This is a genomic window from Euzebyella marina, from assembly GCF_014855515.1.
GTDB lineage: Bacteria > Bacteroidota > Bacteroidia > Flavobacteriales > Flavobacteriaceae > Euzebyella > Euzebyella marina.
Genome location: NZ_JACYFK010000006.1, coordinates 57,672 through 243,410, shown reverse-complemented (window position 1 = coordinate 243,410; position 185,739 = coordinate 57,672). Strand labels below are relative to the sequence as shown.

171 protein-coding genes, 3 tRNA genes, 1 rRNA gene and 2 riboswitches (1 of these 177 cut by a window edge) are annotated in these 185,739 nt (G+C 41.1%); of the genes, 105 read left to right on the top strand and 70 right to left on the bottom strand.

Features of this window, described 5'->3' with window-relative positions:
- Positions 1 to 16 precede the first annotated feature (16 nt).
- From rrf to IL356_RS19540, 6 genes are all read left to right on the top strand, one after another.
- Positions 17 to 128: ribosomal RNA gene (gene rrf / locus IL356_RS19565) — 5S ribosomal RNA — on the top strand.
- A 157-nt stretch (positions 129 to 285) separates the two neighbouring features.
- Positions 286 to 1,671, top strand: a complete 1,386-nt coding sequence (locus tag IL356_RS19560; protein ID WP_121847823.1) for a glycoside hydrolase family 88 protein — start codon at positions 286 to 288, stop codon at positions 1,669 to 1,671.
- A complete protein-coding gene (locus IL356_RS19555) occupies positions 1,671 to 3,113 on the top strand; it encodes an NADH:flavin oxidoreductase (RefSeq protein WP_121847824.1) in 1,443 nt (480 codons plus the stop codon). Before IL356_RS19560 ends, IL356_RS19555 begins: the two co-directional genes overlap by 1 nt.
- Positions 3,110 to 3,880, top strand: a complete 771-nt coding sequence (locus IL356_RS19550; protein WP_121847825.1) for a 3-ketoacyl-ACP reductase — start codon at positions 3,110 to 3,112, stop codon at positions 3,878 to 3,880. Before IL356_RS19555 ends, IL356_RS19550 begins: the two co-directional genes overlap by 4 nt.
- A 12-nt stretch (positions 3,881 to 3,892) precedes the next feature.
- Positions 3,893 to 4,111 carry a hypothetical protein gene (locus IL356_RS19545; protein ID WP_121850605.1) on the top strand — a complete coding sequence of 73 codons (219 nt, stop codon included), beginning with the start codon at positions 3,893 to 3,895 and terminating at the stop codon, positions 4,109 to 4,111.
- Positions 4,101 to 5,504: a sodium:solute symporter family protein gene (locus IL356_RS19540; protein WP_121847826.1), complete on the top strand. Its 1,404-nt coding sequence runs from the start codon at positions 4,101 to 4,103 to the stop codon at positions 5,502 to 5,504. Before IL356_RS19545 ends, IL356_RS19540 begins: the two co-directional genes overlap by 11 nt.
- 87 nt (positions 5,505 to 5,591) lie before the next feature.
- Here IL356_RS19540 and IL356_RS19535 read toward each other — a convergent pair whose 3' ends face one another.
- From IL356_RS19535 to IL356_RS19525, 3 genes are all read right to left on the bottom strand, one after another.
- Entirely contained in the window at positions 5,592 to 7,100 is a 1,509-nt protein-coding gene (locus IL356_RS19535; RefSeq protein ID WP_121847827.1) for a RagB/SusD family nutrient uptake outer membrane protein, read from the bottom strand.
- A gap of 20 nt (positions 7,101 to 7,120) precedes the next feature.
- Positions 7,121 to 10,267: a SusC/RagA family TonB-linked outer membrane protein gene (locus IL356_RS19530; protein WP_121847828.1), complete on the bottom strand. Its 3,147-nt coding sequence runs from the start codon at positions 10,265 to 10,267 to the stop codon at positions 7,121 to 7,123.
- Between the two features lie 192 nt (positions 10,268 to 10,459).
- Entirely contained in the window at positions 10,460 to 13,636 is a 3,177-nt protein-coding gene (locus IL356_RS19525; protein ID WP_121847829.1) for a PVC-type heme-binding CxxCH protein, read from the bottom strand.
- A gap of 338 nt (positions 13,637 to 13,974) precedes the next feature.
- Between IL356_RS19525 and IL356_RS19520 the strand changes: the two genes are divergently transcribed.
- From IL356_RS19520 to IL356_RS19500, 5 genes are all read left to right on the top strand, one after another.
- Positions 13,975 to 14,862, top strand: coding sequence for an AraC family transcriptional regulator (locus tag IL356_RS19520; RefSeq protein WP_121847830.1), 888 nt, complete (start codon positions 13,975 to 13,977; stop codon positions 14,860 to 14,862).
- 175 nt (positions 14,863 to 15,037) lie between these two features.
- Positions 15,038 to 15,889 (top strand): sugar phosphate isomerase/epimerase family protein, encoded by an 852-nt coding sequence (locus IL356_RS19515; RefSeq protein WP_121847831.1) that lies wholly within the window; start codon positions 15,038 to 15,040, stop codon positions 15,887 to 15,889.
- Between the two features lie 9 nt (positions 15,890 to 15,898).
- A complete protein-coding gene (locus IL356_RS19510) occupies positions 15,899 to 17,017 on the top strand; it encodes a ThuA domain-containing protein (RefSeq protein ID WP_121847832.1) in 1,119 nt (372 codons plus the stop codon).
- Positions 17,018 to 17,031: 14 nt separating this feature from the next.
- Entirely contained in the window at positions 17,032 to 18,627 is a 1,596-nt protein-coding gene (locus IL356_RS19505; RefSeq protein ID WP_121850606.1) for a sulfatase, read from the top strand.
- Positions 18,628 to 18,681: 54 nt separating this feature from the next.
- The gene (locus tag IL356_RS19500) at positions 18,682 to 20,217 is read left to right on the top strand and encodes a sulfatase-like hydrolase/transferase (protein WP_121847833.1); all 1,536 of its coding nucleotides are present in this window, start codon (positions 18,682 to 18,684) and stop codon (positions 20,215 to 20,217) included.
- 11 nt (positions 20,218 to 20,228) lie between these two features.
- Here IL356_RS19500 and IL356_RS19495 read toward each other — a convergent pair whose 3' ends face one another.
- The 4 genes from IL356_RS19495 to IL356_RS19480 form a co-directional block, all read right to left on the bottom strand.
- Positions 20,229 to 21,083 (bottom strand): DMT family transporter, encoded by an 855-nt coding sequence (locus IL356_RS19495; RefSeq protein WP_121847834.1) that lies wholly within the window; start codon positions 21,081 to 21,083, stop codon positions 20,229 to 20,231.
- 105 nt (positions 21,084 to 21,188) lie between these two features.
- On the bottom strand, positions 21,189 to 22,655 hold the full coding sequence (locus IL356_RS19490; protein WP_121847835.1) for a glutamate synthase subunit beta: 1,467 nt from the start codon (positions 22,653 to 22,655) through the stop codon (positions 21,189 to 21,191).
- A 9-nt stretch (positions 22,656 to 22,664) separates the two neighbouring features.
- Complete coding sequence (gene gltB, locus IL356_RS19485) at positions 22,665 to 27,173, bottom strand: glutamate synthase large subunit (protein ID WP_121847836.1); 4,509 nt, start codon at positions 27,171 to 27,173, stop codon at positions 22,665 to 22,667.
- A gap of 326 nt (positions 27,174 to 27,499) precedes the next feature.
- Entirely contained in the window at positions 27,500 to 28,642 is a 1,143-nt protein-coding gene (locus tag IL356_RS19480; protein WP_121847837.1) for an acyl-CoA dehydrogenase, read from the bottom strand.
- A 273-nt stretch (positions 28,643 to 28,915) separates the two neighbouring features.
- Between IL356_RS19480 and IL356_RS19475 the strand changes: the two genes are divergently transcribed.
- The 7 genes from IL356_RS19475 (at position 28,916) to IL356_RS19445 (ending at position 34,961) form a co-directional block, all read left to right on the top strand.
- Entirely contained in the window at positions 28,916 to 30,148 is a 1,233-nt protein-coding gene (locus IL356_RS19475) for a Glu/Leu/Phe/Val dehydrogenase dimerization domain-containing protein (RefSeq protein WP_121847838.1), read from the top strand.
- A 12-nt stretch (positions 30,149 to 30,160) separates the two neighbouring features.
- The gene (gene nhaD / locus IL356_RS19470; RefSeq protein ID WP_121847839.1) at positions 30,161 to 31,528 is read left to right on the top strand and encodes a sodium:proton antiporter NhaD; all 1,368 of its coding nucleotides are present in this window, start codon (positions 30,161 to 30,163) and stop codon (positions 31,526 to 31,528) included.
- A 51-nt stretch (positions 31,529 to 31,579) separates the two neighbouring features.
- Positions 31,580 to 32,272: a MotA/TolQ/ExbB proton channel family protein gene (locus IL356_RS19465; RefSeq protein ID WP_121847840.1), complete on the top strand. Its 693-nt coding sequence runs from the start codon at positions 31,580 to 31,582 to the stop codon at positions 32,270 to 32,272.
- A 9-nt stretch (positions 32,273 to 32,281) separates the two neighbouring features.
- The gene (locus IL356_RS19460) at positions 32,282 to 32,668 is read left to right on the top strand and encodes an ExbD/TolR family protein (RefSeq protein WP_013992279.1); all 387 of its coding nucleotides are present in this window, start codon (positions 32,282 to 32,284) and stop codon (positions 32,666 to 32,668) included.
- A complete protein-coding gene (locus IL356_RS19455) occupies positions 32,668 to 33,618 on the top strand; it encodes an energy transducer TonB (protein WP_121847841.1) in 951 nt (316 codons plus the stop codon). Before IL356_RS19460 ends, IL356_RS19455 begins: the two co-directional genes overlap by 1 nt.
- Positions 33,615 to 34,826: a bifunctional folylpolyglutamate synthase/dihydrofolate synthase gene (locus IL356_RS19450; protein WP_121847842.1), complete on the top strand. Its 1,212-nt coding sequence runs from the start codon at positions 33,615 to 33,617 to the stop codon at positions 34,824 to 34,826. The genes IL356_RS19455 and IL356_RS19450 overlap by 4 nt, the downstream gene beginning before the upstream one ends.
- Before the next feature lie 60 nt (positions 34,827 to 34,886).
- Positions 34,887 to 34,961: transfer RNA gene (locus IL356_RS19445), tRNA-Val, on the top strand.
- Between the two features lie 100 nt (positions 34,962 to 35,061).
- Here IL356_RS19445 and IL356_RS19440 read toward each other — a convergent pair.
- Positions 35,062 to 36,120: an NHL repeat-containing protein gene (locus IL356_RS19440; RefSeq protein WP_121847843.1), complete on the bottom strand. Its 1,059-nt coding sequence runs from the start codon at positions 36,118 to 36,120 to the stop codon at positions 35,062 to 35,064.
- A 205-nt stretch (positions 36,121 to 36,325) separates the two neighbouring features.
- Here IL356_RS19440 and IL356_RS19435 point away from each other — a divergent pair.
- Positions 36,326 to 36,400, top strand: a tRNA-Val gene (locus IL356_RS19435).
- A 9-nt stretch (positions 36,401 to 36,409) separates the two neighbouring features.
- Here IL356_RS19435 and IL356_RS19430 read toward each other — a convergent pair.
- Positions 36,410 to 37,687, bottom strand: a complete 1,278-nt coding sequence (locus IL356_RS19430) for a UDP-N-acetylmuramoyl-tripeptide--D-alanyl-D-alanine ligase (protein WP_121847844.1) — start codon at positions 37,685 to 37,687, stop codon at positions 36,410 to 36,412.
- Between the two features lie 71 nt (positions 37,688 to 37,758).
- Positions 37,759 to 39,426, bottom strand: a complete 1,668-nt coding sequence (gene gldJ / locus IL356_RS19425; protein ID WP_121847845.1) for a gliding motility lipoprotein GldJ — start codon at positions 39,424 to 39,426, stop codon at positions 37,759 to 37,761.
- A 478-nt stretch (positions 39,427 to 39,904) separates the two neighbouring features.
- Between gldJ and porV the strand changes: the two genes are divergently transcribed.
- From porV to IL356_RS19395, 6 genes are all read left to right on the top strand, one after another.
- The gene (gene porV, locus IL356_RS19420) at positions 39,905 to 41,056 is read left to right on the top strand and encodes a type IX secretion system outer membrane channel protein PorV (protein WP_121847846.1); all 1,152 of its coding nucleotides are present in this window, start codon (positions 39,905 to 39,907) and stop codon (positions 41,054 to 41,056) included.
- Between the two features lie 66 nt (positions 41,057 to 41,122).
- Positions 41,123 to 41,608, top strand: a complete 486-nt coding sequence (locus IL356_RS19415; protein ID WP_121847847.1) for a cytidine deaminase — start codon at positions 41,123 to 41,125, stop codon at positions 41,606 to 41,608.
- Between the two features lie 212 nt (positions 41,609 to 41,820).
- Positions 41,821 to 42,816, top strand: a complete 996-nt coding sequence (gene pdhA / locus IL356_RS19410; RefSeq protein ID WP_121847848.1) for a pyruvate dehydrogenase (acetyl-transferring) E1 component subunit alpha — start codon at positions 41,821 to 41,823, stop codon at positions 42,814 to 42,816.
- A 10-nt stretch (positions 42,817 to 42,826) separates the two neighbouring features.
- Positions 42,827 to 44,464, top strand: coding sequence for a pyruvate dehydrogenase complex dihydrolipoamide acetyltransferase (locus IL356_RS19405; RefSeq protein WP_121847849.1), 1,638 nt, complete (start codon positions 42,827 to 42,829; stop codon positions 44,462 to 44,464).
- Positions 44,465 to 44,550: 86 nt separating this feature from the next.
- Entirely contained in the window at positions 44,551 to 45,597 is a 1,047-nt protein-coding gene (locus IL356_RS19400) for a M28 family metallopeptidase (protein ID WP_121847850.1), read from the top strand.
- Positions 45,597 to 46,277 (top strand): SDR family NAD(P)-dependent oxidoreductase, encoded by a 681-nt coding sequence (locus tag IL356_RS19395; protein ID WP_121847851.1) that lies wholly within the window; start codon positions 45,597 to 45,599, stop codon positions 46,275 to 46,277. The genes IL356_RS19400 and IL356_RS19395 overlap by 1 nt, the downstream gene beginning before the upstream one ends.
- A gap of 8 nt (positions 46,278 to 46,285) precedes the next feature.
- Here IL356_RS19395 and eutB read toward each other — a convergent pair whose 3' ends face one another.
- On the bottom strand, positions 46,286 to 48,604 hold the full coding sequence (gene eutB, locus IL356_RS19390) for an ethanolamine ammonia-lyase subunit EutB (RefSeq protein WP_121847852.1): 2,319 nt from the start codon (positions 48,602 to 48,604) through the stop codon (positions 46,286 to 46,288).
- Between the two features lie 118 nt (positions 48,605 to 48,722).
- On the opposite strand from eutB, the gene IL356_RS19385 reads away from it, so the two are divergent.
- The 3 genes from IL356_RS19385 (at position 48,723) to IL356_RS19375 (ending at position 51,980) form a co-directional block, all read left to right on the top strand.
- Positions 48,723 to 49,325, top strand: a complete 603-nt coding sequence (locus IL356_RS19385; RefSeq protein WP_121847853.1) for a SprT-like domain-containing protein — start codon at positions 48,723 to 48,725, stop codon at positions 49,323 to 49,325.
- Positions 49,326 to 49,424: 99 nt separating this feature from the next.
- A complete protein-coding gene (locus IL356_RS19380; RefSeq protein WP_121850607.1) occupies positions 49,425 to 50,504 on the top strand; it encodes a mannose-1-phosphate guanylyltransferase in 1,080 nt (359 codons plus the stop codon).
- A 3-nt stretch (positions 50,505 to 50,507) separates the two neighbouring features.
- Positions 50,508 to 51,980 carry a DUF389 domain-containing protein gene (locus tag IL356_RS19375; RefSeq protein WP_121847854.1) on the top strand — a complete coding sequence of 491 codons (1,473 nt, stop codon included), beginning with the start codon at positions 50,508 to 50,510 and terminating at the stop codon, positions 51,978 to 51,980.
- On the opposite strand, the gene IL356_RS19370 is transcribed toward IL356_RS19375, so the two are convergent.
- Positions 51,977 to 52,744 carry an ABC transporter ATP-binding protein gene (locus tag IL356_RS19370; RefSeq protein WP_121847855.1) on the bottom strand — a complete coding sequence of 256 codons (768 nt, stop codon included), beginning with the start codon at positions 52,742 to 52,744 and terminating at the stop codon, positions 51,977 to 51,979. The genes IL356_RS19375 and IL356_RS19370 overlap by 4 nt on opposite strands.
- Positions 52,744 to 53,481, bottom strand: coding sequence for an MlaE family ABC transporter permease (locus tag IL356_RS19365; protein WP_121847856.1), 738 nt, complete (start codon positions 53,479 to 53,481; stop codon positions 52,744 to 52,746). Before IL356_RS19365 ends, IL356_RS19370 begins: the two co-directional genes overlap by 1 nt.
- A 109-nt stretch (positions 53,482 to 53,590) precedes the next feature.
- Between IL356_RS19365 and pafA the strand changes: the two genes are divergently transcribed.
- On the top strand, positions 53,591 to 55,249 hold the full coding sequence (gene pafA / locus IL356_RS19360) for an alkaline phosphatase PafA (RefSeq protein WP_121847857.1): 1,659 nt from the start codon (positions 53,591 to 53,593) through the stop codon (positions 55,247 to 55,249).
- An 8-nt stretch (positions 55,250 to 55,257) separates the two neighbouring features.
- A complete protein-coding gene (gene murI / locus IL356_RS19355) occupies positions 55,258 to 56,046 on the top strand; it encodes a glutamate racemase (protein WP_121847858.1) in 789 nt (262 codons plus the stop codon).
- On the opposite strand, the gene IL356_RS19350 is transcribed toward murI, so the two are convergent.
- Positions 56,043 to 56,540, bottom strand: a complete 498-nt coding sequence (locus IL356_RS19350) for a dihydrofolate reductase (RefSeq protein ID WP_121847859.1) — start codon at positions 56,538 to 56,540, stop codon at positions 56,043 to 56,045. The two genes, murI and IL356_RS19350, sit on opposite strands and share 4 nt — an antisense overlap.
- 59 nt (positions 56,541 to 56,599) lie before the next feature.
- Positions 56,600 to 56,992, bottom strand: a complete 393-nt coding sequence (locus IL356_RS19345; RefSeq protein WP_121847860.1) for a 2TM domain-containing protein — start codon at positions 56,990 to 56,992, stop codon at positions 56,600 to 56,602.
- 67 nt (positions 56,993 to 57,059) lie between these two features.
- Here IL356_RS19345 and IL356_RS19340 point away from each other — a divergent pair, with 67 nt between their 5' ends.
- Together IL356_RS19340 and IL356_RS19335 are read left to right on the top strand one after the other, a co-directional pair.
- Positions 57,060 to 58,148, top strand: a complete 1,089-nt coding sequence (locus IL356_RS19340) for an aminotransferase class V-fold PLP-dependent enzyme (protein ID WP_121847861.1) — start codon at positions 57,060 to 57,062, stop codon at positions 58,146 to 58,148.
- A 171-nt stretch (positions 58,149 to 58,319) separates the two neighbouring features.
- Entirely contained in the window at positions 58,320 to 58,619 is a 300-nt protein-coding gene (locus tag IL356_RS19335; protein ID WP_121850608.1) for an isoamylase early set domain-containing protein, read from the top strand.
- A gap of 228 nt (positions 58,620 to 58,847) precedes the next feature.
- Here the strand turns inward: IL356_RS19335 and IL356_RS19330 are convergent, their stop codons facing one another.
- The gene (locus IL356_RS19330; RefSeq protein WP_121847862.1) at positions 58,848 to 59,819 is read right to left on the bottom strand and encodes an L-histidine N(alpha)-methyltransferase; all 972 of its coding nucleotides are present in this window, start codon (positions 59,817 to 59,819) and stop codon (positions 58,848 to 58,850) included.
- Positions 59,820 to 59,854: 35 nt separating this feature from the next.
- Positions 59,855 to 61,015 (bottom strand): ergothioneine biosynthesis protein EgtB, encoded by a 1,161-nt coding sequence (gene egtB / locus IL356_RS19325; protein WP_121847863.1) that lies wholly within the window; start codon positions 61,013 to 61,015, stop codon positions 59,855 to 59,857.
- A gap of 153 nt (positions 61,016 to 61,168) precedes the next feature.
- Between egtB and IL356_RS19320 the strand changes: the two genes are divergently transcribed.
- Both IL356_RS19320 and IL356_RS19315 read left to right on the top strand, forming a co-directional pair.
- A complete protein-coding gene (locus tag IL356_RS19320; protein ID WP_205601276.1) occupies positions 61,169 to 61,768 on the top strand; it encodes a 3-keto-disaccharide hydrolase in 600 nt (199 codons plus the stop codon).
- 55 nt (positions 61,769 to 61,823) lie between these two features.
- Positions 61,824 to 62,912 (top strand): DUF6807 domain-containing protein, encoded by a 1,089-nt coding sequence (locus tag IL356_RS19315; protein WP_205601277.1) that lies wholly within the window; start codon positions 61,824 to 61,826, stop codon positions 62,910 to 62,912.
- Between the two features lie 78 nt (positions 62,913 to 62,990).
- On the opposite strand, the gene IL356_RS19310 is transcribed toward IL356_RS19315, so the two are convergent.
- The 5 genes from IL356_RS19310 to IL356_RS19290 form a co-directional block, all read right to left on the bottom strand.
- The gene (locus IL356_RS19310) at positions 62,991 to 63,815 is read right to left on the bottom strand and encodes a thymidylate synthase (RefSeq protein ID WP_121850611.1); all 825 of its coding nucleotides are present in this window, start codon (positions 63,813 to 63,815) and stop codon (positions 62,991 to 62,993) included.
- 98 nt (positions 63,816 to 63,913) lie between these two features.
- Positions 63,914 to 64,408 (bottom strand): GNAT family N-acetyltransferase, encoded by a 495-nt coding sequence (locus IL356_RS19305; protein ID WP_192466578.1) that lies wholly within the window; start codon positions 64,406 to 64,408, stop codon positions 63,914 to 63,916.
- A 60-nt stretch (positions 64,409 to 64,468) separates the two neighbouring features.
- Entirely contained in the window at positions 64,469 to 65,071 is a 603-nt protein-coding gene (locus IL356_RS19300; protein ID WP_121847864.1) for a class I SAM-dependent methyltransferase, read from the bottom strand.
- The gene (locus IL356_RS19295; protein WP_121847865.1) at positions 65,068 to 65,328 is read right to left on the bottom strand and encodes a hypothetical protein; all 261 of its coding nucleotides are present in this window, start codon (positions 65,326 to 65,328) and stop codon (positions 65,068 to 65,070) included. Before IL356_RS19295 ends, IL356_RS19300 begins: the two co-directional genes overlap by 4 nt.
- Positions 65,325 to 66,248 carry an NAD(P)/FAD-dependent oxidoreductase gene (locus tag IL356_RS19290; protein ID WP_121847866.1) on the bottom strand — a complete coding sequence of 308 codons (924 nt, stop codon included), beginning with the start codon at positions 66,246 to 66,248 and terminating at the stop codon, positions 65,325 to 65,327. The genes IL356_RS19295 and IL356_RS19290 overlap by 4 nt, the downstream gene beginning before the upstream one ends.
- A 91-nt stretch (positions 66,249 to 66,339) precedes the next feature.
- Between IL356_RS19290 and IL356_RS19285 the strand changes: the two genes are divergently transcribed.
- Both IL356_RS19285 and IL356_RS19280 read left to right on the top strand, forming a co-directional pair.
- A complete protein-coding gene (locus tag IL356_RS19285; protein WP_121847867.1) occupies positions 66,340 to 66,717 on the top strand; it encodes a Fur family transcriptional regulator in 378 nt (125 codons plus the stop codon).
- A 9-nt stretch (positions 66,718 to 66,726) separates the two neighbouring features.
- On the top strand, positions 66,727 to 67,395 hold the full coding sequence (locus tag IL356_RS19280) for a class I SAM-dependent methyltransferase (protein ID WP_225621567.1): 669 nt from the start codon (positions 66,727 to 66,729) through the stop codon (positions 67,393 to 67,395).
- Between the two features lie 25 nt (positions 67,396 to 67,420).
- On the opposite strand, the gene IL356_RS19275 is transcribed toward IL356_RS19280, so the two are convergent.
- From IL356_RS19275 to IL356_RS19260, 4 genes are all read right to left on the bottom strand, one after another.
- Positions 67,421 to 68,863, bottom strand: coding sequence for a NupC/NupG family nucleoside CNT transporter (locus IL356_RS19275; RefSeq protein WP_121847868.1), 1,443 nt, complete (start codon positions 68,861 to 68,863; stop codon positions 67,421 to 67,423).
- 33 nt (positions 68,864 to 68,896) lie between these two features.
- On the bottom strand, positions 68,897 to 69,526 hold the full coding sequence (locus IL356_RS19270; protein ID WP_121847869.1) for a bifunctional nuclease family protein: 630 nt from the start codon (positions 69,524 to 69,526) through the stop codon (positions 68,897 to 68,899).
- A gap of 86 nt (positions 69,527 to 69,612) precedes the next feature.
- On the bottom strand, positions 69,613 to 70,581 hold the full coding sequence (locus IL356_RS19265; protein WP_121847870.1) for an electron transfer flavoprotein subunit alpha/FixB family protein: 969 nt from the start codon (positions 70,579 to 70,581) through the stop codon (positions 69,613 to 69,615).
- A gap of 44 nt (positions 70,582 to 70,625) precedes the next feature.
- Positions 70,626 to 71,366: an electron transfer flavoprotein subunit beta/FixA family protein gene (locus IL356_RS19260; protein WP_121847871.1), complete on the bottom strand. Its 741-nt coding sequence runs from the start codon at positions 71,364 to 71,366 to the stop codon at positions 70,626 to 70,628.
- 176 nt (positions 71,367 to 71,542) lie between these two features.
- On the opposite strand from IL356_RS19260, the gene IL356_RS19255 reads away from it, so the two are divergent.
- The 5 genes from IL356_RS19255 (at position 71,543) to IL356_RS19235 (ending at position 79,702) form a co-directional block, all read left to right on the top strand.
- Positions 71,543 to 72,520 carry a pyruvate dehydrogenase complex E1 component subunit beta gene (locus IL356_RS19255; RefSeq protein ID WP_121847872.1) on the top strand — a complete coding sequence of 326 codons (978 nt, stop codon included), beginning with the start codon at positions 71,543 to 71,545 and terminating at the stop codon, positions 72,518 to 72,520.
- 106 nt (positions 72,521 to 72,626) lie between these two features.
- Complete coding sequence (locus IL356_RS19250) at positions 72,627 to 75,128, top strand: DUF5686 and carboxypeptidase-like regulatory domain-containing protein (protein ID WP_121847873.1); 2,502 nt, start codon at positions 72,627 to 72,629, stop codon at positions 75,126 to 75,128.
- Positions 75,129 to 75,330: 202 nt separating this feature from the next.
- On the top strand, positions 75,331 to 75,858 hold the full coding sequence (locus IL356_RS19245; protein ID WP_121850614.1) for an inorganic diphosphatase: 528 nt from the start codon (positions 75,331 to 75,333) through the stop codon (positions 75,856 to 75,858).
- A 109-nt stretch (positions 75,859 to 75,967) separates the two neighbouring features.
- Complete coding sequence (locus tag IL356_RS19240) at positions 75,968 to 78,358, top strand: sodium-translocating pyrophosphatase (protein ID WP_121847874.1); 2,391 nt, start codon at positions 75,968 to 75,970, stop codon at positions 78,356 to 78,358.
- Positions 78,359 to 78,598: 240 nt separating this feature from the next.
- On the top strand, positions 78,599 to 79,702 hold the full coding sequence (locus IL356_RS19235; protein ID WP_121847875.1) for a glycoside hydrolase family 10 protein: 1,104 nt from the start codon (positions 78,599 to 78,601) through the stop codon (positions 79,700 to 79,702).
- 78 nt (positions 79,703 to 79,780) lie between these two features.
- On the opposite strand, the gene IL356_RS19230 is transcribed toward IL356_RS19235, so the two are convergent.
- The gene (locus IL356_RS19230; RefSeq protein ID WP_121847876.1) at positions 79,781 to 80,722 is read right to left on the bottom strand and encodes an alpha/beta fold hydrolase; all 942 of its coding nucleotides are present in this window, start codon (positions 80,720 to 80,722) and stop codon (positions 79,781 to 79,783) included.
- 275 nt (positions 80,723 to 80,997) lie between these two features.
- Positions 80,998 to 81,702 carry an energy transducer TonB gene (locus IL356_RS19225; RefSeq protein WP_121847877.1) on the bottom strand — a complete coding sequence of 235 codons (705 nt, stop codon included), beginning with the start codon at positions 81,700 to 81,702 and terminating at the stop codon, positions 80,998 to 81,000.
- Positions 81,703 to 81,891: 189 nt separating this feature from the next.
- Here IL356_RS19225 and IL356_RS19220 point away from each other — a divergent pair, with 189 nt between their 5' ends.
- A complete protein-coding gene (locus IL356_RS19220) occupies positions 81,892 to 82,896 on the top strand; it encodes an App1 family protein (protein ID WP_121847878.1) in 1,005 nt (334 codons plus the stop codon).
- A gap of 2 nt (positions 82,897 to 82,898) precedes the next feature.
- On the opposite strand, the gene IL356_RS19215 is transcribed toward IL356_RS19220, so the two are convergent.
- Entirely contained in the window at positions 82,899 to 83,513 is a 615-nt protein-coding gene (locus tag IL356_RS19215; protein WP_121847879.1) for a deoxynucleoside kinase, read from the bottom strand.
- 340 nt (positions 83,514 to 83,853) lie between these two features.
- Between IL356_RS19215 and metK the strand changes: the two genes are divergently transcribed.
- The 4 genes from metK (at position 83,854) to IL356_RS19195 (ending at position 91,404) form a co-directional block, all read left to right on the top strand.
- Positions 83,854 to 85,110: a methionine adenosyltransferase gene (metK, locus tag IL356_RS19210; RefSeq protein ID WP_121847880.1), complete on the top strand. Its 1,257-nt coding sequence runs from the start codon at positions 83,854 to 83,856 to the stop codon at positions 85,108 to 85,110.
- Positions 85,111 to 85,187: 77 nt separating this feature from the next.
- A riboswitch (SAM riboswitch) is annotated at positions 85,188 to 85,302 on the top strand.
- A gap of 115 nt (positions 85,303 to 85,417) precedes the next feature.
- Positions 85,418 to 86,692, top strand: coding sequence for an O-acetylhomoserine aminocarboxypropyltransferase/cysteine synthase family protein (locus IL356_RS19205; RefSeq protein ID WP_121847881.1), 1,275 nt, complete (start codon positions 85,418 to 85,420; stop codon positions 86,690 to 86,692).
- 63 nt (positions 86,693 to 86,755) lie between these two features.
- Complete coding sequence (gene thrA / locus IL356_RS19200; protein ID WP_121847882.1) at positions 86,756 to 90,142, top strand: bifunctional aspartate kinase/homoserine dehydrogenase I; 3,387 nt, start codon at positions 86,756 to 86,758, stop codon at positions 90,140 to 90,142.
- Between the two features lie 95 nt (positions 90,143 to 90,237).
- Positions 90,238 to 91,404, top strand: a complete 1,167-nt coding sequence (locus tag IL356_RS19195) for a trans-sulfuration enzyme family protein (protein ID WP_121847883.1) — start codon at positions 90,238 to 90,240, stop codon at positions 91,402 to 91,404.
- 1 nt (position 91,405) lies between these two features.
- Here IL356_RS19195 and IL356_RS19190 read toward each other — a convergent pair whose 3' ends face one another.
- Both IL356_RS19190 and IL356_RS19185 read right to left on the bottom strand, forming a co-directional pair.
- Complete coding sequence (locus IL356_RS19190; RefSeq protein WP_121847884.1) at positions 91,406 to 92,239, bottom strand: class I SAM-dependent methyltransferase; 834 nt, start codon at positions 92,237 to 92,239, stop codon at positions 91,406 to 91,408.
- Between the two features lie 36 nt (positions 92,240 to 92,275).
- Entirely contained in the window at positions 92,276 to 92,920 is a 645-nt protein-coding gene (locus IL356_RS19185; RefSeq protein WP_121847885.1) for a hypothetical protein, read from the bottom strand.
- Between the two features lie 143 nt (positions 92,921 to 93,063).
- On the opposite strand from IL356_RS19185, the gene IL356_RS19180 reads away from it, so the two are divergent.
- The 17 genes from IL356_RS19180 (at position 93,064) to IL356_RS19100 (ending at position 110,435) form a co-directional block, all read left to right on the top strand.
- The gene (locus tag IL356_RS19180) at positions 93,064 to 93,474 is read left to right on the top strand and encodes an RrF2 family transcriptional regulator (RefSeq protein WP_121847886.1); all 411 of its coding nucleotides are present in this window, start codon (positions 93,064 to 93,066) and stop codon (positions 93,472 to 93,474) included.
- A 176-nt stretch (positions 93,475 to 93,650) separates the two neighbouring features.
- Entirely contained in the window at positions 93,651 to 93,914 is a 264-nt protein-coding gene (locus IL356_RS19175) for a DUF2061 domain-containing protein (RefSeq protein WP_121847887.1), read from the top strand.
- 9 nt (positions 93,915 to 93,923) lie between these two features.
- Positions 93,924 to 94,547 carry a phosphoadenosine phosphosulfate reductase domain-containing protein gene (locus IL356_RS19170; RefSeq protein ID WP_121847888.1) on the top strand — a complete coding sequence of 208 codons (624 nt, stop codon included), beginning with the start codon at positions 93,924 to 93,926 and terminating at the stop codon, positions 94,545 to 94,547.
- Between the two features lie 108 nt (positions 94,548 to 94,655).
- On the top strand, positions 94,656 to 95,543 hold the full coding sequence (gene cysD, locus IL356_RS19165) for a sulfate adenylyltransferase subunit CysD (RefSeq protein WP_380085322.1): 888 nt from the start codon (positions 94,656 to 94,658) through the stop codon (positions 95,541 to 95,543).
- Positions 95,544 to 95,632: 89 nt separating this feature from the next.
- Positions 95,633 to 96,880 carry a sulfate adenylyltransferase subunit 1 gene (locus IL356_RS19160; RefSeq protein ID WP_121847889.1) on the top strand — a complete coding sequence of 416 codons (1,248 nt, stop codon included), beginning with the start codon at positions 95,633 to 95,635 and terminating at the stop codon, positions 96,878 to 96,880.
- A gap of 129 nt (positions 96,881 to 97,009) precedes the next feature.
- Positions 97,010 to 99,100, top strand: a complete 2,091-nt coding sequence (locus tag IL356_RS19155) for a HEPN domain-containing protein (RefSeq protein ID WP_121847890.1) — start codon at positions 97,010 to 97,012, stop codon at positions 99,098 to 99,100.
- 5 nt (positions 99,101 to 99,105) lie between these two features.
- Complete coding sequence (gene cobA / locus IL356_RS19150) at positions 99,106 to 99,906, top strand: uroporphyrinogen-III C-methyltransferase (protein ID WP_121847891.1); 801 nt, start codon at positions 99,106 to 99,108, stop codon at positions 99,904 to 99,906.
- 5 nt (positions 99,907 to 99,911) lie between these two features.
- Positions 99,912 to 100,973, top strand: a complete 1,062-nt coding sequence (locus tag IL356_RS19145; RefSeq protein WP_121847892.1) for an NAD(P)/FAD-dependent oxidoreductase — start codon at positions 99,912 to 99,914, stop codon at positions 100,971 to 100,973.
- Between the two features lie 162 nt (positions 100,974 to 101,135).
- Positions 101,136 to 101,240: riboswitch (SAM riboswitch) on the top strand.
- Between the two features lie 114 nt (positions 101,241 to 101,354).
- Positions 101,355 to 102,353, top strand: a complete 999-nt coding sequence (locus tag IL356_RS19140; RefSeq protein WP_121847893.1) for a homocysteine S-methyltransferase family protein — start codon at positions 101,355 to 101,357, stop codon at positions 102,351 to 102,353.
- A 74-nt stretch (positions 102,354 to 102,427) separates the two neighbouring features.
- Positions 102,428 to 102,778, top strand: coding sequence for a four helix bundle protein (locus tag IL356_RS19135; RefSeq protein WP_121847894.1), 351 nt, complete (start codon positions 102,428 to 102,430; stop codon positions 102,776 to 102,778).
- Positions 102,775 to 105,486: a methionine synthase gene (gene metH / locus IL356_RS19130; protein ID WP_121847895.1), complete on the top strand. Its 2,712-nt coding sequence runs from the start codon at positions 102,775 to 102,777 to the stop codon at positions 105,484 to 105,486. The genes IL356_RS19135 and metH overlap by 4 nt, the downstream gene beginning before the upstream one ends.
- Positions 105,479 to 105,730 (top strand): hypothetical protein, encoded by a 252-nt coding sequence (locus tag IL356_RS19125; RefSeq protein WP_225621566.1) that lies wholly within the window; start codon positions 105,479 to 105,481, stop codon positions 105,728 to 105,730. Before metH ends, IL356_RS19125 begins: the two co-directional genes overlap by 8 nt.
- 30 nt (positions 105,731 to 105,760) lie before the next feature.
- The gene (metF, locus tag IL356_RS19120; RefSeq protein ID WP_121847896.1) at positions 105,761 to 106,714 is read left to right on the top strand and encodes a methylenetetrahydrofolate reductase [NAD(P)H]; all 954 of its coding nucleotides are present in this window, start codon (positions 105,761 to 105,763) and stop codon (positions 106,712 to 106,714) included.
- A gap of 83 nt (positions 106,715 to 106,797) precedes the next feature.
- Positions 106,798 to 107,892: an acyloxyacyl hydrolase gene (locus IL356_RS19115; protein ID WP_121847897.1), complete on the top strand. Its 1,095-nt coding sequence runs from the start codon at positions 106,798 to 106,800 to the stop codon at positions 107,890 to 107,892.
- A 148-nt stretch (positions 107,893 to 108,040) separates the two neighbouring features.
- Complete coding sequence (locus IL356_RS19110; RefSeq protein WP_317125493.1) at positions 108,041 to 108,718, top strand: head GIN domain-containing protein; 678 nt, start codon at positions 108,041 to 108,043, stop codon at positions 108,716 to 108,718.
- Positions 108,719 to 108,765: 47 nt separating this feature from the next.
- Entirely contained in the window at positions 108,766 to 109,860 is a 1,095-nt protein-coding gene (locus tag IL356_RS19105; RefSeq protein ID WP_121847898.1) for a serine hydrolase domain-containing protein, read from the top strand.
- A gap of 110 nt (positions 109,861 to 109,970) precedes the next feature.
- Positions 109,971 to 110,435 (top strand): hypothetical protein, encoded by a 465-nt coding sequence (locus tag IL356_RS19100; protein WP_121847899.1) that lies wholly within the window; start codon positions 109,971 to 109,973, stop codon positions 110,433 to 110,435.
- Positions 110,436 to 110,438: 3 nt separating this feature from the next.
- Here the strand turns inward: IL356_RS19100 and gldA are convergent, their stop codons facing one another.
- Positions 110,439 to 111,332 carry a gliding motility-associated ABC transporter ATP-binding subunit GldA gene (gene gldA, locus IL356_RS19095; RefSeq protein WP_121847900.1) on the bottom strand — a complete coding sequence of 298 codons (894 nt, stop codon included), beginning with the start codon at positions 111,330 to 111,332 and terminating at the stop codon, positions 110,439 to 110,441.
- A gap of 353 nt (positions 111,333 to 111,685) precedes the next feature.
- On the opposite strand from gldA, the gene IL356_RS19090 reads away from it, so the two are divergent.
- From IL356_RS19090 to IL356_RS19075, 4 genes are all read left to right on the top strand, one after another.
- A complete protein-coding gene (locus tag IL356_RS19090) occupies positions 111,686 to 112,513 on the top strand; it encodes a prephenate dehydratase (protein ID WP_121847901.1) in 828 nt (275 codons plus the stop codon).
- Positions 112,510 to 113,655: a pyridoxal phosphate-dependent aminotransferase gene (locus tag IL356_RS19085; protein ID WP_121847902.1), complete on the top strand. Its 1,146-nt coding sequence runs from the start codon at positions 112,510 to 112,512 to the stop codon at positions 113,653 to 113,655. The genes IL356_RS19090 and IL356_RS19085 overlap by 4 nt, the downstream gene beginning before the upstream one ends.
- 11 nt (positions 113,656 to 113,666) lie before the next feature.
- Complete coding sequence (locus IL356_RS19080; RefSeq protein ID WP_121847903.1) at positions 113,667 to 114,545, top strand: prephenate dehydrogenase; 879 nt, start codon at positions 113,667 to 113,669, stop codon at positions 114,543 to 114,545.
- 75 nt (positions 114,546 to 114,620) lie between these two features.
- On the top strand, positions 114,621 to 115,703 hold the full coding sequence (locus IL356_RS19075; protein WP_121847904.1) for a bifunctional 3-deoxy-7-phosphoheptulonate synthase/chorismate mutase type II: 1,083 nt from the start codon (positions 114,621 to 114,623) through the stop codon (positions 115,701 to 115,703).
- Between the two features lie 66 nt (positions 115,704 to 115,769).
- Here IL356_RS19075 and IL356_RS19070 read toward each other — a convergent pair whose 3' ends face one another.
- On the bottom strand, positions 115,770 to 116,213 hold the full coding sequence (locus IL356_RS19070; RefSeq protein WP_121847905.1) for a hypothetical protein: 444 nt from the start codon (positions 116,211 to 116,213) through the stop codon (positions 115,770 to 115,772).
- A 131-nt stretch (positions 116,214 to 116,344) separates the two neighbouring features.
- Here IL356_RS19070 and rsgA point away from each other — a divergent pair, with 131 nt between their 5' ends.
- From rsgA to IL356_RS18985, 17 genes are all read left to right on the top strand, one after another.
- Positions 116,345 to 117,298 (top strand): ribosome small subunit-dependent GTPase A, encoded by a 954-nt coding sequence (rsgA, locus tag IL356_RS19065; RefSeq protein WP_121847906.1) that lies wholly within the window; start codon positions 116,345 to 116,347, stop codon positions 117,296 to 117,298.
- A 30-nt stretch (positions 117,299 to 117,328) separates the two neighbouring features.
- Complete coding sequence (dtd, locus tag IL356_RS19060) at positions 117,329 to 117,781, top strand: D-aminoacyl-tRNA deacylase (protein ID WP_121847907.1); 453 nt, start codon at positions 117,329 to 117,331, stop codon at positions 117,779 to 117,781.
- 80 nt (positions 117,782 to 117,861) lie between these two features.
- The gene (locus IL356_RS19055; protein ID WP_121847908.1) at positions 117,862 to 119,772 is read left to right on the top strand and encodes a DUF3857 domain-containing protein; all 1,911 of its coding nucleotides are present in this window, start codon (positions 117,862 to 117,864) and stop codon (positions 119,770 to 119,772) included.
- Complete coding sequence (locus tag IL356_RS19050) at positions 119,769 to 121,754, top strand: DUF3857 domain-containing protein (protein WP_121847909.1); 1,986 nt, start codon at positions 119,769 to 119,771, stop codon at positions 121,752 to 121,754. The genes IL356_RS19055 and IL356_RS19050 overlap by 4 nt, the downstream gene beginning before the upstream one ends.
- On the top strand, positions 121,720 to 122,046 hold the full coding sequence (locus tag IL356_RS19045) for a nucleotide pyrophosphohydrolase (RefSeq protein ID WP_121847910.1): 327 nt from the start codon (positions 121,720 to 121,722) through the stop codon (positions 122,044 to 122,046). Before IL356_RS19050 ends, IL356_RS19045 begins: the two co-directional genes overlap by 35 nt.
- Before the next feature lie 119 nt (positions 122,047 to 122,165).
- Positions 122,166 to 123,398, top strand: a complete 1,233-nt coding sequence (locus IL356_RS19040; RefSeq protein WP_121847911.1) for a 3-phosphoshikimate 1-carboxyvinyltransferase — start codon at positions 122,166 to 122,168, stop codon at positions 123,396 to 123,398.
- A gap of 330 nt (positions 123,399 to 123,728) precedes the next feature.
- Positions 123,729 to 124,055 (top strand): metalloregulator ArsR/SmtB family transcription factor, encoded by a 327-nt coding sequence (locus IL356_RS19035; RefSeq protein WP_121847912.1) that lies wholly within the window; start codon positions 123,729 to 123,731, stop codon positions 124,053 to 124,055.
- On the top strand, positions 124,052 to 124,537 hold the full coding sequence (locus tag IL356_RS19030; RefSeq protein ID WP_121847913.1) for an SRPBCC family protein: 486 nt from the start codon (positions 124,052 to 124,054) through the stop codon (positions 124,535 to 124,537). Before IL356_RS19035 ends, IL356_RS19030 begins: the two co-directional genes overlap by 4 nt.
- 110 nt (positions 124,538 to 124,647) lie before the next feature.
- Positions 124,648 to 125,118 carry a VOC family protein gene (locus IL356_RS19025; RefSeq protein ID WP_192466577.1) on the top strand — a complete coding sequence of 157 codons (471 nt, stop codon included), beginning with the start codon at positions 124,648 to 124,650 and terminating at the stop codon, positions 125,116 to 125,118.
- A 238-nt stretch (positions 125,119 to 125,356) separates the two neighbouring features.
- Complete coding sequence (locus tag IL356_RS19020) at positions 125,357 to 125,725, top strand: DMT family protein (protein ID WP_121847915.1); 369 nt, start codon at positions 125,357 to 125,359, stop codon at positions 125,723 to 125,725.
- 25 nt (positions 125,726 to 125,750) lie between these two features.
- Complete coding sequence (locus IL356_RS19015; protein ID WP_121847916.1) at positions 125,751 to 126,317, top strand: hypothetical protein; 567 nt, start codon at positions 125,751 to 125,753, stop codon at positions 126,315 to 126,317.
- 171 nt (positions 126,318 to 126,488) lie between these two features.
- Positions 126,489 to 127,538, top strand: a complete 1,050-nt coding sequence (queA, locus tag IL356_RS19010) for a tRNA preQ1(34) S-adenosylmethionine ribosyltransferase-isomerase QueA (RefSeq protein ID WP_121847917.1) — start codon at positions 126,489 to 126,491, stop codon at positions 127,536 to 127,538.
- Positions 127,539 to 127,641: 103 nt separating this feature from the next.
- Positions 127,642 to 128,682 carry a 23S rRNA (adenine(2503)-C(2))-methyltransferase RlmN gene (gene rlmN, locus IL356_RS19005; RefSeq protein ID WP_121847918.1) on the top strand — a complete coding sequence of 347 codons (1,041 nt, stop codon included), beginning with the start codon at positions 127,642 to 127,644 and terminating at the stop codon, positions 128,680 to 128,682.
- Between the two features lie 135 nt (positions 128,683 to 128,817).
- Positions 128,818 to 129,795, top strand: coding sequence for a polyprenyl synthetase family protein (locus tag IL356_RS19000; RefSeq protein ID WP_121850618.1), 978 nt, complete (start codon positions 128,818 to 128,820; stop codon positions 129,793 to 129,795).
- 89 nt (positions 129,796 to 129,884) lie between these two features.
- Complete coding sequence (locus IL356_RS18995; RefSeq protein WP_121847919.1) at positions 129,885 to 130,445, top strand: RNA polymerase sigma factor; 561 nt, start codon at positions 129,885 to 129,887, stop codon at positions 130,443 to 130,445.
- Positions 130,432 to 131,181, top strand: coding sequence for a hypothetical protein (locus tag IL356_RS18990; RefSeq protein ID WP_121847920.1), 750 nt, complete (start codon positions 130,432 to 130,434; stop codon positions 131,179 to 131,181). The genes IL356_RS18995 and IL356_RS18990 overlap by 14 nt, the downstream gene beginning before the upstream one ends.
- Positions 131,182 to 131,267: 86 nt before the next feature.
- Positions 131,268 to 132,341 (top strand): porin family protein, encoded by a 1,074-nt coding sequence (locus IL356_RS18985; protein WP_121847921.1) that lies wholly within the window; start codon positions 131,268 to 131,270, stop codon positions 132,339 to 132,341.
- Here IL356_RS18985 and IL356_RS18980 read toward each other — a convergent pair.
- The 3 genes from IL356_RS18980 to IL356_RS18970 form a co-directional block, all read right to left on the bottom strand.
- Positions 132,312 to 132,572 (bottom strand): zinc-ribbon domain-containing protein, encoded by a 261-nt coding sequence (locus IL356_RS18980; RefSeq protein ID WP_121847922.1) that lies wholly within the window; start codon positions 132,570 to 132,572, stop codon positions 132,312 to 132,314. The two genes, IL356_RS18985 and IL356_RS18980, sit on opposite strands and share 30 nt — an antisense overlap.
- A 100-nt stretch (positions 132,573 to 132,672) precedes the next feature.
- Entirely contained in the window at positions 132,673 to 133,281 is a 609-nt protein-coding gene (locus IL356_RS18975) for an SIMPL domain-containing protein (protein ID WP_121847923.1), read from the bottom strand.
- A gap of 78 nt (positions 133,282 to 133,359) precedes the next feature.
- Positions 133,360 to 133,779 (bottom strand): hypothetical protein, encoded by a 420-nt coding sequence (locus IL356_RS18970; RefSeq protein ID WP_121847924.1) that lies wholly within the window; start codon positions 133,777 to 133,779, stop codon positions 133,360 to 133,362.
- A 223-nt stretch (positions 133,780 to 134,002) separates the two neighbouring features.
- Here IL356_RS18970 and IL356_RS18965 point away from each other — a divergent pair, with 223 nt between their 5' ends.
- Positions 134,003 to 135,274, top strand: coding sequence for a PQQ-dependent sugar dehydrogenase (locus IL356_RS18965; RefSeq protein ID WP_121847925.1), 1,272 nt, complete (start codon positions 134,003 to 134,005; stop codon positions 135,272 to 135,274).
- A gap of 72 nt (positions 135,275 to 135,346) precedes the next feature.
- The gene (dnaG, locus tag IL356_RS18960) at positions 135,347 to 137,326 is read left to right on the top strand and encodes a DNA primase (protein WP_121847926.1); all 1,980 of its coding nucleotides are present in this window, start codon (positions 135,347 to 135,349) and stop codon (positions 137,324 to 137,326) included.
- A 53-nt stretch (positions 137,327 to 137,379) separates the two neighbouring features.
- Here dnaG and IL356_RS18955 read toward each other — a convergent pair whose 3' ends face one another.
- Together IL356_RS18955 and nadE are read right to left on the bottom strand one after the other, a co-directional pair.
- Complete coding sequence (locus IL356_RS18955; RefSeq protein WP_121847927.1) at positions 137,380 to 138,009, bottom strand: response regulator; 630 nt, start codon at positions 138,007 to 138,009, stop codon at positions 137,380 to 137,382.
- Between the two features lie 172 nt (positions 138,010 to 138,181).
- Positions 138,182 to 138,970, bottom strand: coding sequence for an NAD(+) synthase (gene nadE / locus IL356_RS18950; RefSeq protein ID WP_121847928.1), 789 nt, complete (start codon positions 138,968 to 138,970; stop codon positions 138,182 to 138,184).
- Positions 138,971 to 139,039: 69 nt separating this feature from the next.
- Between nadE and gldB the strand changes: the two genes are divergently transcribed.
- Both gldB and gldC read left to right on the top strand, forming a co-directional pair.
- Entirely contained in the window at positions 139,040 to 140,023 is a 984-nt protein-coding gene (gene gldB, locus IL356_RS18945; protein ID WP_121847929.1) for a gliding motility lipoprotein GldB, read from the top strand.
- Between the two features lie 2 nt (positions 140,024 to 140,025).
- Positions 140,026 to 140,361 carry a gliding motility protein GldC gene (gldC, locus tag IL356_RS18940; protein ID WP_121847930.1) on the top strand — a complete coding sequence of 112 codons (336 nt, stop codon included), beginning with the start codon at positions 140,026 to 140,028 and terminating at the stop codon, positions 140,359 to 140,361.
- A 63-nt stretch (positions 140,362 to 140,424) separates the two neighbouring features.
- Here gldC and IL356_RS18935 read toward each other — a convergent pair whose 3' ends face one another.
- Both IL356_RS18935 and IL356_RS18930 read right to left on the bottom strand, forming a co-directional pair.
- Entirely contained in the window at positions 140,425 to 141,000 is a 576-nt protein-coding gene (locus tag IL356_RS18935) for a c-type cytochrome (protein ID WP_121847931.1), read from the bottom strand.
- A gap of 160 nt (positions 141,001 to 141,160) precedes the next feature.
- On the bottom strand, positions 141,161 to 141,604 hold the full coding sequence (locus tag IL356_RS18930; RefSeq protein ID WP_121847932.1) for a cupin domain-containing protein: 444 nt from the start codon (positions 141,602 to 141,604) through the stop codon (positions 141,161 to 141,163).
- 72 nt (positions 141,605 to 141,676) lie between these two features.
- Between IL356_RS18930 and IL356_RS18925 the strand changes: the two genes are divergently transcribed.
- On the top strand, positions 141,677 to 142,264 hold the full coding sequence (locus IL356_RS18925) for a TetR/AcrR family transcriptional regulator (RefSeq protein ID WP_121847933.1): 588 nt from the start codon (positions 141,677 to 141,679) through the stop codon (positions 142,262 to 142,264).
- Positions 142,265 to 142,321: 57 nt separating this feature from the next.
- Here IL356_RS18925 and IL356_RS18920 read toward each other — a convergent pair whose 3' ends face one another.
- The 27 genes from IL356_RS18920 to IL356_RS18790 all read right to left on the bottom strand — a co-directional run bounded on the left by IL356_RS18920 (position 142,322) and on the right by IL356_RS18790 (position 165,662).
- Positions 142,322 to 143,035, bottom strand: a complete 714-nt coding sequence (locus tag IL356_RS18920) for a pirin family protein (protein WP_121847934.1) — start codon at positions 143,033 to 143,035, stop codon at positions 142,322 to 142,324.
- Positions 143,036 to 143,064: 29 nt separating this feature from the next.
- Entirely contained in the window at positions 143,065 to 143,346 is a 282-nt protein-coding gene (locus IL356_RS18915; RefSeq protein ID WP_121847935.1) for a GNAT family N-acetyltransferase, read from the bottom strand.
- Between the two features lie 10 nt (positions 143,347 to 143,356).
- Positions 143,357 to 144,235, bottom strand: coding sequence for a pirin family protein (locus IL356_RS18910; protein WP_121847936.1), 879 nt, complete (start codon positions 144,233 to 144,235; stop codon positions 143,357 to 143,359).
- 73 nt (positions 144,236 to 144,308) lie between these two features.
- Positions 144,309 to 144,914, bottom strand: coding sequence for a Crp/Fnr family transcriptional regulator (locus tag IL356_RS18905; RefSeq protein ID WP_121847937.1), 606 nt, complete (start codon positions 144,912 to 144,914; stop codon positions 144,309 to 144,311).
- Complete coding sequence (locus tag IL356_RS18900) at positions 144,914 to 145,882, bottom strand: sugar phosphate isomerase/epimerase family protein (protein WP_121847938.1); 969 nt, start codon at positions 145,880 to 145,882, stop codon at positions 144,914 to 144,916. The genes IL356_RS18905 and IL356_RS18900 overlap by 1 nt, the downstream gene beginning before the upstream one ends.
- A gap of 139 nt (positions 145,883 to 146,021) precedes the next feature.
- Positions 146,022 to 146,594 (bottom strand): sugar O-acetyltransferase, encoded by a 573-nt coding sequence (locus IL356_RS18895; protein ID WP_121847939.1) that lies wholly within the window; start codon positions 146,592 to 146,594, stop codon positions 146,022 to 146,024.
- A 24-nt stretch (positions 146,595 to 146,618) separates the two neighbouring features.
- Positions 146,619 to 147,050, bottom strand: a complete 432-nt coding sequence (locus IL356_RS18890) for a hypothetical protein (protein ID WP_121847940.1) — start codon at positions 147,048 to 147,050, stop codon at positions 146,619 to 146,621.
- A gap of 56 nt (positions 147,051 to 147,106) precedes the next feature.
- The gene (locus IL356_RS18885; RefSeq protein WP_121847941.1) at positions 147,107 to 147,607 is read right to left on the bottom strand and encodes a hypothetical protein; all 501 of its coding nucleotides are present in this window, start codon (positions 147,605 to 147,607) and stop codon (positions 147,107 to 147,109) included.
- 228 nt (positions 147,608 to 147,835) lie between these two features.
- On the bottom strand, positions 147,836 to 148,360 hold the full coding sequence (locus IL356_RS18880; protein ID WP_121847942.1) for a DinB family protein: 525 nt from the start codon (positions 148,358 to 148,360) through the stop codon (positions 147,836 to 147,838).
- A gap of 112 nt (positions 148,361 to 148,472) precedes the next feature.
- Positions 148,473 to 149,966 (bottom strand): carboxypeptidase regulatory-like domain-containing protein, encoded by a 1,494-nt coding sequence (locus tag IL356_RS18875; protein ID WP_192466576.1) that lies wholly within the window; start codon positions 149,964 to 149,966, stop codon positions 148,473 to 148,475.
- A gap of 56 nt (positions 149,967 to 150,022) precedes the next feature.
- Positions 150,023 to 151,405: a CsgG/HfaB family protein gene (locus tag IL356_RS18870; RefSeq protein WP_121847944.1), complete on the bottom strand. Its 1,383-nt coding sequence runs from the start codon at positions 151,403 to 151,405 to the stop codon at positions 150,023 to 150,025.
- A 5-nt stretch (positions 151,406 to 151,410) separates the two neighbouring features.
- On the bottom strand, positions 151,411 to 151,803 hold the full coding sequence (locus tag IL356_RS18865) for a curli production assembly/transport component CsgF (RefSeq protein WP_121847945.1): 393 nt from the start codon (positions 151,801 to 151,803) through the stop codon (positions 151,411 to 151,413).
- Positions 151,804 to 152,568: a CsgE family curli-type amyloid fiber assembly protein gene (locus IL356_RS18860; protein WP_121847946.1), complete on the bottom strand. Its 765-nt coding sequence runs from the start codon at positions 152,566 to 152,568 to the stop codon at positions 151,804 to 151,806. It lies immediately after the preceding gene.
- Between the two features lie 20 nt (positions 152,569 to 152,588).
- Entirely contained in the window at positions 152,589 to 153,116 is a 528-nt protein-coding gene (locus IL356_RS18855; RefSeq protein ID WP_121847947.1) for a hypothetical protein, read from the bottom strand.
- An 82-nt stretch (positions 153,117 to 153,198) separates the two neighbouring features.
- Complete coding sequence (locus IL356_RS18850; protein ID WP_121847948.1) at positions 153,199 to 154,218, bottom strand: hypothetical protein; 1,020 nt, start codon at positions 154,216 to 154,218, stop codon at positions 153,199 to 153,201.
- Positions 154,219 to 154,819: 601 nt separating this feature from the next.
- Positions 154,820 to 155,371 carry a hypothetical protein gene (locus IL356_RS18845; RefSeq protein WP_121850619.1) on the bottom strand — a complete coding sequence of 184 codons (552 nt, stop codon included), beginning with the start codon at positions 155,369 to 155,371 and terminating at the stop codon, positions 154,820 to 154,822.
- Between the two features lie 152 nt (positions 155,372 to 155,523).
- Complete coding sequence (locus IL356_RS18840; protein WP_121847949.1) at positions 155,524 to 155,793, bottom strand: TIGR03643 family protein; 270 nt, start codon at positions 155,791 to 155,793, stop codon at positions 155,524 to 155,526.
- A 99-nt stretch (positions 155,794 to 155,892) separates the two neighbouring features.
- The gene (locus IL356_RS18835) at positions 155,893 to 156,438 is read right to left on the bottom strand and encodes a hypothetical protein (protein WP_121847950.1); all 546 of its coding nucleotides are present in this window, start codon (positions 156,436 to 156,438) and stop codon (positions 155,893 to 155,895) included.
- Positions 156,439 to 156,462: 24 nt separating this feature from the next.
- Complete coding sequence (locus IL356_RS18830) at positions 156,463 to 157,968, bottom strand: alkaline phosphatase D family protein (protein ID WP_205601278.1); 1,506 nt, start codon at positions 157,966 to 157,968, stop codon at positions 156,463 to 156,465.
- 9 nt (positions 157,969 to 157,977) lie between these two features.
- Complete coding sequence (locus tag IL356_RS18825) at positions 157,978 to 159,423, bottom strand: BNR-4 repeat-containing protein (RefSeq protein ID WP_205601279.1); 1,446 nt, start codon at positions 159,421 to 159,423, stop codon at positions 157,978 to 157,980.
- On the bottom strand, positions 159,413 to 160,201 hold the full coding sequence (locus tag IL356_RS18820) for a DUF6090 family protein (protein ID WP_121847951.1): 789 nt from the start codon (positions 160,199 to 160,201) through the stop codon (positions 159,413 to 159,415). The genes IL356_RS18825 and IL356_RS18820 overlap by 11 nt, the downstream gene beginning before the upstream one ends.
- A gap of 156 nt (positions 160,202 to 160,357) precedes the next feature.
- Entirely contained in the window at positions 160,358 to 160,936 is a 579-nt protein-coding gene (locus tag IL356_RS18815) for an NAD(P)H-dependent oxidoreductase (RefSeq protein ID WP_121847952.1), read from the bottom strand.
- A 96-nt stretch (positions 160,937 to 161,032) separates the two neighbouring features.
- Positions 161,033 to 161,614 carry a Crp/Fnr family transcriptional regulator gene (locus IL356_RS18810; protein ID WP_121847953.1) on the bottom strand — a complete coding sequence of 194 codons (582 nt, stop codon included), beginning with the start codon at positions 161,612 to 161,614 and terminating at the stop codon, positions 161,033 to 161,035.
- Positions 161,615 to 161,960: 346 nt separating this feature from the next.
- On the bottom strand, positions 161,961 to 162,950 hold the full coding sequence (locus IL356_RS18805) for a hypothetical protein (protein ID WP_121847954.1): 990 nt from the start codon (positions 162,948 to 162,950) through the stop codon (positions 161,961 to 161,963).
- A gap of 333 nt (positions 162,951 to 163,283) precedes the next feature.
- On the bottom strand, positions 163,284 to 164,024 hold the full coding sequence (gene bla / locus IL356_RS18800; protein ID WP_121847955.1) for a subclass B1 metallo-beta-lactamase: 741 nt from the start codon (positions 164,022 to 164,024) through the stop codon (positions 163,284 to 163,286).
- Positions 164,025 to 164,213: 189 nt separating this feature from the next.
- Positions 164,214 to 164,831 (bottom strand): ribosome biogenesis GTP-binding protein YihA/YsxC, encoded by a 618-nt coding sequence (gene yihA, locus IL356_RS18795; protein WP_240467930.1) that lies wholly within the window; start codon positions 164,829 to 164,831, stop codon positions 164,214 to 164,216.
- 66 nt (positions 164,832 to 164,897) lie between these two features.
- The gene (locus IL356_RS18790; protein ID WP_121847957.1) at positions 164,898 to 165,662 is read right to left on the bottom strand and encodes an alpha/beta fold hydrolase; all 765 of its coding nucleotides are present in this window, start codon (positions 165,660 to 165,662) and stop codon (positions 164,898 to 164,900) included.
- 244 nt (positions 165,663 to 165,906) lie between these two features.
- On the opposite strand from IL356_RS18790, the gene mraZ reads away from it, so the two are divergent.
- The 15 genes from mraZ to IL356_RS18715 all read left to right on the top strand — a co-directional run bounded on the left by mraZ (position 165,907) and on the right by IL356_RS18715 (position 182,020).
- Positions 165,907 to 166,377, top strand: coding sequence for a division/cell wall cluster transcriptional repressor MraZ (gene mraZ, locus IL356_RS18785; protein ID WP_121847958.1), 471 nt, complete (start codon positions 165,907 to 165,909; stop codon positions 166,375 to 166,377).
- On the top strand, positions 166,367 to 167,266 hold the full coding sequence (gene rsmH / locus IL356_RS18780; protein ID WP_121850622.1) for a 16S rRNA (cytosine(1402)-N(4))-methyltransferase RsmH: 900 nt from the start codon (positions 166,367 to 166,369) through the stop codon (positions 167,264 to 167,266). The genes mraZ and rsmH overlap by 11 nt, the downstream gene beginning before the upstream one ends.
- 12 nt (positions 167,267 to 167,278) lie before the next feature.
- A complete protein-coding gene (locus IL356_RS18775) occupies positions 167,279 to 167,605 on the top strand; it encodes an FtsL-like putative cell division protein (RefSeq protein WP_121847959.1) in 327 nt (108 codons plus the stop codon).
- A gap of 2 nt (positions 167,606 to 167,607) precedes the next feature.
- On the top strand, positions 167,608 to 169,614 hold the full coding sequence (locus tag IL356_RS18770) for a penicillin-binding protein (RefSeq protein ID WP_121847960.1): 2,007 nt from the start codon (positions 167,608 to 167,610) through the stop codon (positions 169,612 to 169,614).
- Entirely contained in the window at positions 169,611 to 171,074 is a 1,464-nt protein-coding gene (locus IL356_RS18765) for a UDP-N-acetylmuramoyl-L-alanyl-D-glutamate--2,6-diaminopimelate ligase (protein WP_121847961.1), read from the top strand. Before IL356_RS18770 ends, IL356_RS18765 begins: the two co-directional genes overlap by 4 nt.
- A gap of 49 nt (positions 171,075 to 171,123) precedes the next feature.
- On the top strand, positions 171,124 to 172,344 hold the full coding sequence (gene mraY / locus IL356_RS18760) for a phospho-N-acetylmuramoyl-pentapeptide-transferase (protein ID WP_121847962.1): 1,221 nt from the start codon (positions 171,124 to 171,126) through the stop codon (positions 172,342 to 172,344).
- Between the two features lies 1 nt (position 172,345).
- Entirely contained in the window at positions 172,346 to 173,689 is a 1,344-nt protein-coding gene (murD, locus tag IL356_RS18755) for a UDP-N-acetylmuramoyl-L-alanine--D-glutamate ligase (protein ID WP_121847963.1), read from the top strand.
- Between the two features lie 24 nt (positions 173,690 to 173,713).
- Positions 173,714 to 174,910, top strand: coding sequence for an FtsW/RodA/SpoVE family cell cycle protein (locus IL356_RS18750; protein ID WP_121847964.1), 1,197 nt, complete (start codon positions 173,714 to 173,716; stop codon positions 174,908 to 174,910).
- A complete protein-coding gene (murG, locus tag IL356_RS18745; RefSeq protein ID WP_121847965.1) occupies positions 174,897 to 175,985 on the top strand; it encodes an undecaprenyldiphospho-muramoylpentapeptide beta-N-acetylglucosaminyltransferase in 1,089 nt (362 codons plus the stop codon). Before IL356_RS18750 ends, murG begins: the two co-directional genes overlap by 14 nt.
- Positions 175,986 to 175,988: 3 nt before the next feature.
- Complete coding sequence (gene murC / locus IL356_RS18740; protein ID WP_121847966.1) at positions 175,989 to 177,341, top strand: UDP-N-acetylmuramate--L-alanine ligase; 1,353 nt, start codon at positions 175,989 to 175,991, stop codon at positions 177,339 to 177,341.
- Positions 177,331 to 178,050 carry a cell division protein FtsQ/DivIB gene (locus tag IL356_RS18735; protein ID WP_121850623.1) on the top strand — a complete coding sequence of 240 codons (720 nt, stop codon included), beginning with the start codon at positions 177,331 to 177,333 and terminating at the stop codon, positions 178,048 to 178,050. The genes murC and IL356_RS18735 overlap by 11 nt, the downstream gene beginning before the upstream one ends.
- 3 nt (positions 178,051 to 178,053) lie before the next feature.
- Complete coding sequence (gene ftsA, locus IL356_RS18730; RefSeq protein ID WP_121847967.1) at positions 178,054 to 179,388, top strand: cell division protein FtsA; 1,335 nt, start codon at positions 178,054 to 178,056, stop codon at positions 179,386 to 179,388.
- A gap of 45 nt (positions 179,389 to 179,433) precedes the next feature.
- Positions 179,434 to 181,383, top strand: coding sequence for a cell division protein FtsZ (gene ftsZ / locus IL356_RS18725; protein WP_121847968.1), 1,950 nt, complete (start codon positions 179,434 to 179,436; stop codon positions 181,381 to 181,383).
- A gap of 110 nt (positions 181,384 to 181,493) precedes the next feature.
- Positions 181,494 to 181,940 (top strand): GatB/YqeY domain-containing protein, encoded by a 447-nt coding sequence (locus IL356_RS18720; protein ID WP_121847969.1) that lies wholly within the window; start codon positions 181,494 to 181,496, stop codon positions 181,938 to 181,940.
- A 6-nt stretch (positions 181,941 to 181,946) separates the two neighbouring features.
- A tRNA-Arg gene (locus tag IL356_RS18715) sits at positions 181,947 to 182,020 on the top strand.
- 74 nt (positions 182,021 to 182,094) lie between these two features.
- Here IL356_RS18715 and IL356_RS18710 read toward each other — a convergent pair.
- From IL356_RS18710 to IL356_RS18700, 3 genes are read right to left on the bottom strand one after another with little or no spacing between them, the layout of a single operon-like run.
- Positions 182,095 to 182,985, bottom strand: coding sequence for a dienelactone hydrolase family protein (locus tag IL356_RS18710; protein ID WP_121847970.1), 891 nt, complete (start codon positions 182,983 to 182,985; stop codon positions 182,095 to 182,097).
- 12 nt (positions 182,986 to 182,997) lie between these two features.
- The gene (locus tag IL356_RS18705; RefSeq protein WP_121847971.1) at positions 182,998 to 183,705 is read right to left on the bottom strand and encodes a LytR/AlgR family response regulator transcription factor; all 708 of its coding nucleotides are present in this window, start codon (positions 183,703 to 183,705) and stop codon (positions 182,998 to 183,000) included.
- 3 nt (positions 183,706 to 183,708) lie between these two features.
- The gene (locus tag IL356_RS18700; RefSeq protein WP_121847972.1) at positions 183,709 to 184,716 is read right to left on the bottom strand and encodes a sensor histidine kinase; all 1,008 of its coding nucleotides are present in this window, start codon (positions 184,714 to 184,716) and stop codon (positions 183,709 to 183,711) included.
- 226 nt (positions 184,717 to 184,942) lie between these two features.
- Here IL356_RS18700 and IL356_RS18695 point away from each other — a divergent pair, with 226 nt between their 5' ends.
- Positions 184,943 to 185,739, top strand: partial view of an outer membrane beta-barrel family protein gene (locus IL356_RS18695; RefSeq protein WP_121850624.1) — the start only. It continues 1,573 nt past the right edge of the window; 797 of the gene's 2,370 nt are visible here — the first part of the coding sequence; its start codon is at positions 184,943 to 184,945; its stop codon lies beyond the right edge, outside the window.

Below are 185,739 nucleotides of genomic sequence, written 5' to 3'. Positions count from 1 at the left end.
ATAAGGTATTCAAGACTTAGGTGGCCATGGCGGCGGGGCCCACCCCTTTCCATTCCGAACAGGGAAGTTAAGCCCGCCAGCGCCGATGGTACTGCCACACCAGGTGGGAGAGTAGGTCGCCGCCTTCCTTCGAGGGCCCCTTCACTTTACGTGAAGGGGCCCTTTTTTTATGGGGTATATTCATTCCCTAACAACTTTTCATATTGCTTTTTTGTTAAATTTCTAAGAGAAACTATTGGTATAATTCAATTTTACCTTAGTTTTATTAGGTAACCAATAACACAAATGCAGATAGATTACCAAATTGCCCCTCAAGAACTTTCTGAAAAGCTTACCAATCTCTGGACACATTCCGCCAATAAAATAAAAAGCATGAACGCTCACCTCAAGTCAGGTAAGGGTTCTCCCGTAGTAACGGTCAATGGAATATATGAGCCACGTAGTTGGACCGATTGGACCCAAGGGTTCCAATACGGATCTGAATTATTTCAATTTGATGCAACGGGAGATAGCTTTTTTCTCAATATTGCAATCGATAACATTAAATCAAAAATGACCTCTCATGTGAGTCATTTTGGGGTACATGACCATGGTTTTAATAATCTAAGCACTTATGGAAATTTACTCCGACTTCTTAATGAGGGTAAGATTGAAAACGATAAATGGTTAAAGAGTTATTGTGAGCTCGCTTTAAAGCTTTCCTCATCGGTTCAAGCCCAACGATGGACACAATTATCCAATAAGGGATATATCTATTCTTTTAATGGACCGCACTCTTTATTTGTAGATACTGTACGTACGATTCGCATATTGGGAGTGGGTCACCTATTAGGACACTATTCTTCAGGAGAGAACGATATACGTCTTAATCTTCTAAAAAGGGCCTGTGAGCATGGTCTGACAACCGCGGAATACTCAATTTACTACGGAGAAGGGCGGGACGCTTATGACATAAAGGGCCGCACGGCGCATGAGATAATATTTAATACAAATGATGGAAACTATCGTTCGCCCTCAACACAACAAGGGTATAGTGGTTTCTCAACTTGGACTAGGGGTCTTTCATGGGCCATGCTTGGTTTTGCAGAACAATTGGAATTTTTGAACGAACTTAAGATTGGCGACGATTTAGAGAGTTTAGGAGGCAAGCAATATGTGGAGGAGACCTTTCTGAAAGCCGCAAAGGCAACCTGCGATTTTTATATTGAGAATACGGCATCTGACGGTATTCCTTATTGGGATACAGGCGCACCGGGTCTCTTTTATTTAAAGGATTGGAAGACTACAAAATCAAATCCATTTAACGATTATGAGCCTATTGATAGTTCTGCAGCCGCCATCGGTGCACAAGGACTTTTAAGATTGGGCAATTATTTAAATCGGAAAGGATTAGAAGGCGGGAATACTTATATGTCTGCTGGTCTTACAGTGGCTGATTCACTACTTTCAGAACCTTATTTAAGCCCTGACCCGAACCATCAGGGGCTTCTGCTTCACACCATATACCATCGACCGAACGGATGGGATCACATACCAAAAGGTAGTAAAATACCAAATGGAGAAGCTTGTATGTGGGGTGATTACCACTTACGAGAACTTGCATATTACCTCAAAGGACTAATCAGTGGTGATTATTACTATACATTTTTTAAAGATATCGTTTCAGAATAATGGCCCAACAGAAAATAACACGTGTTGCACAACTAAAAACGTCAAGTGATTTCTTGGGTCATTTGCAAGAGATCAAAGTGTCGATACCCTTTAAGGAAAATCTGAATCAAAAAGGCTCTTCGAAATTAAGCGAACCCTTGTTTCTTCAATCAGGCGAAAAGGTAGGAAACCGTTTTTGTATTCTCCCTATGGAAGGGTGGGATGGTACTACCGATGGTCTGCCAAGTGAACATACAAAAAGGAGATGGCATCATTTTGCTATAAGCGGTGCTAAACTACTTTGGGGTTGCGAAGCTGTGGCTGTTCGTCATGATGGGCGAGCAAACCCTAATCAATTAATGATCAATGAGAAAAACCTCCCGGCTTTCAAAGACCTGTATGAGAACTTACGTAGAGATCATAAGGCCAAATTTGGTAAAGAAGATGATTTGGTTATCGGCCTTCAATTGACCCATTCGGGAAGATTTGCTGTGCCAGACGAGGATAGGCTTAGAAAACCTTTCACACTATATAAGCATTCAGTTCTAGATGAAAAATTTGGCTTACCGGATTCGCACATACCTATGAGCGATGAAGAAATTGATGAATTGGTAAACGATTTTGTACAGGCGGCTAGTTTGGCAAAAGAGGCAGGTTTTCAGTTTGTGGATATAAAGCATTGTCATGGTTATCTTGGCCATGAATTTCTAAGTGCGAAAACTAGAAAAGGTAAATATGGTGGTACCCTTCAAAACAGATTAAGATTTTTAAGGTCGGTTGTAGAGGGAATTAAAAAGACCTCTAAAATAGCTGTGGGTGTACGCTTGAGCGCATTCGATTTTATTCCTTTTGTTAAAGATGAGGAGAATATTGGTATTCCAAAAGCTTTGGGCAGCGACTATAACGAGGCATTCGGTGGCGATGGCACGGGTGTCGGAATTGACATGACAGAAGTTTTCGAATTACTTCGAAGTTTTGAAGAACTGGGTATTGAAATGGTATGTGTTACTGCTGGAAGCCCATACTATACCCCGCATTTAACAAGGCCTGCTATTTTTCCTCCTTCAGACGGATATCTTCCTCCGGAAGATCCATTGGTCGGTGTAGCTCGTCATATCGATATAACCGCACAGATTAAAAAGCGCTTTCCAAATTTAAAAATTGTTGGTTCTGGCTATTCCTATTTGCAAGAATGGCTTCCCCATATTGCGGAGGCGGTGATAGATGAAAATATGGCAGATTTTATCGGGTTGGGCCGAATGGTTCTTAGTTACCCGGAAATGCCTGACGACATTTTACAAGGCCGTAAGCTGGCCAGGGGTAGTATCTGCAGAACTTTTTCCGATTGTACAACGGCTCCCCGAAAAGGAATGCTTTCCGGATGTTTTCCACTAGATTCCTACTACAAAAAAATGCCTGAGGCAGCCGAGCTAAAAGAAATTAAAAAAGCCATTCGGCTATGAGAAAGAATATTTTGATAACGGGTGGCTCCAGAGGTATCGGTTTGGGTATTGCTAATGAGTTGGCAGAAGCAGGCTACAACTTAGCCATTAATGGCATGAGGTCTGAGCAAGAGGTTGACAATGTATTGAGCTCTTTGAGAAGTTATGGCCCGAAGGTGATTTACTGCCAAGGCGATATATCTCAAACGAGTGGGCGGAATGACATACTATCAAAAATAGATAAAGATTTAGGCGTTTTAAACGTGCTTGTCAATAACGCGGGAGTGGCCCCAAAAGAGAGAAACGACCTTTTGGAAATGTCTTTGGAGAGTTATGAAAGGGTCATGGATATCAATTTAAAAGGACCCTTCTTTTTAACACAGCAAGTGGCACGCCAAATGATTGAAAGTAAGACTCAAAACAACGCTTTTGATGGCTGTATAGTCAACATAACATCGGTAAGCGCTGAAACGGTCTCAATTTCAAGAGGGCAATATTGTCTCTCAAAATCGGGCCTACATATGATGAGTAAACTCTTTGCTGTCAGATTGGCTCCACACGGTATACCCGTATATGAAATACAGCCTGGTGTTATTGAAACCGATATGACCGCTACCGTTTTAGAGAAATATAAAAAACTCGTAGAAGAAGGGCTGACCCTTGAACCTCGTTTAGGAACACCTAAAGACGTGGGCATGGCGGTAAGAGCATTGGTAGAAAAAAGAATCTCTTATGCAACGGGGCAAGTGATCAAAATTGACGGGGGAATGTCAATTCCGACCTTATAAATAACTGGAATAGTGAAACCAAAGAAAAAGAATTTATTGGTAATCGACCTATTGGCGATAATCGCATTTGTGGCCACGTTTACGCCCCTGATTATTCCGACAAGTACAAATGAGCCAGAGCTTTTTGGCCTACCGTACACCATGTGGACAAGCTTTTTGTTAAGTGTTTTTTTCGTGGTTCTCACCTATTGTGTCTCATTGCTTCAAAAGAAAGATCAGCATGCTGACTAATTTTATTATAGCAAGTGCCGTCTATCTGGCGATATTGATTTTTTTGGTCAGACGTACCCGAATTAAAGAAAAGACGACGAGTAACTATCTTTTAGGTGGAGGGAATATAGGCTTTGTCATAGGGTTGTTCACTACAGCTGCTACTTTGTTCAGTGCATTTACCGTAGTGGGTATGCCCGATTTTTTTAGAACGCACGGTGTTGGTGCATGGATATTTCTGGCGGTTTCCGATACAATGATGGTATACGGCCTTATACGCGTAGGTGAGGTGTTGAGAAGAAAAGCAAGAAACCTTGATTTCAAGGGGATGTCCGGTTTGATGGCTTCGACCTACCAATCAAAACTTGCCGGATATGTAGCCTTTGGTGGTGCTGTCATTTTTCTCATTCCCTATATTGCCGTTCAAATCAGTGGTATATCCATTTTTTTAAATGCTGCTTTTCCCGAAGCCTTACCCGTATGGGCTTGGAGTTTGGGCATAGTCGCTGTGATGGTCGTCTATAGTGAAACTGGCGGGTTAAGGGCCATTATGTATAATGATACCCTTCAAGGTATTTTACTTTTTTTTACTATTTGGGTAGTAGGTTACAATTGTATTGCCCATTTCGGAAGTGTTGAATCGATGTTCGCAGAAGTTAAGGTGCTTAATGAAAAGTTGTTGTCGGTACCAGGACCAAAGGGTCTTTTTACCGCACAGTTTTTTATCATTTCTGCGATAGCAATTATTTGTCTACCCTTTACTCAACCCCAGATTTCCACACGGGTGGTTATCATGAAAAATAGCGCATCACTCAAAAAAATGGCCGTTGGCCTAGGCGTTGTAGCAATTTTGGTCATTCTACCTACTTTGTTTATGGGTATGTATGGGGCCATACTCTACCCTGATTCTTCCACTCAAGATTTTATAGGGCATGTGTTGCTTTATGATCAAGCTCCTGCCATAGCTACTTTAGGTTTGATAGGGTTAGTGGCGGCGGCCATATCAACTTCAGATTCTCAAATATTTGCTTTAGGTTCCGAACTACGGTCGCTTCTTAATTTGGAGGATGCCAAATCAATTAAGATTACACGTTTTTTTATTGTAGTATTTGGCTTGTTGGCCCTAATTTTTAGCATTGTTAGCACAGAACATTTAGTTCTATTGGCACGAACCAGTTTTACTGGAACGGCTATCATGGCTCCGATGATTTTGACCGGTATTTTAAGCTCGAAAAAGCTAACTTCACTCATGCCATTGGTTACTTTAGGGGGGTTACTCTTTTTTATCCTTTCAAAATTGAGTGTTATGCCGACCCAATTTTTCGGCATACAATCAGAATTAATTCTTTTCGCTACGTTAATTACGGCTTCACTTGTTGAAGTTTTTATATTGGGCGCACGAAAGGCAGAATAAAAAGGTGTTCTAATAAAAAAACAACCCTCAGCCGAAACCGAAGGTTGTTCTCACTATTAACTAACTACTTATCGTGAAATCTAGATTTTAGTAACCCGGGTTCTGTTCTAGATTTGGATTATTTTGCATTTCACCTGTTGGTATCGGAAACAATAGTTCTCTTTCCGTTAAGGCTTTATTTGGAAGATAGCTGAAGGTATGGCCGACAAAATCTTCCAATAGGTTGGTTTCAGGATTATAGGCCTTTCTCCAACGTGCCATATCGTACCAGGTCTTGTTTTCAAAACTGAGCTCATGAACTCTTTCGATTCGAACTGCATTTCTAAATGATTCTTGTGTAAGGCCTTCTAGATCGGCTATTTCAGCTCTTTGCCTTATTAAATTGACCGCTTCGTAAGCGTCGGCACTTGGCCCCGATTCGGCTTCATTTGCTGCTTCCGCATACATTAAAAGCACATCTGCATAGCGATAAAGACTCCAGTTAAGGTCTGACTGGGCCGATTCTTCATTGGCCGCCACATCAAAATGTTTAAAAATATAGGGTGCTCCAAGATTAATGCTATCGTTTCTGTCAGCTTCCAACGAATAGCTTCTAAAATAGAACTGCTTTTCCTCCGCCCTTTTATCGCCCACTTCATAAGATTCGGCAAATTCATTGGTCGAAAAGATACCTCCGGTTTGGGCCGAATAAGCCGAAATACCAAGATTGTAAGGTAAAATGGCGGGTTGCCAGTTACCGGATTGAATACCTGCCGCAAATTGCGTCATGAAAATGTATTCACCGGTATTTTTGGTGGCAGGATTATGGAGATCATCATAGGTATCAAATAGAGTGTATTCATTGGAATCGATTACCTCTTTTGCTTTTGCCGCGGCTAAGGCATAGTTGGCAGTTTGCTGCAATGGAAAACCTGCAGTAGTTAGATAAACATCTGCCAAAAGAGTTTTTACCGCTCCTAACGAAACTCTTCCTGAATCATCTCTCCAAGGTAGACCAGAATTTTCAGCTTCTGTAAGGTCGCTGATAATCAAATCGTAGATAGCATTAGGACTTACTTGTTCGGCGAAAAGCTGTTCCGATCCTAAATCGACCGAAGAAGTGATTAAAGGAATGTTGCCGAACATACGTACCAAACCAAAGTAATAATAGGCCCTGAAAAATTTGGCTTCGCCCAGGTACTTTTGTTTTTCAGTTTCATCCATATTAATGTCGGGTATTTTTTCAATAGCAAGGTTTGCCCTTGAAATTCCCCTGTAATACTCTGTCCAATAACTGCTTCCGTAACCATTATCCGAGTTGTTAATGAGGTCTTTTACCAAATAGATATTGGTAGCTTGGCCTAATGAGGTATTGGCAAGACCTGTAGCAAATTCCAGCATTAACCACGTTCCACCACCAAAACCGCTTTCCGTAATAGGAATCAATGGTTGGTAAATACCGTTGACAGCACTTTCAGCGTGTTCTGCTTTTGTGAAATACGTATCTGTCGTAAAGTTCGACTCATCTTCTTCATCCAAGAAATCACTACATGCGGTTGCTAATGAAATGGAGATGAAGACCGCTATAAATCGTATGGGATTTTTATAGATTTTCATTCTTTTATCTTTTAATATTATTATAATCCTACGTTAAGGCCAAGCATGAATATTCTCGGTCTTGGATAATCATACAGTGAAAAACCTTGATCAAAAGTGCCCCCACCGTTCGAACTTTCTGGGTCGTAACCCGGAAATTTGGTAGACACAAAGAAGTTCTGTACCGAAGTGTACAACCTTAGTCGGCTCAAATGAAGTTTTTGAACCAATTCTGGCTGAAACACATATGATAGCATTAGGTTTCTGCCTCTTAGAAATGAGGCATCTTTCAATTTGCCTGAGTCATTATTAGTATCGTAACCAGCGGCAATCGGCCTAATTTGGGCTATATCGGTGTCTTGGTTGTCAGGTGTCCACGCATTAAGAACTGTCTTAAAGCTATTGGCGATGGTTTGCCTGTCTTCTGCCGAATGTTCGTCTCGGTACATAAGACTATTGCCATATTGAAATTGAAGATCTACCAACAATTCAAGATTTCCGTATCTGAAAGTGTTACTGAAGGTACCAAAGCCATCAGGAATACCTTTGCCGATTATGGCCCTATCATCACTATTTATGGCTCCGTCGTTATTTAGGTCTCTGTATTTGATATCTCCCGGTAATCTGTCGTAAATGGCAGCTTGTTCGGCTTCGTCAGTGTTCCAAGTACCCTCATCAATGTAGCCAAAGAACGTACCCACGGGTTCGCCAACACGAATTAGGGTAGAGCCAAGAAATATGTCAGATCCTCCCGATAGGGCCAATACTTCGTTTTTATTGATGGAAATATTAAAGTTAGAACTCCAACCGAACATCTCATTGTCAAAATTGATGGTATTCAAATTGATTTCAACCCCTTTGTTTTCCATACTACCCACGTTTCTGTACACATTGGTAAAGCCGCTTGCGGAAGGTACCGGGGCATCGAGCAACATGTCAGAAGTAAGTTTGCGGTAAAAATCTAACTCCAATGCTATGCGATTGTTGAACAAACCTATTTCGACACCCGCATCAACCTGTTCGGTTTTTTCCCACCTTAAATCCGGGTTGGCCATTCTTTGTGGTACACTGTAGGCCGCACGGTCGCCACCAAAGATGACCGATCCACTTTGCAGACCTGCCAATGCCCGATATGCTGGAATTTCAGAGTTTCCTGTCGCCCCGTAACTGGCCCTGACCTTAAGGTTAGAAATAGTTTCGTTTTGCTTCAGAAAATCTTCCCCTGAAACTCGCCAAGCCAATGCCGCCGACGGAAAGAATGCAAATTGGTTTTCAGGTCCGAATTTTGAAGAACCGTCGGCCCTACCGGTCAATGTCAATAAGTATTTGTTCTTATAGTCGTAATTGACACGACCGAAATAAGAATTGAGTCCGTAAGCAACTTTACCGGAAGTCGGTGTTTGCGGATTTGATCCTGCCCCCAAGTTATTAAAGCCATAAAAGTCGTCGGCAAAACCTCGGGTAGAGGCCACTGCATTGAATTCGTCTACATGCTGCCATGAAAGACCGAGCATTGCAGTCAAAGAATTGTCTTCATTGAAATCTTTGGAGTACGTTAGATAATTCTCGAATTGCCACGAGTTAAAACGAGAGTTGGTAACAGAGGCTGCACCGTCTGGCATGGCAATGTACCTAAGGTCTCGACCGCCGTAATAATCGTTACGTTGGTTGATGATATTCGCACCGACCGTTGTTCTTAGTTGTAGATTGTCGGTAATTTTAATGTTGCTGTAAAAGTTACCCAATACTGTCTGGGTCTTTAAGAAATAGCGCCTGTCATTGGCTACGGCCACCGGGCTACCGCCACCTTCCATTCCTGGATAGTCAATATTGGATCCCCAGCTACCATCGTCGTATCGAACCGGTATAATAGGCAAAGCTTCTAACACTTGGCGCATGGTGGTGATACCGCCGCCACCTAATTGGTCGATTTGCTTTTCATTTTGGTCGTTATAGCTTAAACTACCTCCTACCTTTAACCAAGGCGTAATCTCAGTGTCTAGAGTAAAGCGACCTGAGAACCTTTTGAGCCATGATTCGACTATTAGACCTTCTTCGTCACGAAAGCCCATAAAAAGCCCGTAATTGGAATCTCTATCGCCTCCTGTGAAAGAGAGTTGGTGGTTTTGCGTAAATGCTGCCCTGATGGCTTCATCTTGCCAATCAGTGTCGTAAAGTGGGTTGCCCTCTGAATCGAATAAACGGGGATCGGTACGCTTTAAGCGGGGGTCGGTATAGCGACCGCCGGCCCAACCATCGGGATCAAACTTTTCTGCGTTCGCATAGGCAATCTCTTCGACCCTTAAGAATTCTTCCGAGTTTAAAAGTGGAATTTTTTTAGGCAAGGTGCCTAAGCTGAAGTCAGCATCGTAATTTAAGTGAGAGCCACCTGTAGTAGTACCTCTTTTTGTAGTTACCAAAATAACACCGTTGGCACCACGGGCCCCGTATATGGCTGTTGCCGAGGCATCTTTCAAAACCTCGATAGATTCAATGTCATTTGGGTTCATGTAGTCAATCGGTGTGCTGCCATTAGGTAGATTGACAGCATTTAAAATAACACCATCGACTACATAGAGTGGGGTATTCGCAATACTGACCGAAGTATTACCTCGAATACGAACAACGGTACGCCCACCTGGCCTACCGGAACCTGATGTTACATTCACCCCGGCGACCCTACCGGCCATCGCTTGGTTAAGCGAAGCAGCAGGCCTTTCGGCAAGTTCTTCCGATTTTACTGAACCGACGGCACCAGTTAAATCACTTTTCTTTTGGGTACCGTAACCGATAACGACTACTTCATCTAGGTTGGCCGCATCTTCTTTTAAAGATACATTAATGGATGTTTCTCCAGCCAATGGAATTTCTTGCGAGGCAAATCCAATATATGATACGACCAATACCGCATCTGGGTTGCTCACATCTAATTGAAAATTACCGTCAAAATCGGTTTGGGTACCGTTAGTCGTACCTTTTTCCACAATACTGGCACCTGCCAGCGGTTGATTGTTACTGTCAAGAATAGTACCGGTAATTGTGGTTTCTTGAAAGTAAGAAAAGCTCTCAAAATTAAAATTGTTGCTTAAGGAAACGTCATCTAATCTCGATGAGTTTCCATAAGAAACGCTACTGAAAGCCATTATCCAAAGGCTTAGGTAGTGTTTTGTTAATAGTAGTTTTTTCATAATGTAATTGGATTGAGTTTAAACGAATGGCTTCTAATCCACCATCAATCCAAAGGTATATTCGCACTAAGCTCGAATCCACCTCTTACATTGCAAATAGTTCTATTTTTTTGTCTTTAAAATATGAAGTTGTTAAATTAAATGCGACAATAAAGTGTTATTGATAAATAAATGTGCGAAAATTTGCACACTCTATTTAAAAGGATGTTCCTTTAACAGCTCTTCTGAAGTATAGAAACCTTGCTTATTCTTCACCTTGTCTCTAACCTGTTTAACCTTTTCGGGGGAAATAGGTACAGCTTCATTACCAAATGAATTTCTCACAAAAGTCAGTACCGAAGCCATTTCTTCATCATTGAGCATACCACCAAACGGTGTCATTGGAACTTGACCTGGGAATTTCTTGCCGTTTACTTCGATGGGCCCGATCATTCCTTTTAAGGTCAATTTAATCAAGCGTTCTTCATCTCCGGTGGCCCATTCAGAGCCTGCCAATGGTGGGAAACCTGAACTCTCTAATCCTTTTCCGTCAGGCTGGTGGCATGTAGCACAAAAGCCTTCCCGCTCATAAATTTCCTGACCGGCGAGAAGTAGTTCAAGGTCACGGCCCTTGAGGCTGGTTTCGATTATTTCCTTCGGTTCTTCACCTAAATTATGTCCATTCAAATGCGCTAGGGCAGCTTCGTAAGGTTTTTGCATCCATTTGTCGAGGCCTTTTTTACCAGCTTCGGTTACAATGGGTATCCCTACTTCCTTATCCATCCAAGAGGCTGCTACCAAAGCAGCCAACCGTACCCTCGGATTATCATCTTTAGCGGCCTGCATAAGCAAATCTCCTTTATCGGCAACTTGATTACCGCTAAAGCGTAAGACGCCAACAGCTGCAGCTCTCGCCTTGTAATCTTTTGCTTTCATTAGACTTTTGAGCAAGTTTTGGTCAATGTCATTCAATCCCCACGAAACCCAAAGGGCTTCTAAAAGGTTATGTTCGTAATTGCTATCGTTCTTATCTAAATTGGAGACCCATGAATTCAATTTGGACAAAACTTCTTCTTTATCCCTAGCACGCAATTCTCTTCTTGTACGGTAACGGGTTCTATATTCTGGCAGCTTTAAGTTTTCAAGCAATTGATCGATAGTTGCACCGTCAACCTTTGCCGGTTCTACCAAGGGTCTTGATGGGTAGGTGATTCTATAGATTCTACCATGTGCGTGGTCTCTAAGTGGATCCCGTGCGTTGTGTTGCATATGCCCGATCAAAACGTTGCTCCAGTCAATTAGGTATAATGATCCGTCAGGGGCAAACTCCATATCTACAGGTCTGAAATTTTTATCGCTCGAAAAGACCAGGTCTTGTCTGTGCTTACTTAGATAGCCTGCTGTATTGGGATCATCGACCATGGTGTGTTGTTTGGTGCCCAAGAAACCAATGGTGTTGTTGATCAATAAATCTCCTTGAATATTATCAGGAAAATGCCTACTTGATACAAATTCAAGCCCTGAAGTGGGGCGAACGCGATGTTTGTCTTCTATTAAATTTTCTGGTAGCGGATTCGCTTGTCCGTACCTAGGAAAAATAGAGCCAGGCATCATCCATGTCATATCGGGCCCCGAAGTGTGTGCAAAGAAATATTGGCCCCAATCATCGAAAGCAATTCCCCATGGGTTTGGTATGGGCAATTGAGCTGTTCTTTCTAAATGATGTTGCTGAGGGCTATAGCGATAAAAGCCGCCGTTGGTGGCGCGAACCGTACCATATGCCGTTTCAACATTGGTATGTAAAAAAACACCTTCACCCATATAAAGGGCGCCTGAAGGGTCTGTGGTAAATGCGCTGATGGCATGGTGGGTATCATGGTCATCAAAACCACTTAAGATAATTTCACGCTCATCGGCGTGGTCATCGCCATCGGTATCTTTTAATAGAATTAAATTGGTACCCTGAGATACATAAACCCCTTCAGGAGCGAATTCAAAACCAATGGTAAGATGCAGGCCATCAGCAAAGATGGTTTGCTTGTCGGCCTTATTGTCTCCATCGGTGTCCTCCAAAATGAGCAGTTTGTCGTTTGGTTTTGAATCTCCCGGTTTGTAGTGTGGGTAGCTGGGCATAACCCCGACCCATAGGCGACCTTTGTTGTCAAAGGAAACCTGAACCGGATTGGCCAAATCGGGAAACTCTTGCTCGGAGGCGAACAATTCGATTTTATAGCCAGGCGCTACATTGATTTCGTTCAAGGCGTCCTCGCCATATAGATATTTTGGGGTTCCGTTTTTGTCGCTTTCTTTGTAATTGGTCTCTACCGGAGGTAATGTTCTGGTTCGGGAATCGGCCATCGCCAGGTCCATTTTCTCGCCGTGTAAAGCTTCCCAAATAGCGGTATCTCTAATTGCCGTCATTTGGCGAATTTTCTCGATTTCGAACGGATAGTTATCTGGCCCAAAAGGATCATATCTTCTACCATATGCATGAACGCCATTCGGTATTTTAAAGTCATTGTGCCAAAACCAGTTTTTTTCATTGACCGCTTCATTGACTAGAAGTCGGTTTGATTCGTTGCCATCTTCACCACCAAAAATTTCTGAAGCTAAAAGGGATGCCAATTTCTTGTATCCGAAATCATTAAGTTGAAAACCATCATTGGTAATGTCTTCACTTTCTTCAGCAATCCATTTTTGACTAGAGGCGAAGGCGTCAACGAAAAGCACACTATCTTGTTGGGCCACTTCTCGCATGGCATCAGTGTACAGTTTTAAATTCTTGTTTTCCTCTTCACCATTCGGTAAATCCATTTTTGAGGATAGGTCTTCATACGCTATCGGAGAAATAAGGGCTAGTTGCGGAGCACTCTTCCCGTTATATTTTTGGTTTTTGGTATGGGCAATAAAAGCTCTTAGCTCGGCCTTGTAATTCTCTAAACCGTCAGGGCCTTCAAACGATTCGTTGTAGCCGAAGAACGCTAAAATAACATCTGCTTTTAGTTCGGTAAGCCATTCATCTTCCGTTGGAAAATGGCCGATACTACCAGAGTCGTTGGCATGTTCGTTTTGATGGAATTTCTCGGCTCCTGGAAAAGCCCATGGGGAGTTTCTCGAAGAATGAGGTCTGAAACCCGGAGTATTACCCCCATCACACATATTTCTTATAAAAAGGGAATCAGCCGGAAAACGCATTTGTAATTCAGTCTCAAAATGACCGAAATTGATCATTCTTGAACAAAGGTTATTGCCAATAAGAACGATGTGCGAATTCGGATTGATTTGTAATCCGGCTTTTTTGTCATCATTGTCACAGCTTTCCAAGAATAAAAGAACGACTGGGAGAACGAGAAAAAGTATTTTGGTAAAAGGTCTTTTAAAAATTTTCATGGTTTAAAAGAAAGTGGTGTGAGGGTTAGGATTGAATTTTTTCGGTTCGGTACGTTTAGTTTGATTTATGTATGAGATTGGTGTTTTCAATAACTATTTCAGAACAAATAATACTTGATTTAGAAAGGGATTTCTCTCCGATTACCAGATTCTTTAAAAAGCCCATTCTGAACACGTTTGCATTGTTAAATTCGTAATTTTTCACATAATAATACACGTATTCCTAATTTAATGTTGTAAAATTAAAACAGATTTTCAATAGAGATTTCCTGTTTCTTGCTAAAGGTTGGTACTTTTTTGTCATATATTTATCCGAATTTGAATTTTAAGAGAAATTTATGAGTACTCCAAGCATCGAAAAAACACTGACGGCAAAAGAGACTTTTATCTTCAAAGATCTCGTAGGGCCGCACTTTAATCCTATTTGGCACTTTCATCCAGAATTTCAAATTTCGTACATCGCCGAAGGTGAAGGTACCCGTTTTGTCGGTGATCATGTTCATAATTTTACAGTCGGTGACCTGGTCATGACGGGACCGAATTTACCTCACTTATGGAGGAGTTACGACCCTTATTTCGAGCCAGACAGTACCCTTCAGACTCGAGGTTTGGTCATTTATTTTGATAATGACCTTTTTAGTAAAACCCTTTTAGAGCACGAAGAGTTTTATGCTATCAACAAGTTGGTCGAGAATTCAAATCGAGGTATCGAATTCTATGGTGATACACCCGCAAAAATTTATGAACTGTTGATGCAAATTTCGCAAGAGCGTGGCTTTAAGCGAATTCTTAAACTGCTTGAAATTCTTGATATTTTGGCCCACACGAACGATTATTCATTATTGACAAGCCCTAGTTATGTCAATTCTTTTAAGGGTGGCGATTCTGAAAAAATGAGTATGGTCTATGACTATGTAATGAGCAATTTTAGAGATAAGATAGCTTTAGATGAGGTGGCCGAAATGTTGAACATGACAACATCATCTTTCTGTCGATATTTCAAGCCTAGAGCCAACAAGACTTTTACCAGATTTGTAAATGAGATCAGAATTGGCCATGCACGAAAATTGTTGTTGGAAGATAATTTTAATATTTCTCAAATTAGTTACGAATGTGGCTTCAACGCATTGTCTAATTTCAACCGCCAATTTAAGACCATTACAGGTTTGAGTCCGCACGAATACCGTCAAATGTTTTTTAATATCCAGTCTAACGAAAACGATTGAGTTGAAAAAAAATGTAGGTCTTTGGCAAAATAAAGGAACTATTGAAATATGTTAAAGTTTAGTTTTGTAACATTTCCCATAAAATAAAAGAAACTAGATTAACCAATAAATAAAGGCATTCAAGTGCAAGCGATGGAATGGAGACCATCTTTCACTTATAAACACACCATTGAATATGAAAATAGGCATGAACATGCTGCTTTGGACCAACCATGTTACGGAGCAACATTTTGATATAATTGACAAATTGAAACGTACCGGTTATGATGGTATAGAACTGTTTTTGGCTGAGGGTAATGAAAAACACTATGCCATGTTAGGTAGACATTTTACTGATATCGGTATGGGCGTCACCGCTGTTGGGGCGCTATCTCCCGAAGAAAACATCACTAGTCCCGATAAAAAGGTTCGTGAAGCGGGGCTTGATAAACTAAAATGGACCATCGATATGTCGGCCGCATCAAATGTTGAGGTCATATGCGGACCATTTCACTCAACCTTTGCCTTCTTTACCAGAAAACCGCCAACCCTCGAAGAGAAAAAATGGAGCGCTGAGATGCTCAGAAAGGCTGCCGAATATGCAGCGGAATCAAACATAATTTTGGCACCTGAAGCGGTTAATAGGTTTGAATGCTATCTCTACAATACCATGGCCGACCTTAAAGAAATGGTAGAAATGGTAGATCACCCCAATTTAGGGGCGATGTACGATACACATCATAGTAACATTGAAGAAAAAAGCCAAGAACAGGCTATAAAGACCATAGCTCCTTATTTGAAACATGTTCACATAAGTGAAAATGATAGGGGAACCCCAGGAAGCGGACAGGTCGATTTTGAATCTGCTTTTAAGGGGTTGCGAGATATTGACTATGACGGTTGGTTGACCATTGAAGCATTTAGTACCATTATTCCCGAATTTGCCAACGCCATTAATGTATGGCGAGATTATTCGCCAGCTGAAGAAATCTACACCAAAGGTTTTCAGTTAATAAAAGAAGGCATGAAAAGCGAACTTAAACTCTAATACCAAATCATGAAAAGAATATTGCCCTTAATCGCCTTTCTGTTGATTTTATCTTGTAAAGAAGAGAAAAAGAAAGAAGAGATTGTCGATGCAAAAGTACAGATGTCCAATGAGCCAAAGCAATGGCTTACGTTTGAAGGTAAGAGCGATGGTAAAAATATTGTCTTGATTGCTGGGGATGAAGAATACCGTTCCGAGGAGGCCCTTCCGCAATTGGCAAAGATTTTATCAAAACATCATGGTTTTAATTGTACGGTATTATTTGCTCAAGAAGAGACAAAACCTGGTATGGTGAATGCCAATTATCTGAAAAATATTCCTGGTCTTGAGGCTTTGGAAAGTGCTGATTTAATGGTGATTTTTACTAGATTTCGCGCCTTGCCTGATAATCAAATGAAATATATTGATGATTATCTGAAATCAGGAAAACCAGTGATGGGCATCAGAACGGCTACCCATGCCTTTAATTTCGACAAAGATTCCGATTCTAAGTATACCCAATATGGTAATTATTATGAAGGCGATATAGAAGAATGGCATGGCGGCTTCGGGCGATTGGTCTTAGGTGAAAAATGGATCAATCACCATGGTCACCATAAACATCAGAGTACAAAGGGAATTATTGCCGAAGGGGCGGAAGCAACCGGTATTGTTAATGGTATTGAAGATGGTGATGTTTGGGGGGCAAGCGATGTATATGGTGTACGGTTGCCTTTGGTAGGCGATGCTCAACCCATAATTCTGGGTAAGGTAATGAAACGAAAAGGTGAGTATGATGAAACGGACATATTTTTTGGTATGAAGCCGACCGATGACGAGCCTGCAACTACCAATAATGACGGACTTAAACTAAACGATCCTATGATGCCGGTCACCTGGGTGAAAAGTTATCAGTTGCCCGAAGGCGATAAGGGTAAAGCCTTTACGACTACCGTAGGGGCAGCTAACGACATGTTGATTGAGGGAACCCGTCGTTTATTGGTCAATGGTATTTTCTGGCTTTTAGACTTTGAGGTGCCTGAGAAAGCCAAGGTTGATTTGGTAGGTGATTACAAGCCTACAAAGTTTGAGTTTCGAAAAGATGAGTATTGGCCCGATAAAAAATTGATGATAGAAAGCCTTCAATAAGAAACATGACAGCTATGAAACTAATTTCAAAAATTCTAGTTTTTATAGCTGTTTTCTACCTTTTTGGCTGTAAAAGAGCAGGCGACTCCAAAAAACAAGATGCCTTAAAACCTAATGTACTTTTTATATTGGTAGATGATTTAGGTCTGTATGACCTCTCATTTACGGGAAGTACATATTATGAAACACCAAATGTTGACCGAATAGCCAAAGAAGGAACGGTCTTCACCCAAGGCTATGCTGCTAGTAGGGTATGCAGTCCGTCTAGGGCCAGCGTCATGACGGGCAGGTTTACGGCTAGGCATGGTATCACCGATTGGATAGGGGCGGCCCATGGTGCTGATTGGCGAAAGCATGATAGACATGACATGCTTTTACCCGCAGATTACGTTCATGCACTGCCTAAATCTGACATTTCCATTGCTGAAGCTTTTAAAACAAATGGGTATACCACTTTTTTCTCGGGTAAATGGCACTTAGGTGATCAGGGAAACTTTCCTGAGGATCACGGCTTCGATATTAATGTAGGCGGATGGGATAAGGGAAGTCCCATAGGGGGATATTTTTCTCCTTGGGAAAACCCAAAACTTTCCAACCAACAGAAAGGTGAGAACTTGAGCATGCGTCTCGCCAAGGAAACCGCAAAGTTTATTGAACAGAATAAGGATACTACTTTTTTCGCCTTCCTTTCCTTTTATGCAGTGCATGGGCCCATTCAAACTACCAAAGATAAATGGGCAAAATACCGCCAAAAAGCCAATGAGAAAGGCCTGACAAACGAAGGGTACAAAATGGAACGCGTTCTACCCATTAGACTGGTACAGGACAATCCCATTTACGCTGGTCTTGTAGAAAGTATGGATGATGCCGTTGGGGTAGTACTTGAGGCCTTAAAGACTTACGGTCTTGATGAAAATACCATTGTTGTGTTTACCTCTGATAACGGGGGCGTGGCCTCCGGAGATTCTTTTTCGACTTCTAATCTTCCTTTGAGAGGTGGTAAGGGCTATCAATGGGAGGGAGGCATTCGGGAGCCTTATTTCATCAAAGTTCCTTGGTTGAGTCAGAAGACTAAAGAAACTGATTTTCCTGTCACTGGCACCGATTTCTATCCCACCCTTTTAGATTTGGCAAATCTTGATTTGTTGCCAAGTCAACACATTGACGGGGTGAGCCTAAAGCCAATTCTTGAAGGAAAGCAAATGAGTGTTGAACGACCTCTTTACTGGCATTATCCCCACTATGGTAATCAAGGAGGGAATCCTTCATCGATAATTCGACTCGGAAATTGGAAGCTCATCCACTATTGGGAAGACGGAAATGATGAGCTCTATAATTTAACTAAAGACCCAAGCGAATCGTCGAACGTGGCCAATCAGAATCCTGTTGTTGCCAAAGAGTTAAGGGGAAAGCTTCTTGCTTGGCTTGAAGAAGTAGGAGCCCGTTACCCAAAACCCGATGAAAATTATAATAAAGATTTGGCTGAACGGAGGCATAAGTATATGATTGAAGAGAAATGGCCCGAACTGGAAAAGCAGCGAATGCTTTTTCTTTCAGAAGATTTTAAACCTAATGAAGATTGGTGGGGAAGCATGTCGACCAATGATTAAACGGTAATAGTATTTCTAACTGACTTCATTCAAAGTTCACTTTTACATAATACCATGAAAACTGTTTTACAAATACTAGTTTTGGCCCTTTTGCTAGTCTCCTGCAAACAAAATTCAAGCTCTGAAGATAATTCCGCTAGTAGTCAACCCAATTTTGTTTTTCTTTTTGCAGATGATCAGACTTATGAAAGTATTGCTGCCCTAGGTTTTGATGAGGTCCATACGCCCAACCTCGACCGCTTGGTCAAAAACGGAACTTCATTCAGCCATGCATATAATATGGGCGGGTGGAACGGTGCCATTTGTGTTGCTTCGCGAGCAATGATAATTTCCGGTACCTCGGTTTGGAATGCGCAAAAGAAAAGCCGGTTATGGGCTGAGGGTGATTCGATAGCTCTTGAACAAACTTGGGGAAAGTTGCTGGAAAAAGAAGGGTACAAAACATTTATGACAGGTAAATGGCATGTTGAAGCGGAGGCAGATTATGTATTTCAAACGGCGCAGCATGTAAGGCCTGGTATGCCTGGCGATAGAAGAAATGAACTGGGTGCGGCCATAAAAAAATGGAGAGAAGAGTCAGGCGATATGAAAGACTGGAACGATTATATGCCATCGGGCTATGGTCGTCCTACAGGTCCTGAGGATACGGATTGGTCACCGACCGATACGCTGATGGGCGGTTTTTGGGAAGGAGGCAAGCATTGGAGTGAAGTAGTAAAAGACGATGCACTACAGTACATTGAATCTGCGACCAAGGGCAATAGCCCATTCTTTATGTATTTGGCTTTCAATGCCACACATGACCCAAGACAGGCCCCGCAACGTTTTTTAGATATGTATCCGTTGGAAAATATTCGCGTACCCGAAAATTTTCTGCCCCAGTATCCGTACAAAGACAGCATAGGAAACGAACCCAGCTTGAGGGATGAGGCTCTGGCTCCCTACCCACGTACGGAATATGCCGTTAAAGTTCATCGACAGGAATATTATGCTCTTTTAAGCCATATGGATGAGCAAATTGGGAAAATTCTAGACAGATTAGAAGCCGAAGGAGCTTTAGAAAATACCTATGTTTTTTTCGGTGCCGACCACGGTCTCTCTGTTGGGCATCACGGATTGATCGGTAAGCAGAGTCTTTTTGATCACAGTATTCGAATTCCCTTAATGGTGATGGGGCCTGGTATTCCTAAAGGTGAAGTTCGCCATCAAGATGTTTATCTTCAAGACATCATGGCGACTACCTTAGAATTGGCGGAAATCGAGAAACCGGAATATGTTCAGTTCAATAGCTTCCATGATATCATTGATGGTACGCGTTCTCAAAGCCATTATAACGGAATTTACGGAGCTTATATGAACCTTCAACGTATGATTCGTAAAGATGGGTTTAAGCTTTTGGTGTATCCTAAAATTAAAAAGGTGCTGTTGTTCGACCTGCAAAATGATCCAAAAGAAATGAACGATTTATCGGAAACATTGGAGTATGCTTCAAAGGTTGAATCTTTATTTTCTGATTTAATCGAGCTTCAGAAAGAAATGGACGACCCACTTTCCCTAAAGGAGCTCTACGACGAAGTTATTCAGAAGTAATTTGAAGAAATTCAGACTTGCTTGGGTTTCATTTTTGATTTATAGACAACATTAGCCACCAAGCCAGAAACAATTAATACAATACCTAACAAACTATAAACGGTGTAAATCTCGCCAAGCCAGACAAACCCTAAAATTCCTGTAAAAAGCACTTCTAGATATTTTAACGGAGCTACGAGGTTGTTCGCTGCGATTTGAAAAGCTTTGGTCATGAAAAATTGGCCTACAAAACCGAATATACCAAGCCCCGAGAAAAGTAGCCAATCTGAACCAATAGGTGTTTTCCAGTAGGGAATAACCATGATACCACCGAAAAGAGTCGCAGCCAACATAAAGTAATTGATTATTACGATGGGGTGGTCCCTTTTACCAATTTTACCAATACAGATATATACAAGGCCACTTAGTACGGCTGCCGACAGAATGAGACCTAAACCAATATTGTTGACATTGGTGTCAAATCCCTTCAATATGATTACTCCGGTAAAAGAGACGATAAAAAAAAGCCATTGTGGGAGTTTAATTTTTTCTTTTAAAAAGTAAATGGCGAATATGGCCGAGAAAATCGGTGCGAGGTACCGCAATGAGACAGCGGTTGCGGCCGATAAATACTTCATTGAGGCAAAGAACAGGGTCATTGATGAGGTGCCAGTAATTGCCCTTAAAACCAATAATTTTTTCTCATTGCCCCAAAAGTTGAGCTTCAATCGGTAAATGATTGCCATGGTGATTACTAAAGAGCCAAGCGCCCTAAAAAAGACAATTTCGTAGACATTGTAACCGGTCAGCTGCTTTACCATGGTATTCATTATGGTAAAGGAAAGTGCCCCCAGGGTCATATAGGTCAGTACTTTTTTTAAATTCATCTAGGCTTTACGATTCTTAACGATTTTTACATCGATTAAAAAAAAATCCAACCCAATGATGGGCTGGATGTCTTTTCTATTCTGAGGATCGCCCTCAAGTATTGACTAAACCCTGGGCAGGTCGCCTTCGCCTTTTAAAGGAAGTTCTGATTCTCCCATGAGATAGGCGTCAACATAGTGAGCTGCTTGCCTACCCTCTGATATGGCCCATACGATAAGCGATTGGCCACGACGTTGGTCACCTGCGGCAAATACGCCAGGCACATTGGTCATGTAATCGTTCTCCGCCGCTTTGATGTTATTTCTGCCATCGGCTTTAAGGCCCAACTGCTCGGCAATTGTCATTTCAGAACCTGTAAAACCTAATGCCAATAAGGCAAGTTCACATTTCCATTCTTTCTCCGTTCCTTCTACTTCTTTTAGAATCATGGCCTTACCGGGCTGTCTTACCCATTCTACTTCGGTAGTAATTAGGCCCTTTAGGTTTCCTTTTTCGTCTCCGATAAACTTTTTGGTCGATATGCTGAAAAACCGCTCGGCACCTTCTTTGTGAGATGAGCTCGTTCTAAGTCGCATTGGCCAAAAAGGCCAAGGTTGACCTTCCGGTCTTTCAGGTGTTGACATTGGCATAATCTCGAAATTAGATACAGAGTTGGCACCGTGACGTATGGAGGTTCCGATACAGTCAGATCCGGTATCACCACCACCGATAACGATTACATCTTTACCGGTAGCCATAATTTCATTCTCGAATTCTTTAACGCCCGAAACACGTCTATTGTTCTGCGGAAGAAAATCCATTGCCTGAACCACGCCTTTAAGGTCTGAGCCTTCAATCGGTAGGTTTCTACGTACGGTAGCACCACCACATAACACAATGGCATCAAAGTCTTTTTTCAATTCATCGGCTTTGACATCTTTGCCCACGTGCACTCCGCAATTGAACTCGATACCCTCTTCTTCCAAAACGGCCAATCTTCGGTCGATGATTGATTTTTCCATTTTAAAATCAGGTATTCCGTATCTCAAAAGGCCTCCAGGTTTTTCATCTCTTTCAAAAACGGTAACCAGATGACCAGCCCTGTTCAATTGCTGTGCGGCGGCAAGACCTGCAGGGCCTGAACCAACCACAGCTACTTTTTTACCGGTACGGGTTTTAGGTGGTTTGGCAGTAATCCATCCTTTTTTAAAGGCGGTTTCCGCAATGTTTTTTTCAATATTCTCTATGGTTACCGGGTCTTCGTTGATACCTAGTACACAAGCTTCTTCACATGGTGCCGGGCATAATCTTCCTGTAAACTCGGGGAAATTATTGGTGGCATGTAAAATTTCGGAGGCCTTATCCCATTTACCACGATATACGGCATCGTTGAAATCGGGAATAAGATTTCCTAATGGGCAACCACTATGGCAAAACGGTATACCGCAATCCATACATCGTGCACCTTGGTTTTTAAGTTCTGTTTCTTCTAAGGGTTTAGTGAATTCGTTATAGTTCTTAATACGCTCCTCGACGGGTGTATATGATTCTATTTTTCTATCGAATTCCAAAAATCCTGTAATCTTTCCCATTTCTCGATTTTATATCGTTTCTAATTTTTCTTTCTCTAATCGAATCAAAGCCTGTTTGTATTCTTCTGGCAATACTTTGATAAATTGTGGCAAACAAGTATCCCACTTTTCAAGTATTCTTTGTGCCAACGGGCTCATGGTCGAGTTGTAATGACTTTCAATCAAATCTTTTAGCTGTTTGATATCATTGTCTTCGGTCACCTCTAAAAGGTTCAATGCCTCGTTATTGCATCTGTTTCTGAAGGTCTTTTTCTCATCGAAAATATAAGCGATACCACCGCTCATACCGGCACCAAAGTTTCTACCTACTTCGCCAAGTATAACGGCAACACCCCCGGTCATATACTCGCAACCGTGGTCTCCGATTCCTTCAACGACAGCTTTAGCCCCAGAATTTCTCACGCAAAAACGCTCTCCAGCTTTACCATTGATGTAGGCTCTACCTGCAGTGGCTCCATAAAGTGTAACGTTACCGGTTATAACGTTGTTTTCCGGAACAATGGTCGAACCATCAGGCACTTTAACCACTAATTTGGCTCCTGAAAGTCCCTTGCCTAAATAATCATTGGTAGTACCGTTGACGGTCATGGTCAAACCTCTGGTAGCGAATGCACCGAAACTTTGACCTGCAGAACCAGTGAAATTGAGTTTCAAGGTATTGATAGGCAGACCTTGCGCCCCGTAAACCTTTGAAATTTCATTACTGATAATAGCACCAACTGCTCTATCGGTATTTTTAATCGGGAAATCTAGGGTTAACTTCTCTTTTCGGAACAAAGAAGGATTGGCCTTCGCAATTATATCGAACTCTATCGACTTATCGATATCGTGATCCTGCTTTTGGGTATTGTAGAACTTCGTTCCTGTTGGAACGTCTACTTGGTATAGAATAGGAGTCAAGTCAATACCGGCAGCTTTATAGTGCTCAATAGCGGCCTTTCTGTCCAATTTATGAACCTGACCTACCATTTCATTTACCGTACGGAAACCAAGCTGGGCCATTATCTCTCTCAATTCTTGGGCTACGAAATACATGTAATTGACAACATGTTCGGGCTTACCTTTAAATTTCTTTCTGAGTTCAGGGTTTTGTGTGGCTATACCAACAGGGCAAGTATTCAAATGGCATACACGCATCATAATACACCCGGAAGCAACTAACGGCGCAGTGGCAAAGCCAAATTCTTCAGCACCTAACAAACAGGCTACTGCTACGTCACGACCTGTCTTTAATTGACCGTCACATTCAAGCACAATCCTGTTTCTTAGGTCGTTCATTACCAATGTTTGCTGAGCTTCGGCAATACCCAGCTCCCAAGGTAGACCGGCGTGTTTAAGTGATGTTAACGGTGAAGCACCGGTGCCTCCATCAAAACCGGAAATAAGAACTACATCTGCTTTTGCTTTTGAAACACCAGCGGCGACGGTACCTACACCCACCTCTGAAACCAGTTTCACGTTGACACGTGCTTCGCGGTTCGCAGATTTAAGGTCGTAAATAAGTTGCGATAAATCTTCAATTGAATAAATATCGTGGTGCGGCGGTGGCGAAATCAATCCTACATAAGGAGTAGAATTTCGGGTCTTAGCAATCGAAGGATTTACTTTTGGTCCTGGTAATTGACCACCTTCGCCTGGCTTGGCACCTTGGGCCATTTTTATTTGAATTTCTTTGGCATTGGTCAGATAATCGGATGTTACGCCGAAACGACCTGAAGCCACCTGCTTAATGGCACTATTTCGCCAATCTCCAGTAGCATTTTTATAGAAACGTTCTGAATCTTCACCACCTTCACCAGAGTTGCTCTTACCTCCGATACGGTTCATGGCTATGGCCAAATTCTCATGGGCCTCTTTACTAATTGAACCGTAAGACATGGCACCTGTCTTAAATCTTTTGACGATTTCAGTCCAAGGTTCGACTTCTTCTAACGGAATTGGGTCAAAATTCGAGAATTCGAACAAACCGCGAATGGTCATCAAGTTTTTTGATTGTTCGTTGACCATTTCAGAGAACTCTTTATAAGTGCCAGGTTCATTTCCTCTAACCGCCTTTTGAAGTTTTGCAACGGTCAAAGGGTTAAACATGTGTTTTTCACCTTCACGTCTCCAACGATATTCACCTCCAATTTCTAAATCAAGCGTAGCTGCTACTTCTTTGGTAGCAAATGCCTTCTTGTGTCTTTTGGCGATTTCTTTCTCGATTTCGTAAAGCCCGATACCTTGAATTCTGGTTGGCGTATTCGGGAAGTATTTGCCTACCACAGTGGTATTGATTCCGATACATTCGAACAATTGAGAACCTCTGTATGAATTAAGGGTAGAGATACCAATTTTGTTCATCACCTTTAAAATACCTTTTCCGATAGCCTTATTGTAATTTTTAACGGCTTCTTCAAAAGTAAATTCGGTTATATCATGCTCCTCAATTTGTTCTCCGATAATCTCGTTGACCAAATACGGGTTGATGGCACTTGCACCGAAACCGAACAATAGACAGAAATGGTGTACCTCTCTTGGTTCGGCCGATTCGATGATGATGCTCATCTTGTTACGTTTGCCCATGCGCTGTAAACCACTGTTTACGAATGAGCAGGCCAATAGGGCAGGTATAGGTGCATCTTTCTCGTTAACATTTCTATCGGAAAGAATTAAAATGTTGGCACCTTCATCTACTGCTTTTGAAGCTTGCTGTAAAATAGATTCAAGAGCATCTTCGAGTCCGTTAAGGCCTCTTTCTATTTCGTAAAGAGTCGGTATAGATACTACCTTGTAGTCAGGACTGGCATCGTAATTTTTTATCTTGTCAAGGTCCTCTTTAGAGATAACCGGGTTCTGTATTTTGAGTTTTCTACAGTGAAGTTCCGAGAAATCAAAAATATTATGGTCACTTCCTAGGGTCAAGCTAATATCTGTAATCAGCTCTTCTCGAATACCGTCTAACGGCGGATTGGTCACCTGTGCGAACAACTGCTTAAAATAATTATATATCAACTGAGGACGCTGTGATAACACGGCAATTGGAGTGTCTGAACCCATAGAACCAATAGGTTCTTTGGCACTTTTACCCATTGGTAGAATGATGGTATTGATATCTTCCAAGGTATAACCGAATGCAGCCTTGCGTTTTTCTAGGGATGCTTCGCCCAAGAAAAGGGGGCAATCATTATAAGGTATATCCCTTAGGTGAACCAGGTTGTTGTCTAACCATTCTTTATAAGGATATTTCTTGGCGATATTTTCTTTGATCTCTTCATCGTTTATGATGCGACCCTCCTCCATATTTACCAAGAACATTTTACCAGGCTCTAATCGACCGTGAAATTCAATGTTTTCCGGAGCGATGTCAAGAACACCGGTTTCAGATGACATTATTACGTAGCCATCTTTAGTAACCGAATATCTTGATGGCCTAAGGCCGTTACGGTCTAATACGGCACCGATATAGTTTCCATCTGTGAACGGAATAGAGGCCGGACCATCCCAAGGCTCCATCATACAAGAATGGTACTCGTAAAAGGCCTTTTTTGCCTCTGACATGTCAGCATTCTTTTCCCAAGCTTCAGGCACTAAGATCATCATTACTTCTGGCAATGACCTTCCGGTCATTAATAGAAGCTCTACCACCATATCCATCGTGGCCGAATCTGACTTACCAGGTAAAATAACAGGAAGAATGTTTTTTATTTCATCGCCAAAAAGGTCGCTTTGAAGTAGCTCTTCGCGCGAACGCATTCTAGTTACGTTACCTCTTAAGGTGTTTATTTCACCATTATGGCACATATATCTAAAGGGTTGTGCCAAATCCCAAGTTGGGAAGGTGTTCGTTGAGAACCTCTGGTGTACCAAAGAAAGTCGGGTAACCACTCGGGGGTCCATCAAATCTTTATAGTAAAGACTAATGTCTTTCGGCATTAGTAGCCCTTTGAAAATAATAATCTTGGTAGATAGACTAGGAAGGTAGAAATACTTGCTTTCAGAAAGTTTAGACTTAATGATGGCATGTTCGGTAACCTTTCTAGCTACATAAAGTTTAAGGTTGAATTGAAAGATGTCTTGGTCGGCATCTTCTTTACCTATAAATACCTGTTTGACGAACGGCTCGGTTTCCATGGCTATTCTACCAGGTATGGAGCGATTTACCGGAACATCACGCCACCCTAGAAGTTTCAGCCCTTGTTTTTTTATGTTTTCTTCAAACAAAGAGATACAGTAATTTCTCTGATTCTCTTTTTGTGGTAAAAACATATTGCTCACGGCATATTCACCAGGTTCCGGAAGCTCAAATTCGCAAACGGCCTTAAAGAAGTCATGCGGTATATCAATAAGTATACCGGCGCCATCACCCGTTTTGCCATCTGCACTCACGGCACCTCTGTGCTCTAATCGGTGCAGAATTTCCAGGGCTTTATGAATGATGTCGTTCGACTTTTTACCTTTAAGACTACAAATGAATCCAGCTCCACAGTTGTCATGTTCAAATTCCGGCAGGTACAATCCTTGTTTCTTCAGCGTCATATATTATGGTATTTCCTCAAAAATAACTTTTTTGATGCATTATATACAGTGTTTTCGGGACAATCGAATAAAAATTCAACGTTTTTAATAAAACGTTAAAATATGTTTAAATATGGATTATCAACCCCTCTAAATTATCAGAATGGTAAATTTAGGCCATTACATTCATGTAATAAAGTTTTTGAAGGGGTCGGCGGTCAATAGATTGTCTTTTGTAACAAATAACCCTATCGATGAAAGGGTTTTGAACAAAATATGGAATTTTTAGTTGGTTGCACCCCTTATTTAAGAGGGGTGTTTGTATTGAATTGCTATAAGGTTGTGGCTTAATCCCGTAAAATCGACCTTGAAATGACTATTTTCTGAATCTCAGAAGTGCCTTCATAGATTTGCGTGATTTTCGCATCCCTCATAAGACGTTCTACGTGATAATCTTTAACAAAACCGTTTCCACCATGTATTTGAACGGCTTCTACAGCCGTATCCATTGCCACCTGAGAAGCATAAAGTTTAGCCATGGCGCCTGATAAATCGTAATTCTTTCCTTCATCTTTATCTCTGGCTGCTTTATAAACCAGTAGTCGCGCGGCTTCAATTTGTGTGTGCATGTCGGCTAACTTAAAGGCTATGGCCTGATGGTTGGCAATTTCGGTGCCGAATGCCTTTCTTTCTTTTGAGTATTTCAAGGCCAATTCATATGCCCCGGCAGCTATGCCTAAAGCTTGGGCGGCAATTCCGATTCTGCCCCCAGATAATGTTTTCATTGCAAACTTGAATCCGAAACCATCTTCGCCTATCCTATTTTCTTTGGGTACCTTGACGTCATTAAAAATGAGCGAGTGTGTATCGCTCCCACGAATGCCTAACTTGTTTTCTTTCGGGCCGATTTCGAATCCCTTCATGTCTTTTTCAACAATTAAGGCGTTGATTCCCTTATGTCCCTTTTCTTTATCGGTTTGGGCGATAACTAGATATACCTCTGCGGTACCACCATTAGTGATCCAGTTTTTGGTGCCGTTTAAAATGTAATGGTCGCCTTGGTCGATTGCAGTGGTTCTTTGAGAGGTGGCGTCGCTACCAGCTTCGGGTTCTGAAAGACAGAACGCACCAATAATTTCACCCGAGGCCAGACGGCTTAGGTATTTTTCTTTTTGTTGCTCGTTTCCAAAAGTTTCCAGCCCCCAGCATACCAATGAATTGTTGACCGAAACAACAACTGAAGTTGAGGCGTCTACCTTTGATAGTTCCTCCATGGCGATGACGTAAGAGAGGGTATCCATACCGCTGCCATTGTATTTTGGGTCTGTCATCATTCCTAAAAAACCGAGTTCTCCCAGTTTTTTGATTTGTTCTTTTGGGAAGGTTTGATTTTCATCTCTTTCGATGACACCGGGCAAAAGTTCATTCTGGGCAAAATCTCTTGCCGCCTGTCGTATCATTTCTTGTTCCTCAGAAAGTGAAAAATCCATAGTAGTTGTTGAGTGTTAGGGGGTTAACATTTTAGCCTTGAGATGGCTGTATAAGTACGTGTTCGATGCGCCGATTTGAAAGATACATTATTTTTAAGAGTAATTGTTAAAAGTATATAATACGGTCGCAAATTTTTATATTTGTCTGGCATCCTTAAAAATTGATTAAAAAATAAAATTATGAGACAGCATTAGCCCCTTTTGGGGTTCTACATAAGCAACTTTCGCATTTTTATTCGCACATCATCTGTCTTTTAATTTTAAATCAATTCAATGAAAGAATTACTTCATACTTACGAAAATAAACCGCCTGAAATTGTCTTTAACTGGAAAGATTCCCTTACGGATGCAGAGGGATGGACGGTAATTAATTCCCTAAGAGGGGGCGCTGCCGGGGGCGGCACCCGAATGCGTCAAGGTCTCGATATGAACGAGGTGCTTTCTTTGGCGAAGACCATGGAAGTCAAGTTTACGGTTTCTGGTCCTCCGATAGGCGGAGCTAAATCGGGAATTAATTTCGACCCCAATGATCCAAGAAAAAAAGGCGTTCTCGAACGCTGGTACCATGCGGTATCGCCATTGCTGAAAAGCTATTATGGTACTGGGGGCGACTTAAATGTTGATGAAATTCACGAAGTGATTCCCATTACCGAAGATGCCGGAGTGTGGCATCCGCAAGAAGGAGTTTTTAATGGTCATTTTAAGCCCACGGAGGCTGATAAGATAAATAGAATCGGACAGCTTCGCTTAGGGGTTATTAAGCCCATCGAAAATCTAAGTTATTCACCTGATACCTCTAGAAAATATACCGTTGCCGATATGATTACAGGCTTTGGTGTTGCCGAGGCGGTCAAACATTTCTACGAAATTTATGGGGGTGACGTAGTTGGTAAAAGGGCTGTTGTTCAAGGTTTTGGTAATGTCGGTGCGGCCGCTGCATATTATTTGGCCCAAATGGGCGCAAAAGTGGTCGGTATTATCGATAGGGCAGGTGGTTTGATCAATGAAGAGGGTTTTACCTACGATGAGATAAGGGCGCTTTTTTTGAAGAAAATGGGTAATACCCTAATTCCTGAATCTGGAAGTTTGATTTCCTTTGAGGAGATAAATGAAAGAATCTGGAAAATGCCGACGGAGATTTTTGCTCCTTGTGCCGCTTCCCGTCTAATAACAAAAAGTCAAATTGAATCAATGATTCAAAGTGGCCTTGAAGTGGTCTCGTGTGGTGCCAACGTTCCGTTCGCTGATAAAGAGATTTTCTTTGGGCCGATTATGGAATATGCCGATGGCAAGGTGAGTTTGATTCCTGATTTTATATCGAACTGTGGTATGGCCCGGGTGTTTGCATACTTTATGGAAAAAAGGGTTGCCATGGATGATGAAATGATATTTAATGATACTTCCCATACTATTAGGAAGGCAATTTTAAATATCTTTAGCCAAAATCCAACACCAAAAAATATCAGTAAAACCGCATTTGAAATTGCACTAAAACAACTAATATAAAACGAAGAGAACATGGAGACAATTATCATCATTGTATTTATTGTAGGTTATCTGGCGATAACCATGGAACATAACCTAAAAATCGACAAGCTTATTCCTGCATTGGCAATGATGGCCATTCTATGGGCAGTAATCGCTTTGGCCCATATGGATGTTTTTGAGGTGAACACGGCTTTAAAAGAGCTGGAACCCACCCATATCGATGAAATTTTACTTCATCATTTAGGTAAAACAGCAGAGATTCTCGTGTTTCTCTTGGGGGCGATGACCATTGTTGAAATCATAGATTATTTCGATGGTTTTGCCACAATTAAAGGCTATATAAAGACCAAAAGCAAGAGAAAACTGTTATGGCTGTTCTCTATTTTGGCATTTATTCTTTCGGCAATTATTGACAACCTGACCGCGACCATCGTTTTGATTACCATCTTGCAAAAAGTGGTCAAAGAAAGAGAAACTCGTTTATGGTTTGCAGGTTTGATTATAATCGCTGCAAACGCTGGTGGTGCCTGGTCACCCATTGGTGATGTTACTACTACCATGTTATGGATCGGTAATAAGGTAACCGCCCCGCTTTTGGTCGAGCACGTATTGGTCCCTTCAATTATTTGTATGGTTTTGCCCGTTTTATTGGCTAGTAGATATAAAGCTTTCAGCGGAACTATAGAAATGGATTCTGAAGCTGATGAAGCACCGAAATCAAAATTTGGTTCTACTATGTTATACCTTGGCTTAGGGGCAATTGTATTTGTGCCATTTTTTAAGACGATTACACATTTGCCTCCTTATGTGGGTATGATGTTGTCTCTTGCCGTGGTAGCGACCTTTGCCGAGATTTACAGTAGCTCTAAATTTAGCTTGTCTACCGTAGATGGTGAAGGCCATGATACGGCAGGTCACCACAGTCCTGTTCACGCTTCCCTTTCTAAGATTGAGATGCCAAGTATACTTTTCTTCCTTGGTATTTTATTGGCTGTTGCCGCCTTAGAATCGTTGGGAATGTTGTTCCATTTTGCTGAAAGCCTTGAAAGTAACCTACCAATGTTGGGTACCGAATCAGCTGGCGAACTAGTTTCCGATTTAGTGGTTTTGATTCTTGGTATCGGGTCTGCGGTTATTGATAACGTTCCTTTGGTGGCTGCCAGTATGGGTATGTTCTCTGTTCCTATTGATGATCCTGTTTGGCACTTTATCGCTTATTCAGCTGGTACAGGTGGTAGTATGTTGATTATCGGTTCTGCTGCCGGTGTTGTTGCTATGGGTATGGAAAAAATTGATTTTTTCTGGTATCTAAAGAAAATCACTTGGTTGGCCTTTGTAGGTTTTATTGGTGGTGCGGTAGCTTTTGCCTTGATAAGAAATTTTGTGCTACACGGATAATTTAATCGACAAAATACCGTTATAGAGGCAACTGTAATAACTAAGAATACTATGATGCTATTTCAAGATGTGGCGCAAGACCCCGCTGTGGGCGATGTGATGTCTGAGGAAAAAACACTTTCTGTAATCGATCTTATCTTCAATGGTGGTACGGGAAGCGTGTTGATAATCACGGTACTTTTCATTCTTCTATTTGTGGCTTTGTACATTTATTTCGAGCGTCTGTTTGCGATAAAGGCTGCATCAAAGATTGATAAGAACTTCATGAACCAAATACGTGACCATGTTACCAATGGTAAGTTAGAAGCTGCCAAGTTGCTATGTGCACAAACCGATTCTCCGGTTGCAAGGCTGACCGAAAAGGGGGTTTCTCGTATAGGCAAACCTCTTGACGATATTAATACCGCCATTGAAAATGCCGGTACCTTAGAGGTTTATAAGTTAGAGAAAAACGTTAGCATTTTGGCAACTGTTGCCGGTGCGGCACCGATGATTGGGTTTTTAGGAACCGTTATTGGTATGATTTTGGCATTCCATGAAATGGCTACCAGTGGTGGCCAAGCTGAAATGGGTTCATTGGCATCAGGTATTTATACGGCGATGACAACCACCGTAGCAGGTCTTATAGTAGGTATTATCGCTTATATAGGTTATAATCACCTGGTCAATAGAACCGATAAGGTGGTGCATAAAATGGAAGCGAATGCAGTAGAATTCTTGGATTTGCTGAACGAACCGTTATAATCTCAGAAAATGAAATTAAAGGGTAGAAATAAGGTCAGTCCAGATTTTAGCATGTCTTCTATGACAGATATCGTGTTTCTGTTGTTGATATTTTTCATGCTAACTGCCAATTCACCTAACGCATTGGATTTGTTGTTGCCAAAGGCAAAGGGCAAATCTACCAATACGCAGAATGTTTCCGTAAGTATTGATAAGAACTTACAGTATTTTGTCAACAATGAACGGATCAACGGAGAATACATTGAAATTGAACTAAAAAAAGCACTTGAGGGACAGGATAAGCCTACTATTATTTTAAGAGCGGAAGAAAGCGTGGCCATAAAAGAGGCAGTAAACGTTATGGATATCGCCAATAGAAATAATTACAAGGTAATCTTGGCCGTGCGCCCCAATTAATGTCATTTCTAGACACGAGACACAAGAAAAAATCTTTCACGCTTACTACCTTTCTACTAAGCGTGCTTCTTCTTGTTATGTTTTATATCGGCCTAACTTATATGGATCCTCCAGAAGAGAACGGGATCACCGTTAATTTTGGAACAATGGAGTTTGGTAGCGGAAATGTACAGCCTAAAGAACCTGTACGTTCCGAACCTTTAGATACGCCCCCTGTAGAACCGACCCAGCAAGAGCAAGCGGTAGAGGAAGAAGTTGTTGAAGAGGAAGTGCCAGAAGAAGTACCTGAGGAAGTTGTTGCCGAGGAAGCCCCATCCGAAAAGGTGCTAACTCAAGAAAACGAAGAGTCTATTCGTATAAAGAAAGCCCAGGAGGCAAAAAGAAAGGCCGAGGAAGCCGAGCGTTTGGCCAAGAAAAAAGCGGCAGAAGCTGAGGAGCGAAAAAAGGCCGAAGCTGAAAGGGTAGCCCGAGAGAAAAGAGAAGCCGAAGAGCGAGCCAGGCAAGAACAAGAAGCTAAAAAGAAGAAACTTGATGAACTGATAGGAGGTATCAGTAAGTCAGAGGGTACGGCTTCGGGTAGCGAAGGTGATGACAGTAGGGCAGGTGATAAAGGCCAGCCCGGAGGTGATCCCTATGCCACGAGTTACTACGGTGCTCCCGGTTCTGGTAGTGGTACAGGAGGGTATGGTTTAAACGGTAGATCTTTAGTCAGTAAAGGCCAGGTCAAACAAGATTGTAACGAAGAAGGTAGGGTAGTGGTTAAAATCGTGGTAGACCGTAATGGTAATGTAGTGAGCGCTACTCCCGGGGTCAAGGGAACCACAAATAACAGTCCGTGCCTATTGGATCCTGCAAAGAAAACAGCCTTTAAGCATAAGTGGAACTTAGATTCCAATGCGCCGAGCCAGCAAGTTGGCTTTGTTGTCGTGAACTTTAAATTGGGAGAGTGACCTATCAGGAAACTTTGGATTGGATGTTTGCCCAACTTCCAATGTACCAACAACAAGGCGCAAAGGCTTTCAGCGGTAAACTTGATGGAATAATTGCTTTTTCCGAACATCTGGGCGATCCCCATAAGAGATTTAAAATTATTCACGTAGCCGGTACGAACGGAAAAGGTTCAAGTAGTCACATGCTGGCCTCTATTCTTCAAGAGGCAGGTTATAAGGTGGGGCTTTATACTTCTCCACATTTAAAAGATTTTCGAGAGCGAATTCGAATTAACGGAAACCCCATTCCAAAAAATACTGTCATTGATTTCATTGAAGCCAATAAGTCCTTTTTTGAAAAAAGACATTTGTCTTTCTTTGAAATGACCGTAGGTATGGCGTTTGAACATTTTGCAGATGAGCAAGTCGATATAGCGATAATTGAAGTTGGATTGGGCGGGAGATTGGATTCAACTAACATAATTACTCCTGAAGTATCCCTTATCACCAATATCGGTTTGGATCATACTGACATGTTAGGAGATACGCTTGAAAAAATCGCTTATGAGAAGGGCGGTATTATTAAGGAAAAGGTGCCAGTAGTAATCAGTGAATTTCAAGAAGAGACCGTTGATGTTTTTAAACGATTGGCTGACGAGCGCAATGCCCAAATTTATTTTGCGGAAGACCGATCTTACAATAATTACGAAGTTGCTTTATTGGGAGATTATCAAGCAAAGAATATTAAGGGGGTGCTGGGCGTAATTAATTTGTTGCATGATTTTGATGTGAAGGAAGAACACATCAAAAACGGACTCAAAAATGTCATTTCTAATACCGGTCTAATGGGGCGTTGGCAAAAGCTGAACGACCGACCAATGGTAATTTGTGATACGGCCCATAATAAAGAAGGCTTGGCATTGATTGTCAGGCAAATTTCTAAACAAAAGTACCGTAACCTGCATATGGTAATAGGCTTTGTAAAGGGAAAGGATTTAAACGCCATTTTGCCTTTGTTGCCTCAGAAAGCCATGTACTATTGGTGTAGACCTAATTTGGAAAGAGGCTTGCCTGTAGAGGTGTTAGAGGCTAAAGCAAGCCAATTTGGATTAAACGGTACTGCTTTTAACTCTGTTAGGGCAGCTTACACCGAGGCTTTAAGTTCTGCGGAAAATGTTGATTTTGTGTACGTTGGTGGAAGCACTTTTACAGTGGCTGAAATACTTTAAATTTTATTTTCATTTTTCTTTGGGAGTAAATAAAAGAATTCTATATTTGCACACCTTTTCGGGCAATTAGCTCAGTTGGTTCAGAGCACCTCGTTTACACCGAGGGGGTCGGGGGTTCGAATCCCTCATTGCCCACGAAAAAAACCAGACTTAAAAAATCTGGTTTTTTTATTTCTATTCATTAAGTTTTTAGGTTCTGTGTGTCTTCAAAACGGAATAAATTTCCTGAAAGAACCTAAACTCTTGTTAGTTTAATGGGGTAGGTTTTACCTGAATTCCATTGGGGAACATAAAGATTTCCATCGTCATCTACTAAAACATCATGGGGGTTTCTAAAGGTCTTACCATCATAGGTAGGCTCTTTGAGGGTTCCAGAACTGTAATCGGGCGCACTTCCGCCAGGTAGCGATATAATTTTATTGTCGCCATCCAAGACGGCTATCATGCCATCATAGCTGTCCCATGTTTTTGTAACGATAACAGCAAAATAGATATTCCCATTTTTTATTACAGGCCTGCATATAGAGCACCCAGGCAGCTTTATGGTTTCAATATGTTTTCCGTCTAAAGTGAACCTTTTAAATTCTTGACTGGCCCTTGAGGTTATTAATAAAGTAGGGTTGGCTTTATCGCGAGTATCTAAGGTGATACCATGACAACAGTTAAACTGGTCTTCGCCTGTACCTTTGCCTCCAAAGTGTCTTAAATAATTACCTTTGGCATCATAATGAATAATATAGTTCTCACCATAGCCATCTGCAATATAAAATTCTCCATTTGGTAAAATAGCCGTTTCGGTTGGCTTAAATTGTTCGTCGCTGGTATAGCCATCAACCTCTTTTGGTCTATTTAAGGTCATAAGAATTTTACCGTCAATGGTGGTTTTAGTGACCTTATGGGTGTCTGGGTCGGTGATAAAAAGAAATTGATCAGAATTTTCTCCCATTATCGATAACCCATGAGCACCAGGAAATTCAGTGCCCCATGATTCAAGAACCTTTCCTGATTTGTCATAAACTAAAACATTATTGTTATTGGCACCTGTGGTGGTCATTAGTATACGACCTTTACTATCCATCACCATTTCGTGACAGTCGTTTACGGGAATTTTAGAGGGGTCTTGAATGCCCCACTCTTTGTCTACGTTATATTTGAAGTCTCCGTGGCCGACCATTTCTTTTTTGTTGTTTTTAGTAATGATTCCGAAGGTGTTGATAGGTGTTATGAGACTCGCACTTGAAGCAAGGGTGGTCGTTTTGATAAAGTCTCTTCTTGAGTTTTGATTTTGGTTCATTGTGTTTCGCTTGGTGCAATTGATATCTTATAAAAATACTTTATTTAAATCACAACTTTGAGGAATTGTAAATTTTTGATTGTGAAAATTAAAGATGTCTATGAATTTGGATCTTTGTTTTGTAGAAAGTTTTAGCCGTGCATAATTAGGATTAAATTTTCATTTTCTTAATCCGAAATAAGTTTTACCTTTGCCCAACTTTTTTGGGTTATTAGCTCAGTTGGTTTAGAGCGCTGCCTTGACAGGGCAGAGGTCACTGGTTCGAATCCAGTATAACCCACTATCTTTTCTAAAAAAGGTTTAAAATGCGCTCAAGAGCCATACCTCTAGAACCTTTAATCAAAATTAAACTGTTTTTTTCTAAAGAAATATTCTTCCAATCTTCCGATAGAGAGTCGAAAGAGGAATACTTGGTCAGGGAAGTCTTCGTTTTGCCAAAATTCTTACCTATTAGATAGGTTTGATTAAAGTTCATCTTAGCGGCTAAATCGGCTATGTTCTGATGCTCTTTACCTGCCGTTTCCCCAAGCTCGAACATGTCTCCAAGAAAAAGTACTTTGTTCGCAGCGGGCATCTGTTCAAAATTTTCCAAGGCCGCTTGCATGCTGGTAGGGTTTGCATTATAGGCGTCTAAAACAATTTTATGTCCACCCTTTTCTAGTATTTGTGATCGATTGTTCTTTGGGGTGTATTCTGCGATAGCCTCTTGTATGCTGCTGGTAGGTATATTAAAGAATTTGCCAATTATGGTAGCAGCGGCACAATTAGTGAAATTGTACTTTCCGATTAACCGGCTCGAAACTTCTGTATCGTCAAATCTGAAGCTTACAAAAGGGTCGGCATTTAAAAAAGTGATAGGATAGAACTCAGAATTATGTTGACTAAAACCATATTTCTTAATATAACTACCTAACTTTTCAATTTGAATGGGGTCATCTGCATTTAGAAAAATTGATTTTTCGTTAGCTATTAGAAAATCATAGAGTTCGCTTTTTCCTTTAATGATGCCTTCTACGCTTCCAAAACCTTCGAGGTGTGCTTTGCCAAAATTTGTAATGTATCCGAAATCGGGCTCGGCTATAGAACAGAGAAAGGCTATTTCTTCTTGATGGTTGGCTCCCATTTCAACTACGGCTATCTCAGTCTCATCGGTAATTCTTAACAATGTCAAAGGAACCCCGATATGATTGTTAAGATTGCCATTGGTAGCAATAGTCTTGTACTTTTTTGAAAGAACAGCATTGATGAGCTCTTTGGTAGTAGTTTTACCATTGGATCCGGTTAAGGATATAACCTTTGCAGTACAATGGTTTCTATGATATCGAGCAAGCTCCTGCAAGGTCTTGAGAACATCGTTTACGAGAATGTGTTTTTCTGTTGTGGCATACTCAGATTCGTCTACTACGGCAAGTCTCGCTCCTTTTTTTAAGGCTTCTTCGGCATAGGCATTACCATTAAAATTATCACCCTTCAGGGCAAAGAAAATACAGCCTTCTGAAATTTTTCTCGTGTCGGTAGAAACTATGGTGTTCTCTAGAAAATGCTGGTGCAGTTGTTCAATATTCATGAAGATAAAAGTATAAAAAAAGTCCCGGTAAAAAATTACTCGGGACTCTCTCTGAATTCAATATTTTGATATTATCTCACCTTTTTTCCTCTAGGTGTTTTGTTCTTTGTTTTTGATTTAGAACCTACTCTAGACATCGCACATCGGAAACCTATATAATCGGTAGCCATGTATTGTGGCAAGTATCTTCTTTGGGCAGGATCTAGCCAATAAGCCCTATCTCTCCAAGATCCTCCTTTGTAAACCCTAACTTCATCATTTATTAAGGTAGTTCTGTTGTTTGATTTGTCGTACTGACGAATAAGCTGGCCAGCTGAATCGCGCTCAACTTTGTGCTTTGGAGAATTGTACATCTTCTTGGTGTCTTCTTCCTCTTCTTCGTCGCTGAACCTATCGAAGAACCTAGATGATCCTGGATCTCCGTCACGATAACCTCTGTTGTCGCTGGTAGAGAAATTGGTTCTTAAATACGTTTCTTCTTCACCAACGGGAACCATTGCTATCTCACCTGGTAGATTTACGGCAACTACTTTTCCATTAGGTAATGTGTCGTATACGATAGAATCACGTAACACGTTAACTTTTCCATCTTCACCTATAGCGGTTTTCATATAGATATTACCACGGTAGTAGTTGAAGTCGCTAATTTCGTCATCAACAATTGGGCGATAAACATCGGCAACCCACTCGGCAACGTTACCGGCCATGTCATAAAGACCCAAATCGTTAGGTTTGTAAGACATTACTTGTGCAGTGATATCGGCTCCGTCATCTGACCAGCCTGCTATACCGCCGTAATCACCTTTACCTTGCTTAAAGTTGGCCAATTGATCACCTCTACCGACTCTTTGCCCGTTTCTGGTGTAATCACCATCCCAAGGGTATTTCTTTCTACCCCTGTAGTTGTTGTATTCTCTATTACCTTGGTTGGCCTGGGCAGCATATTCCCATTCAGTTTCGGTAGGTAGTCGGTATTCTGGCATGATGATACCGCTACTTCTTTTGGCATATGCATTAACACTATCTTTCTTCATTTTACCTTGAAGAGAATCGATTTGGCCATTATAAACAGACTCAGGTCTGTTCAGATAAGCCTCGGTGCTAAAAGTTCCGGCTGTTTCTCCTGTTGCAGCCTTGTATTTGGCGTCTTCTGCTAAATATCCTTCACGCTCAAGCATGATTTCGTTTACTCGGTCGGTTCTCCACTCGGCAAATTGCGTAGCCTGGATCCAATTGACACCAACTACAGGATACTCCGCATAGGCAGGGTGTCTTAAGTAGTTGTTGGTCATGGTCTCATTGAAACCAAGTCGGTTTCTCCAAACCAAAGTATCGGGTAAAGCCCCGGTGTAAATATTTGCGTACTGCGGATTTTCCGGAGGATAAACACTCTTTAAATAATCAAGATACTCAAGGTACATTACGTTGGTAACCTCCGTTTCATCCATATAAAAAGACTGAACGTGCTGAGAGGTTGGCGTGTTGTTCCAGTCGTGCATAACATCGTCTTGCACCTTACCTTTTGTAAAGGTTCCTCCTTCTATAAATACAAGACCAGGAGCAGTTTCTTGCTCCTTAAAATCGGTGTTATATTGGAAACCTCCTTCTTTTGCGTTTATTTTCCAACCTGTGGCTCGCGACACGTTTTTGGAAGATCCGGAATTTTTACAGCTGGTAACCGTAAAACTTCCTGCAACCACTGCACAAGAAAGTACAACTTTGATAACCTGTTTCTTCATAATTAGGACTTGAGTTCAAATGGTCCGTCTACTGATTGGTGTAGGTGGATATTTGTATTTTGATTAATTTTTTAGTCTTAACTTTCGGCATATAAAACGGTGTTTTGTGCATATTATTTTATAGCTAAAAGATTATTTTTGATATCGTTCGGTGCATATATTTTTCAATATACATCGGCCCTCTAAAAAGCATAACGACGTATTTGTTGATATAGTATAGCTTATGTTTTTCTTTTGCAAATTTACGGGGCCTAAAGACTACTTGTCAAGCTTCATTTTGAAATTTATAGTGTGGTTTGGTCGATGTTTTTAGTATCTGGCCTATAAATACCGAAAATTAATTGCTTACTATATAAGATATTGCTTAATTGATCGTTTACATGTACGACATCTAATTGATAATATTGATTACGCGCACGCGTAATTTTAGTATTCCCTAAAAGAAAAAAGACCGACTTTAAATTAGCTTATTTTCAAAATGAAAAAATTTTCAATACTAGTTTTACTCGTAATTGCCGGAAGATTATCAGCACAAGAGGCCAGCGATAGAGTAATTACCACAGCTGTGCCATTTTTAAATATAGCAGCTGATGCCAGGGCCGCAGGTATGGGTGATATGGGTGTAGCAACATCTGCAGATGCCTTTGCCCAGCAATGGAACCCGGCCAAGTTTGCTTTTGCGGAAAGACAAATGGGTGTTGGTTTAGGTTATACGCCTTATTTGAGCAATACAGTATCTGGTATCGGACTTTTAAATGCCAGTTATTTCAATAAAATCAATGAGCAAAGTGCATTTGCCGTAGGGTTGAGATATTTCACTTTAGGGGAAATTGAACTGCGCCAGACTTACGATGATCAAGGCACTATCGTAAAGCCTAACGAATTGGCTTTGGATGGATCTTATTCCTTAAAATTGAGTCCTACTTTCTCGATGGCAGTAGGCGGGCGCTATATACGTTCGAACCTCAAATTTCAGGCCGATGCCAATGTCGATTCTAAACCTGGTAGCACTTTTGCCGTTGACGTAGCGGGTTTTTACCGATCCAGGGAAATTGCCTATAACCGTTTCGACGGAAGATGGAGAGGTGGTTTTAATATTTCGAACCTTGGTGGAAAGATTGCCTACGATGAAAATGGGCAGAAGAATTTTATACCGGCCAACTTGCGATTAGGTCTCGGATTCGATTTCATCTTGGATCAAGACAATGTTATAGGTCTAACGACAGAATTCAATAAGTTGTTAGTGCCTACACCACAAGATTTTGATGATGATGGTGATTTAGATGCCGCCGATAACGATGAGTATCAAGATATAGGTTTTTTAAGTGGTGTGTTCAAGTCTTTTGGAGATGCTCCTGATGGTTTTGGTGAAGAGCTCAAAGAAATGACATGGGCTTTGGGTGCAGAGTATGTTTACCAAGATGCATTCATGTTCAGAACCGGGTATTTTAATGAAAGTGATGTAAAGGGTTTTAGAAAGTATTTTACCCTCGGCGCCGGCTTTAAGTTCCGTTCGGCCCAAATCGACTTGTCTTATTTATTCTCAACCTCAAGAATTACCAACCCGGTCGAGAATACATTGCGCTTTTCCCTAACATTTAATTTAGGGGATGAGTATTATAATGACTAAAAACTACAGTAATATTGTATAACAACCTGCGAAAGCAGGTTTTTGTCTTTTCTGGCTATATTAAGTATGCGCAGACATAAAATAGAATTTGAGCTTTCGATTTTCGATTCGCTAGAAGAGCTTCCAACAGAAGAACGTCGACTGATGATTATGGCGGTAGATGCGCGAGGCATGGCTTATGCACCTTACTCGCAATTCAATGTGGGGGCGGCACTTCTTTTAGATACCGGTGAGATAATCAAAGGTAATAATCAGGAAAACGCCAGTTATCCTTCTGGGCTGTGCGCAGAAAGGGTTGCCATATTTAGTGCTGGTGCCAATCACCCCAACGCCATTATAAAGGCTATAGCCATCACTGCTGCTTCTGAAAAAATAAAGGTTGGATCGCCTGTAGCGCCCTGTGGTAATTGCAGGCAATCGATTAAAGAATATGAAGTGAAGCAGGGTTCTCCTATCAAGCTCCTTTTAATGGGGGAGAGAGGCGAGGTGTATAAATGCGAATCTGTTGCCGATATTTTGCCCTTAGGCTTTGATAGTTCTTATCTGGGCTGAATTCTTTTCTCTCTTTTACGCCTATTTTGAAGGTGATTATTTACATTTTTATTAGGCTTGTTTTACGACGCGATTTGCCAAGGTAAATTATGGGTAACCTTTTGTGTCAATTTTTTTCAACTAATAATTTAATATGTATTTTTGTTTTTCTTGTCGTTCCGGTAGATTTTCGGAATACCAAGATGTATCGGAATCCTAATTAAAAAGCATCAATGAAAAAAATTACCAAAGAAGTATATCTTAAATGGTATGAAGATATGTTGTTTTGGCGCAAGTTCGAGGATAAGCTGGCGCAAGTATACATTCAACAAAAAGTAAGGGGTTTTTTGCACCTTTATAACGGCCAAGAAGCCGTTTTGGCGGGTTCTCTTCACGCCATGGACCTTACCAAAGACCGTATGATCACCGCTTATCGAAATCACGTTCAGCCAATTGGTATGGGTGTCGATCCTAAGGCTGTTATGGCCGAACTGTATGGCAAGGTGACCGGTACATCAAAAGGTATGGGTGGATCAATGCACATATTTTCAAAAGAGCATCGTTTTCATGGTGGTCACGGTATAGTAGGTGGCCAGATTCCATTAGGTGCCGGCATGGCATTTGGTGATAAATATTTTGGGAGAGATAATGTAACCCTATGTTATATGGGTGATGGTGCGGTTAGACAGGGGTCTTTTCATGAAGCAATGAACCTTGCGATGCTTTGGCAGCTGCCTGTAGTGTTCATTTGTGAAAATAACGGTTACGCTATGGGTACTTCTGTGGCAAGAACTTCTCACTCCACAGAAATCTGGAAATTAGGTCTAGGTTATGAAATGCCTTGTGGCCCTGTTGACGGAATGAATCCAGTGACTGTTGCCCAAGAGGTCAGTAAAGCGATAGAAAGAGCGCGAACCGGTGGTGGGCCAACTTTCTTAGAAATGAAAACTTATCGCTATAGGGGTCATTCGATGTCTGATGCGCAGCATTATAGAACTAAAGAAGAGGTACAGGAATATCAAAAGATAGATCCAATCACCCAAGTTCTAGATATTATCAAAGAAAATAAATACGCAACTGACGACGAGATAAAAGAAATTGATGCCGATGTCAAAAAGAGGGTGGCCGAATGCGAGAAATTTGCAGACGAATCCGATTTCCCTCCAGTACAACAGCTGTACGACATGGTCTATGAAGAGGAAGATGTTCCCTTTGTTCAACATAAATAATTTTAGGTAAATGGCAGAGATAATTAACATGCCCCGATTGAGCGATACCATGGAAGAAGGTACCGTGGCCAAGTGGTTAAAGAGTGTTGGCGATAAGGTTGAAGAGGGCGATATATTGGCTGAAATCGAGACGGATAAGGCCACAATGGAGTTCGAGTCTTTTTATGAAGGAACATTGCTTCATATCGGAATCGAGGAAGGCGATGGTGCCCCTGTAGACTCGTTGTTGGCAATCATTGGTGAAGAAGGTGAAGATATTTCTTCTTTATTAAATGGAGGAGGAAGTAAAAGTTCTGAAGAGAAGCCTGAAGCAAAAGAAGAAGATTCTGATGATTCCGAACCTGAAAGTGATGAAGATGATACGAATGAAGCCGCAGAGATACCGGAAGGCGTTGAGGTGGTGAAAATGCCTCGCTTAAGTGATACCATGGAGGAAGGTACTGTTGCCTCATGGTTGAAAAAAGTAGGTGATAAGGTAGAAGAAGGTGAAATTTTGGCCGAAATAGAGACCGATAAGGCCACTATGGAATTCGAGTCATTTTACTCTGGTACACTTTTATATATAGGTATTCAAGAAGGGGAATCTTCACCTGTTGATGCAGTTTTGGCCGTTATAGGCCCGGAAGGAACAGACGTTGATGCCGTACTTAATAGCAAACCCTCTTCTGGTAAGAAAGAGAAAAAGTCTGAAGAGCCTAAGAAGGAGGAAGCCAAAGAGGCTACAAAAGAAGAAGCTAAGCCGGTAAATGATGGCAAACGTATTTTTGCTTCTCCTTTGGCCAAAAAGATGGCAGCCGATAAAGGGATAGATTTGTCGGAAGTATCAGGTTCCGGTGATAACGGCAGAATCATTAAGAAAGATATTGAGAACTTTACCCCTGCTGCTAAGTCAGAAGCACCTAAAGCTACCGAGACAGCAGCTTCTAGTAGTAAACCTGCCGCGCCTATCAATTTACCTGTCGGCGAGGAAGGCACCGAAGAGGTGAAAAACTCTCAAATGCGTAAGGTTATTGCGAAGAGATTGTCCGAATCGAAATTTTCGGCACCGCATTATTATCTTACTATTGAAGTTGATATGGATAATGCAATGGCTTCAAGAAAACAAATTAATGAATTGCCGGATATTAAAGTATCCTTCAACGATATGGTTGTTAAAGCTTGTGCCATGGCGCTTAAAAAGCATCCGCAAGTAAACACAACTTGGAATGGCGATACTACGCGTTACAACCATCATGTTCACATTGGTGTAGCTGTAGCTGTTGAAGATGGTTTGGTAGTACCTGTACTTAAGTTTAGTGACCAGTTGTCCCTATCACAAATAGGTGGTGCGGTCAAAGATTTGGCAGGTAGGGCACGTAATAAAAAGTTGACGCCTGCCGAAATGGAAGGTAGTACCTTTACCGTTTCGAACTTAGGTATGTTCGGTATTTCAGAATTTACCTCGATTATCAATCAGCCGAATTCCGCAATATTGTCCGTAGGAGCCATCGTGCAAAAGCCAGTGGTGAAAGAAGGGCAGATTGTAGTAGGCAATACAATGAAAGTAACATTGGCCTGTGACCATAGAACAGTAGATGGTGCCACTGGTGCCCAGTTCTTGCACACCTTGAGGTCTTATCTTGAGAATCCGGTAACTATGCTTGCTTAGATTATCAGAAAAATTATGTAATATGGGCATCTCGATTATTTCGAGATGCCTTTTTTAATTTCTAAATTGTAGCCAAAACAAATTATATGAGAAACGCTATCCTCTTATCTATAGGCCTGTTGGTAATGGCCTGTGGTTCAACTAAGGTTGATGAATCCGTGACCCTTCAAAGTGAAGATGCGGTAAAGTTTGATCGCAGCCTAATGCAAATACCTCAAAAACCGAGTGATATTGGCATAGCTGAAGCCGCTGCTGGGGTACAAGGTCAATTTACCAACGCCGGAAAAATTGGGGATATAATGAATTTTCTTGCTTCTGATGAGCTAGAAGGTCGAGATACAGGTAGTGAGGGAATTGAAAAGGCGGCGGATTTTATTGAAAATGTATTCAAAACCAACGGTATTCAGCCTTATTTTGAAGGCTATAGAGACAATCTAACCAATTTTGACATGCCCGCGTACAATATGGTAGGGTGGATTGAGGGTAATGACCCTTCTCTAAAAAATGAATTTATCATTATTGGTGCCCATTACGATCACATAGGTGTAATTGAAGCTGAGAATGGCGATAGCATAGCCAACGGTGCTAACGATAATGCTACCGGAACTACAGTTGTTTTGGAGTTGGCTCGGTATTTTGGTCAAAAGAAAAACAATAAGCGAAGTATCATTTTTGCACTTTTTAGTGCTGAAGAAAAAGGACTCTTGGGGTCGAAACATTTGGCGAATAGGTTGAAAGAAAAAAATCTTCAACTTTATGCCATGTTGAATTATGAGATGGTAGGGGTGCCATTGCAGGGTAAAGAGCATCTTACCTATTTGACAGGTTACGAGCAATCGAACCTGGCCGAGGTGGCCAATGGTTACTCAGATATAGAGTTTACCGGGTTCCTTCCCAAGGCAAAAGAGTTCAATCTTTTCAAGCGTTCAGACAATTACCCGTTTCATGAAGCTTTTGGCGTGCCGTCACAAACCTTCAGTACATTCGATTTTACCAATTTCAATCATTATCATAAAGTGGGTGATGAGGTCTCTGAAATGGATTTTGCCCATATGGCCAATGTGGTCAATAAAAGTATTCCTGTCATTACAGGAATTACCAATGCTCCGTCTAAAGAAATAAAATATAATTAATGGCCCATATTATTGTCACCGGTACCAGTAGGGGTATTGGTTTTGAGTTGGTAAAGCTATTGGCGGATGATGGCCATCAAGTTTTGGCCTTATCAAGAAACTCTGGCCCTGTCTCAGGCCTGGAACACGAAAATATCACGAGCTTACCTTTTGATCTCTCTCGGGCCAATGATTTTTTGGTTTTGCGTGATTTCCTAACAGGAGAATGGAGCAAAGTAGACGTGCTTATCAATAATGCAGGTAGTCTTTTGAATAAGCCGTTTTTGGAAATTACATCGGAAGAGTTTGAAGAAGTGTACAGGGTAAATGTTTTTGGAGTGGCTGAAATTACCAAAACAGTTCTTCCGAAGATGGCCGATACAGGTCATGTGGTCACCATTAGTTCAATGGGAGGTGTTCAAGGTAGCATGAAATTTCCTGGACTTTCCGCTTATAGCTCTAGCAAGGGAGCGGTGATAACATTGACCGAACTGTGGGCCGAAGAATTCAAGGAAACGGGTCCGTCGTTCAATGTACTTGCCTTGGGGGCTGTTCAAACCGAAATGCTCGAAGAGGCTTTTCCTGGGTATCAGGCGCCTACCACGGCCCTTGAAATGGCCGGTTACATCAAGCAATTTGCGTTAACCGGACATCGATTTTACAATGGTAAAATGCTTCAGGTAAGCAATAGTACGCCTTAATAATATTTCTATATTACAGTAAAGAGCCTGTCAAGAATATGTAAGGTTTGTTGTGTCGCTTTTTCTGGTGTGAGTGAGGTATCCGAGATTCCTGATACTACCTTGGTGATATTATGGTCGACGTAACCGTTTTGAGACCAAAATTCTACGGGAGCGGCTGTAAGGTACGCCGAAAAGTTATGATGCCCAGAACCTGGCCTTTCACCAATAATGTGTACGATACCTTTATTGACCGTTTTGTTTTTGTAATTTCCATAGAGTGTTTCACCACATGCATAACCGGCACGTACGCGACCATGTTTAATGACAATATTCTGGTCGCTAACGGTATACCCTTTGTTTCTTAGTTCAGCCTTTAATTGATTGAGGTAAGGCATTAAATGTCCATCGTCCATTAAAGCTCGTGCGTTCAGCCCGTCGGAAATAATGAATTGGATGTCTGGCGGACTCTCAGACCAGCTATCCCGAAGCGTTTTTAGTCGTTCGAGGGCTTGAGCACCTAATTTTTCTCCAGATTCAGGATGGTAAACATAATCTTTTCGGTCAGTTGAGTTGGTGATAATTGGTAGGGCTGCGGGTATCGATTTTACGAAATCATCTGTCATGTTCGTCCAAAGGCTGACCTTGGCATCCTCATAGAGCCATTTTATCTGTTTTTCCAATTCAGGTTCTAAATTCCAAATTTCCTTTCCATGACCTTTTGCTAAGGGCACACCTCTTTCGTTGATTCTTGTAATAATGTTCTCACCTTCCTCATAAATTATCGCTTTGTCTCGTGTGTCACCTTTTGCCAAACAATACTGATAATAAACCCAAATGGGGTCTCCGAAGTGGTCAGTCGGTTGACCATTGTTATCTATAACTTCAATTTTTTTGAAAAAACTCCACATGGCATCGTTCACTTTATAACCAAACTTTTCACGAATACGTACATGGTCGCTGAAAGAAGTGGTCAAATAGCTTAACATTGGGTCGTTCTTCGTGGGCAAAGCCATAAGATATGCTGGGTTGGCGGGCATTATATGGTCAATACACCAATCTAGGTCTTCGAGACTTACATCCATATGAAGTGTAGAACAGATATCTAGACCGATGGTAAGACCGTGCAGCTTGCCCATAATCGTATCTTCTAGGCAGCAACGAACCAATTGCTCTTTGGTCTTGAACACCTCGGGACCTATAAAACCGGCCACGTCGTTCACATGAACCCAAGGCTCACTATTATCTTGTCTATCTTTTAGTAATTGTTGGTTGAGGGCCCTTAGAAATCCATATTTTCTTGATTCATGTAAAACCATATCAAAGCCGGCACCATGACCATTGGTAAAGTCGGCACCTTGACCTGTTTCAGCGTACAGTGCATAGGCGCCTTTTCTATTTCGAACATGATTCTGCATTTTCTCTATGCTCAAGTCGAAAGTATGGTTGGCACTTACCGTGCCCGCCAAGCTTTGAAACCAAATACCGGTAGTGCCGGGTTGTATTTTCTCAACTTCGGCTTGCACATCTATATGAGATAAAACACAATTTGGTATCGTATTTTCAAGTTTGAATACCTGAAGAGTCTCAAAAAGGGCCTTTTCGATTTGGGCCACCGATTCTACCTCACTACTGACAGGGTTGGTACCCAAAACAAGATCGCCTACCGCATAAGACCATGCGTCAAAAACTTGCCATATAATGTCTTCAGTATTGTCGGTTGGTGAATTGGGCTGCACCCTCGCACTTAAATATCCCTTGCTGCCAATATTGCTGTTCGAAAGAGGATTGAATACCTTTTGCCCGACCTGAATAAGCTCTTCGTTGGTCATCAGCTTAACCAAGCAACCGATACAATCGCTTGTCAGTTCTGGCATGATGGTCTTTATTTTCTCTTCCGGTTGGTTTAAAACAAAGGCCTTTAAATCCTTCATAGCCCAATCAGAGGTAATGTCGGCTTTCGTAGTGGTCGCTTCAATCAGGCCGTAGATTTCATCCGTAAATACCGATTTAGTTCTTAAATCTGCTATTTTGGTATTGGTCAGTAGTTGGCGGGCTCTTTCTCTCGTAGTTTCGTCTACTGCAGCAATACCTAAACTGGCATCCCCTTCTTTGAAGGCATTGGCGGCACCGAGTATTTGGCGGTACAAGGTGATGTCGAATTTGTCATTTACCCTTTTTATATACGAAAAAATGGATTCAGATTTTTTTATGGCTTCGATGCGTACCCCTTCCGATAACTCTAGTTCTTTATGAGAATTACTTATGCCATTTTTTGGCCAAAGAACGGCCGTGGCGCCTAGAAGCCCCATTTTATTTAAAAAATCTTTTCTGCTGATGTTTTCCATAGGGCAATTTGCTTATAATCCGATTCATTTCGCTACATACCCCCAAGTTAAAGATTTTTCAGCAAGGCTATAATTGTGATAACCATAAATTAAAGTACTTCTCTTACTTTTGTTGAACGTGCATCAAGTTTTAAAGAAATATCTACCGGAAAGGGCGGTCGCTTCCTGTTTTGAATTGATTCAAAAGACAGGGGTGCATCTTAAAATAGTCAATGAGCGGGTAACCCGCCATGGCGATTATAGAAGAATGCCCGATGGCAGACATCAAATAACTGTTAATGCTACATTGAATAAATATCGCTTTCTGATTACCTTGATTCATGAAATAGCACATCTAATCGCTTTCCAGAAGTATGGAAGAATGATAAAACCCCATGGGCTGGAATGGAAACGAACTTTTCAATATTTGATGTTACCATTTATTCGGCCGGAGATTTTCCCCAATCAATTGTTGCCCTTATTGGCAAATCATTTTAAAAATCCGAAAGCAAGTAGTAGTACAGATGCGAAACTATCTATAGCTTTACAGCAATATGATTTGCAACAATCAGATAAATCTTACGTTTTTGAATTACCTTTAGGTAGCGTGTTTCGCCTTTATAATGGTAAGCTTTATAAGAAAGGCAATAAACGCGTCAAACGTTATGAATGCATAGAAGTGGCCACAGGTAGAATGTATTTGTTTCAACCGAATGCAGAGGTAGAGCTAGTAAATGTTTGAATTAGTAGTGTAGTTTAGGTGTTTGCACCTATAAATTTTGTAAATAACAATAATAATCAGGGCATAGATTATGTTCGCGTGCCCTTAACTCTTAAAAAAATGAATAAGAATTATTATGCCGTACTCATGGCCGGTGGTGTTGGATCTCGTTTTTGGCCTATAAGTACATCATCTTATCCAAAACAGTTTCATGATATGCTGGGTACCGGCGATACGCTTATACAGAAAACCTTTAAGAGGTTGAACAAGTTTGTACCCACAGAGAACATTCTTATTTTGACAAACGAGAGTTATAATGATCTGGTCTTAGAGCAGTTGCCAATGGTAAAGCAAGACCAAGTAGTTTTAGAGCCGGCAATGCGAAATACCGCACCTTGTATTTTATACGCTGCTTTGAAAATTCAGAAAATGAACCCCGACGGGGTAATGATTGTGGCGCCAAGCGATCATTGGATTGAAGACGAAGAAGCTTTTGCTGAAGATGTCACCACTTGCTTTAAAAAGTGTGAAGAAGAAGAGGTTCTTTGTACATTGGGTATAAAACCATCTTTTCCAAACACGGGTTTTGGGTATATAGAATTCGATAAGAATAGCGGTGCAGGATTGAAAAAAGTGAATCAATTTCGTGAAAAACCTGATTACGAAACGGCAAAGGAATTTTTGGCTCAAGGAAATTTTTTATGGAATGCAGGTATTTTTATGTGGAGTGTGAAGACCATAGTGAACGCCTTTAAAAATTACCAACCGAAACAGTTTGAGTTATTTGAGGCCGGTAATTCTTGCTATAACACGGTTGATGAAAAAGAGTTTATCAAAGAGAACTATCCAAAAGCAGAAAATATTTCTATTGATTATGCCATTTTAGAGAACTCGAAATCAATTTATGTGCTGCCCGCCACGTTTGATTGGAACGATTTAGGCACTTGGGGATCCCTTTATGATAAGTTAGATAAAGATGAGTCGCAAAATGCCGTGGTCAATAGTAAGGTCATTTCAGATGAGGCTTCGGGCAATATGATCAGATCGCCTAAAGGCAAAGTAGTTGTTGTCGACGGTCTTAAAGATTATATCATAGTTGATAAAGAAGAAGTATTGTTGATATACCCTAAAGCAAAAGAACAAGATATTAAAAAGGTACTGGCCAAGGTTAAAGATACATTTGGTGACACCTATGCATAGTTTATGAGCCAGAACTTGAATCAAGATAATATTACCCCAACAGAGGAGCCAAAGGAGAGTGCCGAGGCCATCAAAAAAGATGCAAAGGGTCTTTGGGAAAGTCTTCGCAAGTTTTTTCGAGAACTTCTTGACATACGAACCAATACAGATCAAGAAACTACTAAAGAGGCAATTATCGCCGATATACCTTTTAAGGGGCATACGTCATGGATTTTGATTTGCTCCATCTTTATAGCTTCCATTGGGTTGAATGCCAACTCGACAGCGGTCGTTATCGGAGCGATGTTAATTTCCCCGCTTATGGGCCCTATTTTAGGATTGGGAATGTCTTTGGCTATCAACGATATCGATACGTTACGCCGTTCATTGAAGAATTTTGGGGTAATGGTGGGTCTAAGTGTACTCACTGCTTATCTATTTTTTAAGTTTTTTCCCATACAAGACGAATCGTCTGAGCTATTGGCTAGAACGGCTCCGGATATTCGAGATGTTTTAATTGCATTTTTTGGCGGATTGGCCCTCGTCATTGCACGTGCTAAAAAAGGTACTATTGCGAGCGTTATCTTCGGTGTGGCTATTGCCACAGCTTTGATGCCTCCGTTATGTACGGTCGGTTTTGGTCTGGCTATCGGAAACCTTGGTTACGCTTTTGGGGCGCTCTACCTATTCATTATCAACACTATATTTATAGCACTGGCTACATTTTTGACCATTAAGCTTCTTCGATTCCCGATGGTTCGTTATGCCAACTCGGCCAAGCGTAGAAGAATTGCCAGAATAGCTTCGGTGGTCGCAATTTTGGTTATGGTACCAGCCGGATGGACCTTCTACAAGGTGTTTCAAGAGTCTATATTTAAAAAGCAGGCTACCGAGTTTGTCAACGAAACCATAGCGAAATATCAATTTGTTGGAGGAGGAAGATTTCTGGATAATTTTACCACTATTGAGTATAATGAAGGTGAGAACCCCATGATAGAGGTCGTGTGCATGGGTAATGAGACCATTCCGCCAAATATCATTGCATCATGGAATACCATGCTAAAGGAAGACGATGATTACCCCCGTTTACGTAATACTGAGTTACATGTCATACAGGGAGGTCAAAACGATCAGGTAGATCAACTAAGGTACATTAACGAATTATACGAGTCTCAAAAAAACCAGATTTCAAGTAAAGATGAGCGTATCGCACTTTTGGAAGCTGAGGTCGGTAGGTTAAGGCGAGCTGAGACCAAACAAATTCCTTTTATGGATATTAGTGCAGAGGCGAGGGCCAGCTACGAAAATTTAGTTTCCCTTGAATATGATCGAGCGTTCAAAACAAACTTCAATAAGGTAGATACCCTTTCGATTTTCGAAACAACTTGGAAAGAAGGATTGTCGCCCGCTAAAAAGGCGGAAGAAAACAAGAAAATTCTTCAGTGGCTAAAAGTAAGATTAAAGGATACGACGGTTCAGCTGAGAAACGCAAATTAATTGCGTTCTTCTAAATACATCTGACGTACCTTTTTGAACAGGTCAGAAGAGTAGACGAAATTAGTAACAGCTTCATTTTCAGTTTTAAAAATATCTTTATTGGTGCCCTCCCAGGCTTTGAGACCATCTTTTAAAAAGATGATTTTTTTGCCGATTTCCATCACCGAGTTCATATCATGAGTGTTAATGATGGTCGTAATGTCGTATTCTTCTGTAATCTCTTGAATCAGGTTGTCAATAACAATAGCTGTTTTGGGATCAAGCCCGGAGTTGGGTTCATCGCAAAATAGATATTTGGGATTCATTACAATGGCACGCGCGATGGCCACCCTCTTTTGCATACCACCCGATATTTCAGAAGGAAATTTATGATGGGCATCCACCAAATTCACTCTTTTCAAAACAAAATCGACACGGTCTTGCATTTCAGATTTCGATTGTTTGGTAAACATTTCTAAAGGGAACCGAACATTACCCTCGACCGTCATGGAGTCGAAAAGCGCACTTCCTTGAAAAACCATTCCCATTTCTTGTCGAAGGTTTCGTCTTTCGTCACCGGTAAGTTTTCCATAAGCCTTTCCATCGTAACTAATGGTGCCTTGTTCGGGTTCATGCAAACCAAGCAAGCATTTTAAAAAAACGGTTTTTCCCGATCCACTTTGCCCAATGATCAGATTGGTTTGCCCTTTGTTAAAGGTGGTAGAAATTCCTTTAAGAATATGGGCGTTGCCAAACGATTTGTGAATGTTGTCTACTTCAATCATTAGCCTAACAAAAGTTGGGTTAGAATTCCGTTCAATATGACGATGACAATACTCGTCCACACAAAACTGGTGGTACTGGCCTTACCTACATCTAAAGCACCACCTTTCATGTAAAAACCATGAAAGGAGGGTATGGTTGCCAAAACGAATGCAAATACTAAAGTCTTTATAAAAGCATAGGTGACGTGAAAAGGCATAAAATCCAGAGTGAGTCCCTCAGCAAAATCGGCACTTGTACTATGGCCCCCAAAAGTTGCGGCCATCCATCCTCCTAAAATACCTACGAACATAGAGACTGCTATGATGAAAGGATACATAAGCAGGGCAACGATTTTCGGAAAAACCAGATAATTTAGGGCGTTTACCCCCATGACCTCTAGGGCATCAATCTGCTCGGTCACACGCATAGTACCAATACTTGATGTGATGTACGACCCCACTTTACCTGCCATAATTATGGAGCAAAAGGTAGGGGCAAATTCAAGTATAATAGATTGTCGAGTAGCGAAACCGACCAAGTTTTTAGGTATGAGTTCACTGGTGATATTGAGCGCGGTTTGAATGGCCACGACCCCACCAATGAAAAATGATATAAAGATGAGAATGCCTAAAGAGCCAAAGATCAGCTCGTCAATCTCTTTTAAAATCAATGACCTCATGATACGCCACTTGGTAGGTTTTTTAAATACCTCTTTTATCATTATGGCGTAGCTGCCAATTGATGCTACGTAGTTCATGTACACAAATGGTTTCTATGCGTAAAAATAGCAATAAGGAATTGATTTAACCTGTATTTAAACTTTAAAGGGGTAATTTCTTTACTTTTGCCCCTATTAAATTTTTAGTATGCCCAAAACATTCCAAACACCACGTTTTTTAACCATTTTAAGCTTTTTATTAGTACTAAATGCTCAAGGCCAGCGTAAGCAAAAAGAAGAGTCGATAGAGCCAAAGACAACTCCAAAACTGGTTGTGGGCATCATAGTCGATCAGATGCGCTACGATTATATAACCCGATTCTGGAACCACTACGGTGAAGACGGTTTTAAAAGATTTGTGCAAAAGGGATTCAACAGCAAGAACCACCATTATAATTATGCTCCTACGAGCACAGGCCCAGGGCACACCTCGGTATATACAGGTACCACGCCTGCGATGCATGGTATCATCGGTAATAATTGGTATGACAAAGAGAGCGACAGTTCAGTCTATTGCGCTTCAGATACCACCCAAACATCGGTTGGCACTGATTCAGATGCCGGCAAGATGTCTCCTCATCGCATGAACGTGACTACCATTACAGACGAATTAAGGCTTCACACACAAATGCGTGGCAAGACGATTGCCGTGGCATTAAAAGATAGGGGCGCAGTGCTTCCCGGGGGGCATACGGCCAATGCCGCCTATTGGTTTGATGCCGGTAAATGGATTACCAGTAGTTATTACATGAATTCGTTACCAAAATGGGTCGACGATTTAAACTCTTCAAATTACTTGGAGAAATATAAAAAGCCTTGGGAGACCTTGAAAAAAATCGGTGAGTACGCTGAGAGCGGAACCGATAACAATGCCTATGAAGGTCTTTTTGATGGTGAAACTACACCCGTCTTTCCTCACGATCTTCCTAAGTTGTGGGACAAAAATGGGGGCTATAACCTCTTAAAATCTACCCCTTACGGTAATACCATTACCACCGATTTTGCTATTGAGGCTTTGGAAAAAGAAAGCTTAGGAGCTGATAATGTTACTGATTTTCTAGCTGTAAGTTTCTCAAGTACCGACTATGTCGGGCATATGTTCGGAGTAAACTCCAAAGAAATTCAAGATACATACTTACGGCTAGATGAAGATTTAGCGCGATTGTTCAAAGAGCTTGACAAAAGAGTAGGTAAAGAAGATTATACGGTATTTCTAAGTGCCGATCATGCTGCTATCGAGGTGCCAGCTTACTTGATTGACCAAAAGATACCTGCAGGATATGTAGAATGGAAGGATATACGAAAAGACTTCGATAAGTTTATCGAGTTTACTTATGGCACCAAAGACTTGATCAAAAGCTTTTCTAACTATCAGTTTTTTCTGAACCATGAGGTTATCAAGAATTTAGAACTGAACCTTCAGGAAGTACAGGAAACCTTGGCCAAAGAATTATTGAGTTATGACGGTATTGACCGTACCTATACCGCCTATCAAATGTGGCAGAATAATTATACCCAAGGTATACCATATATTTTGCAAAATGGGTATAACCAAAAAAGATCAGGAGATATTTTGGTGGTATTGAAACCGGCTACTATTAGTTATTCAAAAACAGGTTCTACTCATGGGTCGCCACAGATTTATGATACCCATGTACCCTTTCTATTGTATGGCAAAGGCGTAAAAAAAGGTAGTACGGTTGAGCGAACCGAAATAGATGATATTGCGCCGACCATAGCGGCATTGCTTGGTATTTCGTTCCCTAACGGAACAACCGGTACGCCCGTATACCAAGCGTTAGAGTAATTAGATTGATGAGAGATAATCCGATAGGCATATTCGATTCAGGAGTTGGAGGAACTTCCATCTGGAGGGAAATCCAGAAATTGCTACCATTCGAGAACACCATATACCTTGCGGATAGTAAAAATGCACCTTACGGAGAAAAAAGTAAGGATGACATTTTACGTTTGAGTATCAAAAATACAGAGGTACTGCTAAAGAACGACTGTAAATTGGTTGTAGTGGCATGCAATACGGCTACCACCAATGCCATCGATTATTTGAGAAAAAACTATGATGTGCCGTTTATAGGTATAGAGCCTGCTATTAAACCAGCAGCACTTCAATCTAAAACAAAAACCGTTGGTGTTTTGGCCACTAAAGGTACTTTAGCCAGTTCTTTGTTTCATAGTACTTCAGAAATACATGCCAGTGGCATTAATGTTATTGTGCGAGAAGGTACAGGTCTTGTACAATTGATAGAAGAGGGTAAAGTAGATTCTCAAGAAACAAGAAAGTTGCTACTCAAACATGTGCGACCTATGATTGATGAGGGAATCGATTACTTGGTTTTAGGCTGTACCCACTACCCGTACTTGGTTCCTATTTTGAAGGAAATACTCCCAGAATCCGTTCAAATAATAGATTCTGGCGAGGCGGTAGCGCGACAGACAAAATCTATTTTGAACAAAAACGGACTGTTAGCCTCTCAACGTTCCAAAGCCTATCATCGATTTTATACCAACGCCAATATTCACGTATTAGAGAGTTTTGTGATGAATGGCGAAACGGATTATAATGTTTCCGTTCTAGATTTTTAGTTCTTTTCACTTTCTTTTTTCACGTAGGTCAAATAAGAAAAGGCATATGAATGCTTTTCATCTTTTGGGTGGTATTCTTCTTCCGTTAAAACCCAAGTGTTAAGGTCGATTTCAGGAAAATGGGTGTCGGCGTCATCAAAAGCCGCATGAACCCTTGTTAGCTCTATTTTATTGCTAAAAGGTTCGGCAATCTTATAAATTTCACCACCACCAATGATGTATGACAATGGCAGCTCTCTAACGAGATGCAGGGCTTCTTCCAAAGAGTGAACAATCTTGCAGTCGTTAAAATCTGTGCGATAATCTTTATCCCTAGTTATAATTATATGCTCTCTATTGGGCAACGGTTTCGGAAAGGTCTCAAAGGTTTTTCTGCCCATAATGATGGGGTGACCCGAAGTAAGCCTTTTAAAACGCTTAAAGTCATCAGGCAAATGCCACAGTAAATCATTGTCTTTGCCCAATGCATTGTCTTCAGCTGCGGCGGCAATCATACATACGGTACTCACTAAATCTTTGTTTTTTAATTGGAAATTGCAACTAACGTGCCGAACTAAGGCTCTATTTCTTTCTTGTTTACTTTAGAGATCGGAAAATCGGTTTCTATTTCTTTTTGCAATTCGGCTATGCGTCTTTTTTGTTTGGCCACTAATTTTTCACGTTGCTGACGCTCCCATTCCTTGCCCATAAATTTCTGGGTAACAAATACATTGAAAAGATGTATGGCAAAGAGAAATCCCCAAAAGGTGATGGCCCAAATGAACCAATCATAGGTTTCCCAATAGTTTAATATTTTATTGATGAAAATAAGAAAAACGCTTCCTATCAAAAAGATGACAAAGTGAACGTACAAACGCTTTTTTTGCTTGATTCGATGTTGGGCGTTTTCTAGCAACTCATGCTGTTCAATCTCCACTTCCGTTTTCTTTTTGTTTTTCGAGAACATGTATATGGCTATCTTTGATATGGGTATTATCACAAAGATACGTGAATCAAGTTTACCAAAATGAACTATGGAGAACACTCGAAAACACTTTCCCGTACTACATCAATACATTTATGCCAATACTGCTTCAGCAGGTCTCTTGAGCGAGCCTCTAATGAATTGGCGTCAAGAACATGATCTTGATTTTTTGATTGGTGGAAGTAAAATGAAAACCAAATCAATGCAAGAGTTGTTGCCTGCTACCAAGGAAACGGTTGCACGATTTTTCGGTAGCAAAATTGAGAATACAGCCTTGGTTCAGAACTTCTCTTTAGGTCTAAATATTTTATTGGAGGGATTGAATACTGAAAGCCACATACTTTTGGTCAAAGATGATTACCCTTCGGTCAACTGGCCATTTGAGTGTAGAGGGTTTCAGCTTGATTATGCTGAACTTGATGGGCAAATCGAAGAAAATATTCTCGATAAATTGAGGGGCAAAAAATTCTCGGTTTTGGCGTTGAGTTTAGTTCAGTGGGCCAGCGGTATTAAATTGGAGATGGGTTTTCTAAAAAAAGTAAAAGAAGAATTTCCTGATCTTGTGATAATTGCCGATGGAACGCAGTATTGTGGTACCGAACAATTCAATTTTGAAGAATCACCCTTAGACGTGCTGGGCACCAGCGCCTATAAATGGCTGATTTCAGGGTATGGTAATGGTTTTATGCTTTTTAAAGATCATGTTCGCCACCTTTCTAAAGTACAAACCACGGGTTTTTATTCGTCTAATATCAATCTGGACGGAAGGGATGATATCAGTTTTGCGAAACATTTTGAACCCGGTCATTTAGATACCCTTAATTTCGGAAGCCTTAAATTCTCATTGGAATATTTAGAAAAGTTGGGCATGTCAAAAGTTGAGCAACATCTTAAAATGTTATCTCAAAAGTCCAAGTCGGCTTATAATAGTTTAGGGTTGTTGAACGATGATATTCTGAAGCGAAATTCGCATAGTACCATATTCAATATCAGCGGTGGCGATGAGGTTTTTAAGAAATTGACTGATGAAGGCGTGCTTGCTTCTCAACGAGGAAATGGTATTCGTATGAGTTTTCATTTCTATAACAACGAATCGGATATTGACGACACGGTAAAAATTTTACAATCAGTGGTTTAATTCTTACCTAAAAGAAAAATACGTTGGGTTTTTTTTGGGCGATATGACTAAATGTTACCTTATAATTGTGAAAATGATAAAAATATCTTAATCATTGGATATGAGGATATTAATATGTTAGTTTTGTTTCAACTTAACAGAAGAAACATAACAGAATTAAAAACGTTTACCATGGCAATTTCAAAACAATATTTAAAGAGCAGACCGGTTTGCAAAGTTACATTTACCGTACCTGCCGAAGAAGCAAAAAAAGTAGCAGTAGTAGGTGATTTCAATAACTGGAAGGCAAATAAAGAAAGTGCATTAAAGAAGTTAAAGAACGGAAACTTTAAAGGAACTTTAGAGCTTCCAAAAGAATCTACTTACGAATTCAAATATATCATCGATGGTTCTTATGTAAACGAGGCTGAGGCCGATGGTTACAAATGGAACGATTACGCTGGCGGCGAGAATGCCGTTCTAGAACTATAATTGATAGTACCAGCATAATAGAAAAGGCCGGTACATTTTTTATGACCGGCTTTCTTTTTTACCTGCTATTTTTTGGTGTAGGAAGGTTATTGTACAAGCCGTTCTCCGCACCACCGGAATAGGAATATAGGGGTGGTAAGATATCCTTTACTAATTAACAATGGTCTAAAGTAGGGTTTGAAATATTTTCCTATAGGGAATTATTTATCGGAGAAGTAGTATATTGAATTACTTTCTTCTCAATACATAGTTCTTGTACAATTGCTCGCTATCGGTGAACTGATCGCAGATTTCGAGCCCTGATTGTTGTGCCAACCAGTGAACGGTCGAGTCGTCATATTTTTGTGAGATTTCGGTATGTATAGTTTCCCAGGCCTTAAATTGAACTTTAAGTTCCAAGGCTTCAATCTTCACTTCTTGGTCAATTTTAGAAACCAGGTAACTTTTGGCAGTTCCTGTTTCGGGGTCGTACACTTCCCAATGAATGAAAGTGTCTAAATCAAAATTTCCGCCTAATTCATTATTGATTCGTATTAGCACGTTTTTATTAAAGGCTTCCGTAATGCCATTCGGATCATTGTAGGCATCTAATATGGTTTTCGGATTTTTCTTTAAGTCGCACCCAATGAATAAAAGGTCGTTTTTGTTCATCAATGCTTGAACATCCTTCAAAAATAGAATGGCTTGGTTGTGAAGCAAGTTACCTATGTTGCTGCCCAAGAACATAATTATTTTGCGAACACCATTGGCATCGGTAATCTCCCTCAAAGCTTCAAAATAGGTGCCTTGCTTAGGAATAACTTTCACTTCAGGAATTTCTTCACGTAAAGAATTTTCGAGTCCTTCTAATACATTTGAACTAATGTCTATAGGCTGGTAGGTGAAATCAAGTTTTTTTTCTAAAAAATGACGTAGCAATATTTTGGTTTTCTTTCCATCGCCGGCCCCAAGTTCTATAAGCTTAAAGGGTTGGCCTCCTGATGCGAACTTTTCTGCTATTTCAGACTTGTTTTGGCTGAAGATGTCGAATTCACAATCGGTTAAGTAATACTCTGGCATGTGCATTATCTTTTGAAACAATGCATCTCCTTTTTTATCATAAAAATATTTAGATGAAAGGTACTTTGGAAAATCGGTCAAGCCCTGCCTAACGTCTTTTTCAAATTGGGTCTCTATCATGGGTGAGATAACTTCTTGCATAATTTAAGTCGTATTGAAAATGAAAAACCTACAGATTATCTCGCTAAACGAAAACCGGTAAATTGCCATCGTAAAGGAGGTTGAAAAAAATTGCGATAGGTAGGGCGGGTGTGTTTCTGAGGGGTAGCTGTGGAGCCGCCCCGCAATACTTTTTGATTGACCATAAATTTACCGTTATACTCCCCTAGCGCCCCGGCCGCTTTTTGATAGTTAGGGTAGGGCAGGTAGGCACTTTCTGTCCATTCCCATCTTTTGCCCCATGAGAATTTTGATTGGGCAGCTTCCCATTCAAATTCGGTAGGTAACCGGCAGTCTTTCCATTGGGCGAAGGCAAAAGCTTCATAATATGATACATGTGTAACCGGAGCGTTGGGGTCTACCTTCACCAAACCCTGTAAGGTATAATGATGCCATTCTCCTTCAATAAAATGCCAGTAAAGTGGGGCGGTAATTTCTTCCCTCTTAACCCAATCCCAACCTTCTGCATGCCAGAGTTCAAATTTTTTGTACCCATCGGCCTCAATAAATTCAATAAAATCATGGTTGGTAACCAGTTTGTTTGAAATAATAAAAGGTTGTAGATATACTTTGTGTCTTCCCTCTTCATTATCGTAAGCAAATCCGTTACCATTATGGCCAATTTCATAGATGCCTTCATCAACGGCTATCCATTCCTGTAAATGATTTTCAGGTTGGTGACAATTAAAGTCTTTTTGATATGGGGGTAACAAGGGGTTATTGCCCAATATAAATTTAATATCTGTAAGCAATAGTTCTTGGTGTTGTTTCTCGTGATGAATACCGATTTCAAGCAATGGATAAAGATTTTGATGTTGCTCTTTCTCAAAAAGCTCTTTTACTGCCCGAGTAACGTACTCACGATAGTTATAAACTTTTTTTACCGCTGGTCTTGAGAGGTTGCCACGATTCGAGCGTACCACCCGTTTACCCACCGATTCATAGTAACTATTGAAAACAAAGGCGAAATCGTCATTGAACAGTTGATAGTTTTCGGCATGTGGCTTAAGAATAAACTCTTCAAAGAACCAAGTAGTATGACCCAAATGCCACTTGGGCGGTGAAACGTCTTCAATGGGTTGTACTACGTAATCTTCAATCTCAAGAGGGGCGCAGATTTCTTCGGTATGCTTTCTAGTTTCTAAAAAAAAATCGAGTAGAGAATCGGTCAAAATCATGGGAAGGTGTTTACTTTTTTAAAGATACACATTATGCATTTTCAAGAAAGAACCCATAAAACATTTAGATTAACGCAAATAAATGCTGACCTCAATAACGATTTACGAATAATTGTCTATTTTCATAGCTCAATCGAAATTAAAACTATTAAAATGATGAGAAAATTATGCTTTGCCATGCTCTTGGTTTTCGGGGTATTGCATTGGGGTCAAGCCCAAGAGGCCAAGTTAAAGAAGGCCTTCAACGGAAAGAATTTTAAGGGCTGGGTCGAACCGGAAAACAATGTATGGTGGACCATCGATGATGGTGTGCTGCACGCTAAAAGTGATCCTGAAAAAACGGGTTCTATTTTATGGACGGATAAAGACTACAACGATTTCGTTGTTCAAGCCGATTTTTTATATGGGGAAGGAACCGTAGATACCGGTATATTTCTGAGGGAAGAAGCGCAACAGATCCAGATGGGTATTTCAGGTTCTCTAAAAAGAGATATGACGGGGTCGCCATATATCGTTGGCAAAGGCTACCCGGTAGAAGCGGAAGGTGTGGCCGATATCTTGAAACCCAATGAATGGAACACCATTAAAATTAAGGCGGTTGATAACATCTATACCGTATGGCTCAACGGTCAGCAAGTAGTTACTTATGAGGCAAGCGATGTACCTGAAGAAGGCCCGATCGGGTTGCAATTGCACCCTAACAGAGATATGACTACAAGCTTCAAGAATATTAAAATTGCCGAATTAAGGTAATCGATAACACAACTTTTTTCAAAACCCAAGAAAGTAATACCAAACCCAATTAACAATGATTAAATTATCTATTTCTTACAGCGTAAAATCTCTATTAGGCCTAGGTCTATCCGTATTGTTTTTTTCCTGTAAGGGTGAAACAAAAAAAGAGGAAACCGCTATGCCTCAAGAAACTGAAAAGCGAATTCAACTGGTCGCCAATGAAGGTGATAGGCGAGTTGATGTTACCATTGATGGAGAACTGTTTACATCCTATCAATATCCTCAAAACATTAAAAAGCCTGTTCTGTACCCGTTGGTGACCCCTAACGGTACCAAGATTACTCGTAAATTTCCATTAGAGCCTTCTACGGGTGAAAGGGTCGACCACCCGCATCATGTAGGCGTTTGGTTCAACTATGGTGATGTAAACGGTCTCGATTTTTGGAATAACAGCGATTCTATCAAAGTAGAGCAGCGCGATAAGTACGGTACTATTTTACATAAGTCGATCGATGCTGTTGAAGATGGCGATGAACAGGGGAGTCTAAAGGTAAGTATGGATTGGCAGGCACCCGACGGCACTGTGCTTTTAAAGGAGAATACCACCTTTGTATTTAGAGGAAAAGACTCGGTATACTGCATTGACCGTATTACAACTTTGACAGCTCAAAATGAAGACGTTCTATTCAAGGATAACAAGGAGGGAATGTTAGGTATTCGTGTTACCAGGGCTCTAGAACTGCCTTCTGATGAACCTGTAGTTTTTACGGATGCCAACGGAAACCCAACGCCTGTTGCAGTATTGAACAATGAAGGGGTCAACGGTAATTATGTAAGTGCCGAAGGTGTCGAAGGATTGGATACTTGGGGCAAGCGCTCAAAATGGGTCGATCTTTATTCGAATATTGGGGAGGAGAAGATTGCTCTGGCCATCATGGACCATAAGGAAAATGTGGGATACCCTACCTATTGGCATTCTAGGGGATATGGGCTTTTTGCGGCCAACCCTCTTGGTCAAGAAGTATTTAGCAATGGTAAAGAAAAGCTCAATTTTGAGTTGAAAAAGGGAGAGAGCACTACCTTTAAGCATCGAATTGTAGTTGCTAACGGAGATGTATCTGCCTCTGACCTGAACACGATTTACGACGATTTTGTAAAATAACAGAATACATCGGTCATAAAAAATCCGGATGAAAGGTAGGGCCTTCATCCGGATTTTTATTTTTTGAAAGTTTTCAGTTTATACCGCTACAGCACCTTTAATATGTGGGTGCGGGTCATAATCTAAAAGTGTAAAATCTTCGAAGTTAAAATCAAAAATGTCTTTGATTTCCGGGTTCAGAATCATTTTAGGTAGTTGCCTAGGTTCTCTGCTTAACTGTAATTCTACCTGCTCCATATGATTGTTGTATATATGGGCATCTCCGAAGGTATGAATGAACTCTCCGGCCTCATAACCGCAAACTTGCGCCATCATCATGGTAAAAAGTGCGTATGAAGCAATGTTGAAAGGTACTCCCAAGAAAATATCGGCGCTTCGCTGATACAATTGGCAAGATAGTTTTCCGTCCGCTACATAAAATTGAAAGAAGGCGTGGCATGGCGGAAGGGCCGCTTTTCCATTGGCTACATTCTCGGCAAACGACTTTGAAGTATCTGGTAATACGCTAGGGTTCCATGCTGAAACCAACATGCGCCTACTGTTCGGGTTGTTTTTCAATGATTCAATGACTTCTTTTATCTGATCGATCTCGTCATTGTTCCAATTACGCCATTGGTGGCCATATACTGGGCCTAAATCTCCATTATCGTCCGCCCACTCGTTCCAAATACGAACTCCGTTTTCTTGAAGGTAGCCAATGTTGGTATCTCCTTTTAAGAACCAGAGCAACTCATAAATAATGGATTTTAAGTGTAATTTTTTGGTGGTCACCATCGGAAAACCTTCGCTTAGGTCAAATCGCATTTGATAACCAAAAACACTTTTGGTTCCGGTGCCCGTACGGTCTCCTTTTTGATTGCCGTTTTCTAGAACGTGCTTAAGTAAGTCGTGATACTGTTTCATGATAAGCGTAAAATTATAAAAACACCCCATGAACCTCAAAAATCAATTAGTCCGAGTTATTACCAATTATCAACTGTTGGAGAGCTGATGAGAATCAACTATGATTGAAAGTCAAGTTGCTTGAACATGATATGTGCATCGACGAGCCCGAGTTGGGAATGCCGAAAGGCTTTTGGTATGGTACCTATAATCTGAAATCCGAATTTCTTCCATAAGGCAATGGCCGCGACATTCGTGCTAATGACGATGTTGAACTGTATCGCCTGATAACCTTTTTCAGTGGCATAATCAATGGAGTGGGCACACATCATTTTACCGATGCCCTTACCCTGAGTGGATTCACTTACCATATAACTACAGTTGGCAATGTGGTCACCAAGACCGACATGATTCGGTTTAATGACGTAAGTGCCAACTATTTTGCCCTCCTCTTCGGCCACAAAAGTGGTTATGGGTGCTGATAACCAATAGGTTTCAAATTCTTCTTTAGTGGTGTCAGGACTAAAAACATAGGTCTTTCCATCTTTGACCACTTGAGAAAATATATGCCAAATGGACTCGTAATCGTTTTTTGACGCTAGTCGAATAATCACAGCTGTTGATTTTAGATAATGGAGTACTGTAAAGATAGGTTCTACGTCTGAGTTTTTTATTTATGGTTTCTGACATTTAACTAGATACATGGGGTGATCTTCTTGAATTTCTGTTATGTCAATGAGTCCGTATGGTTTAAAATCGACCATTAAAGAATCGTTGTCGTAAAAGTAAATAGGAGCACCCTTATGAATTTCAAAGCGATTTTCGCCTACTTGCTCACCTTTTCTATAGGATAGGGCATTTTGAGAAATGGTCGTAAATAACATAAAACCCTTTGATTTGAGTTGGTCATAGCAAGCTTTTATAAAATTCTTTCGGTGAGGTTCGTCAAGTAAATGCAGAAGGGCATGACTATAGATGGCATCATAAGAATCATGATCAAACGGCATATGGTCAACAGAGCCCTCATAGATAACGGTGTTGTCGTCTAAAAATCTTTTTGCGATGCCAATGGCCGTTGGCGAGATTTCGATGCCTGTTACATGCATTCGGTTATCCTGAAACAATTTGGCATTTCTGCCATAACCTATCCCGGGCACTAGAATCTTATTAAGCTTGTTTTCAATAAAGAATTGATTAGCCAATTGGGCCGATTTGCAAGGTTGTTCACCCCACATTTCCCCCTTTTCCTTAAAATTGCTTTCCCAGAACTCGTTCATAGTTTCGACTTCTTAGGGCAGATTATATCTTCTAGAATTTCACATTGAAAACCTATTTGCCTGATCGATTTCATTATATCTGCTGCGTTAAGATAAGAACCTTCAACTCGAATGATAGTATGGCCACAAGGGTATGGCAATCCAGTTTCGTCGAAATCATAATCCACCTTTAGGTTAGGAAAAGCTTCCGTCAAGAGATTGAATACTTTTTTGGCTTCAAATTCATTTGTCAAGTTGGTGATGAAGACCTCAATCATAGGGTAGGTATTAAAAACTCTTCTTCTGCCAATTCTTTGTTGGCCATGGCGCCAGCAATGTTACCGCTATTGACCGAGTTGGCAACCGACCTAAGTCGGGTAGTACTATCTCCACAGGCAAAAACACCTTTTAAACTAGTCTGTTGAAAGGGGTCTACCGAAAGGTACCCCATGTCATCTAGCTCGCAGCCTAGTTGCTGGGGAATGGGGCAATGCTGTTCAAAAGGAATAGATGCGTACAAGGCATCTAGGTTTTGAGAACTACCCTCATCAAAAACCACCTTCTGTATAGTACCTTTTTTATGGACTAGTTCGATGATTTTCTTATCGTTAACCTGTATATTATTCGACTTTAATTGCAAGGTTTGGACATCGATAAAATCGTTATTTCCATTAGTGAAAATAGTTAGTTCGTCCGTTAGGTTTTTAACCAAAGATGCTAGATGAAAACCTCTTTCTCCATTCGCCATGATTCCTGTTCTTTGATGCTTGAATTCGTACCCATGACAATAGGGGCAGTGAATGGCCGTAATACCCCAACAATCAGAGAATCCTTTAATGGCAGGCATCAGGTCTTTGATTCCTGTCGCGAAGATGAGTTTTCTTCCACTATACTCACTGCCCGAAGCAGTTTCTATTTTGAAACTACCGTTGATTTCGGTGGCACGCAAAGCCAAATCTTTTATAGAAGTTACGGTATCGTAATTCAATACTTGGTCTAGAGCCAGTTCTGAAATTTCCTTCGGTGTTTTTCCGTCTTGGGTAATAAAATTATGAGAATGGGGTGTCTGCCGATTGCAAGGTAGCCCACTGTCGATAATGATAACCTTTCTCAGCGAACGGCCTAGGGCCATGGCCGCTGATAGGCCCGCATAACTGCCTCCGACAATAATGACGTCATATATGGTTCCGGTATTCATGCTATTTGAATTTTTATCTTGTACAAAGGTATTAAAATTCTTATTATTGCAAATAAGTCGCAATAAAAAAGCGAATAAATCGCATTTATAAATGGAGCGTAGAAATACTAAAACAAAAGAAGCCGTACTTGAAGTATTGTCAAAAACGGGGAAAGCCATGAGTCGGGAGGCTATAGAGAATAAAATACAGACCGATATCAATCGGGCAACTGTCTACCGAGTCTTGAACCGATTTTGTGATGATGGCATCTTACATCGGGTCGTAGCTGATAATGGAAAGCAATACTTCGCCATCTGTACCAATTGTGAAGATAAGGCCATGGCCGGAAATCACTTTCATTTTCGGTGCCTAAATTGTGAAACCATCGAGTGCTTGCCGATACCTGTTGATTTTACACCCCCTTCGGGATATCTTGTAAGTGGGGTGAACTGTGTGCTTTCAGGTACCTGTAAAGATTGTGCGGCTTAATTTTTTGTATTGGAAAACAAGAAGGACAAAAAGGATAAAAAACCATGGCCTACCAAAGATGTCATGGCCCAGATTTATGAGAAAAATTTGTGGGGAGGAATAGGACACGCGTTTTTTTCAGGAGAAGGTTCTCATGAACAAAGTTTGGTTATGCCTTGGCTGAAAGCTGTTCAAGAATTTTTAGGTTCGTTCAAAAATCCTATTTCTGTTTGTGATTTAGGCTGTGGCGACTTTAATGTAGGAAAGGAGCTGCTGCCCTTTTGTTCTCACTACATTGGGGTGGATATTGTTCATGAACTGATAGATCATAATAAATCCCAATTCCCACGGTCGAATTTGGAATTCCGTTGCTTGGATATCGCTCAAGAAATACTACCATCGGCAGATTGCGCCATTTTACGCCAAGTGCTTCAACACCTTTCGAACGAAGAGATTCTGAAAGTATTGGAAAAACTACATCAATACCAATATGTTATCCTCACAGAACATTTACCTGAGGGGGACTTTATTCCCAACAAGAATATTATCTCAGGACAAGGTATTCGACTAAAAAAGCAGAGTGGGGTTAATGTGGAGGCGCCTCCATTTAATTTGAAAGTCAAGTCGCAAGAAAGGTTACTTGAGGTATTCCCCAAAGATGGCAAGGGAAGAATTGTGACAATTCTTTATGAATTTTAATCTAACCTTCTAGGGGAAACTGATTTTATCCCAAAATCATTCCGGCAATGGTAGCAGATAAAAGAGAGGCAATCGAGCCGCCTAACACGGCACGCATACCAAACTCTGAAAGAGTCTTTCGCTGACCTGGGGCCAACGAACCGATACCTCCAATCTGTATGCCTATCGAAGCAAAATTGGCAAAACCGCATAACATATAGGTAGCCATGATTACCGATTTGTTGTAGCGAAGGTTAGCGCCGGTGGTCAGGTCTTTCAATTCGGCAAGTTGTATATAACCAACAAACTCACTAGCGGCCAACTTGATGCCCAATAACTGCCCCATTAACATAGTATCTTCTGAATTGACGCCTATCAACCACATAAGGGGGGCGAAAATAGTACCTAGAATCGCTTCAAGTGAAAGTTTGTCGTAGGCCGTATGTTCGGCAATATACCCGTTAATTGTTGTGAGGTCTCCTGTCCATTCCAAAATGCCATTGACCATGGCGATCAATGCGACAAAAACCAATAACATGGCACCCACGTTCACTGCCAGTCGTAGTCCTTCTGTAGTTCCGTTGGCAATGGCATCGAGCATGTTAGACCCGATTTTTTCGGTAGAAACCTCTACATCGGTATTGACCGATTCCGTTTGCGGATAAAGCATTTTGGAAATAACGATGGCGCCCGGGGCCGCCATCACAGAGGCAGCCAACAAATGTTTGGCAAAAACCAATTGCAGGGCTTCATCCTCTCCACCTAAAAAACCGATATATGCCGCTAAAACTGCTCCAGCTACAGTAGCCATACCGCCAATCATGACCAACAGAATTTCTGAGCGGTTCATTTTTTCTAGGTAGGCTTTAATCAACAAAGGAGCCTCCGTTTGACCCAAGAAAATATTTCCTGCGACGGAAAGACTTTCAGGTCCGGAAATGCCCAAACTTTTCGATAATAACCAAGCCATCGCGCGAACCACCTTTTGAATAACGCCCAGATAAAACAGTAGGGAAGTCAAAGCAGAGAAAAAAACAATGGTAGGCAATACCTGAAAAGCAAAAATGTAGCCAAAGGTATTGGTGTCGACAACCAAGCCTTCAAAAAGAAACTTACTACCGGCACGGGTAAAACCTAGTATGCTGATAAAGACCTCGCCTACGGCTTCAAAAGCCATCTGAACCCATGAAACCTTTAAAACACCAATCGCTATAAGAAGTTGTAGCGACAGGCCTATACCCACGGTTTTCCAATTGATGGCCTTGCGATTGGCGCTGCAAAAAAATGCGATGACCAAAAGCACGGCCATACCCATAATACCTCGCCATAAGCTATCTATGCTGAAGCCCTGGTTGGGTACAATTTCGGCAGATGCCTGAATAATGTCATTTATAGTCGTAGACTCAATCGAAGGTGCGGGGGTTTCTTGGGCCAAAACTGGAAAAAAGGTACAAAGGGCAAGCAGAATTATACAAAGTCTAACATTCATAGATTCGCTTGCAGGTTAAAATTAACGTTCGGTTCAGTTGCGCTTTGAAATTTCGTCACGCAGTTTGGCCGCCTTCTCATAGTCTTCGTTAGCTACGGCCTTATCGAGTTCTTTGTTGAGTTCTTCTACGGTAAGTTCAGTAAAACCATCGGTAGCGCCTGAGTCGATTTCGACGGTTTCACCTTCTTGAAGTATTTCATCGACCACAATACTATCGTCGTTATCTTCTTTTTCGCTCTCTTTTGACGAGAACTTTAGGTAAATACCGGCCTTATCCAAAATGGTTTTGTAGGTAAAAATGGGGGCGTTGAAACGTAATGCCAAGGCAATGGCATCGCTGGTGCGGGCATCGATAATCTCTTCGATCTTATCGCGCTCGCAAATGATACTTGAATAGAAAACACCGTCTACCAATTTGTGAATGATCACTTGCTTGATCACAATATCGAAACGGTCTGCAAAATTCTTGAACAGGTCATGGGTCAATGGTCTAGGAGGTTTTATCTCTTTCTCCAAGGCAATAGCAATGCTTTGCGCTTCGAAGGCCCCAATAACAATAGGCAGTTTTCTGTCACCTTCTACCTCATTGAGTATAAGGGCGTAAGCCCCATTTTGGGTCTGACTGTAAGAGATGCCTTTTATTTTTAACCTGACTAAGCTCATAGTATCTTAAAAATACAAAAAGGCTGTTTAAATATGGGCGTAACCTTTATTTAAACAGCCCTTTCAGGGGGGCAAATTAACAAAAATTAAACGTTTTGTGCTTTAAATTCCTTTAATTTTTCGACGAGTTGAGGTACTATTTCAAATGCATCGCCCACGATACCGTAATCGGCAGCTTTAAAGAAAGGAGCCTCGGGGTCGTTATTAATGACCACTTTGGTCTTACTGGCACTTACTCCGGCCAGGTGTTGAATGGCTCCGGATATTCCTATAGCAATATATAGGTTGGAAGCTACCGGTTTTCCGGTCTGGCCTACGTGTTCGCCATGAGGGCGCCAGCCCATATCGGATACCGGTTTAGAGCAGGCCGTTGCCGCACCTAACACTTCGGCAAGTTCTTCAATCATTCCCCAGTTTTCAGGTCCTTTCAAGCCACGACCGCCGGAAACTACTATTTCAGCATCGGCGATTGAAACCTTACCGGCAATTTTGTCTACCTCCACAGAAGTTACTGAAAAGTCGGCGTCATCTAGAGTAGGGGCAAAGTCCTCTACATTGGCTGTGTCTCCAGTTTCATTAAGTCCGAATGCATTGTTGCTTACCCCAATAATCTTTCTATCGGTGGTAATCTCGGTAAAGGCAAACCCTTTGTTACTAAAGGCAGTTCGCTTCACGGTAAGGGGTGAGGTGCTGCTCGGTGCTTCAACCACATTAGGGGCGTAACCCGCTTTTAATTTGGCCGCTAATATCGGCGCCAAATACTTGCTATTGGCACTAGAGCTGACAACCACTACTTGCGAGCCTTCTTTTTCGGCGGCTTCGGCAATAGCCTTTGCGTATGCTTCGGCATTGAAAGTCGTTAATCGGTCGTTCGATACCGCCAGTACTTTTTCGGCCCCATAGGTGCCCAAGCTTTCATTTTCTTCGGCATTAAAAGAAATGGCAGTTACCGATGTGCCCAGTTGTTCGGCTACCGCTTTGGCATACGAAGTAACTTCAAAGGCATTTTTTTTGAATTTTCCGTTTTCGGATTCTGTATATACTAAAATGGACATTTTTTTCTTTTTTGGAATTGAAATTGAGTGAATGGTACGGTTTATTAAATGACCTTGGCTTCGTTGTGCAATAGTGAAACTAGTTCGTCTACCGAATCGGTCAGCTTTACGGCACCTTTTGGGGCCGGTTTCTCGAACTTGCTATCTACCGTCGCCTTGGTGGCATCAACGGGTTCTACCACGTTAAGTGCCTTTTTACGGGCCATCATGATTCCTCTCATGTTCGGAATTTTAAGGTCACTTTCCTCGACCAAACCTTTCTGACCTCCGATTACTAAAGGTAACTCTGCCTGAACCTTCTCTTTTCCTCCGTCAATTTCACGAACCGCAGTGGCGGTACTTCCGTCAACTTCGAGGCTGATACAAGTGTTCACAAAGTTCATTCCCAAGAGGCTGGCCAAAATTCCTGGCACCATTCCTCCGTTATAATCGATAGATTCCCTTCCTGCAATGACCAGATCATAGCCACCATCCTTTATAACATTGGCTAATTGCTCGGCAACAAAGAAACCATCGGTAGGCACGGCATTGATTCGAATGCCTTCATCGGCACCTATAGCGAGTGCCTTACGCATTGTCGGTTCGACAGAAGCATCGCCCACAGTTGCAATATGAACTGTAGCGCCCTGTTTTTCTTTGAACCACATAGCCCTGGTAAGACCAAATTCATCATTTGGGTTGATAACAAACTGAACACCGTTGGTATCAAATTTGGTATCGCCATCGGTAAAGTTTATTTTTGAGGTCGTATCGGGAACGTTACTAATGCAAACAAGTATTTTCATCTATATTACTCTTTTAAAATGACCTCACGAAGATACATATTCTTTTCCTAAAATACTATGCATGCATAGTATTTTTTTGTTTCTTTTTTGGGGATTAGGGTAAATGAATTGCCATATATTTTCCTATTTTTGCTTGCCATTTTAGCTAATTAATTAAAAGACACACACCATATCATATGAAGACGTTACAATTTAGGGAAGCCATTGCCGAGGCCATGTCGGAAGAAATGAGAAGAGACGAATCTGTTTATCTAATGGGTGAAGAGGTGGCCGAATATAATGGTGCTTACAAGGCCTCTAAAGGTATGCTTGATGAGTTTGGGCCAAAACGCGTGCTCGATACGCCGATAGCCGAACTTGGTTTTGCAGGTATTGGCGTTGGTTCTACCATGACTGGTAACCGCCCTATAATTGAGTTCATGACCTTCAACTTCGCTTTGGTAGGTATTGACCAAATTATTAACAACGCAGCGAAAATTCGTCAAATGTCAGGTGGTCAGTTCGCTTGCCCGATCGTTTTTCGTGGGCCTACCGCTTCTGCCGGTCAATTGGCAGCTACCCACTCTCAAGCCTTTGAAAGTTGGTATGCCAACTGCCCCGGTTTAAAAGTAGTGGTGCCGAGCAACCCAAAAGATGCGAAGGGGTTGTTGAAATCGGCCATTAGGGATGATGACCCTGTGATTTTTATGGAGTCGGAACAAATGTACGGAGACAAAGGTGAGGTTCCCGAAGGTGAGTACACTATTCCGTTAGGTGTTGCAGATATTAGAAGAGAAGGAAGCGATGTAACTTTAGTTTCTTTCGGAAAGATTATCAAAGAAGCTGACAAGGCGGCAGAAAAATTAGAGGAAGAAGGTATTAGCGTTGAAATAATTGATTTGAGAACTGTTAAGCCACTAGATTACGAAAGTGTTCTGAAATCTGTAAAGAAAACCAATAGGTTGATCATTTTAGAAGAAGCATGGCCATTTGGCAACGTTTCTACCGAGATTACATTTCATGTTCAGAAGCATGCGTTTGATTATTTGGATGCTCCTATCGAAAGAATCAATACAGCCGATACTCCAGCGCCCTATTCTCCAGTATTGTTGGAAGAATGGTTGCCAAATTCAGAAGATGTTGTTAACGCTGTTAAGAAAGTGTTATATAAATAAGCTATACCAATTTGTAAAGGTACTTTTGCTTCGTCGGCCCTGTGGCCGGCGAAGCTTTTTTTATGGTATACTATTTGCTTATACCCCCTGCGAGAATCGTATGTGAATGAAGAGACTCCTTTTACCCCTTTTACTTTTGTTTGCTTTTGTTGCTACTGCCCAGAGTAAGGTCGGAGGTTCGGTTATTGATGAAAACAATGATCCGGTGGCTTTTGCCAATATTCTTTTTAAAAATTCGTACGAAGGCACTATTACCGATGATAACGGTAGCTTTTATCTAGAGTCAGATACCACGCATGATACGTTGGTAGTTTCCTTTATAGGTTATGAAGACCTATTGATACCGTTGACCCAAAAAGTCAACTACAATATGAAAGTTCAGCTCAAAGAGTCGAGCGAACAGTTACAGGAAGTGGTGGTCTTCGCCGGAAAACAATCGAAAAAGAACAATCCCGCAGTTGAGATTCTAAAAAAAATCTGGGCAAAGAAGCGTCAGAACGGGGTGCGTCAGTTCAAGCAATACGCTTACGATAAATATGAAAAAGTAGAGTTCGATCTCAATACGATCGATAGTGCCTTGATGAAAAGAAAGATTTTCAAGGGCCTCGAATTCGTGTTTCAAGATTTAGATACCTCTAGAATCACCGGTAAGACTTATTTGCCCATTTTCTTGAACGAAACCTTCTCGAAGGTTTATGGTGATAATGTCATATCTGAAGAAAAAGAAGATGTTTTGGGCAATAAGAACTCTGGCTTTGATAACAACCAGGCCATCATTGGGTTTATTGCCGATCTGTATCAAGACTATGATATTTATGACAACTATTTGAAATTTTTTGATAAGAGCTTTACCAGTCCGCTTTCAAGAACAGGGGTCGATACGTATAACTATGCCTTACGAGATAGTGCTTTTATCGATAACAAATGGTGTTACAACATTGTATACTATCCCCGAAGAAAAAACGAGCTTACTTTCAAAGGTGATTTTTGGGTAAACGATTCAACCTATGCCATTAAGAACATTAATCTTGAGGTAACTAAAAGTGCCAATATTAACTGGGTTAAAGAAATTTACATTGAGCAAGATTTTGAGGTAGTCAATGATTCTGTCTTTTTGTTGAAGCGTGATTACATGATGAGTGATTTCAGCTTTAGCAAAAAAGAGAAGTCGCGAGGGGTGTATGGTAAGCGTACCACGGTGTACGGTAATTATGAGTTTGATAAAAAGCACCCTCGAGACTTTTACAAGACAGAAAGTAACCCTTACGATCCCATTGTGCAAAACAGGGATAGTTCTTTTTGGTCGAACAATCGTCTTGAGAGTTTAAATAAAGATGAGAAGGGCATTTACCAGTTGTTGGACACCCTAAAAACCGTGCCTAAATTTAAGTCCTATTATAATCTTGTCAGTATTCTAGGTTCCGGCTACGTTGAGATTGATAAATGGAATATGGATGTCGGCTCGGTCTATGACGTTTTTGGCTATAACCAAGCAGAGGGCCCGCGTTTGAGATTGGGTTCCCGAACCTATTTTGGTGAAAACGACCTGTGGAGGCTTGAAGGGTATATGGCCTATGGCTTTAGTGATCAAAAGTTCAAGTACGGCACTTCGGGCAAGTTTCTACTAGATAAAAAATCTCGGTTGATTATCTCCGGTGGTAACCGAAGGGATATTGAGCAATTAGGGGTAAGCTTAACGGCGACTAATGATGTATTGGGCCGTAGTATTGCCTCCTCGTCATTGGTGACAGTTGGTGCGAACAATCGCCTGACCAATATTAACCTCAGTAAGCTTGATTTTGAGATGGAACCTATTACCAATCTTCGTATTGGGGTAGGGGGTACTTTTAGAACTTTAAGCTCCGCCTTGCCTGACGATTTCAGTCTCGATTATATTGACCCGGAAGAGCCATCTGGTATAGCATCAACCATTAGGCAGTTCGATTTTAATGCGCTTTTGATCTACACTCCCGGTAAAAGAACGATTGGTTATGGGGTTGAAAGACGAACTATCAATGACAACTATAGCACGTTGCTTTTGAACTACACCAAAGGTACTGAGGGTATATTTGGTAGTGATTTCGATTATAGCAAGGTGCAATTTGCATATAGTCAGCCATGGCAGATTGGGGGCTTTGGTAGACTATATAGCACCTTAGAAGTTGGTAAGACTTTCGGGGCCGTTCCGTTGGGGTTATTAAATGTTATACCAGGTAACCAAACTTTTTTTTCTAACTATGGTACTTTTCCGAATCTCGACTTTTACGAATTTGTAACGGACACCTATGTGGCCCTTCATCTCCAACATAATTTTAACGGAAGGTTGTTTGCAAGAATACCTTTATTGCGCAAACTAAACCTTCGGGAAGTAGTTGGTCTGCGAGGAGTTTGGGGAACCTTGTCGGATGAGAACATCGCTTTGAGCGCCCCGGCGGCCATCAATACTCCGCTTCAGGCACCTGATGACAAGGTGTACTATGAATATTCGTTCGGTATAGGAAACATCTTTAAGATACTTCGAATCGATTTCAACTTTAGGGGTAATTATCTTGATGCGCCAGATGCGCGACCCTTTAGTATTACCGGAACTTTCGGCTTCGATTTCTAAAGGCTGGTTTTTCGATAAGGCTTCCTCTTGAATGCTGCACTTTTTTCGGTGTTTTCCTCTGTTTTCTAAGTTATTTGCAATTAAATGTCTTGAAATTTAAAAGCCTTGGATTTGTTTCTTGAAAAGCCTCGTTTTTTTGGTCATCGAGCACCTCATGGCTTCCATTTTTCGTACCTTCGCGGCTTTAAACAAATCCACAAAAATGGGAAAGAAAACGAATATAACTTTCGATGTTTTAATAGAAATTCCAAAAGGTAGTAGAAACAAATACGAGTACGATTTTGTCTTGAACAAGATTCGCTTCGACCGTATGCTCTTTTCATCCATGATGTATCCAGGTGATTATGGTTTTGTACCTGAGACCTTGGCCCTTGATAGAGACCCGCTAGACGTTTTGGTAATGGGTACCGAACCTACTTACCCCATGGTAGTGATGGAGGTGAAGCCCATCGGAGTTTTCCATATGACCGATGAAAAAGGTCCCGATGAAAAGTTGATATGCGTTCCCGTTTCCGACCCAATTTGGAGCAATAACAATGATATTAGCGATTTGAATCCTCATAGACTAAAGGAAATCGAGCATTTCTTTCAGGTTTACAAAGACTTAGAGGAAAAGAAAGTTGATACCGGTGGATGGGGCAATGCCGAAGAGGCCGTAAAAATATATCAAGAGTGCGTGAAGCGCTATAATGATAGTGATTTAAAAAAGAAGCGAACTTTTACGATATAGTTAAAATTCCGCTTAGAATATAGCCTTATTATTGATATAATAGGGCTTTTTTTATTTAATTCTATTTTACTACTTTAGGTGCCATTATTTTAACTAAACCAAAGTAATAATGGAATTGATCGTAAAGTTTTTACCGGTATTCGGTGTGCTGGCACTGCTTTTTGTAGTCTGGAAAAATGCTTGGGTAGGCAAGCAGGAAGTTGGCGATGAAAAAATGGCCAGGATCGCTAAAAACATTGCCGATGGGGCAATGTCTTTTCTTAAGGCCGAATATAAAATCTTATCTGTTTTTGTGGTGGCCGTTGCGGTATTGCTTTTCTTTAAAGGCAGCAGCGAAGAAGGCTCTAACGGAATGGTGGCCGTATCGTTTATTGTAGGGGCCATTTGTTCCGCTTTAGCAGGCTTTATTGGCATGAAGGTGGCTACCAAGGCCAATGTAAGAACTACCAATGCCGCTAGAACTTCACTAGGAAAAGCCTTGGAAGTAGCTTTTGCAGGTGGCGCCGTAATGGGGCTCGGTGTAGTAGGTCTAGGAGTTCTCGGACTTAGCGGTCTGTTTATGATTTATAGCGGACAAGGATGGAGTATAGGTGAAGTACTCAACGTACTTTCCGGGTTTTCTCTAGGGGCTTCCTCCATTGCGCTCTTCGCCCGTGTGGGTGGCGGAATTTATACCAAGGCTGCCGATGTCGGGGCCGATTTGGTTGGTAAGGTAGAAGCCGGTATTCCTGAAGATCACCCTTTAAATCCTGCTACCATTGCAGATAACGTTGGAGATAATGTTGGTGACGTGGCCGGAATGGGGGCTGATTTGTTCGAGTCTTATGTAGGTTCTATAATAGGAACGATGGTGCTGGGTGCAGCCTTTGTGCAAATCGATGCTTTTGGTGGTGCATTTGATGGTCTTGGGGCCGTTTATCTTCCTTTGGTCTTGGCTGCTATAGGTATTATCATGTCTATTGTAGGTAGCTTTTTTGTGAAGGTAAAGGAAGGCGGAAATCCTCAAACAGCCTTAAATATTGGTGAGTTTGGTTCTGCAGGTTTGATGTTGGTGGCGTCTTATTTTCTCATTACCATGATGCTTCCGGAAAGCTGGAACCTTGGAGGTGAGTCTTACACTGCCATGGGTGTGTTCTATGCCGTAATAGCCGGTCTTGTAGCTGGTTTAGCAGTAGGTAAGGTAACCGAATATTATACTGGAACGGGTACCAAACCCGTAAACTCCATCGTAAAACAATCTGAAACAGGTTCGGCAACCAATATCATTGCAGGTTTGGGTGTGGGAATGATGTCTACCATGTTCCCTATTCTAATCATTGCTGCGGCTATTATTATTTCGCATATGTTCGCCGGTCTTTACGGTATTGCCATTGCTGCCGTTGGTATGCTTGCCAATACGGGAATTCAGCTGGCCGTTGATGCTTACGGGCCAATTTCCGATAACGCAGGTGGTATTGCAGAAATGTCTGAACTACCTAGTGAGGTGAGAGAACGAACCGATAAATTGGATGCTGTAGGAAATACGACTGCCGCCATAGGTAAAGGTTTCGCGATAGCTTCTGCCGCCTTAACTGCACTGGCATTGTTCGCAGCATTCATGCAAACAGCAAACGTTACGGGCATCGATGTTTCAAAACCAACGGTAATGGCCGGTCTATTAGTGGGCGGTATGTTGCCATTCGTCTTCTCTGCACTATCAATGAATGCTGTGGGTAGGGCAGCCATGGCTATGATTGAAGAGGTACGCCGTCAGTTTAGGGATATTCCCCAGCTGAAAGCGGCCTTGGAAGTAATGCGGCAAGTTGATTCTGATATGTCAAAGGCGACACCCGAACAAAGAGCCATTTTTGATCAGGCCGATGGTCTTGCAGAATACGAAAAGTGTGTGGCCATTTCAACTCAGGCTTCCATTAAAGAAATGGTACTTCCTGGTCTGTTGGCCATTGCGGTACCTGTGGCTGTCGGGTTTTTAGGCGGTGCTGAAATGTTGGGCGGTCTTTTGGCCGGTGTAACGACTTGCGGGGTTTTGATGGCCATATTTCAGTCCAATGCCGGTGGCGCTTGGGATAATGCCAAAAAAATGATTGAAGAACAGGGTAGAAAAGGTACCGACGCGCATAAAGCTGCCGTTGTAGGAGATACCGTTGGAGATCCTTTTAAAGATACCTCGGGACCTTCGCTGAACATTCTCTTAAAATTAATGTCAGTAGTGGCATTGGTAATTGCGCCTAGTATAGCCAATGACGTTTCGGGAATGGCTGGCGATATTGACAAAAAGGAGATAAAAATAGAGATGCAGACCGAACAGAAAGACGGGCTTGCTGAAGCGACCATTGCATATACCAAAGTGGTCAACGGACAAAAGTTCAGCGAAGAGAAAACATTTTCCGGTAGTTCTGAAGAGGTAAAAAAACAGTTAAAGGAATTTGAGAATCAGGCTAATACTGAAAAAGGCTCTGATGTAGAAATAACTATTGAAAGTATTGATGTTCGTAAGTGAACATCCTCAACTTGAACATGTGAGAAAGGCTGCCTACGGGTAGCCTTTTTTATTTCTGATGATTCCGGTTACGACGGGTGGGTAATTCTTAAAAACTTGGCTTTTACTTTTTGGTTTTTATATTTTTCAAAGGGTAGGATGGTGGTTTCGTAATAATGCGACATTATACCAAATTACAGGACCGACGAAAAGCAGTAAAACCTTTGTATTGCTTAAATTTGGCAGCCTTAAAACATACTTATGAAAAAACTTTTTCTTCCCCTATTAGTACTTCTTTCCATTTATGCCAATTCTCAGGCCACCAAGGTCCCCGTTTATGCATGGGTCGGTGGTCCGGGAAAAGCCACAGATAAAGAACTTCAAGAACAATTTGCAGATTTTAAGGAAAAAGGTATCGATGGCCTAATGTACAGCGGTGGACACGACCCAGAAACTTACAAAAGAGTGGGTAAGTTCGTGAAAGAGGCGGGTTTGGAATTCCATACTTGGATTCCGACCATGATTCAGGGAGACCCAAAAATTAAACCGGAATGGTATGGCGTAAGTGGCAAAGGAGAATCTACCTATGAGGTGCAGCCATATACTTCTTACTATAAATTTATGTGCCCTAATAAAAAAGGGGTTAGAAAGTATTTAAAGGACTTATATACGGGAGTTGCCGAAGTTGATGAGGTAGACGGAATTCATTTAGACTACATACGCTTTCCCGATGTGATTTTGGCGCGTGGGCTTTGGGAAAAGTACGGTTTGATTCAAGATCGCGAATATCCAGAATATGATTTTTGCTATTGCGATACCTGTACTTCTGATTTTAAAAAGAAAAGTGGTATCGATATCACCAAAGTTGATGATCCATCTACGGTTCATGAATGGAAGGAATACAGATATAACGTAATCACCGGTTTGGTGAATGAAATAAAGGAAGCCGTTCATAAAAAAGGTAAGAAAGTTAACGCTGCAGTTTTCCCTGGCCCGACGGTTTCTAAAAAACTGGTTCGTCAAGAATGGAACAATTGGGGTTTAGATGCTTATTACCCAATGAACTACAATGACTTTTATATGGCCAATACCTTATGGATTGGTAGTCAGGTAAAAGAAGAAGTGAAAGCGGCAGGTGATACGCCCGTCTATAGTGGTCTTTTTATTTGCCCAAGACCATGGAACAAGGCCAGTGAGAAAGACCCTGAGGGTCACGGACTCTTACCGGAAGAATTAGGTGATGCCATTAAGGAATCGATGGAGAATGGTGCCGCGGGAATATGTCTTTTTACACCGGGTAGAATGACCGATGCCCATTGGGCCGCTTTTAACGAAGCTATTTATAAAGATTATTCGAAAGAATAAGGTTTGGTCTTCTGACTATTACGGAAAACAAAAAAGGCATCTGAACAGATGCCTTTTTTTGGTAGCCTTTTTTAAGAATTATTCTTCTAAAAATGCTGTCATTTTCTCATTGACCACTGCTGCTTGGTCGATGGATAAAAAATGGCCCGCATTGGGTATGATTTCACCCTTTCCTTTGGGCAATCTGTTCGCAATTCTAACAGTTTTTCGTTCATTGATAATATCGTCATCCCCGATTAAAACTAAAACAGGCATTTGTAAAGACTCTAGTTCTTTGGTAGAAAAGGGTTGCATATTGGTTATGAACTTGTTCTCTGATTCTCTTTCCAAACCTAGCTTGTATTGTTCCAAATAAGTATCGCTAATGTTAGATACGTTGGTCGACATGCTTTCCAAACTTTGTGCAATTTGTTTTTCTTTGGAGGAGAGAAGCGTAACGATGTTTTTGAACAAATCTAAACTGGGGCGGATCCAAGTAAAGGTTTGAGCCGGGCTCAGCAATATCATGCTTTTTATCTTTTGTTGATTGCTCAACGCTAAATTCACCGCTAGCCATCCTCCTCTCGATGCTCCGATGAGGTGAAAGCTATCAAGCTCTAGAACAAATAAAATCTCTTTGTACCAAGCGGTAACCTTTTCAACACTTTCAACATCGTCGTAAAGATGCGATTTGCCCGGTTCTAATAGAAAGTCAATGGCGAAAATGCGGTGATTTTGGGTCAGTGCTTTTATATTGGGGTACCACATGGTAGAACTGGCATTCATGCCGTGCAGTAGAACCACGGGCTCTCCATTTTTTGGGCCGCTTACAATGACATGGGCAATGCCATCGGTGGTAGGTATATACAATTCTTCAAAATCAACATCCCATAATTGTAAGGTTTTGTTGTATGCCTGATAGTATGTAGAATCTAGAGGAGAAGCTTTTGTAATGTAATCAGGTACTTTTTTGTATTCTGCATACTTATCTGTGCAACTTATGAAGGCGACGAATATCGTCAATACTAAAATTGGCCTCATTCGGGGGATTTATAAGGAATGCAAATTTGAGGACTTGCGGTTAGACTATCAAAAATTGGGGGCGAAAGTATGACTCTTTCGATTAAATGAAGCGGTGTCGGATTCAGAAATTTAAATATGATCTTCTTAATCTCAAGAAGATACTTTTTCGATTGTCTCAAACTTTTTGCCAAACACTAATATGCATTCTTCTTAAAAACAGCACTATTTGTTGTTTCCGAACTAAATTGATCAGGCGATATCCAATAAAAAAGCTGCCTTGGCAGCCTCTTTAGTTATTGTAATTGAAAGGTAATGGGTATGCTAAATGGTACTCTTACCGAACGGTCGCGTTGCTTTCCCGGGGTCATCTTAGGTAGCTTGTCAAGAATGCGTTTTGCTTCGGCTTCCAGTGTTTTGTCCGGTCCCCGCATTTGAATTTCGCCGATAGTGCCATCTTTTTCTATGACGAACATAGTGCTTACTCTTCCTTCAATCCCCATTTCTTGTGCGATTTCGGGGTATCTAAAGTGTTTTTTAATATGCTTCATCATCATTTCTTGAAAGCAGGCTCTTTTATCCTTTTCCTTCTCGCATCCCGGAAAAACGGGCACCTCCTCAATAGAAATAAATGGGATGGTTTCAGGTTCATCAACTTCCATTACTTCAACGTCCGTGACCTGTAAGACTTCCTCATTTTGGTCTGTTTCGGTAGATGCCATTTCGGTTTCCATTACCTCTTCGTCATCTTCAATGATTTCAATAATCGGTGGTGCCTGAATCGGAGGTGGCGGGGGTGGAGTCTTTATATGTATCGTTATGGGTACATCTTCCACCAAATCATCGCTAATGTTCATCGAAATGTCATAGTCATAGGTCTTGTCGTAAGTTTTCCATTCAAAAGCCATTAAGGTTATGGCAAGTACCAATAGCAGGGAAAGTAAAAAATACAAGTTTCTGTTGCGATTAATATCGACATTTTGGTTTTTCTTGGGTTCCATCTTTTTCGTTTTAGGGTTTCTGATAATCTAAAACTATATGGTAACTATCATTTATAAAACCACTAATGAGGCAACTACTCTTTTCATTTAGGGAAAGAACTTTTTGCACATAAAGTATTTGGTCGAATTACGATATTTGTTAAATGAATCGGGTTCGCTTCTTTTGCGGTTTGCCGCTAATTTTGATTTATGGCATTTTTCGGTACTAAAGACAAACTACAGATAATCGGTTTTCAGGGTTATGGCACAGATAGCCATTTTTATGCTCGTGGAAGGGCGCTTGAAGATGAACAAATAGACTTAGAGCAAAAAGGGGTACTCAATTTAATCTGGAACACCTACAAGAGATTCGAGACCGATGAAGTCAAAAATACGAAGGTAACCATCACCTTGCCCGATGATCAAAAGATTCAGGGGCAGACCGATAATGCAGGTTATTTTAAAATGAAGGCCGATTTGAGAGATTTAAGAGAGTTGACCAATTCTGAGGGTTGGTTGTCTTATGAAGTGTCTTTTAATGATAACTCTCTTAAACGCGAAATTCTTCATCAAAACCGATTTCCGGGCGAAATGTTGATTCCTTTTTCGAGAGCAAAATTTGGTGTGATCAGCGATATTGATGATACCATTTTACACACTGGTGTTGTTTCTTCTTTAAAATGGAAGGTCATCTTCAATACCGTATTCAAAACAGTGGCAAAACGGACTCCCTTGGCGGGTGCTGCCGAATTTTACCAGATGCTGCATCAAGGTAAGTCTGGTGACGAGGCCAACCCAATTTTTTATGTCAGCCATAGCCCGTGGAATATGTACCGCTACCTAGAGTTGTTTCTAAAGCAGAACAGTTTCCCAAAAGGACCCATTCTTTTGCGTAGCTTTCCTTTCTTTGGAAGAAAAAGAGTAGAGGGTGAGAAGCCGCAGAAGCAAAAGGAAATACTTAATATTTTAAAGACCTATCCTAACTTGTCATTCATTCTTATTGGCGATAGCGGTGAGCATGATGCCGATATTTATAAGGAAATAGCAGAACTCTATCCCGATCAAATCGCTGCCATCTATTTAAGAAGCGTTTCGCATAAGAAAAAAATGGAACGCGTAAGAGGCCTCTTCGAAGGTTACAAGACCACACCCGTTCTACTTGTAGAAAGTAGTGAGCAGGCAATTGAGCATGCCAAAGAAAATAACTTTATCTAAATTTAAAAGAGGCCGTTGATTTGCGCGTCGATTCGGTTGATGATAGACCCGAGGTCTTCTGGGTTGCTCACAAAATCAAGGTCGTCTACATCAATAATTAGAAGGTTGCCTTTTTTGTAGTCATGGATCCAAGCCTCGTACCTTTCGTTAAGGCGGCTTAGATAATCTATTGATATGCTGTTTTCGTATTCTCGTCCGCGTTTATGAATCTGCTTGACCAAATTAGGAATGGAGCTTCTCAGGTAAATAAGAAGGTCGGGCGGTTGTACAAGACTTTCCATCAGTTCAAAAAGACTTTTGTAATTGTTAAAGTCTCTATTGGTCATCAGGCCCATGGCATGTAGGTTGGGTGCAAAGATGTACGCATCTTCGTATATGGTACGGTCTTGAATGGTATTTTTTCCACTCTCCCGTATTTGCAGTATCTGGCGATATCGATGGTTTAGAAAGTAAATTTGGAGGTTAAAGCTCCATCGCTCCATCTGCGTATAGAAATCATCGAGGTAAGGGTTGTCAACCACGTCTTCAAAATTGGCTTCCCATTTATAGTGCTTGGCCAAAAGCCTTGTTAAGGTGGTTTTTCCGGCGCCGATATTTCCGGCTACTGCAATATGCATAGATTAGTTGCTTTTTGAGTTGAGATTTTCTCTATACTAGATACGAAGGCACAAGATACAAAGGATCCCGTGCAAGGTAAAAATATTGTTTCTAAAAAATCCTTATGATAATTTTAATACGCACTTTTGACTTAAAATTTTTATTTCTAGGTTAAAGATGTAATTTTGCCCCTGATTATAAAAAGAGGAAGGATTTGACTGATTGCAACCTCTTGTTGTCACAACCGAAAATAAGGTTAGTTCGCTGGCAACATAAAAAATGCTAAAGCAGTTGGCAGCTATTTTACCTGTCATACTTCTTTAGGAATATCTTCAAATCCTTCAAAAAATAAAGAAGTATATGTCATATCTTTTTACATCTGAATCAGTAAGTGAAGGGCACCCAGATAAGGTGGCCGACCAAATTAGTGACGCATTGTTAGACCATTTTCTGGCTTTTGACCCAGAAAGTAAGGTAGCATGTGAAACCTTGGTAACCACAGGTCAAGTAGTCTTGGCAGGTGAGGTGAAAAGCGATACCTATTTAGATGTGCAGAATATAGCACGCGATGTTATCAATAAAATCGGTTATACGAAAGGTGAATACCAGTTTAGCGGAGACTCTTGCGGTGTCATATCATTGATTCATGAGCAATCGCAAGACATTAGTCAAGGTGTGGATCGTGGGGAAAAGGAACAACAGGGTGCCGGTGACCAGGGAATGATGTTCGGATACGCTACCAATGAAACGGAAAATTATATGCCGTTGGCTTTGGATATTTCCCATAAAATTCTTCAAACCTTGGCCGATTTGCGCAGAGAGGGCTCCGAAATCAGTTATTTGAGGCCTGATGCCAAAGCACAAGTGACCATTGAATATTCAGATGATAATGTACCGGTGAGAATCGATACAATAGTTGTTTCTACCCAACATGATGCATTTGATGCCGATGATGAGGTGATGCTTGCAAAAATCAAAAAAGACATCATCAATATTTTGATACCTAAAGTAAGGGCTCAGCTATCGGAAAGTATTCAGGTGCTTTTTGATGACGACATCAAATACCACATCAACCCTACAGGTAAGTTTGTGATAGGCGGCCCGCATGGCGATACAGGCCTTACCGGTAGAAAGATTATTGTTGATACCTACGGGGGTAAAGGTGCCCACGGTGGAGGCGCTTTTAGTGGAAAAGATCCGAGCAAGGTCGATAGAAGTGCTGCCTATGCCTCTCGCCATATTGCAAAGAACTTGGTCGCTGCCGGAGTTGCCGATGAGGTTTTGGTGCAGGTGAGCTATGCCATCGGCGTTGTTGAACCTACCTCTATTTTCATTGATACCTATGATACATCAAAGATCGGTTTAAGCGATGGTGAAATTGCCAAAAAGGTAGCTCAGTTATTTGATATGCGCCCATTTGCCATCGAAGAAAGATTAAAGCTTAGAAACCCAATTTATCTTGAGTCTGCCGCTTACGGCCACATGGGCAAAGAGCCCCAGACCGTAACCAAGGTTTTTGAATCGCCTTACAACGGTAAGGTAGAAAAAGAGGTAGAATTATTTACTTGGGAAAAGCTGGATAGGGTAGAAGAAGTTAAGAAATTGTTTAATCTCTAATTTTTTTCGGAAATAAGCGGAATTTTAATTTCCGGTACATATATTTGTTTTTCCAAAAAGTTCAAACACGTATTGAATAGTTATCAAGAAAGGTGGAGGGAATAGACCCTTTGATACCTTAGCAACCCTTTGCCAAAATAGGTAGAGAAGGTGCTACGTTCTAACCTAAAATTATTTTGGGGCAGATAACGCAACAGATTACTCCCGTAATTTTTCCGCTTTCTTATAACTTTTTAATTGAACCTTGATGAACAATCATCTAGGGTTTGGATTTTTTAGTATTCGTACAACTTAAAAATCAACAACTATGAGTGAGCTCAACTTTTCTACAAATGCCCTGCACGCGGGCCATGATACTGCTGAAACAAGTGGTACACGTGCGGTGCCAATTTATCAGACCTCTTCTTACGTGTTCAATAACACAGACCACGCCGCGAACCTGTTTTCTTTGGCAGAGCTGGGTTTTATTTACACACGCTTGAACAATCCTACCAATGAAATTCTTCAAAAGCGTTTAGCTGCTGTAGAGGGTGGTATTGGTGCCGTGGTATTTTCATCAGGGGCGGCTGCCATTTCAACCGGTCTTATGACTTTATTGAAGGCAGGTGACCACATCGTGGCCTCCAGCAGTTTGTATGGTGGCACCTTCAATCTGTTGAACGTAACATTACCACGTTTAGGTATCACAACAACCTTTGTTGATGCTAGTGATCCAGAAAATTTTGGTAAGGCAGTTCAAGATAATACACGGGCCATCTTTGTCGAATCTTTGGGCAACCCTAAATTAGATGTATTGGACCTGAAAGCTATTTCCGAACAGGCTAAAGCTGCGAAGGTTCCTTTTATTGTTGACAATACAGTAGCTACACCCGCTCTTTTAAATCCGATAGAGTATGGGGCCAACATAGTTATCCATTCCCTTACCAAATATATCGGCGGGCAAGGTACCTCTTTGGGAGGGGCCATTATCGATGCTGGAACGTTCGATTGGGGCAATGGTAAATTTCCTGAATTTACCGAACCATCTGCCGGTTATCATGGCTTGGTCTATCATGAAACTTTAGGTGCGGCTTCTTACACCTTTAAACTGATTTTAGAAGGCCTTCGCGATTTCGGCGGAGCGTTAAGTCCGTTCAATGCATTTCAGATAATTCAAGGTCTGGAGACTTTGAATGTACGTATAAAACAACATAGCACCAATGCCCTTGAGTTGGCCGAATGGTTAGAGGGCCGTGATGAGGTATCATGGGTGAACTATCCAGGTCTTAAAAGCAGTGAGTATTATGACTTGGCCCAACAATATTTGCCTAAGGGACAAAGTGGGTTGGTAACCTTTGGTATAAAAGGGGGCTTTGAAGCGGCAAAGAAATTTACCGATGCTACCAAAATATTTTCATTGTTGGCGAACATTGGTGATACCAAATCTTTGATTATTCACCCGGCCAGTACAACCCACCAACAGCTAAATGAAGAACAGCAATTGGGTGCCGGTGTCAGCCAAGATTTGATTCGTCTTTCAGTTGGGTTAGAAGATATTGAAGATTTAAAAGCTGATTTGGCGAATGCCTTTGCTTCGCTGTAATCAAAATAGATAATAAAAATATGGCCCGACCCTATGTTGGTCGGGCCAACTTTAAAGAGAGGTATGCTCCATCATCTTAAAATAAATAATTACATCACCTTGGGTCAGGTTTCCCAAGATATTGAACTTTCCTATCAACTATTCGGGCAAGCGCTTCACAGTGCCCCGATTGTTCTTGTCAACCATGCATTAACGGGTAATTCAAATGTTACCGGCGATGGTGGGTGGTGGTCTGCGCTTATTGGAGAAGGTAAGTGTATCGACACGAACAAATACACTATCCTTTCGTTCAATATTCCTGGTAATGGCCATGACAAGTTTGTCATCGATAACTATAAAGATTTTGTGGCAGGCGATATGGCCCGTATTTTTCTTTTAGGATTGGAGCAACTGGAGATTAAAAGGCTTTACGCAATAATCGGTGGTTCATTGGGTGGTGGAATCGCCTGGGAAATGGCAGCACTTAACCCAAGAATTACAGAACATTTGATTCCTGTTGCCTCCGATTGGAAATCTACCGACTGGCTAATAGCCAATTGCCAAATTCAAGAACAGTTTTTGGTCAATTCTAAACAACCGGTTCATGATGCCCGTATGCATGCAATGCTTTGTTATAGAACACCTGAATCATTCAAGGAGCGTTTTAAACGAAGTACCAATGAAGAATTACAGGTTTTCAATGTTGAAAGTTGGTTAATGCATCACGGCGAAAAGCTTCAAGAGCGTTTTCAACTCTCGGCGTATAAGTTGATGAACCAGCTTTTGAAGACCATCGATATTATGAGAAATGGCGATAAGAACTTTATCGACCTTCAAAATAGCGATACCAATATACACATCATTGGGGTCGATTCTGACCTGTTCTTTACAGCTAAAGAAAATAAAGAAACGTATAAGCAATTGGCTCAAGCCAATAGTAATGTAACCTATGGCGAAGTTCATTCTTTGCACGGCCACGATGCATTTTTAATCGAATTCGATCAAATGGAGCAGCTGTTGGATCCCATTTTTAGGAGAAACGGCAAGTCTAATAGGTTAAAAGTACTCAAGTTTGGGGGTAAATCGTTGGCTAATGGCGAAGGTCTAGGCCGCGTTTTAGATATCATCACCAAAAAGGTAAACGATGGTGAAAATATAGCCGTTATTCTATCGGCTCGAGGTAAGGCCACCGACCAGCTTGAAAATTTACTTGACAAAGCAGCTTCAGGACAAAACTATCATAAAGATTTTGAGGCCTTTGAAAAATACCAACAGCATACGTTTAAGAATGTCAATCTTTCCAATGAATTAAAAGAATTGGCGAAGCTGTTGGAAGGTGTGTCCCTTTTAGGTGATTACAGCTTGAAAATCAAGGATCAGGCTTTGTCTTTTGGGGAGCTTATTTCTGCAAAATTGGTAACAAAGCTCTTGATAGGCAGAGGCATTTCAGCTGAGTTTCTAGATTCAAGAACTGTATTGAAAACAGATTCAAACTTTGGGGATGCAGCCGTGAACGAAGCGCAATCAAAAGAGAATGTATTGCGACATTTTGCGCATTTGGAGAAGCAGACGGTTCCGGTTATTACTGGCTTCATTGCTTCTGACGATAAAGGTGATACAACTACTTTAGGGAGAAATGGTAGTAATTATTCTGCTGCCTTGTTCGCTAATTTTTTAAACGCTGATGAGCTTCAAAACTACACCCATGTAGATGGTATTTTTACGGCAAACCCTGATTTGGTTTCCGATGCAAAGCGCATTGCCAATCTTAGTTATGGTGAGGCGAATGAACTCGCGAATTTTGGTGCGACCATTTTGCATGCCAAGACAATCATCCCATTAATTGAAAAGAACATTCCGCTACGCATTTTAAATACCTTCAATGATGATAACGAGGGTACTTTGATCAGTGCAAAAAGCGAGAAAGGAGGTATTAAATCATTATCCGTCATCGAAAATGTTTCCCTTATTAATTTAGAAGGTAGGGGCCTCTTGGGCAAAGTGGGTATCGATGCGAGAATATTCAGGTCGTTGGAGCAAAACAATATTAGTGTCAGTATTGTATCTCAGGGCTCTTCTGAACGGGGTATCGGTCTAGTAGTTGATTCGAACAAGGCGCAAAGGGCCAAAAAGGCTTTGGATGCCGAATTCGCAGGCGACTATGAGACCCGAGATATCAACATGATTACGGTTCAAAACGAAGTTTCGGTCATATCGGTGGTCGGTCAAGATTTGAGCACCTTTCACCGCCCGTTCAATGCCTTGATAAAGAATCAAGTGGTTCCGTTACTGTTTAACAATACTGTATCGGGGAAAAATGTGAGTTTGGTCGTGAAAAAATCAGATTTGCATAAGGCCATTAACGTCATGCACGGCCAGATTTTCGGAATCAGCAAAAAGGTGAATTTGGCCATCTTCGGTCATGGTAATGTTGGCGGAACATTGATTGGTCAAATTCTGCGGTCTAAAAAAACCATCGAAAAGCGCAAGGGTATTGACCTCAATGTATTTGCCGTAGCCAATTCACGAAAAGTATTGCTAGAGCGTAAGGGAATACCTAAAACTTGGAAAACGGCTTTAGAGGAAAAAGGAGTGTCTTATACCTATGCCGATGTTATCGACTATGCCAAGAGAAACCATCTTGAAAACTTAATTGCTGTAGATAACACAGCCAATGAAGACTTTGTGGCCAATTATTTTGAATTTGTCGAGAATGGTTTCGATTTGGTATCGTCGAACAAAATTGCCAATACATTAGGGTTTGATTTTTATCAACTTCTACGGGAAGAACTAGGTAAGCACCAAAAGCAATACCTCTATGAAACTAACGTAGGGGCCGGTCTTCCATTGATTGATACTATTAAACTATTGCATCTTTCGGGTGAGAACATCACCCAAATAAAAGGGGTGTTTTCAGGGTCGCTGAGTTATATTTTTAATACGTTCTCAGAATCTGATAAACCGTTTTCCGCTATTTTACTAGATGCGATGAAGAAAGGTTTTACAGAGCCCGATGCGCGTGAAGATTTATCGGGTAATGATGTTGGTAGAAAACTTTTGATTTTAGCCAGAGAACTAGATTTGAGCAATGAATTTTCCGATATCAGTATTAATAATCTTATTCCCGAAGATTTAAGGGAAGGCTCGGTGGATGATTTTCTTGAAAATTTAGATGTCCTGGATGCTAAGTTTAGCGAAATAAAGAAAAACCAAAAACCAGGACATGTTTTGCGTTATGTTGGTGATCTGCATGGTGACCTTCAAAAAGAAAAGGGAATTTTGGAAGTGAAATTGGTTTCCGTGCCTAAAGAAAGCGCTCTAGGTCAGGTAAAAGGTTCCGATTCGATCATTGAAATTTATACGGAGTCGTATGGCAAAAACCCCTTAGTCATACAAGGTGCCGGCGCAGGTGCTGCGGTGACCGCCAGGGGTGTTTTTGGAGATATTTTAAGAATTGCCGAGAAAGGATAGAGTGTAGGAGTTTTGAGTCAAAACTTCTTGGCTAAGAAGTGATTTTGACGAAACGCCATTCATCCGCAAAAAAGAAAAGAAACAAATAAGAAGAAATGAGTAATACTAAATTCGAAACGAAAGCGATAAGAACCCAATTGAACAGGTCTGAAAACCTTGAGCATTCCGTGCCAATGTACGTAACCTCAAGTTTTGTTTTTGAAGATGCAGAAGATATGAGGGCTTCATTCGCTGAAGAAAAAGAACGAAATATCTATTCTCGTTATTCCAACCCCAACTCATCAGAATTTATAGAAAAGGTATGTTTGATGGAGGGAGCGGAAGATGGTTTTGCGTTCGCATCGGGCATGGCCGCTGTTTTTTCGACTTTGGCCGCCTTGCTGAACAGCGGAGACCATGTGATTTCTTCAAGAAGTATTTTTGGTTCTACGCATTCTCTTTTTAATAATTTCTTTCCGAAGTGGAATATTGGCCATTCTTATTTTAAATGCGGTGAAGAAGATAAAATTGAGGGATTGATTACGCCGAACACCAAGATTCTCTATGCGGAAACCCCAACCAACCCTGGGGTAGATGTTTTAGATTTGGAATATTTGGGTAAAATCGCCAAAAAGCATCAGTTAATATTAATAATCGATAACTGTTTTGCTTCCCCCTATTTGCAACAGCCGATTAAGTTTGGTGCCGATTTGGTGATTCACTCCGGTACCAAATTGATGGATGGTCAGGGTCGTGTATTGGCAGGTATTACCGTGGGTAGTAAAGAATTGGTCGATAAGGTATATCGTTTTTCTAGAATTACAGGTCCGGCTTTGTCCCCATTTAATGCATGGGTGCTTTCAAAAAGCTTAGAGACCTTAGCGGTTCGAGTTGATAGGCACTGCGAGAATGCTTTAAAATTGGCCGAGTTCTTAGAGGGGCATGAAAAAGTGAATTGGGTAAGGTATCCGTTCTTAAAATCGCACCCTAAGCATGAGGTTGCTAAAAAACAGATGAAGGCGGGTGGTTGTGTCGTGGCATTTGAGGTCAAGGGTGGCCTTGAAGCGGGCCAGAAGTTCTTTAACTCTATAAAAATGCTATCTCTATCTGCCAATCTAGGTGACTCAAGAAGTATTGTGACGCACCCTGCTTCAACAACGCATAGTAAGCTGTCGGTAGAAGAAAGAGCAGAAACGGGTATAACCGATGGAACCGTACGTGTATCGGTCGGTTTGGAACATATCGATGATATTATTGCCGATATTCAACAAGCCTTGGGCTAATCTAGTTTTTTTGCACGGCAATCATCATATGGGGGCTGAAGGGTAGTAGGTATTCGTCGTTTTCGGTAATGGCAACCAGCTCTTGAAGGGTTTTCTTGTTTTTGCCGTGCAACATACTTGAAAAATAATCTTTGTCGAGCCATGCCATTCCCTCTACGGCATGTAGGTTTAAAAACTTTAGGTCAGCCGATGAGAACTCTTTTTTCAGTTCGTCAGGTCGATGGTAATATGCTTCCGCCAAGAGACCCGGAAAATTTTTTGGCGGATTGTGAATGCTTTTGGTGAGCTCTTCTTTGCACATTTTAAAGAAACTTTGGTCATGTATGAATCCGTTTAAGAGGCCCACTAGTGTAGAAGCCGTATAATTGATGGCGAAGCCTAAAATGATTCCTCCGGGTTTCAGCACCCTTTTAGCTTCCATTATGGTTTGAATGCGGTCTTCATGTTTCTGAAGATGGTACAAGGGCCCGTGTAGAATGACCATGTCGGCGAACCCGTTTTTGATATCCAGTTTTCTCGATTCCCCAGAAATTACTGTAAATGGGTTTTCTAATTTCTTCGCCCTTTTATTGGCTAACTTGAGGTGTTTCGGTACGGGCTCGATTAAATACAGTTGATGATTTAATTCAGCCAACCACTCAGAATACTTTCCCGTACCCCCGCCAACATCTATAATCGTTTGTTCTCTAGATTCTAGGTACTTGGTGATAAGATCTTTAATTCTTTCGAATTCGAAAATTCCCATACCTTTTTCCAATCGGGTCTCTTCGCTAGCTTCATTGTAAAAAGACTCAATTTTGTTACTTATCAATTGACGTTTTTGATTTTTGCTCATGTAGTCGCTTCGTGGGTGAATAGATTTACGGGTAGGTTACTTATCGGCCAAATGTTTTGATTGTATTTCGGTAGCCACTTCATGCGCGATGGTCACTAATAATTCGGCAAACTCAGCAACGCCTTCCAAGGCATCTTCTAGATAGATGTATTTGCCCTGAAGTTGATTGGAATCTGGTTGGTAGAAATGCTCCATACCTTGGTCATATTCGGCCGTAATGTACTGGTCATAAAAAGTGTTATAGTCTTCAATGGTCTGCAGAAAATTTTGATGTACCGTATTGAAACGCGTCACCTTTTTAAAGATTTCAATATCAACATCTTTCAATAGACCGCTTTGAACAAATGAGTTGATGATGGGCACCTTCCAGTAATCACCATAAAGTATGGTCTTGACAGGAATTTTCTTTTGTCCTATCAAACTGTCTGACTGTTTGTCTAAATTCAAGAAGAACTGAACAAAGCCTTTTTCGTTTTCTCTTTTTCCCGATTCGTAGAATGCATTAAGATCCTCATAAATGGCTGTGTAGATTTCCCTTTTTTTTCTTTCTTCCGTTTTACTTTCTTGGTAATTATTAAGCCAAAAGGCCAAGAAGACACCAACAAAAACAACCAGAAATTCAAAGAAATATCTATACAACTGCGGTAAATATTTTCGATAGGCAACAAACTTTTGACCCATGGTTTGTGGTTATAGCGATTGTTTCAAAACTACTAATTAATGTTTTTACTTGTTTCTGAATCTACATCCCTAAGACAAAAAAGTAATACTTGGTAGATAAAGGTCTCTACGATGTAAATCTTAATTTTCTGTATCTTCGCCCTATGCTCTCTAAAAAGACAAAATACGGTCTCAAAGCATTGACCTACCTCGCTTCGCAAAAAGATAAGGCGCCAGTTCAGATTTCTGAAATAGCCAAATGCGAGAATATCTCGCAGAAATTTTTGGAGAGTATTTTACTTTCCCTGCGAAAAAGCGGTTTTTTGGGTTCTAAAAAAGGTAAGGGGGGTGGATACTATCTTATAAAAGACCCGAATGAAGTGCTGATGACCGATGTAATGCGCGTTCTTGAAGGCCCTATATCTATGGTGCCTTGTGTCAGTTTGAACTTTTATGAAAAGTGTGCCGATTGCCGAGATGAAGCTACTTGCTCGGTAAACAAACTTATGCTGAAGGTAAGGGACGCTAATTTAGAGGTGTATCGAAACAATACCCTGGCAGACCTAATCATCTAATTTAATTGGTGTCCAGACGCTTACGAGTGATCGAATAATTCTCAATAAAAAGGATGGTATGTTAATAATCTACTAAATCTATAGGGTAATTGTAATTTCTGGGCAGGTTATGCGTCTAATTAGACATATTTGTCTTATTTTTGTTTACTCTATTAAATTGATAGGATAATAAGATTATGATTGTAGATCAGCTTACTGTGGATTCTAAAAATGAAAAAACCACTTTCCGTAAAGACAAAGCATCGGAGAGCCCTAAGAGAAGTATCGTAAAGTCTATTAGTTGGAGGATTGTTGGAACCATAGATACCATTATTATTTCTTGGATAGTGACCGGCACGTTAACATTGGCCTTCTCTATCGGTTTAATAGAATTGGTAACCAAAATGGTACTATACTTTTTCCACGAGCGAATTTGGAACAAAATATCTTGGGGTAAATAAATTTAAGAAATGAGTTTTTCAGAAGAATTGATTCAAGAACAAAACAAGAAGTTTGAAGGGGCCAGCCCTCAAGAGATAATAGCATGGGCCATTGAAAATGCCAAAAATGCGGTGGTGACCACCAACTTTAGGCCTTATGAGGTGAACATTCTTCATGCCGTTACACAAGTAAAGGCCGATATACCGGTTATTTGGTGCGATACGGGTTATAACACGCCCAACACCTATCGCCATGCCGAAGAGCTAATCGAGCGTTTGGGGCTTCAAATAGATTTGTATGTGCCTCAACAGACAACCGCTCATAGAGATGTGGTTATGGGTATTCCGCAAATAGACGACCCAAGGCATGCTATATTCACTGAGCAGGTGAAATTAGAGCCTTTTAGAAGAGCTATGGAGGCCCATCAACCAGATGTTTGGTTTACCAACTTGAGAAAAGGGCAAACTGCACTTAGAGATTCTTTAGATGTTTTGAGCCTTAGCAAAGATGGTGTTTTGAAGGTGGGTCCTTTTTATCATTATAGTGATGCGGAGCTCGATGCTTATTTGGCCGAACACGAATTACCGAACGAACATAAATATTTTGATCCTACGAAGGTTTTGGAGAACCGTGAATGTGGATTGCATACCTAATTGACAATTATGAACTCCAACTAAGTTGGATTTAAAAGAATTACAAACTTGGAAACAGTTACTAAAGAACAAATTACCGATACGGCACTTTTAGGTGCGACAGGAGATGTGTCAAACGCATTGGAAAATGAGGCCATTTATATTATTAGGGAAGTAGCCGCACAATTTGAAAGACCTGTATTGTTATTCTCAGGTGGTAAAGATTCCATCACATTGGTGAGATTGGCGCAGAAGGCTTTTTGGCCGGCGAAAATACCTTTTCCTCTAATGCACATTGATACAGGGCATAACTTTCCTGAAACCATCATATTTAGAGATCGTTTGGTAGAAGAATTAGGCTTAGAGTTAATTGTGCGTAATGTACAAGATTCTATCGATCAAGGTAAAGTGAAAGAAGAAACTGGTAAATATGCCAGTAGAAATATGTTGCAGACCACTACTTTGTTAGATGCCATTGAAGAATTCAAGTTTGATGCCTGTATTGGGGGTGCCCGTAGAGACGAAGAAAAAGCACGTGCTAAGGAAAGAATTTTTTCGGTTCGCGATGATTTTGGTCAGTGGGACGAGAAAAACCAGCGCCCTGAGTTGTTCGATATGTTGAACGGCCAAATTGAATTAGGGCAGAACGTTCGTGTATTCCCGATCAGTAACTGGACCGAGCTGGATGTGTGGAGCTATATTGAAGCAGAGAATATCGAAATACCGTCTATTTATTTTGCACACAAGCGCAAGACGTTCTTAAGAGACGGTCTTATCTGGTCTGCTGAAGATGAGGTAGTGTTCAGGGCAGAAGATGAATTGGTAGAAGAGCGTACGGTACGGTTTAGAACTGTTGGCGATATGTCATGTACCGCAGCGGTCGAATCGGAAGCCGATACAATTGCGAAGGTGGTTTCCGAGATTAGGGATTCTTCCATTTCGGAAAGGGGCGCCCGTATTGATGATAAACGATCAGAGGCAGCCATGGAGAAGCGCAAGCAACAAGGATATTTTTAGGAAAGTTAATAGTTAAAGTTCTGAGTTAAAAGTGGGGTTGTGAAGATTTTGTGGGCAACTCGAAGCTATTAACCAACAATCATACAAAGATGAAAGTATTAAAATTAGCAACAGCAGGTAGTGTAGATGACGGTAAAAGCACCTTGATCGGGCGTTTATTGTACGATACAAAATCGCTGACAACAGATAAATTAGAAGCTATTGAAAAAACCAGTAAGCAACGTGGTTACGATTACTTGGATTTTTCATTGGCAACTGACGGGCTTGTAGCAGAAAGGGAGCAGGGTATCACCATTGATGTGGCCCACATCTATTTTTCTACAGCTACTAAAAGTTACATTATTGCCGATACTCCAGGTCATGTAGAGTATACCCGTAACATGGTTACCGGTGCTTCTACTTCTCAGGCGGCGATTATTTTGATCGACGCGAGAAAAGGGGTGATCGAGCAAACCTACAGACACTTTTTCATTAATAATATGCTTCGAGTGAAGGATGTTATTGTTGCTATCAATAAGATGGATTTGGTAGATTATTCCGAAGAAACTTTCAATAGCATCAAAGCTGACTTTGAAGAGTTGATGAGCAAAAGGGATTACCAAGAACAAAAAATCACCTTTATTCCCGTAAGCGCCCTTAAAGGTGACAATGTGGTGAACAAATCTGATGCGATGTCTTGGTACGAAGGGCAGACCTTGTTACAGCATTTAGAAGAACTAGATTTAAAGGATATCTATAATACAGGTACGCCAAGATTTCCTGTACAGTATGTTATCAGGCCAAAAACAGATGATTTCCATGATTTCAGAGGTTTTGCCGGAAAAGTTTACGGTGGGGAATTGAGTGTAGGCGATGAAGTAGTGGCTCTACCATCACAAACCCGATCTAGAATCAAGGAAATCTATTTCCACAATCAAAAATTTCAGACGGCTTCAAGAAGGTCTTCTGTAACCATCACTTTAGAAGATGAAATCAATGTGAGTAGAGGTGATATGTTGGTGAAAGTAGGTGATTTGCCTACCATCGACAAGCAATTTACCGCTACCGTTTCTTGGATGGATTCTGATAAGTTGACCCTTGGTAAGAAATATGTGGTGCAACACGGTGTCAATAAGGTGTTGGCCAAAGTTGATAAGATTCATCATAAGATTAGTCCAGATTATTCAGGTATCGATACCGATGTTGATGGTTTAGGCATGAACGATATAGCGCAAGTGTCTTTCAAATTGAACAAGCCCATTTTCTATGATAAATTTAAAGATCATCGTACCAATGGTTCGTTTATTTTGATTGACTCCCAGACCAATAGTACGGTCGGGGCAGGATTTATAGGCTAAAGGTACACTTTTAAAGGTGCTGGTTGTTAAGTGCCTTTGGAGTATGATTTTAGATTTTACCTATTTAGTCTATAGGAAAAATATAATTAAAGAACTGAATTAGTTCATCGAATAAGAAAGAAGAAAAACATGCAGAGTTTTAGAACCGAAATAGAAAACCCAGTAGTAGAGAAAGATATTCTCGAGTTGGAAAGAAAGATTAAACTCTTTCATGATGGCAAGGTAGATGAGGAGAAATTCCGAAGTCTTCGTTTGGCTAGAGGGGTATACGGTCAGCGTCAACCCGGCGTTCAAATGATTCGTATCAAACTTCCTTACGGTAAGGTTACCTCAAAGCAGCTAAAGCGTATCTGCGATGTTTCCGATGAGTACTCTACAGGCAGATTGCACATTACTACTCGCCAAGATATTCAAATTCACTATGTTGATTTGAATAGAACACCAGAATTATGGGCAGAACTAGAGAAAGATAATGTTACACTTCGTGAAGCCTGCGGTAATACGGTAAGAAACGTTACAGCTAGTGAAACGGCGGGTATCGATGTTGATGAGCCTTTCGATGTTTCGCCTTATGCCCATGCCTTGTTCCAATATTTTTTACGTAACCCTATCAGTCAAGAAATGGGCCGTAAGTTCAAGGTTTCTTTTTCTTCGAGCGATGCCGATACAGGCTTGTCTTACATGCATGATTTAGGCTTTATTGCGAAAATTCAAGATGGGGTTAAAGGTTTTAAAGTGATGTTGGGTGGCGGACTCGGTTCTCAACCGCGTCATGCAGACGTACTTTTTGAATTTTTAGAAAGTGATAAAATCATTCCTTTAATGGATGGTGTTGTTCGAGTTTTCGACCGATACGGAGAGCGTAAGAGCAGGGCCAAGGCTCGTATGAAGTTCTTGATTAAAGATGTAGGTCTTGATGGTTTTAAGGAGCTATTGGAAGCCGAGCAGAAAGCAGTTCCTCATCAGTCGTATCCTATCGACGCAGAAGCTTATCCGCAAGTAAAAATTGCCGATGCCCAACCAAAAGAGGTAGAGATTGAAGATAAAGAGGCTTTTGAAGCTTGGAAATCGACCAATATCGTTCCTCAAAAACAAGAAGGTTTTGTTGCCATAGGTATCAAAGTACTTTTAGGCGATTGGTACACCGACAAAGCTAGACTTTTGGCTGATTTGGTCAGCGAATATGCTGCCGGTGAAATACGATTAAGCTTACGTCAAAATATTTTGATTCCCCATGTGAGGGAAGAGTTAATACCATTTTTCTACAAAGCGCTATCTAAGTTAGGATTTGCAGAAGCTGGTTATAACAGAGCTTTGGATATCACCGCCTGCCCAGGTACAGATACTTGTAATCTTGGTATAGCCAGTAGTACTGGTATTGCCGAAGAACTTGAAAGAGTAATCAAGGCTGATTATCCGCAATACATATCCAACCCTGATGTGGTTATTAAAATTAGTGGTTGTATGAATGCCTGTGGTCAGCACAACATGGCGCATATCGGTTTTCAAGGTATGAGTGTTCGTACGAAAGATAAATTGGTAGCGCCTGCATTGCAAGTGCTACTCGGAGGAGGTAACGATGGAAACGGAAATGGTCGTTTTGCCGATAAAGTGGTGAAGATACCGAGTAAGCGTGGTCCAGAGGCTTTACGATTGATTTTAGACGATTATGATGCCAATGGAAACGGACAATCGTATGCCGATTACTATCAAGAAAAAGGACAAATGTATTTCTACGATTTCTTGACGCCACTTTCCGATGTTACCAATCTAACTGCAGAAGATTTTATTGATTGGGGTAATACAGAACGCTATGAAAAGGCGATTGGTGTAGGTGAATGTGCCGGGGTTGTCATCGATTTGGTAGCTACTTTATTATTTGAAAGTGAAGAGAAAAATCAAAATGCGATTGAGGCTTTGGAAGAAGGTAAATGGGCAGCCAGTATTTACTATTCCTATACATCAATGGTAAATTCGGCGAAAGCCTTATTGACCTCTGAAAAAGCTAAAGTGAATACCCATGCCGGTATCATTAAAGATTTCGATGAGAAGTTCGTAGCTGCCGGTAAGATAGAATTGGGCCGAGGTTTTGAAGATTTGGCACTTCAATTAAATAGAAATGAGCCTACTGAGGAATTCGCCAAAAGTTATTTGGCCGATTCTCAAGAGTTTTTGAAAACTGTAGAGGCTTACAGAAAACAAGAATTGGCAGAAGCCTAATACGAATGGAATTTAAAACGACCACATATCATCAACCTAAATATTTCGGCGACAATGGTAAGCTTACCATCGTCGGTGCTGGCCCTGGTGATCTTGAGTTGATTACCGTTAAGGCCATCAAGGCCTTGAAAACGGCTCATGTGGTCTTGTACGATGCCTTGGTAGCTACCGAGCTACTTGACTATGCCCCTAATGCCGAGCATGTGTTCGTGGGTAAGCGTAAAGGATGTTACGCCTATCAGCAAGAGCAAATCAATGATTTGATTGTCGGCCGTGCCAAGCAAGGTATGCATGTGGTACGACTAAAAGGCGGCGACCCATTTGTTTTTGGTCGCGGTGCCGAGGAAATGGAATTTGCGGCTGAACATGGTGTGGAGGTAGCAATGGTACCAGGGGTATCATCTTGTTTGTCGGTTCCGGCATCACAACATATTCCAGTGACCAAAAGAGGGGCCGCCGAAAGTTTTTGGGTGATTACGGGTACTACCAAAGAGCATAAATTGTCAAACGATGTTGCCTTGGCAGCCAAGAGCAGCGCTACAGTTGTTATTTTGATGGGAATGTCAAAATTAGGACAGATTGTTGAGCTCTTTAAAAAGGAAAATAAAGCCGAGACCCCGATTGCAATTATTCAAAATGGTACACGCCCAGATGAGAAAATGGCCGTTGCCACTATCGATACGATTGAAAAGGAAGTAAAAGAAAAAGAATTGACCAATCCTGCCATCATTATTATTGGTGAGGTAGTCAACCATCGGATGCAAATGTGGGAACTGGTCAAAAGAAATGAATTTGAGTTAAGTTAAGCGATATGATAAAAACTGATGTATTAATAATTGGCGCAGGGCCAACAGGTCTATTTACAGTATTTGAAGCCGGGTTGTTGAAATTGAAATGTCATTTGATAGATGCGTTGCCACAACCAGGCGGTCAATGTTCGGAAATATATCCTAAGAAACCAATTTATGATATTCCGGCATTTCCTGAGATTTTGGCAGGTAAACTGGTCGACAACCTAATGGAGCAAATAAAGCCGTTCGAGCCAGGTTTTACCCTAGGTGAGCGTGCCGAGAAATTAGATAAGCAAGAAGACGGTTCTTTTATCGTAACTACCAATAAAGGTACACAACATCATGCGCCTGTAGTGGTTATTGCCGGTGGTCTTGGTTCTTTCGAGCCTAGAAAGCCGCCTATTTCGAACATAGGCGATTTTGAAGATAAAGGTGTGGCTTACATGGTAAAAGACCCTGAAGTATATCGCAATAAAAAAGTGGTGATTGCAGGTGGTGGTGACTCAGCGTTGGATTGGGCTATTTTCTTGGCCGATGTCGCCTCAGAGGTGTCATTGGTTCATAGAAGAAACGAATTCCGTGGTGCTCTTGATTCTGTTGAAAAAGCTTCAGAATTGGCCAAATTGGGTAAAATTAAACTGTTTACCGAAGCGGAAGTTAAAAGACTGTATGGAGACGACCATTTAGAGGCGGTAGTAATTAAGCACAATGATTCTGAAAAAGGAGAAACCTATGTAGAGGTTGATAATTTCATTCCATTGTTCGGGTTGTCGCCAAAATTAGGTCCTATAGGTGATTGGGGTCTTGAAATCGAGCGTAACGCCATTAAAGTGAACAACGCAAAAGATTATCAAACCAATATACCCGGTGTTTTCGCTATCGGTGATGTGAATACATATGAAGGTAAGTTGAAACTGATTTTATCCGGTTTCCACGAAGCGGCCGTCATGTGTCAATATGCCTATCAAATCATTAATCCTGGTAAGAGATTTGTAATGAAATATACCACGGTAGGTGGTGTTGAAGGATTTGATGGTTCTAAAAAAGTTGCTAAGAAAGAGGTGGTGCAAAGCATCTCTTAAGCAAATCGATTCTTAGTTCATTTATATGTTAGAAATGGTTTCAAAACCTTCTCGGGCGAAAGGCTTCGAGGAGGTTTTGTTCCATTGTCAAAAAAGTTGAGGTTTATTTGTTTTTGGCGCGGCCTTGACGTTACTTTGCAGCCGTTCATTTAAACACTGAAGTCGTTATCAAGAAAGGCGGAGGGAATAGACCCGGTGAAGCCTTGGCAACCCTTTTCCCATAAAGAAGGTGCTACATTCTATCCTCAAAAGTAGGGCAGATAACAGAAGGGCGTTCGTCCCCATTCTTTTTCCTTGCTTGATATTGATTTTGAACTACCCTGAGGTGTAACCTTGATGGAGTGTTTTTTTTGCGTCCTTTTTTGAAATAGATTAAAAGAGATGAAAGATATTAGGCAAATATTGCAAGAGCGAATTTTAGTTTTGGATGGTGCCATGGGTACCATGCTGCAACGCTATAAATTCACTGAAGAAGATTTTAGAGGGGAGAGATTCAAAGATTGGGAACATCCGTTACAGGGTAATAACGACTTGCTTTCCTTGACCCAACCAGAGGCTATAGCCGAGGTACATAGAAAATATTTTGCTGCCGGTGCCGATATAGTCGAAACGAACACATTTTCAGGCACAACGATTGCGATGGCCGATTACCATATGGAGGATTTGGTGTACGAGCTCAATTATGAATCGGCTCGAATCGCTAAAAAGGTTGCCGATGAGTTTACGACCAAAGAACCTAACAAGCCACGTTTTGTAGCCGGTAGTATCGGCCCGACCAATAAAACGGCAAGCATGAGCCCAGATGTAAACGATCCGGGTTTTAGGGCCATCTCTTTTGATGAACTTCGTATTGCCTATAAACAGCAGGTAGAGGCCTTATTGGATGGAGGGTCGGACATACTTTTGGTAGAGACTATTTTCGATACACTGAACGCCAAAGCGGCCCTTTTTGCCATTGAAGAGGTGAAAGAAGAAAGAAATATAGACCCACCCGTCATGGTCAGTGGTACGATAACAGATGCTTCCGGAAGAACGCTTTCGGGGCAAACAGCTGAAGCATTTCTGATATCGATATCCCATATTCCCATTTTATCGGTCGGTTTTAATTGTGCACTTGGTGCTAATCAATTGGTGCCTCATTTAGAGGTATTATCGTCCAGAACCGATTATGCCGTTTCTGCACACCCAAATGCGGGTTTGCCAAATGCATTTGGTGAATATGACGAAACCCCGGAGCAGATGGCGGCACAAATCAAGGAATATGTTGAAAAGGGACTGGTAAATATTGTAGGCGGTTGTTGTGGTACTACTCCTGAGCATATTACGGCCATTGCAGATTTGGTAAAGGCTTATACTCCAAGGAATGTTTTAGTCGGATAGATAGTTGACGTTGCTCGTTTTTCGTTCATCGTTGTGCGTGTTTCAGAATATGCAATGATTAGTTGAAATTAAAAATGGACTATAAGGAATTAGATGTCTGGTTGAAGGCAAGGGAATTGGTTAAGAAAATTTACATTTTGACCACATCTTTTCCTAATGAAGAACAGTATGGGCTGACCTCTCAGATAAGAAGGTCTTCTATTTCAATGTCGTCTAATATAGCCGAGGGATGTGGAAGACAAACGGCAAAGGAAACCATCTATTTTTTACATATAGCCAGAGGGTCGCTTTTTGAATTGGAAACGCAGGTCATTTTGGCTGATGATTTAGGATATACTACTACGAATGCCGTAGATACTTTAAAAGAAATAGAAAGAGTAAAAATGTTGCTAAATGGCTTTATTAATTACCATAAAAAATTATGAGTAGCGAACAACGACCAACCAGTAACGAGAAACGATTATTGCGTTTGAGTGGGCTGGAACCCCTTGTCATCACCCCCGATAGTAATTTTATCAATGTGGGCGAGCGTACAAATGTCGCGGGGTCGAGAAAATTTTTACGCTTGGTTAAAGAAGAGAAATTTGATGAAGCGCTAGATATTGCCCGCGAACAGGTGGAAGGTGGTGCCCAGATTATTGACATCAATATGGACGATGGTCTTATTGATGGAAAAGAAGCCATGGTCAAATTTCTTAATTTGGTTATCTCAGAGCCTGATATCGCCCGGGTGCCTATAATGATCGATAGTTCTAAATGGGAAATCATTGAGGCCGGTCTGCAAGTCGTTCAGGGCAAATCGGTAGTGAATTCCATTAGCTTAAAGGAAGGTAAGGAAGAGTTCGTTCATCATGCCAAGCTGATCAAGAGGTATGGGGCAGCCGTAATCGTCATGGCTTTTGATGAGGTAGGCCAGGCAGATACTTATGATCGGCGTATTGAGATTTGCCAAAGGTCGTACGATATTTTAGTGAACGAAGTGAATTTTCCGCCGGAAGATATCATCTTCGATTTAAATATTTTTCCCGTTGCCACGGGTATGGAAGAGCACAAACTCAACGCTATTGATTTTATCGAGGCCGCCCGTTGGGTTCGTGAAAATTTACCTTATGCCAGCGTAAGCGGTGGGGTAAGCAACGTGTCATTTTCCTTTCGAGGTAACAACCCCGTTCGAGAGGCTATGCACTCCGTATTTCTTTACCATGCGATAAAGGCAGGTATGAATATGGGTATCGTCAACCCGAGTATGTTAGAGGTATACGATGATATTCCCAAAGATTTGTTGGAAAAGGTTGAAGATGTTATTCTTAACCGAAGGGATGATGCTACAGAACGCCTATTGGAATTTGCCGAAACCGTAGTAGGCAAAGCCAAAGAAAGTAAGGTCGATTTGTCATGGAGAGAAGATTCATTGCAAGATAGGATCACTAGGGCCTTGGTGAAAGGTATTGATCAGTACATTCTTGAAGATGTCGAAGAGGCACGATTAGCCTCTAAAAGGCCCATTGAAGTAATTGAAGGTCATTTGATGACCGGTATGAATGTCGTAGGCGACCTTTTCGGAAGCGGTAAGATGTTCTTGCCACAGGTGGTAAAATCTGCAAGGGTAATGAAGAAGGCCGTAGCTTATTTATTGCCTTTTATTGAGGAAGAAAAGTTGCAAAACCCAGATGGGGCAGAAGATAAAGGCAATGGTAAAATACTTCTCGCAACCGTAAAGGGTGATGTTCATGATATCGGAAAGAATATCGTGAGCGTAGTTTTGGCCTGTAACAATTACGAGATTGTAGATTTAGGAGTGATGGTGCCTCCTGAAAAAATTCTGGAAACCGCAATTCAGGAAAAGGTAGATATAATTGGTCTAAGTGGTTTGATTACACCTAGCTTAGATGAGATGGTGCACTTGGCCAAAGAAATGGAACGAAAGAACTTTTCAGTGCCTTTATTGATCGGTGGTGCTACCACGAGTAAGGCACATACGGCCGTAAAAATAGACCCACAGTACAAGCACTCGGTAGTGCATGTAAATGATGCCTCTAGGGCAGTTACTGTGGTTGGCGATTTACTTCAAGAAGAAACATCACAAACGTATAAGTATAATATTAAAAAGGATTATGATGAGTTTAGGGTCAAATTCTTGAACCGTTCGCAGCATAAAGAATACAAGAGTCTAGAACAAGCCAGAAAGAACAAGTTTCAGATTGATTGGGAAACCTCTGAAATCGTAAGGCCCAAGAAACTAGGAATAGAGGTGATTGAAGAAATGGATTTGGAAAAGTTGGTACCCTATATCGACTGGACCCCATTTTTCAGAAGTTGGGAACTTCACGGCAGGTATCCTGATATTCTAACGGATAAGGTGGTGGGTGTGCAGGCTACCGACCTTTTTGCCGATGCCCAAAAAATGCTAAAGGATGTTTTGGTAAACAAAAAGCTTACCGGAAAGGGAGTTTTCGGGTTATTCCCGGCCAACACCCTTGCCAATGAAGATGACATTAAGGTTGAAGTTGAGGGTAATGATTTTATTTTTAGAACCCTAAGGCAGCAACTAAAGCGTAGGGAAGGAGTGCCCGATTACGCCTTGGCAGATTTTATTGCTCCTGAAACCTCGGGAAGACAAGACTATATGGGCTGTTTTTGCGTCACCACCGGCTTTGGTACAGACGAACTTTCGAATCAATACGTAAAAGATTTAGATGATTATAATTCCATTATGATCAAGGCCATTTCAGATCGCTTGGCGGAAGCTTTTGCCGAGTATCTTCATGAGAGAGTACGAAAGGAATATTGGGGCTATGCGGCTGAAGAACGTTTGGATAATGAGGCTTTGATAGATGAGAAATATAAGGGTATACGTCCTGCTCCCGGCTATCCAGCTTGCCCTGATCACTTAGAAAAATTAACCATTTGGGAGGTCTTGAAAGTTGAAGAGCAAATCGGGGTCACCTTAACCGATAGTTTGGCCATGTGGCCCGCAGGTTCTGTTAGTGGGTATTATTTTGGCAATGCCGAGGCCAGGTATTTCGGACTTGGAAAAATTAAAAAAGATCAGGTGAAGAATTTTGCCGAGCGAAAAAATATTGCTTTCGAAGAAGCTGCTAAATGGTTGGCACCTAATATAGCTGATGATTAAGATGAAAAAGTTTATAGAACTGCATTTAGGAAGTCATGTAATCAGTCATGGGTATGACGATAATAATATAGAGATTGAAGAATCTGTAACAGTAGAAGGGTTTTCTAAAAAGCTGGTATCCGTGGATAGGATAAAATCCTTAAGCGAAAAATTTATTTTGACCGATTATTTAGATGGCCGTTGGATTTATTGGGAATACCAAGAAAATTACGATGAGGTGAAGGCCTTATTACTCAATTTATAAAAATCAACAAGCCGAAGTTAAAACTGAAGAATGAAAATTACCGACCATATTAAAAATGCAAAAGGGGAAACTTTGTTTTCTTTTGAAATAGTACCGCCGGTCAAGGGCAGAAATATTCAAGAGCTCTACAATAATATTGACCCTTTAATGGAGTTTAAACCACCTTTTATTGATGTTACCACCTCTCGCGAAGAGTTTGTCTATCGTGAAAAAGACGGCTTACTTGAAAAACAGGTAACTCGTATGAGACCCGGTACAGTTGGTATTTGCGCCTCTTTACAGCATAAATATGGTGTAGATACGGTGCCTCATGTACTCTGTGGCGGCTTTACCAAAGAAGAGACCGAATACCTCTTAGTTGACTGTCAATATTTAGGTATCGAGAATCTAATGGCCTTAAGGGGAGATGCCCGGAAGGATCAGCAATATTTTGAAGCTACCAAAGGCGGACATGCTTATGCGACCGATTTGGTAGGGCAGATTAAAGATCTCAATTCAGGAAAATATCTTCATGATGATTGTCAAATGGATCACCTACCCGATTTCTGTATTGGAGTGGCGGGTTATCCGGAAAAGCATTTAGAGGCCCCTTCTTTAAAATCAGATCTTAAAAGACTCAAAGAAAAGGTAGATGCCGGTGCGCATTACGTTGTGACCCAAATGTTCTTCGATAATCAGAAATACTTTGAGTTTGTGGAAGCTGCCAAAGCAATGGGAATCAATGTGCCTATTATTCCGGGTATTAAACCAATTGCCGTTAAAAGGCACTTACAGGTATTGCCCCAAGTGTTTAGAATAGATCTTCCTCAAGATTTAATAGATGCTGTTGATGACTGTGCCACCAATAAAGATGTTCGACAAGTAGGTATTGAATGGGCCATTCAACAATCGAAAGAGTTAAAAGAAGCTGGGGTTCCCGTCCTGCACTATTATTCAATGGGCAAGTCAGATAACATCAAGGCTATTGCAAAGGAATTATTTTAAAATACAGGCGGCCCAAGAGGGGCCGCTTTCTTTTTTATGTTTCCTGCTTTGAATATCGGTCGAGCTGTTTACCTTTGCCTGCCATGAACCTGAGGGTATTTGCAATTCTTTTTTTTATCGCTGTTTTTGGTCGTTCCCAAGAGGGAAAGCCTTCTCATAGTTATACGTTTGATGCGAATGCTTTTTATGGTTCTATTTTGCTGCACAACCCTGATATTTCGCATCTGATTACCGAACATCCATCGGGTGTAATATTGGGTTACAACCGAAAAACTTTTGGTTTGGAAGAGTGGCAGCAGTACTACAACTACCCCGATTTAGGTGCCTCTTTAATCTATCAAGATTCACATAATGAAACTCTGGGTGATGCGTACGGTCTGTATGCACATTTCAATTTTTATTTCTTTAAAAGAAATTTACAGTTTAGAATTGGTCAAGGCTTGGCCTATGCTACCAACCCTTACGACCGTGAGACCAATTTTAGAAACAATGCGTATGGCTCTCGATTTTTGAGCTCTACCTTTATGATGTTCAATTACCATAAAGAACATCTTTATAAGAATCTAGGTCTGAAATTAGGCTTGTCAATAGTCCATTACTCAAATGCCAACGTTAAAGCGCCCAATACCTCTACGAACACAATTGCTTTTAATGCAGGGCTGGTATATAGTTTCGACGGCGAGGAGATGGATTATATAAAGAGGGAAAAAGAGAATATTACCGAACCTGTTCGTTATAATTTGGTACTTCGTGGTGGGGTCAATGAAAGTGATAATATTGGCCATGGGCAATACGGTTTCTTTATCTTATCGGGGTATGCCGATAAGCGGTTGGGGCGTAGAAGCGCTATTCAATTGGGTACTGACGTGTTTTTTAGCAACTTTTTAAAGGAGCTGATCGAGTTTCAATCCATTTCATTTCCAGAAAATGATATCGATGCCGACACCGACCACAAGAGGGTGGGTGTCTTTTTAGGACACGAACTCTTTATTAATAAACTATCCATAGGAACCCAATTGGGCTATTATGTCTATTATCCTTATGATTTTGAAGGTAAATTATACAATCGAGTGAGCATCAAAAGATATTTTGGAGACAAAGTCTTTGGGGTGGTAAGCCTCAAATCGCACGGTGCAGCTGCCGAAGCGGTAGAATTTGGTATCGGGGTACGCTTATAAACGGGAGATTTTGAATACAGAAAGGCTACATAAACCGTATAAAAACACCAAGAGGAAAAATCAAGTTGCGAATTGGGTAACGACGCTATTTTTCTTGGTTGTTTTATGTTTCAATCTTGGCTGTAATAATGAATCGGCACCTGATTGTTTGCAAAATTCAGGCGAAATCATTCAAACTGAAATCGTAGTTGATGATTTCATTAAAATTACAGTTTTTGAAAATGTTTCACTAGTATTAAGGTATGGCGAAGAGCAAAAGGTAGAAATAGAAACGGGAGAGTATTTATTAGATGAGGTTTCCGCAACTGTACAAGACGGCCGTTTATTGCTTCGAGATACCAATGACTGTAATTATTTTCGGGAATACGGTCTTACCAAAATCTATGTTACATCACCTAATATCACAGAAATTCGCAGTAGCACCGGTTGGCCCGTTACCAGTGATGGGGTTTTGAGCTATGCCGGTCTTTCATTGATCAGCGAAAGTTTTATCAACCCAGAGTCTGAGACTACCGACGGAGAGTTTGACCTGCAACTAGCAGTGCAAGATTTGAATGTGGTAGTCAACGGGATAGCCTATTTTAAGCTCTCGGGTACTGCCGAAAACCTTAGCCTTAACATAGCGGCGGGAGATTCAAGAATTGAAGCTGAGAATCTCTTGGCTGATGAGGTGATCATTAATCACCGAGGCTCGAATGATATGCTTGTAAATCCACAGGAAAGTATCAGGGGCAGTATTCGAAGCGTGGGTAACGTAATTAGTTTCAATAGGCCTGCTGAAATAGACGTCCAGGAAGATTATAAAGGGAAACTGATTTTCCGCTGATTCTCTTATCTTAGGGTAAGTCTCTAATTCAATTTGTATTCTTGGTGATGAACCCCATCAAAAATATCATCGAACAATTTTTCGCCAAAAAGAAGGTGTTGGGCAAAGAACAAGATTTGATAGGTCTTGCGAAAGCTGATGCTTTGCTCAGTCAATTGGTAAACGACCATAAAGTACCTGGCTTGGCCATTACCGTTCTAAAAAACGGAGAGACCTTCTTTCAAAAGGGCTATGGGTTTATTGACTTGAATACCCGAAATAAGGTAAGCGCAGAAAACACCGTTTTCAGAATTGCCAGTGTTTCAAAACCCGTGGCAGCTACTGCTTTGGCGCATATGGTGAGAGAGAGATTGATAGATTTAGATGCCTCTTTCTATGCTTATGTACCCTACTTTCCTAAAAAGGAATGGGATTTTACCATAAGGCAATTGGCAGGTCACACTGCCGGAATTAGGGGCTACCGGGGTATTGAGTATGGTCTGAACAAAAAGTATGGTATACGAGAAGGAATCGAAGTTTTTAAAGACGATGACCTTCTCTTTGAACCAGGTACCGATTACCTCTACAATAGTTTTGGTTGGGTGCTGATTTCTTTGGCCATGCAGGAAGTGAGCGGAATACCTTTTGAAGATTATGTCTCTGAAAAAGTGTTGCAACCTTTAGGGTTGAACAAGACTTTTGCGCCAAACCTTCACAATGCAGGTTCAGCTCCTTTTCAGGAGGATGAAAACCTACAACTTTCAAAATTCTATTCTAAATGTCTTACCGGTTTTAGGGAAGCAATAGAGGTCAATAATTTCTATAAGCTTGCGGGCGGTGGCTATCTTTCCACTACATCGGATTTGGCCAAATTTGGCCAGGCTTACTTAGATGGTCAAGTGCTAGGCTATGACATCTTAAAACAATTCTTGACCCCGGGTAGCATTAACAAAACTTCTACCTTTTACGGTTTGGGTTGGCAAGTGAGTAGAGATTCTGGAGGTAGAAATTATTATGGCCATGTAGGCAATGGAGTAGGGGGTTATTCTAATTTTTTTGTTTACCCGAAAGAGCAAATGGTGTTTGCTATTCTTACGAATTGTACCGACCCCAAAATTCAAAATACGTTAGACGACGCCATCGAAGCACTACTTTTGGCGTAGACGAATTTTTCTAGAAAAGAAAACGTGTTCTTTTAATTCAAATGCTGATCTAAAAGAAATCTACGCTATTTTGTTTATCTATTTGTTTTTAACTTTAAACAAAAAAGCATATGAAACGTACAATAGTTACAACGGTAATTGCCTTAATGGCTTATTCAAATAGCGTGCTGGCCCAAGAGATTACTTCTTTTCCAGGTATGTGGGGCCATGAGTTTTATCAAGATAAAGATAAATTGACTTGGAAGGAGATTGATAAAATCATGTCTGAAAGTCAAGTCGCTCAAATGGACTGGCAGAAATCAAAAAAGAATCTGTTAGGTGGTGTCATTGCGGGTACTCTTAACTTTGGTTCTGGTATCTGGTTTATTGTAAACGAGGTAGACAACAAACCCGTGACCGGACCTGTAGTTGCTTTTGCCGCTACAGGATTGGTAGGTTCATTTTTTTATCACTCTGCAATGAAGAATAAGAAGAAGGCCATTTTGAACTATAATGATAGCTTGGGAAAAACGACCTCTTTAAAGGTGGTGCCGACCAGTAACGAAAACGGAGTTGGGCTTGCTTTAAAGTTTTAGTGTTTAGGATGTCAACTCTGTAAAAAGACTCTCCAGGTTCTTATTTTTTCTACTTAACTGGAGGGTCTTTAATTGGTTATCATGGGCAAAGTCGAAAACGGCGGGTCTCATGTCTTTTGAAGTAGTAAAAGTGATTTCGTAGACGAAACCACCGGTATTTTTAACCTTCGAAACATTGGGTAGCGCTTGAAGAAACGCCTCTTCAACTCTGTAATCGAACTCGACTTCAATTATTTGCTCCTCTGCTTCCCTTAGTTCAGATAGTTTTTTGTCGGCGACCAATTGACCCTTATTAATAATAAGTACGCGGTCGCATACTGCTTCTACTTCTTTCATGATATGGGTAGATAACAAAATGGTTTTTTCTTTCCCAATTTCCCTAATAAGCTTTCTTATTTCTACTAATTGATTGGGGTCAAGACCTGTTGTCGGTTCATCAAGTATCAGAACCTCTGGATCATGAAGAAGGGCTGCAGCAAGACCCACACGTTGACGATAACCTTTAGATAGCTGTCCGATTTTTTTATGGGCTTCGGGCGATAAGCCTGTTTTAATGATTACCTCTTCTATTCTACCCTTGGCACATTTATAAACATCAGCATTGAAAGACAAATATTCCTTCACATACATTTCTAGGTATAAAGGGTTGTGTTCCGGTAAATACCCAATACTTTTTTGAACGTCTTTTGGTTGCGAGTTTACATCATAAGAATTTACAAGAGCTTCTCCTTCATCTGCCTTATGATAGGTAGTCAAGACTTTCATCATAGTTGATTTTCCAGCTCCGTTCGGCCCTAGAAAACCTACAATTTCGCCTTTTTCGAGTTGAAAAGAGACATTGTTCAAGGCCTTTTGCTTACCAAATGTTTTGCTTATGTTCTTGACAGTTATTGACATGTAATCAATCGATTTTAGAGCTGGTAAAAGGTTATTCCCATAAGGTTAATGGTAATGGGTCACTTTTCTGAAAAATCCAAAAATAGCCAATAAACCTTGCATTAATCCAACCTAAATGTGGAATGTTTCAAAAAAATATTGAAGTACGATTTGATTTTTAAATATAATTGTTACTTTAGCCGAAGTTTAAGTGTACAATGTCAAAGCAATATTTTTTTAACGGTTTTTATTTTTACTTCTTTTTTAAAAGAGGTGCGGGACTGTTATAGAATATTGTAATCAAGATATTATGTGAAAGTCCCGTGAAAAGCGGGACTTTTTTTGTTTAACGCGCATGCATTTTTTTAAAACTAATGGGTTTAAAGGTTGCCATACAGGGTATTAAAGGTTCTAACCATCATCAGGTGGCCAAAGAATATTTCGATGAACAGATTGATTTGGTAGAATGCATGTCTTTTGATTTTTTGGTCGATCAGTTGTTAGATAAAACAGCCGACGTTGGCGTTATGGCCATAGAAAATTCAATAGCGGGTTCAATCATACCCAACTACGCCTTGGTATATCACAACAACTTGCATATTATTGGTGAACACTACCTGAACATCAATCATAATTTGATGGTGTTGAACGGTCAAAAAATCGATGATATCGAAGAGGTTCGTTCGCACCCGATGGCCTTGTTGCAGTGCAAGGAGTTCTTTAGGGATTATCCGAAAATAAAACTGGTAGAAGATGTCGATACCGCCGAGACCGCAAAACGAATTCAAGAGCAAAAATTAAAGCATGTAGCCGCTATTGCGCCGCAAGTGGCTTCTGAACTGTACGAGTTGAACATCGTAGCACCCAGCATTCAGACCATCAAAAATAATGCGACCCGTTTTATTATTGTAAAGACAAAAAATAAGGTGCTTCCGAAGGAAGAAATCAATAAGTCATCAGTGAGGTTTGTAACCGACCATAAGCGTGGCAGTCTCGCTACCGTACTGAATGTTATGAGCGATTGCCGTTTGAACCTGACCAAGATTCAATCGCTGCCCATTATTGATAAACCATGGAAGTATTCCTTCTTTGTTGATGTGACTTTTGAAGATTATGCCCATTTTGAGAAGGCTAAATCACTGTTGGACATCATGGCCGAAGACTTTAAGGTTTTAGGCGAATATAAAAATACAAGAGTATGATACGTACGGCAAACCGTTTACATACCGTAGAAGAATACTACTTCTCTAAGAAGTTAAGAGAGGTGCGAGGCCTAATGGCCCAGGGTAAGCCAATCATTAATATGGGTATCGGTAGCCCTGATTTGGCTCCATCCAAAGAAATTATCGAAGCGGTACAGAATGCCGTTTGGGATGATGGGGCACACCAATACCAAAGCTATCAAGGTCTTCCTGAATTGCGTGAGGCGATGGCACAATTCTATAAAGAGCGTTTTCAGGTAGCATTGAACCCGACCAATGAAATTTTGCCATTAATGGGTTCTAAGGAAGGCATCATACACATAAGCATGGCTTTCTTGAACGAAGGAGACGCCGTGTTAGTGCCTAACCCCGGTTACCCGACCTATACCTCAGTTACCAAACTGGTAGGTGCCGAAATTAAATATTATGGCCTGAACGAAGAAGGTGGCTGGTTCCCCGATATTAGGGAACTCGAGCGAATGGATCTTTCAAATGTAAAGGTCATGTGGGTGGGGTATCCACATATGCCCACGGGAGCAACGGCAACGAAGACTCAATACAAAGAACTGGTTGATTTTGCCAAGAGAAACGATATTTTGATTGTTAATGACAACCCTTATAGTTTTGTACTTAACGACCACCCGGTAAGTATTATGGAGGTTGAGGGAGCTAAAGACGTGGCCCTTGAGCTTAATTCGTTGAGTAAAACGTTCAACATGGCCGGTTGGCGCGTGGGTATGGTATTGGGCAACGAAGACCATATCAACGCTGTGTTAAAGGTTAAAAGTAATATGGACTCCGGTATGTTCTACGGCATTCAGAAAGGTGCCATAGCGGCCTTGCAAAGTGGGCAAGAGTGGTTCGACAGTTTGAAAGAGGTGTATACCAAAAGAAGGGATTTGATTTTTCAACTGGCGGATAAATTGAGTTGTACGTACGACCCCAAAGCGGTAGGTATGTTCGTCTGGGCCAAACTTCCGGCGAATATAAAATCGGCAGAGAGTTTTATTGACGAAGTGCTGTACGAGAAAGATATTTTTATCACACCAGGAACGATTTTCGGAAGCAATGGAGAGGGCTATATTCGTTTTTCCCTTTGTGTGACCGAAGAAAAAATACAAGAAGCCATAGATAGGTTTTAAAGAAAAGAAGTATGAATGTTTTCGTAATCGGTATTGGTTTAATAGGCGGTTCTTTTGCAAAAGACATTAGGCGTTTACGCCCTGATACGATTTTCTATGGTATTGATTCGAACGAAACGCATCTTGACGAAGCATTAAAGTTGGGGTTGGTCGATATCAAGTCTGATTACAATGACCTGCATTTGGCCGATATGGTTGTTGTTTCCATTCCAGTAGATGTGATGGTCGAAGAGTTGCCGAAAATATTGGATGCGGTAAACGATGATTGTGTGGTTTTTGATGGAGGCTCTACAAAAAGCTTGATTTGTCAAATGGTTGAAGACCATCCTAAGCGAAGAAATTTTTTAGCTGCACACCCCATTGCGGGTACCGAATTTTCAGGTCCGTCGGCAGCTATCGAAAATTTGTACGCAGGCAAAACCAATATTATTTGTGAAGTAGAGAAAACCGCTTTTAAACTGCAAGAACGAGCGCTTGAACTTTTTCAAGAAATGGGTATGCGTATTCGTTATATGAATCCGCAAGCACATGATAAACACATAGCTTACGTGTCGCATTTGTCACACATCAGTTCGTTTATGTTGGGAAAGACGGTTATAGAGAAAGAGAAAAATGAACGTGATATTTTTGACATGGCGGGTAGTGGTTTTGAAAGTACCGTGCGTTTGGCCAAAAGTTCACCGGCAATGTGGACACCCATTTTCAAGCACAACAAAGAGAATGTGGTAGAAACCTTAGAAGAGTACATTCAAAATCTGCAAGAGTTCATGCAGCTTTTAAAGAATGACGATTATAAGGGTATCTATAAAGAAATGAACGATACCAATAAAATAAAGGAAATTTTAAACGGAATACCCCTTAACAATAGTAAAACAGTAACAAAAAAGTAAGTCAAACGAGGAAGAAAAGAAGCAAAAGTGTTTTTTGGAAACCTTTCTGTCTTTGATCGCAGAAAAATCTAAACAATGGAAAACAAGAAAGAAATGAGAAAATGGTTGGATGATTTAGGGTTAGATCATCCATTGGTCATCGCCGGTCCTTGTAGTGCCGAGACCGAGGAGCAGGTGTTGAAAATAGCCCATAGCTTAAAAGATACCGACGTTAATTATTACCGTGCCGGTATCTGGAAGCCACGTACGCGCCCTGGAAATTTCGAAGGTGTAGGGGCTCTTGGCTTGAAATGGTTGCAGAGGGTGAAAGAAGAAACCGGTATGAAGACCGCTACTGAGGTGGCCAACCGTGCGCATGTAGAATTGGCATTGGAGCATGATATCGACTTACTTTGGGTAGGAGCACGTTCTACGGTAAGCCCGTTCATTATGCAAGAATTGGCCGATGCCTTGGAAGGTACTGACAAGGTCGTTTTAGTCAAAAACCCGGTCAACCCAGATTTGGCCTTGTGGTTAGGAGGTATTGAAAGACTATATACGGCCGGTATCAAAAAATTAGGAGCGATACATAGAGGTTTCTCTACCTACGAAAAAACCAAGTACAGAAATATACCTGAGTGGCAAATGGCCATTGAATTTCAAGACAAATTTCCTGATTTGCCGTTGATCAATGATCCCTCACACATTACCGGTAAGCGTGATATGATTTTTGATGTTTCGCAAACTGCTTTGGATCTGAACTTTGACGGTTTGATGATTGAAACCCACCACGACCCAGATAATGCGTGGAGTGATGCCGCACAGCAAGTCACACCGGACAGGTTGGTTCAGATTATGAAAGATCTGAGAATTAGAAAAGAGAGCGATAGCGAAGCGGAATACAATGCACAATTGAGTAATCTTCGTGCGCAAATAGATATTCTTGATGGTCAACTAATCGAGACCATGGGCAAGAGAATGAAGGTTTCCGATGGTATCGGTGCATTGAAAAAGCAAAAGAACGTTGCCGTACTTCAATCGAATAGATGGAACCAAATTTTGGGCGCCATGATTTTAGAAGGTGAGTCTCACGGCTTGAGTGAAGAGTTTGTTTTGAAAATGTTCAAGGCCATTCACCAAGAATCGATCAATCACCAAGAAAAGATTATCAACGGATAGTCGTTTCCAATAATTAAATGAAAAGCCCCAATCACTTGGGGCTTTTTTATTTTTTGAAAGTTTTCTCTAATCTCTTTTGAAAATATAACGGGTAATAAAAATACCTTGACCGTCTTTCTCACCGGCATCTGCTTCTACGCCACTAGTAACAAACATCAATTGCCAGCCATCTGCGGCCATAGCCGATAATTTTGAAGAGATGACCGCATCGTTGGCGGCAATATTCTGAAACCTGATTCCCGCAATATTGTAAAAATTAAGAAGTTTTGTTTCCTCAAAGTTTTTTACGCGAATATCACCTCTTTTTGATTTGTTTCTGCCATTGTCCTCTTCAGTTTGTTCAGAGGTGTATTCCTCAAAATCTTTATCCTCTTGTCCGTCTATAATTCGCGAACGCCCGATACCACTGGGCACAATAGATTCTACACTGGTAATTACTTTGTATTCTTGAGCATGTAGAGTCGATAGGCCGGTCAGCCCGAGCCATAGGGTAAATACTAGTTTTTTCATTTTAGTTGAATTAATGTTTTTATAAAGACTGCTAAAAGTGGGTTTGGTTGCATGTAGCCTAAAAAAGCAGCATACATATTTCAATAGATGTTATAAAAGTATTGCTTTTCTTTGTACGATATTTAGCGTGAATGATTGGAACCGTCTATAAATCTACTGGTAGTTGGTACACCGTAAAAAATGAAAACGGTGAGTTTTTCGAATGTCGCATCAAGGGCAAATTTCGTATTAAGGGTATAAAGAGTACCAACCCCATAGCCGTAGGCGATGAGGTCGCTTTTGAAATTGAGCAGTTGGGCGATGATGTGGTAGGGGTGATCCATGAAATAAAGGATCGTAGCAATTACATTATTAGAAAATCGGTCAATCTTTCAAAACTGACGCATATAATTGCTGCCAACCTGGATCAGGTATTTTTGTTGGTCACCCTTAATAATCCGACTACATACACCATATTTATCGATAGGTTTTTGGCGACTGCAGAGGCCTATGAGGTTCCCGTCATATTATTGTTCAATAAGATTGATACTTATTCGATAGAAGAGCTCGCGGAAGTAAAGTATTTGGCTGAATTGTATCGTGGGGTTGGGTATACATGTATCGGTATTTCGGCAAAAACCGGGAAAAATGTAGATAAAGTAAAAGAGTATATGATGGGCGCTACCAGCATGTTCTCAGGGCACTCCGGAGCGGGAAAATCAACTTTGATCAATGCTATAGAACCGAAGCTCGAATTAAAAACGGCTGAAATATCGGAACAGCACCTTCAGGGCCAGCATACCACCACTTTTGCAGAAATGTACGACTTAAATTTTGGTGGAAGGATTATTGATACCCCCGGTATTAAAGGTTTCGGAATCGTTGATATGGAAAAGGATGAAATCGGCGACTACTTTCCCGAGTTTTTTGCACTCAAAGGAAATTGCAAATTCAACAATTGCCTGCATTTAGACGAACCTAAGTGTGCCGTGAAAGAGGCCTTGGAAAATGAGGAAGTATCTTGGAGTCGTTACCGAAGTTATGTGCAGATGGTGACAGGCGAAGAAGAGACCTATAGAATCGATAACTACGACAACAAGAATTAAATTTTGTTGTCGATGATGAAGCATTAGTTTATGCGTGCAGTAATACAACGGGTGGCCTGGGCCAGTGTCACGGTAGAAGGGCAAGTGGTTTCTAAAATACAAAAGGGACTTCTAGTTTTACTAGGTATTGAAGATGCCGATACCCCTGACGATATAGAATGGCTATCAAGAAAAATGGCCAACCTGCGTATTTTTAATGATGACCAGGGTGTAATGAACCGATCATTAATTGATATTGATGGCGATGCCATTATCGTTAGTCAGTTTACCCTTCACGCGGCTACCAAAAAAGGAAACCGCCCTTCGTATATAAAGGCTGCAAAGCCTGATGTCGCTGTTCCACTTTACGAAGATTTTGTAAAACGGTTGGAGGAAGACCTTGGTAAAAAGGTCGGTACAGGGGTTTTTGGCGCTGATATGAAGGTCGAACTCTTAAATGACGGACCGGTTACTATAACGTTTGATACAAAGAACAAAGAATAGTACCGACTTGTCGAATAATTCTTGATGTCTGTAAGAAAAAGTGGTGATTTGTGGCAGTAGATTTTCAACCGCCGTAAACCATGCGTTACTTATTTCTAACCATTTCATTATTCTTTTCAAGCTACTCGTATACACAAGAATCACCTTATACCCTAGAGGGATTAAGTGATAATCTTACCAATGATGCAAATGCCATTGTACGCTACGATGAGATGATAGTTGATATCAACTCCAGAACTGATCTTACTCTAAAGGCCAAGAAGATAGTTACCGTCTTGAATGAATCAGGCAATGAATTTGCCTTGGCCTACACATACTATGATAATGGTAGAAAGATTAAAAACATAGAAGCCTTTATTTATGATTCGCAAGGTGAACAGATTGAAAGAATCAAAGAAAAAGACTTTAAAGATGTAAGTGCCGTAGATGGTAATACACTTTATACAGATTCTAGGATCAAATATTATCCATATACCCCAACTGGTTATCCTTATACCTTGGAATTTTCCTATGAGTTGAACACCAAGAATACAGGAGATATTCCATCCTCTTGGGCTTTCTTAGATGGCTTTATGGTCAGTACTGAAAATAGTCTTTTGAAAATCAACTATGCAAATGACGAGCTAAGACCAGTTATAAAGGAATTTAATTTAGAGGATGTCGATTTTCAAAAAGAGGAGACAGTGGGTAGTATCACCTATTCAGCTAAAAATGTTCCTTCCATTAAAAGGGAAAGTTATTGCCCTTCTTTTGCCCTTTTGTCCCCAAAGATTAAAATAAGACCTGTTAATTTTCATTATGAAGGTTATGATGCATCCATCGGGTCATGGGCGGATCTTGGAGTTTGGATGTCTCAAAATCTATTAAATGGCCGTAATGCGTTGCCCTTATCTACAAAAAACAAAATCAATGCTTTGGTCGAAGGAGTAGAAGATGATTTGGAGAAGGCCAAAATCGTTTATGAATATGTTCAAAAGAATACAAGATATATAAGTGTTCAAGTAGGTATTGGAGGTATGCAACCGATTAGTGCTATGGATGTGGATAGGGTGAAATATGGTGACTGTAAAGGTCTCTCCAACTATACCATGGCACTTTTAAGAGAGGTTGGGGTAGAGGCGTACTACGCTCATGTAGAAGCAGGAAACGAACAGATAGATTTTGATGAAGATTTTCCTGATTTGGCACAGGGCAACCACGCCATATTGGCAATACCTCATAATCAGAATTATTATTGGATCGATTGTACCTCGCAGACGCTTCCTTTTGGTTTCATAGGTGATTTTACAGATAACAGAAAAGCATTTGTAATCAAACCTGATGGTGGCGAGATTGTTAAAACTACCTCGTATATCGATGAGCAAAACCATCAATTGACCCTTGGTTCTTACAATTTAAATTCTGATGGTAGTATTGATGGTGAAGTTTCCATTCTAACCAGTGGTATTCAATATGATGATCGGTTCGGTTTGGTCGATGATACTGAGGATGATATTGAAAAACATTACAAGAATTACTGGGACTATATTAATAACCTGCGGGTAAGTTCATATCGTTTCGATAATAATAAGAATGAAGTGAAATTTACCGAAGAGGTCTCTGTAAATGCTTCGAACTACGCGGCTAAAAGTGGTGACCGCCTTCTTTTTGCCGTAAACGCTTTTAATAAGTACAAATTTGTGCCGAATCGCTATAGAAATCGAAAACTTCCTTTTGAGATTCAAAGGGGCTTTTTTGATGAAGATGAATTTACTGTGGGTCTTCCTGAAGGATATGGTGTAGAGTCGATTCCGCAGCCAATTCAAATTTCTACTAAATACGGCAGTTATGAACTTAAAGTTGAAGATGTAGAAGGCCAGGTAGTATTAAAAAGAAAGCTATTGTTAAAGTCAGGCGAATATGCTAACACGGAGTATGGGGCATTCCGTGATTTTCTTAAATCCGTTTCAAAATATGACAATTCAAAGGTTGTCTTAAAACCCATACTATGATTATACATGCGAAGAGAATTATAGTGGCCTTACTCTTTGGTATTGGCTCTGTGAATGCACAAGAAGTAAAGTTTGGTGATATAACCAAAGAAGAACTTGAAGAAAAGCAATACGCCTTAGATCCAGACGCAGAGGCCGCGGTTCTCTATCGGTCCCAAGAGACCTTTTTGCAATCAAGCAGTGGGGTGGCCACTCTGAATACCAATGTACATGAGCGGATTAAAATATATTCCAAAGATGGGTTTGATCATGCTACGGAGCAAATCAATCTTTATAATGGACGTTCAGAGAAAGAAGAAGTTCGAAAGATAAAAGCCTTTACCTACAACTTGGTAGACGGCAAAATTATAAAATCTGAATTGGGAAAAGGCCAGATTTTTGATAATGAATTGAGCTATAACTACGACCAGGTCACTTTTACTTTGCCGAATGTCAAAGAAGGTTCGGTAATTGAGTTCAGTTATAGCATTCGTTCCCCTTTCATATGGAATATCGATGAGTTTCGTTTTCAGCGAGATATACCTATCAAGCGCTTGGTGGCAGAATTGCGAACGCCTAAAGGGTTTAATTTTCGGCAGACCCAAAAAGGCTTTTTTATGTTGAACTCTTCTGAAACTACGAAGCGAGATCATCGGTTAGGCATGGATGTCATTATAACCAGTTACGATTTGAAGGATATTCCCGCCATGAAGGCTGAAAAGTTCGTTGACAATATAAATAATTATAGGTCGGGGGCCTTGTTTGAGCTAATTTCAATAGATATTCCAGGAATACCCTTTAAGAGCTATGCCCAAAATTGGGCAGATGTTGCAAAGTCAATAGGTAGTAGCAGCGATTATAAAAATGAGCTTGATAAAACACGTTCTTTTAAAAGCGAGCTAGACGATATTTTAGAAGGTAAGACCGATGACCTTGAAATTGCCAAGTTGTTATTTAAGTACGTGAAGGATGAAACAGAATGGAACGGTATTGACGGTAAGTCTTTTCAGAACGGTTTGAAAAAGACCTTGAAAGATAAAAAGGGCAATGCAGCAGATATTAATTTGCTATTGGTGGCCATGTTACGATATGCAGGGTTAAAGGCAAATCCGGTCATATTAAGTACCAAAGAGAATGCAATTCCCCTATACCCGACTCTTGACAGGCTCAATTATGTGATTGCTCATGCCTCCATTAACGGTAAGGATTATTATATGGATGCCACTGAGGAATTTAGTGATATCAACCTTTTACCTATAAGGGACTATAATTGGGGAGGTTTGATAGTCGATAACCCAAATAAAGTTTGGAAGCATATTTCAAGTATTTCTCCAAAAAAGGCAGACAATGTTTACTCCCTCGATTTGACGGTCAACGATGATGGATCTGCAGAAGGTAAATACAAATCAAGATTGAGCAACCATACCGCTTTCAATTTTAGAAATAATTTTAAGAACCGAGATATAGATGAATTTCTTAATGAGCTAGAACAGAAGTACTTTAATATTGAAATCTCTGATTATGATGCTAAGAATACCGACACACATGAGGGTAATGTATCTGAAAATTTCTTTTACGAGATAGAAGAGGGGGCCGATGTTATCGATGGTAAAATCTATTTGAATCCGCTCTCGTTTTTACGAATTCAAGAAAATCCGTTTAAATTGGAAAAACGGGAGTATCCTATCGATTATGGTTTTCCATTTAGAAACAGGTATCTGGTCAATATAAAGATTCCTGATGGCTATGCGGTAGAAACTTTACCCGAGAATATATTGATGAACTTGCCAAATGATTTGGGCAGATATAAGTATGTCATTCAAAAAAATAACCTTGGCTTACAATTATCGGTTACCTTTGAGCTTAATAATGCGGTAGTATCTGCACTAAATTATTTAGAATTAAAGGAGTACTATAATCAGATAATTATTAAAGGTTCGGAGCAGGTGGTTCTGGCCAAAAAAGCCGATGAGTATAAAGAAAGCGCAACAGGAAGTAGATAATTGGATCAATAACCACGGTGTTCGTTATTTCAACGAATTGACAAATATGGCCCAGCTTACTGAAGAGGTGGGCGAAGTGGCACGAATTATAGCAAGGCGCTATGGCGAGCAGAGCGAAAAAGAGTCTGATAAAAAGAAGGATTTGGGTGAAGAGTTGGCCGATGTGCTCTTTGTAACGCTGTGCCTAGCCAACCAAACCGGAGTTGATCTTCAAGAGGCTTTCGACCGTAAATTAGAGCTAAAGACGCGTCGTGATCATGACCGTCATCACAACAACGAAAAACTTAAATAGTAGTATATTTGCAGCTGCTTTTTTAAGCTATTTTTTCGCAAGTGGTAAACTGCTCTATTTAGTTCAAGAACGGTGATGGGTAAGTTGCTACAGTTTCTAATCTTAAAGACCGAGCACTCTTGAAATTAAAGTTATCAGCGCCTTCAAAAACCTTATTAAAATCGAATATTCAGATTACCGGCTCAAAGAGCGAAACGAACCGCTCTTTGTTGTTGCAAGCTTTGTTTCCCAGTATCGGTATTGAAAACCTTTCTAATTCTGATGATGCCCAAGTTATGCAAAAGGGGCTGAAGATAGATAAGGGAGTGGTGGATATTCACCATGCAGGTACGGCCATGCGCTTTTTGACCAGTTTTTTTGCATGTCAAGAGGGTAAAGAGATTACTTTAACGGGATCGCAACGTATGACGGAAAGGCCTGTAAAGGTCTTGGTTGAGGCTTTGCGTAGTTTGGGCGCTGACATCGAATATGGTCAGAACGAAGGCTACCCACCGCTTCACATAAAAGGGAAAAAAATCACTAAAAATAAGGTGAGTCTTCCGGCGAACATTAGTAGTCAGTATATCTCATCTTTATTGTTGACCGCTCCGAGTTTAGAAAATGGACTGGAACTTGATTTGGTGGGTAAAATCACTTCGGTACCCTACATAAAAATGACATTGGCCCTTCTCTCTCAAATCGGGATTCAAAATGAGTTTGAAGGAAACACTATAAAGGTTTGGCCAAAGACCGACGTAGCCAATATCTCTTTGGTTGTCGAGTCAGATTGGAGTTCGGCATCTTACTTTTACAGTATAGTCGCCTTATCAGACGTTGGTTCGAGCATTACATTGTCAGCCTATAAAGAAGATAGCTTACAGGGCGATAGTGTATTGGCCACTATTTACCGTCAATTGGGTGTAGAAACTACTTTTAGTAATAACTCGATTGAGATTAAGAAAACAGGCGAATCAAAGACTGATAACTTAATGGTAGACTTGGCCGACGCGCCCGATATCGCGCAGACCATTTCGGTCACCTGCTTCGGTCTGGGTATCGGTTGCCATCTAACTGGGTTGCATACCCTTAAAATTAAGGAGACCGATAGGTTAGAGGCTTTGAACACTGAACTGTCAAAATTAGGAGCACCTATTTCGGTGACTGATAAAGATTTGACTCTTAAAACTTCGGAGAGCATCAAATCAGATGTGGCCATAGATACCTATAACGATCATCGTATGGCCATGGCGTTTGCGCCGTTGGCTCTAAAAACTGATTTGGTCGTTAATGATGCAGGTGTAGTTTCTAAATCGTACCCCGATTTTTGGAACGACCTACGACAGCTTCAATTTGAAGTATCACAGGTAGATTAACCAATTTTTTCTTCAATTCGATTGGTCACTCCATCACTATTCTGATGGGTGAACGTGATTATTTTTCAATAACATTCTGTTGTTGAAATGCTTAAGGTGATGAAAGATATGTTTTGGTTTTTTTAGTTCTTCGCATGGCATATACTAACTACGCTTACATCACTTAAAATTTTTGAAAATTGGGAAGAAATGTCTGGGGAAAGCAAGATTTCTTAAAAAGAACACTCCTATCAATTTTCAAGATAAAATCCCATCCTTCTTAAATAAATAATAGAAAAATGTTATGTAGTTATGTGACTTCGTTTATATTTGTAGTCAAATAACTTCACAATGAAATTAAGAAGAGATATATTTCAAGCCATATCAGACCCTACCAGACGAGCCATACTTGTTTTGCTCACCTCTCAGGCAATGACAGCTGGTGCCATTGCCGAAAATTTTGATGCCGCAAGACCGACCATTTCAAAACATATTCAAATTTTAAACGAATGCGATTTGGTCGAGGCCAACCAGCAGGGTCGTGAAATCTACTACCAGCTTAAAATCGAGAAAATGAAAGAAATTGATGTATGGTTGGAACAGTTTAGAAAGATTTGGGAGACCCGTTTTGATCAACTTGACACCTTACTATCAACCTTAAAAAAGAACAAACAATGAACCCACTATTTTTTGACCTTACCGTTGACAAAAATTCGAATACGGTATCTATTACAAGAGAATTTGCAGCAGATAAATCGTTGGTTTGGGATGCTTTTACCAAAAAAGAGATTCTTGACCAATGGTGGGCACCGAAACCCTATCGTTCTGAAACCAAGACCATGGATTTCAAAGAAGGTGGTTTTCGATTGTATGCCATGGTGAGTCCGAAAGACGAAAGACATTGGGCTAGGGAAGATTACGAAAAAATAGATGCCTCCGAAAGTTTTACAGCCTCCAAAACATTCTGCGATGAAAACGGAGTCGTTGCCTCGGGAATACCTAGCTCAATGTGGAAGCATCATTTCAGCGAGAAGGTCTCGGTTACAACCGTAAATATTGATATTCGATATGAGAACGCGGCCCATCTAGAAAAGATGATTGAAATGGGCTTCAAAGAGGGTATCACTGTATGCTTGAACCAACTTGAAGCGTTGTTGTAACTTTCGGATAAACTCAGATGAAAAAGAATCTAAATGCCGTATGTGTCTACATAGCAATTGCTTTTCTCTACGTTGTGACTTCTTGTTCAAACAATCAAAATTCAAATAAAATGACCCATATAAACCAAAAAATTACACCCTACCTATGGGTCGAGAAAGATGCCAAGGCCGTGGCGGATTATTATTTATCCATTTTTAAAGATGGTAAATTGAAAGACTTCCGCAAGTTCGATAGTGAAGATAGTGGTAATGAGGCAGGTATTGAAACAGCGGTAATTGAAATAGCGGGCATGGAGTTCAGTATTCTGGCCGCTGGTCCACTGTTTAAATTCAATGAAGCGGTTTCCTTTGTCATCAATACCAAAGACCAGGCAGAAACAGATTATTATTGGGATGCCCTTACCGCCAATGGAGGCGAAGAAGGCTCTTGCGGATGGTTAAAGGACAAATATGGCCTTTCATGGCAAGTAGTGCCCACAGAATATTTTGAGTTGATACATAGCGATGACCCAAAAGTCAGGGAAAAGGCTATGAAGAATACCTTAAAACAAAAGAAATTGATTCTTTCAGAACTCAAGTAGGCTAATCATCAACTTAAGAAGGTGGTTTTGATGGTAAAATGCGGTTTGATTAGGTAGTTAGATTTTTGAAAATTAATGGACTCCCTAGCATTTAAAATAGTTGATAGCTGACAATATTAATTGTTCAAATATTCACTTTTAGTAGCTACATTGGTGCCCCGGCGAAAGTTCAGTGAACATTTGTCGCGACTTTTAAGTCAACCAAAACCATTGTGTCTAAGCTGAAAATTTGAACTAAATGAAATCACTCTTAACCATTGCACTTTTAATCATTAGCAATGCTTTTATGACCTTGGCCTGGTATGGTCATTTGAAATTCTCAGAACTGAAATGGTTCAATAAACTGGGGTTGATTTCCATTGTTTTGATCAGTTGGGGCATCGCCCTGTTCGAGTATGCCTTTCAAGTACCTGCCAATAAATTAGGTTTTAAAGGTAATGGCGGGCCCTTTACGCTCATTCAGCTGAAAGTAATTCAAGAAGTGGTAACATTGATTGTTTTTGCTATTTTCACTTTGATTGTTTTTAAAACGGAAACATTTCGCCTCAATCATTTGATATCTTTTCTATTTTTAATTCTAGCGGTCTATTTTATGTTCAAAAAATAGAAGGCCAACGAAATTTGACATTGCAATGAAAAATTGGGTTGTTTTTATATTCACTTTGGTAATCGTCTCGGCATGTTCAAATGAAAGGCTCTCGCGTTCAGAAGCTGTTACCAAGTATTACAACGGGTTTGATACCGGAAATTTTAATGAGATCAAGTCGGTGCTAGGTGATAGTATTACCTTAAGCTCGGGCGATTATGTCATGCCGTACGGTCATAGTGATTTCTATGAATTTTTTAAATGGGATTCCGTTTTTGATACATCTTTTAAAATAATCGATTTGATAGAAAAAGGTAACCAGATAGAAGTGAAAATCAAGTCCGAATCCGATAGGTATCGATATCTAGAGAACAATCCTTTGGAGACTAAGTTTCTTATTTCTTTTGACGAGGGGAGAATTACCAGCATCAAAGATTTGGGTAGCGAAACGGCCGATTGGGTACTTTGGCGGACTAAAGTGGATACTTTGGTCAATTGGACGAAAGTGCACCATCCAGAATTGGATGGCTTTATTTTTGACATAAGTATGAAAGGGGCCCAAAATTACAGAGAGGCGATAAGGCACTTCGAAAGAGGCCCAAATGTCAAATAAACCTCAATATAATTGGCCATTTACTTGACAACGCCCATTCTCGGGTCGTATATTTGCAGCCGCAAAACTTTTAACGAAAAATACTGAGTTGTTAAAATACCAAGGAAACCCGCCATCGACGGATGTTTCTTTGTTACTTATTTTTTCGGTTCAAAACACTTACTATCAGATATGAAATTATCAAACTTCAATTTTGAGCTTCCTAATAATCTGTTGGCCGAATACCCTGCTGAAAATAGGGACGAGTCAAAGCTAATGGTCATTCATCGTGAGACAGGTAAGATTGAGCATAAAATGTTCAAAGACCTGATCAATTATTTTGATGAGGGAGATGTTATGGTATTGAACAATACCAAGGTTTTTCCTGCGAGACTTTACGGTAACAAAGAAAAAACAGGGGCACGTATTGAGGTGTTTCTATTAAGGGAATTGAACGAAGAGCAACGCTTGTGGGACGTATTGGTCGATCCTGCGCGTAAAATAAGAATCGGAAACAAACTTTATTTCGGTGACGACGAGACCTTGGTGGCCGAGGTAATCGACAATACCACTTCTAGAGGTAGAACCCTTCGTTTTCTTTACGATGGTTCTTATCTAGATTTCAGAAGAAAATTGCGCGATTTGGGTCAAACCCCGCTTCCTAAATACATCAAAAGAGATGTTGAGCCTGAGGATGAAGAGCGTTACCAGACCATTTATGCAAAATACGAGGGGGCTGTTGCGGCCCCGACTGCTGGCCTTCACTTTTCAAAGCATTTGTTGAAGCGTCTAGAGATCAAAGGAATCGATTTTGCCGAGGTTACACTTCATGTTGGGTTGGGTACTTTTAACCCTGTTGAGGTTGAAGACCTTTCAAAACATAAAATGGATAGTGAAGAATTGGTCATCGATGAGAAGGCCATCGAAACCGTGAACAAGGCCAAGTCGGGCAAGAAAAAAGTATGTGCCGTGGGTACAACTGTAATGAGAGGCCTTGAAAGTGCAGTTTCTTCAGAGCAGACGTTGAATACGTTTGACGGGTGGACCAACAAGTTCATATTCCCTCCATACGATTTTAGCATCGCCAATTGTATGATTACCAATTTCCATTTGCCAAAATCTACCTTGTTGATGATGGTTTCGGCGTTTATGGGTCATGATTTAATGAAAAAGGCATACAAAGAGGCTATTTTAGAGCAGTATAAGTTCTACTCTTATGGTGATGCCATGTTGATTATATAAAAGTTCAATAATCCGTTCGGGGCTACACTACCGAACGGATGTTTAGAATCCCTTCTTTATCAAGAACAAGAATAGAGAAGGGATTTTTTTGTAGATTCTACTTGTGGAAACAAAAAAGAAAGACATAAGGGCACTTACCAAAGAGCAGCTGCGAACGTTCTTTGTTTCCAATGGCGATAAAGCCTTTAGGGGTAACCAGGTGTATGAATGGCTATGGCAGAAATCTGCCCATTCGTTCGATGAGATGACCAATATTTCTAAGGCCACTCGCGAGATGTTAGAAGAGAACTTCGTGATTAACCATATCAAGGTTGACCAAATGCAACGAAGTAATGACGGCACCATTAAGAATGCCGTTCGTCTTCATGATGATTTGGTAGTTGAGTCGGTACTGATTCCTACGCAAACCAGAACCACCGCCTGTGTTTCGAGTCAGGTGGGGTGTAGCCTTGACTGTAGGTTCTGTGCTACTGCACGCTTAAAACGTATGCGTAACCTAAATCCTGATGAAATTTACGATCAGGTAGTCGCCATAGATAATGAGAGTAGGCTTTATTTTGATCGGCCTTTGAGCAATATCGTTTTTATGGGTATGGGCGAACCGCTGATGAACTATAACAACGTCATCAAGGCCATTGATAAGATAACCTCAAAAGAGGGTTTGGCTATGTCTCCTAGGCGTATAACCGTTTCTACTTCCGGGGTGCCCAAAATGATTAAAAAAATGGCTGATGATGAAGTGAGGTTTAAACTGGCCGTCTCACTACATTCGGCTATCGATGAGGTGAGAACATCGATCATGCCTTTTAATTCTACCTTTCCCTTGGCAGATCTTCGCGATGCCTTGCAATATTGGTATGCCAAGACCAAAAGTAGAATTACCTATGAATATGTGGTTTGGCAGGGAATCAATGATACCCAAAAAGATGTGGATGCCTTGGTCGAATTTTGTCGATTTGCTCCTTCAAAAGTAAACCTGATCGAATACAACCCGATTGATGATGGTGAATTTCAGCAGGCCCCGGAAAAAGCCCTGAAACTTTATATCGATACGCTTGAACGTAATGGAATTACTGTAACCGTTCGCCGTTCACGAGGCAAAGATATTGATGCCGCCTGTGGCCAATTGGCCAACAAACAATAGTTTTTTGGATTGGAATAACGGTTTTAAGAGCTGTGATAGGTAGTTGAGAGTAATGCTGCCTTTTAGAGCGAACTGCAAACTATTTTGCCTAAATTTACGCCTTCCGATTTTGATCGTGAACTAAACCGAACCCGCTTGAAAGTTGTTGCCCAAATAAAAGAACCGGTTAACCAAGAAATGGAACTTTTTGAGACAAAGTTCCGGGAAGCCATGTCCTCAAAAGTGGCACTTCTCAACCGAATTACCTATTACATAGTCAATCGAAAGGGTAAACAAATGCGGCCCATGTTCGTATTTTTGACCGCCAAAATGCTTAGTAACGGCCAAGTGAACGAGCGCACATATCGCGGCGCTTCGGTCATCGAATTGATTCATACGGCCACCTTGGTGCATGACGATGTGGTTGATGAGAGTAGCAAGCGACGGGGGTTCTTTTCGATCAATGCCCTATGGAAAAATAAGATTGCCGTATTGGTGGGTGACTATCTGCTTTCTAAAGGTCTTTTGCTATCTATTGATAACGGTGATTTTGATTTGCTCAAGATAATTTCAGTGGCCGTTCGTGAAATGAGTGAAGGCGAATTGCTTCAGATAGAAAAGGCACGTCGTTTAGATATAACAGAAGACGTCTACTACGAAATTATAAGACAAAAAACGGCGACCTTGATTGCGGCTTGTTGCAGTTTGGGTGCCTGTTCGGTAAAGCCTGATAGTGAAGATGTCGAAGTCTTTCGTGAGTTTGGTGAACTCTGTGGTATGGCCTTTCAGATCAAAGACGACCTTTTTGACTACGGCGAAGAGAAAATAGGCAAACCCACGGGCATCGATATAAAAGAACAAAAAATGACCTTGCCACTGATTTACACCTTGAATAATTGCTCGAAATCTGAAAAAAGGTGGTTGATCAATTCGGTAAAAAATCATAATAAGGATAAGAAAAGGGTCAAAGAGGTAATAGCCTTTGTAAAAAAAGCGGGCGGACTGGATTATGCGGTTCAGAAAATGCTTGAATTCAAAGAACGGGCGCTAAAAATCTTAGAGGGCTATCCCGAATCAGATTACCGCAGTTCTTTAGAGTTAATGGTCAACTATGTGGTCGACCGAAAAAAATAACTTAACATAGAATTTTCAGTTTTTTTCTTCCCAAGGCAACCTTCTCGAAAGTTCCTGCGTCTATCTTTATAGAAGCAATTACTGAAAACTTGAAAATTATTCCATTCTATAACAACGAAAAGCAGCTTATTCGCAAGTCGATTTCAGGAAATCGAAAGGCGCAACAAGCACTTTATGAGCAACATTCCCCTTTGATGCTCAGTGTTTGTAGACGCTATGTAAAAGACTTGCAATTTGCCGAAGATGTCATGGTAATGGGTTTTGTGAAGGTTTTTAAACACTTGCCAGAATATAGGTTTGACGGTAGTTTTGAGGGATGGATGCGAAGAATTATGGTCAATGAGAGCATATCTTTCTTGAGAAAGAGGCAATTCGTCGTTTTTGATACGGCCATGATAACCGATACATCTGAAATTCAACCACTGGAAAACTCGGAAGAAGTGGAGTATATTCAGAATTTGGTTGACGGTTTACCCGATGGGTACCGAGCCGTTTTTATGCTCTACGCGGTAGAAGGATATAAGCACCAGGAAATTTCACAAATGTTGGGCATCTCTGAAAGCACGTCAAAATCGCAGTTGTTCAAGGCTAGAAAATGGCTTCAAGAAAAGTTAGGTCAATATAAGAGTATAGGTTATGAGCGGGAATAAGTTTGATCAAGAAATAAAGGAAAAATTTGAGTCACGAAAAATTCAACCCTCGGCGGGGGCATGGCAGCAGATTGAAAGTCAGTTGAATACTGCTCCGGTCAAAAGAAATCGTCCGTTTGTTTGGGTGTCCGCAGCAGCTGTATTGGTTGGAGTTTCATTGATTTCATTTCTATATTTCAATAGAACCGAAGAATATCAACAACCGGTGGAGCAAATGGTGGTTCAACCAGTAGAAAAATCGGAATCAGAATTGCAGGTTAAAGACTTGAAAGATCAGGTAGAAATGAAAATACCTGAAAAAACCGAAATAGCTAGCACGGGTGATGAGTCGGTTATCAAGTCGGTAGAAAAAGTGGTTAAAAGCAAGCCGAAACTAAAAGATTCCGACAATTTGGCGACTATTCAAGAAGTGAAGTTGAAGCCTGCTGAATCGCTAAACCTTGACAATAATGATAAGCTAATCGATTCGAAAGTAGAAGAACTGGTAGCACAGATAGCTGAGATGGAAGAAGATAAAGTAGCTCTAACTGATGCTGAAGTAGATTCATTGCTTGAACAGGCCAGAGAAGATATTTGGCAATCGAAAGTAAAGGCTGTTAACGGCTCTGTAGATGCCATGGCGCTTTTGGCTGAGGTAGAGACCGAGCTTGACCAAAGCTTTCGTGACCAGCTTTTTGACGTACTCAAACAACGATATTTGCGCGTTAAGACTGCACTGGCAGATAGAAATCAATAACATTTAATAACAACGACTTTCCTATCCCTTCACAATGTTGGGCAGGGTGGGGTTTATTCATCGATCACTAATCAAAATCATCAATCATGAGAACAGTAGGTACATTTTTATTAATCACTTTCCTCTTCCTTTTCGGTCAATACATTGCCGCTCAGGAAGAGGTTTCGGTAAAGGAGAATATCGCAAAGCTTGAAGAAAAAAAGGTAGAAGTAACCAATCTTGAAAAGGAAGCTTTGAAAAAGGAAGTAGAAGATATCAACCAGAAACTGGATAAAGAAGAAATTACATTTGAAAGGGCGCAGACGCTTAAAAAAAATGCTGCTGAAAAGCGGGCCTTGAACATTGAGAACAAGCTGGCCATCATAGATAATCAAATAGCCCTTCTTCAGCGTAACGGTAATTATAACCTCAATTCAGAAACTAGCAGTTTAGAATTGGCCATCGGGGGAAAAGATGAAAGTGGAAACCTGCTGTTCGGTGTTCAATACAAATCGGGAAATGAGAAGAATACCGTTTACGATAGAAGAACTTATGGCGACCCGGTCATTGCTTTCGGCTTGAACAACGCCATCATAGAAGGAACCTCAATAGAAGATACCCCCTATAAAATTGGTGGAAGTAGGTTTTTTGAGATAGGATGGGCGTGGCGAACCAGGGTTTTTAAAAATAGCAATTTTATGCGTTTGCACTATGGTGTTTCGTTTCAGTTCAACGGGTTGAAACCTAAAGACAATGAATATTTCGTGTTGAATAATGGTGTTGCCGAATTGGATGAATTTCCTCAAGAATTGGATAAATCTAAATTTAGAATGGATAACCTGGTGTTTCCTTTGCATTTCGAATTTGGTCCTTCAAAACTCACCCAATCCGAAGATAAAATACGTTATGATATTCACAATCAGTTCAGGGTGGGGCTAGGCGGCTATGCAGGTTTAAATTTAGGTGCCCGCCAGAAACTGAAATATGAATTGGATGGTGAAAATGTAAAGGATAAGATCAAGAGAGACTATAATACCAGCAGTTTTGTTTATGGTTTGAGCGCCTATGCGGGTTTCGATAGTGTGCAGTTGTATTTAAAATATGACCTCAATCCTATTTTTCAAGACGCCCCCGTCGAACAGAGAAACATCTCACTTGGCTTGCGATTCGATTTGGATTAATTGCTGAGACATATCTTCTGAAAATTCTTCTTTGTGAAAGCCTCTTTTGCAGTGCGAGCACTCTGCCATCATATTAGTAGAAATCTTGAAAATTCGAATCCAAAATATATGAAACCAGTTGCTCGTCTTGTAAACTGTTAAAGTACCCTGTTGCTCACAGTAGGGGCAAAAGGTATGAGGTAATGAATGAGAGCGTGTTTTACCGGAACGAGTACCAAAAAAGAGTATCATAATTCGTTTTTTTAAAGGGAATAATTAGAAAAGAGGTAGAACTTAAAGACAACCTTCGGCCAAAGTTGGTTTCTATCAATGGCCGAAGGTTTGTATTCTGTTAAAGTAACTCAAAGGTTACCGAGATGTAGTAATCTTTTGTGTTTTTTAGGTTGCCGTAGTAGAGTGATTCCTGAATCTTTGAAAAGTTGGTATCGCTTATTTCTATGGCCTTTCCTATTTTTCTTCCTACTTTTTCAGCGATGGCAGTGGCTTTTTTCTTGGCGTTCTCGAATGCCTTCTGTGAGTAATTGGCTGCTTGTTCAACATCCATCTCATACTCTAGATTTGATTCTGATCTTGATACCCCAAGAGACTTGATACTCAAGAATTTTTTCATTTCGTCCATAGATTTGGTTCTGAACTCCACCAAGGTTCCTTCCTTTTCGTAGCCAAGAAGGTTATAGGCGAACATATCTTCACTTAATTTACTGGTGGATATTCCGGCCTTTTCCAATTTATCATAATAGCCGCTCTTTACTTCTGATAAGCTGACGGTTTGCGCATCATAATAAACGTTATTGAGGCTGATTATCATTTTGCTGATATACTCGGGGGCCATGGTATATTCATAAATTCCCGAAACGGTTATTTTATTGGCATCAGTTTGTGCCTGTAGGCTTCCTAATGTTAGAATGGTAAGGGCAAGAGAGAAAAATAATCTTTTCATGGTTGTACTTTTTAAGTAGGCCGTTCTGGCCGTTAGTGATTTATTTTATGATAACGATGTGAGAGATTGAATCTTATGCTATACGAATAGAAAGGATGCTATTATCATCCATGCTCCTACAAAGATACCGACCAATCCGATTTTTCCCTGGGCCGGTGCCAATTTTGTTCTTAGTTCGGCTGCCTTTGCTTCGGCTGCATTGCTATTCGATAAAATCAGCTTATTGATCAGACTAGAACCTAATAAGAAACCTAGACTGGCAGCAATAAGGTTGCCCACCAAAAACGTGAACCACCAAATAGGTGCTGAGCTTAACCAATTGAGATTGATGATGGATGAAATAATACCCCAAAGCCCCCAAAAGCAGAATACAAGACCTATCCAGCCTTGGTAAGGTTCTATTTTTGCCAAGAGTTCATCGGCATTTGGTTTTTTTGAAAGCAGTAGTGAGGGTACTGCAATAATACTTAACAGAATGAGTGAAATTCCCCAGATCATAATTTAAAATTTGATGCCACAGATTAATGGCGGTTGAACATTTATGTTTTGATTTCTGGGTACAAAGATGGGTTTAGAGCACTGCGTAGAGTACCCCTTACTTGGTGAAATTGACACCCCTGAAAACAGGGTATCCATTTCTTTCTGTTAAATAATTACTAAACGGGTCTTTTGTCTTGAGCGAGACCTCTTATTGCCTTATTTTGTTTAAAAAGTAATTTCTATGAAAAATAAACTACTATTAGTAATAGCCCTGTTGGCAATTGTAAGTTGTAAACAGGAAAAAAAGGTTGATGAAGAGACCAAAGAAGAATTGGCCGATAATGGTCCTGTAACGGTAGAAACCGGCATCGGTCCGTTAGAGTTGGTAGCACCTTTTACTTCAGAATCGGTAACTAAGCAAAGTAAAGTAATCGGTTGGGAAGAGGGAAAGACTCCGGTCGCTCCCGATGGTTTTAAAGTAACCAAGTTTGCCGAAGAGCTGAAGCATCCGAGATGGACGTACATTGCCCCCAATAACGATATTTTCGTAGCCGAGGCAGATACTAAAAATAGTGCTGACCAAATCACATTGTTGAGAGATACCAATAACGATGGTACGGTGGAAGAAAGGCATGTGTTCGCCGAAGGGCTCAATCAGAATTTTGGAATGCTCGTTCTGAACGGATTCTTTTATGTGGCCAATACAGATGGTCTTTATCGATACCCATATAAAGAAGGTCAAAACAAATTAGAGGGCGAGGGTGAGAAAATTGTAGAGCTGTCTGCCAGTGGCTATAATAATCACTGGACTCGTAATATCATCACTAATGATGACGGAAGCAAAATCTACATCTCTGTAGGTTCGGCAAGTAATGTCGGGGAACAGGGTATGGATACCGAAGAGCGTAGAGCCAATATTTTAGAAGTAAACCCTGATGGAAGCGGCGAAATAATTTATGGGGCCGGAATTAGAAATCCGGTCGGTATGGACTGGAACCCGGTAACCGGAGACTTATGGACAGCCGTAAACGAAAGGGATGATATAGGTAATGATTTGGTTCCCGATTACGTCACAAGTGTTCAGAAAGAAGGTTGGTATGGCTGGCCTTATAGCTATTACGGCCAGATAAACGACCCCCGATGGGAAGATGACCCACACCAAGATTTAGTAGACAAGGCAATAGTACCAGATGTGCCGGTAGGAAGCCATACGGCGTCATTGGGGCTAGAGTTTTATACCGCTGACCAATTTCCTGCCAAATTTAAAAATGGTGCATTTGTGGGTCAACATGGCTCTTGGAACCGGGCGGTTTTTGCAGGTTACAAGGTTGTTTTTATTCCATTCTCTAACGGAAAACCGCAGAAGCCACAAGATTTCTTGACAGGGTTCATTGCCGATGAAGAAGCAGGAGAGGTTTATGGTCGCCCCGTGTGTGTTGCGACAGCGCCTGACGGTTCTCTTTTGGTAAATGACGATGACAGCGGCATTATTTGGCGTGTAACCGCCGAGTAGCGTATCTCATAGATTATAGATTTACACTGGAATAGTGCCTATATTTGGGCACTATTTCTTTTTTGTCACGATTTGATTTCTAAAACCACCATAGACCAAGTTTTTGAGACTGCCCGTTTAGAGGAAGTAATCGGTGATTTTGTACAGTTAAAAAAATCCGGTTCAAACTTTAAGGGGCTAAGCCCTTTTACCGATGAGCGTACCCCTAGTTTCATGGTATCGCCGGTAAAACAGATATGGAAGGACTTTAGTAGTGGTAAAGGGGGTAATGTCGTAGCCTTCTTAATGGAGCACGAACATTTCAGTTATCCCGAGGCAATTAAGTATCTGGCAAAAAAATACAATATTGAAGTTGAGGAGACCCAACGCACCGATGAACAAAAGCAAGAGGCCAATGAGCGTGAAAGCATGTACCTCGTATCGGAATTTGCCCAAAAACATTTTGCTGAAATGTTATGGGAAACAGAGCTGGGTAAGGCCATAGGTCTCACCTACTTCAAAGAGCGCGGCTTCAATCATGACACGATTAAGAAGTTTGGTCTTGGGTATTGTCTGGATCAGTGGGACGGTTTTACCAAATCGGCACTAGATCAAGGCTATAAATTGGAGTATCTTGAGAAAACGGGTTTGACCATAGTAAAAGAGAACCCTCAAAACGCGAACGACCCGAAGAAGTTTGACCGGTTCAAAGCGCGGGTCATGTTTCCTATTCACTCCATGAGCGGTAGAGTACTCGGTTTTGGCGGACGAATTTTAAAAAATGACAAGAAGGCCGCCAAATATCAGAATTCCCCTGAAAGTGAAATATATCATAAGAGTAAGGTTCTATATGGTATTTACTATGCGAAGCAGGCCATTGCCAAAGAAGATAATTGCTTCTTAGTAGAGGGGTATACCGATGTTATCCAGTTTCACCAGCGGGGAATCGAAAATGTAGTATCATCTAGTGGAACGGCCCTAACGCCCGAGCAAATTCGGTTGATCAACAGGCTGACCAAAAATATAACGGTTCTTTTTGATGGGGATGCCGCCGGATTACGGGCTTCTTTAAGAGGTATCGATTTGATATTGGAACAGGGTATGAACGTGAAGGTGTGTTCGTTTCCCGAAGGAGAAGATCCCGATAGTTTTGCCAAAAATAATGAGCTAGAAGAAATAGAAAGTTATCTCTCTGAAAATGCGAAAGATTTCATTCAGTTCAAGGCTAATCTGCTGGCAAAAGAAGCAGCGAACGATCCTATAAAAAGAGCTGATACCGTCAGGGATATCGTTAATAGTATTTCTAAAATTCCTGATGGGATCAAACGTGAAATCTACATTCAGGAATGTGCGGGAATCATGAATGTATCGGAGGGAGTACTTTTTAGTACCTTGGCCCAGATAACGAAAAAAGGTAGGTCGGAAGCCGCCAAAAGTAACGAGCCCGAGCAAAAGGCCTTTGAAGTGGTCAAAAATGAGGCCACTGTTGAAAAGGTAGATGTGCAGTACGAGCTTGAGCGTAAGATTATAGAAATTTTATTGTTGTACGGTGGCGAAACGGAAGAGTTCGAAGATTTGGAATTGAAGGAAAGCGAAGAGGGTGATTTAATACTTGAACCTATTTCTATTGAGGCCAAAGTATTCGAAAAAATATTCTTAGATCTTCAAGACGATGAAATTGAGCTGGCCAATGATAACTTCAGAAAGATATATTACAAACTTATTGAGGCATTGAACCAGACCGAAGAATTTAAATTAAGCGGGTTTTTGGCATCTCAAGACCAAGATATAGTTTCTGAGATTTCATCGATTATGATGGAAGAGGAAAAATACATTTTACACAATTGGGAGCGAAAAGACATTTTTCCGAAAGATAAGAAGTTAGGGGTCGCACAATTGACAAGTGAGACCATATTGACCTTACGCTGCTTTTTGATCAAAAAAAGAATGCTTGCATTGCAAGATGGTACCAAAGAAAGTACGGCCGATCATCGTGAGACCCTTGAAGAGATTATGAATTATCTGCACCTAAATAAGCTGTTGAACAAAAAGCTGAACAGGGTACTCTCATAAAACAAAAAGGCCCGAACATTAGTTCGGGCCTTTTTGTTTTATTCCAGCTTATATTAGTAAAGCTCCAACGCTTTTGCCTGTTGTAAAAGATCTACCATATTGTCAACGTTCAATTTTTTCATTAAACGTGCTTTATAGGTACTCACCGTTTTTTCGTTAAGGTTAAGACCGATGGCAACGTCTTTGTTTCGTTTTCCACTGGCCAATAGTTTTAAAACCTCTACCTCACGGGTCGAAAGCTTTCTAAAGAACCTTCTTGGTTTTTGAGTGCCTTCATCAAATGCCAATCGCTGGGCAAGTTCATTTGTGATGAACATATTGCCTTCGCTAACTTTTCTCACGGCAGAGATGATGTAGTCGATGTCAGATGCTTTCGAAAGGTAGCCGAACGCTCCTGCCCTGATAGTACTTAAAGCATAAACATCTTCCGATTGTCCGCTGTACATAAGTACTTTTACATCTGGGTTTTCTTTCTTCAATTTTCTTAGGGTGGCGATTCCGTTGATTTCCGGAATATCCATTTCCAGCATTATTACATCGGGGGTTACTTTTTCCAATTTTTCAAAGAGCTCGGAAGTGGTTGAGGCTGTTTCTACTACTTCAAAACCATTAGCAGCTTCCAGAACACTCGTTACTCCCATCCTTACAATTGGGTGATTGTCCGCAATTAATACTTTAATCATTTTGTTTTTTTATTCTAGATAATAAACTTTTGGTTAGGGCGTGGGAAAAAATACTGACACGCAAAATAAGCTTTATAAATCTAATTTCTGGGTCAAATGTCATATTTTTTTCACAAAAACGGCCCGAATTATGAATATATTCGTTTAGTTTACACCTATTTAGGTCAAATTGCTATTTCAACTCGTCAGGAATTTCGCAGACAGGTATCGGAAGCATTTTATGTTTATTGGCCGTATTAAAATCTATAAAGATACGAAATACTTCTCTTTCACGACCAGAAAAATCGTTTTCGCTTTTTCCTTGTTCCTGCATGGCCATGGCCCACTCTAGCTCTGGGTACGAAGCTCCTATCTGATCTTCATCGGTTCGGTCATCTCCCCACAGTCCGTCGGTCGGGGCAGCTTTAATGATCTCTTCGTTCACGCCCAGGTGTTTGGCTATTTCGTAGACTTCGGTTTTTAAAAGGTCAGCAATTGGACTTAGGTCAACCCCGCCATCACCGTACTTTGTATAGAACCCAACGCCAAAATCTTCTACTTTATTACCTGTGCCTGCCACCAAATAGCCTTTGAGAGCGGCAAAATAGTAGAGAGTGGTCATTCTTAAACGGGCCCGAGTATTGGCAAGAGACATAAAACGTTCTTCTTCATTGTCAACGGGTGGCAATGAGGCCACCAAACTGTCGAATACCGGTGTAAGGTTGACCGGTTGTCTATTGACATTCGAAAAGTTAGCCTGTAACCAATCAATATGGTCAGATGCTCTTGATACTTGGTTCTCTGCCTGATGAATTGGCATCTCAAGACACAGAAGGTCTAAACCTGTTTTGGCGCAGAGGGTTGAAGTAACCGCTGAATCTATTCCTCCGGAAACCCCGATTACAAATCCTTTGATGCCGGCATTTTGGGCGTAGCTTTTTAACCAATTAACAATATGGTCCGTTACCTTTTCTGTTTGCATAAGATGTTGTTTTAGAGAGATCCGTTAACTTTGACCGTTAAAATTAATGTGTACCGACTAAATAATAAAATGTATCAGAAAATACTTAGGGCCGTGAAGGGCATTTTTATGATATTGCTGATTTCATTGGCGTTTTATGGCTGTAATGATACGGATAAGGTTGAGGAGGAGATTGCAAAAATACAAGTTGAACTTGACGTAGACAGGTTTGATAGAGCGTTTGCACAAGCCAAACCGTTAGATATTCCTTTACTAAAGAAAGCTTATCCTTACTTGTTTCCCGCGCAATACAATGACAGTATTTGGGTCGCTAAACTACAGGATACTCTTCAAGTAGAACTTTTGAATGAGGTAAATGATGAATTCAAAGATTTTGAAAATGAGCGCGATGAATTGGAGAACTTTTTTCGACATGTGAAATATTACTTTCCGCAATTTAATGTGCCGAAGGTGGTAACCTTGACCTCTGATGTGCAGTATGAAAATCGTATTATAATGACCGATAGTCTGCTGCTGATAGGCCTCGACAATTATTTGGGTAAAGACCATAACTTCTACAGAGATATTCAGAACTATATTAAAACAGGGCTGAGCAAAGAGTATTTAGTAAGTGATGTTGCCAGCGCCTTTGCCAAGCAAGTAGTGCCCAAACCCAGCGATAGAACTTTTCTGGCAAGAATCGTTTATTATGGCAAAGAGCTTTATTTGAAAGACATGTTGATACCCAAGTCTGAAGATTATGAAAGAATCGGGTATTCAAAAGAAAAAATGACCTGGGCCAATGCCAATGAAGAATCTATCTGGAGAAATTTTATTGAAAACGAATATTTATACAGTACCGACAACAAGCTTTCCAGAAGATTTCTCGACCCGGCACCTTTTTCTAAATTCGGTTTAGAACTGGATAATGAATCTCCGGGCAGAATAGGGCGGTATATCGGCTGGCAAATCGTGCGGTCTTTTATGAACAATAATTCTGTTTCACTTCAGCAGATGCTTAGCCTACCGGCCGATGAAATATTTAAAAAATCAAATTATAAACCTGCAAAATAAGAATGGCAAAACTGCATACATCTGAAATTACGCTAAAGGTAGCGTTAGACGAAAACCGCGTTCCTGAAAAACTTTCATGGTCGGCTCAAGATGGGGGCATCAATAATGAAGAGGCAAAGGCGATGTTGCTTTCGGTATGGGATAGTAAAAACCAAGAATCTTTGAAAATTGATTTATGGACGAAAGATATGCCCGTTGATGAAATGAAAATATTCTTTCATCAGACCCTGGTTTCTTTGTCCGATACTTTTATGAAAGCTACGCAAGACGAGAAAATGACAGCGACCATGAAGGATTTCTGCGATTATTTTGCAGAGAAACTAGAGCTGAAAAAATGACTATTTAAAGGAGAAAATAAAAAACGACCGGTTCTTCCGGTCGTTTTTTATTGTAGGTTGATTTTATGAAGATGGTGGTCGATAGGCCGGAACCACGTTTTCTTTTGCGGGTATTGTTTTTAAATAGTTGAAGATGGCCTCAATATCTTCATCAGAAAGGTAGGCATAGTGTTTCGGCATCGGCGGCATTATAGGCCGAGCGGTTTCTAGGCCTTTATACTTACCGTCTCTCAGGGCTTTCGTAAATTGTTGTAAAGACCAATTTCCTATACCGGTTTCATGCGGTGTTAGATTTGCGGCATAACTAGTACCCCACGGTCCAACAGCGGCCGTGAGATCACCAGCAAAAAGCACCCATGGTCCCATAGGTACATTATCAGGTACAGGAGGCAATGGTTGGGAGGCATCAAACCCCATTAAAAATCTGTCCATATCGTGAACAGGGCCTTGAGCCGTCATTTTTTTGGGAGTGTGGCAATCGGTACAACCAAGCACATCTACCATATATTTTCCATGGTCTAATTGTGCTTGAACCTGTTCTTGCTCATCAATGGGCGAAGTAGTTTCTTTAGGCTGCTCTTTACAGGAGATTGATAGAATTAGGATCAGAAAGTAAAGTTTGTAAGATAGCTTTTTCATGATGGATGGTATTTAAAGTTGACTAGTTTACCGCTCTGATGAATCTTCAATAAATAATTATATTCATTGATTTACGGCATGCGAAGGGGAAGGTAATCTCGTAAACCGGTAAAGGGGGGAAGTTGAATCTGGTCGCTATTGCAGCGACAAGAGACAATGATTATTGGGGTACAGCTGGAATATGCATATCAAAATTTTCAGCCTCTGCCAATACCTGTTGAATGGTTTCTGGTTGAACCGATTTTTCCAAAGCATTTTCCTGTTCATATTGAACCCCAAATTTTTCAAAGAAATTCAAGAAGCCTTTAGGGCTGTGAATGCTAACGAACTTGCAAGGTACATTGCCTTTGTTGGCGAACGTATGAAGCACCCCTGGTGGAATATCTAAAGATTCGCCCGTCTTCAAAGTTTGATGATGACCATCGACAAAAAACTCCATTTCTCCCTCGATTATAAAAAAGGCTTCTTTGTATTCATGGTGCAAGTGGGGTGGAGGCCCTTGCGATTTGGGCGGAGTTTGAATGATGGCCAAATCGTAATCACCGCTGGTTGGGTGCAGGGTTACTTCTTGACCCAATACCCATAATTTCTTTAATTTTTCCATTTTATGAGAATTTTGTCTCACAATAATAAAAATTAATTTTTAGCATTCAAAATTTTATAAGACATTTGTCTCATGAGTAATGAGCATTTAAATTCCGGTAGAAAAGCGCAAAAACTTCAAACACGTAAGAAGATATTGAAGGCCGCCAACAACTTGGTAAAAAACAACCAAGCATTGAATATGGACGCTGTCGCCCACGAAGCGGGAATTTCGAGAGCTACCATTTATCGGTACTACTCGAATACCGAAGATATAGCTACTGAACTTATATTGCAATTGAACGTTCCAGATGCCGAAAAATTAAATTCGGGCCTTAAGGGAACTAACCTTACCGATGCAATGAAAAGTATACAGAATGCTTACCTAGATTTTATTTTCAAGAATGAAAACCCTTCTAAAAAGTTTTTAGGAGCCGTTCTTTCATCTTCCGATACCAAACTGGAAAGAGGGCAAAACAGGATTACATCTATTAGTAAGTTCTTAAATTCCGATGATATTAAGATGAGTGGTGAAGAAAAGAAGAAATTAAGTGTAATCGCTACGTTGTTGATGGGAATTGAGGCTGTTTTGGTCACGAAAGATGTTTGCGGGCTCGATAACAAAGAATCCAGAGAAACCCTCAATTGGGCCATGGAGAGAATTTTAGAAGGTTATCAATAATAAAGAAGGCGACCTTTTATAGGTCGCCTTCTTTATTAGAACTACGTATTCGGTGTACTAGTTTGCCAAAGGAACTTCCATTAGCAATACCTTGCTTTTCTCGTCAAACGTGAAATCTACTTTGTCAACTTCCCATAAGGCTAGTCCGTCTCTGCGCTCAAGTGACACATCCGAAGCCTTTACCGAGCCCTCTAAAATAAAAACATATAGCCCGTTATTGTTATTTTTTAAAGTGTATTTGGCCGTTTCCCCTTTATCAAAATCACCCAAATGAAACCAAGCGTCTTGATGGATCCATACTCCGTCGTCATCAGAATTGGGCGAAACTATTTGATGAAAATTATTTAAAGTGTCTTCTTTATCTAGCGTAATCTGGTCGTATCGAGGGGTGACGTTCACTTTGTTGGGTATCACCCAAATTTGTAGAAACTTCACCAATTGATTTTGATTTTTGTTCTTTTCGCTATGTTGAATACCAGAACCGGCACTCATCACCTGAATGTCTCCTTGTTTGATAACAGCGGTATTACCCATACTGTCTTTATGCTCTAAATCGCCTTCTAACGGAATGGAAATAATTTCCATATTGCTATGGCCATGCGTACCAAAACCCATGCCCGCCGAAACTTCATCATCGTTCAATACTCTCAACACACCGAAATTCATACGTTCGGGGTCATGGTAGTTAGCAAAACTAAAAGTGTGGTGTGTATTAAGCCAGCCATGATCGGCATGGCCCCTGCTAACTGCTTTATGTAATATCGTTTTCATTTTTGTTCTTTTTAATTATTCTTACCATTTTAAGAAAGTACATCTCTGATTTCTTCCGTTTTGTCAAAAACACTTTTGGCATATGGGCATAAAGGAAGAATCTTTATTTTTTCTGCCCGGGCGAAGTTGACCGCTTCCATGACCAAACTTTTTCCTGCCCCTTGACCTCTCAAACTGTCGTCTACTTCGGTATGGTCAATAATAATTTTATTGGCTCCAGCCCAAACGTAGGTCATTTCGGCCAATCTTTTGGCTTCATCTTTTATAAAGAAAGCGCCCTTTTTACCATCATCTTCGTGTTGTAAATTCATGTCTTAATTTTTAGTCTTCTAAATATCCGAATTTGCCAAGATTGAAATCTTCAATAGCCTGAACCAATTCTTCTTTTGTATTCATAACAAAGGGGCCTTGGGCCGCAATTGGCTCTTCAATAGGTTCTCCACTTAGAATCAAGACCACTGCATTTTCGGTTGCCCTGATATCAAAATCTTCACCGTTATTTTCAAACAGTACAAAATGGTCAGTAGGTACTTTTTCTTCATTATTCACTATTATTTCTCCCTCAATAACCAAAAGGGCCGTATTGTAGTCTTTAGGAAAATTAAATGTTGCCTCACCCCCCTCTTTTAATTTCGCATTAAACAGATGCATTGGGGTGAAGGTACTGGCACTACCATTTGTATGGCCGTATTGCCCTGCAATGACCTCAATATCCCCTAAACCATTTTCCAATGTATGCACATTCATATCTTCACGGTTAAGTGCTTGATATTTAGGAGCCGACATTTTAAATTTAGCAGGAAGATTGACCCATAGCTGAACCATTTGAAATTCGCCCCCTTTTTTCGAGAATTCTTCCTCATGGTACTCTTTGTGCAATACCCCAGAAGCTGCCGTCATCCACTGTACACCGCCTTCTCCTATAACACCGCCACCTCCGGCACTGTCATGATGTGCTACTTTACCCTTATAGGCAATGGTCACGGTTTCGAACCCTCGATGCGGATGCACACCAACCCCCTTGGGCTCTTCGGATGGTGGAAAGTAGAATTTAGAGTTGTAATCCATTAGAATGAATGGACTCATTCGCTCCATGGTTAACCTAAAACTACTGGGTATGAAATTATGTACGCGAAAACCATCACCGACAAAATGGGGTGGTCTGGGGGGAACTACCAATTCTATATTTCTTGTGCTCATGATATTTGATTTTAATTTTAATCAAATTTAGAGGTAACCCATGAGCTGTACATTGATGTATGTTAAGAAAGGGCTAGTTCTTTTTGAAGTTCCTTTTGGCCAAATCTTTTCGAACCCGGCTGAGGCTTTCAGGTGCAATACCTAAATAGGAGGCCACCATCCATTGTGGTACGCGCATTAGAATATCCGGATATAGATGAATGAAGTTCAAATATCTTGTTTCCGCGGAAGCGCCCAGCAATAGTTTTACCCGCTGATTAAGGTGTCTGATATGGTTGTGCAATAAACGCTCATTGAGTTTTCTAAAAGAATGCCCCAACTGCGAAATTCGCTCCATGAAGTTTTGGTCAAGAAGAACGACTGTGCTCTCTTCGATAGCATCGATATAGTAATTTGAAGGCTCGTTGAAATATACACTGCCCCTATCACTTACCAACCAATTTTCTGGGGCGAACTGTAATATGTCAACCTTACCTTTTTCGTTAAGGGCATACATTCGCAAAAGGCCCTTTTCTACAAAAAAGGTGAGTGCACACACCTCACCGGCCCTTAACAAATACTCTTCTTTTTTTACCTTTTTAGTTACAAGACCGTCACATAATTGTTCGATAGAATCTTCTGGTAAACCCCATTGTTCAGTCAGATACTTTTTGAAGTTGGCCAGCGAATGAGAATCCATTAATCCATTTGGTTAAGGGCACCTTGCACGACTGCGTATGTCTTTTCGTAACAGACCTTCATTAGGGTAGGGGCGTCCATCGTATTCCAGTACTCCTTATTAAAAAGCTCTACCGAGAAACCACCTCTAAAGCCGGCTTTAAGAAGTTTTGGTATTACCTCGTCAAAAGGGCAAACCCCTTCACCAGGTAGTACGCGATCGGCATCCGTCAACTGATCGAATGCTGGCGTTGCGGGGTAATCGTTCATGTGAATTACGGGTAATTTGCCGGCATTGATAAGGTCTACCGTATCCCAATCATTGCCTCCACGGTACACATGATAAAAATCAAGAAGCATGGTAGCTTTAGAATGTCCGGTAGCAATCGCAATTTGAGCACAATCTGAAATTTTATGAAGAGCGCCCATTCCCCACAACTCCATTACCGGGGTTACACCTGTTTCATCGCCAAGGTCTAAAATAGCTCGGTACCTTTCGGCGTAGGTGTTAAATTTTGCAGGGTCTATTTTCTCTATTCCTTGAACTGGTGCGGCTATGAATGCTCCTCCCATTTCTTTGGTAATCAGCATTTCTTCTTTCAACTGTGTCATTGCCGATTTTCGTTCATCTTCACTGTCGCTGCACCATTTTGAAAAACCGATTATATTTTCTAGAACAAGACCTCGTGATTCCAGTTTGTTTTTCAACTGTTGGGTAGTGCCCCCATTCTGTAGAAAAGTCTTTATGTCGCTCATCCACATTTCAATTCCATCAAACCCGGCATCTGCCACAAGGTCTATTTGTTTGTCGGCGGGCAGTTTGTAATGCAGTAGAGTAGAACAGTTCATACTAATTCTAACTGGTAATGGCGGACGGTTATTATTGGTGCTTATAGCATTAATGGGGGAGAAGGTCAAGCCTCCCATGGCCAATAGAGAACCTTTTAAAACGTTTCCAAGGGCTTTTCTTCTGGTAATTTGATCTGACATGTAAGTGAATTGAGATTCTAAATTTAACGATTTGAACTATTTAATCTTTGGGAAGTATTATTTGCACAATTACATACATTAAAGTACGGTTGCTGAAGATAGCCAAAAATGGCTAGATGGAGTGGTTTCTTATCTCTTATTAAAGTTCTCTTACGACTTTACAAGGGTTGCCCATAGCCAGCACATTGTCGGGAATGTCTTTAGTAACTACACTACCTGCACCAATCGTTACATTGTTACCTATTGTAACACCCGGAAATACTATCGAATTACCCCCGATCCATACATTATCACCTACTGTAACCGGTTTGGCGGAGGTTACATAATTTGAACCTTTCTCGGTTTCAAGAATACGCTCGGAAGCTTTAAGAGGGTGGGTCGCCGTATAAATCTGTACGTACGGTGCAATCAGTCCGTTCTTGCCAATTGTAATTCTATTGTTGTCTAAAAACATACAATTGGTATTGATAAACGTATTATCACCAATTGAGATGTTCTCACCATAGTCGCAGAAAAAAGGAGTTTCTATCCAAACATCGTTTCCTTTAAAACCCAACAGATCGGCCAATAGACCGTCTCTTTTTTCTAAAAGTTCAGAATCCAATAAGTTGTATTCTTTGATTAACTTTCGCGCCTTATGATACATTGAAAGAAGCTCCGGGTCACGGGAACTGTAGGGTAACCCCTTGAGCATTTTATCTTTTTCGGTCATTTTGGCTTTTTAAAAAAGAGAAGATTATTCAAATTCATCGGTGAACGAATCATCCCAATTAAAGGCGTTCACGATCCAACCCCTGTCGTTCTTGTAAAAGGTGAACTTGAGTCGAATGGCACTATTGGTATAGCGAACCAAATAAGTTTCTCTAATGGCGATATCGCTTATGGTCTCATTTTTGATTTTAACGAAACCGATGGCCTTGCCGAACCGTTGCTCTAGAAGGTTGAGGTATTTGATGGTTTTTTCTTCAATGGCTTCCATCTCATTTTGAGGCATCGGCCAGTAGGGGGTAAGTCGACCAAAGGCCGTTGCAATTTGATTTTCTTGAAACAACGACGCAATGGTTTTTGAAAGATTTTGGGTAGCACTTACGTCTCTAAGATATTCTTCTTGCGCAAAAAGCCCCATGCTTCCCAATGAAAAAATGGCTGTGAGTAACTTTTTTTTCATGATTAATTGTTTGTTCTTGAAGCTTAAAGACTATCGGTTTATTGCTGGCGGAAATCCTAATTTTTCAAGTCCTTCATTTTAGAGTACACTTTTTCCTTTCCATTATCTAAAATCCTGAGAAATACGCCCATTGAATCAATCGATTCGCCCATCAAATTGTTTTCGATTACATAGGTCATATCGCCATTGGTGAACGTAAAATGATAACCACCTCCGCTACCTTGCTTTTCTATTTCCCCATCAAGAAGAATCAGATCTGGTTTGTCGATATTAGATTTGGGCTTATTCCAAGCCATATATCTTACTTCGTTGCTTTTAAGGCGATCTACCCTAATGGTGTACTTGTCGTTTTCGCAATGAATCAGGTTGAGCTGTACGGTCGAGTTAAGTTCGGTGGCCCCCACCTTTTCTATCATTTCTTTGCTCTCGGCCTCTAGCTCTTTTTCCTTTTTAGCCAGTTCTTCCTCCTTTTGAATCAATTCTTTTTCCCGAGCGGCATTTTTACAGGAAAAAAGGCCCATCAGCATCACAATACCTATGGTGACTAATTTTTTCATTTGATAGTAGCGCATAGCCACCAAAATTCTCTCTTGCCGGAGCACGAATACAGAATTATTGCTCCGTTGATATTGGTGGCAAAATTTGGTGGTAAGATACTAAAAAAGTTGGCCGAGCGGTGTGGTATTCGGTAATAAAGAAATAATACGGGTATGATTTCCGTTACCTGTTATTGATTATTGTCGACCCTTCGGAGAACGATTTTATATGGGAGCAGAAGCAAGTACTTATTTTTTAAGTATGCCCAAATAGCTGATCCAAGGCCCTACTTCATTTTTGTGCTGAAAAGCCATAACGCGGGATATTTGGCCAATATGGCCCAAGTCATGAACGCCCCAAGTCGTAATAAGTTGAGATAATGTGACAGTACCGAATTCGGGATGAATACCGGTCTGTTTCAAATCGCTTTCTGAAAGATGAAACGCCTTTAATTCTTGTAGATTTTGAAATCGTAAGGTTTTGAATTCTTCGAGCATTTCACCAATTTCTCTATCATCCTCTTCGTTGAACTGGGCAAAACGATCAAAAGGCCTAAAGTGTTTGTCATCTGATTTCAATATTATTTTTACCCTCACCAGCCAATCAGTTTTTTCGCCAACAATGAGGTGGCCTAAAACATCATACGGACTCCAAGTTTTCTCCCCCTCATTGTTATATAACCATTCCTCCGAAAGGCCGAATAGAAGATTTTCAAGAACTACAGGAGTACGTTCTAGAATTTCTAGCGTACGGTTCAAATTGAATTGTAACATATGCCTCTCATTAATATCTCTAATTTAATCAATTGGAAAAGTCAATCAAAGGCAAAAAGTTTGTGACCGGGTAGTTTAGATTATAGAGGATTCCATTTTCATTTTGAAAATTTTATTCCCAATTGGGCATAAATGCATCTACAAATAATAATTCCGCTTCTACATCTTCTTCTGATACCCCTATTTGTTTTCGATAGATTCTCTTTTCTGAAAACCCGTCGTTTGAAGTATAGACATAAATAACGTGGCCTTCGTTCGGCGCATATTTAGCATCAAGATTGTTGAAGCCTGATGGTTTTTCAGTATCAATTTCAGTGGTAGTATCGTTGGCAATATTGTACTCGAATATACGACTGTCAAGCTGACGATATTGACTGTTTTCGACCGAAGAAACATCATGCGTGTATAGAATTTTTGTGCCGTCGATAGAATAATCCAAACCGCCATAAGCGCCCAATTCACCCTCTACGATGGTGGCTACCAAAGCAGCATTTGAAGGATTAATAGTTTGAATTTTGACTTCATAGCCCATGGCATTATTACTTTTAATAGCAAGTAAATTGTTTGCCGGATTAGAGGCTACTTCACTTATGAATTCATTTATACCGGTTTCATAGACCAATTGCGTTCCTGAACCATCTAGATTGACGGAGTAAAGCTTGTTAAAGCTAGGATAAAGTATGGCATTGCCATTATTGGACCAAGTGAATTCAAGCTCATTTTGTCTAAAACCTGCAATCGGGATTTCCTTCGTGATCTGAACCTTGTTGCTTCCGTCCAAATTCATGGTGAAGAGATGCGATTCGCCACCTACAGTACTTATATAGGCTATTTTTTCTACCGTTTTATTCGCTTTTGGCCGGAACGAGTTCAGTTCCAAAGAGGTTAGTCGCACTTCGTTTTCATTGACCTCGTTGGCGTCGGATCCGGTAGGTTCTGCTCCTGAAAATATTACATTATTACCGTCGATATTTCGAACATAAGCGAATCTGTTACTTTCCACTCCCCTCAATTGAAAACTGCTAATCTTGCTCTGAACTATTTCCGTAACTTCATCGTTGGCACTTACTTGCCAGAAATAATTGGCCCCGACCGATAGATTGGATACAGTTAACACCGTATCGGTCAAATTCTCAAATAGTTGAATTTCGCCATTGTCGCCGTTTCTTAGTTCTAGTTCATAAAGAATGGTATCAGAATCATTATCCGAAGAAGACCATATAAATTCCACCGGATTTTGTATGTCTTGCGTGCCATCCTCAGGATAGATAAGTTCAGGAACCAAGGGAGTTAGATTTTTCGCTTCGACACTATCCAATTCAAAAACTACGTTTGTCGATTGGTCGCTGAGTATTGAAGCGGGTTCAAAGCTTGTTTGAAAATCGTCTTTTTCAGCTTGAACCGAATAATCGCCCACGGCTATCTGATCAATCGTAAAGTTACCTTCGGCATCTGTAAATACCGTGTTGGATGAAGGGTTGGTTGTAATTTTTACGTTCTCTAATGGTACATTTTGACTGTTGGATACGACCCTGCCCTCTAATTTGCCAAAAGTTGTATCGCCAATGGTTTCTTCTTCGCATGCAACGAAGATGGCTAAGGCCATGAAGAACAAGATGAAACGATGAGTGTATTTGATATTCATTTTATGAGCAGTTTCGTTTATTTAATATTTTTTCCAAACCTCCATTCAAGGCCTATGTTGAAGTTGTAATAGAAATCGTCTCTTACCCCATTGACGACGTTATCAATAGTATCCTTATTGGTATGGTTATTTTCAGCACCTACAAAGAAGGCAAGGTGAGGATTGATATTGTACTTAAGGGCAATACCATATTGGAGATTGAGACCTGAAGTATCTTCGGTCAGTTCTTCTTCCGGGCTATCCAAGTCAAATATACCCCCAACTCCACCATAGATGTAAGGGGTAAGATTGTCTAGTGGCAGTATCGTGTAGCCGATTTGAAAGTTGCTCGAGACGTAGGATTTATTGAAACTTTCCCCACCTGTAAAATAGAGATAATCTCCTTTTAGACCGATATCGAACTTAGGGGAAGCTTTGTAACTGTACTTGATTCCCGCGCCTCCACCAAGGGTTTTTTTAGAAAAATCAGCATTTAATACCGGCCCGTTGCCTGAAATGGCGATACTGTGGTTCATGACACTCTGAGCCTGTTTTCGATTGTACAGTAAGGTATTCTCTTCTTCCCGTTTTCTTTCGTTGTAAAGTGATACCAAGGCTTCGTTCGTTTCGTCGCCATCTTTTGTACTCCATAAGTTATCTTCTATACCCTCGATAATTAGAGACTCTACCGCATTTTCGATGGCATTCTGAATTGCCAATTGTATGGGTTCGTTTTTGGTAATACCTGTTTCTACCTCTAATAACCTTTGGAACTTTACATACTTGAACAAGCTAGCGTCCAACGCTTGGGAAAGTATCGTTTTCGAAACATAAACGGTCTTTAAGATTTTTCCGTTGGATGTAGAAACAGCCCTTAAATAAATAGTTATTCGGTCTTGCCTATATTGTGTTGAACCTCCTGTTCCAAAATATCTGGCACCATAACCGCCGGTGATGATGTTGGAGTCGTATGATATAATGCCTCCTTCCAAAAGAATGCCTGCGTATAATAGGGGAGGTAGGTTCGGCTGGCCGTTATTGTCACCTGTATATTCTTGACGCGTCGACCTTATGATGTTTCTTTCATTAAGAAGATTCGATAGATTTTCTCTTTCTATGGGAGTGAACCATTTCGAGTCTTCCAAGGCCTTGATTAGCATGGTTGTGGCCCCTTGAGGAACAGCTGTGCTAAAAGTGCTGCCGTTTTCTACGCTTTTATATTGGCCGGTTTGGTCTTTAAAATTGTAAACCCCCACTACAACGGGTTCTTCCGGTTGGGGTAGATTTTTAAGAGTTTCGGTTTTAGAGGTCGTTTCTCCTATTCTCGATTGAGAAGGTGCCACGGGTTGGTTGAAGTAGGCACCACAACTTGATAATAGGAACAAAAAACCTAGATATAGGGAACTTTGATAAAATTTCATAATGCTTAGTTGGGTACGATAATTTGAGTCTGTTCACCGGTATTAGTGTCTAAAATATTTACCACAAGGCCTTCGGGCGATTCGAATATTTCGAGCAAAAGGTCGCCTACATTAAAAGTGCCGGGCTGTAGCCCCTCACCCAGTTCAGAACTGAAAACGGAACGGGTCAACTGCCCGAGAAGTTGGCGGTTAAGACTTTCTTGAAAATCTTGTAGCTCAGAGGTTTCATCACGAAGCCCCTGATTGTTGGTGAACGAGTTCTGCGCATTGGCCGAACTTAACAGAAATTGGTAGTTAAAGGTGTCACCGCCAAAATTCGGATTCTTAGGCGTGTACACCAATTGTTGGGAATAGGCAGATATACTGAATAAAAATAGTACGAAGGTGAGTGTTTTCATTTAGTATTGAATTGTATTTTGGTTAATGGCCTTGGTTTGAATAAAATATTGGTGAACCCTGGCAATCGATTGATTGACCATTTCATTTATATAGCTGCTTCTAGGGTTGAGAAAAAATTGAACCACTAGGTTGTCACCGGCATAAATTTTAATTTGGGTATTGCCCCCGATGGCCAATACTTCATCGACTTTCACGATTTCATTTCCTTTAATATTGTTGTTGTTATACTCTAGATAGAACTTTTGGTAAAAGTCTCTTCCTGGTTTGGTCTTGGTGTTTTCGAAAACCATGCCTGTCATTAAATCAATATCTTGACTTACGGTCCTGCCATTTTCTTGAAGAATGCTGTTTTGCTGAACCACTTTCGGTTTCATATCGTCTTCCCCATCAAAGCCATTGATGACCAAACGGTCTTTTCCGATGGCCTTTTCATCCTCATAAATAAGAACAAAAACAACTGTTCTTTGGTCTTCTTCCAAGGCCAGCGAAGCCTTGCTAATATTTTTTCTCTCACCTGGTTCAAGAATAAAGTACTGCTCGTCTTCATAGGTTTGGTCGCTGTTCTTAACAATCATGGCTCGGTATCGAAGGCTTTTTTTAAGGGATGTCTTGTTATAGGCCGAGAAAACGATGTCGGTCAAAATATTCTCTGATTCAATGTTGATTTCAGCCTCTACCTCATTGTTGAAGATTTGTGCACCAACGCTGCTGCTTAAGAGTAAGCACAATAAAAATATAGAACTGATCAGTAGAGAATTTAGCATGGGGGAGGCAGATGAATGGTCTAGTTGGTATTTCTGATGATTAAGCTTTGAGAGCCCTCATTCATGGTAATCTTCATTTTGTCGGCAATGCTATTTCTACCGTGAATGACTAGATTTTGGTTGTTGCCTTTTTGTTGTATGTTTCTTTCTATAAGCTGTTTGTTGTCAAAAAGATTGTATTCCAATAAAAGATTGTTATTGCCCTGTTGAAGGGCCGTATAGTCAATGAATTCGGCTTTAAGATTGAGATCAATAATATTTGAATGGCCATATTGCTTTAATTCAATATCAGAAACTTGCGATTGGGCCGATACATTTGTGTTATTATTATTGCCTACTTGTACAATATAAACCCCTTTGTTGACCACATTTATGTTGGCATTGCTTACCACCTCATTAGACTGTTGCGAATAATAATTTAATTGTTGTGAATGCGAACTAAAGTTAGAAGGGGTAATGTCACTTTCTTTTTTAATAATTCCTTGAGCTATCAATGAGTTATAGAGTAGAATGGCCAAAATAAAGGTTAGAAGTTGGTTTGGTTTCATACGCTTCTAATTGTAAAAGGTGAAAAACTACGGAACATGTTGATGTTCCGTAGTTGATTGATTCAAAAAATCTTATAGTGTTTTAGTTTGATTGCATTACAATAGCAGTGGTATTACTGTTAACCATGGTTTGGTTAACTAAGCTGTTGTTCCCATTGCCATTTTGAGTTACCAAAATAGAAGCATCGGTAGTTCCAATTTGATGGGCTCTACTGATATTTCCATTGCCGTTTTGCTGTAAGGTTTTAATCAAACTAGTTGATGTGTCTACGTCTTGCGAGGTGTAACTTCTGTTTCCATTACCATTCTTTTGGGTGGTATAAATTTCGTTTGATATACCATCTTGGTCTACAGATGAAAAGTTATCATTACCATTTTGAGCAATTGAAATCTTGTTGTAGTTACCTTGCTGAGAAATCACGGACTTGTTATCCATTCCGTTTTGATTAACTTTTGTAGATAACATTTCTCCGAAGGCTGGTTCCCCAAATTGCTCAACCTCAGACATATTTCTTCTGCCTACCTGATCAATATCTATGATACTGCTCGAGGAGGTTTGACGGATTTTTGAGTTGTTGGCACCATTGTTCGAATTGTCTCCCGATTGGGTTACATAAATTTCGTTGCCAGACCAACTTTGCCAAATGGTTGAACGGTTGTCAGAATCGTTTTGCTGAACTTTGATTGAGTTGTTATAACCGCCTTGAACATCTACCTTAGAGTTATTTCGATTACCTATTTGGTCTACATCTGTTTTTGATAGACCTCCGCCTTGTTTAACTAAAGAGTTATTCTCTTTTCCTTTTTGGTTTACGTCAATTGTGATGCCGGTAGAAGTAGAACCATTGTTCCATATATCACCCTGATCCACTGTGGATTTATTACCCTGACCTTGTTGTTTGATTTTAACGGTGGTAACTGTTCCATTGGTGTGAGACTGAACTCCAATCTGTTCAACATTAGATTTGTTTCCATTTCCGGCTTGGTTGACAGTGACCAAAGCTCCTCCAGTTGCATTCGCTTGATTGATTTCGCTACTGTTTTGAGCCATAACGAAAGACCCCATTGCAAGTGCCATGGCACTTAAAACTACTTTTTTCATAAAGATTGAATTATTTATTAGTATTTGGTTAAAATGCGTGTTTGGTCGTTTTTCATTAAAATGAAAAAAGTATGCTTCAGGTATCTTCAAGTCAAAAAATAGCACTCGACATCAGCCAACCTGACGAAAAATGTATGCGTTGATAAGCCGTTCAAATTACTTGAACCTATAGGGGGAAATCTAAAAAAGGGGGAGGGGAAAAATGAAAGACAGTTATTCTTTTTTATGTCGTTTCATGTGGTAATGATAGACACATAAATTAGCATTTTGCGTGCATGATCGATGAAATACAGAATTTAATTGTCCAATTAAATAAATGACGGTTTTTTCCTTCGAGATATGATAAATTAGTAAGAATTTGAAACTCTAAAATTTAACAATATGGCAGTTTAAAGGGGTTTAAAATCAGATAATTTAATTTTTAAATAATGAAATTTTTCAAATTGATAGAATTGTTAGGTTTTTGTCAATTTTAAAAAAGTTGAGATTTATGAAGAAATACTTCTTTGAAAGAAACGCTTATCTTATAATTTTTTCAATAGAATATCACTAGACGGCAATGGTCTCGAGAACAAAATTTCAGGTGTTTTTTCTGAAAATATTAGTTGAGGGGAAAAGTCGCCCCAAAGGCCATGGCTCCACAAAACTGTCTGGCTTGGGGGTGCTCGTAATAGGTGAGTCCAAATTCAAAATTATGGTGTCTTCCGATTTTTAATCCGATTGACCAAGGAATATGATATAATACCCCGTTCTTTAGGAGAGAGGTGTTAGGAGTGACTGTTTTGAAAGACCCAAAACTGGCCCCGACCCCAATTTCCAAGAAAGGGGCTACCCATGGTATGGGCGCCGTAAATCTGCTCTTGCCGCCAATTAAAAAAGCGTTCGATGATGATTTGTACGAATTGTAATAAACTTCATCTGACTCATCGGTCTTTGTCAAGATAATACCTGCATAAGGTCGAAGCTCTAACCATTTACTATGCCGCAGAACATATTCGCCCTGTAAATAAAAACCACTTCCAGAAATATCGATGTCTTCACTAGGATAGGTATACCCAAAACCTATGGAACCCGAAATGGCCTTTTCTTTTATAAACTGTGCGTTGAGGGTGTAAAATGGCAGAAGAGCAAATAATAAGTTGAGTTTTTTCATTGAGTTGACCAAAAGTTGAATTGAGGTTGCTTTTAGCAAGGGAATGTACATCGGGTAGTTAGGGCACAAAAAACTACCCGTCGAAAAGGGAATAATTCAGATGAAATGATGATGCCAAAAAAGACCTTTAAAACGGCTGTCAGAACAAGGGGTTACCTCTTCGAAATCTTATTGTTTGAAATAGATTTTTGTCTAGCACTCTTAAAACGGGTGATGTTATCATTTCGCTTTTTAAGATGTTTGCTGCTGGTGCCACTGTTCACCCGCTTGCGCCAAAGCTTAAAGGAGTTTGGTTTTAATTCCCGGCGCATTAGTTTGATAACATCGGCTTCCGAGAGTTTAAATTGAGCTTCAATGGCCTCGAACGGGGTACGGTCTTCCCAAGCCATTTCAATAATTCTATCCAGTTCTCTTTCTGTCATTTCATCCTATTATGTATCAAAAATAGGATAATATGATAAGTCCGATAGGCGCTATGGTTTCGAATGATAGCGTAATCAATCAAGCGGATTAGAAATTTATTAAGGAATGGAACTCACCTCACTGAACTTCCATTTTCCATTGATTTTCTGAAATTGAAAGCTGTGCTGCATACCCTCGTGCTCATCGGTTGGTTCTATAGTAGTAACCAATATTTCATAAATCTCCATCTCATCTTCATTCAGATGATGGTAAATAGTCTCGTTCAACCGTAGAATTTTGAGAAAAGAGGGGGTGAAAAAGCGATTCAGGTCTTTTTTAACAAAGCTGTCGGCAGGTATATAAATAAGGTCATCATAGAGTTTATCGTACCAAAGGGAGTCTTTTTCGCTCAGACTTTCCAATTGCCTTTGTTCGGTCGGGGTGTTTTCCAAACATTCGTAACACCTGATTTCACTGGCCGCAAAGTCAAGAAATTTTTCTTTATTTCCTGATTCTACTACTTCTAGAAATTGATGCCAGGTCTTTTCTATTTCTGCATTTTCAGGCTGGTCGTTCGCGTTCTTATTTTCCTTGCAAGAAACACTGATTAGCATACAACAAATGAGTACTTTCCAAAACCTGCCTACGAATAATTGACCTTCCATTCTGAGAAATTTAAGGCTATAAATTTACTTTTTTAAGGGAAGCAATGCATCATACCCCAAAAAGTGTTCCTCTAAAATGGTGCCAGACTCGTCTATCAACCTAAAGGTGACCTTGGGTTGTTCTGAGGTTGCAGTAAATGTGAATTCGCCGAATGCCTTGAGGCCAAGTCCCTCATATCCGAAGAGTTGATGCGAGCTATCTTCTGCCATGGCTGGTGGGCCTGGAACACCTCCCATACTGGCAACTTCAAATTCATAGAACCTAAAACCTGATGGCCTGGGAATAGTAAAGGCCCTAGCCCCATGTCGGTCGCCACTGATCAGTAACACACCAGAAATACCCTCCGATTCTATGAGTGAATAGATTTCTTCCCTGGCCGCAATATCCCAAGTGCCCCAAGAATCTTTGGCCTTGGTTACATAATCGCTCCACATGGTGCCGCTTGAAATCACCTTGAAAGGGGCGGTAGAATTCTTTAACACCTCTTTGAGCCATTGCAATTGACTTGTGCCCAAATAAGAACCATAATCACCTCTTTCATCTAGGTTTCGACAGGATCGGGTATCGAGCATGATTATTTCTACCTCTCCAATTCGGGTATTGAAATAGATGCCATCACCTATGGTGGTGGGGTTGTTCCAGTTATTTTGCCAGATAAATCGAAGGCTATCCCTATCCGCTTTGGTTACCCCTTCTGGAATACCGCTTAGGTCGTTGTTGAGGTAGTCGTGATCGTCCCAACTGGCATAAAGCGGAATTTTCGAGGCTAACTCTTGCCATGCCGGCGAAACATCCCTGAGCAAATAGTCCGAACGATGAAGCCCCCAATGCGTATCGCGGTCGTCTACTGCCAAATCGCCCAATAAAAGCATGGCCAGCGGTTTTCTGTGGATGATGGAACGGATGAGATTAGGATTGTGCAAACCAATCTTGTGAAAACCAGAGGCAAATGTGATACGAACAGTCGATTTTTGACCCGACTTAGGGGCCGTTAGAAAAGAACCATGGGATATTACCCTGTCATTTGTAGATATATGATAGTCATAGTGAGTAGCTGGTTTCAAACCATCAAGAACTATTCGCTCTACTTTTCCCGGTCTAATTGGTTTTAATTCAAGCGCCCTAATATCGGTTCCTTTTTGCGTGTTCACTTTTATTTGCAGAATATTGGTGTTAGCAGGGCGTAACCAAAGTGTTACTCTTTCGGCCTGTACATCGCCCAACATAGGTCCGCTAATTAAATCAATATGGTTTCTTTGGGCCGCTTCGATAATTCTGTCGTCTGTGAAAGCGACTGTATCGTTCTCGAAAATGGCCCGTGCCTCTAGATAGAATTTTTTAATAGAATCGGAAGGAGGCATGTAGCTCTCGAGTAGTAGGCTATCGATTTTTTTATCGCCCTTGTGAGCTTGATTTAGCGTGATTTCGTGACGGGCTTTGATGGGTTCAAGCCTTTGGCCGACTGCCGATGCAAACGAAAGCAGCATAAAGCTTAGGCCGAGGCAATAAAGTTTAGAAAAATATTTCATGGGGCCAGTTTAATTGATTTTAAGGGGAGCTTCATTCTCCTGTTGCATCTCGTAAGGTAACTGCCATACATTGCCCTCCCAATCTCCGAAATAAAGGTGCGATTGACTAAAATTATGCGAATCGCCATCCGCCCAAAAAAAGACAAAAGGAGCTTGATAATTCACCGGTTTTCGCACATACGAATGACTCAGTTGGCTGTTTTTGGTAATCACTTTTGTTTTTGACCAATTGTTTCCTTGGTCGGTCGATGACCAAAGGGCAATTTCTCCACCGACGCCCCATTGTTGCGGACCGATTTCAGTAGGCCCTGCTACCATCCATCTATCATCCTCGATATATAAACTACCCATGTCGTAATTATGGTCTGAAGTTGTAATGACGGTCGTTTGCCAGTTTTTTCCGTTCCATTTGGTGACGCACCATTCGTAAGGTACGCTGCTAGGGCCCGGTTCAAAGCCATTACTTCTAATGTACAAACAGACCGGGTTACCGTACTTGTCAAAGGCCAAGTCTTTCATGTACACATTTTTGCCGGCTTTCGCGTAGTTGATGACACGTGCCGAAGTTCTTTTTTTCTTCATGGGTATTTTCACTTTTTTACCCTTGGTATTTTTCCAGCTTTTGCCGAAATCGGTAGATTCTACATAATACAGGTCTGTGCGCTTGTCTACGTTTCCTTCTGGGTGTCGATTGAAAAAAGTACCTACCTTTTTACCTTGATAAGTGCCACTGACCTGATAATGGCCCGACCTTTCTCCCCTAGATTCAGGTATAGCTGCCAATAACTGGTCTTCCGTCCAGTTTGTACCATCCTTGCTAGATTCAAAGAATAGCTGCCGCACACCCTCGTATTTGGTGAAAAAATTAAAGAAACCATGTTGTGTGAACCAAGGTTGCGGATAGGTCATTTCCTCTTCCGTAATTTGTTCGAAACTGGAAATGTCATAAGGCTTCGTGCTCTTGTATTTGTAACCTGGCCGCTGCTTGCCCCTTCCGCTTACGAATACCCAGATATACCCCTTGTCATCCAACAATAGGGAAGGGTTGTCGTGGGGGTCGTCTACTCCGTTCTTATCGTGAACAATGGTAGGTTTGCTTACTTTTTTGGTACCATGATCAAATTCCCCGATCATGCAAAGTAGGTAACGTTGCTTTGCCGATTTGGTGCCTCCATACACAAAAAAGGTTTTGTTCACTTCTTTTGAATAGATGGCCAATGGGGTATGTTTGGCGGTATAGGTGCCTAAGGCTCCTGAATACTTATCGCCGTACTCGTATTTTTGGTTTAGTTCAAACCAGATGCCGCGATAACCATCTACTTTTTTATGGGCTGCTGGCTCCTGTGCATAGAGGGACGAATAGAAACCAAAAAGAACGAATACCATGAGCAGGCCGCAATAGGTTATGTCTGATACGGATTTCTTTTGAACCAGAATCTGTGTGTTACTCTTCATCAATCTCATTTTTGAGCAAGTTGAGAATGGCATCCAGTTCTTGCATTAAGGGCAGATAATGTGTCTTTTCGGTAGACAGGCTGGTCGAATGGAACATAAGCACATTGTTCTCAAAAGCCAAAGACTGCAAAAGGGATAAATTACTGACCGTAGCATCTTGTTCGTTTAGGGTGAGACCGTTATCGGCATTGGTCTGGGCGAAGATGGTTCGAATGCTGTATCGGTCGGTTCTGAACATATCGAGCACTTTGACCCGCTGTTCGCCCAATTCAAACTCTTGTCGCGCAATATCCTCCATGGTGGCTCCCCAATTGGTGAGAAGTATGCGTAACCCGTCGTTGGAGATATCTTTTAAGCTGCCCGAATTGATCATTTCGTTCAAAAGGGAATTGTTGGCATTGAACGAGATATCGAATGCAAAGGAGTTGAACAACAAATTGGAAAATTCTTTTTCTGACAGGGCGCTTTCTGCTTGGTTGGTATGCTCCAATATCTTTTCTGCGTTCGTGTAATTTTCTTGGTTGACCTTGATGAGCTGGGTGAGTTTTGATTTACTGGTTTCGAATTCATTCTGAAGGCCCCGCAGGTAGGTCTGTTCTTTACGCTCTAGAATATTGCGCTGTTGATTATTGTTGATGGCGACCGCTATTAAAATACCGATGACTACGAGTACGATCTCGCCAATGGCGTAGATCAAATATTTGCTCAACTTGTTGGCCGTACCGTTGGGTGCGTTTTCTGAAAGCAGTTTTTGGCGGAGTTTTCTAAAAATCTTCATAGTAGGTGTTGGTTGGTCGGGCAAAAACAACCTTCACGTAATAGCGGGGTATAGAATAGGAGGGTCGTTCTTACCTAGGAAAGATAAGAAAATAGCCCGTACCAGATGACTATGGACTTCTTCCTTTAAAAACTAGATTTCGGAATGCAGCCTATTTCATTTATTGCTTTCTCCCATTCGTTCTACTTTCTCCAACCATCTTTGCCTGAACTCGTCTTTGGAAAGCCGTATTGGGCCTATCGCGGTAATTTTTACCGATTTCACCCCTACAAATTGCATCGTAAGTCTTTTCATGGCCTTGTGCGATGGGCTGCCGTAAACGAGTCGGTAGTACCAATTGGGCTGATCCATCGTAGAAATGATACGCACGGTTTTTCCAGTTAGGTATTTGTCCCACCAAACGGAACCTTCCCTTTTCTTGAACGCAAAGCCTGGCAAAAGTACCCTGTCTAAAAATCCTTTCATAAGGGCGGGTACCGAGCCCCACCAAACCGGATACACCCATACCAAGTGGTCTGCCCATTTTATTTGCTTTTGGGCCTGCAACAAATCGGGCTCCAGTTCGGTGCGCTTTCGGTAGCCGAACTGAAGGTTGGGGTTAAAGTGAAGGTCTCGAATGTTGATGAGGGCGATTTCGGCGCCCGACTTTTGGGCTCCTTTTAGATAAGCCTCGGTCAGGGCGGCATTGTAACTTTCGGCATCGGGGTGGCCGTTGATAATCAGTATTTTTTTCATGTAAAAGCAGGTAGTGCAGTTGAGCCGGCAGAAGCCTTGCACAACTCTAATTTTTACAAAGTACCGCTCTTTGATCGCCAATTCATTTGATATACATCAAATTCCGTTTTTCGGTTTGCGAATGCGGCTTAAGGTCTCTAGGGTAATCCCGAGATACGAGGCGATATGGGTGAGCGAAATTCGGTTGGTAATATCGGGGTACATGTTCAGCAAGTGGCGATAACGGTCTTCGGCCTTGTTGAACTGTATGGCATTCAATCGATCGCACAGAAGTAACATGGTTTCGGTTACTACCTCTCTCATAAAACGTTCGAATTCATGATGCTTTTGGGAAACTTCGTCTAGGCTTTCTTTTGAGAACTCTAGAACGGTGGCATCTTCTAAAAATTCTAGGCAATGCGGACTCGGCTTTTCGCTAAAAAAGCTGACAATAGGTGCCATAAATTGATGTTCAAAAGTAAACCAATCAGAAATGTCTTTTCCGTCTTTGAGATAATAGGCGCGACCGCAACCTTCTACAATTAGATAGGCCCTTTTGGCAAACTGCCCTTCCCGCACGACGATATCGCCCTTTTGATACGATTTGATCTGTGTATGCGGTAAAAAGGCCTGCCAACATTCAGGTGGTAGGGGCGTATAACTTTTTTCAATCTGTTGGATTACTTTTTCAATGTTCATAGGGAAAACCGTAGAGGTTAAATACTCCGATAAAAATAACTAGAAAATAATAGGAGCAATATTCTAGATTCTTGAATTCTACCATATTGAACCTATTATTTCTGAAGTAACAATTGTATGCGAAATAGGAGGTATAATGGTCAAAAAACCTATGAGATAAAACGAAAGACTAAAATTTTAATGGTTTTTCAATATTAAGGCCTTTGGCTCGGCTTTATTATGGAATAAGAAATTTGTATCCAATACTTAACGTTAGTGGTATATGTAAAAGGATTGAGCAAATCGCGGTACTGAAATTAAGATAGGAAATAGAACTAGTTTGTGCCCCAGCTCCTCTTCTTAATAATTAATCTTCTAATTCTACTTTTGAAACCTCCTTGAATCCTGTTGTTTTAACAAACTTCATGTTATAGACAAAATTTTGCATACTATCAGAAGGGTCAATGGTATCTAAGTTCAATTTTTGTATAGTCTCTGGTGGAACAATAACTGATAAAATTGCTTTTTCTTCCATATGCCCTGTCTTGGTGTTAAGCAACTCTGCCATGGCATTTACCCTTACATATTCAACTGGCAAATAAGCAAAAACTTCTCTGGCAATACGGATAACCGCACTACAAATATGGTCTTGGTAAAGCTCATTATATTTTGACTTTGCCATATTTTTCTTAGACAATTTTCCAGTTGAAGTCTGCCGCAACTCATAATCTGGAATAATATCTAAACTATTAACATGAAGATTAATATCAATTAAATTTTCTTCAAACTTGAAATCTAATTTCGAACCTAACTCCCCAATATCAGAGAATGGGTCGAAATAGAGTAAAGCTTCTTTATAAGCTTCAGGATTCTTTTGATCAATTCCATCAGAGATATTTTGAAGCCTTGTCCAATCATTTAATTCTTGCTTATATTTTTCAAAGTTAAGATCATTTTGTTTTCGGTCTTTTTCCGATGCTAGGTTAATAGCGTCTTCCAATCGTGTTATTTTCTTTTTGGATGAACCAAATATTGTATCAAAAAGTGATGGTCTGAAATTTTCAAGTTTAGTTTTAGCTTTAAGCTCATTTTCCCATTCCTCTGTTGGTTTAAGAGGTTTAGGGTGATTTTTAATTCTATTCCAATCCACCGATTCGGTACAGTTTTTATGAACGGATTGCAGAATTTCGACATAATTGTTATAGTCTTCTACAGCTTGACTAGCATCCGCTAATGCTTGAAGTTTCTGTTGTTCTTTGAATCTTTTTGCAGCTTCTCTATTCCTTCTTTGCTGTTCTCTTTCTATTCTTCGAACGGTTGCGCCATACGACCTTATCGCTCCTCTTAAAGTTGCCATTTATTTTTCAATTATTATAAGCAGTTTTGATTATAAATATTTACCTCAATCATCGCCTGGCTATAAATAAATACTAAAATGAAAGTACTAGCTCCATACCAAATATTCTATAACTCAGGTTCTAAGAACTTATGCTTGCCTAAAAATACCACATCACTTTTCCATTCCTTTACAGAAAAGCGTAGTCGGTAAAATCTTAAACTTAGGGGAAGTAAAAACCTAAAAATAGTGTTTTTTATAATTCAAAGCCAAAGCAATTCGCTAACCCTCAAATTGAGAGGTATTGGCTCGGGTATTATCAATATAGGGCAACTTTTTGAGGCTTTGTTTACATTAAGGTTCTTGAAAAAGTTGAGCGGTATAATCCAATAATTCAATGCCTCCCGGATTGCCATGCCCGGGAACCACGATTTTTAGTTGCGAAAAGGTGCTTTTTATTTTGAGAGCGGTTGTGCTCCATTCTGCAACATTGGCGTCCCCCAAATAACCTTTGGTGGCATCCATTTCTTTTACGAGGCATCCGCCAAACAGCAGTTGGTCTTCGGGCACATAACTGACGATATTGTCACGGGTATGGCCTTCGCCCAAAAACTGGTTGATGATGCTTCCATTTCCCACTTGCAGTTCAAAATGGTCCTCAAAACCGTTCTGGGGCACTTGATTGCCTTCTTTTTCGGCCAGTTGCAAGGTCAAGTAGTTTCCGTAAGAGGGAATGCCTTTTTCGTGAAAGGCCTGCAGTCCGCCCACACAATCATCGTGAAAATGGTTGGCGATAACGGCCTTCAGTTGTTTCTTCCGCGTGTCGGTAATCCATTCAATCAGTTCTTCGCTTACCTTGTTTTCCGTTGGGGTATCGACCACGACCGCTTCGTTTCCGTTCATATAGATGAGTCCGTTACAGGCTACTTTTCCAAAAGAGTCGGTTTGCAGGTAAGAGATGTGCATAAAGCTTTTGTCGCTTAACGGCACGATTTGCAGGGTCTCACTGGTATAGGCATACGGGGTTTTGGTTGACTTGCAAGAAGCCAGCACGAAAAAAGATAACAAAAGCAATGAAGCTATTCTTTGGCGCATGGGTAGTATTCTTTTCATAAATATAGGCGAATACCATTCAAAAAAGAGAGTAAAAGTGTGGTGGCAAGACATTTTTTATTGTCAAAGCAAGACCGGCAATGCCCAATGTAAAGGAAATTAAAAGTCTGAACCTATCAAAAAGGGAGGAGTGTTGAACCGACTGTGAACAGCTTTTGGGCCCCACAGAGGTTACTTTTGAACCGCCTTGAAAAAATCGAGGTTGATACCATCAATGTAGGCCAGTAGCTCGTCGCGGCCCATACCTTTTGACGATGAGGTAACGAAATACGCAGGGGCTTCTTCCCAAGCGCCTTTTTCTAGCTCTTGAAGGTATTCGGTCACATGGCGCTGAATGGCCCCAGGCTTCAATTTATCGGCCTTGGTGAATATAATGCAGAAGGGTACTTGGTGCTCTCCGAGCCATTCCATAAAGTCCATATCAATTTGCTGCGGACTGTGGCGAATATCGACCAATACAAAGGCGCAGACCAATTGTTCGCGCTGGGTAAAATAATCGGTAATGTATTTTTGAAAGGTCTTTTTGTCTTTCTTTGAGACACGCGCGTAGCCATAACCGGGCAGGTCGACCAAAAACCAATTTTCATTGATTTTAAAATGGTTGATAAGCTGCGTTTTTCCGGGTCTGCCAGATGTTTTGGCCAAGCTTTTACGTTCGGTAAGCATATTGATCAACGATGATTTGCCCACGTTACTACGGCCGATAAAGGCGTATTCGGGCAAGAGCTCGTTGGGGCACTTGGCTACCTCTGAATTGCTAATTACGAAATTGGCCGTTTTTATATGCACGTAAATTCTTGTTTGTGTGGTTTTTTCAGGCCGAGTGTTGGCGTGTTTTAGTCAGAAAGTAGATACTTAAAAGCCTCGCTTCTCTAACCAGCTGTCTAAAATATCGTTGAATTCTATGGGGTGCTCCATCATAGGTGCATGTCCGCATTTCTCGATCCAAAAGAGGTCTGAGTCGGGCAGCAGCTCATGAAAAAGATTGGCTACATCGGGTGGGGTCACGTTATCGTCTTCGCCCCAGATGATACAGGTAGGGGTTTCCATAGTGGGCAGGTCGTTCGCCATATTGTGGCGAATGGCACTTTTGGCAATGGCCAATGTCTTGATGATTTTGTTGCGGTCGTTAACGGTCGCGAACACCTCGTCAACTATTTCTTTGGTCGCCACGGCGGGATCATAAAAAACGGCCTCGGCCTTCTTTTTGATGAACTCGTAATCGCCCCTGCGCGGGTAACCGTCGCCCATGGCACTTTCATAAAGCCCGGAGCTTCCGGTAATGACCAGTGCCTTGACCATTTCAGGGTACATTTTTGTGTGTAAAAGCCCGATATGCCCGCCTAATGAATTGCCCAACAGAATAACATCGTTCAAGCCTTTGAACTCAATGAAACCTTCTAAAAACTTGGCGAATTGCTTCACGTTGGTCTTTAGCATGGGCATGTCGTAAATGGGCAGCTCGGGTACAAGAACCTTATAACCTTTTTTCGGGAAAAAATCGGTAACACCTTGAAAGTTGCTGAGCCCACCCATGAGCCCGTGCAATATAATGATAGGGGTTCCTTCCCCTATCTCCATGTACCGGTATTTTCCTTCCTTAATAATGTTGTCTTCCATTCACGGTGCTTATCATCGTCGGCCAAAGATAGGCATTTCCAACATATGCACATACGTTATGCCGAGCCGTAAAGTAACCAAATTTGTCTCTTTCCCACAAAACCATCGCCCACAAAACCCATGCTTGTTGGGTTTATGATATGCACAAAAGCCACAATTTATCAACAAAGTGGTAATTTGTGGTAAAATGTGGTAATAAAATTTGTAGTTTTGAGTTATAGTACTGAAAAACTAGCCATTTAGCGTGATCAATTTCATTGGAACATACGATTGTAAAGCCGATGCCAAAGGTAGGATAATGGTTCCGGTTGCGCTAAAAAATCAGATGTCGCCCATTCTGAACAAGGGTTTTGTTATCAAAAGGTCGGTCTTTCAGCCCTGTTTAGAACTGTATCCGATGGATGAGTGGAATCTGCTCATGGCGAAGGTGAACAAGAAGAACAGGTTCAAAAAAAAGAACAACGATTTCATTCGTCGTTTTCAGGCGGGTGTTAAGGTGGTGGAGGTTGATGCTGCAGGAAGATTGCTCATACCAAAGAACTTGGTAGATGTGGCAAATATTACCAAAGAGGTGGTGCTTAGTTCGGCCATCAATATCATAGAGATTTGGGACAAGGACAGTTACGAGCAAGTGCTTGAAGATACGGCGGAAGATTTTGCCGCTTTGGCCGAAGAGGTCATGGGTGAAGACGGAGACGATGAAGATGTATCATAACCCTGTTCTATTGCAAGAGTCCGTTGATGGGCTGGCCATCAAAGAAGATGGTGTTTATGTGGATGTCACCTTCGGTGGAGGCGGGCACAGCAAAGAAATATTGAATCGATTGGGAAGCGAAGGAAAGCTTTTCGCTTTTGATCAAGATACCGATGCACTTGAAAACAAATTGAACGATGGGCGGTTTACGCTGATCAACGCCAATTTTAGGTTCATCGCACAGTATTTAAAGTTCTATGGCATTCGGAAAGTAGACGGAATTTTGGCCGATTTTGGGGTTTCGTCGCATCAGTTCGATAAGGCCGAGCGCGGTTTTTCTACCCGCTTTGATGCCGAACTCGATATGCGAATGGACCAAAGTAGTGAGCTGTCGGCCTATCAGGTGGTCAACGAATATGAGTTCGATGATTTGCGCAGGTTGCTTTTTCAGTACGGCGATTTGCGAAACGCCAATGCCATTGCAAAGACCTTGGTAGAGCGTAGGGAAGAGGCGCCCATTAAAACTACTGAGCAGTTGAAGCAGGTGTTGGGCCGGTTCTTGCCCAAAGGGCGCGAGCAAAAGATACTGGCGCAGATATATCAGGCCATTCGCATTGAGGTGAACCAAGAGATCGCGGTCATCGAAGAGTTTTTGCTTCAGACGCCCGATTTATTGGAAGAAGGAGGACGGTTGAGTATCATCAGTTACCACTCGTTAGAGGATCGATTGGTAAAGCGGTACATCAGGGCCGGACAATTTGAGGGCGAGCCCGAAAAAGATTTCTACGGAAATATCTCGGTGCCCTTTAAAAAAGTAGGCCAGTTGGTAACACCGTCTGCAGACGAAATAGCCCAGAACAATAGGGCGCGAAGTGCGAAACTGCGCATTGCAAAACGAATAAAAGATTAAAAATAGATACAAGTGAAAAACGGATTGTTGAACATACTCAGAGGTAAGTTTTTGGTGAGCGGCGATGCACCGAAGCATTGGCTGTTTATCCTGTTCATATCCTTTTTGGCAACGGTCATGATCGGTAGCTCGCATAGTGCCGATAAAAAGGTGCACCAGATTGCCGCACTTAATGAAGAAGTAAAAGAACTGCGCAGCGAATTTGTCGATGTGCGCTCCGATGTGCAAAAGTTGAAACTTGAATCGACCGTGTTGGAAATTGTGGCCGAAAAGGGCCTTTATCCTCCGGCCGTTCCACCTAAGCAAATCAAGGTAAAATCTAACCAAGAAGAAGAGTAATAGTGGCTGTTACCGAGAAAAACATATTGAACCGACTCTACTTTGTAGTGGCATGCCTGTTTTTGTTTGCCGGTGCCATCTTGTTCAAATTGGTGAACATTCAAATGGTGCAGGGCGACAAGTACCAAGAGATGGCCATGCAGCGTACCGAGAAGATGTTTACCATCGCTCCGAATCGCGGTAATCTCTATTCCGATGATGGTAGTCTTTTGGCGACTTCAGTTTCACGGTACACCATTCGTTTCGATGCCGTTACCGTGAAAGATGCCGACTTTAAAGAAAATGTGGTGCCTCTTTCAAATGCCTTGTCGCGCATGTTGGGGCAATCGCCATCGCATTATCAGCAATTGCTTCGCAAAGCAAGGGTGAACAAGAACCGCTATGCGTTGATTGCGAGAAACCTCGATTATTCTGAATATATGGCGGTTAAAGAGTTTCCGCTTTTTAATAAAGGTCCGTATAAAGGTGGTTTGATCATCGAGCAAAAGACCGTTCGTGAGCACCCGTTGGGCAAGATTGCCGAAAGGAGTGTCGGTTACGAGCGTGTCGATGAAAACGGCTATTATACCCGTGTAGGTCTCGAGGGTGCTTTTGGGGAGTACCTGAGAGGAGTAGAAGGCAAGAGGTTAAAGCAAAAAATCGCCAAGGGTCAATGGAAACCTATCGGGTGGGACAATATTGTAGAACCAAAAGATGGGTATGACGTTATTTCCACCATCGATATCAACATTCAAGATATTGCCCATCACGCTTTGTTGGGCCAGTTGGAAAAGTACCAGGCCGATCATGGTTGTGTCATTGTGATGGAAACCGAGAGCGGTGAGGTGAAGGCCATTTCCAATTTAGGCCGAACCGAAGGCGGTAAATACTATGAAAGACTGAACTACGCGGTAGGTGAATCGCATGAACCCGGTTCTACCTTTAAGCTGATGACCATGGTAGCTGCCTTGGAAGACGGGGTAGTTGACACTACTGATGTGATAGATACCCACGACGGTACCTGGAAAATATACAACCACCGTGTGCGCGATTCGAAATGGGGCGGGTATGGTAAGATTTCTTTTGCCAAGGCTTTCGAGGTTTCTTCCAATACGGCCTTTGCGCAAGTGATACACAACGGTTACAAAGAGAACCCCGATAAATTCGTGAACCGATTGATGTCGATGAACGTACACCGTGAACTCGACCTACCTATTAAGGGCGAGGGCAAGCCTGTATTGCGTTCCCCGGGCGATAAAGGTTGGTCAGGTTTATCATTGGCCCAAATGGCCTATGGGTACGAGGTATCGATGACACCTTTACAGACTTTGACTTTTTACAATGCCATTGCTAACGATGGTGAAATGGTAAAGCCACGCTTGATCAAAGAAGTGCGCGAGTGGGACCGTACCGTGCAAAAATTCGATAAAGAAGTAATCGATAATTCTATCTGCTCGCAAGAAACGGCGTCCAAAGTGCGCGATTTGCTCAAAAACGTGGTAGAGAAAGATTATGGTACCGGGCATAAATTGTATTCGCGCAATTTTTCAATGGCCGGAAAAACCGGGACTGCACAGAAGAACTACGTTTCTAAAGACCCCGACAAGCTCAAGTATATATCGACCTTTGCCGGTTACTTTCCTGCCGAGAACCCAAAATATTCTTGCATCGTTGTCATTCACGAGCCTGATAAAGGGGTCGGTTATTATGGTGCCGATGTAAGCGGACCGGTATTTAAATCCATCGCCCAAAAAGTATATGCCTCCAACCCTTTGATAGATGAGGTGGAGATGGAAGAGGTCGAAGATGACCGTTTGGAAAACAACTATCAGAAATACTACGCCGAAGCGCAAAAAGAATATCGCAAAGTGCCCAATGTAAAGGGTATGAGCGGCATGGATGCCATATCCATATTAGAGAATTTAGGTCTTGAAGTAGAGGTCAAAGGCAACGGAAAGGTTAGAAAGCAGTCCGTTTCGCATGGTACCGACATACAGAAGGCGAAGAAAATAACCCTAGAACTATCTTGAAGCTTTTAAAGGACATATTATACGGTGCGGGGCTAACCGCAGTGAACGGGTCTACAGATATTCTGGTGAACGAGATTCAATTCGATTCTCGAAAGGTCGCTATGGACGATGTTTTTGTGGCCATCAAAGGTACCATTACCGATGGGCATCTGTACGTTCAAAAGGCGGTCGACCTAGGCGCGAAGGCGATAGTTTGTGAAAAGCTTCCTGAATTATTGGTCAATGGGATAACCTATGTTGAGGTCTCCGATGGTAATACGGCCTTGGCGGTTATGGCTTCCAATTTTTACGGCAATCCCTCCAAAAATTTAAAATTGGTAGGTGTTACCGGTACGAATGGTAAAACGACCATTAGTAGTTTGCTATACCAGTTGTTCAAAAAGGCTGGGTATAAAGTGGGGCTGTTGTCGACCATCAAGATTATGGTAGATGACGAGGTTTTTTCCACCACCCATACCACACCTGATGCTCTGGTCATCAATAAGCATTTGGCAATGATGAACGATGCCGGAGTAGAGTTTTGCTTTATGGAAGTGAGTTCGCACGGTATTCATCAAAAACGTACCAAAGGCTTGGTTTTCGAAGGTGCTATCTTCACCAATCTTTCGCATGACCATTTAGATTACCATAAGACTTTTGCCGAATACCGCGATACCAAGAAAATCCTGTTCGACGAATTGCCTAAAAAAGCGTTTGCGCTGAGCAATATCGATGATAAGAACGGTTCTGTTATGTTACAGAACACCAAGGCTAGAAAGCTTACTTATGCCTTGAAATCGTTCGCTGATTACCGCGGGCAGGTACTGGAAGCACAGTTTACCGGGCAGCTTTTAAAAATTAATGAATATGAATTCTGGACCAAGCTGATAGGTCATTTTAATGCCTATAACATGCTGGCCATTTATGCAACGGCGGATCTCTTGGGGCTTGAGACCTTGGAGACCTTGCGATTGTTGAGCGAACTGAACAACGTAGATGGGCGCTTTCAATACTATATATCTGCCAATAAGATTACGGCGATAGTGGACTATGCCCATACACCGGATGCACTTAAAAATGTGCTCGAGACAATCGGTGCGTTGAGAACTGGAAATGAACGCGTCATCACCGTTGTGGGGTGTGGTGGCGATAGAGACAGCTCTAAGCGTCCGGTTATGGGTCATATCGCGTCTGAGATGAGCAATCAGGCGATTTTTACTTCCGATAATCCTCGGAGTGAATCGCCTGGTGCCATTATCAGAGACATGGAGGCCGGGGTAGAGCCTCAGAACGTCAAGAAAATTTTATCGATTGAAAATAGGGAGCAGGCCATTAAGGCGGCCTGTCAAATGGCCGATTCCGAAGACATTATTTTGATTGCAGGAAAGGGTCATGAGACCTACCAGGAAACCAATGGAAAGCGAATCGATTTTGATGATTTCAAGATTGTGAAGCAACAGTTGGACAACCTAAACAAATAACCGAACCACCAAGAATAAAAGCAGCGAACACCGAGAAACCTGAAACGATATGTTGTACTATTTGTTCGAATTTTTGGAAAAAGAATACCAGTTGCCCGGGGCAGGTCTATTTCAGTTCATGACCTTCAGGGCGGCTATGGCCATTCTGTGTTCATTGCTCATTGCCACGGTATATGGTAAGCGTATCATCCTATTTCTGCAAAAGCAACAGATTGGCGAGAGTATTCGTGATTTAGGTCTAGATGGTCAAAAGCAAAAGGCCGGAACTCCGACCATGGGCGGTTTGATTATTATCATGTCCACACTTATTCCTGTACTGTTATTCGCCAAACTCGAGAATATTTACATCCTCCTTTTGATCGTAACCACGATTTGGATGGGTTTTATCGGTTTCACCGATGATTACATCAAGGTTTTTAAGAAAGATAAGCAAGGTCTTAAGGGTCGTTTTAAAATAATGGGGCAAGTAGTGCTAGGCCTTGGTGTAGGGGCTACCCTGTACTTTCATCCGGGGGTGACCATGAAAGAAGAGAGTAGCAGCATCATAACTGAAAACTTTACCGTTGAATCGGTAGAGGGGCAAGAAATAAAATCGACCAGTACTACGGTGCCATTTTTCAAGAATAACCAGTTAGAGTATAGCGATTTTATCAGTTGGGCCGGTGAAGGTGCAACCAAATACGCATGGTTGGTATTCATACCCATTGTCATATTAATAGTTACCGCCGTTTCGAACGGAGCCAACCTTACTGATGGTATCGATGGTCTGGCTGCGGGTACTTCCGCTATCATTGTATTTACCTTGGGCATTTTCGCATGGGTATCGGGTAATATTATTTTCTCCGATTACCTCGATATCATGTTCATTCCGAATTCAGGTGAGTTGGTGGTTTTTATTACCGCTTTTGTTGGGGCATTGGTGGGGTTTTTATGGTACAACGCATTTCCCGCCCAAGTATTTATGGGCGATACCGGTAGCTTGACTATTGGTGGTATTATCGCCGTTATCGCCATTATCGTACGCAAAGAACTGTTGATTCCCTTGTTATGCGGAATCTTCTTTGCCGAATCGCTTTCGGTAATGATACAGGTAAGTTACTTCAAGTACACACGCAAAAAATTTGGTGAGGGCAGACGTATTTTCTTGATGTCACCCATTCACCATCACTATCAAGTGAAAGGATACCATGAAAGTAAGATTGTGACCCGGTTTTGGATTATAGGAATTCTCTTGGCCATTCTTACGATCGTGACATTGAAGATTCGCTAAGATGAAAAGACTGGTCATCTTAGGAGGAGGAGAGAGTGGTGTAGGTACTGCCATTCTTGGGAAGCAAAAAGGGTACGATGTATTCGTTTCCGACAGCGGAAAGCTGAAAGATAAGTACCAAAAGGTTCTTGAACATTTTGACATTGATTGGGAAGGCGAGGGGCATACCGAAAGCAAGATTATGAATGCTGATTTGGTAATGAAAAGCCCAGGAATACCTGATAAGATTCCTTTAGTAAAGGCTTTGTTGGCCAAGGGTGTTCCGGTAATTTCTGAAATAGAGTTTGCGTCAAGGTATACCGATGCCAATTTAATCGGCATTACAGGAAGCAACGGTAAGACCACTACCACCATGTTGACGCATTACCTCTTAAAAGAAGGAGGTTTAAATGTAGGTATGGCAGGTAATATTGGCGATAGCTATGCCCAAATGGTGGCCGAGAACGATTTTGAGCATTATGTACTTGAAATCAGCAGTTTTCAGCTCGATGGCATTGTTGATTTTGCACCGCACATAGCCATTCTCACCAATATAACCCCAGATCACTTGGATCGCTATGAATATAAGTTTGAGAACTATATAGCCTCAAAATTTAGAATAGTTGAGAACCAGACCGAAGATGATTACTTCATCTACGATGCCGATGATCCGGTGATAGAGAAGTGGTTGGCCGACCACCCAATCAAATCAAAAAAGCTCCCTTTTTCATTGGAAAAGGAGCTGGAGACCGGAGCTTTTTTAAAAGATGGAAAAATAATATTGAAGATAAGTAACGACATAAACGACACATTGGAAATGACAACAGAAACACTAGCGCTAGAGGGCAAACACAACGTAAAGAATTCGATGGCGGCCATGACCGCCGCTAAATTGGTAAGCATCAGAAAGCAATCGATCAGAGAGAGCATTGCAAGTTTTCAGGGTGCTCCCCACCGGTTGGAGAAAGTACTGAAAATACACCACGTACAATACATTAACGATTCAAAGGCGACCAACGTCAATTCGGTTTTCTACGCCTTGGATAGTGTTAAAACCCCTGTTGTATGGATTGCAGGGGGACAAGATAAGGGGAATGACTACAAAGAATTGATGCCGCTTGTACGTGAAAAGGTAAAGGCTATTGTTTGCCTGGGCCTTGACAATGAAAAACTCAAAGATGCCTTTGGCAATGTAGTCGATTTAATGGTTGAAACATATGCTATGGATGAGGCCGTAAAAGTTGCCTATAAAATAGCAGAGCGTGGTGATACGGTCTTGTTGTCGCCTGCCTGTGCCAGTTTTGATCTTTTCAAGAATTATGAAGATCGTGGCGACCAGTTCAAGAATGCAGTAAAAAATCTATAAGGTCAACCTCGAAAAGGAAAACGAGTGAAGTCATTTTTTCAAAATATCAAGGGAGATAAGGCCATTTGGGCCGTGGTAGCCCTATTGGCATTGTTTTCTTTTTTGCCGGTCTATAGTGCCAGTAGCAACCTGGTTTATGTGGTCGGTAGCGGTACCACGTTCGGTCACTTGATGAAGCATGCCATGCTCTTAGTGTTGGGCTTCGGTATCATTTATGGGGTACATAAAATACCCACCCATTTTTTCAAGGGCCTGTCGCTTATCGCTTTGCCGATTGTGTTGGTGTTGTTGGGCTTTACATTGGCGCAAGGTATTACGATAGATGGGGCGAACGCCAGTCGTTGGATCAGTATTCCTTTTGTCGGAGGATTTCAGCCCTCAAACTTGGCGGCGGTCGTTTTGATGATTTATGTGGCCCGATACCTTTCGAAAGTCCGTGATAAAAAAGTCACCTTCAAAGAAAGCATCGTGCCTCTGTGGATGCCCGTATTCTTTGTGGTCGTGCTGATTTTGCCGGCAAACTTTTCAACGGCAGCCATTATATTTTCAATGGTGCTTTTGTTGTGTTTCTTAGGAGGATATCCTATAAAATATTTATTGGCCATTGTAGGAACAGGTGTCTTGTGTCTGACTCTTTTCGTTCTTACGGCCAAGGCAGCTCCAGGTCTTTTTCCTAACAGGGTAGATACTTGGATGAGCCGAATCGAAAGCTTTAGCAATCCGGAGGATTCAGAAGCCAATTATCAGATAGAGAAGGCTAAGATTGCCATAGCCACCGGAGGTATCGTTGGTAAGGGTGCCGGAAAGAGCATTCAAAAAAACTTTTTGCCCCAGAGTTCTTCCGACTTTATCTATGCCATTATTGTTGAAGAATACGGACTGATAGGTGGAGTGGTCTTGATGCTGTTCTATCTGTTCTTACTGTTCAGAATTACGGTAGTGGCCAATTCCAATGCCACCATTTTCGGTAAACTTTTGGTATTGGGGGTAGGCCTGCCCATTATTTTTCAGGCGCTTATTAACATGGCCGTAGCGGTCGAGTTGTTTCCGGTTACCGGTCAAAACTTGCCCTTGGTAAGCCGTGGCGGTACCAGTAGCTGGATGACCTGTTTGGCCATAGGAATTATACTGGGGGCTAGCAATAAAGAACAGGTGGCAGAGACGAGATCTGCCTCGATAGATGAAACGAACCCTTTAGAGATTTTAAGTGGGCAATTATAGATTCATACTCTCAGGAGGGGGAACAGGGGGGCACATTTACCCCGCCATAGCTATAGCAAATGAGCTGAAAAGGAGGCATCCTGATGCTGAATTTTTGTTCGTTGGGGCTGAAGGGAGAATGGAAATGGAAAAAGTGCCCCAAGCCGGTTATGAAATAGAAGGTCTTTGGATCACAGGGTTGCAACGGAAACTGACCCTTAAAAATTTAATGTTTCCTTTTAAAGTAATCAGTAGTTTGTTGAAGGCAAATAAAATAGCGAAACGTTTTAAGCCCCATGCCGTTATCGGTACGGGTGGCTTTGCCAGTGGCCCCATGCTTCGGGTCGCTTCTGGCAAGGGTATACCCTGTGTTTTGCAAGAACAGAATTCGTTTGCCGGTATTACCAACAAGCTTCTGAAAGACCGGGTCGCCAAGATTTGTGTGGCCTATGACGGAATGGAAAAATTCTTTCCTGCTGATAAAATTGTTAAGACGGGCAATCCCGTACGGGGCGATTTGGTGGTGTTAAGACAAGATAAGTCCGAGGCCCTCGAATACTTCGGGTTGGCTGGCCATAAGCCCATCCTGTTGATTTTAGGGGGCAGCCTCGGCGCAAGACGTATTAATGAACTCATTGCTACAAAGCTTGATTTCTTGTTGGCCCAAGGGGTTCAAATAGTATGGCAGTGCGGTAAGCTGTACATCGATAAGTACAAAAAATATGAGTCGGACCAAGTGAAGGTTTTTGATTTTTTAAACCGGATGGATTTGGCCTACATAGCCGCAGATATGATGATATCAAGATCGGGTGCAGGTGCGGTCTCCGAACTGTGCATCGTCGGCAAGCCAGTGGTTTTTATTCCATCACCCAATGTTGCCGAAGACCATCAGACGATGAACGCTAAGGCCTTGGTAGATGAAGAAGCCGCAATAATGCTGCGCGAATCGGAACTCGATGAAAAATTTGAAAAAACCTTTGCCGAACTATGTGCGAATAGCCAAATGCAAAAAGATTTGTCGGTCAATATTCGAAAAATGGCTCTACCCGATGCAACCAAGCATATTGTAGACGAAATAGAAAAACTTTTGAACTAGTCAATGAACTTGAAAACCATAAATAACGTCTTTTTTATCGGTATCGGAGGTATCGGTATGTCTGCACTTGCCCGTTATTTCAAGTTCATAGGTAAGCACGTGGCCGGTTACGATAAAACTGAAACGCCCCTTACCAGAGAATTGTCCGAATTGGACATTGACGTACACTATACCGATTCGGTAGAAGCAATCGAAGAGCGTTATCGCGATGCCGCAAGAACATTAGTGGTTTATACCCCGGCGGTACCAAAAGAACACTCGCAGTACCAGTATTTTTTGAATAGGGATTTTGAGGTAAAGAAAAGATCTGAGGTTTTGGGTTTGATTACCAAAGATTCTTACTGCTTTGCAGTGGCCGGTACGCATGGTAAAACTACCACGACCAGTATTCTGGCACATTTGCTAAAAGAAGTTGGAGCCCCGTTTACGGCGTTTCTAGGAGGGATTTCAGAAGATTTCAATACCAATTTTGTTTTTGAAGGCACCGAATTTTCGGTAGTAGAGGCCGATGAGTTCGATCGTTCTTTTCTTCGTCTTTTTCCCGATGTGGCTTGTGTTACTTCGATGGATGCCGATCACCTCGATATCTACGGAGATGTAAGTGAATTGAGAAAGTCCTTCGGAGAATTTGTTGGTAGGATACAACCAGAGGGCAAGCTGTTCGTTCGCAACGGGCTCCCACTTGACGGGTTGACCTATGGCATTGATGACGGTAGCGATTACTGCATAGAAAATTTAAAAGTAGAAGGTGGTGCCTACCTTTTTGATATCCGTACACCGAACGAAATTATTGCAGGAGTTAAGTTCAATAAACCTGGCAGGCACAACCTGTTAAATGCCTTGGTGGCGTTTGGTATGGCAACCTATTCCGGTTACCCGACGCGATTGTTGGCAGATGCGTTGGCAACTTTCAAAGGAGTTCAAAGACGCTTTTCTTATCAAGTGAAAAGAGATGGGTTTGTGTTTATCGATGATTATGCCCATCACCCAACAGAAATTGATGCAGTGTATAGTGCCGTCTCAGAAATGCATCCCAATAAAAAAGCATTAGTGGTATTTCAACCACATCTTTTTTCCAGAACAAGGGATTTTGTAGATGATTTCGCCAAGAGTTTGGCGCAATTTGATAGTGTAGTTCTGTTGGATATCTATCCTGCGAGAGAAATGCCGATTGAAGGAGTGACTTCTGATTGGTTGATGGAAAAAATTGACAATCCGAATAAGAAAAAAGTAGAAAAAAACAAACTGATACAAGAAATAAAAGAACAAAATCCTGATGTACTTATCACGATGGGTGCGGGAGATATTGGCCTGTTGGTCGGTCAGCTAAAAAATGAGTTTGAATATGCGAATTAACTATAACTACATAAAGTTGTTGGGTTTGGTACTCGTAATTACGGGGCTTTACGCATTTTCGAACCATAGAAGCCAGCAGAAAAAAGTGTCTGGAATGAAGGTGGAATTCGTCGGAGACCAGAACTTGTACATTACTCAAGGCGCGGTTAATAAATTGTTAATACAAAAATTTGGGAGCCTTGAAAACGTGCCCAAAGAAAAATTAGTTTTGAATACTATGGAGAAGGCCATCGAGGCCAACGAAATGGTGAAAAGTGCACAAGTTTATCTCACCGTTAATGGGGATTTGGCGTCGAAAATCATTCAACGCACACCAATCGGACGTATAGAGGGGAATTCTCAGTTTTATCTAGATGATCAAGGACAACGCATGCCTTTGTCTATGAGCCATTCTGCACGTGTACCCATTATTACCGGAAAGGTAAGTGGTGAGACCTTGGCAGATGTATATGAAATTTTGAACTATGTAAACAAAGATGAGTTCTTGAGAAAGAACATCATCGGTATACATATCGAGTCGCAAACCAAGTACCAACTCAAATTTCGAACGGAACAGTTCCTAGTAGAATTGGGCGATGTGAACGACCTGCATAAAAAGTTTACCAATTTCAAGGCCTTTTATGTCAAGGCTAAAAGAGATAAGGCTTTGGAAGATTATGGTATGGTGAGTTTAGAGTTTAATAATCAAGTAGTGTGCACTAAAATATAAGTTATGGAAGTAGGTAATTATTCGGTAGGACTGGACATTGGAACCACCAAGATTGTGGCCATCATTGGCCGTGAAAACGAATACGGTAAAATTGAGGTATTGGGTATCGGAAAATCCAAAAGCCTTGGTGTACACCGTGGGGTGGTCAACAATATTACCCAAACCATACAATCGATACAGCAAGCTGTAGAAGGTGCAGAGGCAAGTTCGGGTCTAAAAATAGGTTCGGTAGTGGTTGGTATCGCAGGGCAGCATATCAGAAGTCTTCATCATAGCGATTACATTACTCGACCTGATTCGGAAGAAGTTATCAACGAAGAGGATCTTGACAAGCTTTGTAACCAGGTTTACAAATTGGTGATGCTACCGGGAGAAGAGATCATTCATGTACTTCCACAAGAATATAAAGTCGATGGCCAAGCTGAAATCAAAGAGCCTATCGGTATGTACGGTGGGCGTCTTGAAGCCAACTTTCATGTGGTGGTCGGTCAAGTATCGTCCATAAAAAATGTAGGCCGATGTATAAAAAGTGCAGGCCTTGATTTGGGCAATATTACATTGGAGCCTTTGGCTTCATCAGATGCGGTATTGAGCAAAGAAGAAAAAGAAGCAGGGGTGGCCCTTATTGACATAGGTGGTGGCACCACTGATCTGGCCATTTTTAAAGATGGAATCATCCGTCATACGGCTGTTATACCTTTTGGTGGTGGAGTTATTACGGAAGACATCAAAGAAGGATGCTCCATTATCGAAAAGCAGGCCGAGCTTTTAAAAATAAAATTCGGTTCCGCCTGGCCGGGAGAAAACAAAGACAATGAGATTGTTTCCATTCCTGGTTTAAGAGGTCGAGAACCAAAAGAGATTACTCTAAAAAACCTTTCGAAAATCATTCACGCGCGTGTGGTAGAGATTATCGAACAGGTGTATACAGAAATAAAGAACTACGGGCATGATGAGCAAAAGAAGAAGCTGATTGCAGGTATTGTTCTTACCGGTGGTGGAAGCCAATTAAAGCATTTGAAGCAGTTGGTCGAGTACATCACAGGAATGGATACCCGTATCGGATATCCTAATGAGCATTTGGCAGGCGATTCAGACGAAGAGATTGCAAGCCCCATGTATGCTACTGCGGTAGGTTTGTTGATGAACGCGGTAAACAATGAGAACAAGAAGAAACCTGCGGCCAAAAAGGAAACTAAAAAAGAGGAGCCGGAATTGGTGATGGCAGGTCATGAAGAAGAACAAATCCCCCAACAGGCCAAAGTTAAGAAAGAGAGAAAGTCGGTGTTCGATGTATGGTCGGAGAAATTGAAAGACTTTTTAGATAACGCCGAATAAAAAAACTATAAGAAAAAGAACATTAACCAGTAATAAAAAAGAACTATGAGCAACAACACGGAATTTGATGGGATATCCTTTGACCTCCCCAAAAATCAAAGCAACGTAATAAAGGTGATCGGCGTTGGCGGTGGCGGTAGCAACGCTATCAACCACATGTTTCAATCAGGTATCAATGGCGTTGATTTTGTTATTTGTAACACCGATTCACAGGCGCTGAACAACAGTGCCGTACCAACGAAAATTCAGTTGGGTGTATCTTTGACCGAAGGGTTAGGGGCAGGTGCGAACCCAGAAGTAGGTGAGCAGGCCGCATTGGAAAGTATGGAAGAAATCAAGCAAATGTTGGCTTCCACTACAAAAATGATCTTCATTACTGCCGGTATGGGTGGAGGAACGGGTACTGGTGCCGCTCCTGTCATCGCCAAGCAGGCAAAAGAATTGGACGTGCTGACCGTGGGCATCGTAACCATGCCTTTTGAGTTCGAAGGAAAAATGCGTTGCGAGCAGGCACGTATCGGAATCGAAAAATTGCGTTCAAATGTTGACTCATTAATAGTTATCAATAACAACAAGCTGCGTGAGGTTTATGGTAATCTTGGCTTTAAGGCCGGTTTCTCAAAGGCCGACGAAGTACTTTCTACCGCCGCAAGGGGTATTGCCGAAGTAATAACACATCACTACACGCAGAATATTGACCTTCGTGACGCCAAAACGGTATTGAGCAATAGCGGTACAGCGATTATGGGGTCTGCCATGGCAAGTGGTTCTGCCCGGGCCAATGAGGCAATTATGAAGGCGTTGGACTCTCCGCTGCTGAACGATAATAAGATTACAGGTGCCAAGAATGTATTGTTATTAATCGTTTCCGGTTCTCAAGAGATTACTATTGATGAAATCGGTGAAATCAACGATCATATACAAACAGAGGCAGGTCATGGTGCGAACATTATCATGGGTGTAGGTGAAGATGAAGATCTAGGTGAGGCTATCGCTGTTACGGTTATCGCTACGGGATTTAACGTCGATCAACAAGACGATATCGTTAATACCGAAAGCAAGAAAATCATCCATACATTGGAAGATGAGCAGAAGGCCCAACAAGACCTTACAAGCAATAGAAATATTGTGCATCAGTTGGTAGAGGAAGAAGAGGTTCGTGAACCTATTATCAAGCATACCTTGATCGAAGAGGAAGAAGAGGAATTGGGAATGGATTTGGTAAAGACAACCAACTATATTAAAAACTTCAATGTGTTTTATGAAGAGGTAGTCGAAAAAGTAGATAAGAAGCCTCAAAGAGATGATGATTTCGTGATTATCGAGTCGAAGACCTCTTTGCATGATATTGAAGTGGTCGATCCGATTACCGTTGAGTTTGACAGGTTGAAAGAAGAGCAAATGTCAATGAGCTTTGATATGCCTTTGAGCATGCCTAAAAAGGTAGAGGAAGAAGAAAGTAACGACAATGTGATTACTTTCAATTTAGACGACGATATTAAGGATATAAAGGTGAATAACCCCGTGGAAGTAATTCCTGTATTGGAATACAACAAGAAGGGAGAAACCCGCTATAGCCTTGATGATTATATGGAGCTTGAGGATAAGTTGAACAACGCCAAGCCTCAACAGCAGCAACCTAAGCCTGTTGAGAAAGAATTGCTTATCGAAAAGAAATCGGTCGAGGCCATCGAGAATACACAAAGACCTCAAGAGGCCGATATAGATCCTATGAACAGCCCTATTGAAGAGCTTTTGCGCGAAAGGGCCGATGAGCGAAGAAGAAAACTTAAAGACTTTAATTATAAATTTCAGAATAGCGTTAATAGCATTGATGAAATCGAACGTCAGCCAGCTTATAAAAGACAAGGTATCGATTTGAGCGATAGCCGCGGTCAAGAAGGTAGGGTTTCGAGAACTACCTTAGGTTCAGATAGTAATGACGACATTCAATTACGATCAAACAACTCGTTTTTGCACGACAATGTTGATTAACGATTTGGTTTTGTAAAGCATACTGTGCCAACTCGACTGTAAACCCGAAAAAAGAGAACATTTTTTCGGGTTTATTTTTTATCTTCGCAGTCCTTAAAAAGATAGCTAAAATGAGCTTACAGCAAAAAGTAATGGAACAGATGAAAGCAGCTATGAAATCGAAAGATTCAGTTGCTTTAGAATCGTTGCGGGCTATAAAATCAGCTTTACTTTTAGAGCAGACCAGTGGCACGGGTAAGGAGTTGACCGAGGAGGATGAGATCAAACTCGTTCAAAAATTGGTGAAGCAGAGAAAAGACAGTGCCGCTATTTTTAAGGAGCAAGGTAGAGATGATTTGGCCGAACCCGAATTGGCCCAAGTTGCCGTTATAGAACAATTTTTACCTGAACAATTGACAGAGGAGGAAATTGAAAAAGTGGTGGTTCAGACCATAGATTCAATCGGAGCCGAAGGAATGAAGGATATGGGTAAGGTAATGGGTATCGTATCGAAGGAATTGGCAGGTCAGGCCGATGGAAAGACGATATCTATGATCGTAAAGAAAAAATTAGCATAGAACAATGGCCCCGTGGCGCAACTGAATAGCGCATCAGATTTCGGCTCTGAGGGTTGGGGGTTTGAATCCCTCCGGGGTCACAAATATGCAAAAAGCCACACCGGTAAGGTGTGGCTCTTTTTTTGGATAGCTTGATATTTAATCGTCTATCATTCTAAGAAGCGTTCAAATGCTTCTTAAAAAAGTCAATGGTTCGCCCCCAGGCCAATTCTGCTGCTTCCTTATCGTATCTTGGGGTAGAAGTATTATGAAAGCCGTGGTTCACATCAGGATAGGTGTAGGCCACATATTCTTTGTCGTTTTCTTTTAAAGCTTCCTCATAGGCTGGCCAACCGGCATTCACGCGTTCATCTAAACCTGCGAACTGTAACATGAGTGGAGCATTTATTTGGTCGATATCCTCCGTGGGTTGTCCCCCATAAAAAGGTACAGCGGCAGCCAAGTCAGGTACTTTTACGGCCATCATGTTAGAGATCCATCCACCGAAACAAAAACCAACAACACCAATTTTACCTGAACAATTCTCATGGTTCTTTAGATAATCGAAAGCGGCAATAAAATCCTCGAGCATTTCATCACGGTCACGTTTACGCTGCATTTCTCTCCCTTCATCATCATTGCCGGGGTAACCCCCCAACGGGCTCAAAGCGTCGGGTGCCAAGGTGATAAAGCCTGCAAGGGCAGCTCTTCTAGCGGTATCTTCGACATAGGGGTTCAACCCTCGGTTTTCGTGTACCACAACAATACCCCCCAACCTATCTTTCGTGTCTTTGGGTTTGGAAAGAAGACCTTTGATAGTGCCGCCACCATTTGGTGAATCATAATTGATAAAACCACTGTCTAATTTCGGATCATTGGGTTGCACTAGCAAGGTGTCTCTATAATTGGGCATAAGAAAGCTCATTAATGATGCAACCGTGATACCGCCCACGGCATAGAGAGAAAGCTTCTCAATGAATTCCCGTCTTTGCAGTTTGTTATGGGCATAGGCATCATAAAGGTCAAAAACTTCTTGTTTGATCTGTTCTTTTTTTAAGGGTTTCATAGTTGTACGTTTTTAGTTGAGTATCTGCTTTACGAAATCTTCTTTATATGCGCGGCCAATGGGGAGAATTATAGAGTTTGATAAGTAGATCTGGTTGCCTACCAGCTTTTCTATTTTAGAAGTGTTTACAATATGGGACCGGTGAATGCGGAAGAACTGTGGGGCCGGCAAGGTATCTTCCCAAAACTTAAGAGGTTCACTTGAAAGATGCTTTTTATCAACGGTAACTATTTCGGTGTAGTCGGCATCTGATTCTATGTGAAATATTTCGTCGATTACTACTTTAATATGTTCGTAACCGGATTTGATATAAATTTCTTTGACAATCTTCGCCGGAAACAAATTTTCAGGTACTGGTTCTGTGGTGACCGAGCTTCTTGAAGAAACTTTTGAAACGGCTTTTACAAAACGTTGAAAAGAAAAAGGTTTTAACAAATAATCGACCACATTGAATTCATAACTTTCCAAGGCATACTCCGAAAAGGCAGTCGTTAATATCACCTGCGGCGGATTTTGCATCGACTTGAGAAAATCGATACCAGAAATCTTGGGTAGGTGTATATCAAGAAACATCAGGTCGACCGAATCATTTTTAATGAATTCCATTGCCTGAATGGCATCCGAAAAGACACCTTTTAATTCCAAAGAACCAATATCGTCAATGTATTTTTTTAAAATACGTTGCGCAGGGGGTTGATCTTCAATAATGATGCAATACATCTTTTAAAACTTTTCTAGCTGCATTGATAATGATACTGAGAAGTTTTTCTCGGTCTCATCAATATGCAATTCGTGTTTGTTGGGGTAGAGTAGCTCTAACCTTTTTTTGACATTCTTCAGGCCAATACCCTTGGCAACAGTATCTAGGCCTATGACCTGTTCAAAATTGTTCTTACAGATAAAAGTCAAGCAATTGTCTTTCATATTGACCTCAATCTCTATTTCAATGTCTTTAGATTGCCCCGATTGGCTATGCTTAAAGGCATTTTCAATGAAAACTACCAAAATTAAAGGCGCGATCTTATAACCAGGTTCAATTCTGCCCTCTATAAAATTTACCTTTCCCCTTTCTTCAATCTGCAGTTTATAGAGTTTAATAAAGTTACTAAGTTGTTCTAACTCTTTCTGTAGGGGAACAAATTTTTCTTTGCATTCATAGAGCATATACCTAAGAACACCGCTCATTTCTAAAATGATTTCAGGGGTCTTCGCAGAGCCTTCCAAAGCATACGAATAAAGATTGTTAAGGTTGTTGAACAGAAAGTGCGGATTGATTTGAGACTTTAAGAACTGAAGTTCGCTTTCTTGAACGTAGCTTCTAAGTTTTTGTACCTCCTGCTGGCTGCCTATGGCATCCCAAGCAAATTTAAAGCCGGATAGAATCGCCAGCACGGGTAGAATATCAAAAAAAGCATAATAAATACCAGGAACAATACTAGCCCTAACCGTACCTGGGTAGATAACAGTTTCCAATAGCTCTTCAATCATGATAACCAAGAAAAAGACGAGAGAGGCATAACCGAAGAAGGTCCAATACTTCTTTTTATAAAGATAATGGGGCATTAGGTAGTAAGTAATCACTCCTGACGCCACGGTATATATTAAGAAAAATAGAATCTGGTCAAGACTGATGCCAGGGTTATTTCTATCGAAAGAATAAAAGAGCAATACTAGAATGTGAAGGATAACCTGAAAGAGTAGCTCTCCTCTTGAAATAAAAGTTTTTTGCATCCTATAAAACTAAAATAATACCCTTTCACAGAAAAATTAAGTGTTGCTAACAACATGAATAACACTCTGAACGACAGATTTTTCACTCTAAGTATTAGAGTTGTCGTTTACTGCCTTAGTTCGGTCGTTCAAGGGTTTGAATTTTTGTTTTTGGTATTAGTATGCATCTTTGGGCAAATCCAAATTTCAATTCAACATGTTACCAAAAATTAAAAATTTCTCCTTCATGCTTTTATTAGGCTTTTTGCTACTGGGCCTGCAAAAGGGGAAGGCACAGGACAATTCGGCCATTACTATTTCGGGTACGGTAGTCGAAGAGGCCACAGGGCAGCCGATTGCATTTGCAACGGTGATGGTTGCCGACAATGAAACCAAAAAACCTTTGACGGGTGCCACAACCGGAGACGACGGTAGTTTTACTCTTGAGACCAGTGCCGATAATTTCTACGTAGAGGTCGGTTTTCTAGGTTTTCAATCTAAAACTTTCGGTCAACCTACGACCCGAACCCCAAAAATGGATTTAGGAACGATTTCACTGACTGAAGATGCGCAGCAATTGCAAGAGGTGGTAGTGGCCGGAGAGATATCTAGAACCGAATTCAAGCTCGATAAAAGAGTTTTTAACGTAGGTAAGGATTTGAGCAGCACTGGAGCCAGCGCCCTAGAGGTTTTGAACAATGTGCCATCGGTGAATGTAAATATCGAAGGTAAAGTGAGTTTAAGGGGTAGCCAAGGGGTGCAAATGCTTATTAATGGAAAGCCCTCGATTATAGCAAGTGAAGAAGGCAATGCTTTGGGTACGATTACCGCTGATATGATTGAAAGGGTGGAGGTAATTACAAACCCTTCGGCTAAATACGATGCGGAGGGAACTTCTGGAATTATCAATATTGTACTTAAAAAAGAGGAAAGAAAAGGCCTTAACGGTTCTATTTCGGTAAATACAGGTACCCCAGCAGGTCATAGTGTTGGAGTAAGCCTTAATAGAAGAACAGAGAAGTTCAATCTATTTAGCCAAATCGG

Coding starts and splice junctions, on each gene's coding strand:
- murD (WP_121847963.1), top strand. CDS start 172,346: ATGAAAAGACTGGTCATCTTAGGAGGAGGAGAGAGTGGTGTAGGTACT.
- IL356_RS19300 (WP_121847864.1), bottom strand. CDS start 65,071: ATGAACGAGTTCTGGGAAAGCAATTTTAAGGAAAAGGGGGAAATGTGG.
- thrA (WP_121847882.1), top strand. CDS start 86,756: ATGCTCCATCATCTTAAAATAAATAATTACATCACCTTGGGTCAGGTT.
- IL356_RS19015 (WP_121847916.1), top strand. CDS start 125,751: ATGAAAAATTGGGTTGTTTTTATATTCACTTTGGTAATCGTCTCGGCA.
- IL356_RS18720 (WP_121847969.1), top strand. CDS start 181,494: ATGAGCTTACAGCAAAAAGTAATGGAACAGATGAAAGCAGCTATGAAA.
- IL356_RS18905 (WP_121847937.1), bottom strand. CDS start 144,914: ATGGATTCTCATTCGCTGGCCAACTTCAAAAAGTATCTGACTGAACAA.
- IL356_RS19105 (WP_121847898.1), top strand. CDS start 108,766: ATGAACCCCATCAAAAATATCATCGAACAATTTTTCGCCAAAAAGAAG.
- pdhA (WP_121847848.1), top strand. CDS start 41,821: ATGAAAAAAATTACCAAAGAAGTATATCTTAAATGGTATGAAGATATG.
- gldA (WP_121847900.1), bottom strand. CDS start 111,332: ATGTCAATAACTGTCAAGAACATAAGCAAAACATTTGGTAAGCAAAAG.
- gldJ (WP_121847845.1), bottom strand. CDS start 39,426: ATGAAGAAACAGGTTATCAAAGTTGTACTTTCTTGTGCAGTGGTTGCA.
- IL356_RS19560 (WP_121847823.1), top strand. CDS start 286: ATGCAGATAGATTACCAAATTGCCCCTCAAGAACTTTCTGAAAAGCTT.
- IL356_RS18910 (WP_121847936.1), bottom strand. CDS start 144,235: ATGAGCACAAGAAATATAGAATTGGTAGTTCCCCCCAGACCACCCCAT.
- metH (WP_121847895.1), top strand. CDS start 102,775: ATGAGTAGCGAACAACGACCAACCAGTAACGAGAAACGATTATTGCGT.
- gltB (WP_121847836.1), bottom strand. CDS start 27,173: ATGACGCTGAAGAAACAAGGATTGTACCTGCCGGAATTTGAACATGAC.
- IL356_RS19220 (WP_121847878.1), top strand. CDS start 81,892: ATGGCATTTTTCGGTACTAAAGACAAACTACAGATAATCGGTTTTCAG.
- IL356_RS19135 (WP_121847894.1), top strand. CDS start 102,428: ATGGACTATAAGGAATTAGATGTCTGGTTGAAGGCAAGGGAATTGGTT.
- IL356_RS19495 (WP_121847834.1), bottom strand. CDS start 21,083: ATGAATTTAAAAAAAGTACTGACCTATATGACCCTGGGGGCACTTTCC.
- eutB (WP_121847852.1), bottom strand. CDS start 48,604: ATGGAAAACATCAGCAGAAAAGATTTTTTAAATAAAATGGGGCTTCTA.
- IL356_RS19190 (WP_121847884.1), bottom strand. CDS start 92,239: ATGAGCAAAAATCAAAAACGTCAATTGATAAGTAACAAAATTGAGTCT.
- IL356_RS18850 (WP_121847948.1), bottom strand. CDS start 154,218: ATGAAAAAAGTAGTTTTAAGTGCCATGGCACTTGCAATGGGGTCTTTC.
- IL356_RS19230 (WP_121847876.1), bottom strand. CDS start 80,722: ATGAGGCCAATTTTAGTATTGACGATATTCGTCGCCTTCATAAGTTGC.
- ftsZ (WP_121847968.1), top strand. CDS start 179,434: ATGAGCAACAACACGGAATTTGATGGGATATCCTTTGACCTCCCCAAA.
- IL356_RS18830 (WP_205601278.1), bottom strand. CDS start 157,968: ATGAAATATTTTTCTAAACTTTATTGCCTCGGCCTAAGCTTTATGCTG.
- IL356_RS19045 (WP_121847910.1), top strand. CDS start 121,720: ATGAGTATAAAGAAAGCGCAACAGGAAGTAGATAATTGGATCAATAAC.
- nhaD (WP_121847839.1), top strand. CDS start 30,161: ATGGAGACAATTATCATCATTGTATTTATTGTAGGTTATCTGGCGATA.
- IL356_RS19070 (WP_121847905.1), bottom strand. CDS start 116,213: ATGAAAAAACTAGTATTTACCCTATGGCTCGGGCTGACCGGCCTATCG.
- IL356_RS19030 (WP_121847913.1), top strand. CDS start 124,052: ATGAACCCACTATTTTTTGACCTTACCGTTGACAAAAATTCGAATACG.
- IL356_RS19170 (WP_121847888.1), top strand. CDS start 93,924: ATGAGTTTTTCAGAAGAATTGATTCAAGAACAAAACAAGAAGTTTGAA.
- IL356_RS19260 (WP_121847871.1), bottom strand. CDS start 71,366: ATGAAAATACTTGTTTGCATTAGTAACGTTCCCGATACGACCTCAAAA.
- IL356_RS18930 (WP_121847932.1), bottom strand. CDS start 141,604: ATGGAAAAATTAAAGAAATTATGGGTATTGGGTCAAGAAGTAACCCTG.
- IL356_RS19405 (WP_121847849.1), top strand. CDS start 42,827: ATGGCAGAGATAATTAACATGCCCCGATTGAGCGATACCATGGAAGAA.
- IL356_RS18710 (WP_121847970.1), bottom strand. CDS start 182,985: ATGAAACCCTTAAAAAAAGAACAGATCAAACAAGAAGTTTTTGACCTT.
- IL356_RS18890 (WP_121847940.1), bottom strand. CDS start 147,050: ATGAAAAAAAAGTTACTCACAGCCATTTTTTCATTGGGAAGCATGGGG.
- IL356_RS18965 (WP_121847925.1), top strand. CDS start 134,003: ATGAAAAATAAACTACTATTAGTAATAGCCCTGTTGGCAATTGTAAGT.
- IL356_RS19180 (WP_121847886.1), top strand. CDS start 93,064: ATGCTCTCTAAAAAGACAAAATACGGTCTCAAAGCATTGACCTACCTC.
- ftsA (WP_121847967.1), top strand. CDS start 178,054: ATGGAAGTAGGTAATTATTCGGTAGGACTGGACATTGGAACCACCAAG.
- IL356_RS18985 (WP_121847921.1), top strand. CDS start 131,268: ATGAGAACAGTAGGTACATTTTTATTAATCACTTTCCTCTTCCTTTTC.
- rsgA (WP_121847906.1), top strand. CDS start 116,345: ATGATTGGAACCGTCTATAAATCTACTGGTAGTTGGTACACCGTAAAA.
- IL356_RS19380 (WP_121850607.1), top strand. CDS start 49,425: ATGAATAAGAATTATTATGCCGTACTCATGGCCGGTGGTGTTGGATCT.
- IL356_RS19490 (WP_121847835.1), bottom strand. CDS start 22,655: ATGGGAAAGATTACAGGATTTTTGGAATTCGATAGAAAAATAGAATCA.
- IL356_RS19255 (WP_121847872.1), top strand. CDS start 71,543: ATGAAGACGTTACAATTTAGGGAAGCCATTGCCGAGGCCATGTCGGAA.
- gldB (WP_121847929.1), top strand. CDS start 139,040: ATGTATCAGAAAATACTTAGGGCCGTGAAGGGCATTTTTATGATATTG.
- rsmH (WP_121850622.1), top strand. CDS start 166,367: ATGTATCATAACCCTGTTCTATTGCAAGAGTCCGTTGATGGGCTGGCC.
- IL356_RS19365 (WP_121847856.1), bottom strand. CDS start 53,481: ATGAACTACGTAGCATCAATTGGCAGCTACGCCATAATGATAAAAGAG.
- IL356_RS19275 (WP_121847868.1), bottom strand. CDS start 68,863: ATGAATGTTAGACTTTGTATAATTCTGCTTGCCCTTTGTACCTTTTTT.
- IL356_RS19475 (WP_121847838.1), top strand. CDS start 28,916: ATGAAAGAATTACTTCATACTTACGAAAATAAACCGCCTGAAATTGTC.
- IL356_RS19235 (WP_121847875.1), top strand. CDS start 78,599: ATGAAAAAACTTTTTCTTCCCCTATTAGTACTTCTTTCCATTTATGCC.
- IL356_RS19035 (WP_121847912.1), top strand. CDS start 123,729: ATGAAATTAAGAAGAGATATATTTCAAGCCATATCAGACCCTACCAGA.
- IL356_RS18875 (WP_192466576.1), bottom strand. CDS start 149,966: ATGGCCTTAGCCATCTTCGTTGCATGCGAAGAAGAAACCATTGGCGAT.
- IL356_RS18840 (WP_121847949.1), bottom strand. CDS start 155,793: ATGACAGAAAGAGAACTGGATAGAATTATTGAAATGGCTTGGGAAGAC.
- IL356_RS18825 (WP_205601279.1), bottom strand. CDS start 159,423: ATGAAGAGTAACACACAGATTCTGGTTCAAAAGAAATCCGTATCAGAC.
- IL356_RS19310 (WP_121850611.1), bottom strand. CDS start 63,815: ATGAAACAGTATCACGACTTACTTAAGCACGTTCTAGAAAACGGCAAT.
- IL356_RS18915 (WP_121847935.1), bottom strand. CDS start 143,346: ATGAATTTACAACACGAAGATGATGGTAAAAAGGGCGCTTTCTTTATA.
- IL356_RS19270 (WP_121847869.1), bottom strand. CDS start 69,526: ATGAGCTTAGTCAGGTTAAAAATAAAAGGCATCTCTTACAGTCAGACC.
- murI (WP_121847858.1), top strand. CDS start 55,258: ATGAGAGATAATCCGATAGGCATATTCGATTCAGGAGTTGGAGGAACT.
- IL356_RS19345 (WP_121847860.1), bottom strand. CDS start 56,992: ATGTTCTCGAAAAACAAAAAGAAAACGGAAGTGGAGATTGAACAGCAT.
- IL356_RS19525 (WP_121847829.1), bottom strand. CDS start 13,636: ATGAAAATTTTTAAAAGACCTTTTACCAAAATACTTTTTCTCGTTCTC.
- IL356_RS18925 (WP_121847933.1), top strand. CDS start 141,677: ATGAGTAATGAGCATTTAAATTCCGGTAGAAAAGCGCAAAAACTTCAA.
- IL356_RS18700 (WP_121847972.1), bottom strand. CDS start 184,716: ATGCAAAAAACTTTTATTTCAAGAGGAGAGCTACTCTTTCAGGTTATC.
- IL356_RS19265 (WP_121847870.1), bottom strand. CDS start 70,581: ATGTCCATTTTAGTATATACAGAATCCGAAAACGGAAAATTCAAAAAA.
- IL356_RS18790 (WP_121847957.1), bottom strand. CDS start 165,662: ATGGAAGACAACATTATTAAGGAAGGAAAATACCGGTACATGGAGATA.
- queA (WP_121847917.1), top strand. CDS start 126,489: ATGAAATTATCAAACTTCAATTTTGAGCTTCCTAATAATCTGTTGGCC.
- IL356_RS19500 (WP_121847833.1), top strand. CDS start 18,682: ATGAAAACTGTTTTACAAATACTAGTTTTGGCCCTTTTGCTAGTCTCC.
- bla (WP_121847955.1), bottom strand. CDS start 164,024: ATGCGCCAAAGAATAGCTTCATTGCTTTTGTTATCTTTTTTCGTGCTG.
- IL356_RS19285 (WP_121847867.1), top strand. CDS start 66,340: ATGGAGCGTAGAAATACTAAAACAAAAGAAGCCGTACTTGAAGTATTG.
- IL356_RS19540 (WP_121847826.1), top strand. CDS start 4,101: ATGCTGACTAATTTTATTATAGCAAGTGCCGTCTATCTGGCGATATTG.
- IL356_RS18955 (WP_121847927.1), bottom strand. CDS start 138,009: ATGATTAAAGTATTAATTGCGGACAATCACCCAATTGTAAGGATGGGA.
- IL356_RS19245 (WP_121850614.1), top strand. CDS start 75,331: ATGGGAAAGAAAACGAATATAACTTTCGATGTTTTAATAGAAATTCCA.
- IL356_RS19090 (WP_121847901.1), top strand. CDS start 111,686: ATGGGTTTAAAGGTTGCCATACAGGGTATTAAAGGTTCTAACCATCAT.
- IL356_RS19050 (WP_121847909.1), top strand. CDS start 119,769: ATGATTATACATGCGAAGAGAATTATAGTGGCCTTACTCTTTGGTATT.
- pafA (WP_121847857.1), top strand. CDS start 53,591: ATGCCCAAAACATTCCAAACACCACGTTTTTTAACCATTTTAAGCTTT.
- IL356_RS18980 (WP_121847922.1), bottom strand. CDS start 132,572: ATGATACTCTTTTTTGGTACTCGTTCCGGTAAAACACGCTCTCATTCA.
- IL356_RS19550 (WP_121847825.1), top strand. CDS start 3,110: ATGAGAAAGAATATTTTGATAACGGGTGGCTCCAGAGGTATCGGTTTG.
- IL356_RS19125 (WP_225621566.1), top strand. CDS start 105,479: ATGATTAAGATGAAAAAGTTTATAGAACTGCATTTAGGAAGTCATGTA.
- IL356_RS19415 (WP_121847847.1), top strand. CDS start 41,123: ATGCGCAGACATAAAATAGAATTTGAGCTTTCGATTTTCGATTCGCTA.
- IL356_RS19510 (WP_121847832.1), top strand. CDS start 15,899: ATGAAAAGAATATTGCCCTTAATCGCCTTTCTGTTGATTTTATCTTGT.
- IL356_RS19215 (WP_121847879.1), bottom strand. CDS start 83,513: ATGCATATTGCAGTAGCCGGAAATATCGGCGCCGGAAAAACCACCTTA.
- IL356_RS18805 (WP_121847954.1), bottom strand. CDS start 162,950: ATGGCAACTTTAAGAGGAGCGATAAGGTCGTATGGCGCAACCGTTCGA.
- IL356_RS19375 (WP_121847854.1), top strand. CDS start 50,508: ATGAGCCAGAACTTGAATCAAGATAATATTACCCCAACAGAGGAGCCA.
- IL356_RS19400 (WP_121847850.1), top strand. CDS start 44,551: ATGAGAAACGCTATCCTCTTATCTATAGGCCTGTTGGTAATGGCCTGT.
- IL356_RS19335 (WP_121850608.1), top strand. CDS start 58,320: ATGGCAATTTCAAAACAATATTTAAAGAGCAGACCGGTTTGCAAAGTT.
- IL356_RS19055 (WP_121847908.1), top strand. CDS start 117,862: ATGCGTTACTTATTTCTAACCATTTCATTATTCTTTTCAAGCTACTCG.
- dtd (WP_121847907.1), top strand. CDS start 117,329: ATGCGTGCAGTAATACAACGGGTGGCCTGGGCCAGTGTCACGGTAGAA.
- metK (WP_121847880.1), top strand. CDS start 83,854: ATGTCATATCTTTTTACATCTGAATCAGTAAGTGAAGGGCACCCAGAT.
- gldC (WP_121847930.1), top strand. CDS start 140,026: ATGGCAAAACTGCATACATCTGAAATTACGCTAAAGGTAGCGTTAGAC.
- porV (WP_121847846.1), top strand. CDS start 39,905: ATGAAAAAATTTTCAATACTAGTTTTACTCGTAATTGCCGGAAGATTA.
- IL356_RS19465 (WP_121847840.1), top strand. CDS start 31,580: ATGATGCTATTTCAAGATGTGGCGCAAGACCCCGCTGTGGGCGATGTG.
- IL356_RS19250 (WP_121847873.1), top strand. CDS start 72,627: ATGAAGAGACTCCTTTTACCCCTTTTACTTTTGTTTGCTTTTGTTGCT.
- IL356_RS18900 (WP_121847938.1), bottom strand. CDS start 145,882: ATGTCAGATCAAATTACCAGAAGAAAAGCCCTTGGAAACGTTTTAAAA.
- IL356_RS19020 (WP_121847915.1), top strand. CDS start 125,357: ATGAAATCACTCTTAACCATTGCACTTTTAATCATTAGCAATGCTTTT.
- IL356_RS18845 (WP_121850619.1), bottom strand. CDS start 155,371: ATGAAAAAACTCAACTTATTATTTGCTCTTCTGCCATTTTACACCCTC.
- IL356_RS18810 (WP_121847953.1), bottom strand. CDS start 161,614: ATGAACATTGAAAAAGTAATCCAACAGATTGAAAAAAGTTATACGCCC.
- nadE (WP_121847928.1), bottom strand. CDS start 138,970: ATGCAAACAGAAAAGGTAACGGACCATATTGTTAATTGGTTAAAAAGC.
- IL356_RS19025 (WP_192466577.1), top strand. CDS start 124,648: ATGACCCATATAAACCAAAAAATTACACCCTACCTATGGGTCGAGAAA.
- IL356_RS19225 (WP_121847877.1), bottom strand. CDS start 81,702: ATGGAACCCAAGAAAAACCAAAATGTCGATATTAATCGCAACAGAAAC.
- IL356_RS19240 (WP_121847874.1), top strand. CDS start 75,968: ATGGAATTGATCGTAAAGTTTTTACCGGTATTCGGTGTGCTGGCACTG.
- IL356_RS19505 (WP_121850606.1), top strand. CDS start 17,032: ATGAAACTAATTTCAAAAATTCTAGTTTTTATAGCTGTTTTCTACCTT.
- IL356_RS19145 (WP_121847892.1), top strand. CDS start 99,912: ATGATAAAAACTGATGTATTAATAATTGGCGCAGGGCCAACAGGTCTA.
- metF (WP_121847896.1), top strand. CDS start 105,761: ATGAAAATTACCGACCATATTAAAAATGCAAAAGGGGAAACTTTGTTT.
- IL356_RS19155 (WP_121847890.1), top strand. CDS start 97,010: ATGCAGAGTTTTAGAACCGAAATAGAAAACCCAGTAGTAGAGAAAGAT.
- IL356_RS19555 (WP_121847824.1), top strand. CDS start 1,671: ATGGCCCAACAGAAAATAACACGTGTTGCACAACTAAAAACGTCAAGT.
- IL356_RS18855 (WP_121847947.1), bottom strand. CDS start 153,116: ATGAAACCAAACCAACTTCTAACCTTTATTTTGGCCATTCTACTCTAT.
- IL356_RS19520 (WP_121847830.1), top strand. CDS start 13,975: ATGAGTACTCCAAGCATCGAAAAAACACTGACGGCAAAAGAGACTTTT.
- IL356_RS18880 (WP_121847942.1), bottom strand. CDS start 148,360: ATGTTACAATTCAATTTGAACCGTACGCTAGAAATTCTAGAACGTACT.
- IL356_RS18975 (WP_121847923.1), bottom strand. CDS start 133,281: ATGAAAAGATTATTTTTCTCTCTTGCCCTTACCATTCTAACATTAGGA.
- IL356_RS19075 (WP_121847904.1), top strand. CDS start 114,621: ATGGAAAACAAGAAAGAAATGAGAAAATGGTTGGATGATTTAGGGTTA.
- IL356_RS19455 (WP_121847841.1), top strand. CDS start 32,668: ATGTCATTTCTAGACACGAGACACAAGAAAAAATCTTTCACGCTTACT.
- IL356_RS19440 (WP_121847843.1), bottom strand. CDS start 36,120: ATGAACCAAAATCAAAACTCAAGAAGAGACTTTATCAAAACGACCACC.
- IL356_RS19480 (WP_121847837.1), bottom strand. CDS start 28,642: ATGGATTTTTCACTTTCTGAGGAACAAGAAATGATACGACAGGCGGCA.
- IL356_RS19290 (WP_121847866.1), bottom strand. CDS start 66,248: ATGAATACCGGAACCATATATGACGTCATTATTGTCGGAGGCAGTTAT.
- IL356_RS18990 (WP_121847920.1), top strand. CDS start 130,432: ATGAGCGGGAATAAGTTTGATCAAGAAATAAAGGAAAAATTTGAGTCA.
- IL356_RS19160 (WP_121847889.1), top strand. CDS start 95,633: ATGAAAGTATTAAAATTAGCAACAGCAGGTAGTGTAGATGACGGTAAA.
- IL356_RS19315 (WP_205601277.1), top strand. CDS start 61,824: ATGATTAAATTATCTATTTCTTACAGCGTAAAATCTCTATTAGGCCTA.
- IL356_RS19460 (WP_013992279.1), top strand. CDS start 32,282: ATGAAATTAAAGGGTAGAAATAAGGTCAGTCCAGATTTTAGCATGTCT.
- IL356_RS19195 (WP_121847883.1), top strand. CDS start 90,238: ATGAGTAATACTAAATTCGAAACGAAAGCGATAAGAACCCAATTGAAC.
- IL356_RS19530 (WP_121847828.1), bottom strand. CDS start 10,267: ATGAAAAAACTACTATTAACAAAACACTACCTAAGCCTTTGGATAATG.
- IL356_RS19395 (WP_121847851.1), top strand. CDS start 45,597: ATGGCCCATATTATTGTCACCGGTACCAGTAGGGGTATTGGTTTTGAG.
- mraY (WP_121847962.1), top strand. CDS start 171,124: ATGTTGTACTATTTGTTCGAATTTTTGGAAAAAGAATACCAGTTGCCC.
- IL356_RS19350 (WP_121847859.1), bottom strand. CDS start 56,540: ATGATTGCCGCCGCAGCTGAAGACAATGCATTGGGCAAAGACAATGAT.
- murC (WP_121847966.1), top strand. CDS start 175,989: ATGAACTTGAAAACCATAAATAACGTCTTTTTTATCGGTATCGGAGGT.
- IL356_RS18885 (WP_121847941.1), bottom strand. CDS start 147,607: ATGAAAAAATTAGTCACCATAGGTATTGTGATGCTGATGGGCCTTTTT.
- IL356_RS19100 (WP_121847899.1), top strand. CDS start 109,971: ATGAAACGTACAATAGTTACAACGGTAATTGCCTTAATGGCTTATTCA.
- IL356_RS19085 (WP_121847902.1), top strand. CDS start 112,510: ATGATACGTACGGCAAACCGTTTACATACCGTAGAAGAATACTACTTC.
- IL356_RS18705 (WP_121847971.1), bottom strand. CDS start 183,705: ATGTATTGCATCATTATTGAAGATCAACCCCCTGCGCAACGTATTTTA.
- IL356_RS19340 (WP_121847861.1), top strand. CDS start 57,060: ATGGAGAACACTCGAAAACACTTTCCCGTACTACATCAATACATTTAT.
- IL356_RS18820 (WP_121847951.1), bottom strand. CDS start 160,201: ATGAAGATTTTTAGAAAACTCCGCCAAAAACTGCTTTCAGAAAACGCA.
- egtB (WP_121847863.1), bottom strand. CDS start 61,015: ATGATTTTGACCGATTCTCTACTCGATTTTTTTTTAGAAACTAGAAAG.
- IL356_RS18895 (WP_121847939.1), bottom strand. CDS start 146,594: ATGACCGAAAAAGATAAAATGCTCAAGGGGTTACCCTACAGTTCCCGT.
- IL356_RS19535 (WP_121847827.1), bottom strand. CDS start 7,100: ATGAAAATCTATAAAAATCCCATACGATTTATAGCGGTCTTCATCTCC.
- cobA (WP_121847891.1), top strand. CDS start 99,106: ATGGAATTTAAAACGACCACATATCATCAACCTAAATATTTCGGCGAC.
- IL356_RS18920 (WP_121847934.1), bottom strand. CDS start 143,035: ATGAAAACGATATTACATAAAGCAGTTAGCAGGGGCCATGCCGATCAT.
- IL356_RS18970 (WP_121847924.1), bottom strand. CDS start 133,779: ATGATCTGGGGAATTTCACTCATTCTGTTAAGTATTATTGCAGTACCC.
- IL356_RS19330 (WP_121847862.1), bottom strand. CDS start 59,819: ATGCAAGAAGTTATCTCACCCATGATAGAGACCCAATTTGAAAAAGAC.
- IL356_RS19185 (WP_121847885.1), bottom strand. CDS start 92,920: ATGGGTCAAAAGTTTGTTGCCTATCGAAAATATTTACCGCAGTTGTAT.
- IL356_RS18935 (WP_121847931.1), bottom strand. CDS start 141,000: ATGAAAAAGCTATCTTACAAACTTTACTTTCTGATCCTAATTCTATCA.
- IL356_RS19080 (WP_121847903.1), top strand. CDS start 113,667: ATGAATGTTTTCGTAATCGGTATTGGTTTAATAGGCGGTTCTTTTGCA.
- IL356_RS18870 (WP_121847944.1), bottom strand. CDS start 151,405: ATGAAATTTTATCAAAGTTCCCTATATCTAGGTTTTTTGTTCCTATTA.
- IL356_RS18860 (WP_121847946.1), bottom strand. CDS start 152,568: ATGCTAAATTCTCTACTGATCAGTTCTATATTTTTATTGTGCTTACTC.
- IL356_RS19320 (WP_205601276.1), top strand. CDS start 61,169: ATGATGAGAAAATTATGCTTTGCCATGCTCTTGGTTTTCGGGGTATTG.
- IL356_RS19430 (WP_121847844.1), bottom strand. CDS start 37,687: ATGAATATTGAACAACTGCACCAGCATTTTCTAGAGAACACCATAGTT.
- IL356_RS18865 (WP_121847945.1), bottom strand. CDS start 151,803: ATGAAAACACTCACCTTCGTACTATTTTTATTCAGTATATCTGCCTAT.
- IL356_RS19295 (WP_121847865.1), bottom strand. CDS start 65,328: ATGATTGAGGTCTTCATCACCAACTTGACAAATGAATTTGAAGCCAAA.
- IL356_RS19115 (WP_121847897.1), top strand. CDS start 106,798: ATGAACCTGAGGGTATTTGCAATTCTTTTTTTTATCGCTGTTTTTGGT.
- IL356_RS18835 (WP_121847950.1), bottom strand. CDS start 156,438: ATGGAAGGTCAATTATTCGTAGGCAGGTTTTGGAAAGTACTCATTTGT.
- IL356_RS19370 (WP_121847855.1), bottom strand. CDS start 52,744: ATGATTGAAGTAGACAACATTCACAAATCGTTTGGCAACGCCCATATT.
- IL356_RS19140 (WP_121847893.1), top strand. CDS start 101,355: ATGAAAGATATTAGGCAAATATTGCAAGAGCGAATTTTAGTTTTGGAT.
- IL356_RS19175 (WP_121847887.1), top strand. CDS start 93,651: ATGATTGTAGATCAGCTTACTGTGGATTCTAAAAATGAAAAAACCACT.
- IL356_RS18815 (WP_121847952.1), bottom strand. CDS start 160,936: ATGAAAAAAATACTGATTATCAACGGCCACCCCGATGCCGAAAGTTAC.
- IL356_RS19515 (WP_121847831.1), top strand. CDS start 15,038: ATGAAAATAGGCATGAACATGCTGCTTTGGACCAACCATGTTACGGAG.
- IL356_RS18735 (WP_121850623.1), top strand. CDS start 177,331: ATGCGAATTAACTATAACTACATAAAGTTGTTGGGTTTGGTACTCGTA.
- IL356_RS19205 (WP_121847881.1), top strand. CDS start 85,418: ATGAGTGAGCTCAACTTTTCTACAAATGCCCTGCACGCGGGCCATGAT.